The sequence below is a fragment of the Stenotrophomonas sp. Steno-Z1 genome (assembly GCF_056393175.1).
Map to the genome: position 1 here is coordinate 1256476 of NZ_JBWJPB010000001.1, position 225677 is coordinate 1482152.

206 protein-coding genes and 1 pseudogene (2 of these 207 only partly in view) are annotated in these 225677 nt (G+C 68.0%); 84 read left to right on the plus strand and 123 right to left on the minus strand.

Annotated elements, in window-relative coordinates; all coding sequences use genetic code 11:
* The 3 genes from AC06FD_RS05555 to AC06FD_RS05565 form a co-directional block, all read right to left on the minus strand.
* On the minus strand, nucleotides 1–657 hold the 5' portion of the coding sequence (locus tag AC06FD_RS05555; RefSeq protein WP_478077204.1) for a DUF2092 domain-containing protein. Its footprint begins 150 nt before the window's first position; the window shows 657 of its 807 coding nt (coding positions 1–657); its start codon is at nucleotides 655–657; the stop codon falls past the left edge of the window.
* Nucleotides 658–806: 149 nt separating this feature from the next.
* Entirely contained in the window at nucleotides 807–2720 is a 1914-nt protein-coding gene (locus AC06FD_RS05560; protein ID WP_478077205.1) for a DUF885 domain-containing protein, read from the minus strand.
* A gap of 97 nt (nucleotides 2721–2817) precedes the next feature.
* Nucleotides 2818–4605: an FAD-binding oxidoreductase gene (locus tag AC06FD_RS05565; protein WP_478077206.1), complete on the minus strand. Its 1788-nt coding sequence runs from the start codon at nucleotides 4603–4605 to the stop codon at nucleotides 2818–2820.
* A 248-nt stretch (nucleotides 4606–4853) separates the two neighbouring features.
* Between AC06FD_RS05565 and AC06FD_RS05570 the strand changes: the two genes are divergently transcribed.
* The 3 genes from AC06FD_RS05570 (at nucleotide 4854) to AC06FD_RS05580 (ending at nucleotide 8426) form a co-directional block, all read left to right on the plus strand.
* A complete protein-coding gene (locus tag AC06FD_RS05570; RefSeq protein WP_449334394.1) occupies nucleotides 4854–5402 on the plus strand; it encodes a hypothetical protein in 549 nt (182 codons plus the stop codon).
* 71 nt (nucleotides 5403–5473) lie between these two features.
* Nucleotides 5474–6682 carry an alpha/beta hydrolase gene (locus AC06FD_RS05575; RefSeq protein WP_478077207.1) on the plus strand — a complete coding sequence of 403 codons (1209 nt, stop codon included), beginning with the start codon at nucleotides 5474–5476 and terminating at the stop codon, nucleotides 6680–6682.
* Between the two features lie 199 nt (nucleotides 6683–6881).
* Nucleotides 6882–8426: an arylsulfatase gene (locus AC06FD_RS05580; RefSeq protein WP_478077208.1), complete on the plus strand. Its 1545-nt coding sequence runs from the start codon at nucleotides 6882–6884 to the stop codon at nucleotides 8424–8426.
* A 66-nt stretch (nucleotides 8427–8492) separates the two neighbouring features.
* Here the strand turns inward: AC06FD_RS05580 and AC06FD_RS05585 are convergent, their stop codons facing one another.
* On the minus strand, nucleotides 8493–8942 hold the full coding sequence (locus AC06FD_RS05585; protein WP_478077209.1) for a lysozyme inhibitor LprI family protein: 450 nt from the start codon (nucleotides 8940–8942) through the stop codon (nucleotides 8493–8495).
* Between the two features lie 14 nt (nucleotides 8943–8956).
* Nucleotides 8957–9238, minus strand: coding sequence for a hypothetical protein (locus AC06FD_RS05590; protein WP_478077210.1), 282 nt, complete (start codon nucleotides 9236–9238; stop codon nucleotides 8957–8959).
* 235 nt (nucleotides 9239–9473) lie between these two features.
* Here AC06FD_RS05590 and AC06FD_RS05595 point away from each other — a divergent pair, with 235 nt between their 5' ends.
* From AC06FD_RS05595 to AC06FD_RS05615, 5 genes are all read left to right on the plus strand, one after another.
* Nucleotides 9474–9803, plus strand: coding sequence for a hypothetical protein (locus AC06FD_RS05595; protein ID WP_478077211.1), 330 nt, complete (start codon nucleotides 9474–9476; stop codon nucleotides 9801–9803).
* 322 nt (nucleotides 9804–10125) lie between these two features.
* Complete coding sequence (locus AC06FD_RS05600) at nucleotides 10126–10359, plus strand: hypothetical protein (protein WP_478077212.1); 234 nt, start codon at nucleotides 10126–10128, stop codon at nucleotides 10357–10359.
* A 147-nt stretch (nucleotides 10360–10506) separates the two neighbouring features.
* On the plus strand, nucleotides 10507–10923 hold the full coding sequence (locus tag AC06FD_RS05605) for a DUF2231 domain-containing protein (protein ID WP_259202834.1): 417 nt from the start codon (nucleotides 10507–10509) through the stop codon (nucleotides 10921–10923).
* Nucleotides 10920–12236, plus strand: coding sequence for a PQQ-dependent sugar dehydrogenase (locus AC06FD_RS05610; protein WP_478077213.1), 1317 nt, complete (start codon nucleotides 10920–10922; stop codon nucleotides 12234–12236). The genes AC06FD_RS05605 and AC06FD_RS05610 overlap by 4 nt, the downstream gene beginning before the upstream one ends.
* Nucleotides 12237–12515: 279 nt before the next feature.
* Entirely contained in the window at nucleotides 12516–15344 is a 2829-nt protein-coding gene (locus AC06FD_RS05615; protein WP_478077373.1) for a hybrid sensor histidine kinase/response regulator, read from the plus strand.
* 54 nt (nucleotides 15345–15398) lie between these two features.
* Here AC06FD_RS05615 and AC06FD_RS05620 read toward each other — a convergent pair whose 3' ends face one another.
* Nucleotides 15399–17960, minus strand: coding sequence for a TonB-dependent receptor plug domain-containing protein (locus tag AC06FD_RS05620; protein ID WP_478077214.1), 2562 nt, complete (start codon nucleotides 17958–17960; stop codon nucleotides 15399–15401).
* Nucleotides 17961–18245: 285 nt separating this feature from the next.
* Here AC06FD_RS05620 and AC06FD_RS05625 point away from each other — a divergent pair, with 285 nt between their 5' ends.
* Nucleotides 18246–19163: a bifunctional helix-turn-helix transcriptional regulator/GNAT family N-acetyltransferase gene (locus AC06FD_RS05625; RefSeq protein ID WP_478077215.1), complete on the plus strand. Its 918-nt coding sequence runs from the start codon at nucleotides 18246–18248 to the stop codon at nucleotides 19161–19163.
* Between the two features lie 64 nt (nucleotides 19164–19227).
* Here AC06FD_RS05625 and AC06FD_RS05630 read toward each other — a convergent pair whose 3' ends face one another.
* The gene (locus AC06FD_RS05630; protein ID WP_478077216.1) at nucleotides 19228–21285 is read right to left on the minus strand and encodes a TonB-dependent receptor domain-containing protein; all 2058 of its coding nucleotides are present in this window, start codon (nucleotides 21283–21285) and stop codon (nucleotides 19228–19230) included.
* A gap of 281 nt (nucleotides 21286–21566) precedes the next feature.
* On the opposite strand from AC06FD_RS05630, the gene AC06FD_RS05635 reads away from it, so the two are divergent.
* Nucleotides 21567–21800 (plus strand): hypothetical protein, encoded by a 234-nt coding sequence (locus AC06FD_RS05635; protein WP_259202829.1) that lies wholly within the window; start codon nucleotides 21567–21569, stop codon nucleotides 21798–21800.
* Between the two features lie 12 nt (nucleotides 21801–21812).
* Nucleotides 21813–22025 carry a CPCC family cysteine-rich protein gene (locus tag AC06FD_RS05640; RefSeq protein ID WP_478077217.1) on the plus strand — a complete coding sequence of 71 codons (213 nt, stop codon included), beginning with the start codon at nucleotides 21813–21815 and terminating at the stop codon, nucleotides 22023–22025.
* 82 nt (nucleotides 22026–22107) lie between these two features.
* Here AC06FD_RS05640 and AC06FD_RS05645 read toward each other — a convergent pair whose 3' ends face one another.
* Entirely contained in the window at nucleotides 22108–22800 is a 693-nt protein-coding gene (locus AC06FD_RS05645) for a type 1 glutamine amidotransferase domain-containing protein (protein WP_478077218.1), read from the minus strand.
* A 106-nt stretch (nucleotides 22801–22906) separates the two neighbouring features.
* Nucleotides 22907–23512 carry a TetR/AcrR family transcriptional regulator gene (locus tag AC06FD_RS05650; RefSeq protein WP_478077219.1) on the minus strand — a complete coding sequence of 202 codons (606 nt, stop codon included), beginning with the start codon at nucleotides 23510–23512 and terminating at the stop codon, nucleotides 22907–22909.
* 193 nt (nucleotides 23513–23705) lie between these two features.
* On the opposite strand from AC06FD_RS05650, the gene acuI reads away from it, so the two are divergent.
* Complete coding sequence (acuI, locus tag AC06FD_RS05655; RefSeq protein ID WP_259202825.1) at nucleotides 23706–24692, plus strand: acrylyl-CoA reductase (NADPH); 987 nt, start codon at nucleotides 23706–23708, stop codon at nucleotides 24690–24692.
* Between the two features lie 32 nt (nucleotides 24693–24724).
* Here acuI and AC06FD_RS05660 read toward each other — a convergent pair whose 3' ends face one another.
* On the minus strand, nucleotides 24725–26038 hold the full coding sequence (locus tag AC06FD_RS05660; RefSeq protein WP_478077220.1) for an acetamidase/formamidase family protein: 1314 nt from the start codon (nucleotides 26036–26038) through the stop codon (nucleotides 24725–24727).
* Nucleotides 26039–26165: 127 nt separating this feature from the next.
* The gene (locus tag AC06FD_RS05665) at nucleotides 26166–27230 is read right to left on the minus strand and encodes an SDR family oxidoreductase (RefSeq protein WP_259202823.1); all 1065 of its coding nucleotides are present in this window, start codon (nucleotides 27228–27230) and stop codon (nucleotides 26166–26168) included.
* A gap of 86 nt (nucleotides 27231–27316) precedes the next feature.
* On the opposite strand from AC06FD_RS05665, the gene AC06FD_RS05670 reads away from it, so the two are divergent.
* Together AC06FD_RS05670 and AC06FD_RS05675 are read left to right on the plus strand one after the other, a co-directional pair.
* Nucleotides 27317–27697 carry a winged helix-turn-helix transcriptional regulator gene (locus AC06FD_RS05670; protein ID WP_478077221.1) on the plus strand — a complete coding sequence of 127 codons (381 nt, stop codon included), beginning with the start codon at nucleotides 27317–27319 and terminating at the stop codon, nucleotides 27695–27697.
* Nucleotides 27698–27741: 44 nt separating this feature from the next.
* Complete coding sequence (locus tag AC06FD_RS05675; RefSeq protein ID WP_259202821.1) at nucleotides 27742–28020, plus strand: hypothetical protein; 279 nt, start codon at nucleotides 27742–27744, stop codon at nucleotides 28018–28020.
* 6 nt (nucleotides 28021–28026) lie between these two features.
* On the opposite strand, the gene AC06FD_RS05680 is transcribed toward AC06FD_RS05675, so the two are convergent.
* Nucleotides 28027–28728 (minus strand): LytR/AlgR family response regulator transcription factor, encoded by a 702-nt coding sequence (locus AC06FD_RS05680; protein WP_259202820.1) that lies wholly within the window; start codon nucleotides 28726–28728, stop codon nucleotides 28027–28029.
* A complete protein-coding gene (locus tag AC06FD_RS05685; RefSeq protein WP_478077222.1) occupies nucleotides 28716–30419 on the minus strand; it encodes a histidine kinase in 1704 nt (567 codons plus the stop codon). Before AC06FD_RS05685 ends, AC06FD_RS05680 begins: the two co-directional genes overlap by 13 nt.
* Nucleotides 30420–30568: 149 nt before the next feature.
* Between AC06FD_RS05685 and AC06FD_RS05690 the strand changes: the two genes are divergently transcribed.
* On the plus strand, nucleotides 30569–32077 hold the full coding sequence (locus AC06FD_RS05690; protein ID WP_478077223.1) for an alpha/beta hydrolase: 1509 nt from the start codon (nucleotides 30569–30571) through the stop codon (nucleotides 32075–32077).
* A 41-nt stretch (nucleotides 32078–32118) separates the two neighbouring features.
* On the opposite strand, the gene AC06FD_RS05695 is transcribed toward AC06FD_RS05690, so the two are convergent.
* Nucleotides 32119–33417 (minus strand): PDDEXK-like family protein, encoded by a 1299-nt coding sequence (locus tag AC06FD_RS05695; RefSeq protein WP_478077224.1) that lies wholly within the window; start codon nucleotides 33415–33417, stop codon nucleotides 32119–32121.
* A 269-nt stretch (nucleotides 33418–33686) separates the two neighbouring features.
* On the opposite strand from AC06FD_RS05695, the gene AC06FD_RS05700 reads away from it, so the two are divergent.
* Genes AC06FD_RS05700 through AC06FD_RS05710 form a run of 3 tightly spaced genes read left to right on the plus strand, consistent with a single transcriptional unit; the run spans nucleotide 33687 to nucleotide 34793 of the window.
* Nucleotides 33687–34025 (plus strand): hypothetical protein, encoded by a 339-nt coding sequence (locus AC06FD_RS05700; protein WP_394162154.1) that lies wholly within the window; start codon nucleotides 33687–33689, stop codon nucleotides 34023–34025.
* Nucleotides 34022–34381, plus strand: coding sequence for a hypothetical protein (locus AC06FD_RS05705; protein WP_478077225.1), 360 nt, complete (start codon nucleotides 34022–34024; stop codon nucleotides 34379–34381). Before AC06FD_RS05700 ends, AC06FD_RS05705 begins: the two co-directional genes overlap by 4 nt.
* Nucleotides 34368–34793 carry a hypothetical protein gene (locus AC06FD_RS05710; RefSeq protein ID WP_478077226.1) on the plus strand — a complete coding sequence of 142 codons (426 nt, stop codon included), beginning with the start codon at nucleotides 34368–34370 and terminating at the stop codon, nucleotides 34791–34793. The genes AC06FD_RS05705 and AC06FD_RS05710 overlap by 14 nt, the downstream gene beginning before the upstream one ends.
* Nucleotides 34794–34803: 10 nt before the next feature.
* Here AC06FD_RS05710 and AC06FD_RS05715 read toward each other — a convergent pair whose 3' ends face one another.
* Entirely contained in the window at nucleotides 34804–36168 is a 1365-nt protein-coding gene (locus AC06FD_RS05715) for an aminotransferase-like domain-containing protein (protein ID WP_478077227.1), read from the minus strand.
* Between the two features lie 226 nt (nucleotides 36169–36394).
* Between AC06FD_RS05715 and cyoA the strand changes: the two genes are divergently transcribed.
* The 6 genes from cyoA to AC06FD_RS05745 are packed head-to-tail and all read left to right on the plus strand — an operon-like array spanning nucleotide 36395 to nucleotide 41348.
* Entirely contained in the window at nucleotides 36395–37336 is a 942-nt protein-coding gene (gene cyoA, locus AC06FD_RS05720) for a ubiquinol oxidase subunit II (RefSeq protein WP_478077374.1), read from the plus strand.
* A gap of 2 nt (nucleotides 37337–37338) precedes the next feature.
* Nucleotides 37339–39318 carry a cytochrome o ubiquinol oxidase subunit I gene (cyoB, locus tag AC06FD_RS05725; protein WP_478077228.1) on the plus strand — a complete coding sequence of 660 codons (1980 nt, stop codon included), beginning with the start codon at nucleotides 37339–37341 and terminating at the stop codon, nucleotides 39316–39318.
* Entirely contained in the window at nucleotides 39315–39953 is a 639-nt protein-coding gene (cyoC, locus tag AC06FD_RS05730; RefSeq protein ID WP_478077229.1) for a cytochrome o ubiquinol oxidase subunit III, read from the plus strand. The genes cyoB and cyoC overlap by 4 nt, the downstream gene beginning before the upstream one ends.
* Nucleotides 39950–40303, plus strand: coding sequence for a cytochrome o ubiquinol oxidase subunit IV (gene cyoD, locus AC06FD_RS05735; protein ID WP_478077230.1), 354 nt, complete (start codon nucleotides 39950–39952; stop codon nucleotides 40301–40303). Before cyoC ends, cyoD begins: the two co-directional genes overlap by 4 nt.
* On the plus strand, nucleotides 40300–40782 hold the full coding sequence (locus tag AC06FD_RS05740; protein ID WP_478077231.1) for a copper chaperone PCu(A)C: 483 nt from the start codon (nucleotides 40300–40302) through the stop codon (nucleotides 40780–40782). The genes cyoD and AC06FD_RS05740 overlap by 4 nt, the downstream gene beginning before the upstream one ends.
* Nucleotides 40779–41348: an SCO family protein gene (locus AC06FD_RS05745; RefSeq protein ID WP_478077232.1), complete on the plus strand. Its 570-nt coding sequence runs from the start codon at nucleotides 40779–40781 to the stop codon at nucleotides 41346–41348. Before AC06FD_RS05740 ends, AC06FD_RS05745 begins: the two co-directional genes overlap by 4 nt.
* A gap of 115 nt (nucleotides 41349–41463) precedes the next feature.
* On the opposite strand, the gene AC06FD_RS05750 is transcribed toward AC06FD_RS05745, so the two are convergent.
* Nucleotides 41464–42297, minus strand: a complete 834-nt coding sequence (locus AC06FD_RS05750; protein WP_478077233.1) for a class I SAM-dependent methyltransferase — start codon at nucleotides 42295–42297, stop codon at nucleotides 41464–41466.
* Between the two features lie 78 nt (nucleotides 42298–42375).
* Between AC06FD_RS05750 and AC06FD_RS05755 the strand changes: the two genes are divergently transcribed.
* Entirely contained in the window at nucleotides 42376–42810 is a 435-nt protein-coding gene (locus AC06FD_RS05755) for a MerR family transcriptional regulator (RefSeq protein ID WP_478077234.1), read from the plus strand.
* Here the strand turns inward: AC06FD_RS05755 and AC06FD_RS05760 are convergent.
* Nucleotides 42764–44035, minus strand: a complete 1272-nt coding sequence (locus AC06FD_RS05760) for an Nramp family divalent metal transporter (RefSeq protein WP_478077375.1) — start codon at nucleotides 44033–44035, stop codon at nucleotides 42764–42766. The two genes, AC06FD_RS05755 and AC06FD_RS05760, sit on opposite strands and share 47 nt — an antisense overlap.
* Nucleotides 44036–44219: 184 nt before the next feature.
* Here AC06FD_RS05760 and AC06FD_RS05765 point away from each other — a divergent pair, with 184 nt between their 5' ends.
* Together AC06FD_RS05765 and AC06FD_RS05770 are read left to right on the plus strand one after the other, a co-directional pair.
* Nucleotides 44220–44993 carry a hypothetical protein gene (locus AC06FD_RS05765; RefSeq protein ID WP_478077235.1) on the plus strand — a complete coding sequence of 258 codons (774 nt, stop codon included), beginning with the start codon at nucleotides 44220–44222 and terminating at the stop codon, nucleotides 44991–44993.
* 90 nt (nucleotides 44994–45083) lie between these two features.
* On the plus strand, nucleotides 45084–46061 hold the full coding sequence (locus AC06FD_RS05770; protein WP_478077236.1) for a zinc-binding dehydrogenase: 978 nt from the start codon (nucleotides 45084–45086) through the stop codon (nucleotides 46059–46061).
* 410 nt (nucleotides 46062–46471) lie between these two features.
* Here AC06FD_RS05770 and AC06FD_RS05775 read toward each other — a convergent pair whose 3' ends face one another.
* A complete protein-coding gene (locus AC06FD_RS05775) occupies nucleotides 46472–47365 on the minus strand; it encodes a LysR family transcriptional regulator (protein ID WP_478077376.1) in 894 nt (297 codons plus the stop codon).
* A gap of 201 nt (nucleotides 47366–47566) precedes the next feature.
* Here AC06FD_RS05775 and AC06FD_RS05780 point away from each other — a divergent pair, with 201 nt between their 5' ends.
* The 3 genes from AC06FD_RS05780 (at nucleotide 47567) to AC06FD_RS05790 (ending at nucleotide 49751) form a co-directional block, all read left to right on the plus strand.
* Entirely contained in the window at nucleotides 47567–48031 is a 465-nt protein-coding gene (locus AC06FD_RS05780; RefSeq protein ID WP_449334363.1) for a (R)-mandelonitrile lyase, read from the plus strand.
* A 72-nt stretch (nucleotides 48032–48103) separates the two neighbouring features.
* On the plus strand, nucleotides 48104–48766 hold the full coding sequence (locus AC06FD_RS05785) for an SDR family oxidoreductase (RefSeq protein WP_478077237.1): 663 nt from the start codon (nucleotides 48104–48106) through the stop codon (nucleotides 48764–48766).
* Between the two features lie 64 nt (nucleotides 48767–48830).
* A complete protein-coding gene (locus tag AC06FD_RS05790; RefSeq protein WP_259202797.1) occupies nucleotides 48831–49751 on the plus strand; it encodes a M14 family metallopeptidase in 921 nt (306 codons plus the stop codon).
* Nucleotides 49752–49817: 66 nt separating this feature from the next.
* On the opposite strand, the gene AC06FD_RS05795 is transcribed toward AC06FD_RS05790, so the two are convergent.
* Nucleotides 49818–51521: a P-loop NTPase fold protein gene (locus AC06FD_RS05795; RefSeq protein ID WP_478077238.1), complete on the minus strand. Its 1704-nt coding sequence runs from the start codon at nucleotides 51519–51521 to the stop codon at nucleotides 49818–49820.
* Nucleotides 51522–51722: 201 nt separating this feature from the next.
* On the minus strand, nucleotides 51723–52586 hold the full coding sequence (locus tag AC06FD_RS05800; protein WP_478077239.1) for a LysR family transcriptional regulator: 864 nt from the start codon (nucleotides 52584–52586) through the stop codon (nucleotides 51723–51725).
* Nucleotides 52587–52832: 246 nt separating this feature from the next.
* On the opposite strand from AC06FD_RS05800, the gene AC06FD_RS05805 reads away from it, so the two are divergent.
* Nucleotides 52833–53204, plus strand: coding sequence for a DMT family transporter (locus AC06FD_RS05805; RefSeq protein WP_478077240.1), 372 nt, complete (start codon nucleotides 52833–52835; stop codon nucleotides 53202–53204).
* Complete coding sequence (locus AC06FD_RS05810; protein ID WP_259202792.1) at nucleotides 53201–53521, plus strand: SMR family transporter; 321 nt, start codon at nucleotides 53201–53203, stop codon at nucleotides 53519–53521. The genes AC06FD_RS05805 and AC06FD_RS05810 overlap by 4 nt, the downstream gene beginning before the upstream one ends.
* A gap of 6 nt (nucleotides 53522–53527) precedes the next feature.
* Here the strand turns inward: AC06FD_RS05810 and AC06FD_RS05815 are convergent, their stop codons facing one another.
* The 4 genes from AC06FD_RS05815 to AC06FD_RS05830 all read right to left on the minus strand — a co-directional run bounded on the left by AC06FD_RS05815 (nucleotide 53528) and on the right by AC06FD_RS05830 (nucleotide 57603).
* Nucleotides 53528–54352, minus strand: coding sequence for an isocitrate lyase/PEP mutase family protein (locus tag AC06FD_RS05815; RefSeq protein ID WP_449334358.1), 825 nt, complete (start codon nucleotides 54350–54352; stop codon nucleotides 53528–53530).
* Nucleotides 54353–54596: 244 nt separating this feature from the next.
* On the minus strand, nucleotides 54597–55745 hold the full coding sequence (locus AC06FD_RS05820) for an MFS transporter (protein WP_478077241.1): 1149 nt from the start codon (nucleotides 55743–55745) through the stop codon (nucleotides 54597–54599).
* 11 nt (nucleotides 55746–55756) lie between these two features.
* A complete protein-coding gene (locus AC06FD_RS05825) occupies nucleotides 55757–56551 on the minus strand; it encodes a DeoR/GlpR family DNA-binding transcription regulator (protein ID WP_259202787.1) in 795 nt (264 codons plus the stop codon).
* A 143-nt stretch (nucleotides 56552–56694) separates the two neighbouring features.
* Nucleotides 56695–57603 (minus strand): LysR family transcriptional regulator, encoded by a 909-nt coding sequence (locus AC06FD_RS05830; protein ID WP_478077242.1) that lies wholly within the window; start codon nucleotides 57601–57603, stop codon nucleotides 56695–56697.
* Between the two features lie 102 nt (nucleotides 57604–57705).
* Here AC06FD_RS05830 and AC06FD_RS05835 point away from each other — a divergent pair, with 102 nt between their 5' ends.
* Together AC06FD_RS05835 and AC06FD_RS05840 are read left to right on the plus strand one after the other, a co-directional pair.
* Complete coding sequence (locus AC06FD_RS05835; protein ID WP_449334354.1) at nucleotides 57706–58467, plus strand: SDR family NAD(P)-dependent oxidoreductase; 762 nt, start codon at nucleotides 57706–57708, stop codon at nucleotides 58465–58467.
* Between the two features lie 139 nt (nucleotides 58468–58606).
* On the plus strand, nucleotides 58607–58918 hold the full coding sequence (locus AC06FD_RS05840; protein WP_478077377.1) for a DUF3817 domain-containing protein: 312 nt from the start codon (nucleotides 58607–58609) through the stop codon (nucleotides 58916–58918).
* Nucleotides 58919–59009: 91 nt separating this feature from the next.
* On the opposite strand, the gene AC06FD_RS05845 is transcribed toward AC06FD_RS05840, so the two are convergent.
* From AC06FD_RS05845 to atpC, 6 genes are all read right to left on the minus strand, one after another.
* Nucleotides 59010–59342, minus strand: a complete 333-nt coding sequence (locus tag AC06FD_RS05845; RefSeq protein WP_394162108.1) for a thioredoxin family protein — start codon at nucleotides 59340–59342, stop codon at nucleotides 59010–59012.
* Complete coding sequence (locus AC06FD_RS05850; RefSeq protein WP_478077243.1) at nucleotides 59314–59793, minus strand: flavodoxin; 480 nt, start codon at nucleotides 59791–59793, stop codon at nucleotides 59314–59316. The genes AC06FD_RS05845 and AC06FD_RS05850 overlap by 29 nt, the downstream gene beginning before the upstream one ends.
* A 7-nt stretch (nucleotides 59794–59800) precedes the next feature.
* Complete coding sequence (locus AC06FD_RS05855; protein ID WP_259202781.1) at nucleotides 59801–60841, minus strand: ribonucleotide-diphosphate reductase subunit beta; 1041 nt, start codon at nucleotides 60839–60841, stop codon at nucleotides 59801–59803.
* An 82-nt stretch (nucleotides 60842–60923) separates the two neighbouring features.
* Nucleotides 60924–63299: a ribonucleoside-diphosphate reductase subunit alpha gene (locus tag AC06FD_RS05860; protein WP_478077244.1), complete on the minus strand. Its 2376-nt coding sequence runs from the start codon at nucleotides 63297–63299 to the stop codon at nucleotides 60924–60926.
* Between the two features lie 308 nt (nucleotides 63300–63607).
* On the minus strand, nucleotides 63608–65113 hold the full coding sequence (locus AC06FD_RS05865) for a DASS family sodium-coupled anion symporter (RefSeq protein WP_394162102.1): 1506 nt from the start codon (nucleotides 65111–65113) through the stop codon (nucleotides 63608–63610).
* A 32-nt stretch (nucleotides 65114–65145) separates the two neighbouring features.
* Nucleotides 65146–65607, minus strand: coding sequence for an ATP synthase F1 subunit epsilon (atpC, locus tag AC06FD_RS05870; RefSeq protein WP_478048089.1), 462 nt, complete (start codon nucleotides 65605–65607; stop codon nucleotides 65146–65148).
* Nucleotides 65608–65853: 246 nt separating this feature from the next.
* Here atpC and AC06FD_RS05875 point away from each other — a divergent pair, with 246 nt between their 5' ends.
* Genes AC06FD_RS05875 through AC06FD_RS05905 form a run of 7 tightly spaced genes read left to right on the plus strand, consistent with a single transcriptional unit; the run spans nucleotide 65854 to nucleotide 75461 of the window.
* The gene (locus AC06FD_RS05875) at nucleotides 65854–67053 is read left to right on the plus strand and encodes an MFS transporter (RefSeq protein ID WP_478077245.1); all 1200 of its coding nucleotides are present in this window, start codon (nucleotides 65854–65856) and stop codon (nucleotides 67051–67053) included.
* Nucleotides 67050–68228 carry an isochorismate synthase gene (locus tag AC06FD_RS05880; protein WP_449334349.1) on the plus strand — a complete coding sequence of 393 codons (1179 nt, stop codon included), beginning with the start codon at nucleotides 67050–67052 and terminating at the stop codon, nucleotides 68226–68228. The genes AC06FD_RS05875 and AC06FD_RS05880 overlap by 4 nt, the downstream gene beginning before the upstream one ends.
* Before the next feature lie 16 nt (nucleotides 68229–68244).
* Nucleotides 68245–69897, plus strand: coding sequence for a (2,3-dihydroxybenzoyl)adenylate synthase (locus AC06FD_RS05885; RefSeq protein ID WP_478077246.1), 1653 nt, complete (start codon nucleotides 68245–68247; stop codon nucleotides 69895–69897).
* A complete protein-coding gene (locus AC06FD_RS05890; protein WP_478077247.1) occupies nucleotides 69897–70532 on the plus strand; it encodes an isochorismatase family protein in 636 nt (211 codons plus the stop codon). Before AC06FD_RS05885 ends, AC06FD_RS05890 begins: the two co-directional genes overlap by 1 nt.
* A complete protein-coding gene (locus tag AC06FD_RS05895; RefSeq protein ID WP_478077248.1) occupies nucleotides 70529–70795 on the plus strand; it encodes a phosphopantetheine-binding protein in 267 nt (88 codons plus the stop codon). Before AC06FD_RS05890 ends, AC06FD_RS05895 begins: the two co-directional genes overlap by 4 nt.
* A complete protein-coding gene (locus AC06FD_RS05900) occupies nucleotides 70792–74703 on the plus strand; it encodes an amino acid adenylation domain-containing protein (RefSeq protein ID WP_478077249.1) in 3912 nt (1303 codons plus the stop codon). Before AC06FD_RS05895 ends, AC06FD_RS05900 begins: the two co-directional genes overlap by 4 nt.
* Complete coding sequence (locus tag AC06FD_RS05905) at nucleotides 74700–75461, plus strand: 2,3-dihydro-2,3-dihydroxybenzoate dehydrogenase (RefSeq protein ID WP_478077251.1); 762 nt, start codon at nucleotides 74700–74702, stop codon at nucleotides 75459–75461. The genes AC06FD_RS05900 and AC06FD_RS05905 overlap by 4 nt, the downstream gene beginning before the upstream one ends.
* Nucleotides 75462–75548: 87 nt before the next feature.
* Here the strand turns inward: AC06FD_RS05905 and AC06FD_RS05910 are convergent, their stop codons facing one another.
* From AC06FD_RS05910 to AC06FD_RS05955, 10 genes are all read right to left on the minus strand, one after another.
* Nucleotides 75549–77108, minus strand: a complete 1560-nt coding sequence (locus AC06FD_RS05910; RefSeq protein WP_478077252.1) for a thioredoxin family protein — start codon at nucleotides 77106–77108, stop codon at nucleotides 75549–75551.
* Nucleotides 77109–77224: 116 nt separating this feature from the next.
* Nucleotides 77225–77860: a response regulator transcription factor gene (locus tag AC06FD_RS05915; RefSeq protein WP_449334343.1), complete on the minus strand. Its 636-nt coding sequence runs from the start codon at nucleotides 77858–77860 to the stop codon at nucleotides 77225–77227.
* Entirely contained in the window at nucleotides 77853–78911 is a 1059-nt protein-coding gene (locus tag AC06FD_RS05920; protein ID WP_478077253.1) for a sensor histidine kinase, read from the minus strand. The genes AC06FD_RS05915 and AC06FD_RS05920 overlap by 8 nt, the downstream gene beginning before the upstream one ends.
* Nucleotides 78912–78993: 82 nt before the next feature.
* Entirely contained in the window at nucleotides 78994–79731 is a 738-nt protein-coding gene (locus tag AC06FD_RS05925; RefSeq protein ID WP_478048098.1) for an MgtC/SapB family protein, read from the minus strand.
* Nucleotides 79731–82490 (minus strand): magnesium-translocating P-type ATPase, encoded by a 2760-nt coding sequence (gene mgtA / locus AC06FD_RS05930; protein WP_478077254.1) that lies wholly within the window; start codon nucleotides 82488–82490, stop codon nucleotides 79731–79733. Before mgtA ends, AC06FD_RS05925 begins: the two co-directional genes overlap by 1 nt.
* A gap of 64 nt (nucleotides 82491–82554) precedes the next feature.
* Nucleotides 82555–82854: a hypothetical protein gene (locus AC06FD_RS05935; RefSeq protein ID WP_478077255.1), complete on the minus strand. Its 300-nt coding sequence runs from the start codon at nucleotides 82852–82854 to the stop codon at nucleotides 82555–82557.
* A 298-nt stretch (nucleotides 82855–83152) separates the two neighbouring features.
* Nucleotides 83153–83755 (minus strand): DUF2894 domain-containing protein, encoded by a 603-nt coding sequence (locus AC06FD_RS05940; protein ID WP_478077256.1) that lies wholly within the window; start codon nucleotides 83753–83755, stop codon nucleotides 83153–83155.
* Nucleotides 83745–84392, minus strand: a complete 648-nt coding sequence (locus AC06FD_RS05945) for an OmpA family protein (protein WP_478077257.1) — start codon at nucleotides 84390–84392, stop codon at nucleotides 83745–83747. The genes AC06FD_RS05940 and AC06FD_RS05945 overlap by 11 nt, the downstream gene beginning before the upstream one ends.
* Nucleotides 84389–86791 carry a DUF802 domain-containing protein gene (locus AC06FD_RS05950; protein WP_478077258.1) on the minus strand — a complete coding sequence of 801 codons (2403 nt, stop codon included), beginning with the start codon at nucleotides 86789–86791 and terminating at the stop codon, nucleotides 84389–84391. Before AC06FD_RS05950 ends, AC06FD_RS05945 begins: the two co-directional genes overlap by 4 nt.
* Before the next feature lie 10 nt (nucleotides 86792–86801).
* Nucleotides 86802–87500, minus strand: a complete 699-nt coding sequence (locus AC06FD_RS05955) for a DUF3348 domain-containing protein (protein ID WP_478077259.1) — start codon at nucleotides 87498–87500, stop codon at nucleotides 86802–86804.
* 138 nt (nucleotides 87501–87638) lie between these two features.
* Here AC06FD_RS05955 and AC06FD_RS05960 point away from each other — a divergent pair, with 138 nt between their 5' ends.
* A complete protein-coding gene (locus tag AC06FD_RS05960; RefSeq protein WP_478077260.1) occupies nucleotides 87639–88346 on the plus strand; it encodes an energy transducer TonB in 708 nt (235 codons plus the stop codon).
* On the opposite strand, the gene AC06FD_RS05965 is transcribed toward AC06FD_RS05960, so the two are convergent.
* Nucleotides 88347–88955 (minus strand): DNA-3-methyladenine glycosylase, encoded by a 609-nt coding sequence (locus tag AC06FD_RS05965; protein ID WP_394162069.1) that lies wholly within the window; start codon nucleotides 88953–88955, stop codon nucleotides 88347–88349.
* Nucleotides 88956–89385: 430 nt separating this feature from the next.
* Here AC06FD_RS05965 and AC06FD_RS05970 point away from each other — a divergent pair, with 430 nt between their 5' ends.
* A complete protein-coding gene (locus AC06FD_RS05970; RefSeq protein ID WP_478077261.1) occupies nucleotides 89386–89550 on the plus strand; it encodes a hypothetical protein in 165 nt (54 codons plus the stop codon).
* 53 nt (nucleotides 89551–89603) lie between these two features.
* Here AC06FD_RS05970 and AC06FD_RS05975 read toward each other — a convergent pair whose 3' ends face one another.
* Both AC06FD_RS05975 and pip read right to left on the minus strand, forming a co-directional pair.
* On the minus strand, nucleotides 89604–90266 hold the full coding sequence (locus AC06FD_RS05975; protein WP_478077262.1) for a hypothetical protein: 663 nt from the start codon (nucleotides 90264–90266) through the stop codon (nucleotides 89604–89606).
* A 105-nt stretch (nucleotides 90267–90371) separates the two neighbouring features.
* Nucleotides 90372–91334 carry a prolyl aminopeptidase gene (pip, locus tag AC06FD_RS05980; protein WP_478077263.1) on the minus strand — a complete coding sequence of 321 codons (963 nt, stop codon included), beginning with the start codon at nucleotides 91332–91334 and terminating at the stop codon, nucleotides 90372–90374.
* Between the two features lie 236 nt (nucleotides 91335–91570).
* Here pip and AC06FD_RS05985 point away from each other — a divergent pair, with 236 nt between their 5' ends.
* Nucleotides 91571–91996 (plus strand): hypothetical protein, encoded by a 426-nt coding sequence (locus tag AC06FD_RS05985; RefSeq protein WP_478077264.1) that lies wholly within the window; start codon nucleotides 91571–91573, stop codon nucleotides 91994–91996.
* Nucleotides 91997–92042: 46 nt separating this feature from the next.
* On the plus strand, nucleotides 92043–92519 hold the full coding sequence (locus AC06FD_RS05990) for a hypothetical protein (protein WP_259202746.1): 477 nt from the start codon (nucleotides 92043–92045) through the stop codon (nucleotides 92517–92519).
* Nucleotides 92520–92598: 79 nt separating this feature from the next.
* Here the strand turns inward: AC06FD_RS05990 and AC06FD_RS05995 are convergent, their stop codons facing one another.
* On the minus strand, nucleotides 92599–93279 hold the full coding sequence (locus AC06FD_RS05995) for a response regulator (RefSeq protein WP_394162061.1): 681 nt from the start codon (nucleotides 93277–93279) through the stop codon (nucleotides 92599–92601).
* A 296-nt stretch (nucleotides 93280–93575) separates the two neighbouring features.
* Between AC06FD_RS05995 and AC06FD_RS06000 the strand changes: the two genes are divergently transcribed.
* The 3 genes from AC06FD_RS06000 to AC06FD_RS06010 are packed head-to-tail and all read left to right on the plus strand — an operon-like array spanning nucleotide 93576 to nucleotide 95333.
* Nucleotides 93576–94373, plus strand: a complete 798-nt coding sequence (locus AC06FD_RS06000; RefSeq protein WP_478077265.1) for a hypothetical protein — start codon at nucleotides 93576–93578, stop codon at nucleotides 94371–94373.
* 2 nt (nucleotides 94374–94375) lie between these two features.
* Nucleotides 94376–94921, plus strand: a complete 546-nt coding sequence (locus tag AC06FD_RS06005; RefSeq protein WP_478077266.1) for a GTP-binding protein — start codon at nucleotides 94376–94378, stop codon at nucleotides 94919–94921.
* The gene (locus tag AC06FD_RS06010) at nucleotides 94914–95333 is read left to right on the plus strand and encodes a roadblock/LC7 domain-containing protein (protein ID WP_394162056.1); all 420 of its coding nucleotides are present in this window, start codon (nucleotides 94914–94916) and stop codon (nucleotides 95331–95333) included. Before AC06FD_RS06005 ends, AC06FD_RS06010 begins: the two co-directional genes overlap by 8 nt.
* A 103-nt stretch (nucleotides 95334–95436) precedes the next feature.
* Here the strand turns inward: AC06FD_RS06010 and AC06FD_RS06015 are convergent, their stop codons facing one another.
* The 4 genes from AC06FD_RS06015 to AC06FD_RS06030 form a co-directional block, all read right to left on the minus strand.
* A complete protein-coding gene (locus AC06FD_RS06015; RefSeq protein ID WP_259202734.1) occupies nucleotides 95437–95688 on the minus strand; it encodes a hypothetical protein in 252 nt (83 codons plus the stop codon).
* On the minus strand, nucleotides 95685–97034 hold the full coding sequence (locus tag AC06FD_RS06020) for a TFIIB-type zinc ribbon-containing protein (protein WP_478048109.1): 1350 nt from the start codon (nucleotides 97032–97034) through the stop codon (nucleotides 95685–95687). The genes AC06FD_RS06015 and AC06FD_RS06020 overlap by 4 nt, the downstream gene beginning before the upstream one ends.
* A 21-nt stretch (nucleotides 97035–97055) precedes the next feature.
* Nucleotides 97056–98204, minus strand: a complete 1149-nt coding sequence (locus AC06FD_RS06025) for an SPFH domain-containing protein (RefSeq protein WP_259202731.1) — start codon at nucleotides 98202–98204, stop codon at nucleotides 97056–97058.
* A 122-nt stretch (nucleotides 98205–98326) separates the two neighbouring features.
* Nucleotides 98327–98605, minus strand: a complete 279-nt coding sequence (locus AC06FD_RS06030; RefSeq protein WP_478077267.1) for a hypothetical protein — start codon at nucleotides 98603–98605, stop codon at nucleotides 98327–98329.
* Between the two features lie 221 nt (nucleotides 98606–98826).
* On the opposite strand from AC06FD_RS06030, the gene AC06FD_RS06035 reads away from it, so the two are divergent.
* From AC06FD_RS06035 to AC06FD_RS06050, 4 genes are all read left to right on the plus strand, one after another.
* On the plus strand, nucleotides 98827–99522 hold the full coding sequence (locus AC06FD_RS06035; protein WP_478077268.1) for a hypothetical protein: 696 nt from the start codon (nucleotides 98827–98829) through the stop codon (nucleotides 99520–99522).
* A gap of 119 nt (nucleotides 99523–99641) precedes the next feature.
* On the plus strand, nucleotides 99642–100190 hold the full coding sequence (locus AC06FD_RS06040) for an acyloxyacyl hydrolase (RefSeq protein WP_478077269.1): 549 nt from the start codon (nucleotides 99642–99644) through the stop codon (nucleotides 100188–100190).
* A gap of 153 nt (nucleotides 100191–100343) precedes the next feature.
* Entirely contained in the window at nucleotides 100344–102179 is a 1836-nt protein-coding gene (locus AC06FD_RS06045) for a M91 family zinc metallopeptidase (RefSeq protein ID WP_478077270.1), read from the plus strand.
* Nucleotides 102180–102337: 158 nt separating this feature from the next.
* Nucleotides 102338–102877 (plus strand): hypothetical protein, encoded by a 540-nt coding sequence (locus AC06FD_RS06050; RefSeq protein ID WP_478077271.1) that lies wholly within the window; start codon nucleotides 102338–102340, stop codon nucleotides 102875–102877.
* 19 nt (nucleotides 102878–102896) lie between these two features.
* On the opposite strand, the gene AC06FD_RS06055 is transcribed toward AC06FD_RS06050, so the two are convergent.
* Both AC06FD_RS06055 and AC06FD_RS06060 read right to left on the minus strand, forming a co-directional pair.
* Nucleotides 102897–103412 (minus strand): hypothetical protein, encoded by a 516-nt coding sequence (locus AC06FD_RS06055; protein WP_478077272.1) that lies wholly within the window; start codon nucleotides 103410–103412, stop codon nucleotides 102897–102899.
* A gap of 93 nt (nucleotides 103413–103505) precedes the next feature.
* Nucleotides 103506–103805, minus strand: a complete 300-nt coding sequence (locus tag AC06FD_RS06060; RefSeq protein ID WP_478077273.1) for a hypothetical protein — start codon at nucleotides 103803–103805, stop codon at nucleotides 103506–103508.
* Nucleotides 103806–104061: 256 nt separating this feature from the next.
* On the opposite strand from AC06FD_RS06060, the gene AC06FD_RS06065 reads away from it, so the two are divergent.
* From AC06FD_RS06065 to AC06FD_RS06075, 3 genes are all read left to right on the plus strand, one after another.
* Nucleotides 104062–104397, plus strand: coding sequence for a hypothetical protein (locus AC06FD_RS06065; protein ID WP_478077274.1), 336 nt, complete (start codon nucleotides 104062–104064; stop codon nucleotides 104395–104397).
* A 161-nt stretch (nucleotides 104398–104558) separates the two neighbouring features.
* A complete protein-coding gene (locus tag AC06FD_RS06070) occupies nucleotides 104559–105296 on the plus strand; it encodes a hypothetical protein (protein WP_478077275.1) in 738 nt (245 codons plus the stop codon).
* Nucleotides 105297–105362: 66 nt separating this feature from the next.
* Complete coding sequence (locus tag AC06FD_RS06075; RefSeq protein ID WP_478077276.1) at nucleotides 105363–106598, plus strand: DUF4238 domain-containing protein; 1236 nt, start codon at nucleotides 105363–105365, stop codon at nucleotides 106596–106598.
* 46 nt (nucleotides 106599–106644) lie between these two features.
* Here the strand turns inward: AC06FD_RS06075 and AC06FD_RS06080 are convergent, their stop codons facing one another.
* On the minus strand, nucleotides 106645–106959 hold the full coding sequence (locus AC06FD_RS06080) for a DUF3653 domain-containing protein (protein ID WP_478077277.1): 315 nt from the start codon (nucleotides 106957–106959) through the stop codon (nucleotides 106645–106647).
* Between the two features lie 772 nt (nucleotides 106960–107731).
* Between AC06FD_RS06080 and AC06FD_RS06085 the strand changes: the two genes are divergently transcribed.
* From AC06FD_RS06085 to AC06FD_RS06110, 6 genes are all read left to right on the plus strand, one after another.
* Entirely contained in the window at nucleotides 107732–107866 is a 135-nt protein-coding gene (locus AC06FD_RS06085) for a hypothetical protein (protein ID WP_478077278.1), read from the plus strand.
* A 64-nt stretch (nucleotides 107867–107930) separates the two neighbouring features.
* On the plus strand, nucleotides 107931–108140 hold the full coding sequence (locus tag AC06FD_RS06090; RefSeq protein ID WP_478077279.1) for a hypothetical protein: 210 nt from the start codon (nucleotides 107931–107933) through the stop codon (nucleotides 108138–108140).
* Nucleotides 108141–108208: 68 nt separating this feature from the next.
* Entirely contained in the window at nucleotides 108209–108625 is a 417-nt protein-coding gene (locus AC06FD_RS06095; protein WP_478077280.1) for a hypothetical protein, read from the plus strand.
* 8 nt (nucleotides 108626–108633) lie between these two features.
* Nucleotides 108634–109362, plus strand: a complete 729-nt coding sequence (locus AC06FD_RS06100) for a hypothetical protein (protein WP_478077281.1) — start codon at nucleotides 108634–108636, stop codon at nucleotides 109360–109362.
* Nucleotides 109317–110102, plus strand: coding sequence for an FtsX-like permease family protein (locus AC06FD_RS06105; RefSeq protein ID WP_478077378.1), 786 nt, complete (start codon nucleotides 109317–109319; stop codon nucleotides 110100–110102). Before AC06FD_RS06100 ends, AC06FD_RS06105 begins: the two co-directional genes overlap by 46 nt.
* Nucleotides 110103–110235: 133 nt before the next feature.
* Nucleotides 110236–112842, plus strand: a complete 2607-nt coding sequence (locus tag AC06FD_RS06110) for a serine hydrolase (protein WP_478077282.1) — start codon at nucleotides 110236–110238, stop codon at nucleotides 112840–112842.
* A 342-nt stretch (nucleotides 112843–113184) separates the two neighbouring features.
* On the opposite strand, the gene AC06FD_RS06115 is transcribed toward AC06FD_RS06110, so the two are convergent.
* The 8 genes and pseudogenes from AC06FD_RS06115 to AC06FD_RS06150 form a co-directional block, all read right to left on the minus strand.
* Nucleotides 113185–114576: an aldehyde dehydrogenase family protein gene (locus AC06FD_RS06115; protein WP_478077283.1), complete on the minus strand. Its 1392-nt coding sequence runs from the start codon at nucleotides 114574–114576 to the stop codon at nucleotides 113185–113187.
* A 97-nt stretch (nucleotides 114577–114673) separates the two neighbouring features.
* Nucleotides 114674–115537, minus strand: coding sequence for an aldose epimerase family protein (locus AC06FD_RS06120; protein ID WP_478077284.1), 864 nt, complete (start codon nucleotides 115535–115537; stop codon nucleotides 114674–114676).
* On the minus strand, nucleotides 115527–116543 hold the full coding sequence (locus tag AC06FD_RS06125) for a glycoside hydrolase family 43 protein (RefSeq protein ID WP_478077379.1): 1017 nt from the start codon (nucleotides 116541–116543) through the stop codon (nucleotides 115527–115529). The genes AC06FD_RS06120 and AC06FD_RS06125 overlap by 11 nt, the downstream gene beginning before the upstream one ends.
* Nucleotides 116520–117989: pseudogene (locus AC06FD_RS06130) on the minus strand (MFS transporter); the annotation flags it as partial. The gene AC06FD_RS06125 and the pseudogene AC06FD_RS06130, both read right to left, overlap by 24 nt.
* A 10-nt stretch (nucleotides 117990–117999) precedes the next feature.
* Nucleotides 118000–120624, minus strand: coding sequence for a glycoside hydrolase family 3 protein (locus AC06FD_RS06135; RefSeq protein ID WP_478077380.1), 2625 nt, complete (start codon nucleotides 120622–120624; stop codon nucleotides 118000–118002).
* A gap of 71 nt (nucleotides 120625–120695) precedes the next feature.
* Nucleotides 120696–122387: a glycoside hydrolase family 43 protein gene (locus tag AC06FD_RS06140; RefSeq protein ID WP_478077285.1), complete on the minus strand. Its 1692-nt coding sequence runs from the start codon at nucleotides 122385–122387 to the stop codon at nucleotides 120696–120698.
* Nucleotides 122387–124369: a sialate O-acetylesterase gene (locus AC06FD_RS06145; RefSeq protein ID WP_478077286.1), complete on the minus strand. Its 1983-nt coding sequence runs from the start codon at nucleotides 124367–124369 to the stop codon at nucleotides 122387–122389. The genes AC06FD_RS06140 and AC06FD_RS06145 overlap by 1 nt, the downstream gene beginning before the upstream one ends.
* On the minus strand, nucleotides 124366–126462 hold the full coding sequence (locus AC06FD_RS06150; protein ID WP_478077287.1) for an alpha-glucuronidase family glycosyl hydrolase: 2097 nt from the start codon (nucleotides 126460–126462) through the stop codon (nucleotides 124366–124368). Before AC06FD_RS06150 ends, AC06FD_RS06145 begins: the two co-directional genes overlap by 4 nt.
* Before the next feature lie 126 nt (nucleotides 126463–126588).
* Between AC06FD_RS06150 and AC06FD_RS06155 the strand changes: the two genes are divergently transcribed.
* Nucleotides 126589–127644: a LacI family DNA-binding transcriptional regulator gene (locus tag AC06FD_RS06155; protein WP_478077288.1), complete on the plus strand. Its 1056-nt coding sequence runs from the start codon at nucleotides 126589–126591 to the stop codon at nucleotides 127642–127644.
* A gap of 17 nt (nucleotides 127645–127661) precedes the next feature.
* Here AC06FD_RS06155 and AC06FD_RS06160 read toward each other — a convergent pair whose 3' ends face one another.
* The 8 genes from AC06FD_RS06160 to AC06FD_RS06195 form a co-directional block, all read right to left on the minus strand.
* The gene (locus AC06FD_RS06160) at nucleotides 127662–130232 is read right to left on the minus strand and encodes a glycoside hydrolase family 3 protein (protein ID WP_478077289.1); all 2571 of its coding nucleotides are present in this window, start codon (nucleotides 130230–130232) and stop codon (nucleotides 127662–127664) included.
* Nucleotides 130229–131626 carry a sugar porter family MFS transporter gene (locus AC06FD_RS06165; RefSeq protein WP_478077381.1) on the minus strand — a complete coding sequence of 466 codons (1398 nt, stop codon included), beginning with the start codon at nucleotides 131624–131626 and terminating at the stop codon, nucleotides 130229–130231. The genes AC06FD_RS06160 and AC06FD_RS06165 overlap by 4 nt, the downstream gene beginning before the upstream one ends.
* A gap of 59 nt (nucleotides 131627–131685) precedes the next feature.
* Complete coding sequence (gene xylA, locus AC06FD_RS06170; protein WP_478077290.1) at nucleotides 131686–133020, minus strand: xylose isomerase; 1335 nt, start codon at nucleotides 133018–133020, stop codon at nucleotides 131686–131688.
* Between the two features lie 44 nt (nucleotides 133021–133064).
* Nucleotides 133065–134558 (minus strand): xylulokinase, encoded by a 1494-nt coding sequence (gene xylB, locus AC06FD_RS06175; protein ID WP_478077291.1) that lies wholly within the window; start codon nucleotides 134556–134558, stop codon nucleotides 133065–133067.
* Between the two features lie 64 nt (nucleotides 134559–134622).
* Nucleotides 134623–136152: a tryptophan halogenase family protein gene (locus AC06FD_RS06180; protein ID WP_478077292.1), complete on the minus strand. Its 1530-nt coding sequence runs from the start codon at nucleotides 136150–136152 to the stop codon at nucleotides 134623–134625.
* A 13-nt stretch (nucleotides 136153–136165) separates the two neighbouring features.
* Nucleotides 136166–137167 carry a cupin-like domain-containing protein gene (locus AC06FD_RS06185; RefSeq protein WP_478077293.1) on the minus strand — a complete coding sequence of 334 codons (1002 nt, stop codon included), beginning with the start codon at nucleotides 137165–137167 and terminating at the stop codon, nucleotides 136166–136168.
* Nucleotides 137168–137188: 21 nt separating this feature from the next.
* Nucleotides 137189–137947 (minus strand): SapC family protein, encoded by a 759-nt coding sequence (locus tag AC06FD_RS06190; protein ID WP_478077294.1) that lies wholly within the window; start codon nucleotides 137945–137947, stop codon nucleotides 137189–137191.
* Nucleotides 137948–138012: 65 nt separating this feature from the next.
* Complete coding sequence (locus tag AC06FD_RS06195) at nucleotides 138013–141144, minus strand: TonB-dependent receptor (protein WP_449334296.1); 3132 nt, start codon at nucleotides 141142–141144, stop codon at nucleotides 138013–138015.
* 297 nt (nucleotides 141145–141441) lie between these two features.
* Between AC06FD_RS06195 and AC06FD_RS06200 the strand changes: the two genes are divergently transcribed.
* Nucleotides 141442–142599, plus strand: coding sequence for a LacI family DNA-binding transcriptional regulator (locus AC06FD_RS06200; protein ID WP_478077295.1), 1158 nt, complete (start codon nucleotides 141442–141444; stop codon nucleotides 142597–142599).
* A gap of 9 nt (nucleotides 142600–142608) precedes the next feature.
* Here AC06FD_RS06200 and AC06FD_RS06205 read toward each other — a convergent pair whose 3' ends face one another.
* Both AC06FD_RS06205 and AC06FD_RS06210 read right to left on the minus strand, forming a co-directional pair.
* A complete protein-coding gene (locus tag AC06FD_RS06205) occupies nucleotides 142609–142977 on the minus strand; it encodes a hypothetical protein (protein WP_478077296.1) in 369 nt (122 codons plus the stop codon).
* Nucleotides 142978–143010: 33 nt separating this feature from the next.
* Entirely contained in the window at nucleotides 143011–143589 is a 579-nt protein-coding gene (locus AC06FD_RS06210; protein ID WP_478077297.1) for a M48 family metalloprotease, read from the minus strand.
* Between the two features lie 381 nt (nucleotides 143590–143970).
* Here AC06FD_RS06210 and AC06FD_RS06215 point away from each other — a divergent pair, with 381 nt between their 5' ends.
* Nucleotides 143971–145557, plus strand: coding sequence for an SDR family NAD(P)-dependent oxidoreductase (locus AC06FD_RS06215; RefSeq protein ID WP_478077298.1), 1587 nt, complete (start codon nucleotides 143971–143973; stop codon nucleotides 145555–145557).
* 30 nt (nucleotides 145558–145587) lie between these two features.
* Here AC06FD_RS06215 and AC06FD_RS06220 read toward each other — a convergent pair whose 3' ends face one another.
* Together AC06FD_RS06220 and AC06FD_RS06225 are read right to left on the minus strand one after the other, a co-directional pair.
* Nucleotides 145588–146724, minus strand: coding sequence for a hypothetical protein (locus AC06FD_RS06220; protein ID WP_478077299.1), 1137 nt, complete (start codon nucleotides 146722–146724; stop codon nucleotides 145588–145590).
* A gap of 47 nt (nucleotides 146725–146771) precedes the next feature.
* Complete coding sequence (locus tag AC06FD_RS06225) at nucleotides 146772–148640, minus strand: XVIPCD domain-containing protein (RefSeq protein ID WP_478077300.1); 1869 nt, start codon at nucleotides 148638–148640, stop codon at nucleotides 146772–146774.
* A 216-nt stretch (nucleotides 148641–148856) separates the two neighbouring features.
* On the opposite strand from AC06FD_RS06225, the gene AC06FD_RS06230 reads away from it, so the two are divergent.
* The gene (locus AC06FD_RS06230; RefSeq protein ID WP_478048135.1) at nucleotides 148857–150098 is read left to right on the plus strand and encodes an MFS transporter; all 1242 of its coding nucleotides are present in this window, start codon (nucleotides 148857–148859) and stop codon (nucleotides 150096–150098) included.
* A gap of 93 nt (nucleotides 150099–150191) precedes the next feature.
* On the opposite strand, the gene AC06FD_RS06235 is transcribed toward AC06FD_RS06230, so the two are convergent.
* The 21 genes from AC06FD_RS06235 to proP all read right to left on the minus strand — a co-directional run bounded on the left by AC06FD_RS06235 (nucleotide 150192) and on the right by proP (nucleotide 170492).
* Nucleotides 150192–152474 carry an autotransporter family protein gene (locus AC06FD_RS06235; protein WP_478077301.1) on the minus strand — a complete coding sequence of 761 codons (2283 nt, stop codon included), beginning with the start codon at nucleotides 152472–152474 and terminating at the stop codon, nucleotides 150192–150194.
* Between the two features lie 420 nt (nucleotides 152475–152894).
* A complete protein-coding gene (locus AC06FD_RS06240) occupies nucleotides 152895–153692 on the minus strand; it encodes an AraC family transcriptional regulator (RefSeq protein WP_478077302.1) in 798 nt (265 codons plus the stop codon).
* Nucleotides 153693–153726: 34 nt separating this feature from the next.
* Nucleotides 153727–154050 (minus strand): thioredoxin family protein, encoded by a 324-nt coding sequence (locus tag AC06FD_RS06245; protein ID WP_478077303.1) that lies wholly within the window; start codon nucleotides 154048–154050, stop codon nucleotides 153727–153729.
* Entirely contained in the window at nucleotides 154047–154469 is a 423-nt protein-coding gene (locus AC06FD_RS06250) for a baeRF12 domain-containing protein (RefSeq protein WP_478077304.1), read from the minus strand. Before AC06FD_RS06250 ends, AC06FD_RS06245 begins: the two co-directional genes overlap by 4 nt.
* Nucleotides 154470–154588: 119 nt before the next feature.
* Nucleotides 154589–155218 (minus strand): ATPase, encoded by a 630-nt coding sequence (locus AC06FD_RS06255; RefSeq protein WP_259202646.1) that lies wholly within the window; start codon nucleotides 155216–155218, stop codon nucleotides 154589–154591.
* Nucleotides 155219–155221: 3 nt separating this feature from the next.
* Nucleotides 155222–155560: a type II toxin-antitoxin system prevent-host-death family antitoxin gene (locus AC06FD_RS06260; protein ID WP_478077305.1), complete on the minus strand. Its 339-nt coding sequence runs from the start codon at nucleotides 155558–155560 to the stop codon at nucleotides 155222–155224.
* Nucleotides 155561–155701: 141 nt separating this feature from the next.
* Nucleotides 155702–158044 (minus strand): GH92 family glycosyl hydrolase, encoded by a 2343-nt coding sequence (locus AC06FD_RS06265; protein ID WP_478077306.1) that lies wholly within the window; start codon nucleotides 158042–158044, stop codon nucleotides 155702–155704.
* 252 nt (nucleotides 158045–158296) lie between these two features.
* Nucleotides 158297–158542, minus strand: a complete 246-nt coding sequence (locus tag AC06FD_RS06270; RefSeq protein ID WP_259202643.1) for a hypothetical protein — start codon at nucleotides 158540–158542, stop codon at nucleotides 158297–158299.
* 175 nt (nucleotides 158543–158717) lie between these two features.
* Nucleotides 158718–159701: a hypothetical protein gene (locus tag AC06FD_RS06275; RefSeq protein WP_478077307.1), complete on the minus strand. Its 984-nt coding sequence runs from the start codon at nucleotides 159699–159701 to the stop codon at nucleotides 158718–158720.
* 81 nt (nucleotides 159702–159782) lie between these two features.
* Nucleotides 159783–160550, minus strand: a complete 768-nt coding sequence (locus tag AC06FD_RS06280) for a fimbrial protein (protein ID WP_478077308.1) — start codon at nucleotides 160548–160550, stop codon at nucleotides 159783–159785.
* A gap of 197 nt (nucleotides 160551–160747) precedes the next feature.
* On the minus strand, nucleotides 160748–161488 hold the full coding sequence (locus AC06FD_RS06285) for a fimbrial biogenesis chaperone (RefSeq protein ID WP_478077309.1): 741 nt from the start codon (nucleotides 161486–161488) through the stop codon (nucleotides 160748–160750).
* A gap of 79 nt (nucleotides 161489–161567) precedes the next feature.
* Nucleotides 161568–162086 (minus strand): fimbrial protein, encoded by a 519-nt coding sequence (locus AC06FD_RS06290; protein ID WP_478077310.1) that lies wholly within the window; start codon nucleotides 162084–162086, stop codon nucleotides 161568–161570.
* A gap of 91 nt (nucleotides 162087–162177) precedes the next feature.
* Nucleotides 162178–162714, minus strand: a complete 537-nt coding sequence (locus AC06FD_RS06295) for a fimbrial protein (RefSeq protein WP_259202637.1) — start codon at nucleotides 162712–162714, stop codon at nucleotides 162178–162180.
* Nucleotides 162711–163235 (minus strand): fimbrial protein, encoded by a 525-nt coding sequence (locus AC06FD_RS06300; protein WP_478077311.1) that lies wholly within the window; start codon nucleotides 163233–163235, stop codon nucleotides 162711–162713. The genes AC06FD_RS06295 and AC06FD_RS06300 overlap by 4 nt, the downstream gene beginning before the upstream one ends.
* Before the next feature lie 8 nt (nucleotides 163236–163243).
* The gene (locus AC06FD_RS06305; protein WP_478077312.1) at nucleotides 163244–163783 is read right to left on the minus strand and encodes a fimbrial protein; all 540 of its coding nucleotides are present in this window, start codon (nucleotides 163781–163783) and stop codon (nucleotides 163244–163246) included.
* A gap of 8 nt (nucleotides 163784–163791) precedes the next feature.
* Entirely contained in the window at nucleotides 163792–164340 is a 549-nt protein-coding gene (locus AC06FD_RS06310; protein ID WP_478077313.1) for a fimbrial protein, read from the minus strand.
* Nucleotides 164337–164864, minus strand: coding sequence for a fimbrial protein (locus AC06FD_RS06315; protein WP_478077314.1), 528 nt, complete (start codon nucleotides 164862–164864; stop codon nucleotides 164337–164339). The genes AC06FD_RS06310 and AC06FD_RS06315 overlap by 4 nt, the downstream gene beginning before the upstream one ends.
* A 12-nt stretch (nucleotides 164865–164876) precedes the next feature.
* Nucleotides 164877–165428, minus strand: a complete 552-nt coding sequence (locus tag AC06FD_RS06320; protein ID WP_478077315.1) for a fimbrial protein — start codon at nucleotides 165426–165428, stop codon at nucleotides 164877–164879.
* 2 nt (nucleotides 165429–165430) lie between these two features.
* The gene (locus tag AC06FD_RS06325; RefSeq protein WP_478077316.1) at nucleotides 165431–168046 is read right to left on the minus strand and encodes a fimbria/pilus outer membrane usher protein; all 2616 of its coding nucleotides are present in this window, start codon (nucleotides 168044–168046) and stop codon (nucleotides 165431–165433) included.
* Nucleotides 168047–168314: 268 nt separating this feature from the next.
* A complete protein-coding gene (locus AC06FD_RS06330; protein WP_478077317.1) occupies nucleotides 168315–168917 on the minus strand; it encodes a hypothetical protein in 603 nt (200 codons plus the stop codon).
* Nucleotides 168918–169004: 87 nt separating this feature from the next.
* On the minus strand, nucleotides 169005–170492 hold the full coding sequence (gene proP, locus AC06FD_RS06335) for a glycine betaine/L-proline transporter ProP (protein WP_478077318.1): 1488 nt from the start codon (nucleotides 170490–170492) through the stop codon (nucleotides 169005–169007).
* 382 nt (nucleotides 170493–170874) lie between these two features.
* On the opposite strand from proP, the gene AC06FD_RS06340 reads away from it, so the two are divergent.
* Nucleotides 170875–171405: a hypothetical protein gene (locus tag AC06FD_RS06340; protein ID WP_478077319.1), complete on the plus strand. Its 531-nt coding sequence runs from the start codon at nucleotides 170875–170877 to the stop codon at nucleotides 171403–171405.
* Between the two features lie 188 nt (nucleotides 171406–171593).
* Here the strand turns inward: AC06FD_RS06340 and AC06FD_RS06345 are convergent, their stop codons facing one another.
* The 10 genes from AC06FD_RS06345 to fusA all read right to left on the minus strand — a co-directional run bounded on the left by AC06FD_RS06345 (nucleotide 171594) and on the right by fusA (nucleotide 182084).
* Nucleotides 171594–172052 (minus strand): pilin, encoded by a 459-nt coding sequence (locus AC06FD_RS06345; protein ID WP_478077320.1) that lies wholly within the window; start codon nucleotides 172050–172052, stop codon nucleotides 171594–171596.
* A gap of 144 nt (nucleotides 172053–172196) precedes the next feature.
* Complete coding sequence (locus tag AC06FD_RS06350) at nucleotides 172197–172559, minus strand: hypothetical protein (protein WP_478077321.1); 363 nt, start codon at nucleotides 172557–172559, stop codon at nucleotides 172197–172199.
* A gap of 48 nt (nucleotides 172560–172607) precedes the next feature.
* Nucleotides 172608–173003, minus strand: coding sequence for a roadblock/LC7 domain-containing protein (locus AC06FD_RS06355; protein WP_478077322.1), 396 nt, complete (start codon nucleotides 173001–173003; stop codon nucleotides 172608–172610).
* 1 nt (nucleotide 173004) lies between these two features.
* Nucleotides 173005–173550: a GTP-binding protein gene (locus AC06FD_RS06360; RefSeq protein ID WP_478077323.1), complete on the minus strand. Its 546-nt coding sequence runs from the start codon at nucleotides 173548–173550 to the stop codon at nucleotides 173005–173007.
* 3 nt (nucleotides 173551–173553) lie between these two features.
* Nucleotides 173554–174237 carry a hypothetical protein gene (locus AC06FD_RS06365; RefSeq protein WP_394161930.1) on the minus strand — a complete coding sequence of 228 codons (684 nt, stop codon included), beginning with the start codon at nucleotides 174235–174237 and terminating at the stop codon, nucleotides 173554–173556.
* Nucleotides 174238–174366: 129 nt separating this feature from the next.
* On the minus strand, nucleotides 174367–174819 hold the full coding sequence (locus AC06FD_RS06370) for a pilin (RefSeq protein WP_478077324.1): 453 nt from the start codon (nucleotides 174817–174819) through the stop codon (nucleotides 174367–174369).
* A 172-nt stretch (nucleotides 174820–174991) separates the two neighbouring features.
* Nucleotides 174992–175447: a pilin gene (locus tag AC06FD_RS06375; protein ID WP_478077325.1), complete on the minus strand. Its 456-nt coding sequence runs from the start codon at nucleotides 175445–175447 to the stop codon at nucleotides 174992–174994.
* A 502-nt stretch (nucleotides 175448–175949) separates the two neighbouring features.
* The gene (locus AC06FD_RS06380; RefSeq protein WP_478077326.1) at nucleotides 175950–176870 is read right to left on the minus strand and encodes a M14 family metallopeptidase; all 921 of its coding nucleotides are present in this window, start codon (nucleotides 176868–176870) and stop codon (nucleotides 175950–175952) included.
* Nucleotides 176871–177017: 147 nt separating this feature from the next.
* Complete coding sequence (locus AC06FD_RS06385) at nucleotides 177018–179714, minus strand: autotransporter family protein (protein ID WP_478077327.1); 2697 nt, start codon at nucleotides 179712–179714, stop codon at nucleotides 177018–177020.
* A 327-nt stretch (nucleotides 179715–180041) separates the two neighbouring features.
* Entirely contained in the window at nucleotides 180042–182084 is a 2043-nt protein-coding gene (gene fusA, locus AC06FD_RS06390) for an elongation factor G (protein WP_478077328.1), read from the minus strand.
* 581 nt (nucleotides 182085–182665) lie between these two features.
* Here fusA and AC06FD_RS06395 point away from each other — a divergent pair.
* The gene (locus AC06FD_RS06395; RefSeq protein WP_478077329.1) at nucleotides 182666–184864 is read left to right on the plus strand and encodes a TonB-dependent siderophore receptor; all 2199 of its coding nucleotides are present in this window, start codon (nucleotides 182666–182668) and stop codon (nucleotides 184862–184864) included.
* Nucleotides 184865–185400: 536 nt separating this feature from the next.
* On the opposite strand, the gene AC06FD_RS06400 is transcribed toward AC06FD_RS06395, so the two are convergent.
* The 8 genes from AC06FD_RS06400 to AC06FD_RS06435 form a co-directional block, all read right to left on the minus strand.
* Nucleotides 185401–186171, minus strand: coding sequence for a heme ABC transporter ATP-binding protein (locus AC06FD_RS06400; protein ID WP_259202615.1), 771 nt, complete (start codon nucleotides 186169–186171; stop codon nucleotides 185401–185403).
* On the minus strand, nucleotides 186168–187211 hold the full coding sequence (locus AC06FD_RS06405; protein WP_259202614.1) for a FecCD family ABC transporter permease: 1044 nt from the start codon (nucleotides 187209–187211) through the stop codon (nucleotides 186168–186170). Before AC06FD_RS06405 ends, AC06FD_RS06400 begins: the two co-directional genes overlap by 4 nt.
* Nucleotides 187208–188254 carry a heme/hemin ABC transporter substrate-binding protein gene (locus AC06FD_RS06410; protein WP_394161914.1) on the minus strand — a complete coding sequence of 349 codons (1047 nt, stop codon included), beginning with the start codon at nucleotides 188252–188254 and terminating at the stop codon, nucleotides 187208–187210. The genes AC06FD_RS06405 and AC06FD_RS06410 overlap by 4 nt, the downstream gene beginning before the upstream one ends.
* Nucleotides 188255–188302: 48 nt before the next feature.
* On the minus strand, nucleotides 188303–189679 hold the full coding sequence (locus tag AC06FD_RS06415) for a YncE family protein (protein ID WP_478077330.1): 1377 nt from the start codon (nucleotides 189677–189679) through the stop codon (nucleotides 188303–188305).
* A gap of 128 nt (nucleotides 189680–189807) precedes the next feature.
* Entirely contained in the window at nucleotides 189808–190815 is a 1008-nt protein-coding gene (locus AC06FD_RS06420; RefSeq protein WP_478077331.1) for an alpha/beta hydrolase, read from the minus strand.
* A 124-nt stretch (nucleotides 190816–190939) separates the two neighbouring features.
* Nucleotides 190940–191695, minus strand: a complete 756-nt coding sequence (locus AC06FD_RS06425; RefSeq protein ID WP_478077332.1) for a hypothetical protein — start codon at nucleotides 191693–191695, stop codon at nucleotides 190940–190942.
* Nucleotides 191696–191826: 131 nt separating this feature from the next.
* Complete coding sequence (locus tag AC06FD_RS06430; protein WP_259202609.1) at nucleotides 191827–192018, minus strand: hypothetical protein; 192 nt, start codon at nucleotides 192016–192018, stop codon at nucleotides 191827–191829.
* Between the two features lie 300 nt (nucleotides 192019–192318).
* Nucleotides 192319–192924, minus strand: coding sequence for a TetR/AcrR family transcriptional regulator (locus tag AC06FD_RS06435; RefSeq protein WP_478077333.1), 606 nt, complete (start codon nucleotides 192922–192924; stop codon nucleotides 192319–192321).
* Nucleotides 192925–193005: 81 nt separating this feature from the next.
* Here AC06FD_RS06435 and AC06FD_RS06440 point away from each other — a divergent pair, with 81 nt between their 5' ends.
* Nucleotides 193006–193632, plus strand: a complete 627-nt coding sequence (locus tag AC06FD_RS06440; RefSeq protein ID WP_478077334.1) for an NAD(P)H-dependent oxidoreductase — start codon at nucleotides 193006–193008, stop codon at nucleotides 193630–193632.
* Between the two features lie 332 nt (nucleotides 193633–193964).
* Here AC06FD_RS06440 and AC06FD_RS06445 read toward each other — a convergent pair whose 3' ends face one another.
* The 3 genes from AC06FD_RS06445 to AC06FD_RS06455 all read right to left on the minus strand — a co-directional run bounded on the left by AC06FD_RS06445 (nucleotide 193965) and on the right by AC06FD_RS06455 (nucleotide 196665).
* Nucleotides 193965–194336, minus strand: a complete 372-nt coding sequence (locus tag AC06FD_RS06445; RefSeq protein WP_259202606.1) for a DUF805 domain-containing protein — start codon at nucleotides 194334–194336, stop codon at nucleotides 193965–193967.
* Nucleotides 194337–194467: 131 nt separating this feature from the next.
* Nucleotides 194468–195913: an amidohydrolase family protein gene (locus AC06FD_RS06450; protein WP_478077335.1), complete on the minus strand. Its 1446-nt coding sequence runs from the start codon at nucleotides 195911–195913 to the stop codon at nucleotides 194468–194470.
* Between the two features lie 146 nt (nucleotides 195914–196059).
* The gene (locus tag AC06FD_RS06455; protein WP_478077336.1) at nucleotides 196060–196665 is read right to left on the minus strand and encodes a glutathione S-transferase family protein; all 606 of its coding nucleotides are present in this window, start codon (nucleotides 196663–196665) and stop codon (nucleotides 196060–196062) included.
* A 121-nt stretch (nucleotides 196666–196786) separates the two neighbouring features.
* Here AC06FD_RS06455 and AC06FD_RS06460 point away from each other — a divergent pair, with 121 nt between their 5' ends.
* The 4 genes from AC06FD_RS06460 to AC06FD_RS06475 all read left to right on the plus strand — a co-directional run bounded on the left by AC06FD_RS06460 (nucleotide 196787) and on the right by AC06FD_RS06475 (nucleotide 201802).
* A complete protein-coding gene (locus tag AC06FD_RS06460) occupies nucleotides 196787–197773 on the plus strand; it encodes a helix-turn-helix transcriptional regulator (protein WP_259202603.1) in 987 nt (328 codons plus the stop codon).
* 51 nt (nucleotides 197774–197824) lie between these two features.
* Nucleotides 197825–198727 carry a LysR family transcriptional regulator gene (locus tag AC06FD_RS06465; protein WP_259202602.1) on the plus strand — a complete coding sequence of 301 codons (903 nt, stop codon included), beginning with the start codon at nucleotides 197825–197827 and terminating at the stop codon, nucleotides 198725–198727.
* Between the two features lie 160 nt (nucleotides 198728–198887).
* A complete protein-coding gene (locus AC06FD_RS06470; RefSeq protein ID WP_449335856.1) occupies nucleotides 198888–199514 on the plus strand; it encodes a response regulator in 627 nt (208 codons plus the stop codon).
* On the plus strand, nucleotides 199511–201802 hold the full coding sequence (locus tag AC06FD_RS06475; RefSeq protein ID WP_478077337.1) for an ATP-binding protein: 2292 nt from the start codon (nucleotides 199511–199513) through the stop codon (nucleotides 201800–201802). The genes AC06FD_RS06470 and AC06FD_RS06475 overlap by 4 nt, the downstream gene beginning before the upstream one ends.
* On the opposite strand, the gene AC06FD_RS06480 is transcribed toward AC06FD_RS06475, so the two are convergent.
* From AC06FD_RS06480 to AC06FD_RS06505, 6 genes are all read right to left on the minus strand, one after another.
* Nucleotides 201795–202067, minus strand: coding sequence for a hypothetical protein (locus tag AC06FD_RS06480; protein WP_259202599.1), 273 nt, complete (start codon nucleotides 202065–202067; stop codon nucleotides 201795–201797). The genes AC06FD_RS06475 and AC06FD_RS06480 overlap by 8 nt on opposite strands.
* 111 nt (nucleotides 202068–202178) lie before the next feature.
* Entirely contained in the window at nucleotides 202179–202577 is a 399-nt protein-coding gene (gene crcB / locus AC06FD_RS06485; protein WP_478077338.1) for a fluoride efflux transporter CrcB, read from the minus strand.
* Nucleotides 202577–203878 (minus strand): replication-associated recombination protein A, encoded by a 1302-nt coding sequence (locus AC06FD_RS06490; protein ID WP_259202597.1) that lies wholly within the window; start codon nucleotides 203876–203878, stop codon nucleotides 202577–202579. Before AC06FD_RS06490 ends, crcB begins: the two co-directional genes overlap by 1 nt.
* Before the next feature lie 238 nt (nucleotides 203879–204116).
* On the minus strand, nucleotides 204117–204755 hold the full coding sequence (lolA, locus tag AC06FD_RS06495) for an outer membrane lipoprotein periplasmic chaperone LolA (RefSeq protein WP_259202596.1): 639 nt from the start codon (nucleotides 204753–204755) through the stop codon (nucleotides 204117–204119).
* A gap of 116 nt (nucleotides 204756–204871) precedes the next feature.
* Nucleotides 204872–206809 carry a DUF3857 domain-containing protein gene (locus AC06FD_RS06500; protein WP_478077382.1) on the minus strand — a complete coding sequence of 646 codons (1938 nt, stop codon included), beginning with the start codon at nucleotides 206807–206809 and terminating at the stop codon, nucleotides 204872–204874.
* Between the two features lie 56 nt (nucleotides 206810–206865).
* Nucleotides 206866–209232 carry a DNA translocase FtsK gene (locus AC06FD_RS06505; RefSeq protein ID WP_259202594.1) on the minus strand — a complete coding sequence of 789 codons (2367 nt, stop codon included), beginning with the start codon at nucleotides 209230–209232 and terminating at the stop codon, nucleotides 206866–206868.
* Nucleotides 209233–209487: 255 nt separating this feature from the next.
* On the opposite strand from AC06FD_RS06505, the gene trxB reads away from it, so the two are divergent.
* A complete protein-coding gene (trxB, locus tag AC06FD_RS06510; RefSeq protein ID WP_259202593.1) occupies nucleotides 209488–210459 on the plus strand; it encodes a thioredoxin-disulfide reductase in 972 nt (323 codons plus the stop codon).
* A gap of 282 nt (nucleotides 210460–210741) precedes the next feature.
* Here the strand turns inward: trxB and AC06FD_RS06515 are convergent, their stop codons facing one another.
* Nucleotides 210742–212253, minus strand: coding sequence for an N-acetylmuramoyl-L-alanine amidase (locus tag AC06FD_RS06515; RefSeq protein ID WP_478077339.1), 1512 nt, complete (start codon nucleotides 212251–212253; stop codon nucleotides 210742–210744).
* Between the two features lie 709 nt (nucleotides 212254–212962).
* On the opposite strand from AC06FD_RS06515, the gene AC06FD_RS06520 reads away from it, so the two are divergent.
* The 4 genes from AC06FD_RS06520 (at nucleotide 212963) to AC06FD_RS06535 (ending at nucleotide 215831) form a co-directional block, all read left to right on the plus strand.
* Nucleotides 212963–214093, plus strand: a complete 1131-nt coding sequence (locus tag AC06FD_RS06520; protein WP_478077340.1) for a GNAT family N-acetyltransferase — start codon at nucleotides 212963–212965, stop codon at nucleotides 214091–214093.
* The gene (aat, locus tag AC06FD_RS06525) at nucleotides 214090–214824 is read left to right on the plus strand and encodes a leucyl/phenylalanyl-tRNA--protein transferase (RefSeq protein WP_478077341.1); all 735 of its coding nucleotides are present in this window, start codon (nucleotides 214090–214092) and stop codon (nucleotides 214822–214824) included. Before AC06FD_RS06520 ends, aat begins: the two co-directional genes overlap by 4 nt.
* A 198-nt stretch (nucleotides 214825–215022) precedes the next feature.
* Entirely contained in the window at nucleotides 215023–215241 is a 219-nt protein-coding gene (infA, locus tag AC06FD_RS06530) for a translation initiation factor IF-1 (RefSeq protein WP_005409596.1), read from the plus strand.
* 218 nt (nucleotides 215242–215459) lie between these two features.
* Entirely contained in the window at nucleotides 215460–215831 is a 372-nt protein-coding gene (locus AC06FD_RS06535; RefSeq protein ID WP_478077342.1) for a hypothetical protein, read from the plus strand.
* 131 nt (nucleotides 215832–215962) lie between these two features.
* On the opposite strand, the gene clpA is transcribed toward AC06FD_RS06535, so the two are convergent.
* Entirely contained in the window at nucleotides 215963–218245 is a 2283-nt protein-coding gene (clpA, locus tag AC06FD_RS06540; RefSeq protein WP_259202587.1) for an ATP-dependent Clp protease ATP-binding subunit ClpA, read from the minus strand.
* Between the two features lie 138 nt (nucleotides 218246–218383).
* Between clpA and AC06FD_RS06545 the strand changes: the two genes are divergently transcribed.
* The gene (locus tag AC06FD_RS06545; RefSeq protein ID WP_478077343.1) at nucleotides 218384–219205 is read left to right on the plus strand and encodes an aminoglycoside phosphotransferase family protein; all 822 of its coding nucleotides are present in this window, start codon (nucleotides 218384–218386) and stop codon (nucleotides 219203–219205) included.
* Here the strand turns inward: AC06FD_RS06545 and clpS are convergent.
* The gene (gene clpS, locus AC06FD_RS06550; protein ID WP_259202585.1) at nucleotides 219202–219534 is read right to left on the minus strand and encodes an ATP-dependent Clp protease adapter ClpS; all 333 of its coding nucleotides are present in this window, start codon (nucleotides 219532–219534) and stop codon (nucleotides 219202–219204) included. The two genes, AC06FD_RS06545 and clpS, sit on opposite strands and share 4 nt — an antisense overlap.
* A 94-nt stretch (nucleotides 219535–219628) precedes the next feature.
* On the opposite strand from clpS, the gene AC06FD_RS06555 reads away from it, so the two are divergent.
* From AC06FD_RS06555 to AC06FD_RS06580, 6 genes are all read left to right on the plus strand, one after another.
* The gene (locus tag AC06FD_RS06555) at nucleotides 219629–220093 is read left to right on the plus strand and encodes a hypothetical protein (protein WP_259202584.1); all 465 of its coding nucleotides are present in this window, start codon (nucleotides 219629–219631) and stop codon (nucleotides 220091–220093) included.
* Between the two features lies 1 nt (nucleotide 220094).
* Nucleotides 220095–220556, plus strand: coding sequence for an NUDIX hydrolase (locus tag AC06FD_RS06560; protein WP_259202583.1), 462 nt, complete (start codon nucleotides 220095–220097; stop codon nucleotides 220554–220556).
* Nucleotides 220553–221692: a tRNA 2-thiouridine(34) synthase MnmA gene (gene mnmA / locus AC06FD_RS06565; protein ID WP_259202582.1), complete on the plus strand. Its 1140-nt coding sequence runs from the start codon at nucleotides 220553–220555 to the stop codon at nucleotides 221690–221692. Before AC06FD_RS06560 ends, mnmA begins: the two co-directional genes overlap by 4 nt.
* On the plus strand, nucleotides 221689–222303 hold the full coding sequence (hflD, locus tag AC06FD_RS06570; protein WP_259202580.1) for a high frequency lysogenization protein HflD: 615 nt from the start codon (nucleotides 221689–221691) through the stop codon (nucleotides 222301–222303). The genes mnmA and hflD overlap by 4 nt, the downstream gene beginning before the upstream one ends.
* A gap of 228 nt (nucleotides 222304–222531) precedes the next feature.
* Nucleotides 222532–223722: a methyl-accepting chemotaxis protein gene (locus AC06FD_RS06575; RefSeq protein WP_259202579.1), complete on the plus strand. Its 1191-nt coding sequence runs from the start codon at nucleotides 222532–222534 to the stop codon at nucleotides 223720–223722.
* A gap of 98 nt (nucleotides 223723–223820) precedes the next feature.
* Nucleotides 223821–224120 carry a hypothetical protein gene (locus AC06FD_RS06580; RefSeq protein ID WP_394161868.1) on the plus strand — a complete coding sequence of 100 codons (300 nt, stop codon included), beginning with the start codon at nucleotides 223821–223823 and terminating at the stop codon, nucleotides 224118–224120.
* Between the two features lie 935 nt (nucleotides 224121–225055).
* On the opposite strand, the gene AC06FD_RS06585 is transcribed toward AC06FD_RS06580, so the two are convergent.
* Nucleotides 225056–225677, minus strand: the 3' end of a protein-coding gene (locus tag AC06FD_RS06585) for a bifunctional diguanylate cyclase/phosphodiesterase (RefSeq protein WP_449335844.1). Its footprint extends 2171 nt past the window's final position; the window shows 622 of its 2793 coding nt (coding positions 2172–2793); its start codon lies beyond the right edge, outside the window — the gene reads right to left on this strand; its stop codon occupies nucleotides 225056–225058.

Here is a 225677-nt window from a genome sequence, read left to right on the forward strand (position 1 = left end):
CAGATCGCTGTGGCTGGTGATCACCACCTGTCGGGGCAGGGCAGTGGCATCGGATATCCATACCTGCCAGTCGACGCCGGGCTGGCGGAACGCATAATGCTGCGTCGCCTCGCCGCCGACGCGGGCGCTGCCCACGCGCAACGCGGACTGGAAGCGGTCGGTGGGGAAGGCCGGGGTTCCCCACAGGAACAGATCGGCGAGCGGGAACTCCAAGCCGTAGGTGCTGGCCGAGTCGGCGAGCAGGGCCTGGCTGCTGCGGTTGAGGTCCTCCAGCGTGGCGTAGTACTTCAACCGGGGGGAATAGATGGTCAGGCGCTTGCCGTCGTAGAACAGCTGGCGGTGTTGCTGGTCGCTCTGGATCTCGACGAAGAAACGGTCCGGTTCGATCGCCTTGTAATCCACGGTGCCGGCGAGGGCGAGCTTCTGGCCGTCGTCGAGCACGTACTCGGTGCTGGTGGTCGCGTGCATGCGGAACTGCGGCAGTGCCCGCAGCGCCTTGCCCATGCGGGTCAGCGCGGCCACCGCGCTGGCGTCGATGCTGTCTGCGCTGGACGTGGCGGCCGCTGCGGGGGGTGATGTCGGGGCCTGTGCCAGCGCGGCTGGCAGGGCGGCGGCGAGGGCCAGGGCAAGCAGCGAGGCAAGGCGTGCGTGCGGCATGAGGGGCTCCGGGGCGTCGGCGATGGGCCGGGCCGGTCGCACCGACCCTGTCCCCACTGTGCGTACCGCTGCCTCAGCGGACAACCGGAGTTACACCGTAGCGGCCTAGGTATTTCTACGCAGGCGCGCCAAGGTCATGCCGGCGGCGCTCAGGGGGCCCGGTGCGGGTCGGCGCCACCGGCGGCAATCCACGCATCCACCGCCTGGCCGACCACCGTCATCGGCATCGCACCATTGCCCAGGATCAGGTCGTGGAAGGCGCGGATGTCGAAGCGTGGCCCCAGTTCTTTCTGCGCGCGTGCACGCAGCGCCACCAGTTGCAGCTGGCCCATCTTGTACGAGCTGGCCTGGCCGGGTTGCACCAGGTAGCGGTTGATCTCCACCCGCACCTCGCTGGCCTTCATGCCGGTCTTTTCCTGCATGTACGTGGCCGCCTGGTCGGGTGTCCAGCGCTTGCGGTGCAGGCCGGTGTCCACCACCAGCCGCACCGAGCGGAACATCTCGGCCTGCAACCGGCCGAGGTCACCGGCCGGGTCGTCCTTGTAGACGCCGGCCTCGGCCATCAACTGCTCGGCATACAGCGCCCAGCCTTCGCTGAAGGCGCTGGGGTTGAGGCTGCGCCGCAGCAGCGGCAGGTCGGTGAGGGTCTGTCCGATCGAAATCTGGAAGTGGTGGCCAGGCGAGCCCTCATGGTAGGTGAGGGTGGGAATGCTCCAGCGGGTGTTTGCGTCGATGTCGCCGAGATTGATGAAGAACGTGCCCGGCCGCGAGCCGTCCATCGCCGGCGGGTAGTAATAGCCGCCTGGCGAGGTGGCCTGCATGTGGGCCGGTACCGGCATGACCACCAGCTGCTGCGGCGGCAGGTGGCCGAACCAGCGTGGCAGGATCGGGTCCAGGTCGCGCAGCCGTTGCTGGATGTCGCCCAGCAGCTGCGCGCGCCCGGCTTCGCTGTCGGCATAGCGGTAGCGCGGGTCTTCGCGTAGCTGCTGCACGCGCGCGGCCACGCTGCCGTCGCGCAGGCCGAGCTGGCTCAGCCGTGCATCCATCTGATTTTCCACCCGCGCCACTTCGTCCAGCCCGATCTGGTGGATCGCATCGGCATCCAATTCGGTACTGGTGTACCAGCGCAGCGCGGCGTCGTAGTAGGCCTTGCCCTGCGGCAATGCCCATACGCCCTTGTTGCCAAGGTGGCGCGCCTGCAATCGGGTCACATCGTCCAGCAGCCGCTGGTACCCGGGGTTGACGGCATCCGCCACTGCACGCGTGGCCTGTTCGACCAGCGCGGCACGGCGGGTGGCGGTGATGGCCGGTACCTTCTCCAGCTTGCGCTGCAGCGATTGCACCCACAGGCTGTCCTTCGGCGCGGGTGTGAGCAGGGCGCGGAACTGGTCCGCGGCGCCTTGCAGCGCCACCTCGGGCGGCACCACGCCCTGCGCGGCCTGCATGTCCACGTTGGCCCGCACCTGGTCCAGCTTGGGCCCCATCGCCTGCAGCCGGGCGATGTAATGGGCCGCGCTGGTTTCATCGGTGACGGCGTGCTGGTTGTCCATGAACTGCGGCAGGTTCACCGGCAGGCTGAACAACTGGTCCACGGCATAGGTGCTGCCGCCCACCGGGAGCCACGCCGCCGACCATGGCACCGCCATCAGGTCGATCTGGGTCTGGTAGAACCAGCGCGCCAGGCCATCGCTCAGCTGCTGCTGCGCATCCAGCGGCGCGCCGCGCCACTGCGTGATCGCCGCCAGGTTGTCGGCCAGGAAGCGGCGGTTGACCTCGCGCTGGCCCAGCGATACATCGGTGAGCCGGTCGGAGCTGTCGGCCTGGCCGTCACCACTGATGCCGAGCATCGTGCGCAGCTCGGGATCGGCGTTGATCGCGGCCATGGTCTGCGCATCGAGCAACCCATTGAACGAGACCGGTGTTGGCGGGCCGGCGACGGTTGCCGGCGGCATCGCCGCGGCGGCCGGCGCCTGGGCGTGCGCCGCCGGTGCGCCGAGTGCGAGCGCGGTACCGATGGCGAGCGACAACAGGGCAGGCAGGGCGGAAGCGGTCGGGATCGGCATCACGGGACATCTCCGGTGGCGGGCGGCGCGGGCTGCACGCAGGCTACGCCAGCCGGCCCCAACCTGCACGCAGCCGCCGAGGGGAACCGCTTGGCTGTCAGCCCGCGCGCCGCTCGAAACCATCGCCGCTCCAGTCCTCGCTGCCCACACCGTGATGGATCACGAACAGGCCGTCCGGATCGTAGCGGCGCTTGGCCGCCAGCAGGCGCGGGTAGTGCGGCCCCCAGAACGCCTGCTGCCAGTCGGCCTGGAAGTAGTCAGACTCGGACACATAGGCCGGTGCATGGGGCACCACCGCGCTGAGTGCGTCGTAGGCGCGGCGCGTGCGCAGTGCGCCGCGGCGCGCATCCGGCTCGTCCACCGCGCCGCCGCAGCCGGGGTAGACCGGGCCGCTCGCATTGCCGATCAGCGCCAACGCAAATGCGTCCAGCACGGCCGGGTGGGTGGCGGTCCCGGCGCTGGCGGCGAGCGCGTCGGCCGGCGCACCGAACAACCCCTTGTTGCAGTGCAGGCCCACGTCCATGTGCTCGGCCGCGGCGCAGAGCGCATCGGCGGCGGTCTCGACGCGGTCCTCGCCCAGCAGCGCCGACGGCATCCACGCCGAGGCATAGCCATGGAGGAACCAGCCGACCTGGCCCTGGTCGCCCTTCCACAGCATGTGCCGGGGCGGCGCGCCGGCGCGCGTGTCATCGGCGATGAGCCGGGGCGCGTGCTGGCGGAAGAAATCGGCGTCCCAGAAGTCCCGCGCCGGCATCGCCAGCGCCTGGAGCGGCTCGCGCACGGTGTAGCCCGCACGTGACTGGATCCACGCCAGCAGCGGCTGCCACGTGGCCTCCGCCGTTTGGCGGTCCAGACCCTGGAACACCATCGAGATGGACAGCACGCGGTCGCCGCCGAAGGTGATCTGTTCGCCCCAGTGTGGGTTGCACAAGGCCTCGCGGTAGAAGCGCAGCACCTGGGCGGCCAACGCGCGCCAGCTGGCGTCGCTGTCGGCCTGCACCTTGAGCGACACCCCGCCGAAGGTGGCGGGCAGGGCATGGGTCTTCAGGGTCAGCCGGGTGACGATGCCGAAGCTGGCCGCGCAGCCGCCCTTCAATGCCCAGAACAGCTCCGGGTCCTGGTCGGCGTTGACCACCCGCACCGTGCCGTCGGCGGTGACCACCTCGGCCTCCAGCAGGCTGGCGGCGGCGCTGCCGAAGGCCTTGGAGAAGCTGCCGAAGCCGCCGCCGCTGACCAGCCCGGCAACCCCCACCGAGGTGCAGCCACCGCCCTGCACGTAGCGCCCGCCGTGGGTGGTTACCGCGTCGTAGGCGTCGATCCACATCGCCCCGGCGCCCACGCTTGCCGCCGGTTGAGGTGCCGTGCCGGGCCGCGCGCCCTGCGGCACGAAGGCGTCATGCAGTTGCACCTGGTTCATCGCCCGGGTCCAGACCAGCAGCGAGTCCGGCGCGCACGAGGTGCCGTGATAACTGTGGCCGCCGCCCTTGACCACCAACCGCACGCGGTGCTGCCGCGCGAAGCGGACTGCGGCGGCGACATCGGCGCTGTCGCGGGCGCTCACCATCTGTGCGCTGGGCACCGAACGCCAGGCACCGAAGTAGCCGCTGGTCTGGGTGAGGGCAGGTTGGTCGCCGATGTAGAACGGGTTGTGGATCTGGGCCATGGCCTCGGCGTGCGTGGTCGCGTCGCCCAGGAACGGCGATTGCGGCACCGACAGGCGCCCGCCGACGGCGCGCGACAACTGATCCCACTGGTCGGCGCCTGGCCAGCCGGCGGTACCGGGCCGCACCCTCGACCAGGGGCCGTCTGGCGCGGCAGCGGCCTTGAGCACCAGCGGCATCAGGGGCAGGGCCAGGCTGGCCTTGAGGCAGTCACGTCGTTTCATCGGGGGCATTCCTTGGCGCAGGCAATCGGGATGACCGTGAGTGTGTGCCCGCCACGCCCCGCCGTCATTGGGCCGGGGACGGAGGGAGGGGCGCGGTGACCAGTGGCGGGTGGGCAGGGACGAGTGGCCGCTGCGCCCGGATCGCAGCCCGATCCTGGGTGGCCTGGCCTGCATTACGCCGGGGGCCGGGCGCGGCAAGGTAAGCTCGCTGCCTGGCGCGGGGACGGCGCTGTCACCGGGGACGGCCGATGGCCATGGCACTGATCGCGTTGCTCCTGCTCGAGCTGCTCCTGCAGGGCTTCTGGAATGCCGCCTATTGGGGCGCGGGCATCGTGGTGTTCAAGCACTCCCTGCCGGCCACGGCGGCCGCACGCAACCAGCTTGCGCTGGGCAGCCTGCAGCACGATGTCGACCCGGCGGGCTGGCTGCCGCTGGCGTTCCACGCCTTGCCCGATGGCAGCATGGCGTTCCGTGAACGCTGGGGCGCGAGTTTCGCGCGGCGCTACTACCCGGTCATGCGCGGCCGGATCATCGTCGATGCCCGGCGTCGCCAGGTGCGGGTGCTGGGGCTGTGCAACTGGAACGTGGTGGCCATCGCGCTGTCGTCGGTGCCGGTGGCGGTCGCGCATCCCGCGTCGGCCGCGCTGCTGCTCCTGCTGCCGCTGTTCGGGGTGAGCTACGCGTTGCAGCGGCGGCGTTTCATGGCCGTGGTCGAGGCGCTGCGCGAGCAACTGGACACCGACCGCTCGGTGGAGGCGATCCTGGACGCACGCCTGCTGGCCCGACGCCCGCGCTGATACGCCCCGGCCTGCACCGCAGGTAGACTTTCCTGCTCGATCCTCATTGCCTGATGCCCAGGCCGCCGCCCATGACTGTTCCCTCACCCCCCACGAACCGCCGCACACAACTGGCCGACGCGATGCAGGCAGCGGGCTGCGTCGATCCCCGCGACTGGGTGAGCAGCGAGCTTGACGAGAACATCCCGCAGTTCGCGCGGTTCCTGCTGCTGCGTGATGTGCACCATCTGGCCGATGCCGTGCAGGACACGCTTGCCGAGGCGGTGTACGACCGGCCGGATCTGCAGGACACCTTGACTGCCCTGCAGGCGGCCGTGGCGCCTGCGGCGCTGGAGGCGCTGCTGCTGGCCTACGGCCGGGCGCTGGGCAACGGGTTCGTGATGACGCTCGACGACGGCGCGATGGCGCAGGGCGCGGACACGCCGGGCTGGCAACTGATGGAGACCGATGCCGACGGCGAGCCCACCGGCCGCCTGGTGCAGGGCCTGCACGAGGACTACCTGGATTTCGACGGGGCTTACCAGCCACTCGCACGCGCGCCTTGCGGGACCCCCGGCGATAGCGTGCCCACCCTGACCATCGTGCCGCCGAAGGGCGTGGCAACCGACGCGGCGATCGTCGTCTTCCCTGGCGGCGGCTTCAGCATCCTCGCCATCGATATCGAAGGCACGGAGATCTGCGATTGGGTGACCTCGCGCGGCATCACCTGCGTGCTGGTGAAGTACCGCGTGCCCGGCGGCAACCACTACTGGAACAAGGACTGCAACTGCCACATCACGCCCCCGGTGCCGTTCGCGCTGCAGGACGCGCAGCGGGCGATCCGGCTGGTGCGCTCGCGTGCCGGCGGGCTCGGCGTGAACCCGGCGAAGATCGGCGTCATCGGATTTTCGGCCGGCGGTTATCTGGTCGCGCAGACCAGCAACCAGCTTGCGCCGCGCTACCGCGCCGTGGATGCGGTGGACCAGGTGAGCAGTCGCCCGGATTTCGCCATCGCGCTCTATCCGGGGCACCTGTGTCGCGCCGGCGGCACCCTCGATCCCGGCTTGACGGTCACCGCCGAGGCGCCGCCGACCTTCCTGCTGCAGGCGTGGGACGACCCGGTCGACAAGATCTGCAACAGCACGGTGTATGCCCGAGCGCTCGACGAGGCCGGGGTGCCGGCCGAGGTGCACCTGTTTGCCAGCGGCGGGCATGCATTCGGCGTGCGGCCCAGCGCACAGCCGGTGTCTGCGTGGCCGGCCCTGGTGGAACAGTGGCTCAAGGGCCTCAGGGTGCTCTGAGCTGGGGGCCCATGCAGCAATGTTGGGGGCGAAGCGTCGCACTGAATGCGGGCAGGACGCCGCATGCCGAGCGCTGCCTGGCCGACCGCCGCCCAGCGTGGGCGAGACGAAGACTTACTGAGGCCGGCTAAGTAGAAACACGCTGGCTGCATCGGCGCACGACGAGGACCATCAAGCCACCCCGTCCCCGGAGACTTGCATGGCCAGCGCATCCAAAAAGCCCAACATCCTCGTGATCTGGGGCGACGACATCGGCATCTCCAATCTGAGCTGCTATACGCACGGATTGATGGGCTACCAGACCCCCAATATCGATCGCCTGGCCAACGAGGGCATGCTGTTCACCGACGCGTATGGCGAGCAATCCTGCACCGCGGGCCGGTCCTCCTTCATCACCGGCCAGAGCGTGCTGCGCACCGGCCTGTCCAAGGTCGGCATCCCCGGCGCGCCGGTGGGCATGAACGAAAAGATCGTGACGATCGCCGCGCTGCTGAAGAACGAGGGGTATACCACCGGCCAGTTCGGCAAGAACCACCTGGGCGACCTCAACCACATGCTGCCCACCAACCACGGCTTCGATGAGTTCTACGGCAACCTCTACCACCTCAATGCCGAGGAAGAGCCGGAGATGTACGACTACTTCCCCGAGAAGGAGTTCGGCAAGTTCATCGACACCATCAAGCCACGCGGGGTGATCCACAGCTTCGCCACCGATGCCGATGACAGCACCGAGCAGCCGCGCTGGGGCAAGGTGGGCAAGCAGAAGATCGAGGATACCGGCCCGCTGGACCGCAAGCGCATGCTCACCTGCGATGACGACTTCGCCGAGCGCGCCAAGGGGTTCATCAAGCAGGCCAACGACGAAGACACGCCGTTCTTCGTCTGGGTCAACTTCACCCACATGCACCTGTATACCCACACCAAGCCGGAAAGCCTGGGCCAGGCCGGGCGCTGGCAGTCGCCGTACCACGACACCATGATCGACCACGACAAAAACGTGGGCTCGCTGCTGGACTACCTGGACGAACTGGGCATCGCCGAAGACACCCTGGTGGTGTACTCCACCGACAATGGCCCGCACCGCAACTCGTGGCCCGATGGCGGCATGACCCCGTTCCGCAGCGAGAAGGACACCAACTGGGAGGGCGCGTTCCGCATCCCGCTGGTGGTGCGTTACCCCGGCAAGATCAAGCCGGGCACGATCTCCAACGACATCGTGCAGCACCATGACTGGCTGCCCACGTTCCTGGAGCTGGCCGGCAACAAGACCGTCGTGGATGACCTGAAGAAGGGCGTCAAGGCGATCGGGCGCACCTACAAGAACCACATCGACGGGGTGAGCCTGCTGCCGCGCCTGACCGGCAAGGCGGATGCCTCCCCGCGCAACCTGTTCGTCTACATCTCCGACGATGGCGACATGCTGGGCATCCGCTACGACAACTGGAAAGTGACGTTCATGGAACAGCGCTGCAAGGGCACCATGCAGCTCTGGGGCGAACCGTTCACGGCCATGCGCATTCCCAAGATCTACAACCTGCGCACCGACCCGTACGAGTTCGCCGATGTCACCTCCAACACGTACTGGGACTGGTATATCAACCACGTCTACATCGTCTACGGGGCGATCGCGTTGCTGACCAGGTTCAACGAAACCTTCATCGACTTCCCCAAGATCCAGAAGCCGAACACATTCACCGCCGACCAGGCCATCGAGAAGCTGCAGGATGCGGTGGCCAGCAAGTAACGCGGGCTGCCACACCGGGCTGCGCTGCGCGGCGGCAACGTCGCGCAGCGACCGCTGCCGGCGCCGTTACCGGCCGCCGATCGGATAGGAGCCGGCGCACACGTCGCCTTCCTCGGTCCCGTCCAGCCATTGCCTGAGCTGCTTCACGCGGTCGCGGGTGAGCAGTTCGTACTCGCTGCTCTGGCACATCGGCAACACGCTGCCGGCATTGCGGGGATCGGGGAAGCGGGCGGCGATCTGTGCGTCGCGGAAGGCAAGCCAGGCACGCTGGGCGGCCTTGAACCGGGTCACGAAGGCGGTATCGTCGGCATTGGCCGCCAGCACCTGGGCATACACCCGGTTGAGCTCGTCGTCGGCGGCCTTGGCGCCGATCCCGGCGCACTGGTTGAGCCCGGCCTGCGACTGGTTCGGGCTGTCGCAGGCCATGCCATCGGAGGTTCTCGCCCCGGCTTGCGCGGCACCCGCGCCCGGCACGCCGCAACTGGCCACGGCCAGCAGAATCAGGAGCGATTTCATCGCAGAAGGTCTCCTCAGCCGCGGTAACCGCGGACGCGCATGCACGTCTTGATCAGGTCGGACTTCTCCATGCCCCGCACCACGCCGTCGCCCACCGCGTCATCGGTGCTGCGCGGCGCCCTGCCATCCCCCACGGTGGCCTTGGAGGCGTCGTAATCGCATTCGGCAAGGTCCTGCTGCTTCTGCGCCTCGCTGGCGCCCGGCTTGCTCCAGCGCTTGATCTGGGCAGTGCCGCAGCCGGCGACGAGCAGGGTGGCACACAGCAGTATCGTGACGCCGGGGAGTCGGCTGTACATACGCATTCCTGGCAGGAGGGAAGGGCGATGTTGCACCGGCGTATTACCGCGCCCGGGCAATGATCGGCCCGTGAAAGCAGCAGGGCGGCAGCGGCCGGCAACGGTCCGCTCCGCAGCCACGGCTGCACCCGCCGGCGCCTCGTCCCCAGCCCGGGTACCCGCGTGCCAACGTGTGGCCAACGGTGTCGGCTGCAGGTGATACCCGCGCCCAGGGAAGGGAACAAGGAAGGCCGCGATGCTGATGATGTGCGTGGGGTTGATCGTGATGGCGTTGGGCTATCTGCTGACGGCCCGGGACACGTCGGGTCCCCGTCGGTGGATCGGGATCGCGCTCATCGCCAGCGTGGCGCCGGTATTTTTCTGGCTCGGCGCATTCTCCCGGCAGGTCGACGCGGGCCTGTGCTACACCAGCGCGATCCAGTCAATCGCCGCTGCGGTCGCGCGCACCGACCATCCGCAGGCGCTGGCCAGACAGATCGAGGCGCTGCCACAGGCCGGCTATGAAACGCGTTGCCCCGAGGCTCGGGACGCGGCCGCCGCGCTTCCCGGTGCCGGCGCGCACTGATCGCGCGGCCAGGTGGCCCACCCACCGATCGCCACTCGCCTGCCGGCCCCATCGGCGCCACGTCCCCCGTCACCGTCGGATGGGCGCATTGGACCCTGCCCGGATGCGCATCCGCCACGAGCCTGCCGTGAACGTGCGTGTCGCCCCAGGATGCAGCACCCGCGTATCAGCGGCGCAGCGGCACCAGAACGACGCGACGCGGCGAGGGCCTGCCGGCACAAGTGGCACGGCGGGATAGAATGCCGGCACGGGCGAGCGATCCGGCCACCCGCGTCGGCGCGGCACAGGGACGGGCATGGAAGAGAAGCACGGTGGAATCTGGATGTTCGCGCCCATCGCGGGCGAGGTGGTCGTGTCCGAGCATTACCGTGCCGAGCCGGAGCGGCTGGAGCGGATCGTGCAGCACGCCGACGGAGCCCTGCAGGTGGCGGTGCTGCACAAGGTGGTCGATCCGCAGTGGCGGCTGCCGGTGTGGTCGGTGCTCACGGTGGCGCGGGTGGCGTCGGTGACCGACGCCGAACGCCACCTGGCGGCGAGCGCGGTGCGGCAGTACTGAGCGAGGACACGGTGGCCCACCGGCGCGTGGCGCTGCTGGTGCTGCGGAGGGGCAAGCCCGGCCGCCGCTGGTCGTAGCATCACGCCACGCAGCCGCCGGCGCTGGCAGCATCCAGGCTTCCGTATCCGCGTTCCCGAGGAGACAGCCATGGTGTCCACTGCCGTCCCGCCCCGATCCTGGGCCATCCATCCGTTCCACGCCGCGGTGCTGGGCGGCGTGTTGCCGCTGTTCCTCGGCGCGCTGCTGGCTGATTACGCCTACTGGAGCAGCTACGAAATCCAGTGGGCCAACTTCGCTGCCTGGCTGCTGGTGGGGGCGATGGTGTTCACCACGCTGGCGCTGTTGTGCGGCATCGTCGGCCTGGTCCGGCGCACGCGCCGCCTGGGGTATGTGCTGGTGCTGGCTGCCACCTGGGTGGTCGGCTTCATCAACGCACTGCATCACGCCCGCGACGCCTGGGCGATCATGCCCGGTGCGCTGGTGTGGTCGGTGATCGTTACTGTGCTGGCCTTGCTGGCCACCTGGATCGGGTTTGCCAGCCTGCGCGTGGGAGGTGTGCGATGAACCGCCGTACCGTTCGGATCCTTGCCGTCTCCCTGCTGGCCGCCGCGCTGGCCGCGTGCAGCCAGAAGGCCCCGCCGCTGAACCAGATCGGCGCCACGCCCGAGCTGCCCGCGCCGCACCGTGGCGTGATGCCGGACATGACCATCGCCAAGCCGGCCGCATGGGGCGACCGCGTGCCCACCGTGCCCAACGGCTACCGCATCAGCGCGATTGCCACCGACCTGGCCATCCCGCGGCAGACCCTTGTGCTGCCCAACGGCGACATCCTGGTGGCGGAGGGACGCGGCGGCAGCGCGCCCAACCTCAAGCCCAAGGACGTGATTGCCGGCAAGATCAAGGCCAAGGGCAATACCGCGGTCAAGAGCGGCAACCGCCTGACCCTGCTGCGCGATGCCGACAGCGACGGCGTGTACGAAATGAAGACGGTATTCGCCGACAAGCTCAACGCGCCCTATGGCCTGGCGATGATCGGCAATGCGATCTACGTCGCCAACCAGGATGCGCTGGTCCGTTTCGACTACCAGCCCGGCCAGACCCGCGCGGCCGCACCGCCGACCAAGGTCACCGACCTGCCGTCGGCCATCAACCACCACTGGACCAAGTCGCTGGCCGCCAGCGCCGATGGCCGTTACCTGTACGTGGGCATCGGCTCCAACAGCAACATCACCGAGCGCGGCATGGCGGTGGAACTGGACCGCGCCCAGGTCTGGCAGATCGATGCCGCCACCGGCGCGCACCGGCCCTTTGCGACCGGCCTGCGCAACCCCACCGCGCTGGCGATCCAACCCGGCACCGGTGCGCTGTGGGCGGTGGTCAACGAGCGCGACGAGATCGGCCCCAACCTGGTGCCCGATTACCTCACCTCGGTGCGCGAGGGCGGCTTCTACGGCTGGCCCTACAGCTACTGGGGCAAGAACGTGGACACCCGGGTGATGCCACAGAACCCGCAGAAGGTGGCCTCGGCGATCGCGCCGGATTACGCGCTGGGCTCGCACGTGGCCGCGCTCGGCGTGGCGTTCTCCACGCCGGCGATGGGCGCGCCGTTCGCCGACGGGGTGTTCGTCGGCGAACACGGCAGCTGGAATCGCAACCCGCCGGTGGGTTACAAGGTCGTCTTCGTGCCCTTCAGCAACGGGCGTCCGGCGGGCGCGCCGGTCGATGTGGTGTCCGGATTCCGTGGTGAGGATGGCCGCACGCGCGGCCGCCCGGTGGGAGTCACGGTGGACCCGCGCGGGGCACTGATCGTGGCCGACGACCTGGCCAACACGATCTGGCGCATCACCCCCGGTACGGCGCCCGCAGCGCCGCGCTGAGCCACGCTGGGCCGCCTTGCAGGCGCGCACGAGGAGGCGCGCCTGCGTTGACGCGGCATTGCCGCGATTGGCGTAAATTGCTGACCCACCACGGGCGGCTGGCAGGTGCCAGCCGCCTTTCGTCTGCGTCTGCAACGCTTCCAGCCCAAGGTCCGGTGTTCCGATGTTGCCTGTCCCCGTATTGCCTGCCGCCCGCGCGTGCGCGGCGCCGACCCGCGCGTTGCCGGAGCCTGCCGTTTGAGCGCGGCCGGCGTGAACTTCCCCGGTGGCACCGGGCCGATGGCCGAGCAGGTCCGTCGGCATGACTGGCAGGCCACGCCGCTGGGGCCGGTGGACACCTGGCCCGGCGCGCTGCGCAATGCGGTGAACCTGATGCTGGCCTCGCCGGAAAGCATGTACGTGGTATGGGGCACGGCACTGACGTTTTTCTTCAACGATGCCTACCGCCCCATCCTGGGCCCACGCCTGGAGGGTGCGCTGGGCGCGCCGTTGCGCGAACTGTGGGCCGATGCCTGGGACGCGGTGCGTGCGCCGATCGAGGCCGCGTTTGCCGGCGAGTCCTCGCGGTTCGAGAACATGCCGGTGGCGATGAGCCGCCGCGGCGTGCCGGAGGACACCTGGTGGACCTTTTCGTTCTCGCCCCTCTATCTGGATGACGGCAGCGTCGGCGGCGCGTTCTGCGTCACCAAGGAAGTCACCGACGTGCTGCTGGCGCAGCAGCGGCTGGCCCGCGAGAACGAGCGGCTGATCGCGCTGTTCGACAAGTCGCCGATGTTCATGGCCTTCCTCAGCGGGCCGGAGCACCGCATCGAGCTGGTCAACCCGGGCTACCAGCGCCTGGTCGGTGACCGCGCGGTGCCGGGCACGTGCATCCGCGACGCGCTGCCCGAAGTGGTCGAGCAGGGCTTCCTGCCGCTGCTGGACCAGGTGTACCGCACCGGCGAAACGTATATCGGCAGCGAGGTCATCTACGATCCCCCCAGCGCCGGCGATCGCGCCGGCGGCCAGCGCCAGCTCGATATCGTGTTCCAGCCGGTGCTCGGCGATGACGGCCACACGGCCGGCGTGTTCGTGCAGGGCCTGGACATCACCCCGCACGTGCAATTGCAGCGCTCCATGCGTGACGTCGAGGCGCGCCACCGGCAGATCATCGACAGTGCCAGCGACTACGCCATCGTGGCCTCGGACATGGAGGGCAGGGTGACGCTGTGGAATACCGGTGCCGAGCACCTCTTCGGCTGGACCGAAGCGGAGATGCTCGGGCGCAGCGTGGAACGCATCTATACCGAGGAGGACATCCAGGCCCGGCGGCTGGAAACCAACCAGCGGGCCTGCATGGTCTCCGGCGGGGTCAGCGGCGAGCGCTGGTTGCAACGCAGGTCGGGCGAACGTTTCTGGGCGAACGGGGCGATGACCGCCCTGCGCGACAGCGACGGTGCGGTGCGCGGCTTCGTCAAGGTGCTCGGCGACCGCACCGAGCAGCAACGTGCCAACAGCGAACTGGCCCACAGCGAACGCCGCCTGGGGGCGCTGGTGAGTGCCTCGTCGCAGTCGCTGTATGCGATGTCGGCGGACTGGCAGGAGATGCGGCCGATCGCCGGGGCCGGTGCAGCGGACGGGGCCTTGCCGGCGGTCACCGGCTGGCGCGAGGAGCGCGTCCACCCCGACGACCGCCCGTTGCTGGAGGCCGCCATCGCCCAGGCGATGGCCACGCGCCAGCCGCTGCGGCTGGAGCACCGCGCCCTGCTGGCCGATGGCAGCGTGCGATGGGTGCTGATGCGCGCGGTGCCCTTGCTGGATGACGCCGGCGCGGTGACCGAGTGGTTCGGCACGGCCTCGGACGTGACCGAGCGCCGGCTGGCCGAAACCCAGCTGCGCCAGCTCACCCAGACCCTGGAAGAGCGCGTGCAGGCCCGCAGCGCCGAGCTGCAGGTGGCCGAGGAGCGCCTGCGCCAGAGCCAGAAGATGGAAGCGGTGGGGCAGCTGACCGGCGGTCTCGCGCACGATTTCAACAACCTGCTGACCTCCATCTCCGTCGGCCTGGAACTGCTGGAACTGCGGATCGACCAGCAACGCTACGACGACGTGGGGCGCTACCTGGAGATGGCACAGGCCAGTGCGGCCCGCGCCACCGCGTTGACCCAGCGGCTGCTGGCCTTCTCGCGCCGCCAGACCCTCGCGCCCACCCCCGTGGTGGTGGAGGCGATGGTGGGCGGGATGCTCGATATCATCTCGCGCACGCTGGGCCCGTCCATCGCCATTTCCACCGACCTGGCCCCCGCGCCGTGGGCGGTGCTGGTGGACGTGCCGCAGTTGGAAAACGCGCTGCTCAACCTGTGCATCAACGCCCGCGATGCGATGCCTGCGGGCGGCCCGCTGGCGATCGGCACCGCCAACGTGGCCCTGGCCGACCAGGCGGCTGCGCAGCTGGATATCCCCGCTGGCGAGTACGTGCGGCTGTCGGTGGCCGACACCGGCACCGGCATGGACGCGGCGGTCATCGAGAAGGCGTTCGAACCGTTCTTCACCACCAAGCCCATCGGCCAGGGCACCGGCCTGGGCCTGTCGATGATCTATGGCTTCACCCGCCAGTCCGGTGGGCAGGTGCGGATCGACTCGCAGCCCGGGCAGGGCACCACGGTGCACCTCTACCTCCCGCGTTTCCTCGGTGATGCCGCCGACGCGTCCACGTCGACGCCGCCCGACGAGGCCGGCGCGGCGCCGGCGGGCAACGTGGGCACGGTGCTGGTGGTGGAAGACGACGATGCGATCCGGGCACTGGTCACCGAGGTGTTGTCCAGTTCCGGCTACCGCGTGCTGCAGGCACCGGAAGGAGGCCGCGCGATCGAGATCCTGCAGTCCAACGAGGGCATCGACCTGCTGGTCACCGACGTTGGCCTGACCGGCGGGCTCAATGGCCGCCAGGTGGCCGACGCCGGTCGCCAGCTGCGACCGGCGCTGCCAGTGCTGTTCATCACCGGCTACGCCGCCTCCGCCGCGGTGGGGGCCGGCCAGTTGGAGCCCGGCATGCAGGTGCTGACCAAGCCGTTCACCGCGGCCGAGCTGGAACGACGGGCGCGTGCGCTGGTGGTTGGCGACGGTGCATGAGCAGCACGCGGCGGGATCCCGGCAGATCCCGCCGCGCCGCTTCGCCCCCTGGGATCAGAACTTCCAGCCCACTCGCGCGTAGTAAAAGCCGCCGTTGAAGCCATACGGCGAGTGCACCGGGTACTCCGCGCCGGCCACGCCGGACCAGGGGTTCTTCGACGGCACCCGGTCGAACAGGTTCTGCGCGCCAACGCTGACGTACAGCCCCGAGTCGAACGTCCAGCCCACGTCGGCATCCACGATCAGCGCGCTGCCGCCGTAGATCGGCAGGCCGCCGTCGGCGGCCGAAATCACCCCGCTGTCCAGGTGGTCCTCGTACCAGGAGCCGTAGTAGTTCAGGCGCAGGTTGGCGTGGAACACCTTGCGCTGGTGGTGGATGCTGAAGTAGCCCTTGGTCCTGGGCAGTGACTTCTCCAGCTTGTACACGCGCGCGGCATCGATGAAGTCGGTGTCGTAGCGGTCCACCTCGGTGCGGTTCCAGTTGGCGGCCAGCGAGTAGGTGGTGGTGCCGCCGAAGTGGTCGCTCTTGTAGCTGGTCACCAGGTCCACGCCGGTGGTGGTGGTGTCGAAGGCATTGCCGAAGTAGGTCACCTGCGAGATCGAGGCCGCCTCGGGGTTGCCGCCGAGCACCAGCGCCGCGCGCTCTTCGGGGGTGACCACGAAGCTGGTGCTCAGCGCGATCCGGTCCTTCACCTTGATCTGGTAGCCATCCAGGGTCACCAACCAGTCGCCGTGGGTCCAGACCGCACCCAGCGATGCGTTCCTGGACTTCTCCGGCGTCAACGGCTGGGCGCCCTTGAGCTGGGCGATGGCATTGGTCGGCGGCAGCGTGGCGATGTCCTCCAGGGCAGTGCCGCCGAACACGGTGCTGATCTGGCTGATGTTGGCCTGCCCCGGGGTGGGGGCGCGGAAGCCGGTATTGAAGGCGCCGCGCAGGGCAAACTGCTCGTTGACGTCGAAGCGCGCGGTCAACTTGCCGGTGGTGGTGCTGCCGAACGAATCGTAGTCCTCGTAGCGCACTGCGCCGGCCAGCAGCACGCGCTCGGTGAGCTGCGCCTCCAGGTCCGCATAGGCCGCCCAGTTGCGGCGGTCGAAGGTGCCGGCGGTGCGCGAACTGAAGCCGTTGAAGCCGTTGGAGCCCAGCGCGAAGCCCTGCGAGGTGAGCGGTCCGATCGCGGTGGACGGGCCATCGCCAGGACTGATCTTGAAGCTCTCCTCGCGCCACTCCGCGCCCAGTGCCAGGCGCAGCGGCTGGCTGGTGAAGCGGGTGGCGATATCACGGCTCACATCGACGTTGAGGTTCTTCTCGGTCTGGGTGTTGCCACCGGGATGGAACCGCAGGCCCTCGGGCTGGTCCGGCCCCAACGAAGCGTTGACCGTGTTGTAGATGATGAAGTCGATGTCGTTGCGGCCCCAGGAGCCGCTTACGTCCCAGTACCAGTCGCCCCACAGGCCCTTGGCACCGGCCACCAGCGACATGTCCTCCAGCGAACCGCCGAAGCGCGGGGTGAAGCCGCCGGGCAGGCTGGACAGGAAGGTGTAGCAGTTGGAGGGCAGCGCGGCGACCGCACCGCTGACCGAACTGTACGGCAGCAGGTTGCCGGCGCGATCGCGCAACGCGATGCCCGGGCAGGCGCCGGCACCGGCGCCATTGAGGTTGCCGACCAGCAGGCTGTCGCCGCCGTCGTTGGAGTACACCCCCGAGCGGGCGGTGGGGTCGCGGAAGTAGAAGCCGCCATCCACGTCGCGCTTGGCGTAGTTGCCGAACAGGTAGAAATCCACCGCATCGGTGGTCAGGCCAAGGTTGGCGACCAGCTTGAGGTCGTTGTCCACCTGCGGCGAGCCCCACACCTGCGCGGGCTGGCCCACGCCGGGGTAGCCGGCGGCAATGGCCGCGGCGGCATCGTCGCGCTGCACGCTGCGCGAGGTGTCGTCGGCCTTGCGCCATTCGGCGGTGAGCGTGGCAAACCCGCGGGCCGTCAGCGGCAGGCCGATCTGCGCCGAGTACTGGGTGGTGAGCCCGTCGCCCTCGTAGTACTTGCCGGTGAACACCTCGGCACTGCCGCCTTCGCGCAGCTTCTTCAGGCCGAAGTTGATGACACCGGCGATCGCGTCGGAGCCGTACTGGGCCGCGGCGCCATCGCGCAGCACGTCCACCTGCTCCAGCGCCAGCGACGGAAACACCGACAGGTCCGGGCCCTGCGCGCCGTCGGACAGACCGTGGCCGAGGAAGGTGATCACCGCTGCACGATGGAAGCGCTTGCCGTTGACCAGCAGCAGGGTGTTGTCCGGCGGCAGGCCGCGCAGGTTGGCCGGGCGCACCAGGCTGGCGGCATCGTCGATGGGGATGGTGCTGACGTTGAACGATGGCACCAGCACGCGCAGCTGGTCCAGCGCGTCGGTGGCGCCCTGGTTGCGGAATTCGTCACCGCTGATGATGTCGATCGGCACGGCCGAGGACGAGACGGTGCGCGGTTTGGTGCGGCTGCCCAACACCGAGACCGTGTCGAGGGTGGAGGCCTCCGGCGCGGCCGGAGGTGTGCTGTCCTGTGCCAGCGCGACCGAGCTGGTGGCCAACAGCGTGGCGGCCAGCGCCACGTGTACCGCAGATGCCAATGACGAGATTGCGTTTGGAGCGTGAACACACTTGCCAATGCGGTCGTTCATGCATGCACCTTGCAGTTGGAGGGTCGGAGGTGTCGTTCGTCTACTGGGTCATCCCGTTGGTTCTCCTTGCGCGCCAAGGCCCTGATGCGCTGCACAAATAATTAACAGAACGTAAACCGTACTGCAACGCATCTTTCGTTTGTGCCTCATGCACTTCGCAGGCGGTCACAAAAAAGGCTGGTATAGGTGCCAAAGGCAATCAATAATTGCCAAAGGCATTCATGGAGGAACTACATGTCCGACGTCCTGACCAACGACGTGGCCCGCCTGCAGGCGTTCAACCGCGATTACGCGCGCCACCTCGCCATGCTGGAAGAGGGCCTGGTACGCGGTGATTTCAACCCCACCGAAGTGCGGGTGCTGCTCGAGCTGGCCTGCCGCGACGGCGTGACCGCTGCCGACCTGTGCCGGCTGTTGCGCCTCAATGCCGGCTACGTGAGCCGCTTGCTGGCCGGACTGGAAATGCGCGGCGTGCTGGCGCGCCGGCCTGCCGTGCACGATGCACGGGCCAGCGTGCTGGTCTTGACCGATGCCGGGCGTACCGTGTCCAACCAACTGGACGCCGCCGCCAGCGCGGCCGGCGCGCGCCTGCTCGGCCCGCTCAGCGCCGCCGGCCGGGCGCAACTGGTCGAGGCGATGGAGCAGATCCGGCGGCTGCTGTCCGAGCCTGGCACGGACTACGTGCTGCGCGATCCGCGGCCGGGTGACATGGGCTGGGTGGTGCACCGGCACGGTGCGTTGTACGCGCGCGAGTACGGCTGGAATACCGAATTCGAGGCACTGGTGGCCGACATCGTCGCCCGCTACCTGCGCGAGCACGATGCGCGCACCGAGCGTTGCTGGATCGCCGAGTGCGCGGGCACGCCGGTCGGCTCGGTGTTGGTGGTCCGCCACGACGCACAGACCGCCAAACTGCGGCTGCTGTACGTGGACGCCAGCGCACGCGGCCGGGGTATCGGCCGCCGGCTGGTGGACGAGGCCATCGCGTTCGCGGCGGCGGTGGGTTACAGGCGGATGGTGTTGTGGACCAACGCGGCGCTCGTCGATGCGGGCCGACTGTTTGCCGAGGCGGGATTCGAACTGCTGACCGAGCAGCCCGAACAGCTGTTCGGCAAGCCGCAGGTCTCGCAGTTGTGGGCCAGGACGTTGTAGGCGAGTGCCGGCGGCGGCAACCAGGCCCGGCGGATGCCGGGCCTGGCGTGCGTGGCAGCGGCGGTCAGAACCGCGCGGTGGCGCCCAGGAAGAACGTGCGGGCGCCGCCGTCGTAGTTGTTGCCTTCCTCGATGGTGGATACGTCGCCCAGGTTGAGCACGCCCGCGCGCAGGGTCAGGTGCTCGTTGACGTCCACGCCGGTGACCAGGTCCCAGGTCGTGTAGGCCTTGGCGAAGGTGGCGCTGGTGGAGGACACCAGCTGCTCGCCGATGTGCTGTGCGCTGAGGTTCAACGACCATGCGTCGGTGACCTGCCAGTCCAGCGAGGTGTTGGCGGTGAGCTTGGGCACCACCAGCAGGCTCGCACCGGTGGTGCGGTTTTTCGATTCCAGCATGCGGGTGGCGTTGGTGGTCCAGGTCAGGCGCTCATGCAGCGGCACGGTCACGCTGGCTTCCACGCCCCGGGTGCGGGCCTTCTGGATGTTCTGCGCCACCGTCCACCAGAAGCCGTTGACGAAGCTGGTGCTCTGGCCCGGGATGTCGCGCAGCGGCACCTGCTGGATCTTGTCGTCGAAATCGGTGAGGAAGTAGGTCGCCGAGGCCGCCCAGCCATTCTTGTCCAGGCCCAGGCCCAGCTCGTAGTTGGTGCTGGTTTCCGGCTCCAGGTTCGGGTTGCCGGCCATGTAGCAGCCGGTGGTGCCATCGGCGCTCACCGAGCGGTTGGTCCAGCCTTCCACGGTGAGTGCGGTGCAACCGTTGCCGCCGGACTGGGTTGCCGCACCGGCGGTGCCCTGCTTCAGGGTGGGGGCACGGAAGCCCTTGGAAACGCCGCCGCGCACCGTCCACGCATCGGCCGGGTGCCAGACGCCGTAGAGGCGCGGGCTGAGGTTGTCATCGTAGTTGTCGGTGTTGTCCCACCGCAGGCCCACGGTGAGGACGAAGCGCTCGTGCAGGGTGATGTGGTCCTCGGCAAACAGCGCCCAGGAATCGGCCTCGCTGGTCGGGCTGATGCGCCCGCTGCCGGTCCAGGTCACCGGCACGGTACCGATGGTGTCGCGGTTCTCCAGCTCCTCGCGCTTCCACTGCCCGCCCACGTTGAGGCTCTGCTCGAAACCCCAGTGGAAGCTGCGGGTGAACGCGGTATCGAACACCGTCTCCTTGGCGTGGTTGCCGACCGTGCTGCCCTTGTCTTCGTAATCGTTCTGCACCAGCGTGGTCCTGGAGGTGGACGCATCGCCGTAGCGGCCATCGTGGGTGGCCACGTAACCGGTCTGCACCAGCTTGGACAGGCCCCATGCACCGACCGCGCCGGCACCGCTGTTGCGCTGCTCGCCACGCGAGGCCTCGAAGCCCACCGTGTGGTCATCGTTGATGCGCCAGTTGAGCCGCGCGTTGGCGTTCTCGGCCTTGCTGCCCGGGGTCTGCCGTGCACCGGTGTCGGATTCGCGGTTGGTCACGTTGGCGCCGACGCGCAGGCCCAGGTTCTCGGTCAGCGGACCACTGAACAGCGCGCCCATCTGGGTGGTGTCGCCGCGCGTGTCCGAATCGGGTTTGCTGTAGTTGAAGGTGACCGAGCCACCCCAGTGATCGGCGATCTTGCGGGTGATGATGTTGATCACCCCGCCCATCGCATCGGACCCGTACAGCGAGGACATCGGTCCACGCACCACCTCGATGCGCTCGATCATGTCCGGGGAGAGCCAGTTCAGATCCTGCGGGCCGAGGTCGTCGCGGTAATTGACGCCCGCGGAATTGCCCTGGCGGCGGCCGTCGATGAGGATCAGGGTGTACTGCTCGGGGAGCCCGCGCAGCTTGATCTTCGATTGCGCCCCGGACAGCGCATAACCGCCGGTCACGCCGGGCACGGTGCTGAGCAGCTGGCCGATGCTGGTGACCGGCTTGCGCTCGATCTCCTCGCGGGTGATCACGCTGATGCTGGCCGGGGCATCCTTGATCCATTGCTGGGCGCCGGTGGCGGTGACCACCACGGTGTCCATCTGCTTGGCCGAGGCCGCATCCGCGCTGGCGTCGGCGTGGGCCTGTGCGCTGAGGGCCAGGCCGATGGCCAGGGCCAGGGCGCTGCCGGAGCGGTGGGAGGCGAGGGAGGGGGAGGGGAACAACATCGACGCAGTACTCCTTGGGTAAGGGGGTCCGCTGGCGATGGCTGGGACGTCCATGTGGGGAATTTCAGAATCCGTTAACAATTGTAATGCAATCCATTCGCATTTGTAACATTCGGATACGTGACGCCCTCCACCGCGTCGGCGCGTGTCCACGATTCAGGCAGATGAGTTGAAGATGCGGTCGTGGCGGCGAAGACCCGGACGCGTTGTCGCGAATGCAGCGTCAGCGATAAGATCGCGCGGCGGGGGCCGTGCCCCGGAGCGCAGCGCAGGGAGTGCGAATGCCGATCGACGAAGTGACCGGGAGTGTCGTTGGCGGCATCCTGCGCCTGGTGGCGTGGCTGTTCTTCGACGTCTTCATCGAGATCGTCATCCAGGGCACCGGCTACCGGATCCTGCGCTGGGTGCGCCCCGAAAAGACGCCGTCCGATGCCGCCTGCACGCTTGTCGGCCTGGTGTTCTGGCTGGCCATCGCGGCCGGTACATTCGCCGTAGTGCGTGCAACGTTGCGATAGCATGGCGCCACCATGACCTCGATCAACGCCACTACGCCGCTGCTGCCGTGTCCCTGTTGCGGGCACCGCGGCCTGCTGGAGGCCGGCGGCTACGAGATCTGCAGCCGCTGCGCATGGGAGGACGACCCCAGCCAAGCCGCGCAGCCCGACATGGCCGGCGGCGCCAATCGCATGAGCCTCCATGCCGCGCGCCAGGCGTGGGCGCGCGGCGAACCGGTGGCCTGAAGCACAGGCGATCACGCGGGTGCGTGTCGCTGCCGTGGTGTCGCCAGGCAGGGCAACCGCGCGCCCTGCCTGGCGGACCGGGTCAGGCCTGGTCGCTGCCGCCCAGCTGCTTCACCAGCGCCGCGGCGGTTTCCGCCGACGAGGACGGGTTCTGCCCGGTGATCAGCAGCCCATCGCGGACCACGTACGAGCCCCAGTCCGGGCCCTTCGAATACTCACCGCCGGCCGCCTTGAGCATGTCTTCGACCAGGAACGGCACCACGTCGGTGAGGCCGACGCCGGCTTCTTCGCTGTTGGTGAAGCCGGTGACCTTCCGGCCCGCGACCAGCGGCGTGCCCTCGGCGGTGGTGACATCGCGCAGCACGCCCGGGGCGTGGCAGACCAGGGCGACCGGCTTGTTGGCGGCGAGGAATGACTCGATCAGCGCGATGGAATGGCGGTCATTGGCCAGGTCCCACAGCGGGCCGTGGCCGCCGGGGTAGAACACCGCGTCGAAGTCGGCCGGGTCCACGCTGTCCAGGCGCACGGTGCTGGCCAGTTGTGCGGTCGCGTCGGCGTCGGCCTCGAAGCGGCGGGTGAGGTCGGTCTGGAAGTCCGGCTCGTTGCTCTTCGGGTCCAGCGGCGGCTGGCCGCCCTTGGGCGAGGCCAGCACGAGCGTGGCGCCGGCGTCCTTGAAGGTGTAATAGGGCGCAGCCAGTTCTTCCAGCCAGAAACCGGTCTTGCGGCCGGTGTCGCCAAGCTGGTCGTGCGAAGTAAGGACGATGAGGATCTTCATGCGGGTGCTCCTGGGAGGTTGTGAGTAGACCGGTCGTCTACTCTGGGGGCAAATCAAGGGAACGCAGTACGACGTGTGCCGGCAGGAATGCGCCGGGTCTGGCGGGTCAAGCGGCGGGGGGGACGATCTGACGGGTGGTGGCCAGCGCGGCATCGAACGGCTGGGCGGAGCGGACGATCTTGACCATGATGCTGGCGCCCAGCCACAGCTGGTACAGGCTCTGCGCCACCGTAGCGGGGTCGTCGTGGAGGTGCAGTGAGCCCTCGGTGGCGCCGGCCTGGAGTGCGCCGGCCAAGCGGGTGACGATGCCGGCGGTGCCGCGCTGCAGGGCCGCGCGCATGCTGGCCGAGAGGTCGGCCACTTCGGCGCCCAGCTTCACGGCCAGGCACTTGCCCTGGCAGTCGTCGAAGGACTGGTTGGCCCGCCAGGCGTCGAAGTAGGCATCGAGCTGCTGCGCCTTGGTCAGGCCCGGCAGGCGGAAAATGCGCTCCATGTCGGCCAGGTAGGCCGCAAAGTAGTCCTCGAGCAGGGCCTCGCCGAAGGCCTCCTTGGAGCCGAAGTAGTGGTAGAACGAGCCCTTCGGCACGCCCGCGGCGCTGAGCACCTCGTTCAGCCCGACCGCCGAGAAACCCTTGCCGCCCATGATGCGTTGGCCGGTCGCAAGGATCCTGTCGCGGGCGTCGGTGGTGTCAGGCGCGGATGCGGAGTTCATGGGGGCTACTCTACGCCGGATTAGACCGGTCGTCTAGTGGCTCGACGTCCCCGGTGTGCCGGGGCATCGAGGTTGCGGTGACGGCGGCCACGTCGCGGCCGCCAGCGGGCCGGTCGCGGCATCCGCAGGACACTGCGACTGGATGCCACCGCGCTTTCCGCGCACAGTTGATTCTCCCGCACCGGAGATTGGCATGACGTTCAAGGCACTACTTGCGACCAACAATGGCGATTCGATCAGCACCCGCCAGGTGGATCTGGACGACGCCGACCTGATGCCCGGCGAGGTGACGATCGCGGTCGAGTACTCGACGGTGAACTACAAGGATGCGCTGGCCCTGTCGGGGCGCTCGCCGGTGATCCGCACGTTCCCGATGATTCCCGGCATCGACCTGGCCGGTGTGGTGGAACGTTCCAGTCACGCCGGCATCGTGCCCGGCGACCGCGTGCTGCTGAATGGCTATGGGCTCAGCCAGACCCACCATGGCGGCTATGCGCAGCGGGCGCGGGTGCCGGGCAACTGGCTGGTCAAGGTGCCCGACGCGTTCAGCACGCGCGATGCGATGGCCATCGGCACCGCCGGGTATACGGCGATGCTGTCGGTGCTGGCGCTGGAACACGGTGGCCTCACGCCTGCGCACGGCGACATCCTGGTGACCGGCGCCAATGGCGGCGCCGGTTCCATCGCCATCGCGCTGCTGTCCGGCCTGGGCTATCGCGTGCTCGCCTCTACCGGCCGGCTGGAAGAGGCCGACTACCTCAAGGAACTCGGCGCGGCCGAGGTGATCGACCGGCACACGCTGTCCGAGCCGGGCGCGCCGATCGGCAAGGAGCGCTGGGCCGGTGCCATCGATTCGGTCGGCAGCCACACGCTGGCCAACGTGCTGGCGCAGACGCGCTACCGCGGCGTGGTGGCCGCGTTCGGGCTGGCCCAGGGCGCGGACCTGCCGGGCTCGGTGCTGCCCTTCATCCTGCGCAACGTCACCCTGGCCGGCATCGATTCGGTCAACGCACCGCTGCCGGTTCGGCAGCAGGCCTGGGCCCGCCTGGCGACGGACCTGGACCTGGGCAAGCTGGCCCGCACCACGCGGGTTGTCGGGCTGGCCGAGGTGCCGGCGGTGGCCACGCAGGTGCTGGAGGGCAAGGTGCAGGGCCGCACGGTGGTCGACGTCAACGCCTGACGCTGCCGCACCCGGCGGTGTTCGGCGCGCGCCTAGTCCTTGGCGACGGGCGCCGCCGGCGGCAAGGTTCGCAGCACGGCCTTGTCCAGCTTCGCCGCCACGCCCACGCTGCGCCCGGCCAGATTGGCCACGCTGTACTGCACGGCCACGCCGAGCACCTGGGTGGCGTCGGACACACTCAGCCCGTAGCCCTGGCGCAGCCACTGCAGCATGCCGGCGGTGGCCACGCGCAGGGCGTCGTCAGTGGAACCGGCCTGGCCGAGGGTCATGATCTGGGTAGGTGATTCGACCCGTGGGGTAACGATCGACTGGCGTTTCACCAGCGCCACCTTCACCTCCACGTCGAGCGAGGTTTCCAGCGCCCACTGCGTGGTTTCGCCGTCGCCCTGCAGTGCATGCCCGTCGCCCAGGTAGAGCAGGGCGCCGGGTTGCTGCACCGGCAGGTACACGGTGTTGCCTTCCACCACGGCATTGAAATCCATGTTGCCGCCGAAGTCGCCGGTATCGCCGGTGGAGAACGGCGGATAGCCGAAGCCGGGGGCGACGGCCAGGCCGCCCAGCATCGGCTTGACCGGCACGTCGAAGCGTTTGAGCGCAGCACTCGGGTCCTTGGGGCGTGCTACCCCGCGGGCGCGATCCAGTTCCCAGCGTACCGGCTTGCCCAGCGCGGTGGTGTCGGCCGCGACGCGCGCGGTCTTCAGCCGGCTTACGATGCCGTCCAGGCTGTCGGCGTAGTCGCGGTTGAGCTTCAGCGATGTCAGCGTGACCGCCAGCGTGTCGCCCGGCTCGGCGCCGGCCACGAAGAACGGCCCCACCTGCGGGTTGCCGAACAGGGCGCGGGTGACGCCGTGCTCGTCCACGCCGCCGGAATCGAGCGTCCTGGTCGCCACCGAATCGCCGGGCTGGATGACCAGCACGGGCGCGCGGTCGGCACTGAAGGTGTTGGAATACCCGGTGGGCGTGAACACATGCCGCTGTGCCGTCGCCTGGGTGCGCGCGGGCACCTTCCATGCGCTGAAAGCGTGCTGTGCACGCGCGGCACGGTTGTTGGTGTCCGGCTGGTCGCTCTGGCCCTGCATGCGCGCAGCGTCGATGCGCCCGCTGTAGCGGTAGACCTGCCCATCGCTGCCGGTGGCGGTGAACGCCAACGCGTGGTCGGCCAGCGTGCCGCGGATCGGGTCGCCATCGAGCGTGCCGCTGACCGCTGTTCCCTGCACCTCCAGGTGCAGGGTCTGATACTGGGTGTTGCCCCACAGATCGGTGGCCACGATCCATTGATCGGCCGCACACACGTTCAGCGGCAGGGCCGCGATCAACAGCGACGACACTTTCCAGGCCCGGGTCATGGCGAGCGGCTTCGCGGCATGCCCCTGGGGGCGATGGCCGCAGCCTAGCCGGTGGCGGCCGGGCCGCCACAGTGTCGAAGGTAACCTGGGCGGGATGCCGCGCTGCCGGTGATGGGCAACCAACGCCTCAGGGAATCAGGCGCTGCGCGCGAAGCTGTGCGAACAGCGCGAAGAACGCATCGTCGCTGGGCTGGTAGTCGAGGAAGCCCATGCGCCGGCTCTTGGACATGTCGGTAAGGACTTCCAGCGGCCGGCCCAGGTCGGCGTCGGTATGCCAGGGCGACACCAGCCGGTGGATGTCCGTCTCGGCCAGGCCGTGCTCGGCGGCCAGGGCCGACCACGCGCCGGCGTCGTCGGCCATCTGCGCTTCCAGCGGCCGCGGCTCGCCCGCGAACGGCGCCGGTTCCAGGCCGAACCAGTCGGCGATGCGGCCCCACATCCACGACCAGCGAAACACGTCGCCGTTGACCACGTTGAAGGCCTGGTCGGCCGCGGCCGGCGTCTGCGTGGCCCACAGCAGGTGCCGGGCCAGCACGCCGGCGTCGGTCATGTCGGTCAGCCCGTTCCATTGCGCGGACGAACCGGGGAACTGGAACGGGCGGCCGCTGCGCTTGCACAGCGAGGCGTACACCGCCAGCGTCGTCCCCATGTTCATCGCATTGCCGACCGCCGCGCCGATCACCGTGTGCGGGCGGTGCACGCTCCAGTGGAAGCCGTCGCGCGCGGCCGCGGCGAATACCTCGTCTTCCTGCGCATAGTAGAAGTTGTCCACCGCCAGGCGTGGCTGTTCCTCCCGGAAAGGCGTCTGCGGCAACGCACCCTGTGCATACGCCTCGAAGGGCCCGAGGTAGTGCTTCAGGCCGGTCACCAGCGCCACGTGGCGCACCGAGCCGGCCGGACGCACGGCGTCGAGCAGGTGCCGCACCATGGCCGCGTTGACCCGGATGTTCTCGGCCTCGTTGGCCTGCCGCGACCAGGTGGTGATGAACACATGGGTGGGCGCCAGCCCGGCCAGGGCCGCCGCCGTGGCCGGCGCGTCGCGCAGGTCCGCCGCGACCGCGCCCACCCCGCGGGGCAGGAGACCGGCATTGCGCGCCAGCCCATGTACCTCCCAGCCCGCGTCCTGCAACTGCCGGACCAATGCGCTGCCGACGATGCCGGTTGCGCCCACTACCAGTGCCTTGTTCGTCACGCTGCCGCCTTTGCATCTGAAATCAGGCGCACACAGTAGGATAGGTGCGTACGCCTTGAAAGAAGGCACCAAATGGTAACCAGGCGATGAAAACCGGCAGTCCGGAAGATGAATGGCGCGAAGACTGCGAGCCGCGGCGGGTGCTGGAGCTGTTCAGCACCAAGTGGACGTCGATGGTGCTGCACACCTTGGCGGTTCGCCACGGCGGCACCGCGCGCAGCAACGCCTTGCACCGCAGCCTGCCGGCCATTTCGAAGAAAATGCTGGTACAGACCCTGCGCGAGATGGAGGGCGCGGGCATCGTGCTGCGGACCGAATACCCGACCGTACCGCCGTCGGTGGAATACGCGTTGACGCCCCTCGGCGTGCAGCTGGTGGAGCCGATCGAGCTGATCTACGACTGGGCGCGGCGCAACGCGGGGGCGCTGGACGCCCTGCAGCCGCGGGCGACGTCGCGGCGGCGCTGAGGTATATTCGCCCCCCTTTTTTGCGCCACCGCCGGACCTTCTCGATGAGCACCCCGAAAAAGCAGTATTTCAAGCACTGGGCGGAGTCCGACCTGGGCCAGGGCAACGTCTACATCGAAGCGGTGGGCGAGGTGATCGTGCGGCAGGTGGAGATGTACCGCAGCCTCACCACCTGGGCCGACAAGACCGGCCAGAGCGATGCGCGCTTCCTGCTGGCCGACCAGCCGCTGTCCTGGTTCGACCTGGATTCGGACGACGGCATCACCGCGAGCGAGTTCGAGGCCGCGTGGAAGAAGGCCAAGGCCGCAACCACGGGCGGCTGAGCGCGCTCAGCCCAGCGCCAGCGCGTCGCGCAGCGCCGCCAGGTGCGCGCGGCCGACGGCCAGCTCGGTGCCGTCGTTGAGCAGCAGCCAGTAGCGGCTGCCGGTCGCGGCATGCAGGCTGCGCACGTGGCGCAGGTTGACCAGGTGGGAGCGGTGGCAGCGCACGAAGTCGGGCGGCAGCACCGCGCCGAGGCTGGCCAGCGACTTGTCGTGCAGTTCGCAGCGGCCATCGCGCAGGTGCAGTTCGCTGTAGTCGCCGTCGGCGCGGATCCACTGCACGTCGGCCAGCTCCACCACCGCCGTGCCCTGCGCGCGCCAGATGCCGAGGTAGCGCGCCGCACCCGCGCGCACGTGCCCCACCTCCAGCAGTCGCGCCAACGCGGCCTGCAGGCGCTCGCGTGAGAAGGGCTTGGGCACGAAATCCAGCACGCCGTGCTCGAACGCCTGCAGCGCACGGTCGCGATGGGCCGACACCACCACGCAGTGGTAGCGCCCCGCAACGGCGCGGCGCAGCAGCTCGAAGCCGTCTTCCCCACCCAGGTTGAGATCCAGCAGCAGGCCGTCGTAGACATTGCGCTGGAGCCGGTCGCCGGCGTTCTCCAGGTCGGCCACCGCATCGAAGCGGGCCCGGCTGCCGGCCAGCTCGCTGCACAGGCGGAGCAGGCGCTGGCGCACGAGCAGTTCGTCCTCGACGATCAGGATGCGCATGGCAGCTCCATCCGGCTGCACCAGTCCGCGCCATCGGGCCCCTGCACGAACCGCCAGCGGCCCGGCCACGCCGCCGCCAGGCTGGCTTCGATGTAGGCCGTCCCCGTGCCACGCCCACGATGCGCGGCCACGCCCTGCGCGCTACGCAGTTCCAGCACCCAGCACGGACCGTGCCGCTGCACGCGCAGGCGGAACGGATGCTGCGCACAGGCCGGGGCGCCGGCGTGGGTGAGTGCGTTCTCCACCTGCGCATGCAGCACGCCCGGCGGCAGCCACAGACCGGCAGGGTCGGCCTCGACCTCGAAGCCGATGTGTTGCTCCATGGCCATGCCGACGATGTCCAGGTGGTTGCGGCACAGGGCCAGTTCGTCGTCCAGCGTGACGCTCGACTGGCTGCTGCTGTCGCGCAGGCGGTCGAACTGCTCGGCCAGCGCCTCGACCAGGCGGCTGGCCCGCAACGGTGCCTGCTCGATCAATTCCTGCAGGCAGGTGAGGGTATTCATCAGCCAGTGCGGCTGGATGCCCCGTTGCAGCAGTTGCAGCGCAAGGCGCGCGCGCTCCTCGCGCAGCAGCGCGTTGTGCTGGTCCAGGGCGCGCAGTTGGGCGGCGTGGCGCACCAGCAGGAACCCCATCAGCACCGCCAGGAACAGGAAGTAGGGGCCATCCAGGAAGACGCCGCCGAGCAGCGGAATGGCCAGCGCGCCGGCGACGACCAGCGCCAGGATCGGCCAGCGTTCCTCGCGCTCGCCGCGTGCACGCAGCAGCAGTGCGACCGAACCGAGCAGGCTCAACAGCAACAGCGCGGCCCCGCGGTTGTCGAACCCGGGCACCCAGGCAATCACGACGAGTAGTGCGGCCAGATAGGCGATGCGCACGCTCGCCGGCAGCGCCACGCCAAAGCGGCGCGCGAGGTATGCTGGCAACAGCACCGCCGCGGCAAGATGCAAGGCCTGCAATGCCAGCAGGCGCGGGCCGTGCCACGGGTAGGCATAGCCGAGCAGGGGGCGCCAGCCTTCCAGTACCGGCAGCGCCAGGCCCACCGCCCCCAGGGCCAGCAACAGGCGCGCGCCGGGCACCGGTGCCCGGCCACGCTGGGCGGCCAGGAAATACAGGCAGGCCGCGCCGAGCGCGCCACCCGCGAACGCGGCGATCAGCCACGGCGTCAGCCGGTACCCGTAGATCGACGCGATGGGCCCCACCGCAAGGACCGCATCGGCGCTGGCCAGGCGCGGCCACTGGTGCTGGCTGGACGCAAGCACGACCAACGCATCGTCGGCCGTGCCGGCCACGGCTGGCAACATGCGCAGGACGTCGATCTGGCCGGGTCGTTCCTGCGCGGCGGTGCGCCCCACCACGCCGTTGGGAGGCAGCGGTTGTCCATGCCAGTAGGGCTGGCTGGCGGCGCGCAGCGACAGCCGCACGGCAGCGTCGCCCGTCCGCGCCGCCGAGGTTGCCGGCAGTTGCCAGCGCAGCCAGTACGGCCCCCGCCAACCTGCGAGGGCGCGTTGATCCAGCGCTTGCCAGGCGATGTCGCGCGGTGGCGTCGCGGGGACGCCGTCGCCGATCGTGGCAGGGGCCATGTCCGTGGCGGCCAGGTAGATCGTTCCCGTCGGCGGTGCCACCGCCCACAGCCACGCGGCGACCGCGACAAGCAACACGGCGAAGGCGGTCAGGGTGCGGAGGATGTGCATGCGCCCATCCTATCGGCTGCGTGGAGACAGTGGTCCCCCGCTGGGAGCTGTTCGGCAGGCCGGCGTGACATCCGCGCAGCGGCGGCAGTGATGCTGGAGGCACCGGCCCACCTCGGCCGGTCCCACCCCTGCCATCCCTGGAGCCTGCCATGACCCTTCCATCCCTGTTGAAGACACATTTCGTCCACCCGCGTCTGCAGGCCGGGCTGGTCGCCGCGTGCGTGGCGTTCGCCGCCACGACACCGGCTCTGGCAGGCGAGGGCGCGGCGCCGCTGGTATTTGAATCGTATGCCTTGGAGACGCAGGCGCACGGCACGATCGCGGCCGAGGCGGCCTATCTGGAGGTGCCACGCCGGCACGCGCAGCCGGACGGACCGCGCATGCGCCTGCGGGTGGTTCGGCTGCGCGCCACCGGTGGCGACGGCCGCGCCGCGCCGGTGGTGTACCTGGCTGGCGGGCCCGGCGGTTCGGGCATCGGCACCGCACGCGGGCCGCGTTGGCCGGTGTTTGACCAGGTCCGGCGCGAGACCGACGTGCTGCTGCTTGATCAGCGCGGCGCCGGCCAGTCCGAGCCGCCGCCGGCGTGCCCGCATTCGCACACCTTCGAGGATGCGCAGCCGATCCAGCGCGAGGCCACGCTGACGGCCCTGCGCGACACGGCCGCCCGTTGCGTCGCGTACTGGAAACAGGCCGGCGTCGACCTGGGCGCTTACACCACGGCGGAAAGCGCGGGCGATATCGATGACCTGCGCCGAGCGTTGGGTGTGCGCAAGCTGAGCCTGTGGGGGATGAGCTATGGCACCCATCTGGCACTGGCCACGGTGCGCCTGCACGGGGCAGGCCTGGAGCGGGTGGTGCTGATGGGCAGCGAAGGGCCGGACGACACGTTGAAGCCCCCGATGGCGGCCGACGCGTTGTTCGCGCAGCTGGGCGTGCTCGCGGCAGGGGCCGGGTTCGATGACCTCACCGGCGCGGCACGCCGCGTGCTGGCCACGCTGCGCGGGCAGCCACAACAGGCGCGCAGCCTGGTGAAACCGGACAGGCAGGTGACCTTGGGCGCGTACGACCTGCAACTCGCGCTGGCGGCCATGCTGGGCCGCCGCACCACCCAGCAGTGGATCCCGTTCGCCCTGCGCCAGGCCGAACGGGGCGACTACCGCCCGTTGGCCGACATCGTGCTGTTCCTGCGCGGCGAGCTGGGTGTCTTCGGGGCGATGCCGCTGTCGATGGACGTGGCGTCCGGGCAGAGCCCGCAGCGCCGCGCCCTGGTCGAGCAGCAGGCGCGCCGCAGCCTGTTCGGCGATGCCTTGAACTTCCCGTTCCCGGCCCTGGCCGATGGGCTGGGCCTGGTCGACCTCGGCGAGGACTTTCGTGCTCCGCTGCGCAGCGATGTGCCGGTGCTGTTCATCAGCGGCACGCTGGACGGACGCACCCCGCCGGCCAATGCCGAGGCGCTGCGGCCGGGATTCAGTCACAGCACCTCGCTGCTGGTTCGCGGGGCCAGCCATGACAACGAAATGTGGCTGGGCAACCCGGCGATCGCCGCCACCATCGCCACCTTCCTTGCCGGCGGTGAAGTGCACGATGCGGAACTGGCGTTGGCGCCGCCGGAATTCGTGACCAGCAACGAGGCACTGCTGGCGTCATTCCCGCGATGAAGGGTGGAGTGCAATACCAGCCGATTCCCTCGGATGCGTCGTCAGCGTAGCGCGCCGATCTCTTCGTTGAGTTCCCTCATGTACTGGACCGCCTCGTTGGCTGCCTTGGCTGGCGAGAGCGGTTCGGAACGACGCAGTGCATGCCAGCCACTATCGCGATTGCGTGCGCCGATGCCGTATTTGCTTCGCAGGTTCGCAGAGACCTCAAGCAGCCGACCCCGCATTTTGGTACTCACATTGGCGAACTGTATCCAACTGACGATGCGGAATTTGTCCTCCACGATCCGGACGTTAATTCCCGCTGCCCAAAGATACTCCGTCGGATTCTCTTCGGGAATATCCAGCAGTCGGGTCCAGTCCTTGCGGGTGAACGATGTCACGACGCGGCGCGGCTCCGATTCCAGATCCGGGAAGGCCGCCAACAGCTCGGTCGAAAACCGCGCGAACTGTCTCTGGCGAATGCACTTGTCCCAGATTGCCGGTCCGCGGCAATACAGCTGGAACAGTCTGACCGTCGCTTTGGCTTCTATGCTGGCTCCTCTGGTCGCCGTCAAGGAAGCGAGTTGTGCGGCCCGCAGGCTGGTGGCGTTGTTGCTGAAGAGGGTCTGCATCTCGCCCAACGTCTCTGCGTAGTTACTGGCGACCTTCGTGATAAGCGTTGCAAGCGGACTACTGGAAGACGATTCTTCGTCCGCGTCCTGAATGATCGTCCTGAACTGGCCCAGGGTGCTCTTCACTTCAGGGGACAGCCAGTTCATGCGCTCTGCGTCCGCGAGAAACTCCGTGAGCCAGTCGTATCCTACAGGTAGCCAGCGGTCATCACTTGGAGTGGCTTCGTTGCTGTCCAGGAAGATGCGGACGCCGCGATAGGAAGGAAACAACTTCTTCAAATGCGTGCTGTAGGACTTGGTTTGATCCTTGCCTTCCCTGGCGCCAAACTTGTTCTCGACTGCGATGTAGAGGCGGGCAACGGGATCGATCGCCAGGATGTCGACACTGCACTTTTTGCCATTTCCATTGCTTACATCGGCTTCCGTGGTGACGATCATCGACGAAAACGAATTCGTTTGGACGCTGGATGCGGAGAGGAAGCGGCGATCATTGGGGGACAGGCATGCTGCCTGCTCGCTCTGGCCGGCACGGGTCAGTAGGGACTTGATCATCCTGTCGCTGAGTCCGTGTCCCTGGCTTGGGTCCAGCAGCCAGGCAACGAACCGTGACACGTGGACCTCTCGTGGAAAGCAGATCTGCAGAGGCTCCGCCTTGCATGAAAGTGCCAGCATGCGCTGCACATCTGCATCGGCGTAGATGTCGTTGACCATTGATTCCATGTCTGCCATGACGCTCCTTTTCGTTCTGCGTGAAGTTTTCATCGCCAGGCAACACCATCGGCGCGTCGTCCGGAATCTTGAGTGTGTCTTGCGGGTTGGAAGCAGGGCCTTGTCGGCGTGGCGGCAGCGCCTGTAGAGTCGGCTCTCGCCGCCATCGGATCCGGTGCGGCAGGGAGCCGGTATCGCCCCGTGCGGACGGCAATGGAAAAGGAATGTCCAGGCCGGGGCCGCAGCGCGGACCGGCGGGGAACAGGCGCGCTGCGCCAAGGGGGCTTGGGATGGCGATTCTCGGTTTCTTCGTGGTGTTTCTGCTGTGCATGGGCCTGGCAAAGGCCGTCAACGCGATCCGTGGCAGGCTGACCGTCAATGGTGCGGCGATCCATCTGCTGCTCACCCTCGTCTTCGCCGTCTACATGGTGGTAAACGCGGTGCGCGCGGACCTGCCACCGGCCGCTTTCGGCTATGCGCTGGGGTACACGCTGACGCCGGCGCTGCTGGTGGGCGCGCTGGCCGCGTTCTTTTTCTTCAGATTCCGGGCCGACAAGGCCGACCAGGCACGGGTTCATCGGTTGCGCGAGCAGCGCCTGCGCGCCGATGCGGATCAGGCCGCGCAATGAACAGCCAGCAGTTTGTCGCCGCGCTGGAAGCGTACGTGCAGGATGCGGCGACGGACGCGACGATCAGCGTCCTGCAATCGCCACCGGGAAGACGACCGCCGCAGGCGCGTCGCGAACGCTCTGCGTGGTACAACGGCTTGTCGGCACAGGACCAGGCGCAGGTGCGCAGCGTGGTGGCCGAGGCCACTGCAACGACCTTGTTCGGCATGCTGGCAGTGCTGGACGGGGCGCGCGTGGTCGACGATGAGAAGGGCAGGTTCGAGCTGTTCCACACGGGCCATGAACGGACGCTTCTGAACCCGGACGGCATCGACCTGCACGATCTGTTGCGCAGGGCTGACGATGAAACTGGGTGAGCTCACTGCCTTTGGCCATAACGTGGCCGACTCGCTGGCCAGCGGCCTGTGCTTCATGATCGGCTTTTACACGCTGGATATCTTTGCGGAGGCCGCAGCGTCCCGCGAGGGCGAAATCGTGGTGAATTTTCTGACAGGGGAGACCGCAGGCAGCCCGGCCTCGGCCGAGGTGAAGCAAGCCGTCGGCCAGTTCGCACAGCGACTGCCCGAACTGGCGTCGCGGCACGGTCTGGACATCGGCCAGATCCGGGTTCTCTCCGCACGTTTCGGTACCGACAGAGTGGCAGGCCCGCATTTCCAGGTGACGGTGGAGACCGCGGACGGTCGCCGCTCCATGGACCAGTACGTGGGCAATCCGGGCAGGCGTTACAGCCGACCGCGACGATCTCGCGTCGCACCCGTAACCGACTGACAGCGCCGGCCTACACCGTCCAGCCGCCCTGGCCGGCGGCCACATGCATCAACTGGTCCAGCTGGCGCAGCGCCCGGTGCAGTTCCTGCCGGCTCGCTGCCGCCCCCAGCGAGATCCGCACCGCGTCCTGGATGGCGACCCCGTCCGGGGTGAACGCCGACGACGAGGCGATGCCCAATCCCTGCAGCCGCGCCGCATGGGTGAGGCTGGCGGCGGTCCACTGTGGCGGCACGCGGCACCATGCGTGCACGCCGGCGCAGTGTTGCAGCAGCGTCGGCGACAGTGCCGACTTTGCCAGGTAGCGGCGCTCGGCCGCTTCGTTCTGCACCAGTGTGAGCAGCGCGGTGGCCGAGCCATCCAGGATCAACTGGGTGACCAGGGCATTCATCAACGGCGGCGCCATCAGGTTGACCGCGCGCAGCGCGTCCAGCATGCCCTGGCGTGACACGCCGTCGGGCAGGTGGACGAACGCCGTGTGCAGGCCCGGGCTCAGGCACTTGGACAACGTGGCGATGTAGCACGTGTGCTGCGGCGCCAGCCGGGCGAGCGGGGCAGGGGCATCGTCGACCAGCAGCCAGTACGGGTCGTCTTCGATGAGGCGGAGGTCCTGTGCGCGCAGGACCTCCGCCAGCTGCGCCCGGCGCGCGTCGGGCACGGTATGGGCGGTGGGGTTCTGCGCGGTCGGGTTGAGGTACACCACCTTCGCCCCGCTCGCGCGTGCCTGCCGGCGTAGTGCATCCGGGCGCATGCCGTGCTCGTCGCACGCGACCACCTGCAGCGTGCGTTGCAGGACCCGCGCCGCATGCAGCAGGCCGGGATAAACCAGCGGTTCGCACAGGATCGTGTCGCCGGCATCGGTGAGCGCCAGCAGCAGCGCCGACAGCGCGGCCTGTGCGCCTTCGGTCACCACCAGCCGATCGCTGTCCACCTTGCCCAACATCGGCTTGAGCCACTGCTGCGCGGCCAGATGATCGGCGCGGCTGCCGCCGCCGACGTGGTAGGTCATCAGGTTGCCGGCGTCGCTGCGCGTGAGCACCGTGGACAGGCCACGCCGCAGCATGTCGGCCACCTCGCCACCAGGCGGGGGCGGCGGCAGGTTCATGCTCAGGTCCACCACCTGGTCCAGCGCCACCGTGGGCGGGGCAATGAAGGAACCCAGGGGGCCGCGTGCGTCGACCAGCCCACGCTTGCGTGCTTCGGTGAACGCACGGGTGACGGTGGTCAGGTCCACACCCAGCGCGGTGGCGAGCGCGCGCTGGGCGGGCAGGCGGGCGCCGGGGCGCAGCGTACCGGACCAGACCGCGCGCTCCAGCGCCTGCACGATACGCAGGTAGATCGGCCCGTGGCCATCGGCGATGAGGGTGTTCCACTGCATCGGCGCATCTTACGCCCGCACCGGTCGGCGGCTGCGACAGTGTGTCGCATCATGTAGGGATCATGTCGTTGCCTAACGTACGCGGCTGCGGCGGGCACCCCCCATGCATATCGGTCATGCAGGGGGGTGTTCGCCACTTCTCATGATCCGGGCCACAGGGCCCGGCACTGCGTTGGAAGGGCCGACCCGCATGAACCCCGCTACACAACACGCTCGCCGCACCACGCTGGCCGGTAGGGCCCGCGCCGCACGCTGGTTGGGCACGGCAGCGCTGCTGCCGCTGCTCACCGGGTGCAGTTCGCTGGAACTGTTCAACCCCATGGGCAGCATCGCCGAGCAGGAGATGCAGCTGATCCTGGTCTGCACCGGGCTGATGCTGCTGGTGGTGATCCCGGTGATCCTGCTCACGCTGTACTTCGCCTGGCGCTACCGCGAGGGCAACACCGCGGCGACCTACGCGCCGGACTGGTCGCATTCCACCGCCATCGAGGTGGTGATCTGGACCATCCCGTGCCTGATCATCGTGGTGCTGGCGGTGCTGATCTGGAAGAGCACCCACGCGTTGGACCCGTACAGGCCGATTGCATCGGACAAGGCGCCGCTGCGCGTTGAAGTGGTGGCGTTGAACTGGAAGTGGCTGTTCATCTACCCCGATCACAACGTGGCCACGGTCAACGAGCTGGTGATGCCAGTGGATACGCCGGTGGCGTTCAAGCTGACCTCCGAGTCGATGATGAACGCCTTCTTCGTACCGCAGCTGGGCAGCATGGTCTACACCATGGCCGGCATGCAGACCCGCCTGCACCTGATCGGGCACACCCCGGGCACCTATGCCGGGATGTCCTCGGCCTACAGCGGCGCCGGCTTCTCGGACATGAAGTTCCCGGCACGGGTAGTCACCGACGCCGATTTCGCCCGCTGGCTGGCGCAGGCCCGCAGCAGTGGCGACCACCTCGGCGCCACCCGCCTGGCCGAACTGGAGACGCCTACCCACGGCTCGCCGCTGCTTCGTTTCAGTGCGGTGGATAGCGGGTTGTTCGACAGCATCGTGCGCCGCCACGGCGGCATGCCCGATGACGAGATCTGCCTGCCGGGCGAAGCCCCGGGGGCGAAAACCCAACTCGTGAGCCTGGCCGCGCCTGCCGCCAGCCGTACCGCGGAGAACTGATTGTGCTTGGAAAGTTGAACCTCGAAGCGATTCCCTACCACGACCCGATCATCATGTCGGCGCTGGCCGGGTCGCTGCTGCTGGGCGCGGCGATCATCGCGGCGATCACCTACTTCAAGAAGTGGGGCTACCTGTGGACCGAGTGGATCACCTCGGTGGACCACAAGAAGATAGGCGTGATGTACATCCTGCTGGCCCTGGTCATGCTGGTGCGCGGCTTCGCCGATGCGCTGATGATGCGCGCCCAGCAGGCCATCGCGGCCAACGATGCCGCCGGCTACCTGCCGCCGGAACACTACGACCAGATCTTCACCGCGCACGGGGTGATCATGATCTTCTTCGTGGCGACCCCGCTCATCGTGGGGCTGATGAACATCGTGGTGCCGCTGCAGATCGGCGCGCGCGACGTGGCGTTCCCATTCGTCAACTCGCTCAGCTTCTGGCTGTCGGCGGTAGGCGCGGTACTGGTGATGCTGTCGATGTTCGTCGGCGATTTCGCCGCCACCGGCTGGGTGGCCTATCCGCCGCTGTCGGGCATCCAGTACAGCCCGACGGCGGGCGTGGACTACTACATCTGGTCGTTGCAGGTTTCCGGCATCGGCACCACGCTGACCGGCCTCAACTTCATCGTCACCATCCTCAAGATGCGTGCGCCGGGCATGGACCTGATGAAGATGCCGGTGTTCACCTGGACGGCGCTGATCACCAACATCCTGATCGTGGCGATCTTCCCGGTGCTGACCGCCACACTCGTCCTGTTGAGCATGGACCGCTATTTCGGCATGCACTTCTTCACCAATGACGCCGGCGGCAACGCCATGATGTACGTCAACCTGATCTGGATCTGGGGCCACCCGGAAGTCTACGTGCTGATCCTGCCGTGCTTCGGCGCGTTCTCGGAGATCATCGCCACGTTCTCGGGCAAGCCGCTGTTCGGCTATCGTTCGATGGTCTACGCCACCTGCTCGATCGGCGTGCTGTCGTTCTTCGTCTGGTTGCACCACTTCTTCACCATGGGCTCGGGCGCGAACGTGAATGCCTTCTTCGGCATCATGACCTCGATCATCTCCATCCCGACCGGGGTGAAGCTGTTCAACTGGCTGTTCACCATGTACCGCGGCCGCATCCGCTACCACTCCTCGACGATGTGGACGATCGGCTTCATGGTCACCTTCGCCATCGGCGGCATGACCGGCGTGATGCTGGCGATCCCGGGGGCGGACTTCGTGCTGCACAACAGCCTGTTCCTGATCGCGCACTTCCATAACGTGATCATCGGCGGGGTGGTGTTCGGCTGTCTGGCCGGCATCACCTTCTGGTTCCCGAAGGCGTTCGGTTTCACCCTCAACGAGCGCTGGGGCAAGGTCTCGTTCTGGTGCTGGCTGGTCGGCTTCTACCTGGCCTTCATGCCGCTGTACGTGCTGGGCTTCAAGGGCATGACCCGGCGCATGAACCATTACGCGGTGGAGGGTTGGCAGCCGTGGTTGATCGTGGCCGCCATCGGCGCACTGGTGATCGCCGCCGGCATCGCCGCGATGTTCATCCAGTTCTATGTGAGCGTGCGCGACCGCAAGGCCAACCTGGACCTCACCGGCGACCCGTGGAACGCGCGCAGCCTGGAGTGGGCCACCGCGTCGCCGCCGCCGTTCTACAACTTCGCCACATTGCCCGCGATCACCTCGCTGGAACAGCACTGGGACGACAAACAGCACGGCCGTGCCTGGCAGCGCCGGGACAGTTACGAGGACATCCATATGCCGCGCAACACCGCCGCCGGCGTGGTGATCTCCGCGTTCAGCCTGGTGCTGTGCTTCGCCCTGGTCTGGCATATGTGGCTGCTGGCCGCGATTGGCCTCGTAGGCGCGATCGCCACCTTCGTACTGCGCTCGTATGACCGTGACGTGGACTACTACGTGCCCGCCGCCGAGGTGAAGCGCATCGAAGACGCGTACTTCGCGAAGCTGGAAGGAGCCAAGGCATGAGCGGCGATACCCTGACCGCTGCCACGCAGCACGCACAGCTCGCGGCCGGTCACCACTACCCTGCCCACGAGCACCACGACGAGGGCAACAAGACCGTCGTCGGGTTCTGGATGTACCTGATGGGCGACTGCCTGATCTTCGCGGTGCTGTTCGCCACCTTCGGCGTGCTGCTCAGCGGGACGGCCGACGGCCCCAGCGGCAAGGAACTGTTCAAGCTCGGTTTCGTGCTCTCCGAAACGGTGGTGCTGCTGCTCAGCAGCTTCACCTTCGGCCTGGCGATGCTCGGCATGCAGGCGGGCAGGCGCAACCGGGTGGTGGGCTGGCTGGCCGTGACCGGCGTGCTCGGTGCGGTCTTCATCGGCATGGAGCTGTACGAGTTCGCCGAGCTGATCCATGAAGGCGCCACACCGGATGTGAGCGCCTACCTCTCGGCGTACTTCACGCTGGTGGCCACCCACGGCCTGCACGTCACCTTCGGCCTGCTGTGGCTGGCCATCATGATCCACCAGGTGCTGACCTTCGGCCTGGACGGGATCGTGCGCCGCCGCCTGGCGTGCCTGAGCCTGTTCTGGCACTTCCTGGACCTGATCTGGATCTGTGTGTTCACCTTCGTCTACCTGCGGGAGTTTGTATGAGCGCGAGCACGCCTGATGCCGATCACGGTGGCGGCCACGCCACGCTGAAGGGCTACATCCTCGGCCTGCTGCTGTGCCTGGCCCTGACCGGCGCCTCGTTCGGCGTGGTCATGACCGATCTGCTCCCGCAGCCGCTGCGGCTGACCGCCATCGTGGTGCTGTGCGTGGTGCAGCTGGTGGCGCAGCTGGTGCTGTTCCTGCACATCGGGGCAGGGCGCAGCCAGCGCGAGAACACCGGCATCTTCCTGTGCACGGCGTTCCTGATCGCCATCGTGGTGGCCGGATCGCTGTGGGTGATGCACAACGCCAACCTCAACATGATGCCGATGCAGATGTCGGGCACGCCATGAGCCGCTCATCCCGCGCAGCCCTGCTGGCCGGGCTGCTGCTGTCCTCCCCGGAGATGCCGGCGGTGGCTGCGGCCGCGCAGGCCCCCGCCACGCCGACGGTGTCGGTCAGCGATCCCTGGGTCCGCCTGCCACCGCCAGCGGCGAATGTGGCCGCCGGGTATGTGCAGCTGCATAACGGCGGCGCTGAGGACCGGCTGCTGTCGGCGGCGTCCCCGGCGTTTGCCGAGGTACAGATCCATGCCATGCGCATGGACGGTGACGTGATGCGCATGCAGGCGCTGCCCGACGGCCTGGCCTTGCCGGAGCGCCAGAGCGTCGCGCTGCAGCCCGGGGGCTACCACCTGATGCTGCTCAAGCCGCGGCGGCCGTTGTCGGCGGGGCAGGCGGTGCGGATCACGCTCCAGTTCGCCCGCAGCGCACCGCAAGGGGTGGACTTCAGCGTGCGTGATGGGCTGGTGCCGCACGGAGCGGCGAAGTGAGGCGCTGGCTGGCCGCGGGTATCGTGACGGCGGCGCTGCTGGCCGGTTGCGCCGATGGCGCGGCGCCGGTGATGGGCCAGGCGGCCCTCGAGGCGGTCACGCTTGCGAGCAGCGACGGGCGCACGCTTGCGATCCGTGACCTGCAAGGCAAGCCGACGCTGCTGTTCTTCGGCTTCACCCATTGCCCCGAGGTGTGCCCGCTGAGCCTGGTCAAGGCGGTGCAGATCAAGCGGCGGCTGGGCCCTGCGGCGGAACACCTGCAGGTGGCCTTCGTCACCGTCGACCCGCAGCGCGATACGCCGGCGCACCTGCGCGAGTATCTGGCGGCCTTCGATACGACGTTCCTGGGCCTGGCCGGCGACGAGGCCGGTACCCGCGCCATCGCCGAGAGCCTGGGCGTGAGCTATCGGCGCGTCGGCGAAGGGGACCTGGCAACGTTCGAGCACACGGCGTCGTGGTTCCTGCTCGGTGCCGACGGGCGACTGCAGGACGTCTATGGCTACGCCATGAGCGAGCAGGCCATCGTTGACTCGCTGCGGCGACGCCTGGCGGTGACCGGCGGCTGACCCGGCCAACGGCCACGGCCCGGGGGAATGCGCTGCCATGTGCCTGCTCGCGCCGACCTCGTCGGCGCTGCAGCGGATCGGCACGCTGACGGCCCGGCGCTGATTCCACCGTCGCTCACCTTGCCCGGGCCCGCACGTCCCAGCAGGCGGCAGTGAACGTCACGCAATCGCCGTCCAGGAACGGCTCGAACGCACGCAGCACCGCGTCGAGCACGTGGGTTCGGATGTGCGCAGCAAGGGCGCCGTTGCGCAGTGCGCTTCCCACCGGTCCCAGCAACGAGACGTACGTGGCCAGATCCGCACGGTCGATGCGGCACACGGCATCCAGCGGCAGCAGCTCGACATCCTCCCAGCCGGCGTCGCCCAGGATCTGCTCGACCCGGGCCTGATCGGCAAACGCAAACTGACCCGGTGCGCCGGGCTGGCGCGGTGGCAACGCCACCCAGGGCAACGCGGCGCGCTCGGCGGTGGTCATGAAGGCATTCTCCTCGGCCCCGCGCCAGGCCAGCGCCTGCAGCACCGCGCCGCGCCTGGCGGCGTGCCGTAGCTGGCCGAACGCCTGTACCGGGTCATCGAAGAACATCACGCCGAAGCGCGACACGATCCGGTCCAGGCGCCCCGGGGCGAACGCGTGCCGCTGCGCGTCGGCGACGAGGAAGTCCACCGCCAGCCCGGCGCGCTGCGCGCGCTCGCGCGCCAAGGCGATCATCGGCGCGGAGATGTCGACCCCGGTGACGCGTGCTCCCGGACCCAGGCGCGCGGCAATTCCCATTGCCACCGCGCCGGTGCCGCAGCCCACGTCCAGCACCTGCGCGTCGGCGCCCGCCGCGAGGCTGTCGAGCAGGTGGCTGGCCAGCGGCGCGAACATCTGGTCGAGAATGCGCTGCGCTTCCACCCATGCCTCACCGGCCGGGCCATTCCATAACGCGTGCTGCGAGGTATCGGTCATTGCGTGGCTCGGTCCGGGCTTGCCAGTGGGATGGGAAGGTCGCACTGTGGCACTTCAAGTGGGCTTGAGGTCAAGCGGATGCAGGAACTGGATATCGGCGAGGTGGCGCGACGGGCGGGGCTGGCCCCATCGGCCCTGCGGTATTACGAGGAAAAGGGCCTGATCCGCTCGGTGGGCCGGCGCGGGCTGCGCCGCGTGTTTGCCGAGGAGGTGATGGAGCGCCTGGCGCTGGTCGCGCTGGGCAGGGCGGCGGGACTCTCGCTGGAAGAGATCGGCGCGATGCTCAGCGCTGACGGTGGCACCCGCATCGACCGCGCACGCTTGGCGGCCCGGGCCGATGCGCTCGACCAGGGCATCGCCCGGATGACCGCGATGCGCGACGGCCTGCGCCATGCCGCCGCCTGCCGCGCGAGCAGTCACCTGGCGTGCCCGCGTTTCCGTGCCTTGATGCGCCGGGCCACGCCGCTCAGCCACGGCCCACGTCCACCAGCAGCTTCACGTTCAACACGATGATCAGCCCGCCGATCAGCCAGGACATCACGATCAGCCAGCGTGGCGCCACCAGCGCGCCCATCCTGGCCTTGTCCGACACGAACCGTACCAGCGGCACCACCGCGAACGGCAGCTGCATCGAGAGCAGCACCTGGCTCAGCACCAGCAGGCGTGCGGTGCCTTGCTCGCCATAGATGGCCGTGACCACCACCACCGGCACGATCGCGACCCCGCGGGTGATCAGGCGCCGCGCCCACGGCGCGATCCGCAGCCGCAGGAAACCTTCCATCACGATCTGGCCGGCCAGCGTCGCGGTCACGGTGGAGTTGATGCCCGAGGCGAGCAGGGCGACGGCGAACAACGTCGAGGCCAGCCCGATCCCCAGCATCGGCGCGAGCAGCTCGTAGGCCTGCTCGATCTCCTGCACGTCGGTCCGGCCATGCGCATGGAACACCGCCGCGGCCAGGATCAGGATGGAGGCGTTGATGAACAACGCCAGCATCAGGGCGATGGTGCTGTCGGTCACCGCCCAGCGCAGCGCACTGCGGCGACCGGCATCCGTGCGCGGGTAGGCACGGGTCTGCACGATGGACGAATGCAGGTACAGATTGTGCGGCATCACGGTGGCGCCGATGATGCCGATCGCCAGGTACAGCGCCTTGGGATCGGTCACCACCTGCGCGTGCGGAATGAACCCGGCCAGCACCGCCTGCAGCGGCGGGGCGGCGATGAAGATCTGAATCGCAAAGCAGCTGAAGATCACCAGCAGCAGCGCGATCACGAACGCTTCGAGTGCGCGGAAGCCACGGTTCATCAGCAGCAGCACCAGCACCACGTCCACGGCGGTGATGATCGCGCCAGCCAGCAGCGGGATGCCGAACAGCAGCTTCAAGGCGATCGCCGTGCCGATCACTTCGGCCAGGTCGCAGGCAATGATCGCGATCTCGCACAGCAGCCACAGGCCCAGATTGACCGGCCGCGAATAGTGGTCGCGGCACGCCTGGGCCAGATCGCGCCCGGTCGCGATGCCCAGCCGCGCCGACAGCCCCTGCAGCACGATCGCCATCAGGTTGGAGAGCAGGATCACCGAGAGCAGCAGGTAACCGAACTGTGCACCGCCGGCGATGTCGGTGGCCCAGTTGCCGGGGTCCATGTAGCCGACGGAGATCATGTAGCCGGGGCCAAGGAAGGCCAACAAGCGGAACCACCAATGGCCGCCGGTGGGCACGGCGACGCTGGCGTTCATCTCGCCCAGGCTGGGGCTGTGGCTGTCCGGGGACGGCAAGGCGGGGGAAGTGTCGGGGCGGCGTTGGATGTCCACGGCCGCAATATAGCAGAGGCTATGTTATCAAGGCCTTGCAATCTGCGGCCTCCCAACGCCTTAACCCTGAACCGCGTATCGTCACCGCTCTTTGAGTTGGAGTGGATGCATGCGTTGGATCGTGTTGTTGGCCGCATTGGCCATGCCGGTGGTGTCGTGGTTCTCGCAATCCGGCGCATTCGGCCCGACCAATGGCGCGATTTCCGACCGCTATCCCACCTTGCTGGTGGCCGCGGGGTACGCGTTTGCGATCTGGGGCGTGATCTTCCTGTGGGACGTGATCTTCGGGCTGTGGCAACTCCGTCGCCGTCGCCCGGACCTGCCCGGGGTGCGTGGCTGGGCGGCAGCGGGCTTCGCGCTGACGGCCGCGTGGATGCCGGTGTTTTCCAACCTGTGGTTCCTGCCCGCGCTGGCGATCATCTGGGCCGCGTTGGTGTGCCTGCTGATGGCAGCCGTGCGCGCCGCGCCCCTCGACGCGACCGGCGGGCAGCGCGCCTGGGCGGCGTATCCACTGGCCCTGCACGCCGGCTGGCTGACGATGGCCGCCTTCCTCAACACGGCCCAGGTGATCGTGGCCTACCAGTGGCTGCCCACCGCCGATATGTTCGGCTGGAGCGTGGTGCTGCTGGCCCTGGCCACGCTGCTGGCCTGGGCGATGAACCAGCGGCTGCGCGGGCATTTTGCCTACCCGGCCGCCGTGGTGTGGGCACTGGTCGGTGTGTACGTGAAGCAGTCGGGCTGGCGCCTGCCGGGTGCCGATACGGTGTCGGTGCTGGCGCTGGCGATTGCCGCGCTGCTGGTGCTGCAGACGTTGCTGCTGCGCGTGCGGGCGTGGCGTCATCCGACCGTAGCGGTCGTGGCCGCGCACCGCCATCGGCGTTGAGGTCCTACGTGTTTCCGGGCACCGCGCGTGCCCCTGCAAGGCCGGGCGCTGCCCGGCAATCCCCCATTGAACTGGCAACAGGAGAATTCCATGCGCGCTGCATTGCATGACACCTTTGGCGATCCGACCGTCGTGCTGCACGGAGGCGAGGTACCCGCCCCGCAACCGGCCGCGGGCGAGGTGCGTATCCGCACCGTGCTGGCCCCCATCCACAACCATGACCTGTGGACCGTCCGCGGCAAGTACGGTTACAAGCCCACGCTGCCGGCCGTTGCCGGCAGTGAAGCGACCGGCGTGATCGATGCGCTGGGCGAGGGCGTGCAAGGCCTGACGGTAGGCCAGCGGGTCAGCGCCGCGTCAGTGCATGGCACCTGGGCCGAGCAGTTCATCGCACCGGCGAAGATGGTGATTCCGATGCCGGATGCGATCGACGATGAAACCGCGGCGCAGCTGATCGCGATGCCACTGAGCGCGCTGATGCTGCTGGAGTTCCTGCAGGTACGCGAGGGCCAGTGGATTCTGCAGAACGCCGCCAACGGCGCGGTCGGCAAGGCGCTTGCGATGCTGTCCAAGGCACGTGGCGTGCACTGCGTGAACCTCGTGCGCCGCGATGCCGGCGTCGCGGAAATGGACGCGCTGGGCATCGACAACACGATTTCCACCGCCAGGTCGGACTGGATGGCGCAGGTACAGGCCACGGTCGGCGAGGCATCGATCGCCGCAGCGGTCGACTCGGTGGGCGGGCGCGCCAGCAGCGAACTGATGACCCTGCTGGGCGATGGGGGCACGCTGGTGTCGTTCGGCTCGATGACCGGGGAGCCGATGCAGCTCAACTCGGGCGACGTGATCTTCAAGCAGGCCACGGTGAAGGGCTTCTGGGGCAGCAAGGTCAGCCAGGCCATGGCCCCGGACGACAAGCGCCGCCTGGTCGGTGAGCTGCTGCAACTGGCCGCGCGCGGTGGGTTGAGCCTGCCGGTGGACGGTGTGTTCGGGCTGGATGCGGTGGCCGATGCCGCCAAGGCCAGCCTCGAGCCGGGCCGCAACGGCAAGGTGCTGCTGCGCCCGTGAGGGCGGCGCCGGTTCGGTAGAGCCGACCGTTGGTCGGCTGCCTTGGATCGGGCACCGTGATAGCCGACCAACGGTCGGCTCTACGTTGGGCCTGGCCCCGTGATAGCCGACCAACGGTCGGCTCTACGTTGGGTCTGGCACCGCGATAGCCGACCAACGGTCGGATTTGCGTCGGGTCTGGTACGGCGATAGCCGACCAACGGTCGGCTCTACGTTGGATCTGGTACGGCGATAGCCAACCGACGCTCGGATTTACTGGATGAGGTGGGCGATGCCGCCAAGGCCAGCCTCGAGCCGGGCCGAAACGGCAAGGTGCTGTTGCGCCCGTGAGGGCGTCGCCGGATCGGTAGAGCCGACCGTTGGTCGGCTGCCCTGGATCGGGTACCGCGATAGCCGACCAACGGTCGGCTCTACGTGTCCGCGCGCAATGCCTCGATCACCACCTTCATCGCGCTGGAGGATTGCCGGCGGCTGGGGTAGTAGGCGTAGTACCCGTCGAAGGGGTCGCACCAGTCCTGCATGACACGCCGCAGGGCACCGGCGGCGATGTCATCGAGGACCATGTCCTCGGGCAGATAGGCCAGGCCGGCACCGGCCAGCGCCGCGCGACGAATCGCGCTGCTGCCGTTGAAGGTCCATTGGCCGTCCACGCGCACGTTCACTTCCTCGCCGTTCTTCTCCAGATCCCAGACCATCAGCCCGCCATGGGTGGGCAGGCGCAGGCCGATGCAGTTGTGGGCGGCCAGGTCGGCTGGCACCTGCGGCGCGGTATGCGTGGCGAAGTAGCCCGGGCTGGCCACGATCGCCATGCGCTGCGGCGGGCTGATCGGCACGGCGATCATGTCCTTGGCCACGCGTCCGCCCAGGCGGATGCCGATGTCGTAACGCTGGGCGACGATGTCGGCCAGGCCGTAGTCGACGGTGAGTTCCACATGCAGGTCGGGGTAGGCCGGCAGCACCGCGGCCAGCCGCGGCCAGACGATCGTGTTGGCCGCATGCTCGGCGGTGGTGATGCGGATGGTGCCGGCCGGGCGGTCGCGGTACTCGCTGATCGCCGCCACCTCGGCCTCGATCTCCTGCATGCGCGGGGCGACGGTGTCATACAGCCGCTCGCCGGCCTCGGTCATCGAGACGCTGCGCGTGGTCCGGGTCAGCAGGCGGACGCCCAGGCGTTCCTCCAGTCCGCGCACGGCATGGCTGAGCGCGGACTGCGAGACGCCCAGTTGGGCGGCGGCGCGGGTGAAGCTGCGTTCGCGCGCGACGGTGATGAACACCTGCAGATCGTTGAAGTTCTCGCGGGCCATGGGGCGGGGCCAAGGGCGCATGGCAGTCATGCGGGCCCATGATGCGCGGGCCAGACTGATGAGTTCAAGCCGCGTTCTGGTTGCATTGATGAGCCATGGTCATGGCTGCATCCCGGTTGCGGTGGGTAGTCCCCGCCCCGGGGCACGCCTACAGTGATCTTCCCCGCGGCGTGATCCGTCGCTCCCCCAGGAGATCGCTTCATGGACCTGTTCACTGCGGCGCTATCGCTGTCGATGGCCGCCACCGGGCCCGCCGCGACGGCGCCCATCCGCATCACCAGCGCCGGCACCACTGCTTCTGCCGCCGGTCCGGCGGACTACTTCACCGGTCGCGTCCGCATCGATGCACCGTTCCAGGCCGATGCGCCCGCACGGGTTGGCGGCGCCACGGTCACCTTCGAGCCCGGCGCACGCACCGCATGGCATACCCATCCGCTGGGCCAGACCCTGATCGTGACCGCAGGCGTGGGCAGCGTGCAGGAGTGGGGCAAGCCCGCGCGCGAGATCCGCCCGGGCGACATCGTCTGGATCCCGCCGGGCGTCAAGCACTGGCATGGCGCGCAAGCCACTACGGCGATGACGCATATCGCGATCGCCGAAGCGGTCGACGGCTCGCCGGTAACGTGGATGGAGCAGGTCAGCGACGCGCAGTACAGCGGCGGCTGAACGTCGGCGCGCGATGCGGACGGCCGTGTCACATCCGCCTGCGTACCCTCCCAGGCAGATCGACACAGGAGAATGGTCTTGAGCAGTGTTTTCATCGTCGGCGCCGCCGGCAAGGTTGGCCGTCATCTCGTCGAGCAGCTGGCTGACAGAGCGCATCGCGTGCTCGCGCTGCATCGTCGTGCCGGGCAGGGCGATGAACTCAGCGCACTGGGGGCTACGCCGGTCTCCGGTGACCTCACCGCCATCGACGTGGATACGCTCGCCGGCTGCATGGCGGGCAGCGATGTGGTGGTCTTCACCGCTGGTGCGGGCGGCGCGGGCGTGGAGGTGACCAACGCCATCGATGGCCGTGGCCTGGCGCTGGCCGTGGATGCCGCCCGGCAGGCAGGCGTGCGTCGTTTCCTGCTGGTCTCGGCGTTCCCGGAAGCCGGTCGCAACAAGGCGATGGGCGAGGGCTTCGAGAATTACATGACGGTCAAGAAGCGCGCCGATGTGTATCTGGCCGCGAGCGATCTGGATTGGGTGATCCTGCGCCCCGGCACCTTGAGCGATGCACCGGGCACCGGGCGCGTCGCCGCGGGCCCGGCGATCGCCTATGGCGACATCCCACGCGCGGATGTGGCCGCCACGCTGGTCGCGCTGGTGGAACATCCGGAGGTGCGGCGCACGATCATCGAGCTGACCGAAGGCGACCAGCCTGTCCATGACGCAATCGCGGCGCTTGCCCACGCGTAAGCGGGCCGCCCGGTGCGGCAGTGGTAAAATCGCGTTTCCACACCGCGACACAGACGAGCACGCCATGAACGACGCCCCCTTCTATCCCATCGGCACCCCTGGCCAGCCCTGGGGCGCTGCGGAGAAGGCGCAGTGGCGTGCCCGTCAGCTGCCCCAGCGGCGCTATGCCGACGATGTGCTGCCGGTGGTGGAGGCATTGCGTGACGCGTTCGATGTCAGTCAGTACGGCACGCTCGACTACGCCCCGGACCAGTACCCGCTGTTCGCCGTGCGCAGCCGCGACTGGAATCCGGCGCTGCCGACGATGCTGGTCACCGGGGGCATCCACGGCTACGAAACGAGTGGCGTGCAGGGCGCGTTGCAGTTCCTGCAGACCCGCGCGGCCGAGTACGCGGGGCGCGCCAATCTGCTGGTGGTGCCCTGCGTCAGCCCGTGGGGCTATGAGCGCATCCAGCGCTGGAACGCCGAGGCGATCGATCCGAACCGCTCCTTCATGGCCGACAGCCCGGCGGCCGAATCGGCCGCACTGATCGCGCTCGTCGCGCCGTTGCGCGGCAGCATCGCGATGCATATCGACCTGCACGAAACCACGGACACCGATGAAACCGAGTTCCGCCCGGCCTTGGCCGCGCGCGATGGCAAGCCGTTCGAGCCGGGCCTGATCCCGGATGGTTTCTATCTCGTGGATGACAGCGAGAACCCGCAGCCGGCGTTCCAGACCGCGGTCAATGCGGCCGTCGAGCGGGTGACCCATATCGCCCCGGCCGACGACAAGGGCGAGATCATCGGCTCGCCGGTGGTGGCCCCGGGCGTGATCGAGTATCCGCTGGAAAAGCTGGGCCTGTGCGCCAGCGTCAGCGGCGCGAAATACACTACCACCACCGAGGTCTACCCGGACAGCCCGCGCGCCACCCCGCAGCAGTGCAATGACGCCCAGGTGGCGGCGATCTGCGCGGCGATCGATTACGCGTTGGCGCAGAAATAGCACGTCGAGGCGGGCCGATCGCTCCTGGCACCGCCTCAACAGTTGATAAGCACTACCCTCAGGGGATCACGGGTCGTCCTGACCCCAGCCTTCATATCTGGGCCGTTCGCCCTCCAAGGCGAGCTTGAGCATGCGAGCGTGGCGTGCATTCGATGCGTTCTGCGACATCGATTTGCACGCATCGCTGAATGCGCGAGCATGCTCCTCGTGCCCTACCGGCAGAGATCGGGACGCGCCATGATGAAGCAGCTTGGTCACCGTCTTTCGAAGTTGCGTCGAATCCAGTTTCTGCAACTGGCTCAGAAACCACTCTGTCGTCATGTGCGACGGCCCAAAGGAATATCCGCCGATTGCGATCTCTTGCATGTAGCGCAAGTCTACGTCGTACTCTTCAAGAGGTTCGCCTGCCTCGGCCAGATCGTCAACGAGCTTGCGCTCGCGCAGGAGTTTCGCAAGCTTGGTGTTGAGGCGGTCCGCATCCCACCCTGAGATACGGGCCGATTCTGCGTTTCCAGGAAGACGTCTTTCATAGTCGCTGATGGCCGAGGCCACAAGCGCCCCCGATGCATCAACCTCGCCCAGCAGCCCAAGAGACTCGTCGAACAGGGCGTGATTGACGTACTGCGCCGCGCGGGTCGCGCAACTCCGCGCGGCGGTGACTGCCTCTTCGGTCGGCCACTCAGGATACCAGTCAAAGCGATCCCGCAGTTGTCTGATTTCCTGTGTGAGCTTATGTTGATCTTCGCGAGAGTATTCCTGCTGCAACAGGGTCCGCATACGTTCAACGGGTAGATGTCCGTCGAACATCAATCGCGCGACCAGGTTCGTGAATGGCCCATCGATCGAAAATCCAAGTGCCTTGGCCGCCTGCTCGAGCTCAGGCGTGCTGATGAGGTGGTGCGCGTCGTCGAATTCCAGCCGTTCCAATGCCGGGAATGCGGTTTGCGCGCGGAAATGAATACTCATGAATAGCACCAATGGTGCCAGGAAGTCGCGCATGGTTGCACTGTCGGCGGGCACATCTGCGGGCGCCAGCCTGGCTTCGGCCGCGATCTTTTTGATTGCACGGATATTGGTGATTCCGCAGTAGACAATCAGGGGCGCCAACGCGGCTCGCAGCCTGTCGGGTACCGGAAATACGACGTCCAGCGATTGCTCAGGCCGCGGCCGTAAATTGATTTCCCTGTCGACGATCTTCTCGCGGATATGTTGCCATTTCTCTTCATCTATAAGTTTGGCATCGTTCATGACCAGCACGAATCGACATTTGTGCAGCATGCGAAGCTCGTCTATGAATCCTGAGATTTCATCGATACCGAGCTGGTCGTGTTTTCGCTCGATGTCATCCAGCACGATGATGTGCTCCGCCAAGGCCGCACCGGAGCGAAGCAGCACAAGCTCATTGGCCATGGGACCGAGCGTATGTGCTTTGCTTAGCAGTGACTCCAATTCCTTTCGCACCCCGCGGGTCTTCTCGTGGAGCAGTCCCCTCAGACCCCCCGTACGCGACATGCTGTCGTCGAGGAGGACCAGCTTAAGTTCTGACAGGGACTTCAGCCCGAACAACGAGGCGCATGCAAAGCTGTGCGTGCCTGACTCGCTCATCTCCTTGATCGTTCTTTCCACGGCAGACGTCTTTCCAGAGCCCCATGGGCCGCTCAGAGAGATGACGACTGTCTCCTGATCCCTTAGTGACGAGAGAAGGGCCTGTCTGACTCCGCCGTGCACGGAATCGGTGTCGTCGACTGACGGCGTGGCATGTGTGTTCATTGGGCTATCCTATCCATGGAGAGAATCGATGTAAGCATGACTTGGTCCGACCTGGCAATCGGTAGATTCGCTGGACGCGTCGGGAAATTTCTTACAATGCAACCGCTCCCGCCGCGCGCAGCGAGGAGATTTCAGCCGGCATTCGGCGACGTTGCACCAGTCGTTCGGGATGCCGCCTTCAAGCGCTGCCCGCGGCAGCCACTAATGGGGGAACTGCAGGAACTCATCCAGCAGCCACAACGCCGCCGGGCCGAGCGACGTATCGCGCGACCACACCGCATCGGCACCGATCAGCCGTGGCCAGCCGGGCAGGGGCAGCTCGACCAGCATGCCCCGACCGTAGCGCGCCACCAGCGCCCGTGGCAGTTCGGCCCAGCCGAAGCCGTCCTCGGCCATCTCCAGCACCATCAGGTAGTCCGAGGCCGACCACGTGCGCCCGCGCGCGTGGCCGTCGCGCAGCGCATCGCCAGTCAGGCAGATCTGGCGATGACGGGCCAGGTGCGAGTCCTCCGGCGCGGGCTGCGCGGCCAGCGCGTGATCGGCGGCAACGAACACGGCCATCTGCGCGCGCAGGGGCAGGGCGCGCACCGCCAGTTCGGAGGGGTACGAAGGCTGATGCGGGATCAGCCCGAGATGGGCGCGGCCGCGCTGCACCACCTCCAGCACGTCGCTGCCTTCGGCATCCAGCCACTCCAGGTCGATATCCGGAAACCGCTGTTCGAACCGGCGCAGCAGGTGCTGGTCCGGGTTGAGCTGGTAGATATCCGAGAACACCAGGCTCAGGCGCGGCTCCACCTCATCGGCCAGACGGATGCTGAGCTGCTCCAGGCGGTCGGCGGCAGCCAGGATCTCCTGCGCATGGCCAAGCACTTTGCGACCGTCCTCGGTCAGCACCGGATAACGGCCGCTGCGGTCGAACAGGGTGAGGCCCAGGTCGGCCTCCAGCGTGGCGATCGCGGTGCTGACGGTGGACTGGGTCTTCTTCAGCCGGCGCGCGGCGGCGGAGAACGAGCCGAGTGCCGCGGCCTCGACGAAGGCGTGCAGGGATTCCGGGCCATAGCGCATGGATGTATCGCCTTTGTCGATGGGTTCCATCTTTGGCCTGATGGAAAATACGATGATACTGGCCGCGTCGCTCGGGTGCCATCGCAGGGCCGCGTGCCGATCATCCGTCGGTCCTTGCCGGCCCTCGTGTCGGTGTCGCCACCCACGTCACCGGCAAGCAGCGACACATCCGCATCCGCCCTCCCGGCCGATGCCCGGTGCCCGGCGTTCCGTCGGCGCGTACCGGCCGCAATCAAGGAGCTTTCCATGCACACACAGGTGCATTCCCAACCCCGTGCCCGTGGCGGTCTGATCGCCTGGGCCTGCCTGATCGTGGCGATCGTCGCCGAAGTGGTCGGCACCGCGTTCATGGCCGATGCCGCGCGTCATGGCGGTTACTTCGGCTATGCCGTCATGGCCGTGGCCTTGGCCATTTCGTATTACTTCCTGGCGCTGTCGGTGCGCGGTATCGCGGTGGGCGTGGCCTACGCCGTCTGGGAAGGCCTGGGCCTGACGCTTCTCACGCTGGTCGGCATCGTTGTGTTCAAGGACAGTCTGTCCGTGCAGCAGATGATCGGGCTGGTGATGGCGGCGGTCGGCATCGTCTGCGTCACCCTCGGCGAGGAGCACGCGCCATGAACCTCACCGCTTTCCTGTTCGTGCTGTGCTCGGCGCTGATCGATATCGCCGCCAACATGATGGTCGCCACGTCCGATGGTTTCCGTAAGCCGGCCTGGGGGTTCGCCGCGATCGTGCTGGTCTGGATCGCCTTCGCGCTGCTCGGCCAGGCCGTCAAGACACTGGATCTGGCTACGGCCTATGCCATGTGGGGTGCCATGGGCGTGATCGGCACCGCCCTCTGCGGGCGCGTGCTGTTCGGCAACCGCCTGCGCCCGATCGGCTGGGCAGGGATCGCCTTGGTCACCGGCGCGGTGGGGGTGCTGTCCAGCCACTGAGCCGGGTCAGCGGAACAGTTGATTCAGCACGGCCCCGGAGGCCGCATCGGCGAAGCCGTCGAAGCGGCCTTCGTCCTTCAGCAGCTGCGCCGCGCGCATCATGCCGCCCCAGGCGGTGCGCGCCATCGCACCGCCGACGCTGACCCGGCGCACCCCCATCCCCGCGATATCCTGCAGGGTGAACGGCAACGCGCTGCCGACCAGCAGGTTGACCGGCCGCGGCGCCACCGCAGCCACGACGGCCTCGATCTGCTCGCGGGTGCTGATGCCCGGTGCGTACAGGCAGTCCGCGCCCGCCTCGGCATAGGCGCGCAGGCGGGTGATCGCATCGTCCAGGTCGGGACGGCCGACGAAGAAGTTCTCGGCGCGGCCGACCAGAAGCACGTCCTCACCGGACGCGTCGATCGCGCGGCGGGCGGCACGCACCCGTGCCACGGCATCGTCCAGCGTGCGCAACGGGCTCGCAGGATCCACGCTGGCGTCTTCAATGGAGATGCCGGCCACGCCGGTGGCGATCGCGCGGGTGACATTGCGGCCCACCTCCTCGAGAGCGCCGAAGCCATCGCCGAAATCGGCGTTCAACGGCAGCGGCGTGGCAGCGGCGAGGGAATGCAGATGGGCCAGTGTTTCCTCCAGCGTCAGCGTGCCATCGGCCTGGGCCTGGCTCCACGCATAGCCGGAACTGGTCGAGGCCAATGCCTGGAAGCCCAGGCTGTGGAGGTAGCGTGCGCTACCCGCATCCCACGGATTGGGCAGCACGAAGCAGCCCGTGTCATGCAGCGCACGGAAGGCCGCGCGGCGCGGGCGGGGATCGAAGGCCAGGGCCGTCATGGTGCGCATCCGGTAAGCAGTCACCCGATGGTAACGCCAGCCGCCGCCAGCGCCGTGCTGCGCTGCGCGACCGCGTGGGCCGCGCAGCGCCGGCAGCTCGACACGCGAGGGTGCCCTTTCGGTACAGCGTGCGCGGCTACGCCACGTGCGACCCCGCCGCGCACGCTGCGGGGAACGGATGCGCACGGCCGACGCAGCGGCGCACAGGTGAGGCTGGGCGCCGCTGCATGGGTCAGGGTGGGGCTCAGGCCTTCAGCCAGCGCGCCGACAGCCCGATCAGCAACAGCGCAGCGGCGACCAGGCAGAACGCGAACACCAGGCTGCTGCCCTGGGCGACGAAGCCGATCAGCGCCGGCCCGGCCAGTACGCCGGCGTAACCGAGCGTGGTGATGGCCGGGATGGCCAGGCTTTCGGGCATGGCCATCTGGTTGCCTGCCATCGAGAACAGCGCCGGCACGATGTTGGCGCAGCCCAGGCCGATCAGCGCGTAGCCGAGCAGCGCCAGCGGCAGTGCCGGGGCGAAGGTGACCAGGGCGAAACCGCCTGCGGCGACCAGGCTGCCAAGCAGGATCGCGCGGTGTCGTCCCAACCGGGCCACCACGCCGTCGCCGACCAGTCGCGTGACCGTCATCGCGATCGCGAACGTCATGAAGCCCAGCCCGGCACGCGAGGGGTCGACGTGCTGCACTTCATGCAGGAACACCGCGCTCCAGTCGAGCATCGCGCCTTCGGCGAGGAAGGCGACGAAGCACAGCACGCCGATGCCCAGCACCACGCCCTGCGGCACGGCGAATACCGGTGCGCCGGACGCTGCCTTGTCATTGCGCCAGAACGGCAGCGAGGCCGCCAGCAGCGCGGCCATCACCGCCGACCCCAGCAGGCACACCAGCCACGGCGGCAGATGCAGGGCGAGCAGCGCGGTCATCGCCGCCGCGCCGACGGCGCCGCCGATGCTGTAGAAGGCATGGAAACCGGACATCATCGGGCGCCCGCTGTCGCGCTCGACCATCACCGCCTGGATGTTCATGGTGCAGTCGCAGGCCCCTACGCCCGCGCCGAACACGAACAGGGCCAGGCCCAGCGTCCACGGCGAGGGCGCAATGGCCAGCAGCGGCAGGGCGGCAATCACCATGATCAGGGTTGCGATCATCACCGCGCGGCACCCATGGCGGGCGGCCAACATGCCGGCCAGCGGCATAGACAGCAGCGAGCCGGCGCCCAGGCACAGCAGCACCAGGCCGAGCGAGCCTTCATCCAGTCCGGTGCGGGATTTGGCGAAGGGCACCAGGGGCGCCCACGCGGCGGTGGCGAAACCGGGCAGGAAGAACGCGGCGCGGGTGGCGTGCTGTTCGGTGCGCGTGCCGGCAAGGGCGGAACGGGTAAGCGTGGACATCGGGGGCGGGCTCACTCTGCGCGGGCGTGGTGGAGATCGACGCCGCGACGCGCGAACGCCTCGGCCTGGGCGGACGGTGCGTCGGCTTCGAGCACCAGGATGTCGATCTGCTCGACGCCGCCGATGCGATGCGCGGCCTGCGCGCCGAGCTTTTCGTTGCTGGCCACCACCACGCAGCGGCTGCTCGCGGCGAGCATCGCGCGCTTTAGCGCAGCCTCCTCGCCATCCACGGCCCACATCCCGGCTTCCGCGTCCACTGCGCAGGTACCGATGAAACACACGTCCACCCGCAACGCGGCGATCGCCTCGAGCGCTTGCGCACCGACGGCCGCGCCGATGCGCGGGTCCAGCCGGCCGCCGATCAGGCTGACCTCGATACCGCTGCGCGCCATCAACAGCACGGCGATATCCGGCGCGTTGGTGATCACCCGGATGCCCTGCTGGTCGGGCAGGCAGGCGGCGATGGCGCTGTTGGTGGAACCGGCGTCGAGCAGCACAAGCTCGCCCGGGCGGACATGCGCGGCAGCGGCGCGGGCCAGGGCCTGCTTCTGTTCGCGTTGCTGGGCGTGGCGGTCGACCAGCGGCGGGAATGCCGGCGCGGCGGGCAGGGCGCCGCCGTACACCTTGCGACACAGGCCCTGGCTGGCCAGATCGCGCAGGTCGCGGCGGATCGAGTCTTCCGACACCCCCATCTGCACCGCCAGCGGCGCGGAGAACACACGGCCGTGTTCGCGCAGCAGGCGCAGGATGGTCTGTTGGCGTTCGCCGGGCAGGGCTTCGGAGGTCATGAACGACTCGGAGGACATGGGGGGTGCAGGGAATGTCGGTCAAACCGGCGAAAACGCGCATCTTCTCGCCGCCCTGAGCGCACACTATACCGAAACGTGCGCAATAATGCGCATAACCGTGCATTCAATCGTGCATGAATGTTTACCCCTGCGCGGTTGCGCTAGTCCTCCCGCGACAGTTCCGGCTGGATCACCCCAGCTACCCAGTCCATGAACGCCGTGACGCGTTGCGGCAGGTGGCGGCGCTGCGCATACAGCAGGGTCACCGGCATCGGCTCGGCGGCCAGCTGCGGCAGCACTTCCACCAGCGTGCCGGCGGCCAGCGCCTGGCGCACCCCGAGCCGGGGCACCTGGATGATGCCGAGCCCGGCCAACGCGGCAGCGTTGTAGCCTTCGCCACTGTTGACGGTGATCGGCCCGGGCATCGGCAGACTGCGGTAGCCGGCGCCGTCGGGATACTCGAACCCCGGGGAACGTTGGCCGAGCGTGCCGACGTAGTGGATCAGGGCGTGATCGGCCAGGTCCGCCAGTTCGCGCGGGGTGCCATGCGCGGCCAGGTACGCCGGGCTGGCGCAGTTGACGATCTGCATCAGCCCCAACGGGCGGGCGACGAGCGTGTTGTCGTCCAGGCTGCCCACCCGCAGCACGCAGTCGAAGCCCTCGCGCACCAGGTCGACGCGGCGGTCGGTGCCGCTCAGCTCGATTTCCAGGCCGGGGTGCTGGGCCAGGAAACCGGGCAGGTGCGGGATCACCAGCTGCCGGGCCAGTCCGCTGGACATATCCACCCGCAGCCGCCCTTTGAGCTGGCTGGTCTGGCGGCGGAACATGCCCTGCAGCTCTTCCATGTCGTCGAGCAGGTCGCGGGCGCGCTGCTGGAACTGCGTACCGTCGGCACTGAGCTGGACGCGACGGGTGGTGCGGTGAAGGAGCTGCACGCCCACCTCGGCCTCCAGCCGCTGCACCGCCAGCGACACACTGGCCTTGGGCAGGCCGAGGCTGTCGGCCGCCCCGGTGAACGAGCCGAGTTCGGCGACGCGCAGGAAGCTGCGCAACTGGTCGAGGCGGTCCATGGATTGTTATCTGATGTTGAACAGTTAAATCAGGATCGCGTGATTTATGCGGCGCCGCAAGATCAATAGGCTGTACCCACACCTCAACGTTGGAGAATGGACATGAGCAGTTCCTCCCGTATCGTCCTCGTCACCGGCGGCAGCCGTGGCCTGGGCCGCAATGCCGCCCTGGCCCTGGCCGCCGATGGCGCCGACATCGTGCTGACCTACCGCAGCCAGGCCGACGCCGCCCTGGAGGTGGTCGCGCAGATCGAGGCATTGGGCCGTCGCGCCGCCGCGTTGCCGTTGGACGTGGCCGACAGCGGCCGCTTCGCCGCCTTCGCCGGGCAGGTGAAGCAGGTCCTGGGCGGCTGGGGTGCCACGCACCTGCAGGGCCTGCTCAACAACGCCGGCGAAGGCCTGTACGCAAGCATCGCCGACACCACCCCGGAACAGTTCGACCACGCGGTGGCAGTGCACCTGAAGGGGCCGTTCTTCCTGACCCAGGCACTGCTGCCGCTGATCGCGGACGGTGGACGCATCCTCAACGTGTCCAGCGGCCTGGCGCGGTTCTCGCTGCCCGGCAGTTCGGCCTACGCGATGATGAAGGGCGGCATCGAGGTGTTCACCCGTTACCTGGCCAAGGAACTTGGCGCACGGGGGATCAGCGCCAACACGCTCGCGCCGGGCGCCATCGCCACCGATTTTGGAGGCGGCCGCGTGCGCGACGACGAGCACGTCAATGGCATGGTCGCCTCGATCACCGCGCTCGGCCGCGCCGGCCAGCCGGATGACATCGGTCCGGTCGCTGCCGCGCTGTTGTCGCCGCGCACCGCGTGGATCAATGCGCAGCGCGTGGAAGCCTCGGGCGGCATGTTCGTCTGAGGCATGCGGGCGTGCGCGGTCGCCGTGCACGCCCGTGGCGACGGCGGAGGCCTGTAAACGGGTCGCATTCTCGATTCGCGGCTATCATGGGCGTTCTGTCCCGTGCCGAGCCGAGCCTGATTTGAACGCCACTCTTCCGATGCGCCCGATGGGTCGCGTATTCGCCACCGTCGCTTTCATCGAAGCACTGACCTGGGCCGGGTTGCTGATCGGCATGTACTTCAAATACCACGCCGCCGATCCCACCCCGGTGGGCGTGCGCGTGTTCGGGCCGTTGCATGGCGTCGCCTTCATGGCTTACGTGGTGGTGACCCTGCTGGCGGCGGTGCGCCTGCGTTGGCCGTGGTGGGCGGCGGGGCTCGCGTTGCTGGCCGCGGTGCCGCCGCTGGTAACGCTGCCGCTGGAGTGGTGGTTCAAGCGGCGCGGGTTGCTGGGCCGTCAAACGGCGTAACCACGCAACCACACCGGTAGCGCGGAGCGTTGCTCGGCGGCACGAAATGGCTCACCGCCCGGGCGACCTGGCCTTCACCTGGCGGGGCATTTCAGGCCGGCATCAGCGAGGCCAGCGCCTCACCGATCTGTTTCGGTGACTGATACCCGGCCATCCGCGCCACTTCCTGCCCGTCACGGATCAGCAGCAAGGTGGGCGTCTGGCGCAGGCCCAGGCTGCGGAAGAACACGTCGCCGATGGTTTCCAGGTGCACCTTGAGCAGCACGATGCCCGCGGCCCGTGGCGAATCGGCGATGCTGGCAAGCGACATGTCCAGCATGCGACAGCCGGGGCAGTTGTCCTTGTGGAAATCCACCAGCACGGCGGGATGGTCGCGCAGGGCGGCGCGATAGGCGTCAGGCGTGGCGGCGTGCAGGATCTGCATGGATAGCGGTCTCGATGCGGGCCAACACGGTGTCGGTCCATTGGTGGATGGCATGGCTATCGGCCTGGCCGTGTGGCATCTGCTCGATCTGGAGTACCGGGTGCGGTGAGCCGAAGAACCGTGCCAGGCGGTGCGCGGCGCCGCAGTAGTACTCCGGGCCCCACTGGGTTTCGCCGGTGCCGAACACGGCCACGCCGGGGCCGGGCGGCAGCCCAGCGGAATCGCGCAGCGTGGCCACGAAGGCCTTCATCTCCGCCGGGGTACGGCCGGCGTTGTCGGTCCAGCAGCCCAGCAACAGCGCATCGCGTGGCTGCGCCAGCGCGGCGGCGGCATCGCCGTCCACGTCCAGCAGCTGCAACGAGTGGCCGGTTGCCTGGCAACGTGCCGCGACCTGCCGCGCCACCTCGCGTGTGTTGCCGCTCAACGATGCATAGGCCAGCAGGATGCGCATGGGCGGCTCACAGATCGTCGAAGCCATTGTCCGCATTGGTCTTCTTGTAGCTGGCGTTGCGCATCTCGAAGAAGTCGGTCTTGGTCTCGGTGAAATTGTCGGCGTAGGCCTTGATCCACGGCATCACGTTGACGTTGGTGTCGCTGTAGAGCTTCTCGATGCCGAGCATGCCGGCCATCTTGTTGGCGCGGTACTTCACGTAGCGGATCATCTCGTCCACGTCGATGCCGTCGATGCCGTCCAGCACCTCGCCGGTCCAGCGCGTTTCCAGCGCGATGGCGTGCTCGAACGCGTCGTGCACGTAGGCCGTGAGCGCGTCACCCTGCAGCTGCGGGTTCTCGCCGATGATGGCGCGGATCAGTTCGCTGATGAACTTGGTGTGGGCCAGCTCGTCGCGGTTGATGAAGCTGATGATCTTGCCGGTGCCGGTCATCCGGTTCTGGCGGACCAGGTTGTAGAAGAACGCGAAGCCCGAATAGAAATTGATGCCCTCCAGGATCGAGGACTGGATCAGCGAGCGGATCAGGGTCTCGGCGGTTTTCTCGCGCATGAAGTCGTCGTAGGACTGCATGATCGGCTGGTTGCGCGCCTGGATCGTAGGGTGCGTGCGCGCGATCTCGAACACGCGGTTCTGGTCGGCCAGCCCGGCGATGGAGGCCAGCACGTAGCTGTAGCTCTCGTTGTGGATCACTTCCTGCTGGCCGATGATCGCCGCGTTGGCGTGCGCGGCCGGGTCGGTGATGTACTCGGCCACGTTGTAAATGAAACGGGTCTGCGGCGAATCCAGCGTGGCCAGCAGGCCGATGATGGAATCGTAGGCGTTCTTCTCGCGCGCGTTGAGCTCGCCGTAGCCGCGTGCGTCGCCCTTCATGTCCACTTCGTCGGGAATCCAGAAGTTGGTCGACAGCTCCTTGTACGCCCGGTAGAAGGACGGGTAGGGGATGTCGTTCCAGTTGAGGATGCCGCTGGTGCGGCCATTGATGATGCCGGTGGAGCGGTTGGGGTGGCGCGGTTCGAGAATCTTGATGCGCTCGAGGGGTGTTGCCATGGGGGTATCCTGGTTATCGGTGACGTGCGTTTGCCTGGTGGCCGACCAACGGCCGGCACTACCCGTTGACGACCGGCGGTCGTCAGCTCCCACACCACTCGCATTCGGTGATGTCGATGTCGTTGGAGCGCACGTAGTAGGTGGTTTTCAGGCCCTCGCGCCAGGCGCTCATGTGCAGGGCGAGCAGGGTGCTGGCGCGGATGGTGCTTGGCACGTACAGGTTGAAGCTGATTGCCTGGTCCACGTGGCGCTGGCGGCGGGCGTTCTGGCGGATGCTGGCGAACTGGTCCAGCCGGTAGGCGCCCTTTTCGTAATACGGGTAGGTCTCCAGCGACAGGCCGGGCGCGGCGACCGGGCGGCGGAAGTCCTTCTTTTCCTCGTAGTAGAACGCGCCGTAGACCGGGTCGATCGAGGCGCTGGAGCCGGCGATCTGCGCGGTGCTCATGTTCGGCGCCACCGCCAGCAGCCAGCCGTTGCGCAGGCCATGCACGCTGACCTGCGCGGCCAGCTCCTGCCAGGCCGGGCTGTCGTAACCGCGCGCGCGGAAGTACTCGCCGGTCTGCCAGTCGCTGCCGAGGAAGGTGCTGTAGCGCCCCTTCTCCTCGGCCAGGCGCATGCTGGCCTGGATCGCCAGGTAGTTGATCCGCTCGTACAAGGTATCGGCGTAGGCCTCGGCCTGTACGTCATTCCAGTGGATCTGCTGCTGCGCCAGCAGGTGGTGCCAGCCGAACGTGCCCAGCCCGATGGCGCGGTACTTGCGGTTGGTGATGGTGGCCTGCGGCACCGGCAGCTGGTTGAGGTCGATGACGTTGTCGAGCATGCGCACCTGGATCGGGACCAGCCGCTCCAGCACATCGCTGGACAGCAGGTCCGGCGCGGCGGTGACCGCACGGCCGAGGTTGATCGAGGACAGGTTGCACACCACGAAATCACCGGCCTGGCGGGTGGTGACGATCTGGTCACCGCTGATCATCTCCTGCATCAGCCGGGTCGGGCTCATGTTCTGCAGGATCTCGGTGCACAGGTTGCTGGAATACACCTTGCCGGCGTGCTTGTTGGGGTTCATCCGGTTCACTTCGTCCCGGTAGAACATGAAGGGATTGCCGGTTTCCAGCTGGCTGACCATGATCCGCTTGAACAGATCGATGGCCTTGATCGTGCGGCGGCCGATGCGTTCGTCGGCGACGACCTCAGCATAGCGCTCGCGGAAACTGCCCTGGCCGCGCTGCTCATCGTGGAAGTCCTGCAGGTACCAGCCCTTGATCCGCTTCACCTCGTACGGATCGAACAGATACCAGTCGCCGCGCCGCTCCACCGCCTCCATGAACAGGTCCGGCAGGCACACCGAGGTGAACACATCGTGCGCGCGCAGGCGCTGGTCGCCATTGTTCAGGCGCAGGTCGAGGAAGGCCTCGATGTCGCGGTGCCACACATCCAGGTAGACCGCGATGGCACCCTTGCGCTGGCCAAGCTGGTCCACGCTGACGGCCGTGTTGTTGAGTTGCTTGATCCACGGCACCACGCCGCCGGACGAGTTCGCCACGCCACGGATCGGCGCGCCCGCCGAGCGCACGTAGCCCAGGTAGGCGCCCACGCCGCCGCCATGCTTGGACACGCGCGCCACGTCGGTATTGGAGTCGTAGATGCCCTGCAGGCTGTCGTCCACCGTGTCGATGAAGCACGACGACAGCTGCCCGCCCACCTTGCCCGCGTTGGCCAGGGTCGGCGTGGCCACGGTCATGTACAGGTGCGACAGCGCCCAGTAGGCCTCGCGGACCAGGCGCATGCGCCGGGCGCGGGTGCGGTCGCCGCTGAGATGCTCGTTCTGCATCAGGTACAGCGCAATGGTGAGCCAGCGCTCCTGCGGCAGCTCGTACACCCCCCGCGAGTGGTCGGTGGCCAGGTAGCGCGTGGCCAGCAGGTACAGCCCGTTGTAGGCGAACAGCAGGTCGCGCTCGGGCTCGATCATCGCCCCGGCTTCCTCCAGCTCGTCCTTGGAGTACGCCTTGAGGATATCGATCGAATACACGTTGCGATCGGCGAGGCTTTCCTGCAGGCCCACGTAGGAGCCGTACTTGAGGCTGGCATCGTAGAAGCGGTTCTTGCTGGCGCGCTTGTACAGGCGGCGCAGGTAGAGGCGTGCGGCGAAGTGTTCCCAGTCCGGCGCGACCAGGTCGATGCGCGATTCGGCCTCGCGGATCAGCAGGTCGACCAGTTCATCGGCGTTGAGCTGTTCACGACGGTGCACCAGTGCCAGCACGCTGCGCTGGTAGTCGGCCAGGTCCAGGTCCGGGAACTCGGCATGCACGGCCTGGATGGAACGCAGCAGGCGCGCCTGTTCGAAGGGCATGCGCCGGTTGCCGCCTTCCTTGCTGATCCACAGGCCCGGCTGGCTGCCGCTGGCAATCGCCTCCAACTGCGGGGGTGTATCGGTAACGGTGGTGTCTTCGTTGATCATCGGCAGTCCATGCGGTGCGCAGATGTCGCGTCGCGATGCGGACATCGCGACGGCCGGGCGGGCGTCATGGAGGCAGGGGGATCGTCCACGGTGTTGACCGGGGAGGGGGCTCGCTTCCAGGCGCTGTTCGGGTGGTCATGCCGTGCAGCCGAGGGGGCATGCAAGGGCGTGACGGGGAACCGGGCCTGGCGGAAGCGGGGAGCCGATAAACACAACATAGTGTGGGTCTGCCTCATCGTCAACATCATATGTTGGGTTGAGGCAGTGCCGGGCGTGACCAAACGCCGCAGCGGCGCGAGGGCGCAGGATCACCAATAGCCGAGCACTTTCCACCACGCGCCGCCGATGACGGCGAACACCAGTAGTTCGAACACGCACATCAGAAATCCGACCCGCCACCAGGTGCCCAGGCTGACGTACCCGCTGCCGAAGATGATCGGCGAGGTCCCGGTGGCGTAGTGGGTGAGCGTCATCATGATCGCCGAGCCGGCGGTCATCATCAGCATGAAGGGCACCACGTAGTCGGCCGGAATCAGCAACGCACCGACGCCGAGGAAGGCCAGCAGCATCGCGCTGATGTGCGCGGTGGTGCTGGCGAACAGATAGTGCGAAAACACGAAGGCCAGCACCAGCACCGCGGCGATGGCCTGCCAGCCCATGCCGCTGGCGACGATGGCGTGCTTCATGCCCTCGGAGAACCAGCCGATGACGCCGAGCTTGTTGAGCTGCTCGGCCATCATCACCAAGGCACCGAACCAGACCAGCGTGTCCCAGGCGCTTTTCTCCGACAGCACGTCGTCCCAGTCGAGGGTACCGGTGATGATCAGCACGAACAGCCCGAGGAAGGCGACGACGGTCGGGTCCAGTGTCCAGGCGGGCCCGAACAGCATGGCCGGCACGTTCGCCCACAGCACCAGCAGCAGGCCGAAGGTGCCCATCATCACCTTCTCCCTGGGCGCCAGCGGCCCCATCCGTGCCAGTTCGCCACGCGCGAAGTCGACCGCATCGGGCGTGGCTTTCAGTTGCGGCGGCGACAGCAGGTAGATCACCAGCGGCATCAGCAGCAGGCAGACCAGGCCGGGCACCAGCATGCACAGCGCCCAGGTGGTCCAGCTGAGGTGCAGCTGCTGGCCGGTGGCCCTGGCCACGTAATCCACCACCAGCGGGTTGGGCGCGGTCGCCGTGACGAACATCGCCGAGGTGATCGGGTTGGCGTGGTAGTTGACCAGCGCCAGGTAGGTGCCGACCTTGCCTTCGGTGCCCTTGGCCGGGTCCGAATCGAACGCATTGGCGATCGAGCGCATCACCGGGTGCACGATGCCGCCGCCGCGCGCGGTGTTGCTGGGGGTGAACGGGGCCAGCACCAGCTCGCATATCGCCAGCCCATAGCCCACCCCGAGCGTGCGCTTGCCGAGCAGGGCGATGAACATCAGCCCGATCCGACTGCCCAACCCGGTCTTCTTCAGCCCGCGCGAAATCAGGATGGCCACCACGATCAGCCAGATCAGCGGGCTGGCGAAACTGCCGAGGGCGTCGGTGATGGCCCCCTTGGAGGAACTGGACGTGACCTGGGACAGCGAGACGATCACGATCGCCATCAGCGCCATCACCCCGATCGGCATCACCTTGAGGATGATCGCCACGATGGTGGTCAGGAAGATCGCCACCAGTCCCCATGCCTTCGGCGTGAGCCCGTCGGGGCAGGGCAGCAGCAACAGGGTGACCAGCACCGCCGTTGCGATCAGGGCAGGCACCAGCCGAAACGGCACGGCGCCATTGAAATAGCGGAACAGGTCCTGCAGTCGCTTGAGCATCGCGGGAGTCCTTGCGGGCAGGGCGGCGGTGTTTACTTCCAGGGCAAGGCGCGCAGGTGCTGACCGCGCAGCCAGGCGAGTTCGGCATGCACCTTGGCGTTGTCCGGGTCGGTCAGCTCGGCGGCCATCGGCGCGCTGGCCGCCTCGCGCGCGGCGCGGGCCCGCGCGTCGTCGAGGTCCTCACTGCGCAGGCCGAGGTCGGCCAGCACGATCACCCGGCCAGGTTGCACCTCCACATGGCCGCCGGACACATAGACATGCAGGGGCGGCTCGGCACCGACCGGGAACACCGAGACCATGCCCTCGCGCAGCGTGGCCAGCAGCGGCGCGTGCTGGGCCAGCACCCCGAAGCGTCCTTCGCTGCCGGGCAGGCTGATCTCACGCACGTCGCCGCTCCAGATTTCGCCGGTCAGGCTGATGATCTGCACGGCCAAGCCGTGCGCTGCATCGGCGACGATGCGGGGGAGGGCAGTGCCGGGTGGGAGTGACGCCATTGCAGAGGCCGTGGTGGGGTAGGGCCAGCTTAGTCGCGTCGGTGTGTGTGCGGGTTGATCGACATCAATGCCGTGGCAAGGCTGCGGCGTGGATGAACGCGCGGGCGCACCTCGGCCAAATCGCGAATACGACCTGTTATCATTTGTGCGGATAGCCACGTCGATGCACATCGTCGAAGCCGATCAGTCCGACGCGCCGCGCTGCCGCGCCGCGCGACCTTTCCTTGATTGGCGTGGTGGTGGTGCATGGGTGAGCGTTCGGTGGTGCCAGGGTTGCCTACCCTGGTCTTTGCGGCCTTGACCGGGACGATGGCGATGATGGCCTTCGTCGCGGTGATCGGCCCGGTAGTGCGCTTGCTCGGCCTGGCCGAGTGGCACGCCGGGTTGTCGGTGACCGCCGCGGGCGTGCTGTGGATGCTGTCGGCACGCCGCTGGGGCGTGCTGAGCGACCGGGTCGGGCGCAAGCGCGTGCTGCTGATCGCACTGGCCGCCTATGTGGTGATCTACGTGGCCCTGGCCGTGTTCGTCGACACCGCGTTGGCGCGCCCGCCCGCGCTGTGGCTGTCCGTCGCCGTGCTGGTGGGCACGCGTGCGCTGGTCGGCCTGTTCTATGCCGCGGTGCCCCCGACCGCGGCGGCGCTGGTTGCCGACGGCGCCGCGCCCGGGCAGCGCGCTGCCGCCATGGCCAAGCTCGGCAGCGCCAATGCGCTGGGCATGGTGGTGGGGCCGGCGGCCGCAGGCTGGATCGCGTTCCACCAGCTGTCGCTCACCCTGTACGTCGCCGCCGTCCTGCCGCTGCTGTCGTTGGCGGTGATCGCCTGGCGCCTGCCCGCCGACGCACCGCGCACCCCCGCCAACACCGCCCCACGCACCCCCCTGCACTGGGCCGATCCACGCCTGCGCCTGCCGATCCTGGCGGTATTCGCGGCCATGGTCTCGGTCACCATCGCCCAGGTGACCGTGGGCTTCTTCGCCATCGACCGCCTGCACCTGTCTCCGGCCGATGGCGCGCGTGCGGCCGGGCTCGCCCTCACCGCGGTGGGCGTGGGCCTCATCCTGGCGCAGGGACTGGTGATGAAGCTGACCGGCGTGCCGGCGCGTCGCTGGATCGCCATCGGCGCGTTGATCAGCGGCGTGGGCTTCGCCTCGGTGGCGCTGGTGGAGAGCCGTTGGGCGCTGCTGGCCGCGTACGCCGTGGCCGCGTTCGGGATGGGCTTCGTGTTTCCCTCGTTCCAGGCATTGGCCGCCGATTCGGTCCAGGCCCATGAGCAGGGTGCCGCCGCCGGTACCGTGGCGTCGGTCCAGGGCCTGGGCATGGTGATCGGGCCGATGCTCGGCACGCTGCTGTACCAGTGGCGGCCGAGTGCGCCGTACCTGTTGGTGGGCGCCTTGCTGGTGCTGCTGTCGATCGCGGCGCTGCGCCACCGGGCGGGGGCAGCGGCATGAACGAGGTGCTGCACCCGGGTGCGTCCCACGTCGATGCCGGCGTGTGCGTCGCGCAGGCCAGCGATGCCACCCCGTTCCTGCTGCGCGCGCCGCTGCGCTCGCTGGAGGCGCACGGCTGTCGCGCGCCGCTGCCGCGCGGCAGCCTCGCCACGCTGGCCGACCGCGTGGCCGCCTTCTTTGGCACGCCACGCGCAGGCCTGCCGCTGCTGGTCGGTGCGCTGCCGTTCGATCCGGTTGAAGACGATGCGCTGCACCAGCCGCAATGGCTGTCCAGCAACGCCACCACCACCGCGCCACCCGCACCGCGTTTTGCCGGGAGCATCGCCGCCGAGCCCAGCGCCGCGCGCTATGCCGACAGCGTGGCGCATGCATTGATCGCCCTGCGGCAGGCCCGACCGGCACTGCACAAGGTGGTGCTGGCACGCAGCCTGCACCTGCGCTGCGACCCGCCGGTCGCGCCGCGCGAGCTGGCCGCGCGCCTTGGGCATGACGCCAGCGTGGCCACCTACCTGGTGCCGCTGCCGGTCGCGGCCGATGCGGCACCGGCGTGGCTGGTCGGGGCGACGCCGGAACTGCTGGTCTCGCGCCGCGGCCGCGAGGTGCTGTCGCATCCGCTGGCCGGCTCGGCGCGCCGCAGCCGCGATCCCGACGACGATGCACGTACCGCGCAGGCCTTGCTGGCCTCGGCCAAGGACCATGACGAGCACCGCCACGTGGTGGAGGCCATCGTTGCGGCGCTGTCGCCCTGGTGCGCGCGGATCGAGGCCGAGCCGCGTCCATCACTGCACGCCACCGCCACCATGTGGCACCTGGGCACGCGCATCACCGCCACGCTGGCCGACGCGACGACATCGGTCGCCAGCCTGGTCGCGGCGCTGCACCCCACGCCGGCGGTATGCGGCACGCCGCGCCAGTTGGCGCTGGATACCATCCGGGCACTGGAGCCGGTGCCGCGCGGCTTCTACGCCGGCGCCGTCGGCTGGATCGATGCCGAGGGCGATGGCGACTGGTACGTGGCGATCCGCTGCGCACGCCTGCAGGGCGACCACGCGCGCGTGTACGCCGGCGCCGGCATCGTTGCCGACTCGCAGCCGGCGCTGGAAGTTGCCGAAACCGCCGCCAAGTTCGGGGCCCTGTTGAACGCGCTCGGCGTGGACCAGGTGCCCGCCTCATGAATAACCGGAGTTGCTGATGACTGCTGCCCCCACATCCGCGCTGGTGCCGCTGCGCCAGACCTGGCCGCCCGGATCGGTGGCGCGCTACCGCGCCGCAGGGTATTGGACCGGGGAGACGTTCCCCGGCTTCCTGCGCGACCGCGCCACGCGCTACCCCGATGACATCGCGGTGGTGGGTGGGTCGGTACGCCTGAGCTACGCCGCCCTGTGGCAGGAGGCCGGCCGGATCGGCGCGGGGCTGCTCGCGCGCGGGCTGGTGCCGGGCGACCGGGTGGTGGTCCAGCTGGGCAACGTCCCCGAATTCGTGAGCGTGGTCTGCGGCCTGTTCCGGGCGGGGCTGGTGCCGGTGTTCGCCCTGCCGGCGCACCGCATCACCGAGGTCGGCCATGTGCTGCGCAAGGCCCAGGCCCGGGCCTACATCGCTGCGGCCGTGCAGGATGGCTTCGACTACCGCACGCTCGCCCGCGACCTGCAGGCCGCCGAGCCGGCGCTGCAGCACGTGCTGATCGTCGGCGATGCCGCCGAGTTCACCGCCGTCGCCGCGCTGGCCGGGGACGACACCGGTCTGCCGGCCGATCCAGACCCGCAGTCCGTCGCGTTCCTGCAGTTGTCCGGCGGCAGCACCGGCCTGTCCAAGCTGATCCCACGCACCCACGACGACTACATTTATTCGTTCCGCGCCAGCAACGAGATCTGCGGCATCGACCGCAGCAGCGTGTACCTGGTCGCACTGCCGGCCGCGCACAACTTCCCGATGAGCTCACCCGGTTTCTTCGGTGCGCTGTACGCCGGTGCACGGGTGGTGCTGAGCCCCGGCCCGGGGCCGGATGCGGCCTTCCCGTTGATCGCGCGCGAGGGCGTGACCTGCGTCGGCCTGGTGCCGCCACTGGCATTGCTCTGGGCCCAGGCCGCCGCCACGGGTACGCACGACCTGTCCAGCCTGAAGGTGCTGCAGGTGGGCGGCGCCAAACTGGTGCCGGAGGCCGCCCGGCGCGTGGTCGATGCGCTGGGCTGTACGTTGCAGCAGGTATTCGGCATGGCCGAAGGACTGGTCAACTACACCCGCCTGCATGATCCGCTGGAGGTGGTGCTGACCACGCAGGGCAGGCCGATTTCGCCGGATGACGAAGTGCTGGTGGTCGACGACCACGGCCACCCGGTCGCCGCGGGCGGCATCGGCCACCTGCTGACGCGCGGCCCTTACACCATCCGCGCGTACCACAATGATCCAGCCGCCAATGCGCGCGCCTTCACCGAAGATGGCTACTACCGCACCGGCGACATGGTGCAGCAGCTGCCCGGCGGCTACCTGGTGGTGCAGGGACGGGCAGGCGACCACATCAACCGCGCCGGCGAAAAGATCTCCGCCGAGGAAATCGAAGACCACCTGCTGGCGCATGCCGATGTCTTCGACGCGGCGGTGGTGTCCATGCCCGATCCCTACCTCGGCGAGCGCAGCTGCGCCTTCGTTATCGCGCGTGGCACGCCGCCGAGCGCGGCCAGCCTCAAGGGCTGGGTGCGCGGACGCGGCCTGGCCGCCTTCAAGGTGCCCGACCAGGTGGTGTTCGTCGATGCCTTCGGCACCACGGCGGTGGGCAAGGTCAGCCGCCGCGAACTGCGTGCGCAGCTGCGCGCGCGTTACCTCGAACAGACAGGAGAACCGCGCTGATGGCGCTGCCGAAGATTTCCCCCTATCCGCTGCCGTTGGCCAGCGAACTGCCGGTCGCGCGCGGCCCCTGGCAACCGCGCAGCGAGCGCCTGGCCCTGCTGGTGCACGACATGCAGCAGTATTTCCTGGCCGCTTTCGACGCCGACAGCGCACCGCTGGCACCGGCCCTGGCCAACATCGCGCGGCTGCTGGCGCACTGCCGTGCACGCGGCATTCCGGTGTTCTACACCGCCCAGCGCGGCAACCAGGACCGCCGCGACCGCGGCCTGCAGGCCGACCTGTGGGGGCCCGGCATGCACGCCACGCCGGATCACGAACCCATCGTGGCGGCGTTGGCCCCGGCGGCCGGCGACCACGTGCTGGTCAAGCACCGCTACAGCGCCTTCCAGCGCAGCAACCTGGAGACCCTGATGCGCGCCCGCGGCCGCGATCAGTTGCTGGTGACCGGTGTCTACGCGCATATCGGCTGCACGGCCACGGTGAGCGAGGCGTTCCAACGCGACATCGAGGCCTTCATCGCCGCCGATGCGGTGGCCGACTTCTCGCGTGCCGACCATGACCTGGCCCTGCACCTGATCGCCCGCACCTGCGGCGTCCCGCTCACCACCGCGCAGCTGCTGGAGGCACTGGCATGACCCCCGACACCCGCACTGCCGCACTGGACATCGAGCGCATGCGCGCCGACGTGGCCGGCATGCTTGGCGAAGCCCCCGAGGCGATTGGGGACGATGACAACCTGATCGACCTTGGCCTGGACTCGATGCGCGTGCTGGGGCTGGTGCTGGCCTGGAGCAACACCGGCATCGCGCTGGAGTTCAGCCACCTGGCCGAGCACGCCACCCTGGCCGGGTGGTGGCGCGTGGTGCAGCGGCTGCAGGCCAGCACCGAGCGCGCATGAGCGACATCACCCCCGTTGCGTTGACCGAGGCGCAGGCCGGGCTGTGGTACGCCCAGCAGTTGGCGAGCGAACCTGCCGCGTTCAACACCGCGCACGTGCTGTGGATCGACGGCGCGCTATCGCTGCCGCGATTCATCGCCGCCTGCGACACCGCGGCGGCAGAGGCGCAGGCGCTTGCGCTGCGGTTCGCGACCGATGACGCGGGCCAGCCACGGCAATGGCACGATCCCGCGCAGGCGCCCGCGCTGCAGGTGGTGGACCTGACCGCACAGCCCGACCCGACGGCGGCGGCACGTGCGGCGATGGACCGGGATCGGTTGCTGCCGGTGCACCCGGCCCGCGACCGGGTCGCCCGGCAATGCCTGTTCGTGCTGGGCGGGCAACGCTACGCGTGGTACCTGCGTGTGCATCACCTGGCCACCGATGGCTACGGCATGGCGGTGTTCAGTGAGCGGGTCAGCACGCTGTATGCCGGGGAAGGGCACGACAGCCCCGCGCTCGCAGCGCTGGCACCGGTGCTGGCCGAGGACACCGACTATCGGCACGGCGAGCGGCGGGCGACGGATGCCGCGTACTGGCAGCAGTACATGGCGGGGGCGCCGGCCGCCGAGGGGCTGGCGGGCGCCGCTGCCGCCGCCGCGGCCGACGCGCTGCGGCAGGTCCGCGACGTGCCCATTGCACTGCGGGCGCGGCTGCATGGCGCCGCCCAGCAGATCGGGCAGCCCTGGCCAGACCTTCTGGCCGCATTCGCGGCCACGTACTGCCGTCGCTTCAGCGCGCTGGACGAGGTGGTCGTGGGCGTGCCGTTCATGGGCCGGTTGGGCAGTGCCTCGGCGCGTGTTCCGGCCATGGTGATGAACGTGCTTCCGCTGCGGGTGGGCGCGGCCGACGACAGCGTGGCCAGCGTCGTGCGCACGATCGCGCGCGACCTGCTGCGCGGCCGTCGGCACGGCCGCTACCGCGGCGAGCAGCTGCGCCGCGACCTCGGCCTCATCGGCGGCCAGCGCCGCCTGTTTGGGCCGTTGATCAACCTGCAGCCGTTCTATCGGCCGTTGCCGCTGGCCGGCGTGCAGGCGCGGCTGGAAGTGTTGGGCACCGGCCCGGTCGAGGACATCACATTCGGCTTCCGCGGCGATGGCCACGCGCTGCTGGACCTGGAAATCGAGGCCAACCCGGCGTTGTACACGGCCGAGACGGTGGCCGCGCATGCCGAGCGCCTGCTGCACTTCATCGCCTCCGCCCTGGATGTGCACGACCAGGGCGGGCGGATGGAGGACATCGCCCTGGCAACGCCTGCCGAGGCGCATCGCCATCTGGTCGAGCTCAATGCCACCACGCACCCGGTGCCGGAGGTGACCTTGAGCGCGCTGCTGGTGGCGGCGATGCACGCCAGCCCGGACGCGACCGCGCTGGTGTTCGGCGATGCCCGGCTCAGCTATGCCGCGCTTGAGCAGCGCAGCCGTGCCCTGGCCCTGCAGCTGCAGGCGCAGGGGGTAGGGCGGGAATCCACGGTGGCGGTAGCGCTGCCGCGCTCGCTGGAACTGCTGGTCGCGTTGGTCGCCGTGCTGCGTGCGGGGGGCGCCTACCTGCCGCTCGACCTTGCCCACCCGGATGATCGCCTGGCACGGATCCTGGCGTCCGCGCAGCCGGTCTGCGTGCTGGCCGCCGGCGACGACGCGCAGCGTTTCGGCAGCGTGCCGGTGCTGGCGCCAGCGAACTGGGCGACGGCCAGCGACAAGGCACTGGTCGACGCCACCGCGCTGCACGACGCGGCCTACGTTATCTACACCTCCGGCTCCACCGGCGAGCCCAAGGGCGTGCTGGTCGAGCACCGCGCCATCGTCAACCGCCTGCTGTGGATGCGCAGCCATTACGGCATCGGCGCCGATGAGCGCATCCTGCAGAAGACCCCGGCCACCTTCGACGTGTCGGTCTGGGAGTTCTTCCTGCCACTGCTGTGCGGCGCCACGCTGGTGATCGCCGCGCCCGGGCTGCACCGCGATCCCGTCGCATTGGCCGGGTTGATCCGCGACGCGCGCATCACCAGCGTGCATTTCGTGCCCTCGATGCTGGACGCCTTCCTGGCCGTGCCCGCGGTGCGCGGGTTGCAACTGCGCCGCGTGTTCACCAGCGGCGAGGCACTGGAGCCGGCGCTGCGCGATCGTTTCCACGCCACCGTTGCGGCGGAACTGCACAACCTGTACGGCCCGACCGAGGCTGCGGTGGATGTGAGCTGGTGGCCGGCCGGCCGCGAAGACCATTCGCAGCCGGTGCCGATCGGGCACCCGGTCTGGAACACCCGTCTGTACGTGCTCGATGCGCGCATGCGCGCCTTGCCTGCCGGCGTGCCCGGCGATCTCTACCTGGGCGGGGTGCAGCTGGCGCGCGGCTATCTCGGCCGCGACGATCTCACCGCCGAGCGCTTCATCGCCGATCCGCACGTGCCCGGCGGCCGGCTGTACCGCAGCGGCGATATCGCGCGATGGCGCGCCGACGGTGCACTCGAGTACCTCGGCCGCAGCGACCAGCAGGTCAAGTTGCGGGGCCTGCGTATCGAACTGGGCGAGATCGAGGCCGCGCTGCATGCGCAGCCGGGCGTGACGCGGGCCGAGGTGATGCTGCGCGAGGACCGGCCCGGCGACCGCCGGCTGGTGGCCTACGTCTCCGGCACCGCGCTGCACATCGAGCGGATGCGTGCCGGGATCGCCGCGCGCCTGCCCGACTATATGCTGCCCAGTGCCCTGGTCGAGATCGAACAGTGGCCGGTCACCGCCAATGGCAAGCTCGACCGCACCGCGCTGCCCGCCCCGGCAGCGCAGGCGCCTACCGGCCGTGCGCCGCGGACGGCAAACGAACAGGTGCTGGCCGGGCTGTTCGCGCAGGTGCTGGGCCAGGATGCGCCGGTCGGCGCCGACGCGGACTTCTTCAGCCTGGGCGGCGATTCACTGTCTGCGGTGCACCTGCTGCTGGCGATCCAGCAGCATTGGCGGCGCGACCCCGGCCTCGGTGCGGTGTTCTCGCACCCGACCGTCGCGGGCCTGGCTGCGCTGCTGGACGCGCCGTCGGGCGACATCGACCACGGCCTCGCACCGATGATCACCCTGGCCGCTGGCGAGCCGGGCAGGGCGCCGTTGTTCGTGGTGCACCCGGCGGGCGGCATCGCATGGAACTACCGCGACCTGGCCCGTGCCCTGCAGCCTGCGCGCAGCGTGCATGGCCTGCAGTCACCGGCGCTCGACCCGGCAGACCCCTTGCCCGACAGCATCGACGCGCTGGCCGCCACCTACGTGGCGCGCGTCCTGTCCGTGCAGCCGGAGGGCGCTGTGCACCTGCTGGGCTGGTCGGTCGGCGGGATCATCGCCCAGGCCATGGCGGTACGCCTGCAGGCGCTCGGGCGCACGGTGGGTGAGCTGGTCCTGCTCGATGCCTACCCCAGCGAATGCTGGCGTGCCGAGCCGGCCCCCGACCCGATCGCCGCCCTGCGCGCCCTGCTGGCGATCGCCGGCCACGATCCCGATGCACATCCCGAACTGGACAGCCGCGCGCGCATCCTGGCGTTCCTGCGCCGCGGCGAAAGCGCACTGGGCAACCTGCCCGACGCCGTACTCGACGGCGTGGTGCGCGCCGTCACCGGCACCAACAGCCTTATCCGCGCACATCACCATGGCCGCTACGGCGGCCGGCTGCGGCACGTGCGCGCCGGCCGCGACCACGCCGCACGCCCGCATCTGCACGCCGCGCTCTGGGAGCCGCATGCCGGGGAGGTGGATGCGCATGAACTGCCGTTCCTGCACGCAGAGCTGACCGGCCGCGACGCCGTGGCGCAGCTCGCGCCGTGGCTGTCGCGCCATCTGCAGCGCTGGGACACCCCCACCGTGGTTGCATCAAAACAGGATAGTCCCGCATGAAACTGACCGGATTCGACGGCACCCTGGCCCTGGTTACCGGCGCGGCCGGCGGCATCGGCGCGGCGCTGGTGCAGCTGCTGCTGGACAGCGGCAGCGTGGTGATCGCCACCGACCTCACTGCGCCGGACGCCCCCGTACATGCCAATCTGCACGCCAAGGCGCTGGACGTAAGCGACGCGGCGGCCGTGGACGCATTGGTCGCATGGGCCGAAACCACGCTCGGCCCGATCGGCTTCGGCATCAACGTTGCCGGCGTGCTGCAGGTCGGCACGGTGGAACAGATCGAAGACGCGCAGTGGCGGCGCGTGTTCGCGGTCAACACCGACGGGGTATTCCATGTGTCGCGCGCGTTGGCACGGGTGATGACGCCGCGGCGTCGCGGTGCCATCGTGACTGTCAGCTCCAACGCCGCCGGTGTGCCGCGCCACGGCATGGCGGCCTATGCCGCGTCCAAGGCGGCCGCCAGCATGTTCACCCGCTGCCTGGGGCTGGAACTTGCCCCGCATGGCATCCGCTGCAACATCGTCGCCCCGGGCTCCACGCTGACCCCGATGCAGACCGGCATGTGGCAGGACGCGGACGGCGCCCGGCAGGTGATCGACGGCAATCCCCAGACCTACAAGGCCGGCATCCCGCTGCGCAAGTTGGCCACGCCGGAGGATATCGCCCAGGCAATCATGTTCCTGCTCTCCGATCAGGCCGGCCACATTGCGATGAGCGACATTTACGTGGACGGCGGCGCAACGCTGCGGGGATGAGCTTCACGGCTCGACGTGAGTCGTCCTGCCGCAGGGGCGGTTCGGCACGCGATCCCCATCCTTGCGGCCGACACCCTCCTGCTTGCTTCAGCTTTTCAGCCAACGGTCGCAGGCCGCGCTGGCATCCGCACCCGGCGCAGCCTTCGCGCACGATTCCCCCATCCGCGCCTGCAGGCGGCCCAGCGTGTCCTGGCCGTGATGGGCGCGGCTCCAGGTCTGCAGCGTGCCGGCCAACCGCTCGAAGCGCTGGCGCGTGCGTTGGTGGTAGCCGGCCGGTTGCGCGTCCAGCTCCGCGATCACCTCCGCGGTGGCGTCTTCGATGGCCTTGGCATCGTCCGGACGCAGGCGCACCAGGCCTTCCACGTACAACACGCCCCATTGCACCCGCGTCGCCGGCCCCTGCGCGCCTGCGTACGCCTTGCGCAGCCACTCCAGCGCGGCGTCCTTGTCGCCACGCGCCTCGGCCAGTTCGGCCAGGTCCGGCATGTAGTAATACGGGGTCTGGCTGCGATCCAGTTCGGCCAACAGCAGCTTTTCCGCCGCCGCATCGTCGCCGACCTCGCGCAGCACGTACACCGCGGTGCTGATCGTCGCCTGCCGCTCGTGCGGGGTCGTGGCCGCTGCGTCGGCCGCGGCGACCCGCTCATGCGCCTTCTCCACCAGTGCCGCCGGCACCGTTGCACCGGCATGCTGCTGCTTGTACAGGGCCAGCTCGGTGATCACGCTGGACAGCCGCGCATCGGCGGCGTTGTCCTGGGTGGCGTCGGCGCGCTCCAGCGCGGCCAGCAGCAGGCCGCCCAACGGCTCCCGCTGCGCCGGCGTCGCGGCGGCGTGGGCCACCAGCGCCGGTCCCTGGTAGCCGAGCAGGTCGCGGTTGGCGCGCACCTCGGCCGGGGCGGCCAGTACGGTGGTGAGCAGTGCGCGGGCCTGTTCCCGCGCCTCCGGCGTCGGCGTCGTCGTGTCCTTGCCGCTGCTTTCCGCGCCGAGGGCAAGCAGGGCGAAGCGCCGTTGCAGCGCCGGTTCCGGTGCGGCCGCGGCCAATTGCCGCAACAGCGCCGCCGGGTCGCGCTGCCCGGACAGGCGGTTGGCGTCCACTTCCCAGCCATAGTCGCCCAGGACGCGCCAGTCGTCCTCGGACACCCGCTGCGGCGACACCACCGCCACCCGCAGCACATCGGCCACCGCGGTGCGGCGACCGGCGGCCAGGGTGAGCGCGCGGGTCAGTTCGGCGCTGTCGTTGCCGCCGGCCAGGCGGGTGATTTCGTGGCGCTGCGGATCCAGCACGATCAGCGTGGGATAGCCACGCACGCCGAACTGCTCGCCCAGGGCCTGCGCGCCTTCCTGGTCGCCGTCCAGGTACACCGGGATGTACTGGCGGGTCAGCGCGATGAAGCCCGGATCGCGGAACAGGGTCGCCTTGAGCTTGTTGCACGGCGGGCACCAGACCGCGCCCCAGTAAAGCAACACCGGCTTGCCGGATTGCCGCGCGTCGGCGAAGGCGTCCTCGACATCGCCGTGGCGCCAGGCGATCTCCTCGGCGACCGGGGCCGCCGAGGCGGTGGCCACCGGACTGGCAGAGGGCGCCTGTTGGCACGCGGCGAGTGCGGCGCACAGGGTGAGCAGGGCAAAGGGCAGGGCAGCGCGCATCGGCAGGTTCCAGGAAGGGCACCGCGTCTGCGGCCATCCCGCATTCTAGGAAGCCGCCGCGGCCCGCAGCGCGGCCGGTTCATGCCCATTGCTCATCTGGCCACTACCGGCGGTGATCAGCCCGGCCCCAACCGGTCGTACATCCGGACCAGGTCCACCAGGGTGCGTGCCTGCATCTTGCGCATGACATTGGCCCGGCGCACCTTCACGGTGATCTCGCTGACCCCCAGCTCGCCGGCGATCTGCTTGTTGAGCCGCCCACGCACGACGCCATCGACCACCGCACGCTCGCCGGGATTGAGCAGTGCCCAGCGCTGTCGCAGTGCATCCACGGCCTCGTCGTCGCGCCGGCGCAGGCGATCGCGTTCGATACCGAGGTGGATCGCATCCAGCAATTCCTGGTCACGGAACGGCTTGGTCAGGAACTCGATGGCGCCTTCCTTCATCGCGGCGACGCCCATCGCGATATCGCCGTGGCCGGTAATGAACACCACCGGCAGGGCCAGGCCATGGCTGGCCATCTGCCGGTGGAACTCCAGGCCGCTCTGGCCGGGCATGCGCACGTCCAGCACCAGGCAGGCCGGCGCGTCCTCGCGCGGGTGCTGAAGGAACGCGGCGATCGAGTCGAACGCGCGCACCTGCATTCCCATCGACGCCAACAGGTCCTCGAGTGCGGCACGCACCGAATGGTCGTCGTCGACCACGTAGACGATCGGGGCCGGCGCAGCGGCGGGGGCGAGGGGCTTAGCCATGCGCCACCCCGTCATCGATCGGCAGCTCGAACACGAAATGCGCGCCGCCGCCTTCGGCGGGTTCGGCCCGGATCTGGCCACCGTTGGCTTCCAGGATACTGCGGCTCAGGCTCAGGCCCAGCCCCAGGCCGCCGGACTTGGTGGTCCAGAAGGCATCGAACACGCGCTCCGGCGCCTCCAGCGGCAGGCCACTGCCATGGTCACGCACACTCAAGGCGACACGCCCGCCATCCACGCGCAGGCTGCGCAGGGTCAGGCGGCGGGCAGCGGCCGGAATCCCGTCCATCGCGTCCACCGCGTTGAGGATCAGGTTGCCGATCACCTGTTGCACCTGTACGCGGTCGCCGAGCACCAGTGGCAGTTCGTCGTCGAACTGGGTGGTCACGATAACCGCGTGCTGTTCCAGCTCGCTGCGCGACAGTGCCAGCATTTCCAGCACCGCCTGGTTGAGATCGAAGCCGCGGCGCTCCGGGCTCCCCCCGCGGGTCAGCCCCCGGATCCGCGCGATCACGTCGCTGGCGCGGTGCGCATCGGCGAGGATGCGCGCGAGGGTCTGGCGTGCCTTGTCCACATTCGGCGGATCCTGCGCCAGCCAGCGCTGGCTGGCTTCGGCGCTGCTGGCGATGGCGGCCAGTGGCTGGTTCACTTCATGCGCGATCGAGGTGGTCAGCTCACCCACCGTGGACGCGCGCGCCACCCGCAGCAGCCGCGCCTGGGCCTCCTGCACGGCCGCCTTGGCCGCCTCCATCTTCAACGACAGGTAGGTGGTGATGACGATCACCAGCATGCCGATCGCCGAGTTCACCAGGCCGATCCGGTAGGTGCCGAAGCGGGTCAGGAAGAAGCTCACCCCGGTCAGCGCGACGCAGGCCGCCGCAAGCAGGACAAGCCCGCGTGGGCCGAGAATCCGCGACGCGGCAAGGATCACCGCGGCATAGAAGCATGCGGCTGCCACCGCATAGTCGGTGAGCGTATCGGCGGCGAAGATCGCCGCCATCACCAGGCCCAGCCCGAGCAGGGCGAGGGTACGTCGCGAAGGCGAAGCGGGCATCGGGACACCTCCCAGTGGTGCCGGTGGAACGCCGCATGGTGCGGCGCGCGGAGCATAGCATCGGCGCGGTGCGCCGCTCGTGTCACTCGTCGAGGGTGGCATTCCAGAACGCCTGCAATACGCCGTCGGTGGCCGACAACGTGGCCATCACCGCGTCCAGTTCGTCGGCCGCCACCGCCGTCGCATACAGCACGGCCTCGATCTGCACCTCACGCTCGCCGAACGGACGCGGCTCCACCGCACGCACCGGGTAGTGCGCCTGCTCGAGCAGCAGCAGCAGCCGGTCCAGCACGTCGGCCTGGCGATCGCGCTCGCACACCACGGTGACCGCATACGTGGCCTCGCTGAACGCCTCCTCCAGCGGCTGCCGCTGGATGCGGTTGACCACCGGCCGCAGCAACGTGTTGGCCGCCAGTACGAACAGCGCGGCCAGCACGGCTTCCGGCAGCAGCTTGATCCCGGCACACGCCCCGACCGCCGCCGAACCCCACAGGGTGGCGGCGGTGTTCAACCCGGAGACCTGGGTGCCGTCCTTCATGATCACGCCGGCACCGAGGAAACCTACCCCGGAAATAACATAGGCCACCACATGCAGCGGCGAGGGCGGCCCGCCATGCAGGGCGTGGTAGCGCACGGCCAGGTCGACGAACACCGCCGCGCCCACCGCGACCAGCGTGTTGGTGCGCAGCCCGGCGGTGCGCTGGCGCAGTTGCCGTTCCAGGCCGATCGCCGCGCCCAGCACGAAGGCGGTGGACAGGCTGATCAGGGTGCTGATCGTGGCACCGGCGTTGAAGGCCGGCAGGTGCGGATTGAAATCCATCACTGCCACCCGTAACGGCGGATGTACACCTTCTTCAGCAGCGTGGTCAGGACCGCGTAGCCGAACAGGATCGCCACCAGGAACGGCCAGTAGCCCGCCGGCAGTGCCTGCAGCTTGAAATAGCCGGCCAATGGACTCATCGGCAGCAGCACGCCGATGGCCATGATCAGGCCGGTCATCAGCAGCAGCGGCGGGGCGGCGATGCTCTGCACGAACGGCACCTTGGGGGTGCGGATCATGTGCACGATCAGGGTCTGGGTGAGCAGGCCCACCACGAACCAGCCCGACTGGAACAGGCTCTGGTCGGCCACCGTGCGTGCGTCGAATACGTACCACATCAGCGCAAAGCAGCTCAGGTCGAATATCGAGCTGATCGGGCCGAAGAACACCATGAAACGCCCGATATCGGCCGGGTTCCACTTCAACGGCTGGCGCACCAGTTCCTCATCCACGTTGTCGAACGGAATGGCGATCTGCGACACGTCGTACAGCAGGTTCTGCACCAGCAACTGCAGCGGCAGCATCGGCAGGAACGGCAGGAACGCCGACGCCACCAGCACCGAGAACACATTGCCGAAGTTGGAACTGGCGGTCATGCGGATGTACTTGAGCATGTTGCTGAAGGTGCGCCGGCCCTGGATCACGCCGTCCTCCAGCACCATCAGGTTCTTCTCCAGCAGGATGACGTCGGCGGCTTCCTTGGCGATATCCACCGCGCTGTCCACGCTGATGCCGATGTCCGCCGCGCGCAGCGCCGGGGCATCGTTGATGCCGTCGCCCAGGAAGCCCACCACCTTGCCGTGCGCACGCAATGCGCGCACCAGTCGTTCCTTGTGCAAGGGCGTGAGGCGGGCGAACACCCGATGTCGCAGCGCCGCCGCGCAGACAGCCGCCTCGTCCATGCGTTCCAGCTGCGGCCCGGTCACGATGGTCTCGGCCGGCAGCCCGACCTGGGCACACACCCGCGCGGTGACCAGTTCGTTGTCACCGGTGAACACCTTCACTTCCACCCCGTGTGCGGCCAATGCCTGCAACGCCTGCGCAGTGGATTCCTTGGGCGGGTCGAGGAAGGCCACATAGCCCAGCAACGTCAACGCGTGCTCGTCGGCCTTCGAGTACACCTGGCGGTCTGCCGGGGTCTCCTTCATCGCCACCGCCACCACGCGCAGCCCCTGCTCGTTGAGTTCCTCGGTGGTCTGGCGGACGCGCGCCAGGCGGGCCGCATCCAGGGGCAGGTCGCGACCGTCCTCGCGCACGTGGCTGCACACCGCCAGCATTTCCTCCACGGCACCCTTGCAGATCAGCTCATGGTGGTCCTCGCGCTCGGACACCACCACCGACATCCGGCGGCGCTCGAAGTCGAACGGAATCTCGTCCACCTTGCGGTAGTCCTGGGCCAGGCGCAGCTCGGTCTGCAGCTCGACGTGCTCCAGCACCGCGCGGTCGAGCAGGTTGGTCAGCCCGGTCTGGAAGTGGCTGTTGAGGTAGGCGAAGGCCAGGACGTCCTGCGAATCATTGCCGAACACATCGGTATGCCGCTCCAGCGCGATGCGGTCCTGGGTGAGCGTGCCGGTCTTGTCCGTGCACAGCACGTCCATCGCGCCGAAGTTCTGGATCGCATCCAGCCGCTTGACGATCACCTTGCGCCGCGACAGCAGTACCGCGCCCTTGGCCAACGTGGAGGTGACGATCATCGGCAGCATTTCCGGGGTCAGCCCGACCGCCACCGACAGCGCGAACAGGAAGGCCTCCGGCCAGTCGCCCTTGGTCACGCCGTTGACCAGCAGCACGAACGGCACCATGACCAGCGCGAAACGGATCAGCAGCCAGCTCACACTGTTCACCCCGGCCTGGAAGGCCGTCGGCGCGCGCTCGCTGGCGGTGCTGCGCTGGGCGATGGTGCCGAAGCAGGTACGGTTGCCCGTGGCCAGGACCACGGCAGTGGCCGAGCCGGAGACCACGTTGGTGCCCATGAACAACAGGTTGGGCTGGTCCAGCAGGTGGGCCTGCTGCGGGTCGGGCTCGGCGAACTTCTCCAGCGGCAGCGACTCGCCCGTCATCGCCGCCTGTGCCACGAACAGATCCTTGGCGCCGAGCACGCGGCAGTCGGCGGGAATCATGTCGCCCGCCGACAGCACGATGTGGTCGCCGGGAACCAGCTCGCGGATCGGCAGCGAGCGCTGCTGCGCCGGGCGCCGGCTGTGCAGGTGCGCGCCAACGCAGGTGTCGGCCAGCTCGGCGACCTCGGTGCCGGGCGCACGCCGCAGCACCCGGGCATTGTTGCCGACCAGTGCCTTCAGGCGTTCGGCCGCCCGGTTGGAGCGGCCCTCCTGGACGAAGCGGATCAGCGTGGACAAGGCCACCATGGTGCCGATGACCACGGTGGCCTTGATGTCCTCGGTCAGCCAGGACACCATCGCCAGCACGCTCAACAGCAGGTTGAACGGATTGCGATAGCACTGCCACAGGTGGTGCCACCACGGCAGCGGCTTTTCGTGATCGATCTCGTTGGGGCCGAGCCGCGCCAGCCGCTCACGCGCCTCGTCCGCGCTCAGTCCATCCGGGTGCGCGTCCAGTCCGGCCAGCGCCGCTGCCAGCGGCGCGTGCGCCAGGCGCAGCAGGCCGGCACTGACATCGTCCGGCATCGCCGACGCCGCGCCGCGCCCCGTGCCGGCATCGGGCAGGGCACGGCGGCGGAACAGGCTCGCAGCACGACGGCTGCGCAGGAAGGCATCGAACCATGCATGCAGCAGGGTCATGGGCAAATTCCTCGAAAAGGCGGGCACTGCCGCGCACGCTCGGGCGCGGCAGCGCATGCAGGGTTCAGGCGTGCTGGGCGCAGGCGGTGACGAACGGGCTGGCAGGACGCAGCGGGGGCGGGCTGCCTTGCGTGCACAGCGGCTGCATCGCCGCCCGCAGCGGGGCGGGCAGGTGCCGCAACACGCGGATGCGCTCGGTGATCGGCAACAGGCTCAGCGCATCGGCAATGACCCGCTCCGAGCCGAGCACCAGGGCGCGGGCGAACAGCGGCGCGCCGTGCGCCAGCAGTTGGCTGCGCAACGCAGCCACGTTGCGCTCAGCGATCAGGCGGCGCAGGGTGATGTAGAGAATCTTGTAGTGCATCGGACAGCCTCCGGGCAGGCAACGCCCGGCCGGCCTGCCCGGACTCAGTCGCGCGCAGGCCGCCGGCCAGGCGCCGGGGTCGAACAGGGCAGGGGAGGAAGCAGCGGCGCGTGGCGCCCGGCAGGATCGGGATCCATGGGGACCTCCGGTGGCGGAAGAAGGGGAGCGGCGCCACGCAGTGCGCCGGGTCGGTGCGCGTATTGTCCGCAGGCGCAGCCCTCCGGCCTAGCGTCCCGTGGGTTCGTTCGGATATACGTTGGTATAGCGGCGGCACGCCGGCACCGGGTGGCGCGGCGGATCAGCCCTTGGGCGTGCGGCTGCGGCGCGGCTTGGGAATGCGGCCCACGTCCTTGGCCGGGGCCGCGTTGCGCGGCTGCAGCTGGTCCAGCCAGGACAGGTTGTCCAGGTAGGCCAGGAAGTGTTTCAGGTACTCCGGGCAGGTCTCGCCCATCAGCGTGATCGCCCGCTGCACCAGCACCGCCGAGTTCAGCGGGCCGCCATCACTGGGGGCGGCGGCCAGCGACTGGCGCACCTGGCCGCGACTGCGCACGGTGGCCCACAGCGTACGGAATTCCTCGATCGCCGGCAGCGCGGGGTACGCGTTGGCGGCATCGGTGTGCACTGCGCGTGCGGCCAACTCGGCGGCCAGCGCGGCCAGCGGCTCGGGCCGCGCGGCCGCAGGCATCGGCGCGCCCTTGCGGCCGCGCGGCAGCCGGCCGGCGTATTCGGCCACGCGCGCCGCCAGGCGCTGCTCCAGCAGCTCCCGCGCCGTGCCCTGGTGTTGCAGGGCACGGGCCTGCAACGCATCCAGCATCGCCAGGCCCACCGGGTCGTGGCGGTGCGTCGGGTCCTCGCGCCACGCCGCGATCCGCGTGCGCGGGTCGACCGGCTTACGGGGCATCGGTGGCCACCGTGGCCTTCGGCTGCGGGATCGGAGCCATCTCCACGCGCCGGTTGCGGGCGCGTCCCTCTTCGTCGGCATTGCTGCCGACCGGTTGCTCGGCACCGAACGCCGCAGCGAACACGGCTGAGGACGGCACGCCCTCGGCGATCAACGCCCGGGTCACGGTCAGTGCCCGCTCGGCCGACAGCGCCCAGTTGTCGGCGAACTGCCGATTGCCCTCGCGCACCTGCCGGTCATCGGTGAAGCCGCTGACCATCAGGATCTCTTCCCGCGAGGACAGGTACTCGGCCAGCGGCGGCGCCAAGCTTTTGAGCAGCTCGCGCCCCTCGGGCTGGAGCTGGTCGGAGTTCAACGCGAACAATACGCTGCCGCGAATGCCGATGCGGCCATCCACCAGCGTCACCCGGCCGGCCGCCAGCGGTACCGCCAACGCCTGCTCCAGCGTCTTGCGCCGTGCGGCCTCGGCCTGGCGCTGCTTGACCTCATGGTCCAGCCGCGTGGACAGCTCCAGCTGCAGCGCCACCACGCCCACCAGGATCAGCACGAACGCGCCCAGCAGCACCGACATCAGGTCGCCGAAGGCGGCCCAGATCGGCGCGCCGGATTCGCCGTCGACCTCGAGTTCATCGCTCATGCGCCGGCGGCCTTGCCCGCGCCACGGCGGCTGCCCAACTGCTGCAGTTCGTCGATGATCTGCTTCTGCGAGAGCACGCTCAGGTCGATCACCTCGCGCGCCTGGGCCACGTAATAGGCCAGTTGCTCATCACTGCGCGCCAAGGAGGCATCCAGTGCGCCGCCTATCTGCTCCAAACGCTCGCCGAGGCCGGCGCTGGCGCTGCCAAACACTTGCATCGCATCGCCGAACGCGTCGGCCAGGCTCGCCACCTCGACTGCGCTGCCCGTCACCTGCGCGGCCACCGCGCCAAGCTTGTCGGTCTCGGCCGCCAAGTGCTCGGTAAAGCGGCTGCCCACGCGTTCCAGCAGGTCAGCCGAGGTAGTCACCAGCGCATCCACGGCCGTGCGCTGCTCGGTGGAGGCATGGTTGACCGCATCGAGCAGGGTTTCCAGCGTCGCCAGCAGGCGACTGCGCTCGTCCAGCATGGCCGTGTCGCGCACCATGCTGTCCGACAGCTTCTGGCGCAGCTCGGCCACCACGTCGGCGGCCGCCTTCGGCGCTTCGGAGGCGACCTGCACCAGCCGCGAGATCTCGGCGATGGTCTCGCTGGCGTGGGCCTGGGTCTGCGCGCTGATGTCCTGCGCGGTCCGCGCCAACGCATCACAGATGTCCTGCTGGCGCTGCGCCACCGCGGCGCTGGTCTGCGTCCACTGCTGGCCGAGTGTGCCGGTGAGCGTGTCGAACGCTGCGCTCCAGCTGGCCAGGCGCTGCGCGTCACGTGATTCCAGGGCGTCCTGCAGGGCGTGCTGCGACTGTTGCATCGCCGCCACCAGCGCGGTGGCATGGGTATCGAAGCTCGCGGCGGCCGCCGACAGCGCCGCCTGGTTGCGCTCGGCCAGCAGGGCCGTGCTGGCCTCCTGCTGGGCGAGTGCGTCGCGCCAGGCCGCGGCGTTGTGCGTGGCGCTGTCCTGCAGGCGACTGGCGAGGGCATCGGCCAGGTCGGTGGCGCGGGTGTCGTGCTGCTCGGCAAAACGCTGCAGCGCCGCGTCGAGTGCGGCGACCAGGCCATCGTTGGCCTGCTGCTGCGCCTGCTGGGTGGCCGCCCAGCGGGCGGCGGTGGCGTCCAAGCGGCTGGCCAGCGCATCGGCCAGGCCGGTGGCGTGGCGGCCGTGCTGTTCGGTGAAGTCGGCCAGGCTGGCGCGCAGGTCGTCGGCCAGCGCCTGCTGGCGTTCCTGCTGGGCCAGCTGCGCGCTGCCCCAATGGCTCACGTTGGCGTCCATGCGCTCGGACAGCGCATCGAGCAGGCCGGCGGCGCGTGCGTCATGCCGGGTCGCCAGCTGCTCCAGCATGTCGTGCAGCGCGCTTCGCGACTGCTGCTCGGCCTGCTGCTGCGCGGCCAGTGCGTCGCGCCAGGTAGCGGCGTTGGCCAGCTGATTGGCCTCGAACCCGGCATGGACGCCGCTCAACTGCTGCTGCACGGCATCGCCGACGTGCTGCTGCAACGCGCGGGTGTCGCGGGTGATCGCCGCCAGGGTGTCCTGCAGGATCGGCTGCAGCGCCTCGCCCACCGCACGCGCACTCGCGGCCACGCTGTCTTTCAGCGCCAGCTCGACCGACGCGGCCAGTTGCGCATGGTCGGCATCGGCCTTGGCATGGAAGCGCGCCTGGCTCTCCAGCAGCTGCTGCTGCGCCTGGTGGCTGCGTTCCTCGATGGCCACGGTCATCGCATGCAGGCGTTCGACCAGCACCGGCATCAGCTCGGCCTGGGCCTGCGCCATGCGCAGCCCCTCGGCACGCTGCCAGTGGCTGGAATGCGCGGGCAACTGGCTGGCGATCTGCGCATCCAGCGCCTGCACCACCTGCAACCGCTCGCGGCGCACCAGCGCGGCCAGCAGGCCCAGCATCGCCGAGGTCGCCACGCCGGCGATCGACGTACCGAACGCGACTGCCAGGCCCTCGACCGGCGCGCCAAGCGAGCCGCGGATGGCCTGCAGGTCGGTCGCGCTCTCCAGCGCCAGCCCGGTCCCGCGCAGGGTGGCCATCATGCCCAGCAAGGTGCCGAGCATGCCCAGCAGCACCAGCAGCCCTACCAGGTAAGGGGTCAGCACCGGCGCCGGCAGCGCGACGCGCTCGCCTTCCACGCGCAGCCGCACCGCGTTGCGCAACCCGGCCGGTACCCGCTGCAACCATGCGCCCAGGTCCAATGCGGCGGCCGCAGTGTCCGCGACGGCACGGCCCAGCCCCAGCGTCGCCTGGCGATAGCGCAGCAGCTCCAGTGCGCCGGCGCAGTAACAGGCCACGATGACCGCGGCCACCACCGCGCCGACCGGATTGCTGCCCAGGTAACCGGCACCGATCCAGCACGCCGCCAGCAGGCCGGCAAGGAAGACAACAAAATAAAGACTCGTTCTGAACATGGCGTCCCAGTTATCGGGGGCGAAGCGCTGCAAGCAGGCCTTCGATCGGTTGAAAACGGACATCCAGTTCGGCCAGCAGCACGTCCTGCATATCCTTGTGGAAGCGCGCCAGCCAGCCCTCGTGGGCGGGTGCCGGCAGCGCCTGCGCGTTGTCGCTGTCGTCCGGCGCGGGCGAGGCCGCCGCGCGCAGACGTTCAAAATGCAGGCCCAGCAGCATCGGCACCGTGCCCAGCAGCACCTGCTCGCGCGGGCTCAGGGTCTGCTCCATCACCGCGTCCACCTCGGCCAGGCGTGCCATCGGCGCCCCGGCATGACCCAGCATGTCGCGCAAGCGACCACGCAGGCGCCCGGTCGATGCCTGCATCGAGCGCTGCACGGCCATGCAATGTTGGCGGTGCGGGGCATAGTCGTCGCTGGCCGTGGCGCGCCGCCCCTCCGCGGCGGCGGTGATCGACGCCGCCAACACCGTGCGAACCCGCGCGCATTCGGCCTGCTCGGCGCTGTCGAACACCGGCGCGTCCTCGGCCAGTGCAGGCAGCCGCCCATCCAGCGCCCGCGACAGCGCCACCGCGCGGTTCCAGTCCACCCACTGGCTGAGGCGCTCGCTCATGTCCGGGCTGGCGGCAGGCAGGGGGCCATCGGCAAACCCGGCCAGCATGCGGATGAAGGCCGGGCCGGGCACGGGCGGTCGGTAGGGGGCTTTCGCCATGATTCCGGCTAAAACGATGAATTTTACACCGGAATGACGATTTGCCTGTCTGAACGGTTCTGGCCTTCGGCCAGCGGCCTCGGCCCGGCACTCCCATTCAGTTACCATCGCTGCCGCCATCAGGGACGGAGCAGCGCCATGAAAAGACACACGCGGGGCCGGGCGATGGCCCTGTTGATCGTGGGCGGTTGGGCCACGCTGGCCAGCGCCGCAGAGCTGCCGACCGCCGACAGTCCGGAGGCCGTGCAGTGCCGGGCCGGCGAGGCGGCCGGCTGCGCTGCGCTGATCCGCGCGATCCGTGCCCGGCCCACCCACCTGCCAGCCACGCCCGAACAGGCGTGCGTCGCGGCCCTGCAGGACCGCCTGCTGGACCAGATCGATTGCCGGCGCGGGCACACCGATAGCTGCACCAGCGAACTCATGCCCGTGGCGAGCGATGCCTGCCCGGCGGGCCTGGAGCCTGCCGTGCGCGCGCAACTCGGGCTGGATGCCGGCGCCACGCTGCCGGTCGCGCCGTCGCTCGATGCCGCCTACTGGCGCAGCCACCTGCCGCGTTATCCGGCCGCCGCGTTCCGCGCCGGTATCGAGGGCGAGGCGGTGCTGCGGGTGGAGGTGTCCGCCGAAGGCCGCGCGATCGGCATGTCGGTGGCGTCAAGCTCGGGCAGCCGCGACCTCGACCGCGCCGCGATGGAAGCCCTTCGCACCCATCCCTTCGTGCCGGCCACGGCCAACGGGCGCGCGGTGATCGGGCGCACCCGGGTCAGCGTGCCGTTCGTGATCGGTGGCCGGCAGTGGGAGGAGGGCAGCATGCTCGACATGCGCTCGGTTGCCGCGCCTTCGCCCTGATCAGGCGCGGCCCCTGCCGCCCACGCGCCCGGACACATGCGCATGCCCCGGCACATGCCAGCGCCAGGGGAACGCCACCGCCTTGCTGATCCCGATCCGCGGCCCCACCGCCGGGTCGGACGGCGGGGCGACGCCGTCGCAGACGATCCGCACGCCGCGATCGTTACGGACCAGGTCAGCGCCATCCAGCGCCTTGGTGATCCCCATCGCCTGCGACAACCGCCCCGGGCCGCTGGCCAGGTCGCGGTCACGACGTATCGCCGGCCGCGCGTCACGGATCAGGTCCAGCCCGTGCACCGGCTCCAACGCCCGCAGCAGCACGCCCCAGCCCTGGCCCACATCGCCACAGACCGCATTGCTTCCCCAGTGCATGCCGTAGCTGAAGTACACATACAGGTGCCCGGCCTCGCCAAACATCGTCGCCGTGCGCGCGGTCATGCCGCGATACGAATGCGCCGCCGGGTCCTCGCTGCCGGCATAGGCTTCGACCTCGACGATCCGGCCGGCGCGACCGTCATCGCGCACCAGCAGCTTGTTCAACAGCGCCGGCGCCACCAGGGTCGGGTGGCGCTGGTAGAACGCGCGGGGCAGGGGGGACCAATCGCTCACGCCATCTCCTTGATTGCGGTGCAGGACGCGTCGCACGCGCGTCATTGCCTTCGCGCTGATCATGCCGCAGCGCACGTGGGCGCCGGATCAAGCGCCGTGACCGCGGCCGCGACTGGTCCGCTACGATCATCGGCGCGGCGCGACAGCGTGGCTGCCGGCGCCTGCGGGACGAAACGCGCGCGGCAACGCCCTGGTCCACGCTGCCGGCCGTCGCGCCGCCGACAGTTGCCTGCGGGCTGGGGCTGCAGGCTGCGCTGCCGGTGATGGTCGGCTTGGTTCCGTTTTCGCTGGTATCGGGTACCCAGGCCAGCCAGAAGGGGCACGGCACAGTCGATGTGCCCTCGATGGCCGGCCTCGACGCGCCGGCGGTTCGGCGTTCCCCGCCGTTGCCGCGGGGACGTTCCCGCCGCATGCTTTCCTGATCGTGGCCATGCCGCTGCTGGTCAACAGTCGGCGCGTGTTGATGGGGACGGTCCTGGCGCCTGTCCACCGAGCGTATGCCCTGCATTTCCTGGCCGAACGCCCGGCCGATCTGATCGCACCAGCGATGACCCTGCTGGCCGCCAGTCGGGTCTCGATGCTGCCTGCCGTCTGATCGGCGTGGGCAGCGCAGCAGTGTTGCGCGCTCAGATGGCGTGGATGCGCCGGCTAGGGCTGCCAGTGCACGGCGGCCAACGCAGCGGCCAGCACCTTCGTCGCGGCGTCCTTGCTGAAGGGCGGCGTGCGCGGCGGGTCATAGACGTCCGGCCGGGTGCCGGCAATGATCAGGTCGATGGCATAACAGGCGCCGCCGTGGACGGCGCGGTAGCTGTCGGCGGACAGGTAATGGCTCATCGCCGCATCGCCCAGCGTGACATGGGCAAACGGCACGCCCCCGACCTCGACGGTATCGACCGGGCCCATCGCTTCATCGGGCGGCACCAGGCAGTCCTGGACATCGGCCGCGGCATCGCTGCGCCCCACCCGCATCTCCGCCGACGTGACCGCATTGGAGCCATCCAGCACCACCGCCACCAGCGGCGTGCCCACGCTGCCTGCCGCGGGATACAACTTCCAGGAGTCCAGTGCCAGGTAACTGCGTTTGAAGTCACGCACGACATGGGTGCCGGGCACCTTGCGCACGGCGATCCCGCGGCCGGGTTCGGCGTACCCATCCGCGCCGGCAGCTGCGTCGGCATGCGCGGCGGCGGTGGCGGTGCCGGTGGCGGCCTTGGGCCCGGGCCCGGTCGTGCCCGCGGGGGTGGCGGTGCAGCCGCCGGTCATCGCCGCCAATGCGACGGCCAGCATGGAAATGCCAAGCAGGTGATTCATGAGGGTCGCGCGCTCCTTCCAGTCGCCTGGCAGCGTGCACCCGCGCAGGTTAAGCGCGCGCCACGCGCCCGTGCAGGCGAACCACGCGAGTGCGGGTATCGGCGCCTACGCGGACGGCCCGGCGATCCGGTCCGCAAATGCATCGGTGGCCCGCACCAGCGCATCGGCGGTGGCCGGTTCGGTCGCCCCGTGCCCGGACAGCACCATCTCCAGCGTGGCTTCCGGCCACGCGCATGCCAGGTCCCACGCGCTACGGGCCGGGCAGATGATGTCGTAGCGCCCCTGCACGATCACCCCGGGCAGGTGCCGGATCCGATCGATGCCACGCAGGAGCTGCCCGTGCGCCAGGAACGCGTTATGGCGGAAGTAGTGCGCCTCGATCCGCGCCTTGGCCAGCGTATCCAGCGGGTCGGCGGTCGATACCGCATCAACGTCGTGCACCAGGGTGGCGGCGTGGTCCTCCCAACCCAGCCAGGCCTGTGCTGCCGCGATCCGGGTGGCCAGGTCATCGCTGTCCAGGCGTTGCCAGTAGGCGGCGATCATCGCGCCGCGTTCGGCCTCGGGGATATGCGCTTCGTAGCGCGCCCAACGTTCCGGGAACACCCAGCGGGCGCCACCATCGGCCTCGTTGAACCAGCGATTCTCTTCCGCCCGTCCCAAGTACACACCGCGCACGATCACGCCGGCGGCACGCTGCGGATGCGCCTGCGCATAGGCCAGTGCGAGCGTGGAACCCCACGAGCCGCCAAAGACCAGCCAGCGCTCGATGCCCAGGTGCGCGCGGACCGTCTCGATGTCCGCCACCAGGTGCGCGGTGGTGTTGTCGCGCAGCTCGCCAAAGGGCGTAGAGCGGCCACTGCCGCGCTGGTCGATCAGCACGATGCGGTAGCGGGCCGGATCGAAGAAGCGCCGATGGGTAGGCGAGACGCCGGCACCCGGACCGCCGTGCAGGAACACCACCGGAATGCCGTCTGGCCGGCCACATTCCTCGACGTGCAGCGTATGCAGGCCATCGACGGCCAGTGCGAACTCGCGATAGGGAGCGATCGCCGGGTAAAGCGTGCGCATGCGACGTTCCTCAAAAGGGGGCAGGGCAGCATAGCGATCCCTACCGAAGCGGTCATCCCGCCGCCAGGTCGTCCACCGCCGCCGGGGCGCCAGATCGAGTAGGAGTACCCCTACCCGAACATCCAATCAATCCCGATAGGCGCCCATCGATCACGTACCTAGACTCACCAAGATAACCATTTAGACCGTGGGCATGCTGCAGCACCAGCATCCCACCAGGACGGGGAGTCTTGCCGATGAACGCTTTGTCATTCACGCCACGCGCCATGGCCTGCGCACTGCTGTGCCTCGGCCTGGCCGGCACGTCGAGCGCGGAGGGCACGCTCAGCGCCGACGCCAAGGCGCGCGCCGACGCATGGATCGGCCGGGACGCGTCCGAACTGCTGGTGCAGCTGCGCGTGGACGGTGGCCGCCTCGAGATCGACGAAGACGATACCTCGATGGAAACCTACTACACCTCCAACACCAAGAAGCCCGGCTGGACCGAGAACGTCTACGGCTCGGTGGGCGACCTCCGATACATCGACCACCAGGTCAAACACCCTCCCGAACACCGCTGCGACATCACCTACGTCGCCGACCGCGACGGCATCATCCGCCGCTGGGAGCATGACGGCCCCCAGTGCGACACCGACATCGTCGGGCCCAAGCCGCGGCGTTGACCGCGCACGTCGTTCGGCCCCACACACACTCAAGGAGATTCGCCCCATGCAGAACGTTTTCCGCGTGCCCATGCGCGCCGTCCTGGCCGCGTTGCTGGTTTCAGCCACGATGGCCGCACCGGCATGGGCCAAGCAGCGGCCTGGCGTGATCGAGGAGATGCAGCCCATCCAGAACCGTGGCGAAGACACCTCCAAGCGCACGCGCTTCGGGCGCGCCGTGGGCCAGAACCTGGGCATGCTCGGCGGCCTCGCGGCGGCCACGGGGCTGTCGAACGCCGGCCACGCTGAGGCCGGGGTGATCGCGGTGCCGGTCGCGGCCGCCGGCGGCTCCAAGGTGGGCGGCGTGGTGGGCGAGAAGATCGCCGGCGAAGGCCCGGCCACGCGTTACATGGTCAAGGTGCGCCTGGATGGGGGCCGCGTGCTGAGCACGACCCAGTTGCGCGAGAACGTCTCGGGCCTGTCCGTCGGCAGCCGGGTGATCGTCGATGGCAACGGTGACGAGGCACGCATCACCGCCGAATAACGCGTGGTGACCGGGGCGTCGCCGGGTGCGGCGTCCCGGGAGTGCCCGCGCGCGCAGTCCGGCGCGGCCGAGGCAGGCGTCACGCCGCCGTATGCAGGCGGGCGTGCGGGGCCAAGGAGGGCGACATGGACAGGCCATGCTCGCTGGCGAACGCATACAGCTCCGATTCGGCGCGCAGGCCAAGCTTGTTCATTGCCGAGATCCGCTGCCGGCTGATCGTACTGATGCTGCGATCCAGGCGCGTGGCGATCTGGGTGATGCTCAGCCCCGAGGAGTACAACCGCAGCACTTCCAGTTCCTTCGGCGACAGGCATGCGCACAGCGACCCGACATGCTCCTCGTCGGCGCACAGCTGCGACCGCAACCCACTGCTGATGTACAGCGCACCGGCGAGCACTTCGTCGATCGCCCGCGGGATGTCCTGCACCGAAGACACTTTGTCGATCACCGCGCGCACGCCGTTCTTCAACGCCATGCGCAGCGTGGGCACGTTCGACACCATGGTCATCAGTACCACGGGCAGCGCCGTATACCGACGCCGGATCATGGCCAGCATGGCCTGGCCGTCGGGCGACGATCCGCCGGGCATCGAAAAGTCCGTCATCAGCACGTCGCAAGGGGCGCGTTCGAGCGCGCCCAGCAGCTCGTCCGGGGTGGCGGCCTCGGCCACCACGCGAAAGCGCCCTGCACTTTCCAGCAGGGCGCGGGCTCCCATGCGCACGACGGGATGGTCGTCAGCGATGATGACGCGAATGGTCACGGTGCAACTCCTTGCGGGCGAACAGGGGAAACGACGCGGGCACGTTGCCGCACGCCTGCAGGTGCGCTTCCGGCTGCACCGAACCTCGTTCTGAGCCGAAATTCTCGGCAATTCAATATTTCTTGTATATACAACTAGTGCGAAAGGCGAACTACACCCTGTGCAGTGGTGCACTGTAGCGTCGCGCCGCGGTAAAGCATTGCAACATATTGCAAAACACCAGCGCCGGGTGCGTTTTCGCACTTTTTGCATCGCCAGCGCAGGGTGTCGGATGTTCTTCTAGGCCCCGTCGCACGGTGACCGCCCTGCGGCGCCTGCCCACGCCTCCGCTCAAACACGAAGCCCCCCATGATGTTGTCCGTTTCATCGACCGCGGCCGCGGCAAGGCGCGCGACATGAGCCGCTGCCGCCCCGCGCCGTTCGATGCATGCACGGCACTGCCTTCAATGGCGATGGTGCCGCCCCCTTTCGTGGAGGACCTGCGCCGCCGCCTGACGGGCGAGCGCCGCCAGCACGGGCCGGTGCACTGCGTCGCCATCATCTGCAACGGCAAGCTGCTGGGCTGGCTGGACACAGAGCAGAGCCAGGCGGTGCTGGCCGAGCCCTCCGCGGTGTCGCTGGCAATGCTCCAGGCGGCCCTGGTGGATGCGGTGCCGCGCCTGGAGCTGCTTCCCATCGCGCGGGCGTTGTTCGACGTGCAGGCGCGGCGGGCGCGGCCGGTGGCGTTGCGCCCGCTGCTCTGGCAGGTGGGCCTGGGCGCCTGCGCGGACCACGCGCCGTTGCCGCCGCTGCGCCGGGACAGCTGCGTGAAGCTGGGGCGCTGGCCCGACTTCCGCGTCCTGGCCCACCGCCATGACGATTTCCGCATCTGCGCGCTGCTGATCCAGCATGCACTCGACGTGGATGCCTGCAGTTCGATCCTGGGCGTGCCTCGCGAGGAGGTCCAGGCCTTTTTCAATGCCGCCTATCTGAGTGGCTATGCGCACACCGACACGGACCCGGCAGCGAGGCTGACGGCAGCCCCGGCGGCGCGGGCCGGCGGGAATGCGCTGGCCCGGATGTGGCGCGATGTGCGCAACCGCTGGAGTCGATGAAAATGCGTGAATACAAGATCGTGGTGCTGGGTGAAATGGGCGCGGGCAAGTCGACGCTGGTCCAGGCCCTGGCGCAGGGCAGGGCGGTCTCGACCGAGGTGCGCAATACCGACCCGAGCGCCGCCAAGCCGTTCACCACGGTGGCCCTGGACTACGGCGACATCGACCTGCCCGGCGGTGACCGCCTGCGCCTGTACGGCACGCCCGGCCAGATCCGGTTCGACTTCCTGTGGCCGATCCTGCTGGAAGGCGCGAGCGGTGCGATCGTGCTGGTCAACGCCGATGCGGGGCCACCGGACCAGCAGATAAGGCCGTACCTGGACGCGGTCGACCGCCATCCCGCGCCACTGCCGGTGGTGATGGGGATTACCCGGATGGATGACGCCAGCCCGACCCAACGCGCGGCCTGCGAACAATGGCTGGAGCGCGATGAGGGACAGCTGCCCATCGTGATGGTGGATCCGCGCGATCCGATGCAGGTTCTTACCGTAATGGATGTATTGATGAGCCAGATTGAATGCCAAGCCCTGGTGGCCTGCCATGAGTGACGCCTCCCCCATGGCGGCGATCGCCCCGGTGCGTGCGCAGGTCGACGCACACCTGAGCACCCTCGTGCACGACGTGGACGGGCTGATGGGCGTGGTGGTCGCCAGCCTGGATGGCTTCGCTCTTGCACAGGTCGGGCGCGAAGAAGAAACCGTCAGCCGCCTGGCCGCGATGACCAGCTCGATGCTGGCCCTGGCCGAGGCGCTCGGCCGCGAACTGGCGATCGGCTCGCTCGGCGCGCTGATCCTCGAAGCCTCGCACGGCAAAGTGCTCATGCTGACCATCCCGGTGCAGCCGCCGCAACTGTTGATGGCCGCATGCGACCAGACCAGCGCGATGGGGCAGGTGCTGTGGCACGCCAAGCAGTGCGTCCGCCGGCTCGCCGCCACGCTCCCGAGCGACGCCGCGCAGTGATGTAACAGCGCTGGCGCCATCCCGGCGCCCGTGAATCATGGGGACGCCGTGCCCGCCCGGGGAAGGGGCGGGCACGGCACTTTCGTGCCCGCAACCCGGGCGCTCAGCTGCTGTCGCGCATTACCCGGTTGCGGTAGGCACGCACGTTGTCGCCGCGGATGCGGGTCTCCTGCGTGCCCGTCACCGTGTCCACCAGGCGGTCCGAGCCGGTCACCGGCTTGGCCTCCACCTCGGTCTCGCGCTCGAATGCGTGGGACTTGTCGGTATTGCGGTAGTAGCGGTACAGCGCCCAGTACAGCGCCGTCGCGCCGGCCGGACCTGCGGCCAGCAACCAGAGCCCACTGTCATCACTCATGAGGAAGCCACCAGGAAGAAAAGGACGAGCGCTTCGATGATCGTGCCCGTGGTGAGCGCGGCGAGCAGCAGCTTCCACTGCTGCACCGGCACGCTGCCCATGGTTTCGCCGGTACGCCCGTTCACCGCGATGTAGTGCAGCATGCCGCCGTTGCTGCCCGGCTGGTGGTAGGAATACAGCCATACCGGCAGGTACATCGACACCCAGCGCGTGCCGTGCACGTCCAGCCGTTCCTGCTCCCAGCGCACGCCACGGTCGTAGCGCCGCACCGAGCCCTCGACCTGGGCGCGGGCGATGGACAGCAACTGGTCTTCCAGCCGTGGGCGCAGCTTCTCCACGTCCAGGTTGCGCTTTTCCGTGGTGAACCCCATCAGGTAGGACGCATTCCACTTCAGCGCATTCTTGGTATCGAACGGCAGGATGGTGTTGATGATGTTGTTGGTGTTGGTGCGCGTGTCGAGGTTGCCGCGCTCGGCCGATGACTCCAGCGGCAGGTCGTCCACGGTGAAGTCCACCTGGCGCTCCACCTGGTACACATCGGCATCGTAGTAGGTTTTGCGATTCTTCTCGGTGCCGCGGGTGTACTCGCGGGTCTTGATCTCGCCCTTGCCGGCCACTGCGGCGCTTACGTTGCTGTCCACGATCATATAGGGCAGGTACACGCCGATCACGTTTTCCGGAGTGAACTCCTGCTTGAACGCCTTCAAGGCGAACAGGCGACGCTTGTCCACGAACTGCCGGATGCGGGCCACCGCATCGGTCTTGCTGATCCGGAAGGGCAGCACCGCATCGGGCACCGCTCCGTTGGCCACCTGCTCGTTGACGCCGAACACGTGCCGGCACCAGTGGCAGCGGGCGGTCATCGTGCTCTCGGTGTTGATGGTCACCTCGGCACCGCAGCCGGTGCACTTGAAACTCATCAGGCTGGCGGTGTCGGCCTCGATATCGCGCGCACCGGAGGCAATGACGGTGCCCCGCAGCTGGTCGATGCCATCACCCAGCCCGAATTCCTGCTCCACCAGCGCGCCATGCCACTCATTGCGGCAGAACTGGCAGACCAGCACGTCCGTGCCGATCCGGAGCCGGACATCGCTCGAGCCACACTTCGGACAGCGATTGACGCCGTCCTTGAGTTCCTCGGCGGCGGTATCGAGGGCGACCGGGTCCGGCGCCAGCAGTTCGTCACGAATCGGCGGGGGCAGGGTGGTCGGGTCGACCGGGAAGGTGCCCGGCAACGGCGGCACCTCCCGTGGCGAGCCCGGGCCGCTCACGGGCGGGGGCGGCGCAGGCGGCAACGGGGGCGGCGCCGACGACGGCAGCGGCGGCGGAATTCTGGAATCGGACATGGTCTACGCGCGTCCTGGGTCTTACAGGCCCAGCGCCTTGGCTTTGAGCGTGTCGTAGTCGTCCTGGGTGATCAGGCCCAGATCCAGCATCTCCTTGGCCTTCTTCAACTTGGCCACCGGGTCATCCGCGGCCGGGGCCGCAGGCGTGGCCGGCTGCTGCAGGGCGCCGGCGCCGAACATGCCCGACGCCATGCCCACGCCCACCAACCCGGCCGCACCCCCGTTCTCGCCGGCAGACTGGATGCCCTGGGCGACACTGGCCTGCAGGTTCGAGTTGCCGCGCGAACCGGCCAGTGCATCGGCACGCTGCACGGTCTTGAGCAGTTCGCGGGTGTTGGCGTCGTACTCGATCGACACGATCGCCGTCTTGACGATGGCCAGGCCGCGGTCGGACTTCCACTGGTAGCCCTGTTCGACGGCGGCCGACAGGCTCTGCGCGAAGCCGAGCGAGTCCTGCTGCAGCTTGGTGATGCGGTTGCCCTTGCCCGGGTCGTTGGTATACAGGCTGAAGGCCGGCGCGAGCGAGCCCACCACTTCATTGAACAACTGGCTGGCTGCCGCGTTGTCCAGATCGGTGAAGTCGAACACCTGGCCCGGCTGCAGGTAGCTGGCCGGCACGAAATTCTTCACGAACAGGATCGGATCGACGATCTTCAGCGTGTACGAACCGCGCGTCAGCGCGCCGACCTGCGTGCCCAGGAAACCGTCGTCCCAGTAGATCTCCGACTGGGTGCCGAAACGGTTGTCCGGCAGTTCCTTGAGCGACACAAAGAACGCCGCCTGCTGCGAGCCCGGCTGGCCGCCGAACTTGAAGCGCTCCCAGCTCTGCTTGATCAACGGCCCGACCAGCCCATCGCCAGCGAAGATCGACTGCGAGTTGGCATCGTCCGAACGCCATTCATAGCCACCCGGCTCGGCGACGAAGCCGGTGATCGCCCCGTCCTGGAACAGCAGCAGGCCGTAGCCCTCCGGCACGACGATCTTCGACCCGTTGCTGATGATGTTCGAGGACGCGCTGGTGTTGGAGCCGCGCCCGGCATTGGTTCCGCGCGGGACGGCGGCGAAGAGGGCCGCCGTGGACGGCAGGCCCGTCGGCACGGTGAAGAAATCCTTCCACTGGTCGGCCAGAACACCACCGACTGCACCTTTCACCGCCTGTACCAGACCCATGACCAACTCCCTGTAATACGTGGACGGGCAGGGTGCCCGTCATGCCGGCCGACTATATCAGCAGCAGGGCAGGGGCGATCAGGGGCGCCGTCGCCACGAACCGGGCGGGAAGGCCGCCCCGATCAGCCCGGAAGATCGCATTGCATCTTGCCGTCCACGTAGTACGGCTTGGGCACGTCCGGGTTCGCGCTGGTCTTCTCGAAGACGACCTCGAATGAGTCGGTTCTCGCCGTGCCCTTGCGCTCGGCGCAGGCGTCCTGCAGCTTCTTTTTCACCGCGGCAAGGCCAGCGTCACGGTTGGCGCCATCGGCGCTGTTGGTCAGGTTGACCGTATCGGCAAAGGCGCTGTTGCTCAGGCCGAACAGGCAGCCTGCGAGGATGACGGCATTGAGGTTTTTCATGATGCTCCTTGAGTGGTTCGACCAGGTCCAACGCGCCGCATCCGCCTCCCTGCGCGAACACCGCGGTGGGCGGCAGCGGCTGCCCGCAGGATAGGCAAGGCCGGTTAAGGCGCAGTGTTGATCGCGGCGCGCTGGCAGCGTCCTGCCGGTAAGATGGTGCGCCGGCGGGTGTGCAACCCGCTGGGCAGGGCCGATGCCCATCGACAGGAGGATGTGCCGCAATGGATATGCAGGTAGTTCCGGAACCCGGGCTGTCCTTCTCGTGGCTGTACAGGCAAGTACAGCAGTACAACGAGCAGAGCATCCATCCCAAGGCCTCTCGGCTGGAGCGCTGGGCGCTCGGGACAGGGGTCGCCGCCACTGCGGCAGGACTGACCGCAGGGATGCTGCCCGTCAGCGTGCTGCCGCTGTCGTGGGCGCTAATGGCTCTCACCGCCTGCCTGGCCATCGAAGTCTCCGGCTTCACTCTTTTCCTGTTCCTGATGCTCAAGAGAGAAGGAGGCCAATACCTCCGCCCGCGGCTCTCGCATGCGGCCGAAATGGACGCCAACTTCGCCTATTGGACGCATCTGGTGAAGCAGCTCAGCGCGTTCCCCGCCGCTGAGCGGGAAGAGCGACTGCGGTTCGTCCTTGCGCTTCAGAAGACCATGACCTACCGCATGGGACTGATGTACGGCGGGCTGCAGAAGCTCGGTCCGTTTCCCGTACTGGTTGCGCTGTACCTTCAATTCCGGACGTGGACCCCGGGCGATTGGGCGGGCGGATTCGACGTCAATCCGGTCCTGGGGCTTCTCATTTTTTCGATGGTGCTGCTGTATGCACTCGGCTGGGTCCTGGTCGGCATGCGCACCCGGCTGGACGTCTATTCAGCGCTTCTGGACGCCTCGCTCAAGGACGCGCCTTCGACGGCGCCCTGATCGCGTGTCCGCAGTCGGCAAACGGTCCGGCGCCCCGGCTTAACGCAATTGACACAAACATGAACAGGAGGCAGAGTGGCGCCGCCCAGAGGGGCAACCCACTTTTTGGAAGGATCTGAATGAACAAGTACGTGACTCTGGTCGCCGCGATCGCGCTGGCCACCCTGTCCACCGACGCCATGGCCGGCCAGGCATTCCTCCGCGCCGAGCTGGGCAGCAGCGATACCGAAGTGCGCTATGACGGGTTCCGCGGCAGCGAGTCCGACACCTCCGGCGTGGTCGGCGGCGGCTACTGGTTCACCCCGAACATCGGTGTCGAAGGCCATGTCGGTTCGCTGTACAACAAGGACCTCGGCTACGACGAAGAGCTGGACCTGGTCTCGATCGGCGTGGGCGTGGTGGCGAAGAAGAACTTCGGCGCCGACAACACCGGCTTCTTCATCGGTGCACGTGCGGGCGTCGCGCGCATGACCGCGCAGGTCCGCGAGGACACCTTCGACGTGGTCGATGACGAAAGCTCGACCAAGCCCTACTACGGGGTCAATGTGGGGTACGACTTCAACCGCCGCTGGGGCCTGAGCCTCAATTACGACCGCCGCAAGGGCGAGTTCAGCGGCGTGGACGTGGAGGTGGAGACGATCAGCGTGGGCGGCGAATTCCGCTTCTGATCGTCGCGCCCCGCGTGACCCGATGACGGCAGGCCGGTGCTACGGCCTGCCGTTTTTGTGTGGCTCGCCAGCGCCGCGTGACACCCGTCCTTCACGCCGCGGCAAGCCCTCGTATATATTGCGCCTCATCACATGGACGAATGGGATGCGCAGATGGCAACGGACGCTTCTACCGCAACGGGAACCTCGGGCGCGGGCGGCGCACCGCCGCCACCGCCGCCGATTGCGGTCAATGGCGCGGGCTCGCCCATCGGCACGCCGGTGATCGGCATGACCCCGGACGGCAAGCCGACCCGTAGTGACCTGCTGTACGACAACGGGCGAACCGGAGACGACCAGGTCCGCATCACCCGCGAGCGGGTGACCGGCGGCAACCAGTTCGACGATGTCATGACCCTGCACACCGGCGACAGGGACGATGACATCCGATTGAGCCAGCGTCCCGATGGGGTGCTGGCCGCGACCGTCAACGGCCAGGCCTATGAACTGACCCTGGGCCGCGACCAGGAACTGGGCGTGCGCAGCAACGGCGGCAACGACCGCATCATTGCCAGCAACACCACACCGGCATTGACCGAGGGCGTCGATCCCTTCTACGTGCAGACCGTCGCCAGCGCCGGCACCGTGCGCGTGGACATGGACGTGCGCGGCGGCGATGGCGACGATGTGATCATCACCGGCTCCGGCAATGATCGCGTCGACGGTGGCCGCGGCGACGACACGATCCTCACCGGCAACGGCCGCGACGACGTGTCCGGCGGCGCTGGCAACGATCGCATCGATGCGGGGGCCGGCAACGACGTCGTCTACGGCGGCGACGATAACGACCGCATCCGCGGTGGACGCGGCAACGACGTTCTCGACGGTGGCCGCGGCAACGACGTCATCGATGGCGAGGAGGGCCGCGACGTTCTCTCGGGCGGTCTCGGCAACGACACCCTGCGTGGCGGCGCCGACGTCGACCACATCTACGCCGGGGCTGGCACCGACACCGTGCACAACAGCGGTGGCCAGGACGTGGTGTATGGCAGGGCAGGCGAGGACACCGTGTCGGCCGCCGAGGGTGCTGGCAACCGTGTCGTCGACCCGGGTGCGCATGACCCCTCGCTTGGGTCCAGCATCCTGATTTCCGGGTCCGACAGCTTCCGCGAACGCGTGGAAGCCGACCTGGAACAGATGCGCGGCTCACCGGCCGGGCGCCAGATGCTGGCCGCACTCGACCAGGCCGCGGCTGCGCCGCCGGTGGGCAAGGGCAACGCCGTCACCATCGCCGAACTGACCAACGAGACCAATGGCGCGGCCGGCGGCCATCCGGCCGGTCCGGGCCAGCCGCTGCAGATGCACGATGACATGTTCCTCGCGCCGGATCCGGAAACCGGGGCGATGGTGGCCGGTGCCGGCACGCCGGCGATGGTCCATTACAACCCCAGCTTCCACAGCGATCATTTCCCGGCACCGGGCGTGATCCTCCAGCACGAGCTGTCGCATGCCTACAACGTGGTCAACGGCACCCTGCAGCCGGACATGTACCGGGGCGCCGACACCGACGGCCGCAGCGGTGCCGTCGGGCAATGGGAGCGCCAGGCGGTCGGCCTGCCGCACGACGGTGCCAGCTTCGACTTCGACAACGACCCGGCCACGCCGCCGACCCAGGCCAACCCGGCGCCTTTGACCGAGAACGCCGTCCGCCGCGAGATGGGGCTGCCCGACCGCACCGAGTACAGCGTCGGCCCTGGCGCCCTGGTGTCGCCTGGCCAACCGAATGCCGCGCCGGCCAGCGCCCACCCGCACACGCATGGCGCCCACCTTGACGCATTGTTCGACGCCTCCCGACGCGGCGATGACGCAGCCCTCGGCAAGGCCCTGGAGGGCCTGATGGACAGCGACGCAGGCCGCCAGTTCCAACAGCAGATGGACGCCGCTGCCGAACGTGGGGCGCCCGTACCCGAACACGCGCAAGGCCGCGCCGAGCCCGTCCTGGAACGCTGAGCACCTGCATGCATCGCTCCCACCAACCTGCACCTCCCACGCCGCGCCAGCACACTCCCGCACGCGTCCGCCACGCTGCGCTGCCAGCCCTGTTGCTCGCTGCGCTCCTCAGTGGCTGCAGCCACGGCCACACACTCCAAGGAACGGTCACCCCCGCCATGCCGCACGATTCCGCCCCCCATCCGCAGGCCGCGGCAGACAGCCGCCGCCCACTCGCCGTCCTGGTCGCCCAGTTCCGTTACTACACCGAGAACCGCCTGCTCGATTTCCGCTACACCCTGACCAACGACGGCGCCGCCCCGCTTGCCGTATTCGACCGTGGCAGCCTCGACAAGTCGCTCGATGCGGTCGGGCCGACCGGCAAGGTGTCGCGGCCGACGATCCGCATCGAGAACGGTGATGTCACGCTGGACTTCCTGACGCAGCCCACGGGCACGCCCGATGCCCGGCTGCTGGCACTGGAGCTGACCCCGAAGGGCAGGGTGCAGGTGGAAGCATGGGAAACCCTGCCGGGCGCTGACGCGGTCAAGCGTGTCCGCCTCTGCATCCCGGTCGCGCCGATGAGCGACGGACAGTTCGAGGGCGCAATCAACGGCAAGGACGGTCCGGTACGCATTGCAACCGCCATCCCCCGGACGCAGCTGCTGTGCAGTGACTGGGTGGATATCGAGCACGGGGCGGCGGACTGGACCGGCTGACGGGCGAACCCCGCCGCGCCTATTTCAGCAGCGAGCGCGCCTGATCAATACGCCACGTGTTGTTCAGGGCAAGCACGACCGCGAACCGCCCACACAGCAGAACATCCGCGTCATTGCCCGCGCGCAGGTGCTGTTCTGCGCCCGGCAGCAATAGGACCTCGACGCCGCCGATGCAATCGCGCCGCTCATACACCCCGGCACTCGCCGTCCGCACGAACGGACCGCTCAGCGCGTGGACCGAAGGCGCCGCGCCAGCGGCGCGCACGGCAGCCAGCAGGTCCACCACGTTCCCGCGCGGCATGCGCCAGATTGCCCGCTCTGGCTGGCCAAACCAGTCAAGCGCCTCCTTCTCGCGAGGAAGCAACGCGCGCACCGGCGGCATGCGACCGAGGGCCGCTGCCGCGCCGCGGCTACGCAGGGCCACCCACAGGATCGCGCCGACGACATACAGCGCACCCAGCAGCAGATACAGCAGAACCAGGCCAAACCACGGCGAATTGTGCGGAATGCCGAACAACATGACCAGAAACACCACGAGCGGTATCCAGCGGGCGGCGCTGCGGCCCGTATCGCCAGCGCTCACGCTCGTGCCCGTGGGTCTGCGGCCAATGCACGCGGCATGCGCGACCTAGCACGGGGCATTGATCTGCCTCCAGCCGTTCTGCACCCGCTCAAACCGGCGCCCCTGTATGCAGCGCTCGTTCTGGCGCAATGGCATGGGGTGCTCGCGCGGTGGCGTCGGCGTGTCCGGCAAAAGCGAGGAGGGCATCGCCTTGAGGTCCGCCTCGAACTGCCGAGTAACCTGTTGAAGTTGGTACCTGGCGTACGCCGCCTCCACGACACTGTGGGCGGTAAGCGCAAGGAAGCCGCCGAGCGCCACCTGCCACCAGATCGTATGAATCGCGTTTGCCGTGCGTTGGTCGTCCATGTCCCATGCCCAAGAGAAGCCGGCGGCCATTCTAGTGGGTGAACCCGGTTGGGTGCAGGAATGTGCCGCGGAGTGACCGGGCGCCAATGAAAGGCGGGGGTCGCGTCGACGACTGGCCTATGTTGAACGGCTGCGGCGTATGCTGGCAGAGCGGGTTGTGCAGGCGGTGAGGGTGCAGAATGGGGCAGGGGCTGTGTTGAGTGGATCGCAGAACAGGCCGCTGCATGGGTCGAGTGACTACGAATGGATGCCAGGCATGACTTCGAGTGTGGAGTTCTACGTTCAGGCGATCACCGCCGACGCCGCCGGACGAACGGTGTACGTTGGATTTGTCGTGACAGGACGTGCGATATCCGTCGGTGACGTATTTTCTTCAATGTACGAGGTGCCGCGTTCGCTGGAGGACGCCCGGCAGCAGCGGCCACGAGCCGACCCAATCAATGTCCGCTCCACCTCGATCCGCGTCGACGCGATCGATTCGATGAGGATCAGGGTGAAGGAGCTCCCATCCGGCGTGACAGGAGCACTTTATCTAACAGGAGACGATGTCGGCGCTATTGCGGCTCGGACGCACTTGAGTACGTCCAGATAGGAATTGCCCGTGTATTCGTCCAGGATTTGGTGACAATCTCCCGTGACGCGTCACGGTGTTGGGCGAGGGCGGCGCGCTGAACCTGGTAGCGAAGCCGGCACACCACCAGCCCCGGCGAATACGAGCGCGTCGGCAGCAAAACCGAGAAGTACGATCCGGCCATGTATCCGCTCTATCACGGCTATGCAGTGGGTGCGGAAAACACGGAGGTCTACGATGAGGGCGGGACCAACGTGTGGCGTGCGATGGCGGTGCGCGGCACGATCATGGGTGTTGTCGGCCTGCTCGGTGCCTACTTCTTCATCAGCTTCTTCTTCAAAACCGGATCAGCGGGCGAGGGCAGTGAAAAGCAGGCAGTGCCCGGTGTGAGAGCGGCTGGCCCGTCCGCCAACAGTCCGGCCCCGGTCATGCCGATGGTGCCCAAGGCAGCACCGCCGCCCGATCCCTACGCCAACATGACGATCCAGCAGCGCTACGTGGCCCAGCTCACCGACGCCAACCGTATCCGCCTCGTGTTCCGGGCCACCATGGGTGAGCGGGAGGTCGGGATGGTCGAATGGGTGGATAGCTCGGGCAACACCGCCGATCAGCTCACGTTCGACCAGCTCATCGCCATGGGCTACAAGGTCAGCATCGCCAACTTCGGCGTGACCCTCAACGCCAGGACATACGAACCTGTCGCTACCGCGTGGCCGCGGGAGGCCCCCCGTCGCGAATCAGAGCCACGCCTATACCGGCTGGACCGAGACGACGACAGCGCGGCGCCTGCGAGCGCAGTGAGTGGGCGCGGCGTTGGCGTTCTCACGCAAAGCACGTCTGGCGGATCGATTATTGGCGTCGGGAACCGCTCGGTGGCAACGTTCCCAGAGTCGGTGCAGAACCGCCACAGCGGCGGTTAGCGTGACGCGTCAAGCGGCAACCCTCTATGATCAGCGAAGGGCTTAACAGCGGGGGAGGGGGTATCGATGACGAACTACCGCAATAATCACTACGTTCCGATCTGGTACCAAAAGCGCTTCCTCTCACATTTAGAGAAGGACCGAAAGTTCTACTACCTCGACCTTTCACCCCAGGCGATGACTTCCAACGGCCGGACATACGCGCGTAACGCTGTGAAGCGCTGGGGGCCACCGTCATGCTTTGCGCAGCGCGACTTATACACAACACAATTTCGCGATGTACTTTCGACCGAAATTGAGGAGCGATTCTTCGGCCCCCTCGATGACAGTGCGCAGCCCGCTATTGATTACATAGCAGACTTCCAACATCCTTCAGCGGATCGCGATCTCCTTTGGAGATTCATCAGATATCTGAGTCTCCAAAAACTGCGCACACCAAAGGGTCTTAAGTACCTTAGTCAGTTCACACAGACAACCAGCAAGAATTTATTGCTGCAGCGGCTCCAGCAGCTGCAGGATATGTACGTCGCCCTGTGGACCGAAGCCGTCTGGGTAATTGCGGACTCGAGCCAGTCGGGCAGGGAGCTTCTCCTCTCGGATCATCCGGTTACGGCCTACAACTCCGGGTACTTCCCTGGCGCAAGAGAGTGCAGGGACGGTGGTGATCCACATATCTGGAAGTCAGGCACGCACACACTGTTTCCCTTGTCGCCGACAAAACTATTGATCCTCACCAATCTCTCTTGGGTTCGTCATCCGTACGGGAACCCCAAGCGAGATAGGCCCAATCCTGATCCATTTCGACAGGCAATGTTCAAGTTCACCGACATCCAAACTCACCGAATATTGAGCAGCGATGATGTAGTGAAAATCAACTACATCATCAAGAAGCGTGCCTATAGATACATCGCAGCAAACAACAGAGATACGCTGTACCCCGAACTAAACCTGCCAAAGGTTCAGTGGGATAGCTTCGGGAAGGAATACCTGCTGATGCCAGATCCTCGTGCGGTGCCGTTTTCTAGCCAGATCGTCTGGGGATTTGCAGACGGATCGTCCGATTCGGTAGACGCCTACGGTCGCAGGCCAGGCCAGACCCAGTTCGCCGACAAGATCAGGGAAAGGCGCGAAATCGAGACCTTCCATGCCTTCAAGGGCGAGTACGCTCGGTTGTTTGGACCGCAGAGGCGCGGTCGGATCTACTCTCTTGGTACAAGCGAAGTCACCTGCGACTCGGCAGAGCTTCACAAGTCCTACCTCGATGGTGAAAGAACTAATAGAAAGCATCGATATAAGACTTAGCCTCGCGGCGTCGTGGCCCACGGGACATGTGGACCACATTGGACGGCTAGGCGTCGGCACCGGGGTCACCTGTGCCCAGCCGCCGTTCCCTGCGAATTCTGACGTACTCGCGCAGGTATACGACGCTGGAATCCATTGTGGCGCAGCGCTTTCCAGAGGGCGGCGATCGCTTCGGCGGCGGCCGGGCTTCCTCCATCATCAAGCGCCATTCCCGCGCGATGTTGCAGGTCAGAGACCACCAAGTCATATCGCAGGGTTCAAGGTGATGGCCTTCGGGGGTGAACATGTGGCCACCCTGAAAGCCAAAACCGGCCCAAGGGCCGGTTAGGTTGATGCGGTCGTGCGGGTCCATCTCGCTCATGCTGCGATCTCGTCCTTGTTGGGGGAACGAGTAGGGAAGCAAGAGCCGATCCAGAGCTTGATCCAGCGCCAGCCGGAGCCGACGAACCGCGCCACACGGGCCATTAATCCATTTCGCATAATGTATATTATGTAAAGTTGCGGCCAGCCTCATGAGGTACTACGCCGGCCTGCTTGTCGGTGTTCCTAATTGATGTCCTTTTGTTCCTAGATCGTGCCCCCTATTGAATTCAAAGGCTTTTTTTCTGCCCAAAACGCCAGCCGGGACATAAATTAGGAGCAAATCATCGTCAATAGTGATCCTAATTGATGTCCCGAGATGGGCTCTGGCCGAACCAGTGTTCCTAATTCGTGTCCTTCGGTGAGCTCTTCTTAGCTCTCTGCTTGGAGTTTGTCTTCCGTGGTCGAGCGGTCACCTGGCTTCTCCTAAGCGCAGCCTCTAGATCCGCCGGCAAGTTCTGGAGCTTGGCCAGCTGCTCTTCTAGAGCTGCACATCGGCCCCGCTGATTGTCCGCAATTTGTACTGCCGCCGCAGTGGCTGAGCGTGCCTTTTCGAGGCTACTGCGCATCTCTGCTTCAATCGACGCATGTCTTTTTAGTGCGCTGGCTAGCTGCGCCTGCAACACCTTGCTCTCTTGTCTGGCGCGATCAAGATCACCCAATGTGCGGCTTTCGACAGATCTGACGTGCTCAGCCAGGCTCTCGCGCTCAGATCTCGCCGATTCCTCAGTCTCTTGGAGCCTGTCGTAGAGCGCCTGGCGTGAGGCCTCCACTTGCTCAAGCCGCTGAATAGCAGCGGTTCGTTGCTCGGCCAGTTCCGCAGCCTGCAGCTGAAGCTGATCGACCAATCACTGCAATTCGGTGGCCCGGGCGCAGGCGAGGCGTTCCGCAGCAATTGCCGCCTCTGACCTCGCAAGGACAGCACTCATCTCACCTGCAAGCGCCTTAGACCGGACAAGAAGCTCGTCTTGTTTGAGTGCAAGGTCCTCGCGGGCCTCCGAGAACTCAGCAAGGACTGCATCAATCGTCACCCACGATCCCGAGCTGGCCAACGCGGCGTCACGCAAGGTCATCCTGTTCGATGGACGCATTGTCAGCGACACGAGCCTGTCGCAGGCCGAGGCAGTGGTCAATGCCGAGACGCGAACCTACGCGCCCCTGACCGCCCACCAGACTTCCTGAGGACGCCGCCATGTTACGCGAATGGCTATACACGCTGCGCCTGCTGGGCAAGACCCCCCGGCTTCTCGATGTTGACCATTTCCGTGTTCACCGCCGGCTTCGGGCTGTCGGTGTACATGTACGTGCTGATCAAGATGTTCGCCTACGGCGACCTGCCCTTCCCTTCGGCGGATCGCGTGGTGGCCATCGCCAGCGTGGTGAATGGCATGGAGGCTGAGAGCGGTGCCATCTCCTACTATGACTACCGCTCGTATGCCGAAAACCAGGACAGCGTTGACGTCTTCTTCCCCAGTCGAGCCGAAGACGTCACCTTTACCCAGAAGGGCTTTGCCCAGCGGGTCAACGGCAGCTATGTCAGCGAGGGCGTGTTTGCCCTGGCCGGGGAAAAGCCGTACCTGGGGCGCGCACTGAGAGCCAATGACCTGCACCAGGGTGCAAGGAACTGGCCATCCGAGCTGCACTGGGTGCGCCGCGCACGCGCCTGATCCGTCAGATGCTGATGGAGTCGCTGTCCCTCGCATTGGGCGGCGGACTGCTGGGCCTGTTCTGCGCCGGCTGGGCGATGGAATGGTCACGCGACCAGATCGAAAGCATGGGAGAAGAGGTTCCGTTCTGGTGGAACTTCGGCCTCAGTTGGGGCACCGTGGGATTTGATGCGGTGCTGGTGCTTGGCGTTGGCCTGCTGGTTGGCCTGTTGCCCGCCCTGCGCGCCAGCAGTGGCGATCTGGCCGGATTTCTGCGCGACGGCACCCGCGGTGCGCTGGGGCGGCGGCTGACCCGCTTCACGCGCGCGATGGTGGGCCTTGAAATCCTGCTTTGTGCAACGTTGCTGATCTCCTCCGGGGTGCTTGTCCGCAGCATGTACCTGAGCATCAACGCCGACTTTGGTGCGCCCACTCAGGGCGTGCTGTTTGGCAATCTCAACCTGAACAAGGACCACCATATTGAATCGGCCGCCAGCACGGCGCGGCTGGCCGAGCAGGTGCGCAGCGAGCTGGCCAGCCGTACCGATCCGGAAGCGGACGCGATCATCATCACCACGTCGTTGCCGGGCATGTCTGCCGCGGCCCGAACGTCGGTGCTTTCGGACCAGATGGATCCCGGTGAACGGCAGTTGCCCCGCACCATCGTGGTAAGCAGCCTGCCGGGCTATTTCGCGGCACCAAGATCCGCCTACTGGAGGGACGCGAACCCGGCAATGGCGACGGCGCGCACAGCCTGAACGTGGCGGTGGTGAACGAGAGCTTCGCCCAGCGCTTCTGGCCCAATCGTTCTGCGGTCGGCCGTCGCTTCAAGCTGGACCCGCAGGACCCCGCGTCGCCGTGGTTGACCGTGGTGGGAGTCAGCGAACAGGTGCTGCACGGTCCGCCGTTCGAGGAGACGCGCCGCAAGCCGGCGGTGTATCGACCTCTTGCCCAGAGCCAGGCCAAAAACCTGATCGTCGCCGTGCGTTCACCCACCGCGCTGAGCCCGCAGCTGCTGGCCGACAGCGTGGCGGCGGTGGACAGCGACCTGCCGGTATGGGGTATCCAGACGCTTGAAGAGCAGATCCGCAGGAGCAGCAGCGGCATGCGCTTCATCAGCGACCTGTTCCTGGCCTTCGCGTTGCTTGCATTGCTGTTGGCAGGCAGTGGCATCTATGCGATTACCTCACGTTCGGTCGTCCTGCGTACGCATGAGATCGGGGTACGCCGGGCGCTGGGTGCGAACGCGCGGGACATCTTTAAACTGCTGTTCTCGGAAAGCGGAAAGCAGCTCGCCGTTGGCGGCGGACTCGGGCTGCTGATCGGTGCGGGACTGGTCTACATGCTCTCTACCGTGCTCTACAATTTCAACAGCGAGGCGCCCTTCCTATTCGCCGGGGTTATAGCTATTCTCGGCTTGGTGGTCGGGTTGGCCATGCTGTTGCCTGCCCGCAAAGCGGTAGGGATACCGCCGAACAGAGCACTGCATTACGAGTAAGCAGCCGTCCGCTGCCCCCGCCGTGCCTTCCCAAGCCGTTGTTCGCACGCGACGCGGCCCTGGTGGATCCGCACGCCCTGGGCGCGGTCCGGGTCCATGCGGCTGATTGAACCTCAACCCAAGGAGCCCTGCTTTGATCACCAAGGACGGTAACCCCAGCTGCGCCACTGCGTCGGCCGTCGATGGACATATCGAACTGAGCATCTCCTCGCGCCAGCTGTGCGCCGACGTCGCCCGGCTCCAGCTCTCGCCATCTGCGGCCGGCGCGCTGCGTCATGGGCCGGGACAGTATCTGGGTGTTTTGTTCGCCGATGGCCAGCGGCGTTCGTTTTCCATCGCCAATGCACCCTGCGAGCACGGCACCATCGAACTGCATGTACGCCTTGGTGCGGATGGTGGGGCGACCCGAAAAAGGGTGATGGAGATGCAGGTAGGCGATCGTGTGAAGGTGGCCGGCCCGTTCGGAACACTGCATGACGCACTTGCGGATGCACTCGCCTCGCCACCGGAGACCACCATTGTGCTGATCGCCGGCGGAACCGGCTATGCCGCACTCCGGGCCGTGGCGGCGGAAGTACTGCAGGCCCTTCCCGCCCGCCCGGTGTATTTCTACTGGGGGGCGCGCAGCCGGGGCCAGCATTACGATGAGGTCACGATGCGCCAATGGCAACAGCAATTCCCCGGATTTACGTATGTGCCGGTGGTGTCCGACGACGACAGCGGCGAGGACGCACGTCCCGGTGTTCCCCACGCCGCTGCCCTGCAGGACCACGCTGACCTCTCGAACCACCATGTATTTCTGTGCGGACCCATGCGGATGACCGAGGCGGCCAGCGCCGCGCTGCTCGCTGCGGGCCTACCGGCAGCGCGGCTTCACCAAGACGCCCCCCCAGATCAGCAGGTGCGTGCCGTGAACCACCGATGGATCGCCTGCCTGTTCCTGCTCGGCCTGTTCTGCGGCGGCGCGAATGCCGCACCCGCAGGCGGTGACCCGGCGCCCTGGCTGCAGTCGGCCATGACCAGGGAACTGCAGCAGCAGGGGCTGGCCGGTGCCACTTGGTCATGGGTGGATGCAGCCGGCCACATTCACACCGGCGCCGTTGGACAGGCCAATGTGGCCACCGGGCAGGCGATGACCCCCGATACCCAGGTCAATGTAGGCTCGGTCACGAAAACACTGATCGCCGTGGGCCTGCTGCGCCTGGCCGGCCAAGGGCGCGTGGATCTGGACGCGCCGGTCGAGCCCCTGCTGGCCGGTATCCGCTTCGACAATCCGTGGCGTGGCAGGCAGGACATCACCCTACGCCACCTGCTGGACCACACCGCAGGCATCGAAGACCTGCGGCTGTGGCAGATGTTCACGCTGCGCAGCGACCCCGACACCCCGCTGACAGATACCTTTAGGCGCGACGCATCGCTGCTGAAAGTACGATCCCAGCCCGGGGATCAGTTCTCGTACTCCAATATGGGCTATACGCTGGCCGCCATCGCGCTTGAGCAGGCCGTCGGCGAGCGCTATGAAGCATGGCTGCAGCGGGAGCTGCTTGCCCCTCTGGGCATGCATGACAGCAGCTTCGCGCTGTTGCGCCAAGATCGCCCCGATGGCCGTCGCCTCGCCTGGGGGCATCTAGACAATCTTCAGCCGCAGGCCACTACCAGTATCTGGCTGCGGCCGGCGGGCCAGTTCACCACCACCGCCGGTGACATGGGACGTTTGGCCGTGTTCCTGCTCGGCGAAGGTCAGCTGCACGGTGCGCCGTTCATCGCCCCCGCTTACCTGCACCAGATGGCCCGCCCGCAACACACCGCTGCGGCACGTGCAGGGCTGGACAAGGGCTACGCGCTTGGATTGACCCGCCAGGAGCGTCACGGCGCAATCGGGCGCTGCCATACCGGCAGCATCGTGGGCTACCACGCAATGTTCTGCGTGTATCCGGAGCACCATCGTGCGTTCTTCGTTTCCCACAATACCGACGCCGAAGATGCCGACTATGGGCGTTTCGATGCGCTCCTGATCCGTGCACTGTCGCTGCCGGCAGTGAAGCCCCTCCCCACCCGCCCCCCTACGGCCGCAAGCACCGCTTGGGCCGGACAGTACGTGATCGAGTCCAGCCGTTTCAGCCGTTTCCGCTACCTGGACCTGCTCTCCAACACCCTGTCGCTTGACATGGCTGACGACGCCAGCGCGCTGCGCATGCAACGCCAAGGAGCCACCAGCCTGCTGCGACCGGTTGGGCCGGGCCTGTTCGCAGCACCGGGCATGGCGACGGCCAGCCATGTGCTGCTCGGCCAGGCCGATGGGAACCCGCGCGTGACCGACGGGTTGCGAACCTGGCGCAAATCCGACCGCACGACCACGCTGCTGCTGTGGGGCAACCTCCTGCTGGGTGCAGCTGGGCTGTGCTGGTTCCTCGTGACGGTGCCCTGGCGTGTCCACCCTGACCGTCTGCCACGCCCCTGGCCCGCCTGGAGCGCGCTGATCCTGCTGATGGTTCCGCTGCCGCTGCTGGCTGCCCAAGGAATGCTGGCGATGGGCGACCGCACGCCCGCCAGCGTTTTTCTGCTGATAGCCACCGCGCTGGTAGCACCGCTGATGCTCTGGCAACTGGCGCGAAGCCTGGCGCACCGCCGGCGATCACGATGGCACACCGCCGACGCGCTGGCCGCGGTGGCGACCCTCGCCTGGCTGGCGGTCCTGGGCGTGAACCGCCTGCTGCCATTGATGCTGTGGGAAATTTGAGCTGCTTGTGAGGATCAGAAGCTGCGTCGACCTCGATGGCGACGATTCTAGGGCTGTCGATTGAATGGCGCATGGCATAGCGCAGGTTGGGAACGGGCGCCACTGTCCAGAGCGTATCCGTGATAACGACCGCTTATCATCAGGGTAAGGAAGTTTTGAGATTGGCGTGAGAATAGTGCTGTATTCGCACCTTGTAACGCACCACTCGCTTTCCGGTTTCGCGCCTAGCCATCCCTGGCCAAGCGCTTACCGGCGCCCCCTCTGCTTCCACCAAGCCATTCTCCCCCGACTTGGACGAAAGGCGCACGCGCGATGCCGGGCCGCGCGGCGCCAGTATTGAACTCAAGCCGACGCTGCAGCCGGAATCTTGATCGACTTGACGTTCACGAACTCCTTCAGACCTTCCGGACCGTGCTCACGGCCATAGCCGGACGCCTTCACACCACCGAACGGCAGCGCCGGGGATGCGACGTCGAAGGTGTTGATGAAGACCATGCCGGTGTCGAAGTACTTGCTCGCCAGTTCCCGCGCGCGCTGCACGTTCCGGCTGAAGATGCCCCCGCCCAGGCCGTAGCGGCTGTCGTTGGCGATGCGCAGCGCATCCTCATCGTCCTCGGCGCGGATGACGGCCGCTGCAGGACCGAACAGCTCATCCTCGTAGGCCACCTGCCCCGGAGCCACGTCCGCCAGCACCGTGGCCGGGTAGAACCAGCCGGTGCGGTCCGGCACGTCACCGCCCACCACCAGACGCGCGCCCTGCGAGACGCTCTTGGTCACCTGTTCGTGCAGCTTGTCGCGCTGCGCCTTGGAGACCATGGGGCCAAGCTGGGTGTGCTCGGCGTTCGGGTCGCCCATCCGGATCGCTTCGAAGGCCGTTGCGTAGGCGCTGACGAAGGCCTCGTAGTTCTTCTTTGTCACGATAAAACGCTTGGCGTTGACGCAGGTCTGCCCGTTGTTGAACAGGCGGCCCTTGACGCAGGTTGCCACGGCCAGATCCAGGTCGGCGTCGTCCAGTACCAGATAGGCGTCGTTGGAGCCCAGCTCAAGCACCGTCTTCTTGAGGGCCGCACCGGCCTTGGCTGCGACGGTACGTCCCGCCGCTTCGCTCCCGGTCAGGGTCACCGCGCGCACCAGATCGTTTTCCACGATGTCATTGGACTGGTCGTGGCTGATCAACAGCACGCCGAACAGCCCCTTGGGCAGCCCGGCACTTTCGTAGATGTCGCGCAGCAGCAAGCCACTACCGGTGCAGCTCTCGGCGTGTTTGAGCAGGACGCCATTGCCGGCCATCAGGCTGGCGATGGAATAGCGGATCGCCTGGTACGCCGGGAAGTTCCACGGCTGAATGCCATACACCACACCGATCGGGGCGTGGGTCACAATGCCGGTGGCACCCTCCACATCGCGCTCCTCATCGGCCAGCACGACAGGCCCCTGCTTGGCGGTGTAGTCACAGATGGCGGCGCACAGTTCGACTTCAGTGCGACTGTCCTCGATGAGCTTGCCGACCTCGTCGGTCATCAGCTGTGCGAACTCTTCCTTGCGCTCGCGAAGGGCCTTGGCGATGCCCGCAATGACGTTTGCTCGATCATCGAGACTGCGCAGACGCCATTGCATAAAGGCTTCATGGCTTGCCTTGACGACCGCAGCAGCCTCGGCGTCGGACATGTAGGAATAGGTGGCGAGCACTTCTTCGGTCAGCGGATTGATCGTGGTGAGATGCTTGGTGGACATGGAAAGGGACGCTTCACTTCAAGGGGAGGTCCTGACAGGGTCGCCGCCGTCCAGTTCCTCCGCCGTGAATTCTCCAGCGGAGCGCATCACTGGAGTTTCACCGGGCTTCATCGCCGTTGCCACTGCCATCGGCCCACTGCAGCTCGAACGTCAGCTCCAGCATCTGCCCCGGCTCCAGCCGGTTCGGCGCCAACGTAAAACCATCCGGCGGCCCCGTCTGCGGCTCCACGCACGTTGCATTCGCCGCGCCGTCGTACACCACCCAGTGACCGGTGTCTGCGCGCATACGCAGCACCTGTTCCCCAGACACCATGGCCACCTCCTGCTGGTTGAGGAAGCAGTCATCCCAGGGCCCAGGCGCGGGGCGGACGCAAGGCAACATGGCAATCCCCTCCCCGTCCCGCGGATACATCGCACTGGGGGCGAACACCACCTGATCCGGCTTGCGAAACCAGGGGTGCCAGCCAAGCACGGCCGGCATCGCCTTGTCGCCGGCTTGCACGGCCAACCGCAGCTCGAGACAGTGGGGCGTCACACGGATCACCTGCGTGGCACGCCCCCCAAAAGGCCAATACGCATCCTCAGGAAGCGCCAGCGACAGCGTCGCGGCATCCGCATCGAGGCTGTCGACATGCCACGGTCGTGAAAAACCGACCCCATGGATCGCGTGCGCGCCAAAGTTCAGCGGCAGCTCAAACGCCGTGCCCTCAAAGACGAAGCGCCCCTGCCGGATGCGCCCGGCCCACGGCACCATCGGATAGCATCCCCAGCCGATCGCAGCCGCCCCAACCTCCTGCTCGCCCACCAGCCATTCCACGCCGTCGTAGCGCAGATGGGCAATGCGGCCACCGGCTTCCGGCGCAAGCGCCACCTCCAGCCTCCCCGCCCGCAACCAGTACAGGCGCCCACCAGGCAGCGGCGCCTCCGCATCATCCTTGGGTGAGGCCGTTTCAAGCGCCATAGGGATCGATCGTCCGGATGCTTCCGTCGGCCTCCATGTGCAGGGGGGTGCACTTGACCGAGCGCAGGTGGGTCACCCCGCCGGACAACAGGGCGTCATGGTAGAAGAGATACCACTGGCCTTGGAAGGCGCAGATGGAGTGGTGCGTGGTCCAGCCGACGACGGGCGTGAGGATCACCCCGGCATAGGTGAACGGTCCATACGGGCTGTCGCCGATGGCGTAGCACAGCAGGTGCGTGTCCCCGGTGGAGTACGACAGGTAATACCGCCCCTGGTACTTGTGCAACCACGGCCCTTCGAAGAAGCGACGCGCGTGGTCATCGGCACGCAGCGGCTGGCCGTGCTCGTCCAGGATCATGACCTCCCGCGTGGGCTCGGCCAGCCGGGTCATGCACGGGTCCAGCCGGCCGACGCGCGGGCCAAGCGCAGGCGCATCGCCGGTGGGCTCCTTGTGCGCGGCGTCAAAGCGGTTGTCCCGGTAGTTCTGCAACTGACCGCCCCAGATGCCGCCGAAATAGAGGTAATGCGTGCCGTCGTCATCCTCGTAGACGGCCGGATCGATCGAGTACGTTCCCTCCATCGGCTCGGCGTCGGGGGTGAACGGGCCCTCCGGACGATCCGCCACCGCCACGCCGATACGGAACGTGCCCTCCCCGTCCTTGGCCGGAAAATAGAGGTAATAACGGCCATCGCGGCTGGCTGCGTCCGGCGCCCACATCTGCCGTGCGGCCCAGGGCACGTCGCGGACATGCAGTGCCACGCCGCAGTCGGTGGCCTCGCCCTCGGGCGAATCCATCCGCAGCACATGGTAGTCCTCCATGCCGAAGTGACCGCCTTCATCGTCGAACGGCGCGCCGCTGTCGATGTCGTGCGACGGGTAGATATACAGGCGCCCCTCGAACACGTGGGCCGAAGGGTCGGCCGTGTAGAGGTGGGTCACCAGCGGTTGGGCGATGGCGTGTGCCGCGAGGTGCTCCAGAGTGCTTCCTTGACGTCGCAGATGCAGGTCATGTTCGATGCGGGTCTCCATGCGCTTGTCGATTTTGTAGAAGAAAAGCAGCGCCACCGCGGCCAGGAACGGGAGGGAGCAGTAGACGCTCACGGTCAGGCGGATGCCGTCCACCACGGGCTGGGCCTGCTGTTCGGCACCGGCCTGATAGCCGTGATGGGCGAGGATGCCGGCCACCAGCGCACCGCCGATGCTGAGGCCGATTTTCAGCCCGCACAGCATCGCCGAGAAGATGATCGCGGTGGCGCGGCGATGGTTCTTCCATTCGGAATAGTCGGCGACGTCGGCGATCATCGCCCACAGCAAGGGGATGGTGATGCCGTAGCAGAACCCGTGCAGCATGAACGCGCCGAAGGCCACGGCCACTGCCGTGGGCGGCAGGAAATCGAAGACCAGCAGGAACAGCGTGGACACCAGCAGCGCGCCGCCGAACACATCCCGCTTGCCGTAGCGGTCGGCGAGGCGCCGCGATGCCCCGATGCCCAGGATCATGCAGAGGATGCCGCAGGCGTTGAACAGACTGAATGCCGAGGTGGCCGGATCCTTTGGCCAGGTGAAACCGGACAGCCCCCACCCGTTGAGCGTTGCGTTCAATCCCCCGATGAACGCGTTGAAGCCGGAGCGGTCAAGAAAGCCCGCCAGGGCGGCCTCGCTCATGTAGTACTGGAAGTAATAGATGTAGGTGCCGCCCTTCAGCGCCAGGTTGATGAAAACCAGCACCGTCAGGGCCAGCATCACCTTCCACGGCCGGTTGTGCAGCAGGTCGGACAGGTCCTGCAGCACGCCGCTGCTCTGCTCCTTCGCCGGCACGATGCGCTCGCGGGTGGTGGCGAAGGTGATCAGGAAGAACGCGGTGCCCACCACCGCAAATACCGTCATCACACGTTCGAAGCCCTGCACCCGATCGCCGTCACCGAGGATCAGCACCAGCGGCAGCAGCAGTACCTGGATGATGAACTGCGCGATCATGACCGCCACGAAGCGGTAGGCCGACAAGCTGTTGCGCTGGGCCATGCTACCGGTGAGCACCCCGCTGAGCGCGGAGTACGGCAGGTTGTTGGCCGCATACACGAGCATCAGCAGACCGTAGGTCACCAGCGCGTAGATGACCTTGCCGCGCGGCCCCAGATCCGGGGTGCTGAAGGCAGCAAGCGCCAGCACGCCGAACGGGATCGCCGTCCACAGGATCCAGGGCCGGAACCTGCCCCAGCGCGTGGCCGTGCGGTCGGCGGCGATGCCGATCAGCGGAGTGAACACGAAGGCGCCCAGCAGGCCGATCACGAAAATAATGGTCGCTGCGGTAGCGGGCGGCAATCGGTACACATCCGTGTAGAAGAAGGCCAGGTAGGTGATCAGCGTCTGGAAGATCAGGTTGGCGGCCAGGTCGCCCAGGCTGTAGCCCAGCTTCTCGCGGACCGACAGCGTGTGCTCGGGGGTGTCCATGTGGCGGGAATCAGTCACGCGTCGCCTCCACGGTGAAGCGGCCCTGCACGCGTGCATCGGCGCTTGAGCCGCCTATCCGCACTTCGTAGGCCCCCGGTGGCACCACATAGGTGCCGCGCGCCTCGTCGTACTGGCGCAGCGCCTGGTGCGCGTCCAGCGCGAATGCCACCGTGCGCCGCTGGCCAGGCGCCAGATGCACCCGCTGGAAGCCGCGCAGCGTCTGCTGCGCATCGCCGGCCCCGGCCGCCAATCGCCGCACATACAGCTGCACCACTTCATCGCCCGCGCGCTCGCCGGTGTTGGCCACCTCCACCTCCACCCTGAGCGCGCCATCGTCGGCGATGCGGGGCGAATCGAGCCTGAGCGTTGCGTAGTCGAAGCGGGTATAGGACAGCCCGAACCCGAACGGATACAGCGGCGTGCCGCGGAAGTAGCGGTACGTGCGGCCTTCCATCGCGTAATCGTCAAACGCGGGCATCGCCTGGTCCGCGGTGTAGAACGTGACCGGCAGGCGGCCGCCGGGATTGACCTCGCCGAACAGCGCTTCGCCGACGGCGGTGCCGCCGCGTTGCCCGGGATACCAGCTCATCAGGATCGCCGACAGATTCGCCTGGGCCCACTCCACCGCCAGCGCCGACCCGCCGGTCAGCACCATCACCACCGGCTTGCCGGTGGCGTGCAGCGCCTCCAGCAGCGCCCGCTGGGTGGCGGGCAGGCGCAGGTCGGTGCGGTCACCGCCGGCGAAGCCCGGGTAATTGACCGTCATCTCCTCGCCTTCGACGTCGCCGGTCAGGCCGCCGACGAACACCACCACGTCCGCGCTGCGGGCAGCATCGAGCGCCTCCTCGAACGGTGGCTTCGCACCGGGCATGCGCCAGCCCAGCCGCACGCCTGCGTCACGCTCGGCATCGAAGTACTCCAGTTTCAGGTCGTAGGCGCGGCCTGCCTGCAGGTCCAGGTCCACCCCATCGCTGCGCAAGCGATCGCTGCGGGTCCAATGATCCAGCACCCGCTTGCCATCCACGTACAGGCGGAAGCCGTCGTCGGCGGCGGCCTCGATCCGGTAGCGGCCCGACACCGGCGGCAGCAGTTGGCCCTGCCAACGGATACTGAAACCATCGCCCGGAATGCCCTGCCCCGGCGCCGCTTCCCCGCGGGCCAACAGGTTGTCGGTCGGGGAACCGCGGTCCCAGCGGAAGCCGATCTGGGCGTCGGTGCGGACCAGCGCGGGTGTCCCTGAGAGATCGGGCGTGCGGAAGTACTCGCCACGCAACCCGCGTTCCGGGGAGTCGGCCGAGGGCCGCAGGTACGCCGCCTCGATGAGCGGCGTCGCACCGGGATCGTCGCGCCCTTCGACCAGGTCCACGCCGCGCGCGTACCGCACCTCGACACCCTTGGCCGCCTCGCGGATGCCCTGAAGGAAGGTCACCGGTGCCGCCGGCGTGCCGAAGTAGTTGCCCAGCAGCGCCATGCTGTCGTCGGCCGTGGGGCCGACCACGGCAATGCGCTTGAGCGTGCGTGACAATGGCAGCACACCGTCGTTCTTCAGCAGCACCAGCGATTCCCGTGCAGCCTTCAGGGCCAAGGCGTCATGTGCCGGGGCCTGGTTCACCGCCGCAGGGATGCGCGCCCAGCGCACGCGCTCGGGCGGATCGAACATGCCCAGCCGCATCCGTGCGGTGAACAGGCGCGTCACCGCCGCGTCGATCTCCGCTTCACTGATCAGGCCCTGCTGCACCGCTGCCGGCAGCGTGGCGTATTCCTGGCCGCACTCCAGTTCGGTCCCGTTCTTGACCGCCAGCGCCGCGGCGGCCTCGCGCGTGGGCACGATTTTGTGGTGCTTCCAGATATCGACGATCGCCCAGCAATCCGACACCACGTAGCCCTTGAAGCCCCAGTCGCGGCGCAGCACGTCGCGCAGCAGGAACCGGCTGGCGCTGGCGGATTCGCCGTACACGCGGTTGTAGGCCCCCATCACCGCATCCACCTGGCCCTCCTTCACCAGCGCCTCGAAGGCCGGCAGGTAGGTGTCATACAGGTCGCGCTTGCTGGGGCGGGCATCGAAGTGGTGGCGGTCGGCCTCGGGGCCGCTGTGCACGGCCAGATGCTTGGCGGTGGCGTCCAGCTTGCGGTACACCGGGTCGTCGCCCTGCAGCCCCCGCACGAAGGCAACGCCCATGCGCGCGGTGAGGTACGGGTCTTCACCATAGGTTTCCTGGCCCCGCCCCCAGCGCGGATCGCGGAAGATGTTGATATTCGGCGACCAGTAGGTCAGCCCCTGATAGCGGCCATGCGATCCCTCGCGGATGAACTGGTGATGCTTGGCCCGCGCCTCGTCGCTGATGGTAGTGGCCACCTGCCCCATCAAGGGCACGTCGAAGGTGGCGGCCAGGCCGATGGCCTGCGGGAACACCGTGGCCTGCCCCGCCCGCGCGACGCCGTGCAGGCCTTCGTTCCACCAGTCGTAGGCCGGCACGCCAAGACGCTCGATGGCGGGCGCGGCGTTCTGCATCTGGGCGGCCTTTTCCTCCAGGGTCATCTGCCCCACCAGCGCTGCGGCGCGGGTTTCAAAGCTGGCCGACGTGTCCAGCCACGGCTGGGCATCCGCTGCATGACCTGCGGTGGCCATCGCCATCGCGGCACACAGCGCGAACGTACGGAAGATGGGCGCGCGACGGCGGCTGCACGGGTAAGGCGTACGCATCATCATTTGCTCCTCAAGGCACGCTCGTCGCGCGCGAATGGTCCCAGCAGGGCGCCGACGAAGCCGCCTGCGCGATCCGTACTCAATACCGTTCCGTCCACGTCGCCCGCGAGCGTCTGCCAGCCACGGCCATCGCCGGTATCGAACGCGAACGCATAGCGGCCCTCGTCGCCGCCGATCTTCAAGCCCAGTGACGTGGACGCGGCCACGTCGCGCGTGGCCAGGGTGCGGGTCGCACCGCGACCGTCGCGTGCTTCGAGGAAGATCGCCACGCGATTGCCGCCCAGGCTGCGCACGCCGAGGAAATACCAGTAGTCCTCGTTCTGGAACGCTGCAAGGCCGGCCGCCACGCCCGTCGCCGGGCGCGTCATGGCGGTGCTGGCCTCGAACCGCAGGTGCTGCTGGCGACGCCCGAGGAAGGCCGGGTTGCGCAGTGTGTCCAGGTTCTCCGCCAGCGGATGCACGGCCAGGGCGCCCGGCCGCAGGCCCAGGTCTGCCCATGCCTGTTTGGGGACCCGCACCCGCAGCCAGCCGGTGCCGAGTATCGGTGCATCGAAGTCGTCGCGATCGACGAAGTTGCCGGTGGCAGGCGCCTGCGATGCCTCGCCCTGCATCCACGACGGTGCCTTGACCGCGTACGGGATGGCCTGCTCGGCCGGCAGGATCACCGGCCAGCCGTCACGCCATTGCACCGGCAGCAGATAGGTTTCCCGCCCCGTGTTGTAGTGCCGCGTCTGGTAATTGCGACTGGCAAGGAACACCGCCCACCAGGAGCCGTCCGGACCTTCCACCAGATCGGCATGCCCCGCGTTGGTGATCGGCAGCGGCCGGTCGTCGGGCAGGTCGCGCTGGGTGAGAATCGGATTGCCCGCATACGGAATGTACGGCCCCCAGACATCACGGCTGCGCAGGACCACCTGGGAATGCTGCGGCCCGGTGCCCCCTTCGGCGTCGGAGAGGTAGTACCAGCCATCGCGTTTGTAGAGGTGAGGGCCCTCGATCCAGATCGGGTTCTTTGCAGGCTCCACGCCGCCGTCGATCAGCACCCTGCGCGGGCCTACCGGCCTGAAGTTGGCCAGATCGAGCTGCTGCATCCAGATCGCGCGGTGCCCCTCGTAGCGCGGCGGGCCCGGGGGCGCATCATTGTTGAGCAGGTAAACCGTGCCGTCGTCATTGAAGAACAGCGAGGGATCGATGCCGTCGACGCCCGGCAGCCAGTGCGGGTCGGACCACGGGCCCGCCGGATCGCGCGCGGTGGCGATGAAGTTGCCACCGCTGTCGACCGCCGTGGTGACCACATGGAACACGCCATCGTGGTACGTGATGGCCGGCGCGAAGATGCCGCGGGACACGCTCAGGCCATCGAAGTCCACCTGGGTGGGACGATCGATCACGTTGCCGATCTGCTTCCAATGCACCAGATCAACGCTCTCGAACACCGGGATGCCGGGGAAGTAGGTGAAGCTGGAATTGACCAGGTAGAAGCGGCCGTTCGCGCTGACGATGCTCGGGTCCGCGTGGAAGCCGGCCAGGATCGGGTTGCGGTAGTGCCCGGCGGGCAGTGGCGTTGCAAAGGCCGTATCGTGCCCCGCGTACTCGAACCAGTCGAAGTAGACCGGTGGCGCGGGCGCGGCGCCCAGCGGTTGCACCGCGGTGGACAACAGCACGACCAGCGTGGCGAGCAGCAGACGCATCAAGGCACCTCTCCAGTGGTGAGGGACAGCTCGAACGGGCCCGCCGGCGCACCACTGCTGTCGCGCAGCGTACAGACCGGGCCATCGGCCCAGCAGTAGCGCACGCGTGCGCCAGGGCTGGGCGGCGGGCCGTGCAGGACGACGTCACGCCCGTCCAGTACCGCATCGGCATAGGCACAGTGCCGCGCACCGGCATCGCAGACCTCGAACCCGATAGGGCCCTTCGCACCGGTGGTGACCAAGGTGCCGGTGACGCCGTCGAACGCGATCCGCACCCCGGCCTCGGTGCGCGAGACATGGCGGGGCGTGGGGCCGGACGCGGCGACGGACCGGTCGCCGTAGACCACATGCCGGGCCGCCCGCGCCAGACGCCGGCCGAGTTCCTGTTTGTTGGGCGGATGGATGTCGTACGCGTCGCCGATGTCGATGGCCAGCGCGAGCCCGGTATGCAGGTCGTCCGCCGCGACCCGCCGCTGCGCTTCGCGCACCTGTGCCCAACCACTGTCGCCGGGCGCACTGGGAGGCTGGCCATAGCCGGCCAGTTGCACCACCAGCAAGGGCATATCGGCACCGAAACGCCCGCGCCAGTCGTCGCGCAGGCTGCGCAGCCGCGCGGCGTAAGCGGCGCCGTCGCCGGTATTGGATTCGCCCTGGTACCACACCATGCCGCGCAGGCCATAGCGGCCCAGCGGCGCGATCATGCCGTTGTACAGCGTCGACAGGCCCGTCGCGGCGTGCCACGGCGCGAGTGGCGGCGTCGATGCAGCGGGGGCCACCCGGTACTGCCACGGCGAGTCCAGGACGATCCGCGTGCCATCGTCCAGTCGCACGCCGTGGGCCTGTGCAGGGCCCGCCAGGCCGCCGTCGCCGTACGTGTCGAGCACGTTGATCACGACCGTATTGACGCCTGCCTTCAACAGACCGACGGGCAGCGGATACGACCGCGCCTCACCCGGGCCGTACTGGCTGCCCACGGCCACGCCGTTCACCCAGGTCAGGTCGGTCTCATCGACGGCGCCCAGTTCGAGGCGCGCCCCCTGCCCCGCCTGGGCGGCGCTCAGGGTCACCCGGGTGCGGTACCAGACCATGCCGTTGTACTCGGAAAGCGCCGGCACGCCCCAACGCTCCCAAGCCCCGAGCCCGGGCGGTGCGTCCTGCCATCCCGTGCCGCCTGCGCCGGGTTGCCACGGCGTGTCGCCGCCGATGGCACCCTCGCGCCCCGTCCACCACTGCTGCCACTGCCAGCCCCATCGGGCATTGGCCGCAGCAGGATCGCTGGCATACAGCGCGAGCACGTCAAGCGCCGGGCCCATGCCACCCTGCGCGCGCAGGGCCTCGGTGCTGGTCCAGGCCTCGATCCGCGACCCGCCCCACGCCGCCTGGATCAGCCCCATCGGCACGCGGACGGTCTTCTGCAGCTCGCGTGCGAAGTAGAAGCAGGCGGCGGAAAAATCGCGGACCGTGCCCGGCGACGCGGGCTGCCACGACACCGGCGCGGCGAACGCGGGTTGGGGCGTCAATGCGGCCGCCTTCGGCACGGTAAACAGGCGGATGTCCGGCCGCGTGGCGGCGGCCAGCTCGCTGTCTGCGTCAAGCGTGCGTCGCACGGGAAGTTCCATGTTCGACTGCCCGGCGCACAACCAGACATCGCCCAGCAGCACGTCGCGCACGCTCTGGGTGGCCTGCCCTGCCCGCACCGTCATTTCGTGAGGTCCGCCAGGCGGGGCGGGCCTGAGTGTCGCCTGCCAGTGGCCTTGTGCGTCCGCGCGGGTAGTCAGCGCCTGGCCGGCGAATGTCAGGGAAACCGTGATGCCGGGGGCCGCGTTGCCCCAAACGGGAATGGGCTGGTCGCGCTGCAGGACGGCGTGGTCCTGGAACAGCGGATGCAGCAGCGGCGTCGTCGGTTGCTGCGCCATGGACGGTGCAGCGCCGTACCCCAGGGCGATGGCCAACAGGCCGCCCAGCCACCAGGTTCTGTTCATCGCCCATCCCCCGGCGCAGAGGGGAACTGCAGGGCTTCGTACCAGGCCAGCGGATGTGGCGGCGCGGCTTCGCCCGCCGGCAACGGCAGCCCGCTCACCGACTGGAAGTAGGCCACGCTCGCATCGCGCCACCACTGTGCTTCGCGCCGCTGGATGCGGAGGAAGGCGGCGACCTGCGCGTATCGTTGCCCATCCACCCTGCCCTGCAGGCTGTCCCAGGTCGCCTGCATGGCCTGCACCTGGCTTACGCCCTGCGAATAGCGCCCGACCAGTTCGTTCCACAGTGTCCTGCCGGAGGCCATGCGGTGATCCCAGGGCACGTGGTGGAACCACAGCAGCAGCGGCTCCGGCACCCGCGCCAGGTCCCCGTACATGGCAGCCACCCCGGGCGCGTACTGGCCCACCGCATTGCTGCCACGGTCGGTTCGGTCGAAGCCAATGCCCGCGCGATCGGCACGGTGGTAATACACCGACGTCCAGTCCGCGCGGGGGCCGCCGTCCACCCAGGGACCGGGCCCGTAGTGGTGCCCGCGCGCCATCAGGTGGTGCAGGCCCAGCGGGGTCATGTAGTTCACGGCGGCCTCGCGCGAGGCCATCATCGTCCCGACGATCGGTTGCACCACCTCCGGATCCGGCGCGAATGTCATCGCGGCCCAGTCCGCCGCGATGGCGCGGGCGGCGTTCTGCGGGTCCCATGCAAGCCTGCCGAACGCGTACCAGTTGGCCTGATCGAAGTGCGACCCGCTCCAGGTGGCGTCCGCACCGACATTGGCGACGCCGGCCATGCCACTCAGGGCCTGCGCAACCGTGGCGCCCCCGCGATCGCCGCGGGTGTCGGCCCGGAGCACTTCCTCGTACAGCGGCCCCAGGTACACCAGGTGCGTGGCGAAGCCGAGATACTCCTTGGTGATCTGCACTTCCATCATCAGCGGCGTGCGTGGCATGGCCCCGAACAGCGGATGGAAGGGCTCGCGCGGCTGGAAGTCGATGGGCCCGTTCTTTACCTGCAGGATCACGTTCGGGAGGAACGCACCGTCCAGCCCGGCGAATTCGGCGTATGCCTGCGTGGCGCGGTCTGCAGGCACATCGTGTGCATAGACGAAGGCGCGCCACATCACCACCCCGCCGTGCGGGGCCAGTGCAGTGGCCAGCAGGTTGGCCCCGTCGGCATGCGAGCGACCATAATCCTGCGGGCCGGGCTGCCCTTCGGAATTGGCCTTCACCAGGAAGCCGCCGAAATCCGGAATGCGCGCGTAGATGTCGCGGGCCTTGTCGCGCCACCAGCGTTGTACCGCCGGGTCGAGCGGATCGGCAGTGTCGAGCCCACCCAGTTCGATGGGGGCGCTGAAGCGCGCGCTCAGGTACACGCGGATGCCGTAGGGCCGGAAGATGTCCGCCAGCGTGGCCGCTTTGTCCAGATACGCCGGCGCAAGGCTCTGCGCACTGGCATTGACGTTGTTGAGGACGGTGCCGTTGATACCCACCGAGGCGTTGGCGCGCGCGTAGTCGGTGTAGCGTGGGTTGCGCCACTCCGGCAGCGTCTGCCACTCCCACAGCGAACGCCCGGCGTAGCCGCGTTCGACATGACCCTCGAGGTTGTCCCAGTGGTTGAGCACGCGCAGCCGGAGCCGTGGCGACTCGCGCACGTCCAGGCGGTCCAGTGACGCGCCCGTCTGCAGCAGTCGCAGCAGGTGGAACACGCCATACAGCACCCCGATATCCCGGCGCGCCGCCACCAGAACGACGTCGCGCCCACCCATCCGGGTGCGCCTGAGCAGGTAACCTTCGTCGCCCAGCGATGCAATCTCCGCCCGGAACGGGGCGATCAACGTTGACGACTGCGGTGTACCCAGCACCAGCGACGCCTGGCTGGCTTCAGCCTGCATCCGTGGCGGGCTGCCGGTAAGCCCGGTGAGACCACGCCTCAGCTCCTCGCGCGCGGCACGCTGGGTGGGTGTCTGATCGGGCGCCGCTACGTCCGCGAGGCGCGCGTGGTAGTCGGCCGCGAGTGCGGGTTCGAGCGGGACGTAGCGCATCCAAAGTGCATAGCCATCCTCGGCGCGTGCCTCGCCCATGCAGCCCAACAGGACCATCGCGGCACCGAGCATCCAATGACACCGCTCGACACCCGAACGCGGCCGCAGCACGGACCGCAAACCTTGTAAGCTCCGGACGTGCTTTGGATGCGACAGCGTCACAAAGAAGAACGGGAGCACGGAGTGGACAAGCCGAAGAAATCGGTCCGCCGCAAGACCAGCGGCGTGACGATCGACGAGGTGGCGGCGTTGGCCGGCGTGTCGCCGATGACCGTGTCGCGGGCGATCAACCAGGGCAAGGTGCGCGATGCCACCCGTGAGCGCGTGATGCGCGCGGTGCGCGAACTGGGCTATACGCCCAACCTGGCGGCCAGTTCGCTGGCGGCCGCGCAGCACACCCGCATCGCGCTGATCTACACCAATCCCAGCGGTGCCTACCTCCGCGAACTGCTGGTGGGCTTGCTGCGTGTCGCGTCCAACGCTGCCATCCAGCTGGTGGTCGACTACTGGGATGACCTGGACCCCGCCGCCGAGCGGAAGGCGGCCCGGGCCCTGGCCGGCCGCGTGGATGGCGTCATTCTGCCGCCGCCGCTGTGCGAGTCGCAGCCCGCCGTGACCGAGCTCGTCAAGGCCGGCATCCCCGTGGTCGCGATCGCGCCGGGCCACCTGGGCAACGCCATCTCCTGCGTGCGCATCGACGACCTCCAGGCCGGCAAGGAGTTGGCCGAACACCTGATCCAGCAGGGCCACAGCCGCATCGGCTTCATCCGGGGCCGCAACGACCTGAGCGCAAGCGCGCGGCGCTACGACGGCTTTGTCAGCGCCCTGCAGGACGCCGGGCTGCAGGTCGACCCCGGCCTCGTCCAGCAGGGAGACTACACCTACCGCTCGGGCCTGGCCGCCGCCGAGAAGCTGCTGTCGCACCGCCGGCCACCGACCGCGATCTTCGCCAGCAACGACGACATGGGCGCCGCCGCGATTTCCGTCGCGCACCGACGCGGCCTCGAGGTACCTCGCGACCTCTCGGTGGTGGGCTTCGATGACACCTCGGCCGCAACCACCGTCTGGCCGGAGCTCACCACCATCCACCAACCGATCGCCTCGATGGCCGATGCCGCCATCGATATCCTGCTGCGCACCATCCGCCGCAAGCCCGACGAAACGCGCGTACTGACCGATCACGTCATGCCCCACCGATTGGTCGTGCGCGACTCGGTCGCGCACCCGCCCAAGCGCTGATGGTGCACGACGCACGGTCACGCGCCCGGGCATGCGACGGTGGCCTCCGCTTCGTTCAACGCGCCCAGCGCGACGCGTGATACCGAGAGCGTCATCACTCCCGACGTGCCGATGGACCACGGGCGATCCAGCTTGCCGACGTCCGCGCCTGCCGCCGCCAGGCACTTCAAGGGCACGCCCACGCGGGTCCATTGGCCCGCGGGCAGCGTGCCCAGTGTCGGCCCGAGCGCAACACGTGCCGAGCAGCCCGTGCCACAGCCCACCGACAGCCACGCCTCGCCTCGCGGCGTGGCGTCCACCCGCAGCGTGGTCAACAGCATCAGGTCGCCGTTGCTCTCGCGCTGCAGGTCCAGCGGCGTGTGCGACTGCAGCGCGACAATCGCCTCACCCTTGCCCGTCCACGCGAGGCGGCGGCCGTCTTCCTGCGCCAGGTGATCCACGCCGGTGACCGCCAACAGGCCGCCCTCGAGGGACTCCGGCACCTTGGTGACGGTCACGCCCTGCCCCGTGCTGCCCTCCAGCCGCAGGGCCATGCCGGCGCCGGCATCACCGCGCGCGAAGAACACCCCGGCGGCGCCTTCGTTGCCGGTAACGCCGGAGACCTCCGGCAGCGCGGCCAGATCGCCGTTGTCCTTGTAGGTCATGCCGAAACCGAACGCGAACAACGGGGCGTAGCCCTTCTGCCCGACGTTGTTGGCGTACTGCGTCGCCGTGCGCGGCCAACTGAAACTCAGCTTTCCCTTGACGTCGTGCTGCACGCTGCCATCCGCCCCGCGCAGCAGCACATCGGCAATGCCGGCACCTTCCGACCCGGGCAGCCACGCCGCCACGAACGCATCGGCGGCATTGATCTCGCGGTTCACCCATAGCGGGCGGCCACTGAGGAACACCGCGACCACCGCAATGCCGTCGGCCTTGAGCCGCTTGATCAGGGCAAGGTCGGTGTCGTCGCCCGGCTTGTACGCGAGGGTGGGCAGATCGCCCTGGAATTCCGCATACGGGTTCTCGCCGAACACCACCACGGCGACGTCCGGCTTGGTCACGTATTTCCCATCCACCGCAAGCTCGGCGTGGCCGCCCGCGGCGTTTACCTGCTGCGCAATGCCCTCGTAGATCGTGTCGGCATTCGGGAAATCCTTGCGGGTGGTGCCGGTGCCCTGCCAGTTCAGCGTCCAGCCCCCGGACTGCTTGCCGACATCATTGGCGCCGTCACCGGCCACCAGGATGCGTTGCGTCGGCGACAGCGGCAGCACGCCGCCCTGGTTCTTCAGCAGCACCAGCGACTCGCGCACCGCCTGCCGGGCAACCTCACGATGCGCCGGCGCGCCGATCAGCGCGAACTGGCCGCCGACCACGCGCGACGACGGTTTGCCTGCCTCGAACAACCCCAGCCGCATTTTCACCCGCAGGATCCGGCGCACCGCATCGTCCAGGCGTTGCGCGGAGAGAGTGCCGTCCTTCGCCGCCGCCAGCGTGGTCTCATAGAAACCCTTCCAGCTGTCCGACGCCATGGCCATATCCAGGCCGGCGTTGATCGTGGCCGGGCAATCGGTGGTGGTGCAGCCCTTGACCTGGCCGTGGCCGTTCCAGTCGCCCACCACGAAGCCACCGAAGTGCATGCGGCCCTTCAGCGCATCGGTCAGGTACGGCTTGTGACCGTGCATCTTCTCGCCATTGACGCTGTTGAAGGACGCCATCACGGTCTGCGCGCCCGCGGCGATGGCCGGCGGGTAGCCGGCGGCGTGGATGCGCACCAGCTCGGCCTCGCTGATCCGGGTATCGCCCTGGTCCTTGCCATCGGTGGTGCCGCCGTCACCGAGGAAATGCTTGACCGAGGCGATCACATGGCGGCCGTCCAGGAATGCAGGCGAGCCGACCTTGCCCTGCAAGCCCTCGACCATGGCTCCCGCATAGCTCGCCACCACTTCGGGCGATTCGGAATAGCCCTCGTAGGTGCGCCCCCAGCGATCGTCCTGCGGCACCGCCACGGTGGGCGCGAACGCCCACTCCATCCCGGTCGCACGGGTCTCCAGCGCGGTGACCTCGCCGATGCGGCGCAGCAGGTCCGGGTTGCGGGTGGCGCCCAGGCCGATGTTGTGCGGGAACAGCGTCGCGCCGATGATGTTGCTCTGCCCGTGCACGGCATCGATGCCGAAAAGCACCGGAATCGCCTTGCCGCCCTGCGAGGTATCCATCGACGCCTCGTAGAACGCATCGGCCAGCGCCAGCCATTGCGCAGGCGCGGCGTCGTAGCGGCCGCCCGGGTCGGAGTTGCCACCGGCCAGGATCGAGCCGAGCCGGTACTTGCGCAGGTCATCCGGGGTGATGCTGGCAATATCGCCCTGCACCAGCTGGCCCACCTTCTCCTCCACCGTCATGCCGGCCATGAGGTCGGTGATGCGCTTCTCGAGCGCGGCGTCCTCGGCCAGCGGCCAGGCCACCTGCGGCCACGGCTGCGGCTCCGGTTCGGCCACCGCCGCTGCAACCGGCGTGTCATCGTTCGCGCAGGCAGCCAGTGCCAGCAGCAGCGCGGTCAGCAAGACGCCACTGCAGGCGCGCGCAAGGCGTCGATTCGTCATTGTGTTCATCCTTCCATCTGCTCCAGTTCCTTGCCCTTGGTTTCGTGCACGTACCGGAGCACGAAGAAGACCGAGAGGATCGCCGCCACCAGGTAGATGCTGTAGGTCGCCGCCAGCCCGATGCCGGCCAGCAGGATGGGGAATGTCACCGTGACGGCGAAGTTGGCGGTCCATTGCGCGGCACCGGCCACGGCCAACGCCGAGCCACGGATCTGGTTGGGGAACATCTCGCCCAGCATCACCCACATCACCGGCCCCCAGGAGAGGTTGAAAAACACCACGTAGGCATTGGCCGCCACCAACGCCAGCGTGCCCATGCCCCCGGGCAGGTGCAGGCGCCCGTCCACCAGCGAGCCACTGGCGAATGCCACCACCAGCAGCGCCAGCGACACCGCCATGCCCGCCGAGCCGACCCACAAAAGCGGCTTGCGCCCGATACGGTCGATCAGCAGCACGGTGACGATGCAGGCCCCGATGCTGAGCGCACCGGACAGGACATTGATCAGCAACGCATCGTTTTCGGAGAAGCCGACCGCTTGCCAGAGCACCGCGCCGTAGTAGAACACCACGTTGATGCCGACCAGCTGCTGGAACGTAGCCAGGCCGACGCCGACCCAGATGATCGGGCGGATCCTGCCGGTGACCGTGTTGCGCAGGTCCGACAGTCGCGGGCGATGGTGGTCGGTCGACAGCGAGGCGTCGATCTCGACCAGCTTGGTCTGTGCCCCGGCAGCGCCGAACAACCGGGTAAGCACGACCAGCGCCGCCTCCTTGCGGCGCTTCGCCACCAGGTAGCGTGGGCTCTCCGGAATGGTCAGCAACAACACCAGGAACAGCAGTGAGGGCAGCGCCTGCATCCAGAACATCCAGCGCCACGCCGCGTGCCCGCCCCACAGCGCCTCGGTCGAGGCGCCGGCGGTGGCCGCCAGCAGATAGTTGGACAGGAAGGCGACGGTGAGCCCACTGATGATGGCGATCTGCTGCACCGTGGCCAAGCGCCCGCGGTAGCGCGCCGGCGCGACTTCGGCGATGTACGCCGGCGAGATCACGCTGGCCGCCCCCACCGCAAAGCCGCCCATCACCCGCGCAACGATGAACATGGCCGAGGACGACGCCGCACCCGCGCCGATCGCCGACAGCAGGAACAATATCGCCGAGATGATCAGCACGTTGCGCCGCCCCAGGCTGTCGGCCAGCCGGCCGGCGCTGAACGCACCGACCGCGCAGCCCAGCAGCATCGAGGCGATCTCGAACCCCTGCATCCACTCGCCGGACCTGAACGCCTGGTGCAGGCCGTCCTGGGTGCCATTGATCACGCCGCTGTCGAACCCGAACAGGAATCCGCCAATCGTCGCCACCACGCTGATCAATATGATCAGCCGGGTGTTCTCGCCGCCGCTCATTGCCTGGTTCACTGCTGTGTACCTCCCCGGTTCGGTGTTATCGCTGCGCGCGCTCACGCTCAGCGCAGCAGGTACTGGTTGAGCAGGTTCTCGTAGCGCTCCTGCTTGCCGCTGGCCTGCGCAGGCTCCCCGGCCTTGCTGGCCAGCGCCACCAGGTCGGGCAGGCCGAGTGCGCCGTTCTCGAAGTCCTTGCCCGCGCCGCTGTCGAAGCTGGCATACCGCTGCGTGCGCCACTGCTCCCACGGCGACTCGGTCAGCAGCCCGTGCGCCACTTCCAGCCCGCGCGCGAACGCATCCATGCCGCCGATGTGGGCGATGAACAGGTCCTCCATGTCGGTCGATTCCCTGCGCAGCTTGGCGTCGAAGTTCAGGCCGCCCTCCAGCCCGCCCTGCCGCAGTACCACCAGCATCGCGCCCACGGTGTCGTACAGGTCGGTGGGGAACTGGTCCGTGTCCCAGCCGTTCTGCCCGTTGCCGCGGTTGGCATCGATGCTGCCCAGCAGCCCGTGGTCGGACGCGACCTGGAGGTCGTGTTCAAAGGTATGGCCGGAGAGCGTGGCGTGGTTCGCCTCGATATTGAGCTTGAAGTCCTTGTCCAGGCCGTGCGCCTTCAGGAAGCCGGCCACGGTGGCGCTGTCGAAGTCGTACTGGTGCTTCATCGGCTCCATCGGCTTGGGCTCGATCAGGAAGTTCCCCTTCAGGCCGATGCTGCGGCCGTAATCGCGGGCCATGCCGAGGAACCGCGCCAGGTGGTCGACCTCGCGCTTCATCTGCGTGTTCACCAGCGAGGCGTAGCCCTCGCGACCGCCCCAGAACACATAATGTTCGCCGCCAAGTTCCACCGTCGCCTCCAGCGCCGCCTTCACCTGCACCGCCGCACGCGCCACCACCGCGAAATCGGGATTGGTCGCCGCGCCGTTCATGTAGCGCGGGTGCGAGAACAGGTTGGCCGTCCCCCACAGCAGTTTCATCCCGGTCGCGTCCTGGCGTGCCTTGGCCAGGCCCACCATGTGCGTCAGGTTCTTCTCGTACACGCCGACATCGTCGGCATCCGGCGCCAGGTCGATATCGTGGAAGCACCAGTACGGCACGCCCAGCTTGGTGAAGAACTCGAATGCGGCATCCACCTTCGCCTCGGCGGTCGCCATGGGCGAGCCGACTTCCCAGGGGAACTGGCGGGTGCCCGGACCGAACGGATCATGCCCGGCGTTGCAGAAGGTATGCCAGTAGCAGGCCGCGAAGCGCAGGTGGTCCTGCATCGTCTTGCCACCGATGACCTTGGTCGCGTCATAGACCTTGAAGGCCATCGGGTTGTCCGAGCCGCGGCCTTCGAAGGGGATGCGGCCGATGCCGGGGAAATATTCCTTGGCGCCGATGAAGGGCTGATTGCTCATGGTGCGTCTTCCTGTCGTTGTGCGGGGGTCGCGTAAGAGGGTGATCAGCCGCGATACAGCGGCGTGATGGCGTCGAGATGTCGCAGGAAACGTGCGTAGGCCGCGGCATAGGCGGGCGTGCGCGCCGGATCCGGCTGTGCGGACTGCAGCGGGTCGAGCGCAACGTGCCGGTCCACGATGTCGGCGATGGAGGCGGCGTCACCGCGCGCGTGCCCCATGGCCCACAGCGCCTGCAGGGCCGCGCCGAATGCCGCGCCCTCGGACTGGGTGGGCACGTCCACCGGAAGGCCGAAGATATCGGCCACCAGTTGCCGCCACTGCGCGCTGTTGCTGCCACCGCCGGTCAGCACGATGCGGTCGAACCGCATGCCCGCGCCGACAAAGGCGTCGTACCCGTACTTGAGGCTGTATGTCGCCCCTTCCATGGCCGCGCGATAGAAGTGCGCCGGGGTCATGTTGGTCGTGTCCAGGCCGGCCAGCACCCCCTTGCCCAGCGGCAGGTCCGGCGTGCGCTCGCCATTGAGGAAGGGCAGCATCACCAGCCCGTCGGCACCGGGCGGCGTGGCCCGCAGGTGTCCATCGCCATAGCGCGTACTGAAGGCGAAGGCATCGGCCACCTGCTCGGTGACCACCGTGCAGTTCATCGTGCAGATCAGCGGCAGCCAGCCGCCGGTGGACGAGCAGAACGCGGCCCACGCCCCGTCCGGGTCGACCACGGGCGTGTCCGAGTACGCAAACAGGGTGCCCGAGGTGCCCAGGCTCATCGCCAGGCGACCGGGGACGACGCAGCCGGTACCGATCGCCGCCATCATGTTGTCGCCCCCGCCGACGGCCACCTTCACCGTCGCGCGCAGCCCCAGTGCCGCGGCGGTGGCGGGGTCGATGTCGAACACCTCCTCGGGCGCGGCGATGCGCGGCAGGCACTGGGCAAGATCGCGCGCCGGGTCGGTGGCGCGCAGCAGCTCGCTGGACCAGGTGCGGGTGCGCACGTCCAGCCACCCCGTGCCGGACGCATCCCCGTACTCGCAGAAGCGCTGGCCGGTCAACACGAAATTGAGGTAGTCGTGCGGCAGCAGGATGGTGGCGAGCCGCGCGTAGGCCTCGGGCCGATGGGTCTTCGTCCACGGCAGTTTGGAGGCGGTGTAGCCGGTCAGCACCGGGTTGCCCGCCAGCGCGATGGTGCGCGCGGCCCCGCCGACCGCGTCCATGATCTGCACGCACTCGGCCGAGGTGCTGGTGTCGCACCACAGTTTGGCCGGTGCCAGCACCTCCCCTGCCGCATCGACCGGGACGAAGCCGTGTTGTTGGCCCGACACCGCCAGCGCGGCAATACGGGCGCGCACCTTGGGATCCACCGCACCGAAGCAGGCGTGAAGGGCCACGACCCAATCGGCCGGCGACTGTTCGCGGCTGCCATCGGCGGCGGACGTCAGGCTCAACGGCGCGCTGGCACTGGCCACGAGGCGACGCCCCGCAGGATCGTAGACCACCACTTTCAGACTTTGCGTACCTGCGTCGATTCCGGCAACCAGATCCATGTATTCCACTCCGCCCATGCCTGAAGGTAGCGCTACCATTTCTGTGCAACAGCGTGCGCGCCGGTTATGCCAGCGCGGATGCCCGTGGCCATACACCCGGTGCCGCCTTGCAGTAGCGTTCGATGAATGCTGCCTGCGACGGCATCGCCGCGACCGCCTGCTGGACCGGCTGCCGGATCCGCGCCAACAGCGTGCGCAGGTCCGCGTCATCGATGGCCCTTGCAAGCGGATGCGGCGGACCCGGCTGGATCCCCTGCCCCATCAACACGCTGGTCCACGAGTCCACGCGGAACAGTTCACCGGGGTCCTGCCAGGCGTGTGCGCGTTCGCGCCAGGCGCGCAGCCGGAGCGCCAGCGACTCGGGCAGCGCCATCTCGCGACAGGCTGCCCACATGGGCTCGTCGCGCTGGTTGGCGTGGTAGTGCAGGATGATGAAGTCGCGCACGTGCTCCATCTCCTGGCGGCTGACGTCGTTGTACAACGCCACCAGCGCCGGGCTGATGCCGTCGAACGGGAAAAGCTGGATCAGGCGCACCACGGCACTGATGGTCAGGTGGATGCTGGTCGATTCCAGCGGCTCGATGAAGCCGCTGGCAAGCCCGAGCGCCACCACGTTCCTGTTCCACGCCTTCAGCCGGCGCCCGCTGCGGAACGGCACCAGCCAGGGGTCCCGCAGCGGCGGGCCGTCGATGTCACGCAGCAGCTTGGCGTGCGCCTCGTCGTCGGACATGTGGCGGCTGGAGAACACCAGCCCGCAACCAACCCGGTGCTGGAGCGCGATATGCCACCGCCAGCCGGCCTCGTGCGCGATGGCGCGCGTGTATGGCACCGGCGGTGCGACCGACTCGGTCTGCACCGCCACGGCGCGATCGCTGGGCAGCCAGTCGTGCCAATCCTCGTAGCCGGTGTGCAGGGTCTGCTCGGTCAACAGGCCACGGAACCCCGTGCAATCGATGAACAGGTCGCCCTCGATGACCTGCCCGTCTTCCAGCACCAGGGCCGCCACGGCGCCGTCATGGGCGTGTTGCCGGACCTCGCGGATCTTGCCTTCCACCCGTCGCAGGCCATGCGCTTCGGCCTTGCTTCGCAGGAACTTCGCGTAGAGCCCGGCATCGAAGTGATAGGCGTAGTTGACCTGCGGTTGCGTGTCCAGCGAGAACTGGTCGCCGAGCGAGGCGACACTCTCCAGGCAGAAGTCGCCCAGCGCCGAGGGCATGCCGCGGCGCAGGCTGTCCAGCCAGAAGTGGTGGAACGGCGTGGCCCACGTCCCCTGCCCGATCGTGCCGAACGGATGGATGAAACGATCGCCGGGGCGTCGCCAGTTCTCGAACGAGATCGAGAGCTTGAACGTGCCGGCGACCGCGCGCAGGAACGCCTGCTCATCGATCTGCAGAAAGCGGTGGAAGGCCCGGATCGGGGGCACGGTCGACTCGCCGACGCCCACGGTGCCGATCTGCTCCGATTCCACCAGCGTGATCTCCAGCTGGTCACGGAACTGGTGCGCCAGCGCACAGCCGGCCAGCCAGCCCGCCGTGCCACCCCCGGCGATGACCACCTTGCGGATCCGCCCTTCTGTTGTGTTCGCCACGTTCAAAGCGATGCTCCCATCAGCGATTGAGTCGAGCCAGCAGCTGGGCGCGCGTGCGCCGTGCCTGCGTCTCGTCGAACGGCGCCAGCTCACCCCGGGCGGCGTCGGGCAGATGCTGCCCTGCGCGATCGCGGGGACCGAACACGTAGTACGTGAAGATCTCTGCCCAGGCCTGCTTCTCGCGCGCCGGCAGATCGCGCAGCGCCCACATCGCATGCTGGAGCGCTGGCAACGGTGAAGGCAGGAAACGCGGCGACGTGCGCCACCAGTAGTTCACCAGCACGTTGAATGGCTCCAGGCTGCGCACGTGGTGCCACCACATGCTCGGGATGAAGATCGCATCGCCCGGTTCCAGCACGGCGGTCTGCGCGCTTGCCAGCGCGTCAGCGAATCGTGGATGGCGCGCGACGTCCGGGCGGTCGATATCCACCACGCTCACCACCTGCCCGCCCGGCGTGGGTTCCAGTGGACCCGGATACAGATTGTCGATCTGCTCGGGCGGGAACAGGGTGAACCGACGCCGGCCCACGGCGCAGCACGCCAGGTTCTGCGGGGTATCGAAATGACAGGAGGCCGTCACCCGGTTGCCGATCCAGATGCTTGCCGACGCCTCGATGCCCTGCCCGGCCAGGCCGGCGTCGTTGGCCTGCGCGAATCCGGGGAGCGCCTGGTCGATCAGCAGCGACGCGACATAGTAGGTGGGCGGCCGCGGGTCTTCGAGGGTGTCTGCAATTGCATCCAGCACCTGCGTCAGCAGCCCGCGGCGCACCTCGACGTTCAACTGCGTGAAATCCTCGGTGTAGAACGGACGCCCGTCGATCTCCGGGCCGCCGAAGGAATACGGCACCGGCACGCCCGCCTCGAAGCCGCGCAGATACGCCATGGCCGCGTGCGTGGAGCGCAGCCCGGCCTGCACCAGTGCCCAGTCGCGCGCGATCCCGCGCAGCACCACCGGCTCCCCGGCGGCCACCAGCGCCTCCAGCGGCAACGCCGTGGGATCAAGGCCGTCCAGTGTCCGCATGGCTACGCCGTCCAGCACCGGTCAGTTCCTGCCGGCAGCGACGGCGGCGTCGGCCATGCGCAGGCGCCGTTGTTTCTCGGCGATCAGCCGGCGCATGTTGTGCAGCGAGGCCAGCATCAGGTACGCACCTTCCAGATAGCCGGCACGGTTGAGCTCGGCCAACGCGGCACCGTCCAGCAGCGCCAGGCGGTCACGGTCGATGGCGTGCAGGCCGTTGATGCCGACCCGGTGCTGCGGATCGATCTGCACGTCGAGCGTGAGTGGCTGGATCAGCCCGTGTGCATCGAGCGCGGCAAACATCGCCGCACCAAAGGCGTGGCCATCGTGAATGCCGCGCAGCACGCCGGCGATATGCTCGAGATACGGCGTGTTGCCCCCCTGCGGCAGGAACACCGGCTCCCCCTGCGTCGCATTCACGCGCGGATGCTCCAGGTCCACGTGCAACACCGCTTCCCGGGTAAGCGCGCCATCGATCCGGCTCTCCTGGAAACCGATGAGGAACGGCCCCTTGGCCGCCGCCCCGGGCAGGTAGGCCGCATTCCAGCGACCGTCCTGCAGGAACAGATTCTCGTGCTGTTCAAACCCCAGCAGGGCCACGGACTGCCAGTCACCCGTGGCCGGGTCCTTGCGAAGGAAGATCGGGTATTCCCGCTGCAGCTCGGCGAACTCACTCGGGTAGGCCGGCACCATGCCCACCGCATCACCCAACTCGGGACCGAAATCGGTGGCCACGCGCAGGTCGCGATGGGCGATGTTGTTGAGCATTTCGTAACGCGGCATGGTGTTGTCCAATCCCCTCGTCAGCCGTGAACAGGTGCCGCTGCATCAACAGCGGCACCCACCGTTCAGAACCTGTAACGAACGCCGAGCATGTAACGCGGGCTCTGGTCAGCCAGCTTCACGATCATCTGCGAGGTGCGCGAGCGCCAGCGGACGTCCTCACCGGTCAGGTTGATCGCTTCCAGACCGAACGACCAATGATCATCCAGGGTGTAATTCACGCTGAGATCCCACTGCTCGTACGCTTCCACGTAGTACGGATTGCGGCTGGCCCCCTGGTTGGCGAGGATCAGGTACTGGTCACGCCAGTTCCACGCAAGCCGCACCGACCAACCGTATTTTTCGTACATTAGCACGGCGTTTGCGGTGTCACTGAGGCCGGTCAGCGCGAACTGGTCGATGCCCGGGTCGCCCCCGTTGTCGTAGCCGACATCGCCATTCACCAGGGTGTAATTGGCGAGGACGCCAAACCCGGTATCCCCGAAGAAGTACTGCCCGCCCAGCTCCCAGCCGTGCAGCTTGGCCTGGTTCTGGTTGATCGGACGGTTGACGTTGAACTGGTACAGCGGGTCGCCGGCCTGCCCGTACAGATCGTAGGCCGCTTCGGTCGCCAGGACCTGCGCGTCGGTACCCGTGTAGGCGCCCAGCCCGGCCGGGTTGTTGCGCAGCAGGGCCAGCGCGGTGAACAGCGCCGTATCGTTGGCCGAGCAGGCCGCCGCGTTGGCCGCACCCACCTGGGTGATGCAGGCGCCGCTGTTGAGGAACGCCAACGCTGCCTGCGCATCCGGACCGGAGGTGGGGTCCCTCAACCCATACAGGTTTTCCTGCACGATGGTGTTGCCGATGAAGTTGTTGACCGACTTGTTCCAGTACGTCAACGACACGTAGCTCGCGTCGGCGAAGTACCACTCCAGCGCCAGGTCGAGATTGTCCGATTCCAGCGGCTTCAGCTGCGGGTTCTGCGCGGTGCCGCTGGCCCGCGACGACGGATCGATCAGCACCGAGCCAAACGGCTGCTGTGCGGTCGGGCCTGCATAGAGGTTGCCGATCGGCGCGCGCGCGATGCTCTTGCCGAACGAGACGCGCCCCTTCAGGTCGTCCATCAGGTCGATGCTGAAGTCGAGGTTGGGCAGGATGTAGCTGTAGCTGTTCTTCTCGGTGAACGGCTGTTGCTCGTCGGACAACACCACGCGGAAGTCGTTGTTGGACTGCCATTCGATGGCTTCCGGGATGGCGATGACCGAGGTCGACACCACGTCGGTGGTTTCATAGCGCACGCCCAGGCGGGTATTGGTGCGCATGCCGCCCAGCTCGCCGTCCAGCTCGACCTGGAAGTAGGCCGATTTGGTTTTCTCCTCCACCAGGTTGTCGGCGGCGCGCTGCGGGCTCACGCCGAGACTGGCGTTGTAGTTGTCCGCAGCCCACTGCGCAATGCGGCCCGCATCGCCACGCCACGCGGTAAAGCTGTTGGCGTTGAAGTCGTTGAACAACCCGACGATGTTGACCGGCTGCAGCAGGTCCATCAGCCCGTTGGCGACATCCCCGTCCACGTTGGCCACGCCCCAGTCACCCAGGGTGCTGTAATTCTCGGCGGCCTGGATGCGGTGGGTGGTCTGCTTGCTCGAATCCACGCCGAACTGGAAGCGTCCCTTGTCGAAGCTCCACTCACCGTCGATGCGCCCCTGCTTGATCTCGCTGACCTGGGTCTGCGAATTGATGCGCAGCACCTGCGAACCGATCTCGCCCGGCGCAAAGCCCGGGTTGACCACGCCGTTGGTCTTGGCGATGGCATCGGCCGTGCTCGGGTACCAGACCTGGGTACCCACCGGCAGGCCGTTGTTGAAGTTCATTTCCTGCACCCACGACCCGCCGCAATGCGGTCCGCTGGTGCAGTTGTTGGTACCGGCGATGCTGCTGAAGATGGAGCCACCGCCGGTCAGCGGATCGTTCGGCCGGCTTTCGTTCTTCGAATCGTGCGCGTCGAAGGTCAGCTTGAACCGGTCGGTGACGTTCCACAGGGCATTGAAGCCGAGCGATCCCAGCTTGTACTTCTGCATGCTGCGCTGCTGTTCAAGCCCGAAATCCTTGGTCCCGGCGATTTCGCGGATGTAGATCGGGGTCGCGACCGCGCCGCTGGTGTCGAACGTGACATCGGTGTAATTGCTGTTCTGCAGCCACATCCCCTGCTCGCCACGATTCTCGGTGATCTCGTTGGTCGAATAGGTGTAGTCCAGGGTCAGCGTCACCGCGTCGGTGGGGGCGAACTGCAGCACCGCCTGACCATTGATGCGCTCGCGCTCGAATTCGGAGAACGCATAGCGCAGGTCGTTGGGACGGGCATACAGCGCGCCGACCGCCGGGGCGTTGACCACGGTCGGGTTGCCGGGCATCGTGCCGGTCCACGGCTGCACGTTCCAGTAATTGTCGGTGGCCTGCACCGAGCCACCCTTGCGCTTCTGGTAGCTGGCACTGACCCCGACACCGAAGGTCTTGTCCGGGTTGCTGTAGCTGAAGATGCCGGACAGTTCGGGCGTCAGGTCGTTGTCGAACGGCTGGCTCTGGTCGGAGACGACTTTCGCGCCGGCACTGGCCACGGTGCCCTCATGATCGAACGGGCGTCCGGTCAGGATGTTGATGGTGGCGCCGATGCCACCGCTGGGAACATTGGCCTGGCTGGTCTTGTAGACCTCGATGCCATTGATGGATTCCGCGGCCAACTGCGCGAAGTTGAAGGCACGGGTGCCGCCGTCGACACCGCCGATGGCAACCTGCCCGGCGGCACCGAATGCATCGGCACCCGGCATCTGCCGCCCGTTGAGCGTGACCATGTTGAACTGCGGGCCAAAGCCGCGCGCCGTTACCTGGGCGCCTTCACCATCACGGCGTTCGATGGAGATGCCGGTGATGCGTTGCAGCGATTCGGCCAGGTTGGTATCGGGGAACTTGCCGATGTCCTCGGCGCTGATCGCATCCACCACGCCGGCCGAGTCGCGCTTGATGTCCATCGCCTGGCTGAGGCTGTTGCGGATGCCGGTCACCTGGACGGCGTCCAGCTGTGTCGGGCTGGGCTGGGCCTGCGGTTGGGCAACGGGAGGCGGCGTTGCCGCGTCCTGTGCGAATGCGGGATTGATGACCAGAACGCCGCCTACAAAGGTAAACATGGCCCTGGAGGTGAACTTCGCCAGCGTCCGGCTCATGAACGAGCCCTCCGGCCTGGGGTACGACGGAACGTAGAAGCGCGCATGACTCTCCCCTCTGACATAACGATCGAATGGATGTACCGCCCCTCCTGGGGGCACGTACGGGCGATGCCCGTCTTCCACACCGAACATCGCAGTGCGCCGAGCGCAAACTGCGACTCAAACTCGCTTTCAGGCTTGCCAGAACAGCCGCGTGGTAAAGGGGGGGTACCTGCTGGCCTTACTCCGGCCCAGTGGTAGCGCTACCATCACGTCACGGGCGCAGACTAATCATCCGGGGTTGCGCTTGTCATCATGCAGCGCAACAAAGGAAGCCAGGCCTTGAAGAGCAGTCACAAAGCGGTTCGTCGCAAGGCAAGCACCATCACCATCGACGACGTGGCCGCGCATGCAGGCGTCTCCGCCATGACCGTATCGCGCGTCATCAACGGCCATGCCGGCGTGCGTGAAGGCAACCGCGCGCGCGTCATGCGCAGCGTGCACGAACTGGACTACCGGCCCAACCTGGCCGCCAGCGCCCTGGCCGCGGCGCAACACACCTGCATCGCGCTGATCTACACCAATCCCAGCTCGAGCTACCTGCGCGAACTGCTGGTCGGCGCGCTGCGCGGGTCGACCCGGGCGGCGGCACAATTGGTGATCGCCAGCTGGGATGAGCTGGGCACCCCGGCGCGTCGCGAGGCGGCAGGGCAACTCGCCGGCAGCGTTGCGGGCGTGATCCTGCCGCCGCCCCTATGCGAATCGGAGGACATCGTCGACGCATTCGTCAGTGCGGGCATTCCCGTGGTCTCCATCGCCTCCAGCCAGTTCAGCGACCGGCTGTCCTGCGTGCGGATCGATGATCGTCGCGCCAGCCACGAAATGGTGTCGCATCTGATTGCCCACGGCCACACCCGCATCGGCTACATCACGGGCGATCCGAACCAGACCGCCAGCGCGCACCGCTGGCAGGGGTATCGGGATGCGCTGGCCGCCGCCGGCATCCGCCATGACGATGCACTCGTCCAGCCGGGCTACTTCACCTATCGCTCCGGACTGGAAGCCGCCGAGCGGCTGCTGGCCCTGCCCGCGCCGCCCAGCGCGATTTTCGCCAGCAACGATGACATGGCCTCGGCCGTTGTGTCCGTCGCGCATCGTCGTGGCCTGGCCGTACCGGGCGATCTGTCGGTGGTGGGGTTCGACGACACCTCCGCATCGACCATGGTGTGGCCGGAGCTGACCACGATCCATCAACCGGTGGCGGAGATGGCCGACACCGCCATCGACATCCTGCTGCGCGAGATCCGACGCCCCGCGTCCGCGCCACGCGGCACGGTCAACCATGTGCTCGCGCACCGGCTGATCACGCGCGCGTCCGTTTCCAGGCCGCTGCCAGCCCCCGGCCTCCTGCCCTCGCAGGAGGCGGTACGCCGTTTCACCGACATCGATGGCAAGGACGCCGAAGTATCTTGAACCTGCACCTCAGCCCGGGAACACCCGGTAGGTGCTGCGGGCTTCACGGCTGGCCTTGAGCGCAGCAATGACGTCCGCTGCCGAAGGCGCGCCTTCGATGATGCACACCGCGACCGTGGTCGGCTCCCTCCCACCGATTTTTTTCTTCTTGACGAGTTCCGCAGTGAATTGCACGTCCACTTTGAAACCGCCCTCTTTCAGGGGTCGCGCGTCGATGTGGTAATCGTCATTGAGATAGATGCCATTCTTTTCCCGCAGCAACCTGCTGACGTCACTAATCTCGTCCAGCAGCGCGTTGAAGCTACGGTCGTTGGGCAGATGCCTGGGGTCGGCAAAGCCTTTGCCGTTCTCGGACGTAGTGAGGTTCTCGAAAGCCATGGTAGTTCCTTTGTCCGGTTGCGGGGTGACGGATCAGTGACCGGTTTTCGCATCAGGCAGTGCCGCGCAGATCTGACGGGCGGCGTCGCTGAAGGCCACCTTCTTGTCGATCAATGCCCGCAGCTGCTTGACGTAGTTCACCCGGTCGTCGCCCGGCGGATGGTCGCCATCCTTGTGCGTGTCGAAGATCTGGCTCGTGCGCCACCGGCTGATGGAGTCGATCATGGTGTCCCAACCGATACCGAGCTGGATGAGGAGGTAGGCCGCACTGAGGTCGGCGATCACCTCGGTCGCTTCCCCTGAAGCGCCGGTCAGGCCCACCTTGGACAGGACATGCTCGCTGGTACCGTGGCCGAGCTCGTGGGCAAGCGCGAACTTGATCGCTACGTTGTCGCCGATGGCCAGCAGCCCCTCGCTGACGACCATGCCCAGTCCCTGCTCGTCATCGGTCGGCGTGAGATTACCGTTGGGCACACTCCCCGGCTCGGTCTTGACCACCGGCACCATCGGCAGGCCGCAGGCATACGGCGTGTCGTTGGCGTAGAACTGGCTGGAAATGAGGGCCAGGGCCTCCTTGGCAAAAGCACTGGCCTGCGCGGCATTCATGGACATGGGAACCTCCCGTGAGCGAGCCCGACGAATACGGGCCCAGGCGTTCACTTTTTACGTTCCCCGCGCCGGTGGCGTGCGACCCGCCGTTGCGAGGCCTGCACCCCCTGTTGCGCGTGGCGATTCGCCTGACAGGCCAGGCCCGTGCCGCTCCAGGTGGCCTGCCCGGCGGGCCCAGCAGGCTCACACCGGTATCGCGCGCCAACGGGGGCAGTCCGTAGCCGCGCCGGCGACCAATTCCGGGCCGATTGGCGCCCACCCCTCCCGATCAGGGACAATAGCCGCCGCCCGGGCGTCCCCGGGCCCGCTACAGCATGGTCCAGCATCGAGCCGGTCATCGCTCTGCTTCCCGCCCTGCCTCCCCACCGCTTCCCCGGAACCGACGTGAACACCATCGCCCCTCCCCTCGCCGCCGACGATCTGCCCCTGACCGACCGCCTGCGCGCCGCGCTGGACCTGCTGGAGGCGATCGAGGCCGACCGCAGCGTGCTCGACACCCTGCCCGACGCCGATCGCGCGCGCCTGCACCAGGTGGTGGCCAAGGTCTACCACCCCGAGCCGAAGGCGCGCCGGCAGATGCTCAAGCAGCAGGCCAAGCAGCGCCACCAGGAAAAGGTGCGCAAGGCCGAGGCCCTGCTCGAGCAGACCGGCATCCGCACGCTGCGCCGCAAGCCGGTGTTCAGCACGCCGAACTATTTCCCGCCGCACGCCGCCGGCCTGCATGACGCGCACAATGGCGAAGGCGCCGCGGCAGCACCCGAGCCGGTGCATTCGCCGGAACTGCGCCACTGCTACGTGTGCAAGCAGAAGTTCACCCAGCTGCACCATTTCTACGACCAGATGTGCCCGACCTGCGCCGCGTTGAACTTCACCAAGCGCACCGAGACCGCCGACCTGCGCGGTCGCGTCGCGCTGTTGACCGGCGGCCGGGTCAAGATCGGTTACCAGGCCGGCCTGAAGCTGCTGCGTGCCGGTGCCGAACTCATCGTGACCACGCGCTTCCCGCGCGACTCGGCGGCCCGCTATGCCGAAGAGCCGGACTTCGCCGAGTGGGGCCACCGCCTGCAGGTGTACGGCCTGGACCTGCGCCATACGCCCAGCGTGGAAGCGTTCTGCAACGAGTTGCTGGCCACCCGTACGCGGTTGGACTTCATCATCAACAACGCCTGCCAGACCGTGCGCCGCCCGCCGCAGTTCTACGCGCACATGATGGCCGGTGAGACCGCCGCGCTGCACGAGCTGCCGGAAACGGTGCGCAAGCTGGTCGGCCAGTACGAGGGCCTGCGCAGCCCGGAACTGCTGAGCGACGCCTCGGCGATCGCGCTGCCGGCGGTGCAGGAGCGCGGCCTCAACGGGGCCGATGGCCTGACCCGCGCGGCCGAGTTGTCGCAGGTGGCGCTGCTGGAAGACGAGCTGGTGGGCCAGCAGCATCTGTTCCCCGAGGGCCGTCTGGACCAGGACCTGCAGCAGGTGGACCTGCGCGGCCGCAATTCCTGGCGCCTGTTGATGGCCGAAGTACCGTCGGTGGAATTGCTGGAAACCCAGCTGGTCAATGCGATCGCGCCGTTCATCATCAACGCGCGCCTGAAGCCGCTGATGCTGGCCACGCCCGAGCGCGACAAGCACATCGTCAACGTGTCGGCGATGGAGGGCCAGTTCTACCGCAACTTCAAGACCACGCGCCACCCGCATACCAACATGGCCAAGGCCGCGTTGAACATGATGACGCGCACCTCGGCGGCCGATTACCAGAACGACGGCATCCACATGAACAGCGTGGACACCGGCTGGGTGACCGACGAGGATCCGGCGGAGATCGCCGCCAAGAAAGTGCAGGAAGAGCGCTTCCACCCGCCGCTGGATATCGTCGACGGCGCTGCGCGCATCGTCGACCCGATCATCCATGGCTTCAACACCGGCGAGCACGTCTGGGGCCAGTTCCTGAAGGACTACGCGCCGACCGACTGGTAAGCGCGCGGCAGGGCGCGGGGCGACCCGCGCTCAGGGATCGGAGCGCGCCGGATCGAACACGAACCGGTGCGTGGCCGGATCGAACACGAAGACATTGAACGTGCCCTCGCCCCCGGCGCCGCCCGACCAGGCCGGCAGGAGGAGATCGAGGTGGCCGTCGGCGTCGGCGTCCACCACCTGCAGCAGGTCGGATTCGCCTGCGAGGACCGGCTCGGCATCGAAATCCCGCAGGACCTGCACGCGCTCACCGGTGCGGGCGTCGAGCACCTCGATCGCCGTCAGCACGCGTCGCGCCTCGTCCTGCGTGTCACGCTCGAACCCCAGACGAAACCGGAACCCGGGTGCGCTGGCGGCCTGTTCCACCCACAGCGGCCGCGACAGTGCATCGCGATCGATCCAGCCGGTCCTGCTGCCGCCATCGGCCGCCACCTGCTCCACCCGATACCACGACGGCGTGCGCGCGAGCACCGCCACGAAACTGCCGGCCGCCAACGGGGTGCCGCCGCCTTCCTGGCCGGCATGCGCGTGCAGCGCAATCGCGTTGGGCAGGTACAGCACGTCCTGGTAGTCGCGCGCCTGCGCCAGGGCAAAGCCGTCGCGGTAGTGGGTCACCTCGTAGTGCTGGATGCTGCGCCCATACGCCTCCGGCGCGCAGACATCGGCGATGGCGCAGATGCCGGCCTCCTCCGGCGTAGGCGTGCGCACCGCCGGAACCTGCTCGGTCCCGGTGGCGCGCTTCTGGTCGTCCCAGCGCACCGTGAACCGGGTTGCGGTCCACTCGATCACCGCCTCGCTGCCGTCGGTGCCGATGTGGGTGCGACAGAACGGCTGCGCGTCGGACCGGGCGTTCCAGCCCGGAAACGCATAGGCCTGGCACAGTCGATGCACGGGGTTGCCGTCGTCGCGATCGTCCGCATCGGTGACGAACACCAGCTTGTTGAGCCCGGCCTGGCGGTCACGCGAGACGTAGGCATAGCGGACCTTGGCCGCCACCGGCAGCGCGTGCTCCACGCGTTGCCGGTACGCCTGGCCAGGCGGCGCGATGGCCGGCGGTGCCGACAGGTACGCCTCCGGGTCCAGCCGGTACAGGCCCGGCTGCAGGAGATCGACAGGCGCGGCCTCGGCGCTGGCCAGGACGGCGGCCAGCGCAAGCAGGGAAAACGGCATGCAGCAGACTCGTGGATAGGGGGGGCGCGCGTTACGCGCGCCATGCGTCATGCCTGGCGGGCCATCTCACTGGCCTGCACCTGCTCGGCCGCGCGCGCGGTCTCCGGCGCCGGCGCCCGCGCCTCGGCCACGGTCTGCAACGCACGCACGTGCTCGCCCACCGGCGTCGCCACCGCCTCGGTGGTCTCGGCCCGCGCCAGCCGGCGGTCCGCGCCGTGCGGGTCGCCCTGGACGGCGAACGCGTACTGGCCGTTCTCGCTGAGCACTGCCTGGTCGATCCGCTCCAGGCCCTCGCGCCGCGCCGCCACCAGCAGGCCCATGTACAAGCGCTCGCTCATAGCATCGGACTGGCGACCCATGCCCTGGTCCAGCGCACCGACCGCCGACTGGCCCTGCCGCATCAACCCGTGGTCGGGGCTGTCGGCATGGCGCGGGTCCTGCGGCAGCAGGGGCGTCGGCGCCGGCAGGTTGCGCAGCCGCGGGCTGTCCACGCTGGCGTCAATCGGGACGAAGCCGCCGCGCGGATCGCCGTCGGCGGCGTTGGAGAGCTTGAACAGGCGCTCGGCCATGCCGTGCGCGGACTGGCCCTGCATGCGCGCCATCGTGGTGGCGAACGCATCCACATCCTGCTGCGGCCTGCCTTGCCCGTCATCGGCCAACACGTGCCAACGCGGGTCGGCGCCGGGGGTGTCCTTCACCAGCGCCTGGGTCTGCGCCATCAACGCGCGCATCTGCGGCTCGCTGAAGCGCAGGGTGAGGGTGTCGCCGGCCTGCACCGGTCCCTCGCGGCGGGTGTCGCCGGTGAGCGCGGTGTTGAGCATGCCGGCGATCTGCTCGGCGTGCGGCTGGTTGCGCAGGTCGAGCTGGAACTCATAGCGCCGTGCCTGGACATTCTCGGTGCCATCGGCGGCGTGCACGCTCAGCCGGGTCATCGGCACGTTGCCACTGTATTCCACGCGACGCGCATCGACATGGCTGCCGTCGTCGAAGCGCGTGCGCACTACCTCACCGGCATTGCGTGCGCCGCCCAGGTCCGCGCCCAGGTGCTCACCGATGCCTACCTTGAGACGCGTCTGCGAACTCATCCCGAGCCGTTCCACCGTCGCGGCCGCTTCGACGCCGGGCGTCTGCGCGGCGATTTCGCCGGTCGCCACGAAATGCGCGTAGGCGGCCTGGCCATCGGCCTGGCCGAGGTCGAAGGTCGCGGTCTTCACCGTGGACTGGCCGAGCGCGTCCTGGCGGCCGAGCATCGCGCTGACGCCACCGGCCGACACACCGAGCCCGTTGAACGCCGATACCGCCTGGTTGGGCCCCATGCTCACGCGCACATGCTGCGCATCCACGCGGTCCACGCGGTAACTGGCCCCGGCGGCCTCGGTGAGCTGGGTCTGGGTGGCGATGTGGCGGAAGCTGGCATCCAGCGCAGTGCCCTGGAACGCCTGCCCATCCAGCGTGACCCGGCCACCGACCGGAATCGAGGTGGGATCGAACGGAGATACCCGCGCCGCGTCGGTCGCATCCTGCCCGGCGGGCAGGCTGACCAGATAGCGGCCGCGCGTGCCGGCAGTGCTGGACACCTCGGCGGCGGCACCACGGCTGCCGCCGCCGCCGTGCTCGGCGCGCACCCCGGCCATCTGTTCCATCTGCACCTGGTAGTTCACCAGGCCATCGGCACTGGCGTGGGTGAAGGTGACCGCCTGGCCCTGGGTCTGCGCCGTCGCGCCGAGCTTGGCGACGTCGCGCTCGGTGGCGCCCTTGACTGCCCCATCGCCGGGATTCCAGCTGATCGCGTGGGCCCCCACGCCGGCGCGGTACTCGCTGTTGGCCGAACCGTAGTCCGGGTTGAAGGCCACCTCGGCGGCACTACGATGGCGCGCGATGCTCGCTGCGCCGTCCCTGTTTGTATCGGCATTCATGCCGTGACCTCCTTGAAACGAGCGCTCCATTGTAGAGGCCGGGACTGAAGCGCGCGTTCACTGCGCGTGGCGGCAACGGTGCCCCAATCGCGACGACGGCCGCCCAAATCGCGCGAGACGGGATGCCGTCGAGCGCCTACGCTTGTCCATCTCCCCCGTCCGCCGGTCCGGGGCCAGCCGCGCCCCGCGCCTGGTATCGCGACCCTCCTGCGTTTGATGCCGCCCATGACTGCACCGCCCCCCGCCCCCAGCTCCTCCTCGAACATTCCCGCCGCCACGCCTGCCGCCCCGGTCAACCAGGGCTTTGCGATCCGCATCGTCGGCGCGGCCGCGTTCGCGCACCTGCTCAACGACATGATCCAGGCGGTGCTGCCGGCGGTGTACCCGATGTTCAAGAGCGAGTTCCAGCTGAGCTTCGGCCAGATCGGCGTGCTCGCGCTGGTTTACCAGGTCACCGCCTCGCTGCTGCAGCCATGGGTGGGCATGTACACCGACAAGCGCCCGCTGCCGTACCTGCTGCCGTCGGGCATGGTGGCCACCTTCATCGGCATCGCGATGATGGCCCTGGCCAACAGTTACGAGATGCTGCTGGTGGCCGCCGCCGTCGTCGGCGTGGGCTCGGCCACCTTCCACCCGGAAGCGTCGCGGGTGGCGCGGATGGCCTCAGGCGGTCGCTTCGGGACGGCACAGTCCACCTTCCAGGTGGGCGGCAACACCGGCTCGGCACTGGGCCCCCTGCTGGCGGCGGCCGTGGTGATCCCGCACGGCCAGCGTGCGATCGGTTGGTTCATGCTGATCGCTGCGGTCGCCATCTTCGTGCTGTTCCGGCTCACCGGTTGGACCGTGCGCCATGGCCAGGCCAAGATGAGCAGCCTGGCGCGCAACCACGGCACCGGCCTCAGCCGCGGCAAGGTGGTGCAGGCGATCGTGGTGATCTCGGTGCTGATGTTCGCCAAGTTCGTCTATATCGCCTCGTTCACCAATTTCTTCACCTTCTACCTGATCGAACGCTTCCACCTCAGCGTGCAGCAGAGTCAGATGTATCTCTTCATCTTCCTGGCCTCGATCGCGCTGGGTACCTTCATCGGCGGCCCGGTCGGCGACCGGATCGGGCGCAAGGCGGTGATCTGGATCTCGTTCCTTGGCGTGGCCCCGTTCGCGCTCGCGCTGCCCTACGCCAACCTGATGGGCACGGCGGTGCTGGCGATCGCGGTCGGCCTGGTGATGTCCTCGGCCTTCGCCGCGCTGGTCGTGTATGCGCAGGAAGCCGTGCCGGGCCGCGTGGGCATGGTGTCGGGGCTGATGTTCGGCCTGATGTTCGGCATCGGCGGCGTGGGCGCGGCAGGCCTGGGCAAGCTGGCCGACATCCACGGCATCGTGTGGGTCTACCACTTCACCTCGTACCTGCCGCTGCTGGGCCTCGCAACGGCATTCCTGCCGAAGACGAAGATGCACTGACGAGGATGTGTCCTGGCCTCCGGAGCCGCAGGCCCGACCGGCCCGCAACGGCACAGGGGCAACCGTAGCGGCCCCTGGCGGCATCGCTCCCGGTTACCAGGCCCGGCGCACGCCAATCTGCGCCCCGGCATCCCGGTAGCCGCCATCGCCACGCTGCACGCGCAGGTCGCCCCAGGCCGACCAGCGCTCGCCCAGCCGGAGCTGCGCGCCGGCCTGCGCTTCGTAGCGGTTGGTTGGAAGGGAGGCATCGATCGTCTGGCCATCGAACCGCATGCTCTGGCCGCGTTCGGTGTACAGCCAGTTCACCGCCACGAACGGCTGCACCCGATTGCCCGCCGCGTTGTCGTGCCCGAACAGGCGCACGCCCACTCGCGATTCCAGCCCGCCAGCGCGGCCATCCTCCACCCGCGTGCCGTTGCTTTCGCGGTGCAGGTCGCCGTTGTAGTCGGTGTAACTCACCTGCAGCTGGGGCTGCAGGTAGACCGAACGGTGTTCGCTGTCGGTCAGTGCGATGCCGTAACCGGCTTCCAGTGACGCCGCACGGGTGGTGGCGTGGTACCTCTCCCGGTCCAGCCCGTCGCCCTGCACCTGGCTGTCGTAACGTCCGTACTGCAACCAGCCGTCCAGGTACAGCCCGGCATCGTCCTCGGCGTTCTGCACCCAGCTGGCGTAAACACCCAGCGCGTCGCCCTCGACCTTGCCACGGGTTCCATAGCCGGTGAGCCGCGAGATGGCCTGGGTCGTCGCATCGCCGGTGGCCAGCATGACGCCCACCGAGCCGCGCCCCTGCTGCCCCCAGCGCGCCAGATCGCTGCCGATCTGCAGCGCGCTGGTCTGGCTGCGGGCGTCCACCTGGCCGGCGACGGTGGTGTGCAGCTGATCGCGCGACACGCGCGCCCACGCGCCCATGGTGTCCCGATCGAACGACGGTTGGCCACGATCGTGGCGGCGCTGCTGGAACATGCGGATCGCCGCCGCCTGGTTGGCCAGATAGGCGCCGGGTTCGGGGCGCAACACGGGGACCGGGTCCACCGGATCGACCGGGTCCACCGGCGTAACCGGATCGACCGGGTCAACGGGATCGACCGGGTCCACTGGTCTGCACTGCGGCAGGCTGGGGTCCACCACACAGGGGTCGGGTGTCACCGGCAGGGCCGAGCGCAGATACCAGCCTCCATCGGACGGGGTGGATACCCCGCCCTTGAACAGGAAGTACTCATAGGCACCGCCGACGGCGCGCCCCGACAGGGTAAACGTGGCGTTGGAGGCCCCCGCCACGGAAATCAACTGGATGCCCTCCCCCGTCTGCGCACCGCTCCCGCCGAGGTTGTTGACCACCACGGTGCCGGTGCCCGAGGCATTTCCGCCCAGGACCAGCTTGTCCGAGGGCGACGCGTCGTCGCCCAGCACACTGTTGAAGATCACGGTGCCGCCGTTGATGGTGAAATCACCACCGACGGTCACGGTCTTGAACCCGGGGGCAGACGCATCGAAGGCCAGCGTGCCCGCGTCCAGCGTGAGCGTGCCCACGGTGGAATCAGCGGTGACGTTCCAGCGCGATCCGGTCTGCAGCACAGCCGCGGTCACATTGTCGAAGCGGCCGGTGATCTGCGCAGCGTTCGCCAGCCGCAGGTCGATCGTCTCGCCCGCGGCCACCGACACATTGCCATCAAGGCGGCTGTCATCCACGAGCACCGTCGCGTTTGACAGGCCCGGTGTGCCGCGGCTGGCGGTGAGGACTTCGATGATGTTCCCGTTGCCGCCGATCAGCGTGGACCCGTTGACGATGGACACCAGGCCGTTGAGTGGCAACGCATTTGCCTGAATCCGCAATGCCGCACCGGTAATGCCCTCGAGGGTCGATGCATCCAGCGTGATCGAGGCGTCGGTCTGCCCACTTCCGCCGGGCACATAGGTCAACCAGGCCCCATTCTGTTGCCCGCCCACATAGCTGCCATTGGCGAGCGTGCTGGTCGCGGTGATCGACGCCAGGCCCACGCCGTCGAGCGTGCCCGACCCCGAACTGCCATCGGCAAAAATACGCGAACCGTCCAGCGCGATGATGGCCCCGTTGTTGCCCTGGATGCCGGTGCGCGTGGCGGCAATCTCACTGTTGACCAGGCGCAGGCTGCTCGGCACGTTGGACCGGAGGTTGATGCCGTTGCTGACGCTCACAATACGGGTGTCGGCAATCTCGGCAGTTGCACCACTGGATATCAGGAGCGCTGCATCGTCCGCACCCGTCGGGACGCTTTTGGTGATCGTCCCCCCTTGCGCAACCACGCTTGATCCCGCTCCGTCGACTTCAATGGTGCCGGTCGCGCCGCCGGCCGAGACGGTGAGGATCGACCCACCGGTCACGGTCCAGTCTTCCACGGGCGTTGATGGATCCACCGTTGCCCGGCCGCCATTCGACAGATTCCCTGCCTGCGCGCTCGGAAACGCTGACAGCAGGGCCAGGCTGATCGCGAGCGGGAGCAGCCTGGCGCGGCCAGGGGTCAATGGCGGCGTTACCGCCATGGACGCCGTCGCCGGGCAGGCAGGGCGCGACGCGTGCCGCAGGAGGGGGGAACTCTTCATGCAGGTGTCCTATGGTTGTACTGCCAGTCGACCCCAGGGCACGCGGCGCGGCGGCGGCCGAGCATCGGGGCATAGCCATCATCCCGATCCACCGGCGGGACGCCATACAACTTTTCTCAACCGTGACGGAAAGCGCCGGCTGCTGAGCTGTGAGCGGGCTCACCGTACAACTTCCGCATATGCACCGTGAAGCTTTCGTAGTGATCCGGCGCTGCGTCAGTGGAAGAACTGGCTCGGTCGTTGCCCGAAGCGCTTCTTGAACATCGCAGTGAACGCGCTGGGGCTGGCATACCCCAGCGACAGCGCTACATCGATGATCTTGTCCCCGTGCGCCAGCCGCTCCAGCGCGCGCAGCAACCGCGCCTGCTGCCGCCACTGGCCAAAGGTCATGCCCAGCTCGCGCGCACACAGGCGCTGGATCGTCTTGACGTCCACCGACAGGCGGCGCGCCCAGTCCTGCAGCGTGGAGGGATCATCCGGGGCGGATTCCAGCCGGCGGGCGATGGCCTGCAGGCGCGGGTCCAGCGGTTGCGGCAGGTGCAGCGGCAACACCGGCAGCGTCTGCAGTTCGTCGAGGATCAGTTGCATGACCCGGCCATCGCGGGAGTCCTGGCGATACGGCTGCTGCACCTCGACGGCGGCGCGGATCAGCGCGGCGAGCAACGGCGTGACCGAGACCGTGGAGGCCGTGCCCGGCGGATGGGCGATGGCCGACGGCAGGATGTACAGGCTGCGCATGCCGACCGCGCCGATGCAGCTCACCTTGTGGCCCATGCCGACCGGCATCCAGATCGCGCGCGTGCTTGGCACCACCCATCGCCCCGCACCTGCCTGCACCACCAATACGCCGGTCTCGGCGTACACCAGCTGATGGCGGTCGGGATGATGGTGCAGCGGAATCACGGTGCCGGGGCTGTAGTCGCGCGCGCGGCACAGCACCGGCGCATCCGGCGCGAAGGGCACGCTGCGGCCCTGCCCATCGGCGGCGGTGATGTCCTTTTTTCTATAGGGCACGCGTGGATCCCGGCAAACAACCAACGCCGGGATTCTAGCCCTGCAGCGCCTGACGGAACACCGCCAGATCGCCATCCCCGCGCGGCCGCACCACCCGCGCCACCTCCTGCCCGTCGCGCAGCAGGATCACCGTCGGCCACAGCGTGACCTTGAACGAGCGGCCCGCAGGCCGGCCCTTGCCGTCCTCGATCTTCAGGTGCGGCATCTCGTGCACGTCCAGCCAGTCCTTGAGGACCGACTGGGCGGCACTGCAGTGCGGGCACCACGGCGCGCCGAACTCGACCAGTTGCCAGCCCCTACCCGCGTCGATGTCGGCGCGGGAGGGCTCCTCGCTGACGTAGTCGCGGCTGTAGCTCATCGCGCCTGCTCAAGTGCCCGCTGGATGTCTTCGAGCGGGGCGTTGGTAAGATCCTTGGCCAGGTCGGTGAGCAACCGCGACTGGACTTCCTTGTGCAGCTGCGGCCGGATCCGGCCCAGCGTCTGCGGATCGGCGATCAGCACCAGGTGGGCATAGCGGTTGTTGAGGGCGTCTTCGTTCAACTGGCCGGCCAGCTGCTTGGCGAAGGTGGCTTCGTTCATCTGCGAGATGCTCATGTCCTGCGGCATCGAGCCCGACGGCCCCTGGCCGGAGACACCCTGTGCGCTGATGTCCTGGACCTTCAGCTCATCATGCTGCTTGAGCTGCAGCGTGCGGCCATCGCCGACGTTGGTGAACACACGGGCCGAGCCGCCATCTGCGACGACGACGAGGGTGCCTGCGGGAATGTGCTGCTGCATCGTGGACTCCTTGGGAAAACGGGTCGCCATTGCGCCCTGGGTCCAAGGTAGGCAGCACCATGTAAGCACCGCGCATACGGATGTGTGCGCCGCGTGTGCACCGCCCCCTGCCCGCTGCGTCAGGCAGCGCCGGCGTGCAGTTCCATCGCCCGCATCACGATCGGCTTGGCCCAGTCCGGGGTGTGCAGCAATTCGGCGACCGACACCGGGTAATGCAGGCCATCGCGGTCCAGTTGCAGCAGGGGCCGCGGGTCGGCGCGGCCCTGCTCGTCCAGCGGGGCGCTGTTGTCGTAGACGTGCAGCTCGGCCAGGGACGGAAGCAGATCGATGAGGTTCTCGCGCGAGGCATCGTAGCGGGCGCGGATCTTGTCCTGCGGGATGTCGTGGCCCCCACGGCTGACCCGGGCCGCCACGCGCTCGACGTGCAGGTCCACGCTGTCCAGGCCGCAGAACCAGATGGCCACCTCATGCGACGCGCAGGCCTCGCCCAGCAGGCGCGGAATGGTGTTGCCGCCGAGCGTGCTTTCGAAGGCGAAATCGCTGCCATCGGCCATCGCCTGGCGCAGTCGCCGGGTCCCTTCGTGCCATGCCATCGCGTTGGCCTCGGCCTCTACCCAGCCCGCCTGGACCAGGGCGCGGGTGAACGCGTCGGGGTTGTACCAGGACAATCCCTGGGCTTCCAGCAGGGTGCCCAGCAGCGAACTCTTGCCGGCGCCGTTGACGCCGGCCAGCACCAGGATCCGCCCCATCGGTCAGAGCGACTTGCCGGGGGTGATCTTGCCGCGATGGATCGGCTTGCCCAGCACCTTGCCGAGCCCGCCATCACGATTGAGCCCGATCAGTTGCGCGTCGAACTCGGCGCGCAGGCGCTCCAGCGTACCGCCTCGCGCGTCGCCCGCCGCCCCGGCGGCCCTGGCCAGCAGTTCCTGGTAGGCCTTGATGTCCACGATCACCGCTTCGGGGTGGTTGTGGTTGGTGATCACCAGAGCCTGCTTCTCGCGCACGGTGCGCATCAGGCTCGGCCAGCCACGGGTTTTCACCGATGACGCGGTGGCCTTCTCAAGGCCGGGCAGATCCAGTGGCAGGGTCATGGCGCGCTCCAGCGCGAAGAGGTGGGGACATAATACCCCTTTTGGGTAAATTGGGAATAAATACCCCGTGCCCCCGCCCCACGGCCGCCGGTGGGGCGGGCCCGTGATGGCCAACCCCGGTCCGGCAGAGGTGCGCCCGCCTCAGCGCGACATCGAGTAGGGCACCTCGGCCCCCTGTCCCGGCCATGCCCGGTTCGGCTCGGCCTGCAGGGTGAAGCGCAGCTCGCCGCCGGCCAGGATCTCGGCATGGCGCAGGAACGTGCGCTGCAACGGCTGCCCATTGAGGGTGACCGTGCCGACGTAGTCATGCCCCTTGCCCATGCCCTCGGTGATGACCGTGAAGGTCTTGCCGTTGGGCAGGTGCAGCGTGGCCCTGGGCAGGAACGGCCGGCCGATGATGTATTCGCCACTGCCCGGCGCGACCGGGTAGAAGCCCAGCGCGGTGAAGACGTACCAGGCCGACATCTGGCCCAGGTCGTCGTTGCCGGCCAGGCCGTCGGGACGGTCGGCGTACTGGGTGTCCATGATCTGCTTCAGCCGGGCCTGGGTGCGCCACGGCTGGCCGGCGTAGGCGTACAGGTAGGCGACGTGGTGGCTGGGCTCATTGCCGTGCGCGTACCAGCCGATCAGGCCGGTGATGTCTTCCATGTGTTCGAAGATCGACGGGTCGACCTTGGCATCGAACACCTGGTCCAGGCGCGCCAGCAGCGTGTCGCTGCCACCGTGTGCGGCGGCCAGCCCGGCCACGTCCTGCGGCACGTACCACGAGTACTGCCACGCGTTGCCTTCGGTGTAGTCGGTGCCGTACCCGCTGGCCGACGGATCGAACGGCTCGCGGAAGCTGCCATCGCGCTTGCGGGCACGCATGAAACCGGTGCCCGCGTCGAAGGCATGGCGCCAGTTGCCGGCGCGCGTATCGAAGGTGGCCTGCACGTCCTTGCGGCCCATCGCTTCGGCCATGCGCGCGATGGTCCAGTCATCGAAAGCGTACTCGAGCGTCTTGCTCGCGGCCTCGCCTTCCTCGTCGATCGGCACCCAGCCCAGCTCGCGGTACTGCGCGATGCCATCGTAGGGGCCGTAGTTGGCGGTGGCGACCATCGCATCCAGCGCCTTGTCCGCATCGAAACCGCGGATGCCCTTGACGTAGGCGTCGGCGATCACCGGCACGGCATGGTAGCCGATCATGCACCACGTCTCCTGCCCGTGGAACGCCCAGACCGGCAACATGCCGTAGGCGCTGTGCTGCTGGTGGGCGATCAGCGAATTGATGAAGTCGCTGTTGCGTTTTTCCGGCTGCACCAGGGTGAGCAGCGGATGCAGCGCCCGGTAGGTATCCCACAGCGAGAACGTCGAGTAGTTCGTATAGCCTTCGGCCTGGTGGACCGCATTGTCCGAGCCGCGGTACTGACCGTCGGCATCCATGAACAGCGTCGGGCCGAGCATGCTGTGGTACAGCGCGGTGTAGGCGCTGCGGCGGTCATGCGCGGGCGCGTCGATCTCCACCGCCGACAGCGCCTGGGTCCACTGCTGTTTTGCCTCGGCACGGACGCGATCGAAATCCTGGTCCCTGGCCTCGGCGTCGAGGTTGGCGATGGCACCGGCCTCGCTCACCGAGGAGATCGCCACGGTGACCACCAGCGGCGCGTCCAGCACGCCAAAATCGAACGTGCCCACCAGTTGCCGCCCTTCGATCTGCGGGCGCTGGCCGGGATCGTTCTGCCCCGGCGGCGGGAAGCCCTTGTAGGCGATGTCGGTCTCGGTGTTGTGCAGCGCGTGCGCGGTCAGCGGACGCGAAAAACGCATCGCGAAATACAGCTGCCGCCCCGGTGCCCAGCCGCGGGTTTCGCGGAAGCCGGTGACCGTGCCATCCGGCTGCAGGCGCAACCGCGACCAGGAAATCTTGCCCGGGTAGTCGTACAGGCTGGTGCGCAGGTCCAGCAGCACGCGCGCCTTCTCGCCGCGCGGATAGGTGTAACGATGCACGCCCGTGCGCGCGCTGGCGGTGAGCTCGGCGCGCACCTTGTAGTCGTCCAGGGTAACCGCGTAGTAGCCGGGCTCGGCCGTTTCGTTGTCGTGGTGGAAACGCGAGGCGTAGCCGCTGCGCGGCGTGTCCGGATCGCCGCGGTCCAGGCCGGGGTCGCCGGTAAACGGCATCACCAGCACATCGCCCAGGTCCGAATGGCCGCTGCCGGAGAAATGCGTATGCGAGAAGCCGACAATGCTGCTGTCGTCGTAGCGGTAACCGGCGGCCCAGCCGTACGCCTTCTCGCGCGGCTGGATGCGCGTATCCGGGCTGAGCTGCACCATGCCAAAGGGGACCGTGGCGCCGGGATAGGTATGCCCTTCCCCGCCGGTGCCGATGAAGGGATCGACAGCGGCGTAAGCGCGCTCCCCGACCTTGGCCGGTGCGGCGGTGGCCATGCCCGCCACCAACATCGCCCCTACCGCGAGCCCCAACCACTGCACCGTCCCTTTCTTTGTCATGGCGTCGAATTTAGATCGATTCAGGTGATATCGATCCTAGCACCGTCGCGGCGACGCCGCATGTTGCGGTGCGGGTGCCCCGGCGCCGGACTATCCGGCCGGCGCCATGGCTGCGCAGTGGGTGATGCACTGACCACCCCTGCATGCTCATTCCTCAGCGCCCCCTCTTCGTCCCCGCCGCGGTACGCCGATGCACGGTGTCGTCGACATTGCATGGACAGCTGTCCTTCCCGCTCGGCGGACGCTGAGCCGCTAGGCCAGTTCCACGGTCATCCGGGTCAGTGACTGCCCGAGCAGATGCAACCGGATCTGGTCCAGGCTGGTGAAGTAGCACGCCCTGTCCGCGCCGGCCAGCCGATAGATACCGCGCTTGCCACCGAGCAGGACGAATTTTTCCTGGTCCACCAGGTACTGGGCGACCGGCGGCACACCCTGAGCCTTGAGCCCATCGATGTCGATGGGTTCAAGGGCCTCCAGATCATGTAGTGCTGTGGTCATGGGAAGCAACGTCTCGTAGGGAAGGTCAGGTTAGCCGCGGCGCAGGCAGCATCGCGTGGAATCATCGTGAGGACGGCGCGAGTGCGGCCGCTACGCCCGATGACCCATCCTGCACGACACCCGCCCGCACGTCCCTACAACGATTACGAAACGCAGCAGAACGTGGCTCCGACGGCTACGGGTAGTCCATCGTCAGCGTCACCGCGCTCCCGATCGTGCCGGGGGAGATGGCGCCGGTACGGATGTAACGCACCGCCAGATCGGGCGCTGGGAACGTGCCGGTCGGGGTCTTTGTCTGGGTCCAGCTTGCGCCCATGTTCTGCACCGCGTAGCTGCCGCCCGCAGGTCTGCGCAGCAGTTGCAGACGCACGCCGGCGCTGGTGGTGCTGCCCGGGATCGGCGTGAGCTGGTTGGAGGTGTTGCCGGTCGCCTGCGCGTCCTTCAAGGTGAAGCGGATCGGTACGCTGGACATGTTGCCGTTGGCGCAGGTCATGGGCACGGCAAACCCTGCGTTCCCTGCCGCCGTGCTGCCTACCGCGGGCAGATCGGCCGCGCGGAGGACGGCCAGCCGCGGCGCGATGTCGCTCAACTGGCACGTTGCTGGCTGGGCGGGATAATAAAGTCGGTTGATAAAGGTGTCGTTGCCTTCCACAAGCGGGCAGCCAAAGCTACCAGCAACTGCTGCGTGTCCGCAGATCGACACGAAAACATGCGGCACGCTCCCCGATTGCACCAGGCTTGCCGTGCTGCGTCGGATCACCTCATAGGTGATCGGCCAGCTTCCAGACGCGGGCGGGTTCAACATCTTGAAACGCTCGCTGGTGATCAGCGTGCCGTTGAAACGAATCCTCACCCCCAGGCCCGGCGCGTTTCTCGAGTCGTAGAACGCGGAGGTCGCGGCATCGTAGTTCGAGCCGAACACCCAGAGATAGATGATGTTGTTGGTCGGGTGGCACCCCGAAAAATTGAAGTTGGTGGCCGTGGTCAGGCTCAGGCGCCCTCCCACGGCGGGGAGCGCAACATTCGCGGGTGCCGTGTACTCACGGTACTGCCGGTTGGTTCCCTGGCAGGCGAAGGCCGAGCTGGTGACGAGCAGAGCCAGCACCACGACGACGATAGATGCCGCGCCGCGCCGGACCCCTGAAGGAGTGAAGTTCATGATGGGTGCATCTCACAGTGTCAAAAAGGGCGGGCGCGAACCAGGGCGCGCTGGCATGGACTGAGCGGCCAACGCCACGCATCAGCGGTAGTCGATCGTCAGGGTGGCCTGGCTGCGGATCGTGCCGGGCGTGATCGCACCGGTACGGATGTAACGCGCTGCCAGATCCACCGCGCTGGTACCGGTGCCGCGGTACGCCGACTGGTCCCAACTGCTGCCCATGTTCTGCAGCACGTAGGTACCGGACGCATCCTTGCGCAGAAGCTGCAGCTTGACCCCGGCAGAGGTGGTGCCTGCGGCGATGGTCGTCAGCTGGTTGGAGGTATTGCCCGTGGCATTGGCATCGCGCAGCGTGAATCTCAACGGCGTCTCACGGGCGTTGTAAGGATTGTCGACGCACGTTACCGGCATGCTGAAGCCGGCGTTGGCGCTGGTGGTTGAGTTGACCGACGGCAGCGATGCTGCGCGGGCCGGTGCTAGCAGCGGCGCCGCATTGGCGACCGTGCAGGTGCTCAAGGCACCATTCGTGGTTGTTGTAAGCAAAACATAGGGTTTATTCGGTACTGGGTAGGCGGTCCCATCGGCCGCAGACCACATATACAGCTCTAGCGGATTGGCGCTTTGGCCGAAGCCGGTGCCTGCGCGCCGCGTCAACTTTGTAGTGATATAGAGAGTGGTGTTGTTTCTGGTTGTGATCTGGCTCATGGCTTGTACAACCGGAAACTGCGTGCCAGTGAGTGGGCCGACAGTCAGCTTCAACCCTACCGCCGGCGTATTGATGTGCCACCATTCGGTAGTAGCGGCGTCGTAACGCCAACCCGACGACCAACCGATCGCGAAATAGACCACGTTGTTGCTACACGGGGTATTGCCAGACTGCGTGCTGTAAGTCCTGTTCGCGCCAGTCGCCCATACGCCGCCGATCGGTGAGCTATTTGCTGTCGGCCCGATCGTCTGGGCTTGGGTTCCCGCGTTGGCCGGCCTGCACGCCCAAGCAGAGAACGTGCATTGGAGCAACGCCATCACCATCCACAACGATATGCGAATCATGGGATGAGCGTCGCGGTCGCAGGCAGATGCCCGCCGAAGTCATCGATCCAGTCGAACTGCACCGCAGTACCGGCCAACGGGGCCTTGTCCAGCACCATGCGCGACGTTGCACCGGGCGCGATCATCGCCGGCTCCCTCGCGCTTGCCCCGCCCACCGAGGCAGCGGCCAGCGACACGTGATAGCGGCTCGGGTTGTGTACCTCCAGGTACGCTCCGTCAGCATCCCTGCCCTGCTTCCACGTGAGGCGGGCGGGCGCCTCGCGCGACTTGCCTTCCAGACCCTCGGGCCGGTAGAACAGCTTGATCCGGCTGCGCACCGCCAGCTGGAGCAGGTTCTCGTCCGGGCCGGCGTCGCGCCGCGGCGGGATTTCCAGCACGTTGAAGTAGAACACCGACTCGCGGTCCACCGGCAGCCCAGGCATGCCCTGCGGGGTGTGCAGCAGACGCAGCGACTGTCCCTGGCGCGGCTCGATCCGGGCCAGCGGCGGGGTCAACACGAACGGCACCCGGATCTCGCTGGCCTTTGCGTCTGCGTCACCGGCGTCGATCCAGGCCTGGATCATGGCCGGGGCGTCGTCCTGGTTGTTGAGCTGGATGGTGCGGTCTTTGTCTTTGGCATCGAAAATGATGCGCGTGCCGACGATGACCACGCCGGCGTGCGCGGCGGGGAGCATGCCGATGCCCGTGGCGGCCAGCAGGGCGCAGGCCAGCAGGTGGCGAAGGGAAGAAAGGCGCATGAGGTAACTCCGGTAGACCCGGCGACGCCGGGCTGCCCTGCACCGGGGCACGCTTGCGCGGCCCCGCTGCGACAGGCGGTCAGGGATACGCCACCACGAAGGTCGCGTTGGATTTGGCGGTACCAGCACCCGCCGGGCCGCCGACGGCGACATACACCGCGGTGTAGTCCAGCACCACCGCGCCGGTCTTGATCGGCACGAACGAGTCCGCGGTGGCCAGGCCGTTGATCACCTGGCGGGTGCCTGCGGCGTTGTCGATGGCGATCTGCACATTCGTGGCGCTGCTGGCGGCCGTGGTGCGCAGGTTGCCGGTGACGCTGTCACCGAGCGTCAGGCTTTCGAAACGCAAGGCGACCGTCCCGGTGGGAGTGGCGCCGGGACACTCCAGAGTAATCGGCATCGCGCTGCGACCGGTTTCCTTGCCGGCCGCGCTGAGGTCGGCCACATCCAGCTTGCCGAACTTCACATCGATCTTGGTGGCGGCGGCGATGGTGCAGGTGCTGGTCAGCAGTTCACCGTCGAAATCGATGGTGTTGGCCGAGGCCAGGCCCGGCAGCAGCAGCGTGGCCAGCAGCAGGCGGGTGAGGGAAGGTTTCATGGGCGGTTCCTTTTACAGTGGGCTTGTTACAGTGGGCTTGAGAACATGCGCTGGTCCGGCCCGCTCAAGCGACAGGCTGGCGCCCTGGGGCTCAGTCGTAGGTCACGACCACCGTGCCGGCGCTCTTGAAACTGCCGTGCTGGAGGGGCGTGCCGTTGTGTCGGTAGAAGTAGCTGCGGCCGTGATAAGTCGCCGCACTTCCGGTGACGGTCAGGCTGGCGTGGTGGCCATCGGCGGGCATCACCGCGTCCGTGCGGTCATCGACCAGGTGCAGGCTCACGCCGGTGGCACTGCCGGTGTTGGCGTACTGGGGCTGGCCCGGCGCATGGGGTGGGCCGGCGAAGACCAGCGATACGCGCCGCACCCCCCGGCAATTGACCAGGCGAAACTCCCAGTCAAGCTCCGTGGCCAGGACCACGCCATTGGCCGCGCCAACCACATGCAGTTGCACCTTCGGCAATTCCACGCGCTTGGCCTGGTCTTCGGCGTGCACATCACATGTGCCCGGGCGCACGCTGCCAGACAGGTCCACCACCGCGCCAGCGGATGCCGCCCACGGCGAGACCATCAGGCACAGCGCCATGCCGATGCGGCACGGCCCTGATGCGCTGGCGGGTGCGCGCTTCATTCGTAATCGACCGTCACGGTGAACGTGCTGGCGATGTCACCGGCGGTCACTTCCCCGCTGCCGACCTTGCTGTATTGCGCGCACAGGGCTTCGGTGTGCGTGCCGCTGAACGCCCGGGTGAGCGTGCTGCCCGGTGCCACCGTGATGCCGGTCGCCGAACAGGCGCCGCTCTGCAACCAGATCCCCGTATTCGGCGCTGCGCCGGTGGTCAAGGTATTGCGGAACCGGTTGGCGTCCGGCGCAGGCGCGGCGTCGGCCGCCGTACCAAAGGTCAACCGTGCGCCCTTCACGCCGCTGCACGCGGTCAGTTCCAGCGAAAACGGGGTGTAGCTGTCGACGACGCCGCCGCCGGCGGTGGCCGGGAACTTCTCGGCACCGACCGGTGGCATCGTGTGGGACGGGTTGTTCACCGTGCACGTACCGGGGCGAACGGTGCCGGTCAGGCTGATGTTCTGGGCATGGGCCGGGGCCAGCCCGAGCGATGACAGGACAATGAAAGTACAGACAGCGAAACGCATCATGGAAGGCCTCATCGGTAGGTGATGGTGACGGTGAAACTGGTGGACAGCGGGCCCATGGTCACCAGGCCGCCGGCGACCTTTGCGTACTGCGCACACAACGGCAGGTTGTACGTGGCGGTGGTGAAGGCACGACTGAGGGAGGCGCCCGGCGCGACAGTGTTCCCGCTGGCGCACCCCGCCCCTTCCCGTATCCAGTACCCGGTAAAGGGCGCCCCATTGGTCGCCTTGTTCCTGAAGACGTTCGCCTGCTGCGGGCTGGCATCGCCGGCCACACCGATCTGGAACGTCGCACCGGTGACCCCGGCGCAGGCAGTCAGTGCGATGTCGAAATTGGTGTAGCTGGCGACCGCGCCCGCGGTGGCGCTCGCCGATTGAGGAAACACGTTGGCGCCCACGACAGGGAGGTTCTTGGTCACCGCCGCAGCGGTGCACGTGCCTGCCTGCACGGTGCCGTTGAGGTCGATCCGCGCAGTGGAGATCGTCTGTGCAACTGCGGGTGCCGGAAGCACAAGGAGCAGACCGGCGCAGAGCGCAATGAGAAGATTCATTGTCTGGCTCATCGATAGGTAACCGTGACGGTGAAGGTCGTGCTCAAGCCACCCCGGCTGACGACACCGCTTGGCAGTTTGTAGTACAGCGCACACAGGGGAAGCGAAAACGAAGCGCCGCTGAAGGCGCGACTCACCGACGCGCCCGGCCGCACCGAATTTCCGGTACTGCAGGCGTTGGTATCGCGCAGGCGAATGGCAGTGTTCGGCGCCGGGTTGGCGGCCTTGTTGCGGTAGAACTCCGCATTGGTGGCATCGGCATCGGCGGCCGTGCCGAACACGAACGTCGCGCCCGTCACGCCGCTGCACGCGCTGAGCGTCAGGTCCACCGGCGTATGGCTCTCGCTGACGCCGCCGGCCCACGTCGGGCTCGGGTTAAACACGTTCGCGCCCAGCGTCGGCATCACCTTGCTCACCGCCGCCACCGTGCAGGTGCCCGGCCCGATGCTGCCATTCAACGTGACATTGGCGGTGCCGACATTCTGGGCACGGGCCGGTGCCACGCCGCCCAGCAGCACTGCCGTCAGAAGCAGAAGCGATCGCATCAACGTGCTCATCGGTAGGTAATCGTCACGGTGAAATCGGTGCTGATGGCGCCCTGGGTCACCAGGCCACCGCGGTGCTTGTGGTACTGCGCGCACAACGCCAGGTCGTACTCCGGCGTGTTGAAATCCCGCGAGATCGTCCCGCCCGGTGTGATCGTGGTCCCCGAGGCGCACGTGCCGGCCTTCAGCCAGATCGAGGTGAACGGCGCCGCGTCCACCGCCTTGTTGCGGAATGCGTTGGTATGCGTCGGCTCGGCGTCGGCCGCCGTGCCCATCGCGAAGGACGCCCCCACCACGCCGGCGCAGCGCGTCAGCGCCAGTGCGAACGCCGTATAGCTGGACGGCACCCCGGCCGTGCCGGAGGCATTCTGCGAGAAGACATTGGCGGCCACCTCCGGCATGGTCCTGGCCACCGAGCTCGCGGCGCAGGTGCCGGCCTCGATCTGCCCGCCCATCGCCACGCTCGCGGTGGGCCCGGTCTGCGCCCCGGCAGCCACCGGCAAGGCCAGGGCGAACAGCAGCAGGGTTGGACGCATCGTCGCCATGGCTCAGCGGAATGTCACGGTCAGGGTGAAGGTGGTGCTGATCGCGCCCTTGCTTACCAGGCCGCCCGCGAGCTTGTAGTACTGCGCGCACAGCGGCACGTTGTGGGTGGCGGTAGCAAACGTGCGCGTCAAGGTCTTGCCCGGGGTGACGGTGGCGCCGGTGGTGCAGTTGGTTTCCTTCAGCAGCACCCCGGTGTTGGGCGCGGCATTGGACGCCGCCTTGTTCTTGAACGCATCGGTCTGGCCGGTCGCGGCATCGGCGGTGGCGCCAAAGGTGATCGTGGCACCGGTCACCCCGCTGCAACCGGTCAGCGCGAGATTGAACGTGTCGTAACTCGGCACGGCACCGCCCACGGTAGCCGCCGCGTTCGGGAAGTCGCTGGCCGATGCCGTCGGCATGGTGCGGTTCACTGCGCCAATGGCACACGTGCCGGCCTCGATCTGGCCGGTCAAGGCGAAGTTCGCGGTGGCGCGCTGCTGCGCCGCGGCCGGTGCGGCAGTGGCTGCCAGGGCGAGGAGTGCGGTGCACGCGAGCGCTGCGCGTGAAGGCGTCATGGTCATGGAGCACCTGTCGAAGAGGTAGAGGGAATCGGTGCAGGCCGCAATGCGGCCTGCTCGGTGGAAGGCGAGGCGGCCGGCGCGCGCTCGGTGGGCGGCGCGGCGTCATCTTCGGCAACGCTGTCCGTGTCGTGGCAGACCGACTCGGCCCAGCGCTGACCGCGCTCCCTGCGCACCTCGGCCTGACTGAACTGCATGGCGCAGTGCACCGTTGCACCGGTGCCAACGGTCAGCCAGCCATTGATCGGCGCGTGCAGGTGCACAATGCCGCCCTGCCCGACCACGCCGACGACCGCGCCTTCCGTGTCGTACACCTGGCTGCCGAAGTGGCTCAGCGCAGTGCCGTCGGGATGGGTGACATAGGCGAACGCGGCATGCTGTTGCTGCGTCTGGAAATCCAGCGCCACCGCGGCCCCGGCCGTCGGTGCCACGCGCCGGCTGTTCTGCAGCAGGCTGAGGTCCAGCGAGAGCCCATCGGCGGCCACGGTGACGTCGTTCCAGCGATAGGGGCTGAGCCCTGGCAGCAGCGCGTAGCCGTTGCGACCGACTTTCGAGCCGTTGATGCCAACGCGCGCGCCCTTGCCGCCGTCCACGCGTACGATGCCGAAGGTAGTGCCCAGCGACGGCCCGACGTTGATGCCGCCGCGATGCCAGACCACCGCGCCGGACGCACCGCCCACCAGCCGCTGGTCGTGTTCGCTGTACATGTAACCGGCACTGAGCCGGGCGACCGGCGTCTGCAGCTGGGCGCTCACATTGGCGGCCTGGCTGCCATCGGCCGCGCGCGAGACGCCTGCACCGTAATCCACCGGCAGCGCACCCGGTGCGCGCCCGCTCATGTTGACGTACTGGCTGGTGCCACCCTCCTGCTGGGCCAGCGACACGCTGACCGCGGCGGGCCGTTCCGCACGCCCCAGCAGCAGTTCGAACTGCGCCTGCACCTGGTCATCGCGGCGCCCGGTACTGGAACGCACCCGCATCGCGCTCAGGCTCCAGCTCACCCGCCGCCAGCTGCTCTGGACGCCGATCTGGTAGTCGGTCTGTGCCTGGGCGGCATTCCAGTAGCTCACATGGCTGGCGCGCACGAACGCGGACGAACGCGATCCCAGCCGCTGTGAGAAATCCAGTTGGATGCGGCGCTTGGCGCGTTGCAGGATGGCCTGGCCGGAATCGTCGCCGGGATGGGCGCGCCACTGCATCGCCTCGTCCAGGGTCACGAAATGGCGGCTGCTGTAGCGGTAGGTGGCAAGGCCGACATTGGTCCCGGTACTGGCGACGTTGCGCTGGTAGTTCACGCGGACACTGTTGCCGCGGCGCGCGCCGTGGCCGTCCAGGCTGACCTGCGAATGGGTGACATCGGCACCGAAGGCGCCGATCGAGGTGTTGATCGCCGCGCCGGTCAGCAGCGATTGATAGCCTTCCGTCGCCTGCGCGCCGGCCAGCAGGGTCAGCCAGTTGTTCATGCCACGCCCCCACGTGCCCTGTACGAACACGGGCTCGGTCAGGCCGTCGCGGGTGCCAAACGTGCGCCGCCGCCCTGCCGCCACGCTGTAGCGCGATACGCCCTGGCGCAGGGCCTGCGGCACGGCGGCGAAGTTCACCGTGAAGCGCTGCTCACTGCCATCGGCTTCGGTGACCACAACCTCCAGGTCGCCGCCGTAATTGGACGGGTACAGGTCATCGATCAGGAACGGCCCGGCCGCGACGCGGATCTCGTGGATCACATAGCCGCCCTGGCGCACGGTGACCGTCGCGGCCGAGCGCGCCATGCCGCGGATCACCGGCGCATACCCACGCAGGGCATCCGGCAGCATCTGCTCATCGCTGGACAGCAGCAGGCCGGTGAAGGCCATCCCGTCGAACAGCTCGCCGGTGGTCATCGACTGCCCAAGCAGCAGCTGGCTGCGCCAGCGCACGATGTCGCGCTGCAGGTAGGTGTGCCCCGCCTGATAGCCACTGTCGCCTTCGTGCAATCGCCAGGTGCCACGATGCCGCAGCCGCCAGGGGCCATGGTTGAAGCCGAAGGACAGGCCGGCGTACGCGGCGACGCCCTGGTCGGTACGCTGCGCGTTGACGTCGTAGTCGAGCATGCCGGCGGTCACGCCGCGGTCCCACTGGCTGGGATTGACGGTGCCGCGCGCCTGGGTGTCCATGGCCTGCTGCGGCACGCTCAGGTTCAAGCGCAGCGCGTGGGTATCAAAGTGTGCCTGCGCATGTTCCACACGGCGGGTCAGGGGCACGCAGCCGGCGTCATCTTCTTCCAGGTGCTCGGCTTTTACGCCGCCTTCGCGCAGCAGTGCCTGGGGCAGGCACGCCTGCGCACGCAGCGGGTCTGCACCGGCATGGAAGGTGATGCCGTGCCGGCCCAGAAACGCGTCGTTGAGATGCACGTCCAGGTCGTAATGCCCGGGCTCGACGGGATTGCCGTGCCGGAAGCGCTCCAGGTCCGCACCGGATGCCCCATCCATGAGGAAGTCGGCATTGAAGTCCAACTCCATCGGCGCGCCGCTGCCGCCGGCCCATGCAACTCCTTGCGAGCAGGCCGCCAGCGCCGCCGCCAGCGCGCTGATGCGCGCGCCGAGGCGACGCAGGCGCGCCGATGGCGGAAGGCGCACGGGGAGAGGGAAACGTAGAGAGGGCACAGGCTTGCCACCCGCGCAGGACGGGTGGGGGTCGGAGAGGAGCGTGCAGAATGCTGGCAGCCCACCCGGTGCACCATGCAACTAGTTTCAAATCGGGCAAACCGGATTCACGACGCCGACGAATGCTGGCGAGCATTCAGGATCGCGGCCCACCGATCCTCGAATCGGGCACCGGCTCCGGACGCGCGTCCATCCTGATCGGCGCGCCCTACCCTGCGGCACCACCGCCTACGGTGACGGACTAATCGCGCGCGACGCGCGTCAGTTGCCCCGGTGTCCAGCGATAGCGCCAGAGCTGCGGCCCCGGTGGCGGGCAGTCGCTGGCGCGCGGCTCACCGCCGGCGGTGGCGGCCGCGCGTTGGCAGGTGGGCGAATCAAGCCGACTCTCGAAGCGCACCCGAATCTCCCCACCCACCACCTCGAGCCCGGTGAGCTCGCCGGGGATATGCACCGACACATCATCGGCGTATCCCACCTCGCGGAGGATCGCGAACGTCCGGTCATCCGATGGCACGTTGCCGGGATACGGCGACTGTCCTCGCCGGTCCCCGGGTCGCAGCGCGGTCATCACCACCAGTTCGTTGGGTCGACTGCCGGTCGAGCCGGACGTGGTCGCGGTGTACGTATAGACGATGCCGCGGGTGCCCGCGCCGTCGAGGTCGGCCACCCGGATGTCGACCGGACGGTAATCGAACACGATGTCGTCGGGCGGGAGCATATCGAGCGTCGCCGCGACGGCACGCCGCGCGGCGTCCAATGTCGGCCGATCACCGGCCAGCACAGTCCCGGTGGCGGGCAAGGCAGCCAACAGGAGCAGAACGCGCCCCATCACAATCCGTGTCATGGTCCAGCTCCTGGTGAATTGGGCCCAGTATGCCCCAACGGCGGGCGCGTGGCCGACCGCCGCCATCCTGTCGGCCTGGCGCCCCGGTTACGCCGGCCGCGCCTCGTCCGGCACCGCCGCTTCAGGCAGCGTGGGCTGGGCGCTGTCCACGGTCATCGGCGCATCGCTGCGCAGCAGCGCACGCGCCTCGGCCTCGCTGGCCACCGCCGGCGGCGAGCCACGCAGCGGCATGCGCGCGGTCTCGTTGACGAACAGCATGGTGATCACCCCGATCACCGCCGCACCCATCAGGTAGTACGCCGGCACCAGCGGGTCGCCGGTACGCTCCACCAGCCACGCGGTGACCAGCGGCGTGGTGCCACCGAACAGCGACACCGACACGTTGAAGGCGATGGACAGCGCGCTGTAGCGCACCGGGGTGTAGAACAGCGCCGGCAGCGTGGACGGCATCGAGCTGGTGAAGCACACCAGGGCCAGCCCCAACAGCATCAGCCCCAGGAAGATCAGCCAGTCGTTGCCGGTGCCGATCAGCTTCAGGCACGGGATGGCCAGGGCGAACAGCGCGATGCACGCACCGATGATCATCGGGCGGCGGCCGAGCCTGTCACTGAACAGCCCGCCGACCACGTTGAGCGGCATCATCACCAGCATCACGATGATGATCAGCAGCAGCCCCTTGCTCTCGGCATAGCCCATGGTCACGCTCAGGTAGCTGGGCATGTAGGTCAGCAGCATGTAATCGGTGACGTTGAACACCAGCACCAGGCCCACGCACTTGAGCAGCTGCGGCCAGTGCACGCGGAACAACGCTCCCAGCCCGGGACGCGCGTGGTCGCGCTTTTCGGCTTCTTCGGCGTAGGCGCGGAACGCCGGGGTCTCCTCCAGCTTCATGCGCATGTACAGGCCAAGCAGCCCCAGCGGGCCCGCCACCAGGAACGGGATGCGCCAGCCCCAGTCCAGCATCTGCGTGCTGCTCAGCGCCATGTGCAGCGCAGTCACCGTGCCGGCGCCGGCGATGTAGCCGCCGAGCGTGCCGAACTCCAGCCAACTGCCCATCAGCCCGCGGTTGCGGTCGGTGGAGTACTCGGCGATGAAGGTGGCCGCGCCGCCGTATTCGCCGCCGGTGGAAAAGCCCTGCACCAGCCGCGCCAGCAGCAGCAACGCCGGCGCCCATAGGCCAATGCGGTCGTAGGAGGGAATCAGCCCGATGCTGAAGGTGCCCAGCGCCATCAGGATCATGGTGAAGGCCAGGACCTTCTGTCGTCCGTACTTGTCGCCCAGCGGACCGAACACCAGCCCACCCAACGGCCGCACCAGGAAGGCCACGGTAAACGTGGCGAACGTGGCGATCAGCTGTGCGGTGGGATTGCTGGAGGGAAAGAACACCTGCCCCAGGGTAACGGCGATATAGCCGTACACGCCGAAATCGAACCACTCCATCGCGTTGCCGAGCGCGGCGGCGCCCACGGCTTTTTTCAGCATCGGCCGGTCGACCACGGTGACTTCGTCCACCTGTACCTGGCGGCGGCGTTTGAACCAGCCGAAATGGGCATGTGCGGCGTGGCGGTCCTGCATGGGTGCTTTCTCCTGTAAGCATGGCCATCACCACGCCCGAGGTCCCGCGCACGGCACAGGAAAGAACCGCCTCCGAAAGAACGCGGCACGATGCGCGAAGAGGGGTGGCAACAGGCGATCCCGGACGGCCGCGTGGAATTCCACGGCGCTGCAGGAAGGATGACCGAGAGACGGCCAATGGCCCGAGGCAATGATCAAGCGCGCCATGATACTACACATCCAAAATGTGATCTTTATCGCACCTTCACGCCACCCGAGCGCAGCCCTTCAACGCATGCAAAAACAGCGGGAAATCGGGCAGAATTCGTCGGCCGCGGCGACGTGCTCACACGGAACGTGCGCCCGGCACACACAGCACGAACACCCAACCCATCGAGGCTTCATGTCCATCAAGACCACCACCCTGTGCGCCCTGCTCGGCCTGCTCGCGCCTGCGGCCGCCATCGCCCAGGACAGCACCGCATCCACGCTGTCGCGCCTGCTCGAATGCAAGCTCACCGCCGCCGAGGTCGCCGCGTTCACCGACCGCATCAACGCCGAGGACGTGCAGGACTTCGCCCACGCCGGCTCGGACGCCTCCGGTGATGCGGCCCTGAGCCTGTGGAAGAGCGATGCGCCCGTCACCGCCTGGGGCGAAACCTCCGACCTCGTGCACCTGTCCAGCACCACCGAGATGCTGCTTGCCTTCAAGGTCACCCCGGGCCAGGAACTTGCCCGCGGCAAGGCGATCGTGGACCGCATCGGCGGCATGGCGCCGCGCCCGGACCAGGCCGCCATGGAAGCGACCTACGGCTGGAAGGGAATGGACTACCGCAAGCCGCTCAGCGACAACCGCAACGTGCGCGTGCTGGTGGACCTGGGTTATTCGCCCGGCTGGGTGACGGTGGGCTGCGCGTACGGGGATATCCAGTAAGGCCGACGGCAGCCGAACGCGGTGCAGGAAGCGATTCCTGCCCCGCGGGGGTTCCACACGACGCATCATCGCCACGAGCGCAGGCCGAGCAGTGTCTGCATGGCGGCGGGGACACCCATGACCTGTTCCCCACGACCGACGGCATCTGCGGCTGCAACACGCGATGCCTTGACGCATCCGCATCGACGTCAACGACCTGTGCAGCCTCTTGGCGACCACAGTATGGGGTCGTGACCTACGCCGCCCGACCATCCAAATTCGGTAACGCAGCTCCAGGCCCCACCCCGGTATCTGAGTATCGCGGCCAAGTCTTCCTTGTAGCACGTAATAGTTGCCAGGACGGACGACGAACCCGGAGAGGAAGAGACTGAATAGATAATATCCGTGCAAATCGCGGACGGAGACACAAGCCCCCCATCCGTTGGGTCATTGGAGGACTCCATGCCCTCCATGATGCGAATCTCGGTGGGCTGCTTCGCGCGCGAAATCTCTGCGACCATCGCCGTCAACGCCGCGCGGCGGCGGAACGTCTCCCACGCCGGTACCGCGACCGCGGCGAGAATCGCGATGATGCCCACCACGACCATCAGTTCCAGCAATGTAAACCCGCGTGCAGCACGCCCCAGTGTCGTAGCGGAAGCCGTCACGTACTTTCTCCCATGTCCGGGCAGCCTGCGATATGCGTCAATCGCAGGCTGGCCCGCAATAAAATGCCCTGGCCGCCCAACCCTCGGGCGGCCAGGGTTGCCCTACCCCAACCCTGCGGCGCTGGGCGTGCGCAATGCCGCCGTTTACAGCGACAGCGAGCTTTCCACGTCCAGCACCATGCGCCGGGCCAGCGCCAGGTTGGACTTCTGACGGTCCAGCACGACGTAGAAGAACAGGCCCTTCTTGGCGGCCACCGGACGCAGCACGTGATACGCGCGGCCCAGCGTGATCAGCACGTCTTCGATGCTGTCGTTGAGCTTCAGCGCCTCGGCGGTCTTCATCTTGGCGCGCAGCACTTCGGTGTTGCCGGCCGCGGCCAGCTCCATGTCCACGCCCGAGCCCGCCTCGCCGAGCAGCATGCCGCTGTCGTAGTCGACCAGGGCCACCGCCTGCGCGCCGTTGATCTGCATCAGGGTATCCAGGCATTTGTTGATTGAGGTGTTCATTCGATTCTCTGAGTTGTTGTAAATGGGGGGATTCGACGGTGTGATCCGTCAGGTAGTGGAGGTTGCTGCGGTGGCGATGCCACGCACGCACCGCCTGGCATGCCACAGCACGGTGCCCATGACGCACGCGTCGTCGCAGGCGACCATCAGCAGGCTGGGCGGTTCGCCGGGAACGGCCAGCATCAGCACGCTGCCGCGTTCGGCATCGAGGATCAGCGTTTCCAGCGCACCGATCGCCAGCTCCCGTCCCAGCGCGGTAGCCAGTGCGAGCATCGAACTGGTCATCGCGGCCAGGCGGTCCACGGTGCCCGCCTGCCCGCCCCGCTGCGCCAGTGCGAAGCCATCCATGCTGGCCACCACCGCGCCGTGCACGCCGGTGACATCGGCTACCAGCGTGGTCAGATGGCGATCCACTGCCGGATGGGCCGCGTGATGTGGGCGCACGTCAGTCAATGGCCTGCACCAACGACTGGCATTCGATCTGACTCATCAGCACATCCATCAGCGTGAGCACCTGTTGCGGTTTGCGTGGGTCAACGGGAATGGCAGGCAGCAAAGGGGCCGTTGATCGCAACCAGTGCCCGCAGTCGCCTAGCTGCGACACGGAGAAGCTGTCCTGCTTGGTCAAACCGATGACCACCGGCAGAGAGGGGCTGTGGCCCGCAATGGCCTCGAGGTGGCTGATCGCCAGGGTGCGTGTGGCTTCGCTGGTGGCATCCACCAGCACGATCGCACCGCTGGCACCCTCCAGCAGGATCGGCCACAGGAACGCGAACCGCCGTTGGCCTGGTGTGCCATACAGACGCAGCCGATGACCACCCGGGAGGGGCATATCGCCGTAGTCCATGGCCACGGTGGTCGATGCCTTCAGTGCGGCCGGGTCGCTGTTGCGCACGTCGGTGTTGACCACTTGCCCGCCCGCGAGGGCCTGGACCAGCGTGGACTTGCCGGTACCCATCGGCCCAAGCACGACAATCTTGTATTCCTGCATGGCTTATTGGCTCCAGCGGGACCGTACATCGCGCCATAACGTGGCCAGCCGCCCCGCCTTGGGCGGAATCGTGGGCGCATCGGTCGCAAGAACAGGCAGGGCATACCCGCTGAGATAGGCGGCGTTGAAGAACGCCTGCACCTGGCTCTGCGGAAGATTCAAGGCATCGCACGCGTCCCGCACGGTCAGCCCCCGCTTGATCAGCAGCGCACAGATGCGGAAGTCATCGTGGCGATGGGCCAGCACGCGAAAGTCCGGCCAGCGGCGCAGCTGCAGACAGCTATCCGTGGACAATGGTGGCATCGGTGCGCTGCCGTCCAGCACGTTCAAACCGGTCTGCCACAACAACGGCCGCATCGGCGTAGTCCTGGTGTACCTGGACTGCATATCGAATGCGTCCCGGGCGAGGGGCTCCAGACTCAGCCGCCCCGGCCGGGTGCCCAGCGCAAGCTCCAGCTGCTTCAGGGCAATGCTTGCGGGTTCGGACACCATCACCAGGTTCTGCTCGATGTTCAACCAGCACAGTGCGTTCTCGTCGAGGACGACGGCGGCGCACTGCAGGTGAAGCTGGGGCACCTTTTCGGCCGCCAGGCGCTGGCGCAGCCGGTGCACGAACCCCAGTGGAGCGGGCACCGGTTCGGCGGCGCCCGGATCTGGCGTGAAAGGAATCTGGCGGAAGCGGGTCATGGGTACTGGACGGCGACAACGCGGCCTTGCTGCGCTGTCGCGTGGGTTGCCTGTGCTGTGGCCGACACGGGGTCATCGGCAGGGAAAGGCAGGATGCGGAAGGCATCCTGCCGTACGCGCCTGGGGTGATCAGGGGGTGCCGCGGCAGCTGACCGGAAGCAGGTCGGTGGGGGTGACGCTGCTCGTGCAGCTCCATGCGCCATCCGCAGTGCGAGCAAGCGTCAGGGTATCGGTCGCTGTGATCTTCGACGCGGCCTTGAACTTGCACTCAAACGCACCAGCTCCAGCGGTGGTGAAGACCGCTGTGATGGTGGCGCACGCGTCACTGCTTGCCGACAGACCCACATCCGCCGGCGTCTTAACCTCAACCCCCTCGCCCACGCTGGTCTCCACACCAATCTTGCCCGGGGCGAGCTCGGCCAGCGCGGCGCCCGTCTTGGCCTTTGCCACGTAGTTCTGATACTGCGGCATCGCGATGGCGGCGAGGATGGCGATGATCGCGATGACGATCATCAGTTCGATCAAGGTGAAGCCACCCTGGCGCGAAGCCGTCTTGAAGCGCATCTGGCTACGGAAGTTCATACATGTCCTTTGAGCAACGATAGAAGGTGGCGTGACCCGTCAAAACACGACGGATCGGCCGGGGCACAGGAGACCACCGCCGCCCCCGCCGCTGCTATGCAAGTTGTTTCAAAAGACGCTTGGATCCGGCGCTTTACTAGTTTTTGCATCGGCGGCATCCAGCATCGCCGGCCTATCTGCACGACGGCGGCAGCAGGTCCTGATCGGCGACGGTGCTGGAGCAGGTCCACTTGTAACCGGGAGGACCAGAGTGCTCCAGGGTAAGCTTGCCGCCCAGCCGGGAGGTTTGCCTCAGCTCGCAGGTAAGCTTGGCATACCCGGACGAACCCGGCTCGAACAGGATGTTCTCGCAACGGCTGCTCGACGCAGGCAAGCCGATGACATCCGGCCTGAGTGCCGGCGGACGCGATGCGCCATTTTCAGCCAGATACGTCCCCCAGCCAACCTTGCCCGGTGCAAGCTCGGCCAATGCAGCGGCAAGCTGCGTCCGGGCGACGTAGTCCTGATACTGCGGCAGCGCGATCGCCGCCAGGATGGCGATGATGGCCACCACGATCATCAGTTCGATCAGGGTGAATCCGCGCTGGGACGCGGCCTGGGTGAAGTACGGGGTGCTACGGGTACGCATGGGAAGCCTTTCAGCAACAGGAGTTTGGAGAGGCGTCCAGCACACCATCCCTGCGCGGGATGAGCCATGCAACATCTACGAAAGCGCGGCGAGGACCGCGCTTTACGAAGAGTTGTATCTACGACGTAATACAGACTGCCGACGATCGACTGCCCATGCTCGCAGGGCTGCGTGTATCCGCCGCCGTCGACACTCAGCCTGTCGCTCAGATACTGCGTGCCGCCCGGCATCGCTGAGCCCCCGGAGGCCGCAGAGGAGGTGCCGCCATGGCTGGGCGCGGTCGCCGACTGTGCGGGCGCGGCCATGGATTCAGAACCGCCGACCCGGGAGCAGCGCACGGCGGATAATGCGGGCAATCTACTGAAACTAACGCCGTACCGGCCCTGCACGCGATATCAAGAGGCCGCCATAACGCCTCGAACGGAGGCAGCGCCGATCGCCCAGCAAAGGCCGGGGCGAAGCGGCCTCGCCGTCATGGCCCGGGTACGCTGTCAGGCGCCATTCAACGCTGGGCCAGCGCGAAATCCAGTCCGGCACACACCGCCGCCACTTGCGCGTCGTTGCATTCCTGCGGCGTGGTACGCGGGCTGTCCGGGTAGACCTCGGTGGTGGTCGCAAAGCGTGCATCGGTGAAGCCGGCGCAGGCACCGATCGAACGCGACTCGCCCCAGACCACGCCCTTGGACTGCAGCGGCATGCCGATCAGTTCGCCGTTGGCATCGGCCGGGGCGATATGGGTGACCTTCTCCACCGCTGCGATCAGCGCCTGCTGGAAGGCCGGCTGCGGGTCTTCGCTGTTGCCGATCACGTAGAAGCCATCGGGAATGATGTCTGGCACGAGAACCTTGCCGTCGCGTGCGCAGCGCGCGGGGTCGAACTCGTGCAGATCGCTGTCGGTGGTTTCGTGCAGGTCCAGGTGCACCAGCAGGGTGTCGCCGCGCGTGACCACCCACTGCATCAACGCACGTGCCTCTTCGATCAGGCCGCCCTCGCGGAAGCTGCGGTTGGGATCGATCGCGTCGGGATTCCAACGCTGGATGCGCTCATAGCCCCACGGGCTGACGCACGGCGCAACGACGAGGTTGATGCGGCCGGCGTAGGCTTCGGCGTTTTCGTCGAGGAACTGCAGCGCGCCATGCACGCCGCTGGTTTCATAGCCGTGCACGCCACCGGTGACCAGCGCGGTCGGCAGCGTGGCATCCCAGTCCTGGTTGACCACGGCAAACAGCGGGTAGTGATCGGGCGCGTAGTCGAGCTGGCCGTACTGGACCACCTCGAAGCGTTCGCCGAGGCGTTCGAGCGCGGCCACCACGTCATCGTGGTAGCTGCGCTGGCGCTGCTGTGCCGCCCGCCATTGCGCGCGCTCTGCGTCACCCCAGGGCTGGCCGGGGGTGCCGATCGGGTAGAAATGCGCGGTGGTCATCAAGCGGCTCCAAAGATCGAATACGGTGCAGCCGGCTATTCTATCCCTGTGCGCCCAGCGCCGCTTACCCGACCGGCCGCGGGCCAGGCTGCCCGGCGCCGCCAAGCTGGACGCTCAAGCCAACCCGGGCGAACCCGTGGCGCCGGCTCACCAGGCGGCGCGCAGCCCCAAGGAGGCAGTCCCTTCCCGATACCCCCCATCGCCGCGCTGCCAGCCCGCGTCGCCCCATGCGCTCCACCGCGACCCCAGGCGCGCCTGCGCACCGGCCGACGCCTCAACCCGGTCGCGCGGCACGCCACCGGCCACACGCTCGCCATCGAAGCGCAGGCGGTTGTCGCCGCTTTCGCGGATCCAGTCGACCGCCACGTATGGCTGCACGCGGTGGCGGCCGGCGGTGTTGGCATGACCGAACACCCGCACGCCCACCCGGCTGCTCAGGCCATCGGCCTCCGCGCCATCGATCACGGTGCCGTTGGTTTCGGTATGCGGGTCGGCGTCGAAGGCGGTATGGCGCAGTTGCACCTGCGGCTGCACGTACAGCGCGCGCGCGCCGCTGTCGACCAGTGCGAAGGCGTAACCGACCTCGACCGACGCCGCGGTGCCGCGGCTGTCGTAGCGCTCTTTGCGCAATGCCTCGCCCTGCACGCTGTTGTCGAAGCGTGCGTGCTGCAGCGCGGCGCCTGCGTACAGGCCACGGTCACTGCCCGCGGTCTGCCGCCACTGCCCGTATACGCCCACGACCTGGCCGCTGACCTTACCGTGGGCGCGGTAGGCGGTCAGGCGCGAGGTACTGGTGTTGGTGGCGCGCCCGCTGCCCACCATCACCCCCAGTTGGCCGCGACCGACCTGCCCCCAGTCCAGTACATCCGTGCCCACCTGGACCGCCGCGCCGTCCCCGCGCACATGCAATTGATCGGCAACGGCACCGTAGCGGGCGCGACTGCCGCTGACCATCGCCCATGCGCCGCGCTCGCTGCCGCCGCGCGCCGCATCACGATCCTGCGCCGTCGAAGCGAACATCTGTACTGCCGCGCGCTGGTTGGCCAGGTAAGCGCCGGGCTCCGGGCGAAGCACGGGCTGCGGTGCGGGACCGGTTTCCGGCTCCGGACGCAGCTCCGGTTCCAGCGTCTCGTCGATGCATTGCGGCAGGCCGGGGTCAGCCAGGCAAGGGTCCGGCGACGGCGCGGTGCAGCCATCCGCCATGGGATCGGTCGCGCACGGATCGGTCTCCGGCTGCAGTTCCGAGCGCAGGTACCAGTGGCCGTCGGCCGGATCGCTGTGGCTGCCCTTGAACAGGAAGTACTCGTACTGCCCACCGACGGCACGGCCGGCGAGGGTCAGCGCGGCGGCGGACTGCCCATCCACCCGGATCAGCTGGATGCCATCCACGGTCTGGCCGCCGCGGCCCCCTGCATTGTTGACCACGACCGCGCCACGCCCGGCGGTATCGCCCTTCACCCACAGATGGTCGGTCGGCGAGCCGTCATCACCCAGGCCGCTGTCGAACGCCAGGGTGCTGTCTTCGATCCGCAGATCACCGCGCACGATCAGGCGGTCGCCGACGCTGCCGGCACCCAGCGCAAGCACGCTGCCGTTGCGCAGGCTGAGCTGGTCCAGTTGCGACGGGCCCCAAGCATTCCAGCGGCTGCTGTCCAGCTGCACGGCCAGCGACGCGCCTTCGTCAGCCTGCACGCTGCCCTGCAGGCGCGAGCCGGTGGCGTGGATGTCGATGGCGGCGCCATTGCGCGCGTGCGCCAGGCCCATGCCGCCCGCCACCTGGACGTCGCTGTTGTCCAGTTGCACGTCCAGGCGCGCACCGTTGTCGGCCACCAGCGCCTGCGCGCCGCGGCCGATCAACGACGAATCGGTGGCAGTGACGCGGTTGATGCTATCGGCTTCGCCGGCAAACACCACCGCATCGCCCCCATCCAGCACGCTGCCGGCGCCAAGGTCCAGCGTGTTGTCCTGGCCGCGCAGGAACTGCACCGCGTGACTCTGCGCCGACCTCACGCCGGCGTGCTGCAGGCGCAGCCGCGCGCCGATGCCGACCGGCGTGCCGTTGTCCTGGTAGCCGGCCAGGATGCCGACGCTGCCAGCGCCGAAGGTGGTCACCGTGCTGTCGACCAGGGTAACGTCGGCGCGGTAAACCACGCCCGGTCTGCCGCTGGTGCTCCAGCGCATCGAACGCGCGTGGATACCGTGCGCGCCATCGCCGGTGGTCGTCACGCTGGACCCGTCGCGCATGGCGAGGATGCCGCCCATCATGCTGACACCCGCAGCGTTCTGCCCGGCCGTCGTGAACTGCGTGCCGGTCACGTCCACCGCATTGACCCCGGTCACCCCCATCGCGTGGGACTGCACGCCGGTCGTACTCACGGTGCTGCCCTGGACCGTGATCTGGCCGACCTTGTCCAACGCACCCGTGCTGCTGTCGAACGTTGTCGAACTGAACAACAGTCCGACCGCCTTGTCGCCACTGGTACGGAAATCCGAATCCACGATCACCGCGTCATAGACCACGCCATTGTTGTAGTACTCGGCGCCGTAGTACGACAACGCGCTCATTTCATCGCCGCGGGTGACCACCTCGGTGCGCTCCATCCGCAGGTTGCCACGATCAATGCGGACGGCTTCGCGGCCAGCGCCGCTGCCACTGGCGTGATTGATCACCCGGGAGTCGTAGATTTCCGCGTGGCCGTAGGTAACCGGCTGGATGAATTCCAGCTCGGCGTCACGAATGATCACGGTCTCGGCGGCGACGGCCGCCATCGGCGCCAGGGATACCGCAAGGGCGGCAGCGACGGCCAGGCACAACGTGTTGCCACGCAGGGAGGGAGCATTCATGGGAGGCATCCAGAAGAAGGAGAGCAGCGCCGCGCCACGAAGACATCGCGCGGTGCGATGCCCTGCGAAAGCGGCAACCGGGTATCACGGGCGGGCGAAGGGCGAGGAAACCGCACGCAATCGCATGTCGCGCCCGACCTCCTTTGTGGCGCATTGTCCGGATGTGCGTGCCGGGCCCAATGCAACTAGTACGAAATGCGCGGCGCGGCGTCGCCCGGTTCATTTGGCGTAAATGCCCACGAAAAAGGGGCCGGTCTCCCGGCCCCCTTCATCTTCTTCATCAGCGGAGGGTGATGTCCATGCCGACCCACGGCCGGCCGTCCCCCATCAAGCCGCCTGCACTTCTTCATAGCCATTGAAGCGCATGTCGCTGGTCGCCCTTCCCTGGGTGAGCGAGCGCAGCGCGGTGGTGTAACCGGCGAGCCGCGCCAGCGGCGCATAGCCCACCACCTCCACCTGCGCGCCATGGTCCTCGATCGAGGCCACCCGCCCGCTGCGCCGGTTGAGGTCGCCCACCACGTCGCCGACATTGCCCGACGGCGCGTGGATGGCCACTTCCATCACCGGTTCCAGCAGGCGGGTGCCTGCCGTGGCCAGTGCCGCCTTGAGCGCCTCGCTGCCGGCCCGGTGGAAGGCCATCTCCGAGGAGTCCTTGGCGTGGGTCTGGCCGTCGGTCAGCACCACCTCGATCCCGACCACCGGATGTCCACGCGGCCCTTCTTCCAGCGCCGCGCGCACGCCCTTCTCCACCGCCGCCACGAACGACTTCGGGATGACCCCACCGACCGTGCGGTCGATGAAGCGCACCGCGTCGTCGCCGGTGGGCGTCACATCCACCAGCACCCGGGCGTACTGGCCCTGGCCACCGGTCTGCTTGACGACCTTGCCTTCCACGCCCTGCACCGCCCGCGCCGGGGCTTCCTGGTAGGCCACGCGGGGCGCGCCCACCTTGACCGGCACGTTCCACTCGCTGCGCAGGCGCTCGACCATCACCTCCAGGTGCAGCTCGCCCATGCCCCAGATCAGGGTTTCCCCGGTCACCGCATCGGTAGCGACGCGGAACGAGGGGTCTTCCTGCGCCAGGCTAGACAGGCCCTGGCTCATCCGGATCAGGTCGGACGCCTTCTCCGCGCCCAGCCGCCACGCCAGCACCGCGTGCTGGGCATGGATGGTATCCAGCAGCAGCGGCGCAGATGGCGCGCTGAGCGTTTCACCGCTCACCGCATCCTTCCAGCCGATCACCGCCACGATGTCACCGGCAACCGCCTCGGTGATGTCGCGGGTCTGGTCGGCCTGCACCCGCACCAACCGACTGATGCGGCGGCCCTGTGCGTGCTGCGAGCTGGCCACCTGGTCGCCCACCTTCAAGGTGCCCGAGTACACCCGCACAAAACTCAATGCGGCATGGGCCTGGTGGGTGATCTTGAACAGCAGCGCGGCCAGCGGCCCGTTCGGGTCCGGCGGCAACCGCACCTCGCTCTCGCCACGCGTCGCCACCACCGCAGGACGGTCAAGCGGCGACGGCAGGAAGTCGACGATCGCATCCAGCAGCGTGTCGATGCCCTTGCTCTTGAACGCAGCGCCGGCCAGCACCGGCACGCCGGCGCCCGCCAGCGTGGCCCGGCGCAGCGCGGCGCGCAGCGCGGCATCGTCCACCACCGCACCCGCCAGCCAGGCATCGGCCAGGGTGTCGTCGTGATCGGCGACCGCCTCGATCAGGCGCAGGCGATGCGGCTGCCACCGCGCCTGCTGTTCGGCGGTCCAGTCGCTGCGGGTCGGGTTGCCGACGTCGTCCCATTCCACCACCTGCCGGGCGATGAAATCGACCCAGCCGTGGAAGTGGTTTTCATCGCCAAGCGGCCAGCCCACGGCCCACGGACGCGCCTGCAGCTTGTCCTGCAACTGGGCCAGCACGCGTTCGAACGAGGCGCCGATGCGGTCCATCTTGTTGACGTAGGCGATCAGCGGCACGCCATGCCGGCGGGCCTGGTGCCAGACGGTCTCGGACTGCGGCTGCACGCCATCGACGGCGGAGAACACCGCGACCGCGCCGTCGAGCACGCGCAGCGAGCGCTCCACTTCGATCGCGAAATCGATGTGCCCGGGGGTATCGATCAGGGTCAGCCGATGGTCCTCGCCGCCGCGCGGCGCCCAATGCGCCTGCACGGCCGCGGCGCCGATGGTGATGCCGCGCTCGCGTTCGATCGCCGAGAAGTCGGTGGTGGCCGCGCCATCATGGACTTCGCCGACGCGGCGGATCTCGCCGGTTTTCCACAGCAGGCGTTCGGTGAGGGTGGTCTTGCCGGCGTCGATGTGGGCGATGATGCCCAGGTTGCGCCAGTGGGAAAGGGTGTAAGTCGTGGTGTTCATGGTGATTGATCTCATCGCCAACATCGAGGAGCCGCACGCCGCCGTTGGCTAACGGGCGTGCGGCCAGGTTTGGGGCTCGGCGATCTGGTGCATGGCACGTTCTCCTTTGCATGGGTCATGAAGCGCTGAAACGAAAAGAGCGCCCGGTTGGGCGCTCTGTCTGGGGTCTTTCAGGGTGACCGGAAACCGGTCAACCGCCTGATGAGCCGCAGGGCAGACGCGCCCGTACCGCGCTTGCGCGGGTCTGGGTAAAAAACGTCAGGAGCGGCATCGAGGTCATGGCGGCGGAATCGGGTGGATGCGCGCATTCTAGACCTCGTCGCGGCATGCGCAAGCCTTTATTGCACTCATGCATGGAACGCTGAGGCGCCAGGTGGCGGATAGGCTCCAACCATGGTGCGCATTGCCGACGATACGTGTCCCGTATATGCGAATGGGTCGCAATTGCATAATGTGGCGAAATCCCTAGAATGCTCCGGGCAAACGTCGCCCCAGGCGACGCGAACGACGCGGGTCGCGGCTCCGGGCCGCCTTGCGCAAGCCAGTCCCCGCACCCCTTCCGTGCCTTCGAGTCATCCGTCATGCCCTTCCCCACCGAATCCTCCCGCCGGTTGCGCCCCAACCTGCTTGCCTTGGCCTGTGCGCTGGCCGCTGCCGGCGTGTTTCCCGCGCACGCGCAGACCGCGACCGATCTCGACGCGGTCAAGGTCAATGCCTACCGCGCCGCCAACAGCACCAGCGGTGCCACCAAGACCAGCACCAGCATTGCCGAGACGCCGCAGTCGGTGTCGGTGATCGAGCGTGCCGAACTGGATGCGCGTGGTGTGCAGTCGCTCAACGATGCGATGCGCTACGTGGCCGGGGTGAGCCTGGAAAGCAGCGGCATCGACAACCGCGTCGATGACTTCCGCATCCGCGGCTTCGATGCCGGCAGCTGGTCCAACAACGTCACCCTGGACGGCATGCGTGCGCCGCAGGGCAGCCAGTGGAACCGCAGCATGTTCGACAGCTGGAACCTGGAGCGCGTGGAGGTCCTCAAGGGGCCCTCGGCGGTGATGTACGGGCAGATCGCCCCCGGCGGCATGGTCAACCAGGTCAGCAAGACCCCCACGCCGGACCAGGCGCAGCAACTGCGCCTGGGCGTGGATGCCAATGGCCAGTACAGCGCCGCCTTCGACGTGGGCACCGGCACCGCCGACAACGACCACCTGTTCCGCCTGGTCGGCCTGTACCGCGATGGCGACACCCAGATCAAGCACACCCGGCAGACGCATGGGTTCCTGGCACCCAGCTACACCTGGCAGATCGCCGCGCGCACCCGCCTGACCCTGCTGGGCCTGTACCAGAAGGACGACGGCGGCTCGACGTACCAGTTCCTGCCGGCCGCCGGCACGCTCAACCCTACCCGCTACGGCTACATGAAGAACAGCACCTTCATCGGCGAGCCGGGCTGGAACACCTTCGACCGCACGTTGTGGACGGCCGGCTGGATGTTCGAGCACGCGTTCAACGACCACCTCACCTTTACCCAGAGCGCGCGCCGCACGCATGTGGATTCGCTGTACCGGGGCGTGGTCACCTTTGGCGCACTCAACGCCGATGGCCGCACCCAGAACCGTCGCGGCGTGATGGGCACCGGCGACTCGGACGGCGACACGTTCGATACCCGTGTGCAGGCCCGCTTCGCCACCGGTGCGGCAGACCACACCGTGCTGCTGGGCTGGGACTGGCAGCGTGCCGACTGGGAAGGCGTGCGCAGCGCGATGAGCAGCCCGCGCCCGATCGACATCTTCAACCCGGTGTACTCGACTTACGCGCCCACGCTGAGCACCGAAACGCCCACCGCCGGGGTCAACCGCCAGAGCGGCGTGTACCTGCAGGACCAGATCGCACTGGCAAACTGGCGCCTCACCCTGGGCGGGCGGTATGACTGGACCAAGGACGACAGCAGCAGCGCCAACCGCAATATCGCCACCGGCGTTTCCACGCCTGGCGGGCACAGCGTGATCAAGAGCGAGGCATTCACCGGTCGCGCCGGCCTGCTGTATGTGTTCGACAACGGCCTCACCCCGTACGTCAGCTATGCCGAGTCGTTCCAGCCCTCGACCAAGTCGCCGCTGGACAGCTTCACCCAGACCGCGTTCGAGCCGGTCACCGGATCGCAGTGGGAGGCGGGCCTGAAATATCAGCCGGCCGCCGTCGACGGCCTGGTTACGCTGGCCGTGTACGACCTGCGCCAGCAGAACATGATCGTCGACGATCCGGTGGCCAGCCACCGCAACTGCGGCGCCACCGGCACCGCCACCTGCTCGATCCAGGGCGATGAAGGGCGCGTGCGCGGCATCGAACTGGAGGGCCGGATCACTCCGATCGAGGGCTTCAGCCTGATCGGCGCGGCATCGCGGATGGACTCGGAGATGACCCGCTCGGCACCCTACAAGGGCAAGGCGCTGGCGATGGTGCCCGATTACAGCGCCTCGTTCTGGGCCGACTACACCTTCCAGTGCGGCGCACTGCGCGGCTTGAGCCTGGCCGCCGGCGCCCGCTACAACGGGGTCAGCTATGGCGACAGCGCCAACCTGTACCGGATCCCGTCCTACACCCTGTTCGACGCCGCCATCCGCTACGACCTCGGCCGCATCGGCGGCACCGACGTGCAGCTGGCGCTCAACGGCAGCAACCTGGCCGACAAGCGTTTTGCCTCGACCTGCACCGGCGTGTCGTCGTGCTACTACGGCAGCGGTCGCACGGTCATGGCGACGGCGAGGTTCGGCTGGTAACTCCGCCTCGGCGGGTCACCGGCAGCGCCGGGCGCTGGCTCACCTGTCATCGTGTGTGGAGCCGGCCGACGGTTGGCGTTTTCATGGCCTTGATCGGGAAGCGTGTGCAGCCGACCAACGGTCGGCTCTACGGACTTCGCTCCGGCACGTTACCCGTGCAGCCGACCAACGGTCGGCTCTACGGACTGCGCTTCGGCACGTTGCCTGTGCAGCCGACCAACGGTCGGCTCTACTGACTTCGCTTCGGTACGCTACCTGTGCAGCCGACCAACGGTCGGCTCTACGGACCTGCGCTTCGGCACGTTGCTTGTGCAGCCGACCAACGGTCGGCTCTACGGACTCCGCTTCGGCACGTTACCTGTGCAGCCGACCAACGGTCGGCTCTACTGACTGCGCTTCGGCACGTTACCTGTGCAGCCGACCAGCGGTCGGCTCTACTGACTTCGCTTCGGTACGTTACCTGTGCAGCCGACCAACGGTCGGCTCTACGGACTGCGCTTCGGTACGTTACCTGTGCAGCCGACCAACGGTCGGCTCTACGTTGGGTCGGCCACTACTACCAGGGGCACGCCGCGCTGCGGGTGGCGCAGCACGATCACCGGCTGCTGGTAGACACGGCCCAGGGTGGCTTCGGTCAGCACCTCGGCCGGCGTGCCGTCGGCCGCGATCCGGCCCTGCTCCAGCAGCACGATGCGGTCGGCGTGGCCGGCGGCCAGGTTGAGGTCGTGCAGGACCACGATCACGCAGGCACCCGCATCGGCCAGGCCGCGCACGGTGCGCAGCGTGCGCTCCTGGTGGCGCAGGTCCAGTGCGGCGGTCGGCTCATCCAGCAGCAACAGCGGGGTCTGCTGCGCCAGCACGCGCGCGAAGGTGGTGCGTGCCGATTCCCCGCCCGACAACTGCTGCACCTCGCGTTGGCGCAGTGCCTGCAGTTCCGCCGCGTCGATCGCCTGCTCCACCTGTGCGTCATCGCGTGCCGGATCCGGCGGATGCGGCAGCCGCCCCATGGCCACCACTTCTTCCACGCTGAAGGCGAAGCGCACGCCATGTTCCTGCGGCATCACCGCGCGCTCGCGCGCCAGCGGTCCGGCCCTGTAGCCGGCCAATGGCTGGCCCTGCAGCAGCACCTCGCCGGCATCGGCGGGCAGATCGCCGGACGCCACCGCCAGCAGGGTCGACTTGCCCGCCCCGTTCGGGCCGACCAGCGCGGTGACGGTGCCCGGCACGACGTCCAGGTCGATGCCGTGCAGGATCTCGCGCTGCTGGCGACGCACGGTCACCCCGCGCAGGCGCAACAAGGGACTCATGGGGTCTCCTTGCGGCGTTGCTGCAGCACCAGCCACAGGAAGAACGGCGCGCCCAGGGCCGCCGAGAACAGCCCCAGCGGAATCTCCGCCGGTGGATCGAGCGTGCGCGCGGCGGTATCGGCCACCACGATCAACACCGCACCGAGCACGCCGGACACCGGCAGCATCCAGCGATGTCCCGGGCCCACCAGCATGCGCGCCACGTGCGGCACCACCAGGCCCACGAACGCCACCGACCCGGCGAAGGCCACCGCGGCGCCGACCAGCAACGCACTGAACGCCACCAGGCGCCGCCGGGTGCGCGCCACGTCCAGCCCCAGGTGCTGGGCCTGGCGCTCCCCAAGCGCCAGCATGTCCAGTGGCGTGGCCAGGCGCTGCAATGCCAGCACGCCGATGGCGAACAACGGCGCCACCGCGGCGACGTCGCCCCAGCTGGCACGGGCCAGCGAGCCCATCTGCCAGAACACCAGCGACTGCAGTTCGCTCTCGCTGGCGATGTAGGTGAGGAAGCCGATCAGCGCCGAACAGAACGCGGCCATCGCGATCCCCACCAGCAGCAGCGTCGCGTTGCCGCTGCCCTTGCCCGGGCGCGCCAGCACGTAGGTCAGGCTGATCGCCAGCGCCCCGCCGACGAACGCGGCCACCGGCACGATCCAGCCGGCGGCGCCGGCCGCACCGAGCACGATCGCGGCCACCGCCCCCAACGCCGCGCCCTGGCTGACGCCCACGATGCCGGGGTCGGCCAGCGGATTGCCGAACAGGCCCTGCAGGCTGGCGCCGGCCATCGCCAGTGCCGCCCCCACCATGGCGCCCAGCAGCGCGCGCGGAATGCGCAATTGCCATACCACTGCCAGGTCGCGAGGGCTGACCGACTGCGGGTCGGCCAGCCCAAGCTTCACCGCGATCGCCTGCAGTACCTCCAGCGGCGGCAACCGCAACGGCCCCACCGCGAACGAGGCGAGCACCGCCAGCAGCAGGGCCGCTGCCGCCAGCATCAGCATGCCCCGCCCCCTGCGCCGCCGCCGATCCGCCGGACTCATGCCGGCGGCAGCGCCGCCAACGCCCTGGCCAGCGCCAGTGCGCCCACGCCGGAGCCGACGCTGGCGTACTTGAGCTGCACATCGGGCATTACCCAGACCCGGTTGGCCTGTCCGGCCGGGGTCTGCTTCAGCGTCGGATAGGCCTTCCACAGGCCATCGGCGCCACCGAACAACTGCAGGTCATGCTCGGTGACCAGGATTACCTGCGGTGCGGCAGCGACCACGCCCTCGTTGCTCAACGCGGAGTAGTTGGCCACGCCGGCTTCGGTGCCGATGTTGAGGCCCCCGGCCAGGGTGATCAGCTGGGCCGATGCACTGTCCGCGCCGGCCACCGTCGGCGCGCCGCCGGCCCCGGTGGCCGAGACATGGATCACCCGCGGGGCGTGCCCACTGGCCTTGCCGATCGCAGCGGCCTGGTCCAGCTGCTGCTGCACCTGGCCCGCCAACTGCTCGCCGGCGGCGGCAAGCCCGAGTGCGGCGGCGATCTTGCGCACCTTGTCCGGCGCCGGCTGCAGGTCGTCGACCACCACCGCAGGCTCACCGACCGCGCGCAGCTTCTGCGCCAGCTCGGTATGCCGGCGCAGGCTGTTGCCGAGGAACAGCGAGCCCTGCAGGCTCAGCACGCCTTCCACGCCCGTGGTGCGGTTGAACAGGAACTGGTGCGGCGCGGCGCGGCCGGACGCGGTGGTGGTGTTCTTCGGCGCGGCGAACACCTGCGCGCCCAGGCCGAGCGCATCGATCACCGCGATCACATCATCGCCGCCAACGATGATCCGACCGGTGTCGTCCACCTCCACCTCGGCGCCGTCGTCGGAGCGCACCTTGGCCGGCAGGACGGCCGCCTGGCCGGTCAGGCTCGGCAGCGCGCCACCGTCAAGCCGCGTCCAGCCGGCCGGCAGTGCGGGCGCGGCGTCGGCGCCCTTGCTGGCGGTCACCGCGGCCGTGCCAGCGTCGGCCGCCGGCGGCGGCGCCGTGCCTCCGCAGGCAGCCAGCAACAGGGCGGTGGCCAGCGGCAGCAGCCGCGCGCAATGGGTCATGTTCATCTCGTTGCTCCTTCGGCAGGACGGCACGCTGCCGCCCTGCCCTGTGGCTTATGGCTGGCGCAGTGCGATACGGGTGATGCGGTCGCCCTTGGCATCGTCGGTGCCACGCGATTTGTTCACCGCGAACACGTTGCCCTTGCCGTCCGCACGCACATGGTTGGGGAAGGTGCCGCCGTCGAGGTTGCCGACCACCTTGCCGCTGCGGTCGACCACGGTCACCGTGCCGGCACCGCGGCTGGTCACGTAGGCCAGTCCGGTCTTCGCGTCGAAGGCCACGTTGAGCGCGCCCGCACCCACCGCCACGTCGTGCAGCACCTTGCCGCTGGCGACATCGACGATGAGCAGGTTGTCGGTACCCTGCGAGGCCACGTACAGGTGGTTCTGCTGCGGGTCGTAAGCCACGCCGGACGCACTGATCGAATTACCCAGGTCGATCACCTTGTCGATCTTGCCGCTGGCCACGTCGATCACCGCTGCTTCCGGGGTGCCGATGCTGACCGTGAACAGCTTGCCGCTGGCCTCGTCGAGCACCAGGCTCATCGGAGTGAATTTTCCATCGTCCACGCCCGAGGCCAGCGTGATCGGCGCCAACGCCTTGAACGTCTTCGCATCGAACACCGACAGGTGGTCTTCGCCGGTGGCCGAGGCAAACACCTTGCCGCGCTTGGCATCGACCACCACGTCGCGGGCGTGCGGCACGGTCCCGACCGGGAACTGGCGCACCAGCGACAGGTCCGACTGGCGATACACCGCCACGCTGTCCTGGCGGGTGTTGGTCACCCACACGTTGCCGTTGACGTCGTCCACGCCCACGCCGTACACCGCGAATACGCTGCCCCCCTTGGCATCGGGCACCTGCGCCGGCGTGATCGCCTTGACCACCTTCAGGCTGCCGGGGTCCACCTTGAGCAGCTGCGACTGTGTCACCGGCGGACGGCCGACCGCGGAGGTCACGAACACCGCGTTGCTGGCCGCGCTGTAGGCCGACTGGTACAGGCCCTGCACCAGCTTGTTGGACTGGCTGGCAAACCGCTCCTGCCCCGACAACGGCAGCTGCGGCGACACCCGCAGCTTGAGCACGGTGGCAGCGGCCGGCTGGCTGGCACGCACGACCACCGGGTGGGTGCCCGGCACCGCGTCGGCGGGGATCTGCAGCTGGGTCTTGAAGTTGCCCTCGGCATCCACACTGAGCGGCTGCGCGTTGAGCACGGTCTCACCGCGCACCAGGCTGACCTGCTGGCCCGGCACGAAGCCGCGGCCGATCACCTCGGCATGGCTGCCGGGCACGACATTCTCGCCGCGCGAGACGACGGTGCCCTTGAACACACTGGCGGGCTGGTCGAACACCGGCTGGGCGTGGCTGGCCACGGCCAGCAGCAGGCCGGCGGCCAGGGTGGAGAGACGGAGTGAGGAATGGAACGACATGACAGGCTCCTTGCACGGGGTACCGCGCATCGCGCGGCGGTTCATCGATTGCCTGGGCCGGTGCGAGGGTGCACAGGGAGCCTGGGTAGCGGGTGCGCGGCACGGCGCGCGGTGGTTCAATGCGGCAATCAGGGCTGCGCCGGCGCAGCTTTGCTGCGGTCGTCCACGCCATACAGCGCGGCCAGCGTGGCCTGCAGCGAGGCCTGCAACATCGGGCCATGGCCGAGGCCGTCGAATTCGCGGTACTGCACCTCGAGCCCCGGCACCTTGGCCAGGCGCTGCGAGAGCTGCATGGCCGCATCCGGCGTGGCGCCGCCGATGCGGCGCAGGTGCGCGACCACGCGCGGATTGGTCAGGTCGCGCGTGCCGCGATCGCCGATGCGCTCGGCGCCGCCGAGCATCACCCACACATGGGCCTTCTGGCCATGCTGGTTGGCCAGGAACTGCTGCTCCATGTCGCCGAGCGGGGCACCCTGGCTCCACCACAACGACGGGCTTGCCGCGACGTAGTACTGGAACGCGGCCGGCCGGGTATACAGACTGCTGAGCACGAACAGCCCGCCCAGCGAATGCCCCCACAACGCCTGCCGCCCGCGATCGATATTGGCGCGCTTCTCCACTTCCGGCTTGATCCGGCGCTCGATCAGGTCCTGGAAGGCGAACGCACCGCCCCCGACCACGGCCGGCGTGCCGTTTTCGTCATCCGCCCGATCGATCCACGCGGTGTAGTCGGTGGTGCGCGCGGGCGAGTCGATCCGCAGGTCGTTGTCGTAACCGATGAATACCAGTACCGGCGCCGCCCTGGCCGCCAGCTGGGTGAGCAGCGGCTGGTCCATCACCAGTGCGGCCGCATTGCCATCGAGCATGTACAGCACCGGCGCGGGCGCCTTGCCAGCGCGCGCGGGAATGCCGATGTTGACCTGCCAGCGGCGTTGTCCGTCCGGGCTGTCCAGGGTGAAGCGCTCGAAGCGGTAGCTCTCGGCCTTCTGCTCGAAGATCGTATTGCTGACCCGTTGCTGCGGGTTGCGTTGCTGCGCGGACGCCGACGGCACGGCACAGGCCAGGCCGAACAGCAGGCCGGCGAGCGGCAACAGGGCGGGCAAGCGACGACCGCAGGCGGCGAAGGACAACGTCATGGGCACTCAGGGGCGGCGGCGGCAGGCCGCGCACCCGCTTCACATGGGGACGACGCAGTCTACCCCAAATGCGAATGCTTATCACATCGATCGGTGTGTCGACGTGTATCGTCCACGCCGTGTTTCACTCCGCGTTGCAGGCGCTCCGGCCTTCGCCCACCGTGGCAACCGCCTTGCCACCCGGCGCGCTCGGCAGCCAGCCACGCAGTGACATCGCCGCCGGCACCGATGCCGGCCGCTCGCCCTCGGCGATGACCAGCTCGCGCCAGGTCCCTACCGGCTCCAGCTCGGCCAACCGTGCCTGGCGGTCGTCGGCGGTGCTGAAGGTCGCGTCCGGATCGTCGGCAGCGGCGGTGGCACAATGCGACGTCTTGACCGCGCGCACCTGCAGGCCCTGCCCGGCGACGTGCCGGGTACTCACGGTGAACTGTTCGCGCCCGTAGGCCCAGGCGTTGCTGCCGGTGGACGCCACTGCCGCGTCCGAGGACGGCACCTGCAACGTTTCGCCGCCGATGCCCTGCACCATCGCAACGCCGGTCAACGTGCCCATGTACTGCATCATGCGCAGCGCCTGCAGGTCTTTCCCGGCCAGGCGCTTGTCGCTACCGGTTTCGCCGACGGGATTGATCCACCCCTGCTGCGAGCAGAGGATCAGCAGCACCGGCTGGCCCTCGCCCTCACCGACGCGCAGCAGCGTATCGCCGTTGGCGAACTGCTGCAGCTGGCCACGGAACACAGGCTTTCCATCGCTCCCGCCCTGCGTGAACGTCACGTTCGGGCTGCGCTCCAGCAATGGCTCGATGGCGCCGGGCGCGGCGCTGGCACCGGCACTGAACAACGCAATGGCCAACAGCGTGCAACGCGGGAACACAACAGACATACAGACAATCCTTTGCAATGGCATCGACGTGCGGCCGACGCGGAACGGGCGAGCATCATACGCCGGTACCGCACATGCGAAGGCCCGACCGAATGGCCGGGCCTTGGCACGATATTCAGCTGGCAGACGACTTATTCTTCCTCGTCCTGCCCGCCCTGCTGTGCAGTGCGCTCGCGCTTCTGGTCCTGGTCCTGTTGCTGCTGCTGGCCCTGGCGCTGCGGGTCGCGCTGCTGCTGTTGCTGGCCCTGCTGGCCCTGCTGGCCCGGATTCTTCTGGTCCTGCTGATTCTGTTGGTTCTGCTGCGGGTTCTGGTTGGTACCCATCTGTGCATCTCCGGAATGCGGCAACGAAATGATGCCGGTGGATGCACCCTAGACGCGATGAGGTTACCGGCGCGTGCGCTGCCTGCCATCATGCGTAGACGCCATCGACATCTCGGTAAACAATTCAGAACGCGGCCGCGAACGTCCACTCCGGTGTCACATGCGCACGGTGGCTACCGCGCGCGAGCCGCCGCCTGACATGCGCATGCACAGGTAGAGCCGAGCCATGCTCGGCTGCTCTAGCGTGACACGCTCCAGGCAGAGCCGAGCCATGCTCGGCTGCGTCGCGCACGCCGTGCGTCAGGCGCGCGCCACCATCGCGATGATGGTGTCCGCCAACTCCCGTTGCGCCTGCTGCGGCGTGATATCCCCGTTCACCGCCGCATACGAAAGGCCTTCGGCGGCGCCGAGCATGCCCCACAATCCCGCGGTCGGAAGCGCGCCGTCGCGCGCGAACGGGGCCAGCAGGGTGCGGCACTGCTCGATGAAGATCGCCTCGTACTCGCGCTTGATCCGCGCCAGTTCCGGCGAGCCGGCCAACGCTGCGATCACCCCGGGGATCTCACGCCCCTGGGTCTGCACGCAGGCCACGTAGGCCTGCGCGATCACCCCGGCCTTGTCCTGCAGCGTCGGGCCACTGGCGGCCAGCGCGGCGTCCATCACCACGCCTTGGCGCTGGTCGAAGTCCCGGTACAGCGCCGCCAACAACCCGGCCCGGGTCCCGAAATGGTCATACACCACCGGCTTGGTGACCCCGGCCTGTTCGGCCAGTCGACCCAGGCTCAGGGCCTCGGTGCCCTCCTCGCGGACCAGTTGCCAGGCCTGGGCAAGCAGTTGCTGCAGCCGGTCGGCGCGGCTGAGGCGTCGGCGTGGCGAGGGCACAGCGGCACTGGGCGAGCTTGACATGGCTATATACCAATCGTAACTTACGGGCCGTAACTTACCAAAAGTATACCGCCACCCGCCCCCAACGTCACCGGACAGCCCATGCATACCCTGATCGTCATTGCCCACCCCGACCCGACCTCCCTCACCCATGCCGTCGCCGCGGAAGTCAGCCGCGGCATCGCCGCCGACCCGGCCGCCAGCGTGGAACTGGCCGACCTCAGCGCGGAAGGCTTCGACCCGCGGTTCACCCGCGCCGACCTGGACGGCCACCACCGCCGGCAGCCCTTCCCCACCGATGTCCTCGCCGAGCAGGCGCGCCTGGATCGCGCCGACGCGGTGGTGCTGGTCTTTCCGGTGTACTGGTGGGCGATGCCGGCGCAGCTCAAGGGCTGGATCGACCGGGTGTTCTCCAATGGATGGGCGTATGACGATGCCGGCGACGGCGCTGTCCGCAAGAAGCTGGGGCGACTCAGGATGCACCTGCTCGGCCTGGGCGGCGCCGATGAACGCACCTGGAGCAAGCGTGGCTACGATGTGGCGATGAAGACCCAGATCGAGACCGGCATCTTCGACTACTGCGGCGCCCCGGTGGTCAGCGCGACCGTGCTGCTGGCGGTGGACGCAGGCGACGCGACGCCGCATCTGCAGGCCGGCTACGCACTGGGTCGGTCGATCGGGCAGGACGCGCGTTCCTGCTTGCCCCAGGAAGGTGCCGCTCCCATCTGAGGAGCGCCTGGTTGCAAAGGTCGTTGCGGAGTGAGCGCGAGCTACCCATGTTGACGGCAAGTGCCGCCGACACGTGGAGGTGGCGGGTGTCTGCGTTCGGGGTCACCGCGAGCGTCTGGGCTTCGTAGCAGCCGGTAGGCCCTCGGTGCACAATTTCCCCGGCCGCAGCCGGCCCCCTCCTTTTTTCTGCCCAGAGTCCTGCCGGCTACTGCTATGGCGCTCGCTTGCGGTAGAGGCTGAGAGCCGAGCGTTCTTCCAGGCGCTGGGTGGGAGAAGTGCCAAAAAAAACGCCCCGCGATGCGGGGCGCTTTGGTCCAGCGTGGTGCAATCGGTCAGACCGCCGGTGCGGCGGGGCCGAAGCGGTTGTCGCCCGGGGTGCCCGGCAGCACGTAGAACACCAGCAACACGATGCCCGCGAACGGGATCATCCCCAGCAGCATGAACCAGCCGGACTTGTCGGTGTCGTGCAGGCGGCGCACGGACACCGCGATAAACGGTACCAGCGTGGCCAGGATGAAGAGGATGACGATCGCGCCGAACAGCATCGTCAGCACGTCGCTCCCCATGGCCGCACCAATCCCCATGCCGATGTAGCCGACCACGGTGACCAGCATGACGAACAGGTAGAACATCCAGAATTCCTTGCGGCTGGCACGGCCGTCGAACTGGGCGTAACGGGTAAGCGGGATCAACATCGAATTCATGGGATTCACTTCATCCTGAAAGTGTAAAGACCTGCCTCTCCATGGCCGCGACTGCGGCCCATGTAGCAGGGCGGCGCGCAGGATAGCAGTTGTTCAGCCGTTTTTGATTGGCACTTCCGGTATTGACACGCTCACCCTTCCGCGGTGCGCCACGCCGCCACCTTGGTCCGCGTCTGTTCGAGCAATGCGTCCAGCGCCTTGCGGTCGTACACCTGCCCACGCAGTACCACCGTGTCGATCGCTCGCGTCGCGTTGATGTCCTGCAGCGGGTTGTTGTCCAGCAGCACCAGGTCGGCGGCCTTGCCGCTGGCGATGCCACCGTAGCGGTCCAGCGTGCCGAACCACGCCGGGCCCGCGCGCGTGGCCGCGGACAATGCCTGCGCCGGGGTCAGCCCCTCCTTGACGAACAGCGACAACTCGTCGTGCAGGCCGATGCCGGGGTAGTTGAACGAGTTGAGGAAGCCGGCATCGGTACCGGCCATGATCGTTACGCCGGCCTGTTGCAGCATCGGCAGCACCGCGGCGACCTGGTGGTATTCCTGGTGGCGCGCCTGGACCTGTGCCGGCGTCGCCTTCGCCGCACGTTCGACGCGCCAGGCGTAGGTGGCCTGCAGCTTCGGGCCGATATAGGCCAGGTACGGATCGTTGGCGTGGTCGTCCTGGTCGAGGAAATCCAGGATGCGGCCGCCGTTGAGCGTCGGGGTCACGAACACGCCCTTGGCGGCAAAGCCGCGGTAGGCCGCCATCGCCGTGTCATGATCGAAGCCGGCATCCAGGCGCCGATTGGCCTCGGCGCGATCGATGCGCCCGGCCGCGAAATCCGCGGCGATCGCCGCCTCGTCCTTGACCCCGGCCTTGTAGGCGTAGTCCAGGTGTTCGATGGAGCTGATCCCCGCGTCCACTGCCTGCTCTACGGTCAGCGCCATCGGGATGTGGCCGGAGGCGCGCAGGCCGTTGGCGCGCGCGCCACGCACTGCGGCCAGGAACAGCTCGGGGGTCAGCGTGCTGTCGGTGATCTTGACGAAATCCACCTGGTCCTGCTTCAGCCGCAGCAAGGCCGCATCGAGGTCGGCCTGGCTGCCCACTTCAAGGGTCCCCTTCCAGACCGGCTTGATGCCTTCGATCTTGGCGCCGGAGGTGAACAACTGCGGCCCTGCCAGGCGGCCGTCACGGATATCGCCGCGCCAGGCCAGCACCTGCGCCGGCAGATCGCCGGAGGCATCGCGGATCGTGGTGATGCCGTGGGCGATGTAGAGCGGCAGCAGCGCCTTGTTCTCCTCGATCAGCGCCGGGCCGCCGCCGAAGTGCACGTGCATGTCCCACAGCCCGGGGATCAGGTAGCGGCCCTTGGCCTCGACCTTGGTCGTGGCTGACCACTGCCGCGCAATGACGGTGTCATCCCCCACTGCCACGATGTCGGCGCCGCGCACCACGACACTCTGGTCGGGCAGCGTACGGGCGTGCTCCACGTCCACCACGGTGGCGTGGCGGATGATCAGGTCCGCCTGTTCGGCGGAGAATGCGGGGGCGGCCAGCAGCAACAGCGCGGGAACCAAGGCACACAGCGTGGTTTTCATGGGGCGGCAGGGAGGGAAGGAAGACGGGCCACCTTAAGACCGTGCCGCCTGCATGCACCAGTTAAATTTCGGCATGCGCCGCATGCACAAGGCAAATGCCCTGCCGCGCCGTCCGGCGTCGACAGGGCACGTCGCGTCGCCGGCGACTACACCTCGCCCTGCATGGCCGGGCGCGCCTGCAGCCTGCCCAGCCAGTCCTTCACCGCCGGATGGGCATCCACGTCCGCACCCACGTACACGCCATAGCCGACGACGGAGCCCACCACCAGGTCGACCAGCGAGTAAGCCTCCCCCAGCATCCAGCGTCGCTCGGCCAGGTGTACTTCCAGCAGATCCAGCAAGCCATCCACCCCGGCCAGTGCAGCCGCCGCATGCGCGTGGTTGCGCAGCGCCTCATCGGCGGTGGCCAGCGACAGCCGGCTCAGCAGCGCCGCATAGGTGACATAGGCCCAACTGGTCCAGGCCAGCGCCTGCAGCCGCGCCGGGCTGTCATCGGCCGGCCACAGCCCCTGCGCCACGCCGTAGCGCCCGCCCAGCCACTGCAGGATCGCCACACCCTCGAACAACGGCGTGCCGTCCACCACCAGACACGGCACCTTGCCGTTCGGATTGATCGCCAGGTATGCGGGCGTGCGCTGCTCGCCTGTGCGGATATCGATCCGCACCCGCTCATGCGGCACGGACAGTTCGGCCAGCGCGCAGGCGACCGGGGTGGCACTGGACATCGGGTGCCAATAGAAGACGAGGGACATCGGGTACTCCTTGAGGATGATGGTGCGGGAACGGTGCCGGCCTGCCAGGCTTGCACCCTGGATTCAGGCTAGCCACCATTGCGGACAGGTTCCGTCCTCGATCAACCGCCACACTGGGCCCATGCTGACCGCCTCCACCCGCCTGCTCGGCCTGCTGTCCCTGCTGCAATCGCGGCCGCACTGGGGTGGCAATGACCTGGCCGAGCGACTGCAGGTGCACCCGCGCACCCTGCGCCGCGACATCGATCGCCTGCGCCAGCTGGGCTACCCGATCCAGGCCAGCAGCGGCGTTGCCGGCGGCTATGCGTTCCGCGCCGGACGTGCACTGCCGCCCTTGCTGCTCGATGACGAGGAAGCCCTGGCGGCGGCCATCGCCTTGCGCACCGCCGTGACCGGCACCGTCAGTGGCATCGAGCAGACCGCGATCACCGCACTGGTCAAGCTGGAACAGGTGATGCCGCCGCGCCTGCGCAAGCGCCTGGACGCACTGCGCTCGACCATCCTGCCGCTGGACCAGTCGGGGCCGGTAGTCGACGCCGGCCTGCTGGCCACCCTGGCCGGCGCATGCCGCGACCAGTTGCAGCTCGACGTCCACTATGCCGACCGACACAACCAACCCAGCCATCGCCGGCTCGAGCCACAGGGCGTGGTGCATGCCGACCGGCGCTGGTACCTGGTCGCCTGGTGCACCGCGCGCAGCGATTGGCGCACGTTCCGCATCGACCGCATCGTGGCCGCGCCGGTGGTCGGCGCCCACTTCAGCCCGCGCCCGCCGCCGGGCAACGGCGACCTGCGCGAGTGGGTCGCGCGCTCGCTGGCGCTCGGCCAGTACAGCGAACAGGCCCGGGTGATCCTGCATGCACCGCTGGCCAGCATGCAGCGCCAGATCCCGGCCTCGGCCGGGGCCCTGGAGGCGGTGGACGCGGAACGCTGCCTGCTGGTCTGCGGCGCCGGCGCGCTCGGCTCACTCGTGTACTGGCTGATGGCGATGGAGCTGGAATTCGAGGTCCTCGGCCCACCCGCCCTGCAGCAGAAGCTGCGTGACGCCGGCGAGCGGGTTGCACGTGGGCTGGCCCGCGCCACACCCGCGCCTGCGCCCGGCACGTGACCGGGCGCGGCGGTTTGCCGGGCCCGGGGCCGCGTGCAAGACTTCAACCCCATGCCGAACGTGGATGGCAGCGTGGCCGCCAGTGAAAAACCCAATCGCAGCCTGTTCGACCTCGACCTGCTGCGCGCGATCGTGACGGTCGCCGACTGTGGCAGCTTCACCACGGCTGCCGCGCGCCTGCATTCCACCCAGTCCACGATCAGCCAGAAGATCCGTCGCCTGGAAGACATGGCCGGGCACCCGCTGCTGGTGCGCGGCAATCGCGATGTGCACCCCACCGACGCCGGGCAGACCCTGCTCGGCCACGCCCGGCAGATGCTGGCGTTGAACGAACAGATGCTGCAGGCACTGGCCGGCGCCACGGTGGCGGTGACGGTGCGGCTGGGCGTGCCGGAGGATTTCGTCAACGCGCGCACCACCCAGTTGCTGGGCCGCTTCAACCGCCGCCACCCGCAGGTGAAGCTGGAGGTCACCAGCGGGCTCAGCCGCGACCTGGCCAACGGCTACGACCACGGCGAACTGGACCTGGTCCTGATCAAGCAACGCCGCAACAGCCGCGAAGCCACCGCCTGCTGGCCCGAGCCGATGCGCTGGGTGGACAGCGCCCGCACCCCGTGCATCGCACTGGACCCGATCCCGCTGGTGACCTTCCCGCTCCGCGGCCTGTATCGGGACGACCTGATCGCCGCGGTCGAAGCCATGGGCCGGCGTTGGCGGATCAGCTTCACCAGCTCCAGCCTGAGCGGCATCCAGGGCGCGGTCGCCGACGGCATGGGCATCAGCCTGCTGCCGGCCCGCGCCATGACACGCGAGCATCGCGCACTGAATCGCCGGCACGGCCTGCCGCCGATGGACGGCATGGAGATCGCCCTGCTGCATCGCCCCGGTGCCGACCCCCTGGTGCGCGAGCTGGCCGGCCGTTTCGCCCGACTGCTCGATCGCGAGCACCGCTGACGCCGCGTGCCAACGGCCCGGATAGTGACGAGGCTCGCGTACCACTGCTAGGAATCGTCGTAAATTCGGGTGTAAGCGACATTGCTGCACATCCAACCGGGGAGAATCTCCCAACACTTCCTATCGCGTAGCCCCCTTTGTCCAACAGCAAACAGATCCCATGAGCGGACAGGCCACCCCCTGCACCCTGAAGATCGCGCTGCTCGACGACCACGATGTTGTCCGGCACGGCAGCTTCGTCCACCTGTCCTGCGATCCGCGCTTCGACGTGGTCGGCAGCCATGCCCACAGCCGCGAACTGTTCGACACACTGTCATCCACGCACGTGGATGTGGCCGTCGTCGATTACGCGCTGTCCATCGACGACCTGCCCGGCCTGGAGCTGCTGCCGCTGCTGCGCACGCAGTTTCCCTGGGTCCGCCTGCTGCTGTTCACAGCGCACTGCAGCCAGGTGCTGCTGTCGCGCCTGATGGATGCGGGCGCCAGCGGCGTGGTCAGCAAGACCGAGCGCCTGGATGCGCTGGCCGTTGCCGTCGTGCATGTCGCGGCCGGGCTGTGCCGGCTGCCGGACGGCTTTGCCAGCGACATGGATGCCCTGGCGCTGTCCCGCAGCGAGCGCGAAGTCCTGCGGTTGTGCCTGGCCGGAATGAGCGTCACCGAGATCGCCCACCACCGGCACCGCAGCATCAAGACGGTCAGCACGCAGAAGCACACCGCCTTCCGCAAACTCGGCCTGCGCACCGACGGCGAGCTGTACATGCTGCGCCACCAACTGGCGCCGCTATGAGCCGGGCCCGGGACCGCGCATTGGCGGCAGCGCTGGCGGCGGTCGTGGCCACGCCTGCGGACGCCGTGGCCGCCGCCCGCACCGTGCACGTCGCCCTGGACCCGGGCCAGCACCGGGCACTCGCCGCCAGCGCGCTGCCGTCGCGCCAGGCCAGCCTGGCGCACGGGTATGCATCCCTGATCGGCACCCATAGCGGCGTGCGTTTCGACGCGCACGAAGTGCCCTCGCACCAGGCGGCGTTGCGCGCGGTGTGCGACCGGCGCGCCGACCTCATGCTCATGCTTGGGCCCCTGGAAGAGGCGCCGTGCGCACTGGCATCGTCGGTGGCGTACTACCGCGGCGAGACCCTGCTTGCCAGCCGGCACGCCAACCGCGCCAGGCTGTCACTCACCGACACGCGCCCGCACCGGATTGCCGTGGTCCGGGGCAGCCGCTATCCCAGCTGGTTGCGCCGGCATTACCCGCACCTGCAGGTAGTGCCCGCCCCCGACCTGCCGGGCGCGCTGGCCGCGGTCGAGGCCGGCATCGCCGACGCGGCACTGGGCCTGGACGTGCTGATTCGACCGCTGGTCCGGCGTGACTTCGCCGACAGCCTGCAGCTGCAGAGCGCGCCGGCCGACCTGCCCGCCGATGTCTTCCTGGTCGCCCGTGCGGCCGACCAGGCCCTGCTGCACGACATCGACACGGCGATGCGGGCGATCACCCCTCGGCAACACGCCCAGGTGCTCACGGAGGTGGCCGCCCACCGTCCATTCGACCCGCCCTCGCCCGCCGCACTCATGCGTCACTTCCGCTGGGAATTGGCGGCCGCCTGCGCGGCGTTGGCGGCACTGCTGGTGCTTGGCGCCTGGCTGGCGCGCGCCCACCGGGCGGCCCAACGCAGCGAGCAGCGCCAGGCGCGCTTCATCGGGGTGATGAGCCACGAGGTGCGCAACGCCGCCCAGGCGCTGGTCGCCTCGGTGGACCTGCTCGGGCAATCGCACCTGGACCAGGGCCAGCGCCAACTGGTGGACGCCGCGCGCGCCGCCGGCGTCGGCCTGCGCCAGCTGCTGGGGCATGCGCTGGATTACTCGCGCATGGCCGCCGGCCACTTCCAGCCGGTCCTGGACTGGCACGACGTGGCGGACCTGGCGCAGGAGTGCATCGCCGCACTGCACCCGGCGGCCCACGCCAAAGGCCTGGTGCTCTGCCTGCACGCGCCACCCGCGCCGCTGCCCAGGCTGCGTACCGATGCCGCCGCCCTGCGCCAGATCCTCAACAACCTGCTGGGCAACGCGCTCAAGTTCACCGCCAGCGGGCGCATCGATGTGACCGTATCGCTGCACCCGCAGGCGCACGGCGAGCAGCTGTGCCTGACGGTCAGCGATACCGGCATCGGCATTCCCCTCGAGCGCCAGGCCGGTGTGTTCAAGCCGTTCGCGCAGGCCCACGACACCCAGTCACAGGTCCTCGGCGGCGCCGGCCTGGGCCTGTCGATCTGCCACGACCTGGTGCAGGCCCTGCACGGCCGCATCCACCTGTGCAGCGCACCGGGCCGTGGCAGCCGCTTCGAGGTCATCCTGCCGGTGGTGAGCGAGCCTGCGACCACCCCGACGGCGCCCCGCCCGCTGGCGGGCTACGCGGTTCTGCTGGTGGAAGACCATGCGCTGAACCGCGCTTTCGTGGCACGTCGGCTGGAAGCGCTCGGCGCTGCCGTGCACGCCTGTCGCGATGCGGCCGGCGCCCTGCAGCGCCAGGCCGCCGCACCGGCACGACTTGTATTGATCGACTGCAGCCTGCCGCAGGTGAGTGGCTACGAGCTGGCACAGGCGCTGCGCCGACTGGAAGCCGCACAAGCGCAGCCGCCCGCACTGCTGGTGGCCTTGTCGGCGGCCACCTCCCCTACCCATGTGCAGCGCTGCCACGCCAGCGGCATGGACGCGGTGTTGTGCAAGCCACTGGATGAGCGGCAGCTGCTCGCCGCCTTGGGGCTGGACCATCCCGACGCCGCCATCGCCGCGCCTGCGATGGCCCGCAGCGATCCGTTGTTTCCCCCGTTGCTGCAGTCGCTCGGCGACGAGTTGTCGGCGATGCAGCGGGCATGCGCCCATCGGCAGGCCGGGCTCATCCGCCACCATGCCCATCGCATGGCCGGCGCCTTGCGCATGCTGGGCCAGGAGGACCTGGCCGACACCGCTGCCGACCTGCAGGAGCTGGGCCTGGCGTCGGCGGCCAGCTGGGCCGAGGCCGACCGCCTGCTGGCCTACCTGCAGGACGCCGTGCCGCAGATCGAAGCAGGGACTACTTGAGCTGCAGCGGGTAGCGCTGCCACAGCACGTGCACCAGGAAGCCGGTCAACTCCGGGTCCTTGCTGCTGATCGCCGCGCGGATCTTGTCCAGCAGCACCATGTCGCTGCAGGTGCGCACATCGGCATGCCCGGCTTGCCCGGCGCGGCGCGCACGATAGCGGGCCGCACGCTGCGCGTCGGTCATGGCGTAGCCGAACGTGGGCGGACGACCGCGCTTGCGCGGCAGCGTCAGCTCCAGGGTGCCGGGGTCTTGTTCATCGCGCATGACGGACGAGGATGCGAACGGGGGCGCGCACGATATCGTGAGACATCACTTTAATCCAGCGTTTTCAGCGCTTTTTCTGCATCCCGTTGCGGTAGCAGCGCCGACGCCGGCTCAGCGCCAGCCCTCGGCCACCCGTGCGCCGGCCCATACCAGCACCATCCCGCCCACCAGGCTGATGCCCAGGTACAGCGGCATCATCAGGCCGCGCTCGGCACGCGCGAAGACCAGCGTCTCCAGCATCATCGAAGAGAACGTGGTGAGCCCGCCGATGATCCCCACGATGAGGAAGGCGCGCCAATACAGTGCGGCGCTGCCGCGGCTCTGCAGCCAGACCATCACGTACCCGGCGGCGAAGGCGCCGACCAGGTTCACCGTCAAGGTGCCCCACGGAAAGCCGGTGCCGAACTGGCGCAGCATCGCATCGCCCACCATGAAGCGCAGCGCCGCGCCCAGCGCGCCACCGGCCATGACCAGGCCCAGCTGTTGCCACCACACACTGAAGCCGCCCATCACTGCCCACCCTTTTCGGCCCGCGCCTGTTCACGCGCCGCGCGCAGCCGATCCAGCTTTTCCTTCAGCTTGATCTCCAGCCCACGCGGTACCGGCTCGTAATACACGCGCTCGCCCATCGCATCGGGGAAGCCGGTCTGGTCCAGCGCGATGCCGCCGTCGGCATCGTGGTCGTACTGGTAGGTCTTGCCGTACCCCAGCTCCTTCATCAGCTTGGTCGGCGCGTTGCGCAGGTGCAGCGGCACCTCCTGCGTGCCGGTCTCGCGCACTTCCTGCCTGGCCTTATTGAACGCGGCGTAGCCGGCATTCGATTTGGCGGTACTGGCCAGGTACAGCACCAACTGCGCGAACGCGAGCTCGCCTTCCGGGCTGCCGAGACGCTCGTAGATGTCCCAGGCTTCCAGCGCCATCGACTGCGCGCGCGGATCGGCCAGCCCGATGTCTTCGATCGCCATGCGGGTGAGCCGTCGCGCCAGGTAGGACGGATCGCAACCGCCATCAAGCATGCGGGTCAGCCAATACAGCGCGGCATCCGGGTTGGAGCTGCGCACCGACTTGTGCAACGCCGAAATCTGGTCGTAGAACTGCTCGCCACCCTTGTCGAAGCGCCGGGTGCGGTCGGCCAGCACCTGCAGCAGCATCTCCGGACTGATCCGGCCCCCATCCCCGCCCGCCAGTTCGGCGGCGATCTCCAGCAGGGTCAGGGCACGGCGCACATCGCCGTCGGCGGCGGTGGCGATTTCCAGCAGCGATTCGGGGGCAACCTGCAGGGCTTCGCTGCCCAGGCCGCGTTCGCCGTCCTGCAGCGCGCGCTCCAGCGCCTCCACGATGTCGGCCGGCGACACCGATTCGAGCACATGCACGCGGCAGCGTGACAACAGCGCCGAGTTCAGTTCGAACGAGGGGTTTTCGGTGGTGGCGCCCACGAACACGATGGTGCCGCGTTCGATATGCGGCAGGAACGCATCCTGCTGCGCCTTGTTGAACCGGTGCACCTCATCGACGAACAGCACGGTGCGGCGGCCGTCGGCGAAGCGCTGGGCCGCCTCGGCCAGCACCTGGCGCACCTCCGGCAGACCGGACAGCACCGCGGAGATCGCGCGGAACTCGGCATCGGCGTAGTGCGCCAGCAGCAGCGCCAGCGTGGTCTTGCCACAGCCCGGCGGCCCCCACAGGATCATCGAGTGCACGTGCCCGGATTCGACCGCGCGGCGCAGCGCGCTGCCCGGGGCGAGCAGGCGTTTCTGCCCCACCATCTCGTCCAGGGTCTGCGGTCGCATCCGCTCGGCGAGCGGACGCATGTTGTCCCGATCCACGGTCAGGAGATCGGGGCCGTTGAATGTCGTTCGGTTTCTGGCCACCCGCGTATTCTATCGCGAGCGCGCGTGAACCCACGTCGGATCGGCACCGGTAGAGCCACCCCATGGGTGGCTGCTCTGCGTGCGGCGCACGGGATATCAGGAAGGCCCCGGCCAGGCATGGCCTGGCTCTACCCCCCTCCCGTCTCACTGGCCCGGGGCTACGGTCACCCGTCCCGGCTTATTCGCCGATGACGTCGGTGCCCTTGGGCGGTGCGAAGCTGAAGGTGCCGGCGGCAAAGCCCGGGTTGCGCTTCCAGCCGGTGAAGTTGATCACCGTGCGCTGACCCACCGCGTCCACCACTTCCATCCGCGCCAGGCCCTGCGCATTGAAGCCCAGCGCGGCGTACTGGAAGGCGGTGTCGGTCTCGCGCTTGGGGCTCAGCGACAACCACTGCAGGCCATCGCGGGCCGCCGCTTCTTCGCTCACGTCGTACTGCTTGTCCAGCAATGCCGGATTGATCAGCGCGGTCAGCGGACTGTTCTGTTCCTCGGCGCCCTGCGGGCGCACGGTGGCCTGCTCCAGATCCTTCTCATACACCCAGACCTTCTTGCCGTCGGCGACGATCAGCTGCTCGTGCGGCTTGATGTATTCCCAGCGGAACAGGCGCGGCGCCGACAGCGCGACGCGGCCGCTGGTGTTCTCCTTGACCTTGCCCTTGCTGTCGAACACCTGCTGGCTGAACTGCCCATCGAGCCCCTTCAGGCCCTGGGTGAAGCGGTTGAGTTCATCGCGGGCGCCGGCCCAGGCCGAGGCCGACCCGACACTGGCCACGACCAGGGTGGCGGCAACCAGATAGCGGCGGAAAGGGGTGTGCATGGGCGTATCCAGACAAAATGGGAAGGATGGCGGCAGTGTGCCCATTTAAACCTGAATGGGCGATCAGGGGCAGTCCGCACGGGGTGGCACGGGCACGCTACGCCCGCGGCGGCCCCTCAGGGGTTGGCCTGGACGGTCTTCAGGTCGCCGTACACCACCTGGCCGCGGAAACCACGCCGCACCTGCTGGTACAGCGCGCGGAACGCCGGGTAATCCTGCGGTTGGCACAACGCCTGCGCGCCGCGCACCGCGCGTTGGTGCAGGCGATGGTGGGCGATGATGGTCTGGCCCTGGCGGCTCCAGTCCAGGGTGTACTCACCGGCGGCGTTGCTGAACTGCTGGCCGCGCGGAATCGCCACGATCGGCACCCCGGCCGGGAACTGCAGGCGATAGGTTTCCTCGCGCAGGCTGTCGGTGCAGTAGAACGGCGCGTCGTTCTGCGGCGCCGAGGTGGTCGCGTAGATGCCACGCACCGACTCGGCACCCGGCGCGTCCGGCAGCGGCATGCCGCCCACCACGCCAAAGTCCGCGTAATCGCTGGCGTGGAAGTCGTAGCGATAGTTGAACGGCTGCGCCAGGTCCTGCGGGTCGCCAAGCAGGGTGAGCGCGCCGGTTCCGTCGAAGCCGGAGGACGCCATGATCGACTCCTCCACCCGCGCGCGGTTCTGCGCGTTGAGCCGTGCAAACGAGCCCCGCATGCCGATTTCGGTGACCCCGCTGGGCTGCTGCACGGTCTGCCCGGTCAGGTTGCCGAGCGCATCCAAGCGGAAATCGACCTGCAGGCCATTGCCATTGCGCGTGGCGTCGTTGTCGGGCGTGCGCGACAGCGTGGCCGTGCGGGTCAGCAGCACCGGCGCGCCGAGGTCAGCGTCGGGCAACTGGCCAAAGCGCGCATAGGGGCTGGTCGAGTCCAGGAACAGGTCGAACTCGGGGATGTAGGTGATGGCGTGGTTGAAGCGGCCCAGCAGCGGAATCGCCGGCAGGCTCGGCCCGCCACCCGCGCCGATCAGCACCGCGCTGCTCTGGATGCCGCGCGCGGCCAGCAGCGCCTCCAGGATCACCACGTGGTCCTTGCAGTCGCCGTAATGGTTGTCGAGGATGCTCTGTGCCGGATTCGGCTCCAGCCCGCCATTGCCCAGGTACACCGCCACATAGCGGATGTTCTGCGCCACCCAGCGATACAGCACCGCCGCCTGCTCGCGGCGGTCGTCGATGCCGGCGGTCAACTGGTCGGCCAGCGCCTGGATGCCGGGTGTCACCTGCGCGGCCTGCCCACCCTTGAGCTGGTACGCGCGCGCCACCTGCGACCAGTCGCGGTAGGTGCTGGCCATGATCGTCGGGCTGAATTCCCAGGGCGCGGCCGACCAGTTCTGCGACTGCATCGGGGTGCCGCGCTGGTAGCGCCAGGCCCAGCTGGCCTGGCCGTCACGGATCGTCGGCCGGTCGCTGCCCTGTACCCCGCGCTGCTGCACGAACATCGGCAAACTGGCCGGTGCGGTCAGGGTCACGCGCGCGTCGTCGTACTGGGTGAACACGCTGAAGGTTTCCCACAGGCCGAAGTAGCCCGGGAAATACGGCGTGTTCTGCGTGCGGCGGGTGGTGTAGACCACGCGCGTGCCCGGCGCCAGGTTGGGGAACACCACTACCCGCACCTTGCGGTCGGCGTACATCGCCGCCGACGCGCTGGAGTAGCTTTCCTGGGTGTAGATGCGGTCGGCCGGCACGTCGCGGCGCTGGCCGTCGGCGGTCAGCGTGTAGGCGGCCAGGACCTCCAGCGTTTCCATCTTCTCGCTATAGCTCAGCCGCACCTGGCTGAACTGCTCGACCGCGGCCTTGGTCTTGAGCAGGATTTCGTACTCTTCGGTCTGGGTGTTGCCGGCATCTGCGCCCACGGCATAGTCGGCGCGGTAGCGCACGAAACTGAAATTGTTGCTGGCCTGCGCGTCGCTGGCGATCGATGGGCCGGGCGTCGCGGGCGGCGCCGCCGCAGGCGTCGCCTCGGCATGCGCCACGACCGGGGCAACCCCCAGTACGCCCCACAGCATCCAGACCATCGGCTTCATTGCAGGTTCCTTGTACGGGGCGATGCCCATGGCCTGGCGGCGCGGCGTTACTTCGGCGGCGGCGGCGCCAGCACGCTGCGGTCGCCGTTGTGTTCGGGCGGACTGACCACCCCGGCCATTTCCATCGCCTCGATCAGGCGCGCGGCACGGTTGTAGCCGATCTTCAGCCGGCGCTGCACGCCGGAGATCGAGGCGCGGCGGGTCTCGGTGACGATGCGCAGGGCCTCGTCGTACAGCGGGTCGGACTCGTCACCGCTGCTGCTGCTCGCCTCGGGCAGGCCACCGGCACCCACCACCACGCCGTCGCCCATCATCTGCACCTCGTCGAGGACGCCGCTGATGTAATCGGCCGGACCACTGGCCTTGAGGTGCTCGACCACGCGATGCACTTCCTCGTCGGACACGAACGCACCGTGCACGCGGTCCGGCAGCGCGGTACCCGGTGGCAGGTACAGCATGTCGCCGTGACCCAGCAGGGTCTCCGCACCGGACTGGTCCAGGATGGTGCGCGAATCGATCTTGGAACTGACCTGGAAGCCGATGCGGGTGGGGATGTTGGCCTTGATCAGACCGGTGATCACATCCACCGACGGGCGCTGCGTGGCCAGGATCAGGTGGATGCCGGCCGCACGCGCCTTCTGCGCCAGGCGCGCGATGAGTTCTTCGACCTTCTTGCCGACGATCATCATCATGTCGGCGAATTCGTCGATGAAGATCACGATGAACGGCAGCGTCTCCAGCGGACGCGGGGCTTCGCCCAGCTCCGGGTTCGGCTTGAACAGCGGGTCCATCATCGGCTGGCCGGCGTCCTCGGCATCCTTGACCTTCTTGTTGAAGCCGGCCAGGTTGCGCACGCCCACCGCGCTCATCAGCTTGTAGCGGCGCTCCATTTCGGCCACGCACCAGCGCAGGCCATTGGCGGCCTCCTTCATGTCGGTCACCACCGGTGCCAACAGGTGCGGGATGCCTTGGTAGACGCTCAGTTCGAGCATCTTCGGGTCGATCATCAGCATCCGCAGGTCTTTCGGCGAGGCCTTGTAGAGCAGGCTGAGCACCATGGCGTTGACCGCCACCGACTTGCCCGAACCGGTGGTGCCGGCCACCAGCAGGTGCGGCATGCGCGCCAGGTCGGCCACGGTCGGGCGGCCGGCGATGTCCTTGCCCAGCGCCAGGGTCAGCGGGCTGGCCGACTTGTCGTACTCCTTGGAGCGCAGCAGTTCGGACAGGTAGATCATTTCGCGGGTGACGTTGGGGATTTCCAGGCCCACCACCGACTTGCCCGGGATCACGTCGACCACGCGCACCGACTTGACCGACAGGCCGCGGGCGATGTCCTTGTCCAGCGAGCTGATCTGGCTGACCTTGATGCCCGGCGCCGGCTCGATCTCGAAGCGGGTGATCACCGGGCCCGGATAGGCACCGACCACCTGGGCCTCGATACGGAAGTCCTTGAGCTTGAACTCGATCTGCCGCGACAGCGTTTCCAGCGTGTCTTCGTCGTAGCCCTTGGGCTGCGGCTTGGGATCGTCCAGCAGCGCCAGCGGCGGCAGGTCCGAGCCGTCACCGTTGACCCCGCGGAACATCGGAATCTGGGTCTCGCGCTTGGCCCGGTCGCTCTTCTCCAGCACCGGCTCCGGGCGCGGCTCGATCTTGACCGGCTCGCGCTTGGCGCGGACCTCGGCATCGACCTTGCGCACTTCCTGACGCTCCTCGCGCAGGGCGCGGGTCTGCTGCCATTCGGTGGCCTGTTCCTTTTTCTTGTTGAACAGCGGCGGCAGCGCCAGCACCCAGCGGCCGATCTTCTCCATCACCACGAACCAGGAGATGCCGGTGGCCAGGGTGATCGAGGCCAGCAGCAGCACCAGCACGAACAGGTTGGCGCCCAACGCGCCGAAGCCGGCACTCAGGGAATTGCCGACCAGCCGGCCGAGGATGCCGCCGGCATGGGCGACGTCACCGGTGAACAGGCGCACGTGCAGGAAGCCGGTGCCGGCGATCAGGAAGCCGACCAGGCCGACCAGGCGCAGCGCCGGGTCGAGGTCATGCCCGCCCTTGCTCTCGCGCTTGAGCCCGAACATGGCGATCCAGGCCAGCGCGCCGAGCACGATCGGCAGCACGAAGGCGATGTAGCCGAACAGCTGCAGCAGCACGTCGGCGATCCAGGCGCCGACACGGCCCCCCATGTTGTGGATGGGCGCGACCACGCTGCCGGTATGCGACCAGCCCGGATCGGACGCCGAATAGGTGAACAGACTGGCCACCAGATACAGCAACGCCGGGGCGATCGCGATCAGGCCGAGGTCGCGCCACAGTCGCTGACGGCCCGAATTGTCGGCAGGCGCAGGCGCCGCCGCAGCCTTGCGCGACGGTTTGCTGTCGGGAGACTTGGATCGTTCCGGGAGCTGCTTCGCCACCTTAGACCACACCTTGGGAATGCACTGTTAGTGCTTGATAATAAACGACTGGGCCGCGCTTTTCAGTGCCGACAGCTGGACAATTCAGTTGCCGCCGTCAAATCGATGGCGCGGGGCCCGGTCATGGCCCTTGCGGACCGCCCCGTTCCACCGGCCGCCTTGAATCGCCCCGCCCCTGCCGCCACTCTATGACCTGTCTTGGACGTCACGCAATCACCGCCGGCGCCCCGCCCCACCCCTCTTACGCGAGTCTACATGAGCCATTCCCTGCCCTCCCGCCACCAGAAGCTCGTCATCCTCGGCTCCGGCCCGGCCGGCTGGACCGCCGCCGTCTATGCCGCGCGCGCCAACCTCAAGCCGGTGGTGATCACCGGGCTGCAGCAGGGCGGCCAGCTGATGACCACCACCGAAGTGGACAACTGGCCGGGCGATGCGCATGGCCTGATGGGCCCGGACCTGATGACGCGCATGCAGGCCCATGCCGAGCGCTTCGAGACCGAGGTCATCTTCGACCACATCCACACCGCCGACCTGTCCCAGCGCCCGTTCAAGCTGATCGGCGACAGCGCCGAGTACACCTGCGACGCCCTGATCATCGCCACCGGCGCCACCGCCAAGTACCTGGGCATCGAATCGGAAGAGGCGTTCAAGGGCCGCGGCGTGTCGGCCTGCGCCACCTGCGACGGCTTCTTCTACCGTGACCAGGACGTGGTCGTGGTCGGCGGCGGCAACACCGCCGTCGAAGAAGCGCTGTACCTGTCCAACATTGCCCGCAAGGTCTACCTGGTCCACCGCCGCGACACTCTCAAGGCGGAGAAGATCATGCAGGACAAGCTGTTCGCCAAGGTCGCCGCCGGCAAGATCGAGACCGTGTGGCACCACCAGGTGGACGAAGTGCTGGGCAACGATGCCGGCGTGACCGGCGTGCGGGTCAAGTCGACCCTGGACGGCAGCACCCGCGACATCGAGGCCCACGGCTTCTTCGTGGCCATCGGCCACCACCCCAACACCAGTCTGTTCGAGGGCCAGTTGACGATGAACAACGGCTACCTGGACATCCGTTCGGGCCTGGGCGGCAACGCCACCCAGACCTCGGTCGAGGGCGTGTTCGCCGCCGGCGACGTGGCCGACCAGCACTACCGCCAGGCCATCACCTCGGCCGGCTTCGGCTGCATGGCCGCGCTGGACGCCGAGCGCTACCTGGATGCGAAGGGCGAGCTGGGCTGAGGCCGGGCAGCACCGGCGCAACAGCAGCGGAAGGCCGGCGCAGTGCGCCGGTCTTTTTGTTAGGGGTGCGGGCTATGTGGCGCCATGGCAGCTCAAGCCTGGCAGCTGCGACGCATAGCGGCGTGACCCAGCTTCATTTTTGTCCGCAGCTTCACCGCCCTCCCGGGAGTATGGCCCTGGAACGACGGAGTGTCTTCATGCTCACTCCCAGCCAACGAAGCTCAAACGCGGCTACCCGAATGCTGAGCCAGCGGTGGCGCAGCCATCCCGTGTAAACCCGGCCTATGGACGACGGATGCACTGCTGCCGATGCCGGACCGGCACCGATTTGACCCCGTCATCATCAACCAGCGAGGTCTCCCAGAACAATGGGGCCGAACCGCCGTTGTTGCAGGACAACGCGATCTTCAACGGCGTCGGCTGCGGTGCCTCCACGGTGATCTCGCTGCCTCGGCAGACCCAGCCCGGCGGGCACCCCACGTTGCGCGTCACGATGCGCAACGGATACTGCGGATAGCCCTCAAACGGCACCTCGATCTCGCGGGAAGCGCCCTGGGACATGCTGACATCCTCGATGGTTTCGCCCTTGAGCGCCTTGCAGCTCTTGCCTTCGCGGAACAGGCGGTAGCCCTTTTCGACGCCCTTCAATGAGGCGGCGCGAAATTCTGGATCGAGCAGCGCAGCTGCATCATCAGGATTGGTATGAAAAGCCGTTTCAACGATTATTGACGGCATGTGCGCCTCTCGATTCTCCCCTTTATTATCAACATGCGGGGCGGGCGCCACCACGAAAGTCTCATAGCCGGCCCTACTTTGTATCAGTTCTTTCATTGAGCACAGCACACTACGTCCCAGTGCAGCGTCAACAGCCCGGCCCGGCTGGACTATGACCCGGCTACCTCGCACCACGCCACTGTCTTCGCCATTGCTGTGAAGATGTATCACCACATCTGCCCCGACGTGGTTGGCTAGCTTTGGCCTGCTATTGATGTCCTCCCGCTCCTCTCTGTCCCATAGCGTACTGCCTGCGTATGTATTCCATATCCCGGTCTCCATGGGGTATTGCTGCGCGATTGCATAGCGCGCGGCCATGGTCCACCACTCGAATCCACTCTCTGGATGAGTCGTACCTGCCTCCTGTACGCGGGCCCGTGTGACTGCCATACCACTACGAGCCTCCACCAAAGCCCTCAACTCACCTGCATACAAAGGCGTCAGCAAGCCCTCGCTTACACCGTTGTGTTCATCGTGGGAGGTTACCCACGTATTGGTCCTATAGCTCATGAAATAACCATGACCTGCCGCAACAACTGCCAGCCCGGACCGTTCCGTCGCTTGCCGCCGCCGATCGCCTTCCAGGCGGGCAGCGTCATCGGCAGCCTTGACCTCGGGAAAGTAGTGGTAGATATCCTTGCCGTCGTACAGGTACTCCACGCCACTGACTGGAGCGAACTTTTCGGCTTCATAGATCAAGCCGTTGTTTATGTTGCTTCTCTGGTCCTCGAATGAAGGGCCGTAGTCCTCAGGAAGAAATGACCTGTCCAGGCGCACCGTAATCACCCCGGTTGCGATGTTCAGCGAGGCATTGACATGCCGGGGGCGCGACTGACCGTCTACCAGCGCCACCCGTTCCAAGGCATATCGAGCGCGCTGCGTCAACAAAGTATCGAGCTCGACATCGCGTTCTAACTGCAGCAACTCTGCACTTGCACCGCGCACCGACGCGGCGAGAAGAAGGTTCGCCCCTGTAATTAATCCGACCAGCAGTAGAATGGAAGTGACTTGGCGTGACATTGACGTTCTCCGTAGGATCAAGGGGCGTGCATGGCCGCATCACCTCGTCATCAGATTGCCCCGCCCTGTCAACGCTAAACGCGCGTTTCCGCACGCTTCGCTGAGCTCGCGGAACCTTGATCCAATCGATGCAACGAAACAAATTGATAAGACCTCCTCATTAAACCGACCCCTGCGCCCAGCGCATCTATATCGACAGCACGGTCACCTCTCCGCTGCCCAGATTCACCCAGACCTTCGCCGTAATAACGGCAGCTGCCAGCTCCGGCGCGGCTGCCTATCCATTAATTGCTCGATCTCCTCTATGGAGCCGTCTTCTTCAATGGCGAGAAAGCCTGGCCCGAAGTTGATCCCCAGCATTCTCCGTTCAATATCCACCTGAGCCGAGAGAGTTGCGTTGGCCGCCTGGGAGCGCTTGATGCGGTCTGCGTCGAGAAGCCGCTGCGCTGCTCGGGTGAGCAGAAGATCCAGTCCTGCGTCACTCCCATTGACACTCGCAAGTCCTCATATTGATTCCCCCAATCATGTGAATGAAGCCCGCGCCCTCGATACGGCTTGCGGATGCTTACCGTGCCTTCCGCTGTCATTCCAATGGGTGCGCTACCGCCCAGTTGTCGCGAGGTGCCGAAAAGACTTTCAATCAGTTCCGCAAAAGGCATTGATCCACCCTCAGCCCCCATTCGCCATCGCCCTGCCCTATCCTCTCCCCATGCCCGATCCACGCTTCCTCCATCGACTCTCCGACATCCCCGCCGCCGACTGGGACGCCCTGCACGACGGAAGCAATCCCTTCGTCCGCCACGCCTTCCTGGCCGGGCTGGAGCAACACGGCTGTCTGCGCCCGGAATGGGGCTGGCGCCCGCGGCACTTCACCCTCTGGGACGGCGACGCCCTGGTCGCAGCGATGCCGGGTTACCTGAAGGACAACTCGCACGGCGAATTCGTGTTCGACCATGCCTGGGCCAATGCGTACGCGCGGCACGGGCTGGACTACTTCCCCAAGTGGCTGGGTGCGGTGCCCTACTCGCCTGTGACCGGGCCGCGCCTGCTGGCCCGCGACGATGTCGATCGCGCCGCGCTGGCCGAGATCCTGCGCGCGGAAGTGCAGCGCATCGGCTGGTCATCGGCGCACGTCAACTTCCACCGCGCGGAGGAAGATGCGGCCTTCGGGGCGGACTGGATGCTGCGCGAGGACATCCAGTTCCAGTGGCATAACCCGGGCGAGTGGCGCGACTTCAGCGATTTCCTGGCCGCGATGGACCACAAGCACCGCAAGAACATCCGCCAGGAACGGGCCAAGCTGGCACGCAGCGGCGTCACCTATCGGATCGTGCACGGCGATGACGCCAGCGAGGACGATCTGCTGGCCATGCATGGCTTCTACCTGCAGACCTTCGCCGAGTACGGCAATGCCCCGGCGCTGACCCTGCCGTTCCTGCGCCACCTGGCCGCCGCGATGCCACGCCAGCTGGTCATCTTCCTGGCCCACAGCGACGGCGTGCCGGTTGCCGGGGCGTTGTGCCTGCGCGGTGCGGATACGCTGTACGGGCGCTATTGGGGTGGCGCCACCCTGCCCGGCCTGCATTTCGAGACCTGCTACTACCAGGGCATCGAGTACTGCCTGCGCGAGGGCCTGACCCGCTTCGAACCCGGCGCGCAGGGCGAGCACAAGCTGGCGCGCGGCTTCCTGCCGACAGCCGTGCGCAGCCGGCACTGGGTGGCGGAGCCGGCCTTCGCCGAGGCGCTGGCGGACTGGTGTGCCAGCGAGCGCGCTGACGTGGCGCGCTATGCGCAGGCGCTGGTCGAGCACAGCCCCTTCAAGTCCGCGGACCCGGCATGAGCCGCCGCTTGCCCTGGGCGCTGGACGCGCGCGCCGACGCCCCCTTCCCGCCCGCCGAGACCGCACTGCGCGACCCCGATGGGCTGCTGGCGATCGGCGGCGACCTGTCGCCGGTGCGGCTGCTCAATGCCTACGCGGGCGGGATCTTCCCGTGGTTTTCCGAGGGCCAGCCACTGCTGTGGTGGTCACCCGATCCGCGCATGGTGTTCCGTACCGACGGCGTGCGCCTCTCCTCGCGCTTTCGCCGCAGCGTGCGCGGCAGCGATTGGGTGGTGCGGGCCGATACCTGTTTTGCCGAAGTGATCGCCGCCTGTGCTTCCACCCCGCGCCCCGGGCAGGACGGCACCTGGATCACCGGCCAGATGCAGGCGGCCTACATCGACTTGCATGCGCTGGGCTACGCCCATTCGGTGGAGGTGTTCAGCGCCGACCGCCTGGTGGGCGGCATCTACGGCGTGGCGATCGGCCGGATGTTCTTCGGGGAAAGCATGTTCAGCGCGGCCAGCGGCGGCTCCAAGGTGGCCCTGGCCGGCCTGGCGCAACGCTTGCGGCAGTGGGGCTGGCCACTGATCGACGCGCAGGTGGAGAACGATCACCTGCTGAGCATGGGCGCCGAACACTGGCCACGGGCGCTATTTCTGCAGGTTGTGCGCGAGCAGGTGGACGCGGGTGGAGCGCCCGGGTCCTGGACGCAGGCCTTCGGTACGTTCGACGCGGCAGCGCTGGCCTGACATCGGGCGATCGCGGAGGCCGGTCGACGCTCGGCGCACCAGCCGCGCCGGGGACCGCCTGGCGCCAAACGCGGGCCGGCACTGCCTGGGACCGCTGAACGTGCCCGATTAACACAAACTTTGCATCCAGGGGGAAGAGCGCGTAAAATGCCCGCTCTTAAGGCCAGCTCGGCCGTTTACAGAACTGCACAGGACTACATGTCGAAAGACGACTCCATCGAGTTCGAAGGCACCGTCAGCGAGACGCTGCCGAACACCACTTTCCGCGTCCGACTGGAAAATGGGCATGAAATCATCGCCCACATCTCCGGCCGCATGCGCAAGAACTACATCCGCATCCTGACGGGCGACCGCGTCAAGGTCGAAATGACGCCCTACGACCTGACCAAGGGTCGTATCACGTACCGCATGAAGTAAGCGGTTCGGGGCGGCTTCCCCACAGAAGCCCCGCCAGAAGGCCAGCCAGGAGCTGGCCTTTTTGCGTGGGCGCGAAAAAGCGGCCGCCCCTGCCAAGCGGCACCCTGACCCTGTGCACCCTGACATCGGTCAGGCTGCCTTGCTGCAGATTCGCCCTGGCGGGCGAGCGCGCACGCTGGTTGCCGGTCCACTCCGGATCGCCACCGTTGGCCCCCGCCATGAAGACCCTGTCCTTGCTGAGCCTGCTCGTTGTCGCCTCTACCGCTGTTGCTGCCCACGCCGCCGAGCCGGCCGCCGCCCCCGCGGCCGACTGCATCACCCTGAGCGCCGACCAGCAGATCGTGCGCGCCAACGCGAACAGCGACGTGCTGCTGCGCAATGGTGACCAGCACTACATCGTGCGCTTCAACAGCAGCTGCACCAGCGCCGCGCAGTCACCCAAACTGGCGTTCGTGACCCCCGACCGGGCGGGCGAGATCTGCAGTGGCGGCATCAGCAGCCTGCGCACGAAATCACAGACGTGCGACATCAGCCGCGTGGATCCGATCACCGCCCAGGAATTCGCCACGCGCGCCCGTGCCCGGCGCTGATCGCCGGGCGATCAAGCGGGCGTGAAAAAGCCCCTTGCGGGGCTGGCTCACGTGCAGCGGCAGCGTCACGACCCCGGCCGTGACCGGCCAGCAGCCCGCGCCACGACCAACGGTCGTGGCGCAGGGGTGGCTTATTCCACCGTGGCAGGCAGGCGCCGTTCCGGCTCGGCCTGGGTTTCCACGAACAGCTCGTCGTTGCGGACGTCGATGCTGACCCGGCCCCCGTTGACCAGCTTGCCGAACAGCAGCTCGTCGGCCAGCGGGCGCTTGACCTTGTCCTGGATCACGCGTGCCATCGGGCGGGCGCCCATCAGCGGATCGAAGCCGTGGCGGGCCAGCCAGTCGCGCGCGGTCGGGGTGGCCGACAGGCTGACGTGCTTTTCCTGCAGCAGCATCTCCAGCTCGATCAGGAACTTGTCCACCACGCGCAGGATGTGCTCGAAGCCCAGCGGCTGGAACTGCACGACCGCATCGAGGCGGTTGCGGAACTCCGGCGTGAAGCTCTTGCGGATGATCTCCATCGCGTCGGTGGCGTGGTCCTGGCGGGTGAAGCCGATCGAACGGCGCGAGGCCTGGGCCGCACCGGCGTTGGTGGTCATCACCAGCACCACGTTCTTGAAGTTGGCTTCGCGCCCGTTGGTATCGGTGAGCACGCCTCGGTCCATGACCTGCAGCAGGATGTTGAAGATGTCCGGGTGGGCTTTTTCCACCTCGTCCAGCAGCAGCACGCAGTGCGGGGTCTTGACGATCTTCTCGGTGAGCAGGCCACCCTGGTCGAAGCCGACATAGCCCGGGGGCGCGCCGATCAGGCGACTGATCGAATGCGGCTCCATGTACTCGCTCATGTCGAAGCGGACCAGCTCGATGCCCAGCTGCAGCGCAAGCTGCTTGGTCACCTCGGTCTTGCCCACCCCGGTGGGGCCGGCGAACAGGAAGTTGCCGATCGGCTTTTCCGGGTTGGCCAGGCCCGAGCGGGCCAGCTTGATCGCCGAGGACAGCGTCTCGATGGCCGGGTCCTGGCCAAAGATCACCATCTTCAGGTTGCGCTCGAGGTGCTGCAGCACATCCTTGTCGGTGGCGCTGACCTGCTTGGCCGGGATGCGGGCCATCTTGGCGACGATGGTCTCGATCTCCTCGATGTCGATCAGTTCCTTGCGCTCGCCTTCCGGCAGCAGCCGCTGGCGGGCGCCGGCCTCGTCGATCACGTCGATCGCCTTGTCCGGCAGCAGACGGTCGCCGATGTGCTTGACCGACAGGTCAACCGCGGCCTGCAGCGCGTCATCGGCATAGGTCACGCCGTGGTGCGCCTCGTACTTGGGCTTGAGGCCCTGCAGGATCTCGTAGGTTTCGCCCACGGTGGGCTCGACGATGTCGATCTTCTGGAAGCGCCGCGCCAGCGCGCGGTCCTTCTCGAAGATGCCGCGGTATTCCTGGAAGGTGGTCGAGCCGATGCAACGCAGCTCGCCAGAAGCCAGGGCCGGCTTGATCAGGTTGGAGGCATCCATCGTGCCGCCCGAGGCCGAGCCGGCACCGATGATGGTGTGGATCTCATCGATGAACAGCACCGCGTTGGGCATCTTCTTCAGCGCGGTCAGCACGCCCTTGAGGCGCTTCTCGAAGTCGCCGCGGTACTTGGTGCCGGCCACCAGCGCGCCCAGGTCCAGCGAGTAGATGATCGCGTCGGCCAGCACGTCCGGCACCGAGCCTTCCACGATGCGCTTGGCCAGGCCTTCGGCAATGGCGGTCTTGCCCACGCCGGCCTCGCCCACGTACAGCGGATTGTTCTTGCGGCGGCGGCACAGGACCTGGATGGTGCGCTCGATCTCGTCGGCGCGACCGACCAGCGGGTCGATCCGGCCGTTGCGCGCGGCCTCGTTGAGGTTGCTGGCGAATTCGGCCAGGGCGTCGCCCTTGCCCTCGCCTTCGCCGCCCTCGGCGCGGCCCTCGCCGTCGGCGGCCGGCGGCACTTCGCCGTCCTCGCCCAGCTTGGCGATGCCATGCGAAAGATAATTGACGATATCCAGCCGGGTCACGTCCTGCTGGTTGAGGTAGTAGACCGCGTGGGAGTCCTTCTCGCCGAAGATGGCGACCAGCACGTTGGCGCCGGTGACCTCCTTCTTGCCCGAGGATTGCACGTGGTACACGGCCCGCTGCAGCACGCGCTGGAAGCCCAGCGTGGGCTGGGTATCGCGCCCGTCGTCTTCGGCCAGGCGCGAGACCGAGGCCTCGATGGCCTGTTCCAGCTCCTGGCGCAGGCGCTCCGCATCGGCCCCGCATGCCTTGAGCACGGCTTGGGCGGACGGGTTGTCGAGCAGTGCCAGCAGCAGGTGTTCCACCGTCATGAACTCATGCCGGGCCTCACGGGCGCGCTTGTAGCACTGACCGATGGTGTGTTCGAGGTCTTTACTGAACATGTTCTACTCCGGCGGCAGGTGGAAACAATATGCGGCCTAGCTGCTCAATTTCCATCACCCTAGCGGATCGGTGCGTTCAGACGGCGTTAGCAGTCCACCGCTACCCCGGATTCCCCAGGCCATTCCAGCGACCTCATCATGCCCGAACTACCGCTCACGAAATGGCAGCTTGCGCGTGATGGCGACGTCATCGCCACGCCGCATGCCCGGCTATGGCCGGTCCGCCTCCCCGACAGCACGGCGGCCATGTTGAAGATCAGCACGGCGAAGGAGGAGCGCAACGGCCACCGCCTGCTGGGCTGGTGGGCCGGCGATGGCGCGGCGCGGCTGCTGGCGCATGACCAGGCGGCGGTACTGCTGGAGCGCGTGGTGCCCGGCCACCGCCTGCGCGGGATGTCCATCGACGGCGGCGATGCGGAGGCCACCGCGATCCTGTGCGCGGTGGCCGCACGCCTGCATCGCCCGCGCGGCCCCGCGCCGGCCGGGCTGGTCGACCTGCACACCTGGTTCGCCGATCTGCTGGCCCCACCGATCCGCCTGCCTCCATTGCTGGAACAGTGCAGATCACTGGCGCAGTCGGTACTTGCCGCCCAGATCGACATCCGCCCCCTGCATGGCGACCTGCATCACGACAACGTGCTGGATGGCGGCGACCGCGGCTGGCTGGCAATCGACCCCAAGCGGCTGCTGGGGGACCGGGCCTTCGACTACACGGTGCTGTTCTGCAACCCGGACCTGTGCGGCCCGGGTATCCACGTGGCCACCCGCGACGCCGTGTTCGAGCGGCGGCTGGTCCAGGTGGGGGCGTTGGCGGGGCTGGAACGCACGCGCCTGCTGCGCTGGATCGCGGTCAGCGCCGGGTTGTCGGCGGTAGGGTTCCTGGCCGACGGGGACCCGGCGGCGGTCAACCTGGCCGTGGCGAGGCTGGCACTGCAGCGCCTGGGCGCAAGCACGGACTAGGCGCCGGTCTTTTCCATCGTGCACAGCAGCGGATGCTGGTTCATGCGCGAGAATTCGTTGACCTGGGCGACCTTGGATTCGGCGACTTCCCGGGTGAACACCCCGCACACGCCGCGACCGCGGGTATGCACGTGGAGCATCACCTGGGTGGCCTTGTCCAGGTCCATGGCAAAGAAGCTCTGCAGGACAGTCACCACGAAATCCATCGGGGTGTAGTCGTCATTCAGCAGCATCACCTGGTAGAACGGCGGCGGTGCCACCTCCGGCCGGGCCGGTTCCAGCATGACGCCGTGATCGTGGTGGGGTTCTTGGGAGGGCTCGCGGGGCATCGCTCCATTATAGCGGGATTGGACGTTGCCTCTGTCGACCTTCACAATCTGCATGCTTCACAATCATCCCCACCCATACTTTCACAGGGTTTTCATGAAAAGGATCGTCACCGCGCTGTTGCTGACCGCTGCCGTGTCCGGCGCGCACGCAGCCGAACCGGACAAGGCCGTCGGCAAGGTGCTCAAGCAGCTCGAGTACCCCTACGAGATCGATGAGGACGGCGACTACAAGCTGGTCTTCGACGCCGGCGACGACCGCAGCCAGCTGGTCTTCGTGCGCTCGACGGTGGAAGAGTACGGCAGCCACCGGATCCGCGAGATCTGGTCGCCCGGTTACACCTCCCCGGACAAGCAGTTCCCGGCCGCGGTGGCCAACCGCCTGCTGGAAGACTCGCAGGACGCCAAGCTGGGCGCGTGGGTCAAGCAGGATCAGCTGGCGATGTTCGTGGTCAAGGTGGATGCCAACGCCAACAAGGACGTGCTCAGCGACGCCATCGATGCGGCCATGCGCACCGCCGATGCGATGGAAGCCGAACTGACCCACGCGGACGAATACTGAGGTGACTGCCGTGCAGGACCCGCGCTGGACGCCGCATGTCACCGTCGCCACGGTCGTGGTGGATGACGGGCGCCTGCTGCTGGTGGAAGAGCTTATTGACGGCCAGCGGGTGCTGAACCAGCCGGCCGGCCACCTGGAGCCGGGTGAAAGCCTGGCCGCGGCCGCCCTGCGTGAAACCCTGGAGGAATCCGGCTGGGAGGTCCGTCTGACCGCCTTCATCGGCGTCTACCAGTGGACCGCGCCGGACGGGACCGCCTTCCTGCGCTTTGCCTTCGCCGCCACCCCGGTCGCCCACGATCCGGCGCGGGCGCTGGACACGGGGATCATCCGCGCGCTGTGGTTGACCCCGGCCGAGCTGCGGGCCGATCCGGCGCGCCTGCGCAGCCCGCTGGTGCGCCAGGTGGTCGAGGACTTCCTTGGCGGCCAGCGCCACCCCTTGGCACTGGTGAAGGACATCGCATGAGCACGCCACGGATCATGGTCGGCGTGTCCGGCGGGGTGGACTCCTCGGTGGCCGCATGGCGGCTGGTCCAGCAGGGCGAGCCGGTGGCCGGGCTGTTCATGCAGAACTGGGCCGACGACGGCAGCGGCGACTGCCGCGCCGAGGACGACCGCCGCGACGCGGTGGCCGTGTGTGGCCTGCTCGGGATCCCGTTCCATTTTCGCGACTTCTCCAGCGAGTACTGGCAGGGCGTGTTCGAACATTTCCTGGCCGAATACGCCGCCGGGCGCACGCCCAACCCGGACGTGCTGTGCAACCGGGAGGTCAAGTTCAAGCATTTCCTGGATGCGGCCCGCGAGCTGGGCGCCGAGCGCATCGCCACCGGTCACTACGCCCGCGTGGCGCAGGTGGCTGGGCGTTGGGCGCTGCTGCGCGGTGCCGACCGCAGCAAGGACCAGAGCTATTTCCTGCACCAGCTGGGCCAGGCCCAGCTGGCCGCCACGCTGTTCCCGATCGGCGACCTGCAGAAGAACGACCTGCGCCGGATCGCCCGCGATGCGCGGCTGCCCACCCACGCCAAGAAGGACTCCACCGGGATCTGCTTCATCGGCGAACGCGACTTCCGCGAGTTCCTCGGGCGCTACCTGCCGGCCCGGACCGGCGAGATCCGCGACCCGGAGGGCAACCTGATCGCCGAGCACCCCGGCGTGTTCTATTTCACCCTGGGCCAGCGCGAAGGCCTGAACATCGGCGGCGTGCGCGGCCGGCCGGCCGCGCCCTGGTACGTGGTCGGCAAGGAAGTGACCAGCAACATCCTCTACGTGGACCAGGACCGCGACAGCCCCTGGCTGCTGTCTACCCGGCTGCACTCGGAGGCGGCGCACTGGATCGCCGGGGCGCCCCCGGCGCGGCGCTTCACCTGCACCGCCCAGACCCGCTACCGCCAGCCGGACGAGCCCTGCCAGGTGCAGGTCAACGACGACGGCACGCTGCTGGTCCGTTTCGACCGCCCGCAACGCGCCGTCACCCCCGGTCAATCGCTGGTGTTGTATGACGATGAGGTCTGCCTGGGTGGCGCGGTGATCGCCGCCACCGATGCGCCGCTGGAACAGCGGCTGCGGACCGTTCCTTCTCCCTTCGAGGTATCTGCTGCATGAGTTTTTCCGTCGACGACCGCGTTCTTGCCTTGGCCGGCATTGCCCAGGCCCTGCAGCAGGTGCGCCGCATCGCCGAGACCGGCCATTCCGAAGCAGCGGTGGTGCGCACGGCGATCGACAGCGTGTTCCGCATCGACGCCGACAGCCCCCAGGCCATCTACGGCAGCCCGGCCAACGTGGCCTCGGGGCTGCGCCTGCTGCACAACTATTTCCGCAGCCAGGGCCAGGACGAGGCGCTGCCGCGCCTGGCGCTGGCGGTGCTGCAGCTGGAACGCCGCTTCGTGCGCGAGCACGCGGTGGTGGACAAGGTCAGCCAGGGCATCGCGCGCGCCCAGCGCCAGGCCACCGAGCTGGGCGACAGCGCCCATCCGGACGTGCTGGCCGCACTGGGTGGGCTGTACGCGGACACCATCAGCAACCTCAAGCCGCGGGTGATGGTCCAGGGCAACCCGCATTACCTGGGCCAGGCCGGGGTGGTGGCCGAGATCCGCGCCCTGCTGCTGGCGGCGGTGCGCTCGGCGGTGCTGTGGCGCCAGACCGGCGGCCAGTACTGGGATTTCCTGTTCTCGCGCAAGGCGATGATCGAGGCGGTGGACCGGCAGCTGCGCTGATGCACGGCGACGGGGCGGGCGGCGTGCAGCCACCCATGGGGCGGCTCCAGCGTTGATCGACACGGGTGGAGCCACCCCATGGGTGGCTGGGTCGGGCGGCCGGGGATCCCGCAGCCCCCCATGCGGTGGCGCTACCGCGGGGAGGTTTTTCGAGGGAATGTGCAGTGCAGCACTAAAGCAAACGGGGGTACGGCCGATACATCAACCGTGCACTTCCCGAGAACGTCCATGTACTCACGCATCTTCATCCGTCTAGCCGCCCCCCTGGTCCTGACCCTGCTCCTCCCCTTCGCCATCGGCTTCGAATGGCCAGCCGCCCTGCGTTGGGCGATCCTGACCACCATGACGCTCAGCTGGCTCGGGTTTGCCTGGTGGACCGCACGGGCACAGACCCAGCGCTCCCCCGAGCACGCCCGCATCCTGCGTGAGCAGGACCAGCTGCTGACCGAGCTGCGCTCCTTCGTCGCCAACGAAGTGGACGGCTCGCGCGGCGAAGTCGAACGCGCCCGTGACCTGATCCGCCATGCGGTCAGCGGCCTGGGTGGCAGTTTCGACGCCATGAACCGCAAGTCGCGCCAGCAGAGCCAGGCCCTGGCCCGCATCGTCGACCGTGCCGGTGAAGACGGCGGCGCCGGCGTCGACGTGGCCCGCTTCGCCCAGCATGCCAGCCATCGCATGGAGCAGCTGGTGGAGGCGCTGGAACAGGTCAGCGGCCAGAGCAGCAATACCGTGCAGCACATCGACCAGATGGCCCAGCACCTGGATGGCATCTTCGCGCTGCTGGAAGACGTCAAATCCATCGCCGACCAGACCAACCTGCTGGCCCTGAACGCGGCCATCGAAGCGGCGCGTGCCGGTGAAGCCGGTCGCGGCTTTGCGGTGGTCGCCGACGAGGTGCGCAACCTGTCCGAGCGCTCGACCACCTTCAACGAGCAGATCCGCAAGCTGGCGCACAGCTCCAAGGACGCCATCGCCAAGGTTCGCGAGACCGTCTCCAACATGGCCTCGCGCGACATGGACCGCTCCCGCGAAGCGCGTCATGAAGCGGCGCAGATGCTGGACAACGTGGCCCAGATCAATGCCTCGCTGGGCGACGGCATGCGCGAGATCTCCGAGTGCGGTCGTGCCATCGACAGCAGCGTGGCCGAAGCGGTGCGCGCCCTGCAGTTCGAGGACATCGCCACCCAGGCCCTGGGCGGGGTGCATACCCACCTGGACCGCCTGACCGCGATCAACCGTGAAGCGGTGGCGCTGCAGGAACTGCTGCACCGCAATGGCGGCGTGTTCGACGAGGAAGTGGTCAACGCCCTGCAGCGCACCGGCAGCCGCCTGCGCGAAATGCGCAGCGAGTGGGAGCGTCCGCCGCACAAGGCGGTGGCCCAGCAGAGCATGGCCGCTGGCGCGGTCGAGCTGTTCTGATCGACATGACGCGTGCCGGTTCCGGCACGAGCAACGGCCCCGGTTTCCCCGGGGCCGTTGTGCTTCCAACACTCGTCCTGGCTGCAGATGATCGCCCGATGTCGTTGACTGCTTCCCCCAGCCCTGCCTCCCCGTCGCCTGGCGCCCTCCCCGACGTGGACGGTCTGCCGGCCGCGCGTGCCGAGGCCCCTCCAGCCCCGATGGCCGAACCGTTGCGGGGCCTCGCCCTGATCGGGCGACTGGAGCAGCTGGCGCAGGCCGAGCTGGCACGGCTGGCCGACCGCAGCGGCTCAGCCGAGTGCGCCCTGCCCGCCCCGGTCGACCCGGCGCTGGCCGGGCTGGCCTGGGATCTCGGGTTGAGCGGCGAGGCCGCCGCCAAGGCCGCGCGCGAACGCTGAGCGGAGAGCAGCCGAGCATGGCTCGGCTCTACCGATGCCATCGCGTCCCCGGTAGTGCCGAGCCATGCTCGGCAACACATCCCACAGACATCGCACACCCGGTAGTGCCGAGCCATGCTCGGCACCCCACCCCACACGGCACTCGCGTGCGCCCCCTGCTCGATACGAAGCGTTTGGGAATACGCGTGCCGGCATCTGGCCTGGAACCAGGCGCTGCTTGGCGTGGGGAGACCGGATCAAAAGCAGCCGAGCATGGCTCGGCTCTACCGATGCCATCGCGTCCCCGGTAGTGCCGAGCCGTGCTCGGCACCGCACCCCGACAGAGATCGCACACCCCGGTAGTGCCGAGCCATGCTCGGCACCGCCCCCCACACAGCATTCGCGTGCGCCTCCGGCCCGATACGAAGCGTTTGGGAATACGCGTGCCGGCATCCGGCCTGGAACCAGGCGCTGCTTGGCGTGGGGAGACCGGATCAAGAGCAGCCGAGCATGGCTCGGCTCTACCGATGCCATCGCGTCCCCGGTAGTGCCGAGCCGTGCTCGGCAACACATCCCACAGACATCGCACACCCGGTAGTGCCGAGCCATGCTCGGCACCGCACCCCGACAGAGATCGCACACCCCGGTAGTGCCGAGCCATGCTCGGCACCGCACCCCACACAGCATTCGCGTGCGCCCCCTGCCCGATACGAAGCGTTTGGCATTACGCGTGCCGGCATCCGGCCTGAAACCAGGCGCCGCTTGGCATGGGGAGACCGGATCAAGAGCAGCCGAGCATGGCTCGGCTCTACCGATTGGGGGGATCAAGAGCAGCCGAGCGTGGCTCGGCTCTGCCGATTGGGGCGGATCAAGGGCAGTCGAGCATGGCTCGGCTCTACCGATTAGGGCGGATCAAGCGCAGCCGAGCGTGGCTCGGCTCTACCCGGTGGGCGTGGTCAGACGGCGTGGGTCAGGGCGACCAGCGCGTCGCGCGGGGCCATCTGGGCGCCGCCGGCTTTGAGCCACTGGGCCAGGTCGCGCGGGGTCAGGGGGCGGGAATACAGGTAGCCCTGGATTTCGTCGCATCCCTGGCGCCGCAGCATGGCCTCTTCCTGTTCGGTCTCCACGCCTTCGGCGACGACCTTCATGCCCAGCGCATGGCCGAGGTGGACGATCGCCTGGGTGACTTCGGCGGTGCCGGTGTCGTGCAGCATGCCCTGGACGAAACTGCGGTCGATCTTGAGGCGGCCGACCGGGAAGCGGTTGAGGTAGTGCAGGTTGGAGAACCCGGTGCCGAAGTCGTCCACCGCCAGCGGCACGCCGTGGCGTTCGAGGACGTCGAAGCAATGGCGCAGCACGTCGGTGTCGCGGATCAGGGCCGATTCGGTGAGTTCCAGCTCCAGCCGCTGCGGCGGCCAGCCGTGCGCGTGGCAGATATCGATCACCCGCTCGGCAAATCCACGATCGCGCAGCTGCACGGCCGAGACATTGACCGCGACACGGTCGAACTGCAGGCCCGCCGCGTCCCACGCGGCCGCCTGGCGGCAGGCCTCGGTCAGTACCCAGTCGCCGATGCGG

Excerpts from the sequence above, each read along its gene's own strand:
- AC06FD_RS06255 (WP_259202646.1), bottom strand. The coding sequence starts at position 155,218 with ATGGGGCGGATCCTGGTGCTGGCCGGCGTCAACGGCGCCGGCAAGAGT.
- AC06FD_RS05770 (WP_478077236.1), top strand. The coding sequence starts at position 45,084 with ATGCGCGCTGCATTGCATGACACCTTTGGCGATCCGACCGTCGTGCTG.
- AC06FD_RS06075 (WP_478077276.1), top strand. The coding sequence starts at position 105,363 with ATGACGAACTACCGCAATAATCACTACGTTCCGATCTGGTACCAAAAG.
- AC06FD_RS06365 (WP_394161930.1), bottom strand. The coding sequence starts at position 174,237 with ATGACCCGCTTCCGCCAGATTCCTTTCACGCCAGATCCGGGCGCCGCC.
- AC06FD_RS05680 (WP_259202820.1), bottom strand. The coding sequence starts at position 28,728 with ATGCGCATCCTGATCGTCGAGGACGAACTGCTCGTGCGCCAGCGCCTG.
- AC06FD_RS06030 (WP_478077267.1), bottom strand. The coding sequence starts at position 98,605 with ATGAAAAACCTCAATGCCGTCATCCTCGCAGGCTGCCTGTTCGGCCTG.
- AC06FD_RS06340 (WP_478077319.1), top strand. The coding sequence starts at position 170,875 with ATGTCCATCAAGACCACCACCCTGTGCGCCCTGCTCGGCCTGCTCGCG.
- AC06FD_RS06285 (WP_478077309.1), bottom strand. The coding sequence starts at position 161,488 with ATGCGCCTTTCTTCCCTTCGCCACCTGCTGGCCTGCGCCCTGCTGGCC.
- AC06FD_RS05780 (WP_449334363.1), top strand. The coding sequence starts at position 47,567 with ATGGACCTGTTCACTGCGGCGCTATCGCTGTCGATGGCCGCCACCGGG.
- AC06FD_RS06515 (WP_478077339.1), bottom strand. The coding sequence starts at position 212,253 with ATGTCACGCCAAGTCACTTCCATTCTACTGCTGGTCGGATTAATTACA.
- AC06FD_RS06160 (WP_478077289.1), bottom strand. The coding sequence starts at position 130,232 with ATGAACACAATGACGAATCGACGCCTTGCGCGCGCCTGCAGTGGCGTC.
- AC06FD_RS05600 (WP_478077212.1), top strand. The coding sequence starts at position 10,126 with ATGTTCGCGCCCATCGCGGGCGAGGTGGTCGTGTCCGAGCATTACCGT.
- AC06FD_RS06350 (WP_478077321.1), bottom strand. The coding sequence starts at position 172,559 with ATGAACACCTCAATCAACAAATGCCTGGATACCCTGATGCAGATCAAC.
- AC06FD_RS06520 (WP_478077340.1), top strand. The coding sequence starts at position 212,963 with ATGCCCGATCCACGCTTCCTCCATCGACTCTCCGACATCCCCGCCGCC.
- AC06FD_RS05755 (WP_478077234.1), top strand. The coding sequence starts at position 42,376 with ATGCAGGAACTGGATATCGGCGAGGTGGCGCGACGGGCGGGGCTGGCC.
- AC06FD_RS06385 (WP_478077327.1), bottom strand. The coding sequence starts at position 179,714 with ATGAATGCTCCCTCCCTGCGTGGCAACACGTTGTGCCTGGCCGTCGCT.
- AC06FD_RS06225 (WP_478077300.1), bottom strand. The coding sequence starts at position 148,640 with ATGAATGCCGATACAAACAGGGACGGCGCAGCGAGCATCGCGCGCCAT.
- AC06FD_RS05890 (WP_478077247.1), top strand. The coding sequence starts at position 69,897 with ATGGCGCTGCCGAAGATTTCCCCCTATCCGCTGCCGTTGGCCAGCGAA.
- AC06FD_RS05570 (WP_449334394.1), top strand. The coding sequence starts at position 4,854 with ATGGCCATGGCACTGATCGCGTTGCTCCTGCTCGAGCTGCTCCTGCAG.
- AC06FD_RS05760 (WP_478077375.1), bottom strand. The coding sequence starts at position 44,035 with ATGAACGCCAGCGTCGCCGTGCCCACCGGCGGCCATTGGTGGTTCCGC.
- AC06FD_RS05615 (WP_478077373.1), top strand. The coding sequence starts at position 12,516 with ATGGCCGAGCAGGTCCGTCGGCATGACTGGCAGGCCACGCCGCTGGGG.
- lolA (WP_259202596.1), bottom strand. The coding sequence starts at position 204,755 with ATGCACACCCCTTTCCGCCGCTATCTGGTTGCCGCCACCCTGGTCGTG.
- AC06FD_RS06195 (WP_449334296.1), bottom strand. The coding sequence starts at position 141,144 with ATGAGCCGGACGCTGGCGAAGTTCACCTCCAGGGCCATGTTTACCTTT.
- AC06FD_RS05700 (WP_394162154.1), top strand. The coding sequence starts at position 33,687 with ATGGCGATTCTCGGTTTCTTCGTGGTGTTTCTGCTGTGCATGGGCCTG.
- AC06FD_RS05825 (WP_259202787.1), bottom strand. The coding sequence starts at position 56,551 with ATGTCCTCCGAGTCGTTCATGACCTCCGAAGCCCTGCCCGGCGAACGC.
- AC06FD_RS05920 (WP_478077253.1), bottom strand. The coding sequence starts at position 78,911 with ATGCCCGCTTCGCCTTCGCGACGTACCCTCGCCCTGCTCGGGCTGGGC.
- AC06FD_RS06455 (WP_478077336.1), bottom strand. The coding sequence starts at position 196,665 with ATGTCCCTCGTCTTCTATTGGCACCCGATGTCCAGTGCCACCCCGGTC.
- AC06FD_RS05575 (WP_478077207.1), top strand. The coding sequence starts at position 5,474 with ATGACTGTTCCCTCACCCCCCACGAACCGCCGCACACAACTGGCCGAC.
- mgtA (WP_478077254.1), bottom strand. The coding sequence starts at position 82,490 with ATGACCCTGCTGCATGCATGGTTCGATGCCTTCCTGCGCAGCCGTCGT.
- AC06FD_RS06440 (WP_478077334.1), top strand. The coding sequence starts at position 193,006 with ATGCATACCCTGATCGTCATTGCCCACCCCGACCCGACCTCCCTCACC.
- AC06FD_RS06380 (WP_478077326.1), bottom strand. The coding sequence starts at position 176,870 with ATGACCACCGCGCATTTCTACCCGATCGGCACCCCCGGCCAGCCCTGG.
- AC06FD_RS06245 (WP_478077303.1), bottom strand. The coding sequence starts at position 154,050 with ATGAGCTACAGCCGCGACTACGTCAGCGAGGAGCCCTCCCGCGCCGAC.
- AC06FD_RS06095 (WP_478077280.1), top strand. The coding sequence starts at position 108,209 with ATGTTGACCATTTCCGTGTTCACCGCCGGCTTCGGGCTGTCGGTGTAC.
- AC06FD_RS05660 (WP_478077220.1), bottom strand. The coding sequence starts at position 26,038 with ATGACCCGGGCCTGGAAAGTGTCGTCGCTGTTGATCGCGGCCCTGCCG.
- AC06FD_RS05805 (WP_478077240.1), top strand. The coding sequence starts at position 52,833 with ATGCACACACAGGTGCATTCCCAACCCCGTGCCCGTGGCGGTCTGATC.
- AC06FD_RS06420 (WP_478077331.1), bottom strand. The coding sequence starts at position 190,815 with ATGACGTTGTCCTTCGCCGCCTGCGGTCGTCGCTTGCCCGCCCTGTTG.
- AC06FD_RS06035 (WP_478077268.1), top strand. The coding sequence starts at position 98,827 with ATGGATATGCAGGTAGTTCCGGAACCCGGGCTGTCCTTCTCGTGGCTG.
- AC06FD_RS06330 (WP_478077317.1), bottom strand. The coding sequence starts at position 168,917 with ATGACACGGATTGTGATGGGGCGCGTTCTGCTCCTGTTGGCTGCCTTG.
- AC06FD_RS05775 (WP_478077376.1), bottom strand. The coding sequence starts at position 47,365 with ATGGCCCGCGAGAACTTCAACGATCTGCAGGTGTTCATCACCGTCGCG.
- AC06FD_RS05690 (WP_478077223.1), top strand. The coding sequence starts at position 30,569 with ATGACCCTTCCATCCCTGTTGAAGACACATTTCGTCCACCCGCGTCTG.
- AC06FD_RS05705 (WP_478077225.1), top strand. The coding sequence starts at position 34,022 with ATGAACAGCCAGCAGTTTGTCGCCGCGCTGGAAGCGTACGTGCAGGAT.
- AC06FD_RS05750 (WP_478077233.1), bottom strand. The coding sequence starts at position 42,297 with ATGACCGATACCTCGCAGCACGCGTTATGGAATGGCCCGGCCGGTGAG.
- cyoC (WP_478077229.1), top strand. The coding sequence starts at position 39,315 with ATGAGCGGCGATACCCTGACCGCTGCCACGCAGCACGCACAGCTCGCG.
- aat (WP_478077341.1), top strand. The coding sequence starts at position 214,090 with ATGAGCCGCCGCTTGCCCTGGGCGCTGGACGCGCGCGCCGACGCCCCC.
- AC06FD_RS05590 (WP_478077210.1), bottom strand. The coding sequence starts at position 9,238 with ATGTACAGCCGACTCCCCGGCGTCACGATACTGCTGTGTGCCACCCTG.
- trxB (WP_259202593.1), top strand. The coding sequence starts at position 209,488 with ATGAGCCATTCCCTGCCCTCCCGCCACCAGAAGCTCGTCATCCTCGGC.
- AC06FD_RS05845 (WP_394162108.1), bottom strand. The coding sequence starts at position 59,342 with ATGCAGATCCTGCACGCCGCCACGCCTGACGCCTATCGCGCCGCCCTG.
- AC06FD_RS06065 (WP_478077274.1), top strand. The coding sequence starts at position 104,062 with ATGACTTCGAGTGTGGAGTTCTACGTTCAGGCGATCACCGCCGACGCC.
- AC06FD_RS05630 (WP_478077216.1), bottom strand. The coding sequence starts at position 21,285 with ATGTTGTTCCCCTCCCCCTCCCTCGCCTCCCACCGCTCCGGCAGCGCC.
- AC06FD_RS06460 (WP_259202603.1), top strand. The coding sequence starts at position 196,787 with ATGCTGACCGCCTCCACCCGCCTGCTCGGCCTGCTGTCCCTGCTGCAA.
- AC06FD_RS06305 (WP_478077312.1), bottom strand. The coding sequence starts at position 163,783 with ATGAATCTTCTCATTGCGCTCTGCGCCGGTCTGCTCCTTGTGCTTCCG.
- AC06FD_RS06370 (WP_478077324.1), bottom strand. The coding sequence starts at position 174,819 with ATGAACTTCCGTAGCCAGATGCGCTTCAAGACGGCTTCGCGCCAGGGT.
- AC06FD_RS05940 (WP_478077256.1), bottom strand. The coding sequence starts at position 83,755 with ATGCCCCGTAAGCCGGTCGACCCGCGCACGCGGATCGCGGCGTGGCGC.
- AC06FD_RS06545 (WP_478077343.1), top strand. The coding sequence starts at position 218,384 with ATGCCCGAACTACCGCTCACGAAATGGCAGCTTGCGCGTGATGGCGAC.
- AC06FD_RS05855 (WP_259202781.1), bottom strand. The coding sequence starts at position 60,841 with ATGGCAACACCCCTCGAGCGCATCAAGATTCTCGAACCGCGCCACCCC.
- AC06FD_RS06135 (WP_478077380.1), bottom strand. The coding sequence starts at position 120,624 with ATGGCGATGGCCACCGCAGGTCATGCAGCGGATGCCCAGCCGTGGCTG.
- AC06FD_RS05850 (WP_478077243.1), bottom strand. The coding sequence starts at position 59,793 with ATGCGCATCCTGCTGGCCTATGCATCGTTGAGCGGCAACACACGCGAG.
- AC06FD_RS05810 (WP_259202792.1), top strand. The coding sequence starts at position 53,201 with ATGAACCTCACCGCTTTCCTGTTCGTGCTGTGCTCGGCGCTGATCGAT.
- AC06FD_RS06185 (WP_478077293.1), bottom strand. The coding sequence starts at position 137,167 with ATGCGGACACTGGACGGCCTTGATCCCACGGCGTTGCCGCTGGAGGCG.
- AC06FD_RS06050 (WP_478077271.1), top strand. The coding sequence starts at position 102,338 with ATGCCGCACGATTCCGCCCCCCATCCGCAGGCCGCGGCAGACAGCCGC.
- AC06FD_RS05685 (WP_478077222.1), bottom strand. The coding sequence starts at position 30,419 with ATGCACATCCTCCGCACCCTGACCGCCTTCGCCGTGTTGCTTGTCGCG.
- AC06FD_RS06535 (WP_478077342.1), top strand. The coding sequence starts at position 215,460 with ATGAAGACCCTGTCCTTGCTGAGCCTGCTCGTTGTCGCCTCTACCGCT.
- AC06FD_RS05835 (WP_449334354.1), top strand. The coding sequence starts at position 57,706 with ATGAGCAGTTCCTCCCGTATCGTCCTCGTCACCGGCGGCAGCCGTGGC.
- AC06FD_RS06400 (WP_259202615.1), bottom strand. The coding sequence starts at position 186,171 with ATGAGTCCCTTGTTGCGCCTGCGCGGGGTGACCGTGCGTCGCCAGCAG.
- AC06FD_RS05710 (WP_478077226.1), top strand. The coding sequence starts at position 34,368 with ATGAAACTGGGTGAGCTCACTGCCTTTGGCCATAACGTGGCCGACTCG.
- AC06FD_RS05880 (WP_449334349.1), top strand. The coding sequence starts at position 67,050 with ATGAACGAGGTGCTGCACCCGGGTGCGTCCCACGTCGATGCCGGCGTG.
- AC06FD_RS06010 (WP_394162056.1), top strand. The coding sequence starts at position 94,914 with ATGAGTGACGCCTCCCCCATGGCGGCGATCGCCCCGGTGCGTGCGCAG.
- AC06FD_RS05595 (WP_478077211.1), top strand. The coding sequence starts at position 9,474 with ATGCTGATGATGTGCGTGGGGTTGATCGTGATGGCGTTGGGCTATCTG.
- AC06FD_RS06575 (WP_259202579.1), top strand. The coding sequence starts at position 222,532 with ATGTACTCACGCATCTTCATCCGTCTAGCCGCCCCCCTGGTCCTGACC.
- AC06FD_RS06150 (WP_478077287.1), bottom strand. The coding sequence starts at position 126,462 with ATGGTCCTGTTGGGCTGCATGGGCGAGGCACGCGCCGAGGATGGCTAT.
- AC06FD_RS06270 (WP_259202643.1), bottom strand. The coding sequence starts at position 158,542 with ATGACCACAGCACTACATGATCTGGAGGCCCTTGAACCCATCGACATC.
- AC06FD_RS05790 (WP_259202797.1), top strand. The coding sequence starts at position 48,831 with ATGAACGACGCCCCCTTCTATCCCATCGGCACCCCTGGCCAGCCCTGG.
- AC06FD_RS06070 (WP_478077275.1), top strand. The coding sequence starts at position 104,559 with ATGTATCCGCTCTATCACGGCTATGCAGTGGGTGCGGAAAACACGGAG.
- AC06FD_RS06475 (WP_478077337.1), top strand. The coding sequence starts at position 199,511 with ATGAGCCGGGCCCGGGACCGCGCATTGGCGGCAGCGCTGGCGGCGGTC.
- AC06FD_RS06115 (WP_478077283.1), bottom strand. The coding sequence starts at position 114,576 with ATGTCCACCAAGCATCTCACCACGATCAATCCGCTGACCGAAGAAGTG.
- AC06FD_RS05645 (WP_478077218.1), bottom strand. The coding sequence starts at position 22,800 with ATGAAGATCCTCATCGTCCTTACTTCGCACGACCAGCTTGGCGACACC.
- AC06FD_RS05910 (WP_478077252.1), bottom strand. The coding sequence starts at position 77,108 with ATGCGCGCTGCCCTGCCCTTTGCCCTGCTCACCCTGTGCGCCGCACTC.
- AC06FD_RS06500 (WP_478077382.1), bottom strand. The coding sequence starts at position 206,809 with ATGGTCTGGATGCTGTGGGGCGTACTGGGGGTTGCCCCGGTCGTGGCG.
- AC06FD_RS05800 (WP_478077239.1), bottom strand. The coding sequence starts at position 52,586 with ATGCGCTATGGCCCGGAATCCCTGCACGCCTTCGTCGAGGCCGCGGCA.
- AC06FD_RS06165 (WP_478077381.1), bottom strand. The coding sequence starts at position 131,626 with ATGAGCGGCGGCGAGAACACCCGGCTGATCATATTGATCAGCGTGGTG.
- AC06FD_RS06310 (WP_478077313.1), bottom strand. The coding sequence starts at position 164,340 with ATGAGCACGTTGATGCGATCGCTTCTGCTTCTGACGGCAGTGCTGCTG.
- AC06FD_RS06360 (WP_478077323.1), bottom strand. The coding sequence starts at position 173,550 with ATGCAGGAATACAAGATTGTCGTGCTTGGGCCGATGGGTACCGGCAAG.
- proP (WP_478077318.1), bottom strand. The coding sequence starts at position 170,492 with ATGCAGGACCGCCACGCCGCACATGCCCATTTCGGCTGGTTCAAACGC.
- AC06FD_RS05970 (WP_478077261.1), top strand. The coding sequence starts at position 89,386 with ATGCCGCTGCTGGTCAACAGTCGGCGCGTGTTGATGGGGACGGTCCTG.
- AC06FD_RS06395 (WP_478077329.1), top strand. The coding sequence starts at position 182,666 with ATGCCCTTCCCCACCGAATCCTCCCGCCGGTTGCGCCCCAACCTGCTT.
- AC06FD_RS06005 (WP_478077266.1), top strand. The coding sequence starts at position 94,376 with ATGCGTGAATACAAGATCGTGGTGCTGGGTGAAATGGGCGCGGGCAAG.
- AC06FD_RS05675 (WP_259202821.1), top strand. The coding sequence starts at position 27,742 with ATGAGCACCCCGAAAAAGCAGTATTTCAAGCACTGGGCGGAGTCCGAC.
- AC06FD_RS06080 (WP_478077277.1), bottom strand. The coding sequence starts at position 106,959 with ATGAGCGAGATGGACCCGCACGACCGCATCAACCTAACCGGCCCTTGG.
- AC06FD_RS06435 (WP_478077333.1), bottom strand. The coding sequence starts at position 192,924 with ATGTCAAGCTCGCCCAGTGCCGCTGTGCCCTCGCCACGCCGACGCCTC.
- AC06FD_RS06295 (WP_259202637.1), bottom strand. The coding sequence starts at position 162,714 with ATGAAGCGCGCACCCGCCAGCGCATCAGGGCCGTGCCGCATCGGCATG.
- AC06FD_RS06415 (WP_478077330.1), bottom strand. The coding sequence starts at position 189,679 with ATGTCGTTCCATTCCTCACTCCGTCTCTCCACCCTGGCCGCCGGCCTG.
- AC06FD_RS05990 (WP_259202746.1), top strand. The coding sequence starts at position 92,043 with ATGCAGAACGTTTTCCGCGTGCCCATGCGCGCCGTCCTGGCCGCGTTG.
- AC06FD_RS06480 (WP_259202599.1), bottom strand. The coding sequence starts at position 202,067 with ATGCGCGATGAACAAGACCCCGGCACCCTGGAGCTGACGCTGCCGCGC.
- AC06FD_RS06040 (WP_478077269.1), top strand. The coding sequence starts at position 99,642 with ATGAACAAGTACGTGACTCTGGTCGCCGCGATCGCGCTGGCCACCCTG.
- AC06FD_RS05905 (WP_478077251.1), top strand. The coding sequence starts at position 74,700 with ATGAAACTGACCGGATTCGACGGCACCCTGGCCCTGGTTACCGGCGCG.
- AC06FD_RS06465 (WP_259202602.1), top strand. The coding sequence starts at position 197,825 with ATGCCGAACGTGGATGGCAGCGTGGCCGCCAGTGAAAAACCCAATCGC.
- AC06FD_RS05765 (WP_478077235.1), top strand. The coding sequence starts at position 44,220 with ATGCGTTGGATCGTGTTGTTGGCCGCATTGGCCATGCCGGTGGTGTCG.
- AC06FD_RS06490 (WP_259202597.1), bottom strand. The coding sequence starts at position 203,878 with ATGCGTCCGCTCGCCGAGCGGATGCGACCGCAGACCCTGGACGAGATG.
- AC06FD_RS05860 (WP_478077244.1), bottom strand. The coding sequence starts at position 63,299 with ATGATCAACGAAGACACCACCGTTACCGATACACCCCCGCAGTTGGAG.
- AC06FD_RS06580 (WP_394161868.1), top strand. The coding sequence starts at position 223,821 with ATGTCGTTGACTGCTTCCCCCAGCCCTGCCTCCCCGTCGCCTGGCGCC.
- AC06FD_RS06430 (WP_259202609.1), bottom strand. The coding sequence starts at position 192,018 with ATGGGTACCAACCAGAACCCGCAGCAGAACCAACAGAATCAGCAGGAC.
- AC06FD_RS06290 (WP_478077310.1), bottom strand. The coding sequence starts at position 162,086 with ATGAAACCTTCCCTCACCCGCCTGCTGCTGGCCACGCTGCTGCTGCCG.
- clpS (WP_259202585.1), bottom strand. The coding sequence starts at position 219,534 with ATGCCCCGCGAGCCCTCCCAAGAACCCCACCACGATCACGGCGTCATG.
- AC06FD_RS06045 (WP_478077270.1), top strand. The coding sequence starts at position 100,344 with ATGGCAACGGACGCTTCTACCGCAACGGGAACCTCGGGCGCGGGCGGC.
- AC06FD_RS05895 (WP_478077248.1), top strand. The coding sequence starts at position 70,529 with ATGACCCCCGACACCCGCACTGCCGCACTGGACATCGAGCGCATGCGC.
- fusA (WP_478077328.1), bottom strand. The coding sequence starts at position 182,084 with ATGAACACCACGACTTACACCCTTTCCCACTGGCGCAACCTGGGCATC.
- AC06FD_RS06205 (WP_478077296.1), bottom strand. The coding sequence starts at position 142,977 with ATGGCTTTCGAGAACCTCACTACGTCCGAGAACGGCAAAGGCTTTGCC.
- AC06FD_RS06120 (WP_478077284.1), bottom strand. The coding sequence starts at position 115,537 with ATGGCGCTTGAAACGGCCTCACCCAAGGATGATGCGGAGGCGCCGCTG.
- pip (WP_478077263.1), bottom strand. The coding sequence starts at position 91,334 with ATGCGCACGCTTTACCCGGCGATCGCTCCCTATCGCGAGTTCGCACTG.
- AC06FD_RS05935 (WP_478077255.1), bottom strand. The coding sequence starts at position 82,854 with ATGCACTACAAGATTCTCTACATCACCCTGCGCCGCCTGATCGCTGAG.
- AC06FD_RS05900 (WP_478077249.1), top strand. The coding sequence starts at position 70,792 with ATGAGCGACATCACCCCCGTTGCGTTGACCGAGGCGCAGGCCGGGCTG.
- AC06FD_RS06145 (WP_478077286.1), bottom strand. The coding sequence starts at position 124,369 with ATGAACAGAACCTGGTGGCTGGGCGGCCTGTTGGCCATCGCCCTGGGG.
- mnmA (WP_259202582.1), top strand. The coding sequence starts at position 220,553 with ATGAGCACGCCACGGATCATGGTCGGCGTGTCCGGCGGGGTGGACTCC.
- AC06FD_RS05635 (WP_259202829.1), top strand. The coding sequence starts at position 21,567 with ATGCCGATCGACGAAGTGACCGGGAGTGTCGTTGGCGGCATCCTGCGC.
- AC06FD_RS06425 (WP_478077332.1), bottom strand. The coding sequence starts at position 191,695 with ATGTCTGTTGTGTTCCCGCGTTGCACGCTGTTGGCCATTGCGTTGTTC.
- AC06FD_RS05945 (WP_478077257.1), bottom strand. The coding sequence starts at position 84,392 with ATGAGCGATGAACTCGAGGTCGACGGCGAATCCGGCGCGCCGATCTGG.
- AC06FD_RS05925 (WP_478048098.1), bottom strand. The coding sequence starts at position 79,731 with ATGGATTTCAATCCGCACCTGCCGGCCTTCAACGCCGGTGCCACGATC.
- AC06FD_RS05610 (WP_478077213.1), top strand. The coding sequence starts at position 10,920 with ATGAACCGCCGTACCGTTCGGATCCTTGCCGTCTCCCTGCTGGCCGCC.
- infA (WP_005409596.1), top strand. The coding sequence starts at position 215,023 with ATGTCGAAAGACGACTCCATCGAGTTCGAAGGCACCGTCAGCGAGACG.
- AC06FD_RS06260 (WP_478077305.1), bottom strand. The coding sequence starts at position 155,560 with ATGACCCTGCCACTGGATCTGCCCGGCCTTGAGAAGGCCACCGCGTCA.
- AC06FD_RS05840 (WP_478077377.1), top strand. The coding sequence starts at position 58,607 with ATGCGCCCGATGGGTCGCGTATTCGCCACCGTCGCTTTCATCGAAGCA.
- xylA (WP_478077290.1), bottom strand. The coding sequence starts at position 133,020 with ATGAGCAATCAGCCCTTCATCGGCGCCAAGGAATATTTCCCCGGCATC.
- AC06FD_RS05960 (WP_478077260.1), top strand. The coding sequence starts at position 87,639 with ATGAAAAGACACACGCGGGGCCGGGCGATGGCCCTGTTGATCGTGGGC.
- AC06FD_RS05715 (WP_478077227.1), bottom strand. The coding sequence starts at position 36,168 with ATGCAGTGGAACACCCTCATCGCCGATGGCCACGGGCCGATCTACCTG.
- AC06FD_RS06060 (WP_478077273.1), bottom strand. The coding sequence starts at position 103,805 with ATGGACGACCAACGCACGGCAAACGCGATTCATACGATCTGGTGGCAG.
- clpA (WP_259202587.1), bottom strand. The coding sequence starts at position 218,245 with ATGTTCAGTAAAGACCTCGAACACACCATCGGTCAGTGCTACAAGCGC.
- AC06FD_RS05915 (WP_449334343.1), bottom strand. The coding sequence starts at position 77,860 with ATGGCTAAGCCCCTCGCCCCCGCCGCTGCGCCGGCCCCGATCGTCTAC.
- AC06FD_RS06410 (WP_394161914.1), bottom strand. The coding sequence starts at position 188,254 with ATGAACATGACCCATTGCGCGCGGCTGCTGCCGCTGGCCACCGCCCTG.
- AC06FD_RS06190 (WP_478077294.1), bottom strand. The coding sequence starts at position 137,947 with ATGCCGCGTTACGAAATGCTCAACAACATCGCCCATCGCGACCTGCGC.
- AC06FD_RS06470 (WP_449335856.1), top strand. The coding sequence starts at position 198,888 with ATGAGCGGACAGGCCACCCCCTGCACCCTGAAGATCGCGCTGCTCGAC.
- AC06FD_RS05865 (WP_394162102.1), bottom strand. The coding sequence starts at position 65,113 with ATGCTCAAGCGACTGCAGGACCTGTTCCGCTATTTCAATGGCGCCGTG.
- AC06FD_RS06275 (WP_478077307.1), bottom strand. The coding sequence starts at position 159,701 with ATGAACTTCACTCCTTCAGGGGTCCGGCGCGGCGCGGCATCTATCGTC.
- AC06FD_RS06300 (WP_478077311.1), bottom strand. The coding sequence starts at position 163,235 with ATGATGCGTTTCGCTGTCTGTACTTTCATTGTCCTGTCATCGCTCGGG.
- AC06FD_RS06025 (WP_259202731.1), bottom strand. The coding sequence starts at position 98,204 with ATGGGTCTGGTACAGGCGGTGAAAGGTGCAGTCGGTGGTGTTCTGGCC.
- AC06FD_RS05985 (WP_478077264.1), top strand. The coding sequence starts at position 91,571 with ATGAACGCTTTGTCATTCACGCCACGCGCCATGGCCTGCGCACTGCTG.
- AC06FD_RS05565 (WP_478077206.1), bottom strand. The coding sequence starts at position 4,605 with ATGAAACGACGTGACTGCCTCAAGGCCAGCCTGGCCCTGCCCCTGATG.
- AC06FD_RS05560 (WP_478077205.1), bottom strand. The coding sequence starts at position 2,720 with ATGCCGATCCCGACCGCTTCCGCCCTGCCTGCCCTGTTGTCGCTCGCC.
- AC06FD_RS06375 (WP_478077325.1), bottom strand. The coding sequence starts at position 175,447 with ATGCGTACCCGTAGCACCCCGTACTTCACCCAGGCCGCGTCCCAGCGC.
- AC06FD_RS05580 (WP_478077208.1), top strand. The coding sequence starts at position 6,882 with ATGGCCAGCGCATCCAAAAAGCCCAACATCCTCGTGATCTGGGGCGAC.
- AC06FD_RS05670 (WP_478077221.1), top strand. The coding sequence starts at position 27,317 with ATGAAAACCGGCAGTCCGGAAGATGAATGGCGCGAAGACTGCGAGCCG.
- AC06FD_RS05885 (WP_478077246.1), top strand. The coding sequence starts at position 68,245 with ATGACTGCTGCCCCCACATCCGCGCTGGTGCCGCTGCGCCAGACCTGG.
- AC06FD_RS06555 (WP_259202584.1), top strand. The coding sequence starts at position 219,629 with ATGAAAAGGATCGTCACCGCGCTGTTGCTGACCGCTGCCGTGTCCGGC.
- AC06FD_RS05820 (WP_478077241.1), bottom strand. The coding sequence starts at position 55,745 with ATGTCCACGCTTACCCGTTCCGCCCTTGCCGGCACGCGCACCGAACAG.
- acuI (WP_259202825.1), top strand. The coding sequence starts at position 23,706 with ATGACGTTCAAGGCACTACTTGCGACCAACAATGGCGATTCGATCAGC.
- cyoD (WP_478077230.1), top strand. The coding sequence starts at position 39,950 with ATGAGCGCGAGCACGCCTGATGCCGATCACGGTGGCGGCCACGCCACG.
- AC06FD_RS05975 (WP_478077262.1), bottom strand. The coding sequence starts at position 90,266 with ATGAATCACCTGCTTGGCATTTCCATGCTGGCCGTCGCATTGGCGGCG.
- AC06FD_RS06265 (WP_478077306.1), bottom strand. The coding sequence starts at position 158,044 with ATGACAAAGAAAGGGACGGTGCAGTGGTTGGGGCTCGCGGTAGGGGCG.
- AC06FD_RS06320 (WP_478077315.1), bottom strand. The coding sequence starts at position 165,428 with ATGACGCCTTCACGCGCAGCGCTCGCGTGCACCGCACTCCTCGCCCTG.
- AC06FD_RS06140 (WP_478077285.1), bottom strand. The coding sequence starts at position 122,387 with ATGCGTCTGCTGCTCGCCACGCTGGTCGTGCTGTTGTCCACCGCGGTG.
- AC06FD_RS05695 (WP_478077224.1), bottom strand. The coding sequence starts at position 33,417 with ATGGCAGACATGGAATCAATGGTCAACGACATCTACGCCGATGCAGAT.
- AC06FD_RS06210 (WP_478077297.1), bottom strand. The coding sequence starts at position 143,589 with ATGTCCATGAATGCCGCGCAGGCCAGTGCTTTTGCCAAGGAGGCCCTG.
- AC06FD_RS05785 (WP_478077237.1), top strand. The coding sequence starts at position 48,104 with ATGGTCTTGAGCAGTGTTTTCATCGTCGGCGCCGCCGGCAAGGTTGGC.
- AC06FD_RS05605 (WP_259202834.1), top strand. The coding sequence starts at position 10,507 with ATGGTGTCCACTGCCGTCCCGCCCCGATCCTGGGCCATCCATCCGTTC.
- AC06FD_RS06220 (WP_478077299.1), bottom strand. The coding sequence starts at position 146,724 with ATGCCGTTTTCCCTGCTTGCGCTGGCCGCCGTCCTGGCCAGCGCCGAG.
- AC06FD_RS06250 (WP_478077304.1), bottom strand. The coding sequence starts at position 154,469 with ATGCAGCAGCACATTCCCGCAGGCACCCTCGTCGTCGTCGCAGATGGC.
- AC06FD_RS05830 (WP_478077242.1), bottom strand. The coding sequence starts at position 57,603 with ATGGACCGCCTCGACCAGTTGCGCAGCTTCCTGCGCGTCGCCGAACTC.
- AC06FD_RS05640 (WP_478077217.1), top strand. The coding sequence starts at position 21,813 with ATGACCTCGATCAACGCCACTACGCCGCTGCTGCCGTGTCCCTGTTGC.
- AC06FD_RS06020 (WP_478048109.1), bottom strand. The coding sequence starts at position 97,034 with ATGTCCGATTCCAGAATTCCGCCGCCGCTGCCGTCGTCGGCGCCGCCC.
- AC06FD_RS05625 (WP_478077215.1), top strand. The coding sequence starts at position 18,246 with ATGTCCGACGTCCTGACCAACGACGTGGCCCGCCTGCAGGCGTTCAAC.
- AC06FD_RS05955 (WP_478077259.1), bottom strand. The coding sequence starts at position 87,500 with ATGGCGAAAGCCCCCTACCGACCGCCCGTGCCCGGCCCGGCCTTCATC.
- hflD (WP_259202580.1), top strand. The coding sequence starts at position 221,689 with ATGAGTTTTTCCGTCGACGACCGCGTTCTTGCCTTGGCCGGCATTGCC.
- AC06FD_RS06200 (WP_478077295.1), top strand. The coding sequence starts at position 141,442 with ATGCAGCGCAACAAAGGAAGCCAGGCCTTGAAGAGCAGTCACAAAGCG.
- AC06FD_RS05815 (WP_449334358.1), bottom strand. The coding sequence starts at position 54,352 with ATGACGGCCCTGGCCTTCGATCCCCGCCCGCGCCGCGCGGCCTTCCGT.
- AC06FD_RS06315 (WP_478077314.1), bottom strand. The coding sequence starts at position 164,864 with ATGCGTCCAACCCTGCTGCTGTTCGCCCTGGCCTTGCCGGTGGCTGCC.
- atpC (WP_478048089.1), bottom strand. The coding sequence starts at position 65,607 with ATGGCGTCACTCCCACCCGGCACTGCCCTCCCCCGCATCGTCGCCGAT.
- AC06FD_RS06450 (WP_478077335.1), bottom strand. The coding sequence starts at position 195,913 with ATGAAAACCACGCTGTGTGCCTTGGTTCCCGCGCTGTTGCTGCTGGCC.
- AC06FD_RS06230 (WP_478048135.1), top strand. The coding sequence starts at position 148,857 with ATGCCGCCCATGACTGCACCGCCCCCCGCCCCCAGCTCCTCCTCGAAC.
- AC06FD_RS05950 (WP_478077258.1), bottom strand. The coding sequence starts at position 86,791 with ATGTTCAGAACGAGTCTTTATTTTGTTGTCTTCCTTGCCGGCCTGCTG.
- AC06FD_RS05740 (WP_478077231.1), top strand. The coding sequence starts at position 40,300 with ATGAGCCGCTCATCCCGCGCAGCCCTGCTGGCCGGGCTGCTGCTGTCC.
- xylB (WP_478077291.1), bottom strand. The coding sequence starts at position 134,558 with ATGGATCTGGTTGCCGGAATCGACGCAGGTACGCAAAGTCTGAAAGTG.
- AC06FD_RS06100 (WP_478077281.1), top strand. The coding sequence starts at position 108,634 with ATGCTGATGGAGTCGCTGTCCCTCGCATTGGGCGGCGGACTGCTGGGC.
- AC06FD_RS05585 (WP_478077209.1), bottom strand. The coding sequence starts at position 8,942 with ATGAAATCGCTCCTGATTCTGCTGGCCGTGGCCAGTTGCGGCGTGCCG.
- crcB (WP_478077338.1), bottom strand. The coding sequence starts at position 202,577 with ATGGGCGGCTTCAGTGTGTGGTGGCAACAGCTGGGCCTGGTCATGGCC.
- AC06FD_RS06015 (WP_259202734.1), bottom strand. The coding sequence starts at position 95,688 with ATGAGTGATGACAGTGGGCTCTGGTTGCTGGCCGCAGGTCCGGCCGGC.
- AC06FD_RS05795 (WP_478077238.1), bottom strand. The coding sequence starts at position 51,521 with ATGAACACACATGCCACGCCGTCAGTCGACGACACCGATTCCGTGCAC.
- AC06FD_RS05650 (WP_478077219.1), bottom strand. The coding sequence starts at position 23,512 with ATGAACTCCGCATCCGCGCCTGACACCACCGACGCCCGCGACAGGATC.
- AC06FD_RS06445 (WP_259202606.1), bottom strand. The coding sequence starts at position 194,336 with ATGAATTCGATGTTGATCCCGCTTACCCGTTACGCCCAGTTCGACGGC.
- AC06FD_RS06405 (WP_259202614.1), bottom strand. The coding sequence starts at position 187,211 with ATGAGTCCGGCGGATCGGCGGCGGCGCAGGGGGCGGGGCATGCTGATG.
- AC06FD_RS05875 (WP_478077245.1), top strand. The coding sequence starts at position 65,854 with ATGGGTGAGCGTTCGGTGGTGCCAGGGTTGCCTACCCTGGTCTTTGCG.